This window comes from Streptococcus sanguinis, assembly GCF_019929225.1.
Taxonomy (GTDB): domain Bacteria; phylum Bacillota; class Bacilli; order Lactobacillales; family Streptococcaceae; genus Streptococcus; species Streptococcus sanguinis_J.
The window spans coordinates 115,344-346,029 of sequence record NZ_JAHZPA010000001.1 but is presented as its reverse complement, the minus strand read 5'-3'; the positions used below and the strand labels follow the sequence as shown (position 1 = coordinate 346,029).

Sequence of the window (230,686 nt, the reverse complement as noted above, 5' to 3'; positions counted from 1 at the left end):
GACCACACAATACGATTGAACTCCTCCCAAGGATCTCCAAAGTCAAAACGATCAAAGTCAATCACATAAATCTCACGATCTTCTCCAATCATGAAATTTCCAATATGATAATCACCATGTTGGAAAACTTGGGGTCTATTCTCTAGCAGTTCACGGTTTTCGTTCAAAAAATCAATGAAGACCTGCCCACTTTCATATTGGACGGGACATTCTTTGTATTTGGAGATTTTATTATCAATTTTTCTATTAAAAAATATTTCCCAGTCTTCACAAACTTCTGTAGCAGGAATTGTATGAATCTTTCTAAGCATTCTTCCTGCTTCTATCCCGTAAGTGCATTGTTGTTTTTCTGAATAAGTTAAAATGGTATCTATTGCATCTTTTCCGTCTATCCACTCGTGTATAGAATGCACTTCGTCACCGCAGAGTTCAAATTTAATCGGTTTACACATACGAACTCCAAGAGAAGCAATTTTCTCCATTATATCAAATTCAATTTTCTTAGAATCTAACTTTTCTTTATCAGAAACACGCAATAAATATTTTTGATGGTTCTGGTTTGTAACACAATATTTTTTATCATCTGACCAGCCTTTATTTATGGCTATCTTACTAATAAAATCCATCAATAACTCCTCGATTAACTTTACAACACTATTATATAGTTCAAACTCTAATTCAATACAATCGCTTTATTTTTTTAGCTTTTAAAATTATTCAGTCGTTCATCAAGTTCTTCAATATAATCTTCATTTGACATTTTTGTACCGATATTTTCAGATCTCTCCAATTTTATCACCTTATCATAGCACTTCAAGTCCTCTTCGCTATAGTGATGAATCACTTCTACGATTGCTTGTGGGAGTGAGAAGAGAAGCTGACTGATTTTCTCTTGATTTTTAAGATCCAGATTGGCCTTGACTTCATCAGCCAGGATAAATTGACGATTGTGATAGAGAGCTCGAGCAATTTCTAGCCGCTGCTTCTCACCGCCTGACAGGGTTTGATTGTTGGGTATTTTGCCTTGGAGAGCTTTCAAACCGGTTTGCTGCAGAATCTCCTCCATCCTTACGGAATCCAATTCTTGTCCCAAAGCAATATTTTCCTCTAGTGTCAATCCATCAAAGACATGACTAGACTGGAGAATGTAGGCTCCTGCCTGATAGAGTTCATCCGAGCTTAGCTCTTGTCCATGGTAGCGAATCTGACCTTGACTAGGCTTGATTTCACCATAGATGAGGTTCAGTAAGGTTGTTTTCCCAGACCCACTTTCTCCGATAATGGCAATCTTTTCCCCTTCTTCAATGGTAAGATCGCAAGGGGCTAGGATTTCTCGACCATCACGCTCTACGCTAACTTGCTCTAGCTGGATAGGAAAGACAGAACCTTCAAGAACAGAAGGCATCGTCAACTCCTCTCCCAGCAATTTTTGATACTTATCACAGAGAGACTTTGCTGACTTCCTGGTATTGATAAAGTAAGATAGCTCCTGAAATTGGTAGCCGATATTATGCGATACTAGGTAAATCCCAACAAAGCTGGCTGCAGATAGGTAGTTGTAATAGGTCATGAAACCACCAATCACAATCGGCGCAACCGAGCAAAAGGCATCAATCCCATTGATAAAGAGACTGTTTAAAGTCCGTTGCTTTTCATAGGCGACTTCTTGCTCTAAAGCCTTGTGTAAATCTTTGGAAAACAGTTTGTAAAATAAGCTTTGTCCCCGATAATGCCGTATGGAACGAGCACCCGCAATCATATTGGTCACTTGAGAGACGTAGCTCTGGTTAGCCATGGACTTATGCTCAGAAATCGTATCCAAACGTTTGGAACCAATCCCACTACAAAGAACCGGTATCGAATAAAAAATGATAAAGAGCAAGCCGAGATAAAAATTTGTCCAGAGAGCATAGCAGATGGAGACGGTTGTAAATCCCAAAGAAGAAATGATAATAACAGTCGGCTCAATATAGTTATCTTCTAGCTGTTTCACATCATTTTCCAGGTCGGACAAAACCTCTTCATCCGCTATCCGACGGCTATATAAGAAAGTCTGAAAGATAGCCTGCTTAATGCCCGACTTGAAGTCCGTCAGCACTCGTGCATAGAAATAGCGTTTCCCTGCCAAACCCAGCAAGAGAATCAAATTCCCCACAATCCCCCAAGTCAAGACCTGCCACAACAAATGCAACTGGTGATTGGTAAAACTAGAGACAATATACTGAATCAAAGCTGGTGTAATAACAGCCTCCAACCAAGTAATCATAATCGCCACAAAATAGAAGAATAAATACTTTTTAGTTACATAAGATCTAAGCATAGCGTATAAACCTCCTGAAGTTATTTACCAACTTAGATGGTCGTTTTTTTCTCTAGACGGGGACATAATAGGAAACTGAATATTTGAATGAAACCATTAAACGTAAGCCTACTTTATAATCTTTCAGAGAAAGACTTAAAAACTAGTTCGAAGCATATCAATTCACTTTTACTTTTTACTCAAAAATATATCCAACACATCTGCATAGCTAAAAAAGGGAGCAGGAAATACTAGTCCAGAATAAAGTAGCATTATGGTATTAAATAAATTCAATAAGACGGATACTCGTTTAAAACGTTCTGTTAACTTAATTGCCATGGTATATAAGACAAAAAATACAGCATAATTAAGTATTGACATCAAAACCAAATCCACTAAATGTAATGAGGGCATCAAAAATTTTCCATTAAAAAACATATGAGATAGAATGATTGAAATCAAAAAAATGAATGTCGACCAAATAAAATAAGTTGTTGATCTAGCAATATAAATCATCATTGGTGTCCGTCTAGTTGTTTTGATATTTGTATATTGATTAGTGCGAATTTCAAATTCCAACTCCTCATTAGCAAGCAATATCACATTAGTTATAGAATAATAAATAAAAAAATAGAGTAGGTTTATCGGTTTATCACTATTGAAAATAATAATGATTCCTGTAATAAAAATCATGGAATAAATTACTTCGCAAATACTATCAAACGTGTATCGAACTCTATAATTGAAATATCTTCTTAATTCACTAAACATGGAAAAGGCTCCCTCTTTTTTTAGCAATGTTCAATAAAGTGAAAAATAGGAAAGTTCCAGCTGACCAATATACTGCACAATAAACTATAATTAAAAAAACACTCTGGTAGGACGGAGAAATAATAAAATTTCTCAAGGCGTAGTAAGGGAAAAGCTTTCCTATATAGCCAAATAAACCACCTAGCGGTGTTAGTATGCCAGTAAAATAGAGCATGAAATAAGAAATTAAAGATGTAATGCTAGAAGTACGATTAAAAATGAAGCAGAGACTTGATAGGCAAAAGCCTAAACCATACATGCTAATAATAGTTAGCATACATGCAGCCAGATTTACAACTAACTTTAAGATACCATCCGGAAAATCAATATCATTTAACGTGGATAAAACGATAAATATAGGTATAGCTTTAACTAGATCCACCAATATCTGAACCATAATTTTAAACATTAAGACATAAAAAACACTTTTACTGCTCTGGATTATACTTATCAAAGTTCTATCATAAAGGTCATCCTCAATAAAAAAAGTTGGATGCGTAATACTATGACTCGTAAAATACCAAGTAAATAATAAACATAGCAATAAAAATTTACTTTGTGTATTTTTAAAATATTGAAGATAAGCTGAAACCATTATCAAAATTCCAAAATTTGAAAAAAATAAATTAAATTTAAACTGCATCATCTCCTGCAGCTGTCTCTTTAACTCCCTTCTTATTTCTTTAATCATCATTGATAACCTCATACAATATTTCTTCGATGCTTTCTTCAACTTCTTCAAAAAATATCATCTCAAAATTATTAAAGATATTATTTTTTACCTGACTATCTTTCACTTCAACAATCAATCTTTTATTTTCTACTTGATAAGATAAATCAGGAAACAGTCTCTCAAAAGCATCTTTATCAGAGTTTGAAATACCAATTCTATATTTAACCCACCTAGTATTTTTCCCAAAGATTTCTGAGAAACTACCTTGCTGTATTATTCTCCCGCTACGCATGATACAAATTCTTGTTGATATTTCTTTTGCAAAATAGATATCATGAGTCGTCATGAGAACAATGGTTCCTTTTTCTTGGCTGAGAGTTAGTAACAATTTCGCAAACTGCTTTTTGGCAATGACATCCAGACCATTGGTTGGCTCATCTAAACACAATACTTTTGGCTTACAAAGTAACGCAATAATCAAAGACAATTTTTGTCTCGTTCCTTGTGACAATTCGGACACCAATACATCAACATAGGGATGGAAAGCTAGTTTATTAAATAAATCCTCCAATTCATCCTTAACCTGACCACGCGAAATTTTATTCAAATGTAAAAAGTAATCAATATTTTGATTTGCCGTCAGATATTCATAGTAGCCTCTACCGCTTTCTAGTACAAGCTTGACATTGTTATGAATATCTTTCGAAGTATTCTTACTGCCAAAAACAAATACATCACCTGCATCTTGTAACATTAAGCCAGAGATAATTTTTATGAAAGTTGATTTACCTGCACCATTGGTGCCCACTATAGAAACAATCTCTCCTGAATGCGATTTAAAGCTAGGAATGTCCAATACAACTTTACCATGAAAATTTTTCTTTAGATTGCGTACAATAATTTCATTCATGCCTGTATTAACCTCTTTCGATTACTAATACTTTGAACTGCCAAAAATTTAAAAACAAGGACTTTTGAATTACTTTCGCTAAAAGATTTCTAAGATTTTACCAGCAGAGCTACACACTCAGCGGTTCGGACTTACCGTATCATTTCGTCGGTTTTCCTCCTCATTCTACGAGTCCTATCCCATGGGCGGAGCATCTGCTTCTACTTCGCTGATACCTCAGCTCGTACAAGCAGTGATACCGCCTCAACATGATGCGTCTGCGGAACTCAAAAGGTTTGGGGAACCTTTTGAGGATTAGCTACGTTTCACTAACAAGCTTACACACTCGACGTGATGCGTTTGAGGAAATAAATCCACCGGCTGGACTTTCTTCAGCTCATATCCTAATTCTTGGTATAGTTTGATATCACGCGCCATGGTGGCGACATTGCAGGAGATATAAGTGATTTTTTTTGGCTCCATGCTGACGCTTGCTTTGATGAAGCTCTCTGTCAAGCCTTTTCTTGGTGGATCGACTAGGATAACATCCGCTTGGATACCCTCTTTAAGCCAGTTTTGGATGGCTTCTTCAGCAGGAGCGCAAACATAGCTAGCGTTTTTAATGCCGTTGATTTTCGCATTCTTTCGGCTATTTTCGACAGCTTCTGGGATCACTTCGACACCATAGACTTGCTTGACCTGCTTGGCAACTGATAGACCGATAGTCCCGATACCTGAATAGGCATCAAGCACCACATCATCAGCGGTTAGTTCAGAAAAGTCAATAGCTGTCTGATAGAGCTTTTCTGCCATCTCGGTATTGACTTGGTAAAAGGCGGGCGCAGCAATCTGGAAGTCATTTCCCAGCATCTGGTCGGTGATGTAGTTTTGGCCATAAAGTGTTCGCCAGTCTTTTCCAAAAATCGCATTGCCGGGCTGGTCGTTGATATTCTGCATGATGGACTTGATAGCTGGGAAAGCCTCTGTCAAGCACTCCATCAGTTGCTCTACTCGGAAAATTTTAGGTCGGGTTGTGACCAGAATTACCATGATTTCCCCTGAATAATGGCCACGGCGAACAACTAGATTGCGAATGAGTCCTGTCTTTTCCTGCTCATCGTAAGGTTTGAGGTCAAAACGCCGCAGCAAATCACGTGTAAAAAGAATAACTTGGTCAATGACTGGGTCCTGAATATAGAAATCTTCAATCGGCAGGAGGTCATGGGAATTTTTCCGGAAAAATCCTGTTTCCAGCTGGCCATTGACACGGCGGACAGGCACTTGAGCTTTATTACGGTAGCCCAGCGGCTGCTCCATACCAAGTGTCGGCAGCACTTCAACATCGGACAAACCAGCAATCTTATAGAGACTGTCCTTGACCTGCTTGCGTTTGAAGTCCAGCTGGGCTGAATAGTTCAGATGCCCCAAGTCAGCAATCCCTGTACGCAGATAAGCCATATCAAGATTTTCATTGCGCTGGTCTGAGGTACGGAGAAATTCCTCCACCTTGCCAAAGCCGATTTTTTTGTTGACCTTGAGCACACGCATGCGGATGAGTTCACCCGGCAGGGCATTTTCCACAAAGAAAACCAGACCTTCTGCCTTGGCAACTCCTGCTCCCTCGTGGCTCAAATCCACTATTTCAACTTCAATCATATCATTCTTTTTTAACATATTTTTCTCTTTCTGCTTTATCGCTCTGCTATTTCCCAAAAGAAAAGGCAGGACATCGTCCTACCTTTCATTATATCATATATCTTATCTGAGACCCATTTGCTGCAGTCTTTCTTTATAGGCTTCAAAGTCAATCAAGAGCCCTTGGCCACCGTACATGTCATAGGTATCCACCCAGTCGCCATTTTCCGGAATCGTCAGGCGCTCAACCCCGTTGCGGGAATCTCCAGCCATAGAGAGACCATTAGTCAAAAGGAAGCTGTAAGGCACATTGGTCGAAGTCAAGGCAAAGACCTTACCCAGAGCCTCTGATCCGGTAAAGAGCTTAGTCGGATCCTTGACCTGCTGGAAAACAGCTGTCAATACTTCCTGCTGGCGGCGGGTCCGGCCAAAGTCGCCCTCGTCATCCTTACGGAAGCGAGCATAGTTGAGCAAGGTCCGACCGTCCATCTGCTGCTGACCGACCTTGATTGTTTGGTTGGGTACCACACCGTCTTTCATATTTAAGTCATCTGGCACTTCAACTTCTGTCACCTTCTCCCCATCAATCGTTGAGAACTGAGCATTCATGCTGACGCCATTTGGGAAAAGGGTGTCAATAGCTGTCGCAAAGGTCTGGAAATCCACCAGTGCATAATATTTGATGTCCAAATCAAAATTATCTTTGAGCATCTGGCGGACATAGTCTGCACCGCGGTTGTGGTTTTGCTCCCCAATCGTATAGGCAGAATTGAGCTTTTGGTCATAGTAATCTGCCTGCGACGGATCGGTGTACTCATTGCTGACGCCATCAATGTGAATAAGTGTATCACGCATAAAGCTGACCAATTTCACCTTGTGGTCCTTATTACCAACGTTCAAGACCATAATAGAGTCAGTCCGCGTCTCAGTCGAGTCGTCACCAACCCGGCCATCTGTTCCGAGAATGAGGATATTCACTCCATCCTTAGTATCCTTACCGTCAAAGAATTCCGTTTCTGCTGGCTTAGAATTACCAGTGTGAGCTGTCGTCAAGCCTTTGACAAACATGAAAATCATGCCCCCCAAGACCATCAGCAGGAAAATCCCTGCCCAAAGCAGAATCCGTTTCAAGCGGATTTTTTTGCGGGGTTTTTTAGGCTTGTCTTGTCCAAGACTAGCTTCTGTCAGAGCTTCTGACACCTTTTTTTGCCTTCTGCTGCGAGAAGAACGCTCAGGATACTTGGGCAAGAGGCCAGAAGGATCCATTTCAACTGGCTCTTGCTCATAGGCGTCACTAACTGTATGCGGCTGCTCTTCATGGTCAGGCACACTGGCTGAATTGCCAATCCCCTTGGACTTCTGACGCAGATAGTCAAATTCTTTCTTTTCTTTATCGTTTAGATAATAATAATTTTTGTAGAGATAATCTAAGCGGAGCTGTTCATGATGGCTAAGATTTTCTGGTTTCTTCATCTCTTCTCCAATCTATTGCTACTTGTCCTGAATCAGAAACACACTGTAGCTACCAAAAATTTTATAAGTAATTCCAAGACTTGTCAACTCTTGATAGGCAAAATCCGCCAATTTTTTCTGTTCGTTGTCAATGTCAATAATGAAGAAATACTCTCCCAAAGCCGTTTTTAGAGGCCGGCTCTCAATCTTGGTCAGGTCAATCCCACGCCAAGCGAAGGTCGACAAAGCCTTATAGAGGGCACCTGGCAGATTGTCCGGCAGGGTCAAAGCCAGTGTCTGCTTGTCTCCTGTCTTGGTCAGTTGAAGCTCAGGCACCTCATGGCCTAGAATCCAGAAGCGAGTATAATTTTCTTCCATTTCCTGAATATCGCTGGCCGCTACTTTGAGCCCGTATTCTGCTGCAGCCGTGCGCGGAGCAATAGCCGCAAAATTCTTTTCAGGATGCTCTGCCACAAAACGAGCTGCATAGGCCGTACTAGCCGTGACCTCAATGGCAGCCTGCGGATAGTGCTGGCGAATGTATTTTTTTCCTTGGGCAATAGCCTGCGGATGAGAAAATATCTTCTCGATTGACTTCTCCAAATCCGTCACCAAGAGCTGCTGCTTGATGGGCTGGACGATCTCAGCAACCGCCTGAATATCTGCTTGATGAAAGAGATAGTCCAAGGTTTCATGGACACTGCCCTCAATGGAATTTTCCACCGGAACGACCGAGTAATCCACTTCCCTAGCCTCATAAGCCTTCATGACCTCGGTGATATTCTGATAGGGCACCAAGTCCTCGCTGGGAAAGGCAGCTTGGGCTACATGGTGAGAAAAGGAGCCTCTAGGACCTAAAAATGCTATTTTCATTGAATTTCCTCAATAATTTCCTGCGGGCTTTTGAGCCTCGTATCGACAATCTGGGTCGCCACTTCCTCATACCAGGCCTGACGCTGCTCAAAAATCTGCTGCAAGTCTGACTTGCTCTGGTTTAAGAACAAAGGTCGCTCCTGCTCAGCATCCTGCTGAATTCGCTGATAAAGCGTTTCAAAATCTGCTTTCAGGTAGATATTATCAGCATTCTGAGTCAGTAATTTGCGATTTTCTGGGCTGACGACTACACCGCCGCCAGTTGAGACGACCAAGTCCGTATCGATCAGCTCAGCCAAGAGCTGGGCTTCAGCAACCCGGAAGGCCGCTTCACCATGCTGGTCAAAATAATCCTTGATTGACATGCCCAGCCGCTGGCAGAGCAGTTCATCCATATCGACAAAGTCTTGGGCTAAGCCTCGGGCCACTGTGGATTTTCCGGCTCCCATAAAGCCTAGCAATATCCTAGCCATGCATCAAGCCCTCCAAGTCGCTGAAGAAGCTTGGATAGCTGGTCTTAATGGCTTCAGACCGCTCAAGTTCTACCTGACCGCTTTGAGCCAACAAAGCAGCAATTGCCGTCATCATCCCGATGCGATGGTCGCCAAAGGTGTTGACCTGAGCACCATGAAGAGGTGTTTTCCCTTCAATAATCATGCCGTCTTCCGTCGGGGCAATAGCTGCGCCCATGCTATTGAGAGCGTCTGCCACTACCTGGATCCGATCGGTTTCCTTGACCTTGAGCTCCTCTGCATCACGAATAACAGTCCGTCCCTGAGCCTGAGTCGCCAGAAGCGCAATAATCGGCAACTCATCAATCAAGCGTGGGATAATCTCACCGCCAATCTCCGTGCCCTTAAGCTCAGAAGTCTCAACGGTGATGGTTGCAGACTTGGCTACTGGATCGACATCTGACAGCGTCATCCGTCCGCCCATAGCCTCTATCACTTCTAGAATACCTGTGCGAGTTTCATTGATGCCAACATTTTCTAAAACAATCTTAGAGTCTGGTACGATCAATCCAGCTACCAGCCAGAAAGCCGCACTGGAAATGTCGCCTGGGACTGTCACTTCCTGAGCAGTGAATTCCTGACCGCCCTGAATGCGAATTTCCTTGCCCTTGACCTCAATCTGTCCGCCAAACTGGGCAATCATATCTTCTGTATGATTACGGGTGATTTCCTTTTCTATAATAACTGACTCTCCCTGAGCCTGCAAGGCAGCAAAAATCAAGGCCGACTTAACCTGAGCAGAAGCCACTGGAAGCTGATAGTGAATAGGCTGCAGTTCCCTACTTCCCTTCATCTTGAGCGGTGGTAAATCACGCTCAGTCCGACCAGAAATCTCGACTCCCATCTGCCGCAGAGGGATGGTCACCCGATCCATAGGCCGCTTGGATAGACTGTCGTCACCAAACATCTCCGCCTCGAAATCCTGACCAGCCAAAACACCAGAAATCAAACGGATAGATGTTCCAGAATTGCCCATATCCAGCTTATTTTTCGGTGCTTGCAGACCTTCAAATCCTACACCATGAATCTTGACTAGATGTCCATCGTCCTCAATCTGCACGCCTAAGTCACGAAAAACCTGCATGGTAGACAGCACATCTTCTCCTCGCAGAATGTCACGAACAGTAGTAACCCCCTTGGCCAAACTGCCAAAAATAATGGAACGGTGACTGATAGACTTATCTCCAGGTACGCGGATACGGCCCTTCAGGCCTTTTACATTGGTTGATAATTTCATAGATGACCTCGTACTTTCCTTTGTTGCTTCTTATTTTATCATAAAAAGACCAGAAATTCTTAAAATTTCTGGAATCCTAGCCGAAGCAAAAAGAATCCAGGTAGTCAGCCCAGATTCCTCTTTTTTATTAGCTTACTTAAGCAAATCCTGCACCGGATCAAAGATGATACGCTCAATGTCCGCCAGATAGATGGACAGTTGCTGCTGTTTATTGAAGAATTCAGAAAGAACAGCATTGCCCTGAATCTTCTCACCAAAGGAAGTCATCTTGTCCTGCACCTCCTGAGTCGGTACCTGACCAGTCTGAGCCAGCTGTTGCAACTCCTGCTGGAAAGCCAGATAATCTGTAAAAATAGCCTTCGCTTCGCTATCAGCATCCACTGCTTTCTTGCTTTCTGCAACTGCCTTGTACTCAGGTAAATCACGCAGATTTCTGCTCAGTTCATTGGCTAAATCATAAATATTTGACATAGAGTTCTCCAATCTATATTAGTCTACGGACACTAGGTAATCCGTATTTTCTCTTACTATTTTAGCAGATTTTTCCAAATCTTGGTGATTTTTAAAGGTGATTTGCAGAATACCGTTAATATCTTCACGGTTTTCCTCGTTGATCCGGATATTAACGACCGAAATTCCGCGCAGAAGCTCCAAAATACCCAAAATCGCATCTTCTTCGTCGGGCACCTCAATAAAGAGGTCGTAAAAGCTGTCCACACCTGCCCGCTTATGAATTTCCATCTGCTTGCGACTCTGCCGTCCTCGGTCGAAAAATTCCCAGATAGCTGTCTCGTCCTTAGCCTCAATCGCTGCGGCAACCTTGTCTAACTGGTCTTTAAAATCTTCCAGCCGCTCCAAGATAGCTTGAGGATTGGTCAAGAGAATAGAGGTCCACATACCAGGCTCACTCTCCGCAATCCGCGTCATATCTCGAAAACCACCGGCTGCAAAAGACTGGGTCAGCTCATGCTCTTGGCTATAAGCTGCCGCTTGCTCCATCAGGCTGGAGGCTAGGATATGCGGAAAATGACTGATTTGACTGGTCACTCGGTCGTGCTCGGCTGCGTCCACCTGGATAAAGCGGGCATGAAGACCACTTAGCAAGTCTTTCATTTCCTCAAGCGTACCAGGCTTGGTCAGGCTAGAGGGCGTGAAGATATAATAGGCATTTTCAAAGAGGGTGACATGGGCAGCCTTGGCTCCGGTCTTGTGACTTCCTGCCATAGGATGAGCTCCGACAAAGCGGACGGGCTTATTCTTCAGGTACTTTTCTGCTGCTGCCACAATCTCTGCCTTGGTCGATCCAGCATCTGAGATGATAACATTTTCCTTCAGGTCCAGCTCCGCTAGATCTTTGATAAATGCTATGGTCTGCTTGATGGGCACAGCCAGAATAATCACATCAGCCAATGGAGCAAAGGCAGCAAAATCATCCGTTACCCGGTCTACCATTCCTTGCTCTAGGGAAACCTGTCTTGATTCTTCACTTCTGTTATAGCCGAGAATCTCTATCTCAGGATGAGCTCGCCTGATGCCCAGAGCCAAAGAAGCTCCAATCAGTCCCAGACCTACGATATAGACTGTTTTTCTCTCCATGCCCACTCCTTTCTTCTAAAAGTTCTTGACAAATTCCCGATGGCGGGCTACCGCATCCTTTAGTTCTTCCAGATTGTCTGAAGAGAACTTCTCCAGAACTTCGGTGGCTAAAACTGTCGCCACCACGCTTTCCATGACAACACCCGCCGCTGACAGAGCCGTAGGATCGCTCCGCTCCACTGTCGCCTTATAAGGCTCGTGGGTCTCAATATCCACACTCATCAGTGGCTTATAAAGGGTTGGAATGGGCTTCATAACACCTCGCACCACGATTGGCTGACCATTGGTCATACCGCCCTCAAAGCCGCCTAGATTATTAGTCCTGCGAGTGAAGCCATCTTCCTCAGACCAGAGGATTTCATCCATTACTTGACTGCCCTTGAGACGACCTGCTTCAAAGCCCACACCAAACTCAACGCCCTTGAAAGCATTGATGGACACGACTCCCTGAGCAATCTTAGCATCCAGCTTCTTGTCCCATTGGACATAGGAGCCCAGACCAACCGGCACACCACCAACGACAGTCTCAATGACACCACCGATGGTATCCCCGTCTTTCTTAATCTGGTCAATGTAGGCCTTGATTTCTTCTTCGCGATCGGGATTGACAATGGAAACCTCTGACTGGGCAGCTCTTTCCTTGATTTCTCCTACAGTCAGATTGTTCGGCACATCAATATCAATACCACCAAAGGTTACGATATGGCTGGCTACCTCTACACCGATTTCTTCCAGCAAACGCTTGGCTACTGCTCCAACTGCTACACGCATGGTCGTTTCGCGGGCAGAAGAACGCTCAAGGGAATTTCGTAAATCGTCAAAGCGGTATTTCATACCACCAACCAAGTCCGCATGGCCAGGGCGTGGTTTGGTAATCTTGCGCAGTCCTTTTTTCTTTTCATCCACATCCGCCGCACTCATAATCTCTAGCCACTTTTGATGATCCAGATTCGTGACATTGAGGGTAATCGGGCCGCCCATGGTCAAGCCATGCCGAACACCAGATGTAATCTCGACTTGGTCGCTTTCAATCTTCATACGGGCACCGCGTCCGTACCCACCCTGACGACGCTTGAGTTCAGCATTGATATAGTCAGCGGTCAGAGAAAGACCAGCCGGCACTCCCTCAATAATAGCTGTCAAACGTGGTCCGTGGGATTCTCCTGCTGTTAAGTATCTCATACATTTTCTCCTATTTCTGGGATGGAAAGATATGGACAACCTGTCTATTTTTATCCAAACTGTCCAATCGTCTTAAACTCCATCTGGCACTTATTTCTTCAGAAATTCTTTCATCTCTTCCAGCGGAATCTGGTGAATACTAGCCGAACACAGCTCAGGCACCAGTACTAGCTTGATAGAGTTGCCTCTAGCCTTCTTATCATGGGTCAGTGCCTGATAGAGAGCATTCTCATTCCATGGCTGGTAATCCACCGGCAAGCCAAACTTCTGGCACATATGGATGATGTCTTCTGTGATTCCGGCTGGCATGAGGCCTTTCTTTTCAGCGACACGGGAAACCTGTACCATGCCAATCGCCACAGCTTCACCGTGCATGACTTTTCCATAGCCCGCTGTCGCTTCGATAGCATGCCCAATAGTATGGCCGAAATTCAGATAGAGGCGGACGCCATTATCCAGCTCGTCCTCAACCACAATCTTACGTTTAACATCACAGGAATGGTAGATGATGCTTTCAGCATGCTCTAAAATCGACTCTGGACTGCCATCCATTTCTGACAGCTCATCCCAGAGTTCCTTATCCTCAATCAAGCCGTACTTGACCACCTCGCCCATGCCTTCAATCAGTTCACGTTGCCCTAAAGTCTGCAAGACTTCAGGGTCAATCAGAACTCCGTCGGGCTGGGTAAAAGTCCCAACCATATTCTTGGCCCAAGGCGTATTGACACCTGTCTTACCACCAATAGAAGAGTCCACTTGGGCCGTCAGACTGGTCGGAATCTGAACAAAATGTATGCCCCGCATGTAGGTCGAAGCGGCAAAGCCTGCCAAATCTCCGACAACTCCGCCACCCAAGGCCACGATACCATCGCTGCGGGTCAGGCCAACCTTGACCAAAAACTCATAGACTTTGTTGACAGTCTTTAAGTTCTTGCTGGCTTCACCCTCCAAAAAGTCAAAGACAAAAGTCTCAAACCCAGCCGCTTCCAAGCTCAGCTTGACCTTTTCCGCATAGAGTCGAGCCACTCGATTGTCCGTGACGATAACTACCTTCTGAGGCTGCCAAAGCTGACGCAGCCAACTTCCAGCCTGAGATAAAGACCCCTTTTTGATGAGAATATCATAGGGATGATGCGGGAGATTCACATTCAGTTTCATAAGCGCCTCCTTATTTATACAATTCTTCTAAACATTGCCAAATTTCCTGACTGGGCATGGTCTTGCCGGTCCAAAGCTCAAAGGCTTCTGCTCCCTGATAGAGCAGCATACCAAGTCCATTGACCGCTGTGACATTTTGATTTCTGGCCCATTTGAGAAAGGGCGTTTCAAAAGGTTGGTAGATAACATCCGCAACTAAAATCTGGCTGGGCAGCTCAATCTGTTCAGGCAGGGGCATGCTGATGCCATCCATGCCTAGACTAGTCCCATTGACCAGAAGGTCAGATTGGTTGATTGTATTCTGCAAGCTATCCACGTCTTCCAAGGTTAGTACCTGGATACGACTCTTGGTTTGGCAACTGATAGCTTCCATCTTTCTGACAGTCTTCTCATAGGAAGCTTGACGAGTAAAGACGAAAATTTCCTCTGCATTGTCCAAAGCTGCTTGAGCAATAATCGCTGTCGCTGCTCCACCTGCCCCCAAAATCGTCATTTTTTTGCCCCGAATAGCAAAAGAAGGCAAGCTCTTAAAAAATCCCTTGCCATCTGTGTTATAACCAACTAAAATTCCATTTTTATTCACAACCGTATTGACCGCTCCGATAAGGCGGGCACTGACATCCAGCTCGTCCAGATAAGGTATCACTTCCTGCTTATAGGGCATGGAAAGATTGACACCAAACATATGGTATCTGCGGATATTTTCTATACTGGCCTGCAGATCCTTCGCTTCTACTTCCCAAGCTAGATAGACACCATTGACACCGGTCTTTTCAAAAGCCATATTGTGAATAAGAGGAGAAATACTGTGCTTAATTGGCTTGGCAACCACAGCAGCCATGCGGGTGTGGCCATTAATTTTCATTCAAAATCTCCTGGATTTTCTTCATATTGCTCAAAGAAATCTGACCAGGTGCTGACGCTATCTCCTGACTGGCAAATGACCAGCTGGAGCCAGTCAAGTCAGCCGCAATGCGTGAAATTTTGCCGACTTTTCCCATGGAAATAGTGACAAAATCCTGCTCAGGATTCAAAGTCTTGAAACCGCGAGTATAGTTCATCAAGTCCAGCACATCCTGCTCATTGTGAGCCATGACAGAAACCTTGACCACCTTAGGAGTCAGAGAAGTCAGCTCAGACAGGATTTCCATCATATTTTCAGGCGTTTCCTCGAAGTTATGGTAGCTCAACACCAGATTAGGAAAATCAAGCATTTCTTCAAATTTTCCCTTGTGAGAGAAATATTCAAAGTCGATATAATCCGGCTGGTAAAAACTGGCTACTTCCTTGATGAGAGCTACGTATTCATCATCGGATAGTTCGATTTCTCCGCCTTCCTGACGGGTCCGCAAGGTGAAAATTAATTCACGTCCGGCAAATTTTTCAAAAATAGCTGGCGCAACATTTAAAATGTCATCCTTGGCCAGAAAATCTGCCCGCCACTCAATAATATCTGCATCTTCATAGCGTGATACGTCAATTTCTTGAGCTTCTTCTAAACTCTTGGGCATTACAGAAACGACTAATTTCATTGGTCCACCTTTATTGTAAATACCTTGAGGTAATTACTGCTCCCGTCTTTTTTATTATAGACAAAGTCTGCTGGCAAGCCATACTCCGCAAGATAGCGGTGCTTTCTGCCGGCAAGACCTTTTTCAATTTCTTGTTTAAACTTACTTTTGGAAAGATTGGCTGCATTGGTACTTAAAATCATGATTCCCTGAGGATTCAGGATTTCCAAAGCTTGTGCAACCAAACAATGATAATCTTTAGCAACTGAGAATGTTCGCTTTTTATTTCTAGCAAAGCTGGGCGGATCTATCACAATGACATCAAAGCTTAGATCGTGGCGCTTAGCATATTTGAAATAATCAAAGACATCCATCACCTGAAAGCGATGCTGATCCAGTGTCAGACCATTGGCCATAAAATGAGCTTCAGACAGCTCACGGCTTCGCTTGGCCAAATCAACTGATACTGTCTGACTGGCACCGCCCATGGCTGCAGCTACTGAAAAAGCAGCTGTATAGGAAAACATATTGAGTAAACTTTTACCAGCAGCCAGGCCATCTACCAGACTAGCACGCACATCGTGCTGATCCAGAAAGATACCGGTCATAAGACCGTCATTCAGAAAAACCTGATAGCGAACACCATTCTCTAAGACTGTGAAGGTTTCCGGTGCTTCCTCTCCATAGAGATGAGCCGATTCGTAGTTCAAACCCTTGAAACGAATCTTTTCATAAGCTCCCTGAATCTCTGGGAAAACCTTAACGAAGGCTGTCAGAATCTGCTCTTTGATAGCAAAGACAAAGCCATTGTACCAAGAAAAAAGCGCAAAGTCATTGTAGAAATCCACCGTGAAGCCACCGAAGCCATCCCCCTCTTGATTAAAGAGTCGAAAGGCTGTCGTGTCAGCCGAATGGAAATAAGTAGAACGTCTGCTCTTAGCCTGCTCAAAGAGGTCTTGAAAAAAATCCGAGTTCAGCTCTACCTTCTTCCGGGAAATCAGCCAGCCTACTCCCTTATTCTGCGGAGAGAGATAAGCTGTGCCTAAGAACTTGCCCTGACGGTTTTGCAGCTCCACACATTGATTCTGAAGCGAAAGAGCGCCAAAATCCTTTTTATCTAATAAAAGAATGCCCTTTCTCAGTTTTTCTTCTGCCTCTTGACTAACAGTAAGTTTATTCATAAATTATATTATACCAAAGATTGTGAAAATTCTCAAAACATATTTTACATTTGAGTTAATAAAAGATTTCACAAATAAGTGCAAAACGACTATAAACCTCTCCATAGAGAGGATAAGGCTTTTATAGGAATATTACAATTTCGCCGATTTAAAATATCTCAAATGCGGCTCAAATTTTCCTTAACTGGAGAAATTATGTTATACTTAGAGGAGAAAATTTTTAGGAAATAAGACAAGGAAGTAACTTTTTGTGAAAAAAATAACCAAGAATTTACTCAATTTCATGAGTACGAGACTAGGTTTTGTCTTGATTTTATTGGTCCTCTATTGGATAAAAACCATGTGGGCCTACACGATTGATTTCAACCTCGATATTCAAGGTGCCTATCAAGTATTTTTAGCTATTATCAACCCTTTCCCTATCAGCCTCTTGCTGCTAGGACTAGCACTTTATGTAAAACGAACCAAATTATTCTACAGCCTAGCCTTCGGAATCTATCTGCTCCTCTTTGCTTGGCTGGTATCTAACTCCATTTACTACCGCGAGTTCAGTGACTTTGTTACAGTCAATACTATGCTGGCTTCTAGCAGCGTTTCAGCTGGACTTGGGGAAGCAGCACTGGAGCTCTTCCGCCCTTGGGATATTCTTTATCTGATTGATTTTCCGATTTTGGCCTTCTTATTCTTTAAGAAATACATCCGAATGGATGACCGGCCTTTCAATAAACGCGCCAGCTTTGCTGTGACCTCCCTGTCTGCCATGCTGTTCTCTGCCAACTTATTCTTGGCTGAAATTGACCGGCCTGAGCTCTTGTCACGTGGATTTTCCAACTATTATGTCGTTCGGGCTCTGGGCTTGCCAGCCTTTCTAGGTTACAGTGCTAACCAGACATATACCGCCAATCGTGAGCGCTCCAAAGCTTCTGAAAAAGACTTGGAACCAGTAACAGAATATATCCAATCCCATTATGCGGAACCAAATCCAGAATATTACGGGATTGCCAAAGGCCGCAATGTTATCTATGTCCATCTGGAAAGCTTCCAGCAGTTCCTGATTGACTATAAGCTGCAGGCAGATGGAAAAGAGTACGAGGTGACACCTTTCCTCAATTCCCTCTACCACTCCAATTCGACTCTGGCTTTCTCTAATGTCTTCAACCAGGTCAAGGCTGGTAAGACTTCTGATGCTGAAACCATGATTGAAACTGGACTCTTCGGTCTCAACCAAGGATCCTTTATGGTTAACTACGGTGGTACTAATACCCAGCAAGCTGCACCTTTTATTCTTTCCAAAAACGGCGGCTACACTTCCGCTGTTTTCCACGGAAACACTGGAAGCTTCTGGAACCGTAATACAGCTTACAAGCAATGGGGTTATAACTATTTCTTCGATGCGTCATACTTTACCAAGCAGGACGATACCAACTCCTTCCAGTATGGTTTGAACGACAAGATTATGTTGAAAGATTCCATCAAATATCTGGAACACCTGCAGCAGCCTTTCTATGCTAAGTATATCACGGTTTCCAACCACTATCCTTACACGACTAGCTTGATTGGTGACGAAATTGGCTTCCCGCTGGCTAAGACCAAGGATGAAACCATCAACGGTTACTTTGCTACTGCTAACTATCTAGATTCTTCTGTCAAAGCCTTGTTTGACTATCTCAAAGAATCCGGCCTCTATGACAACTCTATTATCGTTCTCTACGGAGACCATTTTGGAATTTCCCAAACCCGCAATCCTAACTTGGCCCCTCTTGTAGGCAAGACTTCTGAGACTTGGTCCAACTACGACAATGCCATGATGCAGCGCGTGCCATACATGGTAGTGGTGCCTGGCATGGACAAAGGAAAGATCATTGATACATACGGTGGTCAAGTAGATATGCTGCCAACATTGGAGCATTTACTGGGCATTGACTCTAAGAACTACCTTCAAGTTGGACAAGACCTGCTGTCATCTCAGCATCAGCAAATCACAGCCTTCCGCTCCAGCAATAACTTTGTCACTCCAAAATACACTAGCTTCAATGGACGGACCTACTACACCCAGACCGGTGAGGAAATTACTAATCCTGACGAAACCATCAAGAAGGAGCTGGATGAGATTCGCAATGCTGCCAATACTCAGCTGAAGATGAGTGACGCTATTCAGACCGGCGACTTGATTCGTTTCTACAAGGGGAATGACTTAGGCAAGGTCAACCCTAAAGATTACTCTTATCTTAATTCAATGAAGGCCTTGTTGGCTATTGAAAAGGAAAAAGGCGACCAATCAACCAGTCTTTACTCTAAGCGAGGCAATGTCTCCACTGTGGACCTCTTTAATTCGCCAAGCTATCGTGCACTGCATCCAGAGCAGTTCCAAACTAGCAGTAGCGACGAAGACAGCAGTCAGGAAGACTCGAGCTCTTCCAGCTCTAGTTCCACAGCCAATCCATAGATAGCAAAAGCCTTAAGTCCAATGGACTTAAGGCTTTTCAGGCTCTATAATTTCTGTAGTGGGTAAAACCGCTGTAGGAATGATGGAGCCTATTTGTTGTAGAAAAAAAGTCCCATAAGTCCTATAACGAAAAGCGATGAAACTATCATTAAAAAGACTCTTATGGAACAGTTCAATTTTCTCACAAACTTATTGGGAATAAAAGACCAGAATATCACTATCTTGGATGTTCTAGATGCTGGTACACATAAAGAAATCATCGCTAAGCTAGATTATCCCGCTCCTAAATGCACTCACTGCCAAGGACAAATGGCTAAATATGACTTCCAGAAAGAAGTAAAAATTCCCTATTTAGAGTGTGCAGGTTACAAGACTCTCGTTCGATTGAGAAAGCGCCGTTTCCACTGTAAAATCTGTAGGAAAATGGCGGTCGCAGAGACTTCCTTAGTCAAGAAGAATCACCAAATTGCAACCATCGTCAAGTAGAAAATTGCCCAAAAATTAATCGAGAAAGTCCCTCTGATAGCTATCGCCGAAAGTTTATCTGTATCTACTTCCACCGTCATTCGTAAGTTGAAAGAATTCAAGTTCAAGACTGACCTTAACTGCCTTCCAGAATACATGAGCTGGGATGTGGAAACAGTCAGGGAAGGGACTGTTTCAATCGGCAGATAGAGATGAGCTTCATTGCACAGGACTTTGATTCCAGAAAAATCGTAGCTATCTTAGATGGGCGGACTCAAGCAACGATTCGCAATCACTTCCTTCGTTATTCCCAACAGGTGAGAAGTCGAGTAAAAGTCATTACAATGGACATGTTTAGTCCCTACTACGATATTGCCAGAAAACTATTCCCAAACGCTAAAATCGTTCTGGATCGTTTTCACATTGTACAACATCTCAGCCGTGCTATGAGTCGTGTTCGTGTTCAAATCATGAATCAATTTGATCGAAAATCACACGAATATAAGGCACTGAAACGCTACTGAAAACTGCTCCAACAAGATAGTCGAAAACTAAGTCATAAACGCTTTTATCGTCCAACTTTTCGGTTGCATTTGACCAACAAAGAGATTCTGGAAAAGCTTCTCTCTTACTCTCAAGCACTCCGAGAACACTATGAACTCTACCAACTCTTACTGTTTCATTTTCAAGAGCAACAGGCTGACCATTTCTTTGGACTCATTGAAGATACCATTTCTTGTGTAAATTCTATTTTTCAAACTGTTTTTAAGACCTTTTTGAAAGATAAGGACAAGATCCTGAACGCACTGGAACTGCCCTACTCAAATGCAAAACTAGAAGCTACTAACAACCTCATCAAAGTCATCAAGCGAAATGCTTTCGGATTTCGGAACTTTGAAAACTTTAAAACTAGAATCCTCATCGCTTTGAATATCAAAAAGGAGAGGACTAAATCAGTCCTCTCCAGATTATAACTTTTCATCAACCCACTACAGTTGACAAAGAGCCCGAAAAAAAGGGATAAGTTGCAGATAAGTGAAAACCTCTAAAGTTGGAAAACTTTAGAGGTTCATGCTAAGGTTGAAAATGCTGGTGCAAGATAGCAAAGTAGTCTTCTGGATTGTGGAGAAATGGGAAGTGGCCGCTGTTTTTAATGGTGAACACCTGAGCGCTGGGATAGCGGCTGATGACAAAGTGCATGCTAGCACCAAAAATATCATTGTCACCGAAAGTCACGGTAATAGGAAAAGCAGGATCTTCTAGTCGGGGCAAGAGAGGATAGGCCATAATTTCCTTTCTTGTCTGATTGCCTGCTTGGACTGAAACATTGCTCATGTCTAGTTTCACATCACGAAAGGCTGGATAGTCGGCATTGTAGTTGCGAGTAACCTGACGATAGAGAGCTTGCGAAGCCTTGGAACTACCAAGATTGCCGAGCAGAGAATAAATTCCCATTTTCGTCCACTCAAGAAAAGTGCAGTGATTTTTATTGTAATTCAGCATTTCCTTTTCCATTTGCTGCCACTGAGAGCCCGTGCCTGTCCCCGGCGAGGAAAGAAAGAGACTGAGAACCCGCTCAGGGATTTTGCTGGCGTAGATTTGCGCGTACAATCCACCCCAGGAATGCCCCAAAAGGTGAAATTTATCTACATTGAAGTGGTCGGCGATTGTGTTGATGTCTGCAATGTAGGCCTCCATGCTGTAGTCGCCACTCGGACAGGGCGATTTCCTCGTTCCCCGCTGGTGAAAGACAATCAGTTGATAATCTTTTTCGAGCTTAGGGATAAAGAGCTTGAAGTCATCAGGCGTTCCCGGTCCACCGTGCAGCAGGATAATCGTTTCCTTGTCAGGATTGGGATAGCAAACGGTGTAGAGTTGGTCGGAGCCGTTTTGAATCATTGTTTCGATTTTTTGAGAATGGGTCATAACTTTCCTTTCTTTTAGTAGAGCGTCCACCACTGATATAGGCTCCAGTAGAGGAGATTGAGAACGACGATAAGTGAAGCACTGCTGGTCAAGTAGGTCAAGATTTTTCGACCCTTGCTCACTTGGAATTTTGAGCGCAGGAAGAATGAGGCAATAAGGCTAACCAGGAGGCTAACTCCCACAGCTGCAAAGCCCATAGAAAGCCAAACACGGCTGTTTGGTGAGGAATGTAGACTCAGGACGCTTTGGATAAAGAAGTAAAGCAGGAGCATGGTAGATAGAATGAACCCGCAAGTCAGGTATTGCCAGAGCGACCAAGCAATCGGTGTAAGTTTGTGATTTTTCCGCTTGAAAAGAAGCCGATAGAGTTTGACCAGTAAAGCAGATACAGGGATGAGGAGGGCATAGAAAGCAGCGAGGCACCACAAGACGAGACTGCCGTAATCCTTGACTACATCCCATGTGGAAAGTTTAAGGTAGTCTGCGATAGGCAATTTCAGCCGTTCTTGCTTGCCGTTTTTCTCCAATTCCCAGTATTTTTGAGTGACAAATTTACTATTTTTCTCAAGATAGTTAGTTATTGGCGGAGCAATGCGCGTGATTGATAAGGCATTGGTGAAAACGCGACTTGAGCGATAAACGCCCGGTTTAAACTCTGCTTTTATCTTCTCTGAAGTAGTTGCCTTGTTTCCATAAATCAGCTCAGGAATTTTTTTAAGATAGTTACTTTCGTATTGTTGATTGGTTAAAATGACGGTAGCGATACCTGATTTGAAATCCAAAGTTAATATGGATGAAAAGCCAGCCGTATTACCACCGTGACCGAGGATAACGCGGTCTTGATAAAGGTCACTCCAAAATCCGTGAGCATTGATTGGGAGTTTGCTATCAGGAAAAGTCGAAGTCGCCGTATAAAGGGTGTCCCAAGTTTCCGCGCGCCTAAAAAGTGTCTTCTTTTGCAGGAGTGCTTGGGCAAAGGTCTTAAAGTCTTTCAAAGTTCCTGTTGCTCGCCCGCTCGGATAGTAAGGATTAGGCTTGTTTGCCTCGCCAATCAGCTGACCGTCTGAGGTGTAGCCCTTGATTTCCTTGCGTTTTTCGACCACATAGTCATTATCCGAAAAATCGGGCAAAATAGCGGTGTGCTTCATACCTAAGGGCTGAAAAATATGCTCGTGCACATAGTCAGCGTAAGATTGTCCGCTAATCCGCTCGACGATGTAGCCAGCAAGCACCGTTCCAAAATTGGAATAAGCAGTTATTGTCCCCGGCTCATAGGCTTGAATAATCGGCGCCTTTTGTAGCGTATGGGCTAGGTCTTTGTCTTCATTTTTGGCCAAGTCAACATCTGCGAAGCCTGCTTGGTGGTTCATGAGGTCAAGCATGGTAATGGGTTTGTCAAATTTGAGCTTGCTTTTGAGAAAATCCTTGGGCAGATACTCTTTGATGTCGGTTTTTAGGTCAATTTTCCCCTCTTCCCAGAGCTGCATGACGCTGACCCAGACGGTTAATTTCGTTACAGAGCCCCACTCGAAAACTGAGTTGTCATCCACCGCCCACTTTTTTTCCTTGTCTACATAGCCAAAATTATTTTGGTAAATGGTTTGACCGTCCTTGTCAAAAATAGATGTTGCCAGTCCTGCGCTGGTTTTCTCGTTTTTCTGATAATAATCCTCAATCTTCTGTCCGATTTGGTCGTAAGATGTCCCCGACGGCAATTTTTGCTCATCGGCTCGAACTTGCGCTACTCCAAAAGCGAGCAAGCCGCAAGTCAGCAGCGCCACAGTGCTCTTCAAAAATGATGTTTTCATGATACTTACCTTTCTATTAAAGTGCCCACCATTGGTACAGGCCCCAATAAAGGATATTGAGAACGACGATAAGTGAAGCGCTGCTGGTCAAGTAGGTCAAGATTTTTCTGCCTTTGCTGACTTGGAATTTTGAACGCAGAAGAATTGGCAAAACAGAACTAGCAAGAAGCAGCAGACCCGTTATTGCAAAGATGACATAGAGCCAAGCACTGTTATTTGGCGAGCCGCTGATGTTCATATTATATTGCACGATGAGAATGGTTATGAGTACAGTGGACAAAACAAGTCCGCAAGTCAGATAATGCCAGAGCGACCAAGCAAGTGTCACAGGTTTGCGGTTTGTCCGCTTGGCAAGGAGCCGGTAGAGCTTGACCAGTAAAGCAGATACCAAACTAAGAAGAGCATAGAAGATTGCTAACCCCCATAGGATGACACTGCCGAATTCTTTGGCAACTTCCCAGTTAGATAGTTTAAAGTAATCAGAAACTGGGCGCTTGATAAATTCTCGCTTACCGACTTTCTCCAAGCTCCAGTAAAATCGATTTTCACTATTTTTATCAATATAGAAGGTCGCCATATTTAGTCGCGCAATGGATAAAGGCCCAAAGAATTGACTAGCGTCACGATAAAAGCCGGGTTTGAGTTCTTCTTTCTTTTTGTTGGGAACATCTTTCTTTTGCCCATAGACCAGCTCGGGAATTTTCTCAACATAATTTTTCTCGCCCAGTTGGTTCGTTAAAATGACAGCAGCGATACCTGATTTTAAGTCTAAGGTCAAACTTGATGAAAAACCAGCTGTATTACCACCGTGCCCGAGGATAACTTGGTCTTGATAAAGGTCACTCCAAAAACCATGAGCATTGGTAGGAAGATCGCTATCAGGATAGTTAGAGGTTGCTGTATAAAGGGTGTCCCAAGTCTCTGAACGCTTAAAAAGTGTCTTCTTTTGCAGGAGTGCCTGAGCGAATGCCTTGAAATCTTCCAAGGTTCCTGTTGCTCGCCCAGCAGGGTACATTTCTATTAGATATGGAGCTTCGCCAATCAACCGACCGTCTCTAGTGTAACCTTTGACTTCCTTACGTTTTTCTACTACATAGGGATTATCTGATAAATCGGGTAAGAGAGCGGTGTGCTTCATACCTAAGGGCTGAAAAATATGCTCGTGCACATAGTCAGCGTAAGATTGTCTGCTAATCCGCTCGACGATATATCCTGCCAGAGCCGTCCCAAAGTTAGAGTAGGCTGTCACTGTTCCCGGCTCATAGGCTTGATAGATATGTACTTTTTTGAGCGTATCTCCCAAGTTCTTACTAGTTCCCTTGGCAAGCCCCGTGTCTCCAAAGCCTGCTTGGTGGTTCATCAGATCCAGCATGGTGATTGGCTTGTCGTATGTGAGCTTGCCTTTGAGAAAATCCTTGGGCAGATACTCTTTTATATCTGTTTTAAGGTCAATCTTGCCTTCTTCCCAAAGCTGCATGACGCTGACCCAGACGGTCAACTTGGTGGCAGAGCCCCACTCGAAAACTGAGTTGTCATCCACCGCCAACTTTTTTTCCTTGTCTACATAGCCAAAATTATTTTGGTAAATGGTTTGTCCGTCCTTGTCAAAAACAGATGTCGCCAGTCCCGCACTGGTTTTTTCGTGTTCCTTGTAGTAATCCTCAATTTTCTGACCAATTTGGTCGTAAGGCGTGCCTGACGGCAACTTCTGCTGGTCAGCGTAAGCGTGACCAGCTCCCAGAGCGAGCAAGCCGCAAGTCAGCACAGTTAAGCAATGTTTAAAAAATGATGTTTTCATGATACTTACCTTTCTATTAAAGTGCCCACCATTGGTAAAGGCTCCAGTAGAGGATATTGAGAACGACGATAAGTGAAGCGCTGCTGGTCAAGTAGGTCAAGATTTTTCGACCCTTGCTCACTTGGAAAGTTGAGCGCAGGAAGATGGGCAGCGCAGCATTGACCAGAAAAATCAGTGCTAAGAAGGCAAAGAGAATGGCTTGCCAGCGATAATCGGGCATGTACTTGCCCGAAACGGCAACGATGACGAGACCTGCTAGATTGACTAGGCTAACCAAAATCAGTCCGCAAGTGCCATAATGCCAAATTTTCCAACTTCTTGGAGTCGCTCTTTTACTTTCTTTCCCAAAAAGCAAGCGATACACCTTACCCAAAGCAGCTAACAAAAGAACAAGCACAGCATAAACAACTGCGAGACCCAGCAGAGCGACAGAACTATAATCCTTTATCACCTCCCAAAGCGAGAGCTTTTCTAAATTATTATAGGTTGTTTCAACTTCTGTTCGGCCTTGGCGCTGTTGCAAAAGCCAATAGTTGCTGACTAATAAATGACCGTCTTTTATCACATCTTTCACATAAAAGGTATAAGCGGGGGCAAGGCGCGAAATAGAGGTCGGGCCTTGCTGAATGGAGCGAGAAGTTCGATACATGCCCTCTTGAAAGTCTTTTTGAGACTGGCTAGGGGCTTGCTTTTTCTTACCAAAGACCAAATCGGGTAGACCAAAAGAATAGGTGGCTTCTTCTCTCTGATTTACCATAGTAACCATGCCAATACCCGATTTGAAATCTAGCGAAATCATGGTTGAAAAACCGGCAAAAGAATGACCGCCGTGCCCTAAAATAGAGCCTATCTCATACTCTGTCACCCAAAAGCCGTGGGCATTCTTAACGACTGCTTTATCTGAGAATGTAGAAGTTGTCTGATACAGTTCATTCCAGGTTTCTGGGCGCTTAAAGAGCTTTTCCTTTCTCAAAAGAGCTTGCGCGAACCGCTTGAAATCGGCAAAAGTCCCTGTCGCCTGCCCCGCTGGATAAATATCCGCGGGAAGCAATTTATCTAGATATAAATTTCCGTTTGTATCATAGGTTTTCTCACCCTGCCGCTTGTCTCGGACATAGGTATTGTCCGACAAATCAGGTAAGAGAGCGGTATGGTTCATGCCCAAAGGCTGGAAAATATGCTCGTGGACATAAGCCGCAAAGTCCTGTCCGCTGATGCGCTCCACGATATAGCCTGCTAGAGCTGTACTGTAATTGGAATAGGATGTCACCGTCCCTGGCTCATAAGTTTGAGCGGGCTGGCTTTTTAGTAATTCTTCCAAGCTCTTGCCTGTTCCTGTGTTCAGCGGCGTTTCATCAAAACCCGCTTGGTGGTTCATCAGATCCAGCATGGTAATGGGCTTGTCGTATTTGAGGTGTTTCAGGAAATCCTTGGGCAAATACTCTTTTATATCTGTTTTTAGGTCAATTTTTCCTTCTTCCCAGAGCTGCATGACGCTGAGCCAGACGGTCAATTTGGTGGCAGAGCCCCACTCAAAAACCGAGTTGTCGTCCACAGCCAGCTTCTTTTCCTTGTCCATATAGCCAAAGTTCTTTTGGTAAATGGTTTGGCCGTCCTTATCAAAGACTGCTGCCGCCAGTCCCGCGCTGGTTTTTTCGTGTTCCTTGTGGAAATTTTCAATTTTCTGACCGATTTGGTCATAAGGCGTGCCCGACGGCAATTTTTGCTGGTCAGCTCGAACTTGCGCTGCTCCAAAAGCCACCAAGCCACATGTTACCAGCGCCACAGCGTTTTTCAAAAATGATGGTTTCATGATATCCTCCTTAAGATGTATTTTCCCCTTTGCACCCTTATCCTAACAAATGGACAATAGCAAATCTACCCCTTTTCGGTAAGTGGTAAGATTTCCTAAGTAAGTGGTAGAAAAAGTAGCTCTATAATTTCTGTAGTGGGTAAAACCGCTGTAGGAATGAGCGAAATGCTTTCGGATTTCGGAACTTTGAAAACTTTAAAACTAGAATCCTCATCGCTTTGAATATCAAAAAGGAGAGGACTGATTTAGTCCTCTCCAGAATATGACTTTTTATTAACCCACTACAATTGACAAAGAGACGCTTTTCATGTAGCTAATATTTCATTAAATAACTTCAAAAACAGAAACCGTCAGATTTTCAACATAGAAAGGCTTCTTATGACGGCTATTGCCAACTAGGAGACGCAGCTTATCTGCATTAGGCAGATAATAGGGCAGGCCGCTGGCATTAAATATGACTTGATAATGCTTGTCATCCTTAATCTCAAAGATAATCAAACCACTGCCCTGCTCGGCTGATTGGACAAAGACATGCTTATAAATATCTTCATAGGTCTGATAAGAAAAGGCTTTGCAGCTTGTCTTGAGGCGAATGATGTTCTTGATAAAATCAATACTCTCTTGATGGTCCTGCAAAATATCCCAATTCACCTGATTGACTGCATCTGGCGCATTGTAGCTGTTCATTGCCCTTTCGCGATCACTGGGAAGAACTTGGCCGTCTTCTCCAGTCGCCACTAGCTTGGTACGGGAAAATTCCTGTCCCAGCTCCATGAAAGCCATGCCTTGCATGAGCAGATTCATAGCAGTTGCCAGCTCAATCCGCTTGGTGCGAGTCAGAACATCATCGTCGGGATGCAGCTCCGCAAGCAAATCATGCAGGTTGAAATTATCGTGAGCCTCCACGTAGTTAAGAACTTGATTAGGGCTGAGATAGCTGCCTAGCTCACTACTGCCAAGGATAGACTTAGCGACGATATCCTCCGTCGCCTGACCACTGACAAAACCAGCCTTGATGCCACCGTAAACCTCGGCTCCCTTAACCGCATCCCGCTCTGTATCATTGAAAAATCCAATCCGTGGTAACTGATAAGCATTGTCCTTCTTAGCCTTGTCTTCTGGTCTCAGACCCGTTCCCATATCCCAGCCTTCTCCATAGAGCAAGATTCGTGGATCCACCTCATCCATGGCCTGACGAATGGCATTCATCGTTTCCACGTCATGAATTCCCATTAGGTCGAAGCGGAAGCCATCTACATTGAACTCCTCCACCCAGTACAGCAAAGAGTCAATCATAAACTTGCGGAACATCTCATGTTCGCTAGCCGTCTCACTCCCCACTCCGGTTCCATTTTGGAAAGAGCCGTTAGGATTCATCCGATAGTAATAATCCGGTACTATAGCCTGAAAAGCCGAATCATAGGTCGAGTAGATGTGATTGTAAACAACATCCAGTGTCACAGAGATTCCCGCATCATGGTAGGCCTGAATCATCGTTTTCAAATCACGGATGGCCTGCGCTGGGTCGGCAGGATTGCTGGAAAAGCTAGTCTCTGGAGCATGATAGTTCTGTGGGTCATAGCCCCAGTTGTAGATTAGCTCCCCATTTTCATCATAGTCCTTGTGACGATCAGAGACAGGCTGAAGCTGGACAACATTAACGCCTAGATCACTGATATAGTCAAAGCCTGTCTTTCGCCCTAGATAATTGGTAGTTCCTTTTTGACAGGCTCCAAGAAAGGTTCCACGCAGCTGACTATCCACGCCTGAAGTCTCCGACTTGGTCAAATCCCGAATGTGCATCTCATAAATCACTGCCTGATTTGGATTGTCCAAACGCCAGACGGCTTCTTTACCCTGCCTGACCTGAAAACCGGCTACTTCTGTCTCATCCGCTCCAAGAATCGCTGAGCGCTTGCCATCTGGACTGGTCGCAACGGTATAGGGATCTCGAGTGTAAAAATTGCGGTATTCAAAGCTAACATGGTAGTGATAAGTTTTGCCGGTCAAGTCTTCTGCTATTTCAACTGACCAGACACCGATGGTATTTTCCTTATGGTCGTGGGAATATCGGTCACCTTTTTGCATTGGGAAGATTTTATAAACAGGAGCTTGATTGTCAGCCGATTCATAGACTACCAGCTCTACCTTCCTAGCTGTCGGTGCCCAAACTTTGAAGGTATGTGCGCCGTCCGTCTGACGGTGTCCCAACCAGCCTTGATAGCCCCAGCATTCATCAAAGTAGTCTGTTCTCAAGGCCATATCAAAGTTATGCGGACGCCGACGTGAATACTGGTGACTCGTCGTTGCAGCCTGCAAAGAATAATAAACCTGCATATCTCCCTCAATCAGCCAAATTTCCGTCACCAGATGAGGAGGTAACAAATCAATATGATAGTCACAGGACTGGCTAGACCAGTCTGAACGTTTGATAATTACATGAGCGTGATCTAAGGGCTCCCAGGTTTGAAATGATAATTCCCCCTGAATACCAAAATAATCAAGTTTGGAAAAGGCTACTTCCTGTCCCCATTGGTTTATTTGCCACTGCCACATATCATAGGAGAAATAATCCCCAGTAGGATTGTGGTAATGGACTAAGACTTTATAGTCTAGCATGTTCTTTCATCTCTTATCTAAAATTATTCTATTGAAAGGGCTGTCTGACTGATTTCATCAATATTGGCAAAAAATTCCAAATGGCCGTGCAGCACTTCCAGTTCAACAGGCGTATCACCGCCGTATTCTCCATCCAAATTCAGCATAAATGGACCTTTTTTGTCTAAAATTTCCAGCTGCAGCTTGCTTGTTTTTAGGTATTCTACATTGATATCGCCAACGTGCTGACCGCCATTGATGGCCTGCATCATCAGACTCAGCATGTCAAAGAGATTAGCTGTCTTGACCAAAATCAAGGTAAAATTCCCGTCATCTAATTTAGTGTCTGGCGCTAGCTTTTCAAAACCACCAATAGAGTTGGTTAGAGCCGCAAACATAAGCGAAATCTTCCCTTCAAAGACACCGTGGTCGTGCTTGATACGAACCTTGCGGAACTTAGAGCGAGGGAGTTTTTTTGCTCCTTCTGCGACATAAGCAAAGTAGCCTAGGCGGGATTTGACCTCGCTAGGTACGCTGTAAGTCAGCTCCGTTAGGGTTCCAGCTGCCGCAATATTTATAAAATACTTGTTACCATAGGCCCGGCCAATATCCATCTTAATGGTCTGGTTCTTTTCAATAATGCGGGCCGCCGCTACTGGGTCTCCCATGGGAATCTTCAGAGCACGCGCATAGTCGTTGGTTGTACCAGTTGGGATAAAGGCCAATTTAGGCCGTTCATCCAGATTCGCCACGCCATTAACTACCTCATTGATGGTACCGTCGCCGCCTGCCGCAATAATCAAATCAAATCCTGCTTTTGCTGCTCTTTCAGCTTCTTTTTGAGCAGAAAGAGGCGCTGGAGTGGTTTGGTAGGCGCTGGTTTCATAGCCCACATCCTCCAAAACATCCAGAACTTCCGCAATATTTTTCTTAATAATTTCCTGTCCCGAAGTCGGGTTATAAATCAATCGTGCTCGTTTAATCTTATCCTTCATACTTCAGCCTCATAAGCTATCAAGCCAATCTTCATCCCGAATTTCAATTCCTAACTCCTGAGCCTTGGCTAGCTTGCTGCCAGCATCTGCGCCAGCCACTACCAGATCCGTTTTTTTAGAAACAGATCCGGAAACATTAGCACCCAGACTCTGCAATTTTTCTTTAGCTTGATTGCGTGTCAATTTTTGTAATTTACCAGTCAAAACAACCGTCATACCTGATAGGGCTGCATCAGCCGCTGCCTTTTGTCCCAGATAGTCCAGATTCACACCTGCTTCCTGCAGTTCCGCCAAAAGAATCTGAGAGCCTTCCTGCTCAAAATAGGTATGCAGGCTTTGGGCAATCACCGTCCCAAGACTGTCGATAGCCGCAATCTCTTCTTGGCTGGCCTGAGACAACCTAGGAATATCATGGAATTTCTCCAGCAAAATCCGACTGGCCTTTCTTCCCACATGGCGAATCCCCAAGCCAAACAAGAGGCGTTCAGCTGAGTTTTTCTTGGAAGCTTGAATAGCAGTATACAACTTATTTGCTGATTTTTCCTTAAAGTTCTCTAGTTCTAGTAAATTTTCTATCGTTAGCCGATAGATTCCAGCCACATCCTTGACTAGATTTTGAGCAAAGAGCTTCTCTACCACTGCTGGACCAAGACCGGTAATGTTCATGGCATCCCGGCTAGCAAAGTGAATCAAGCCCTCCTTGATCTGGGCTGGACAGAGCGGGTTAATGCAGCGCAGAGCCACTTCGTCTTCAAAGTGCACTAGCTCACTCTCGCAGCTTGGACAATGGCTTGGCACTTCCAAAGCCTCTTCTGACACCCGCTTGGACTCGACCACTCGCAAGACAGCTGGAATAATATCTCCTGCTTTATAGACGATAACTGTGTCTTTCTGACGAATATCCTTCTCGGCAATGTAGTCCACATTGTGCAAGGTCGCTCGGCTAACTGTCGTTCCCGCTAGCTGGACAGGCGTCAGATTAGCTGTCGGAGTCACAACTCCCGTCCGACCCACTGTCCAGTCAACAGATAGAAGCTGGGCTTCCTTTTCCTCAGCTGGAAACTTATAGGCGATAGCCCACTTAGGTGCCTTGACAGTAAAGCCAAGCTCCTCTTGCACCGCCAAGTCATTAACCTTGATGACAATACCGTCAATTTCATAAGGCAGGCTATCCCGCTCCTCAGCGATCTTTTCGATAAACTCCCAAACTGATTCAATAGAGTCCGCCAGAATATGAGTAGGATTGACTGAGAAGTCCAAATCTGCCAGCTTGTTTAAGACCTCTTCTTGGCTGCCAACCTGAGTAGGACTGGCTTCTTGGTATAGGAAAGTCGCTAGATTGCGCTTAGCCACAACTGCTGTGTCCAGCTGGCGCAAGGTTCCCGCTGCTGCATTACGTGGATTGGCAAACTCAGGCTCACCATTTTCCTGTCGCAGCTGATTGACCGCATCAAAGGATGCCTTGGGCATATAGCACTCTCCGCGAACCGTAATGTCCAGCGGTTCTTTCAAAGTCAGTGGAATATCCTTGACTCGCTTGAGATTTTCAGTAATGTTTTCACCAACAGAACCATCCCCCCGAGTCGCTCCTGCTACCAAGATTCCATTTTCATAGGTCAGGGAAATAGAGAGCCCATCAATCTTGAGTTCACAAAGATAAGAAACTTGTGGAAATTCCTTGCGAACCCGCTGGTCAAAGGCTAGTAATTCTTCACGTGAAAAAGCATCCTGCAAACTAAAGAGAGGATACTGGTGTGGATATTTTTCAAATCCTTCTAAAATCTTCCCGCCCACCCGATGCGTCGGACTGTCAGGCAGGATATCGGTTGGGTACTTTTCTTCTAACTCCGCTAACTCACGATAGAGTCTGTCATACTCGCTATCCGATACACTTGGCCTGTCTGCCGTATAATACTCATGGGCATATCGGTTGAGCAATTCTACTAATTCTGACATTCTTTCTTTCATACTTCTATTTTATCACAAATACACAAAATCTTCCTCTATTTGTTCCCAATTTTTCCTAAAAAACAAAAGGACATCATAACCACCCGTCTAACGGGTGGTTTGTCCCAGGGCTATAAGCCCACATCACCAGCCAGCGCCTAAAGACGCTGGCTTTCACTTTGTTCAAGCCTCATTGCTCTTGACTCGTCACAAACCTCTCAAAGAGGTGTTTGCATTACTTACCACTATCCCTAAAGGGATCCTCATATTCTTTTACACTCAATTTATCCAACGCTATATCATGCTTTTCCTGTTCTTGGATATATTTCTTAATTGTGGCTTCATTAAGTCCTACTGTACTCACGTAATAGCCTTCCGCCCAAAAATGTCGGTTCCCAAACTTATATTTTAGATTGGCGTGCTTATCAAACATCATGAGAGCACTTTTACCTTTTAAATACCCCATAAAACTAGAAACACTTATCCTCGGTGGAATACTTACCAACATATGTACATGATCTGGCATTAAGTGACCCTCGATAATTTCAACACCTTTATAACTACATAATCGGTGGAATATTTCACCCAAACTGTTTCGATATTGATTATAGATGACTTTTCGTCTATACTTAGGTGTAAACACAATGTGATATTTACACATCCACTTTGGGTAGTGTAAAATAAGTTGTGTAAACACAAAAAGGAATAAATCCGTTATAGTAGAGTTGCGAAACATTACTAGAAAGAGATTTATTCCTATGACACAGTTTACTACAGAATTGCTTAACTTCCTAGCCCAAAAGCAAGATATTGATGAATTTTTTCTTTTCTTTCTTCCAAACTATCTGACAAAAGTGCTTCTTTCCAAAAATCTGGAATTGGGGCATTTAGAATATTTGCTTTATCTGTTACAATTTCTACTTCTGAAGAAGTTAAAGTATACTTGTTTAAAAATTCTATTTTATCTGTCATTTACTCTACCCCACTGCAAAAAAGAGGACGTCCGTCCTCTTAAAACCTTACTACAAGTTGTAGCCATAAAAATATTTTGTACTTTTTTTCCACTCTTTTTGAGCCAGAAAGTCTACGTATTCTTGAGCTTTCCGTAAATCTTGCTCGCTAACTTCCTGTCCATATTCAAGTGGAAAATGATAACCAGATAAGACTGAAAGAAGACTTGGCTGGATAAAAAGAGCGAAACGTTCCTTTTGGTTAGCCGCCATATACAAACGCTGGAAGATGATTTTTGTTAAATCACCAAGAAAAATCTGTCCCTTTTCATAGTAATAAAGTCTTTTATCAACTGATTGGACTTTATCCAAATAATACTGTCCCACTTCATCAAGGTCGGCTTCTTCACCAAGAACATCATAGTAATCTAGATAAGAGTCTAAACTATCACGAATAGCAACCGCTAAATCTGTATCTTCCCAATCCTCCCATAAAGCTAGCAAATAAGGGATGACTTCATAAGACAGACTGTTAATCGCGCTTGAAGCAAAAGTTAAAGCACCAAGCTCTGACACATTAGCTAAAAAATTCAAATTTTGAGGATTTTCTAAATCTTCGTGAGTACAGACTGAACAAAACAAGCGAATACACAGATTAAGCACGGCATCGTCTTTAGTGGTATTCATCAAGTCAATCAAAAGATTTTTTACAGAAAAATCTCCTTTTTTGAGCAATTCAGCAATTAACAAGATACAATCTTTTTCATCTTGTATTTGCACTAATTTTTCTCTCAATTCTTCTACTGAGAGAGCTTATCTCACCGTACCATGAACCTGTTAGTAATATATTTTTAACCATTAAAAACTTTACCCAAAATCATCGGTTTTCTGTGAATATCTTTTCTAAACCTTTAAAAATGACATCCCGCAAGACTTCGTTATAACTGTCATACTGACGCATGGCTTGAATTTTGTCAAAAGCGATTTTAATCGTGCCGTCCACCAAAATCGTAAGCCCAGCAATTTCCTCATCTGACCCCTCTTTCCCGAAAGTGTCATTTAAAATAATCAATCGTCTATTTTCTTCCATTTCGCAAATATAATACGATATATAGCCTACTTTTATAAAGTTACACGGACATGCTCTCCGTCAACTCCGTCTAGAAATATCGTTGGTAAATCTGGATGTTGTTTTTTCAACTTAAATTTCTGCACTTTACTAAGTTCAGGCAAATAACCAAGCTCTCCGTCAGGAAATTTGTTCTCACATAAATCTTTATATAAAGACGTCACAAAGTCTTGCCAAACTGGCGAGGAATATTCTCCGAACCCCTCTAAAAGGAAACGGTAGCCGTCCGCTCTATCAAATGCCATTAGCGCTACAGCGTTAGTACAAGCAGGATTGTCAAGTACCGCTTGCGGAAGGTCAAAGCCACTGTCCCAGTTATAATTGTCTAACAAGATGAACAGTTGTTCGGAGCTATTTATACTTTGAACTTGTTCTAGTGCTCTTGTTATGTCTTCAGAGAATAGAATATTTGTTAAAAATTTCATGTTATTAGTCATAAAATCATCCTTCAATAATTAGTCTAAATTTTTCATAAATCTTTCCCAAAGTTCGGCGGTTGCGCCAAATTTAGGATATAAAGGCAGACCCTTATCTTGCAGTATGCCTAATTTTCTTTGTAACTCTTTGACCTCTTTTTGCAACATTGCAGGAGATTGATTTACATCAATATTATCTAACCGTGCACGAACAAATTCATTATACGTGGAGTGATAACCTCTATGTTTTGATAATGGACTAACACTTGTAGTATCTACCGAATCTGGCACAGGCAAAAATTTCCCATTACTTGAATCATCCAAATCCATACCCATTTTTTGTATAACAGGGTGATCAGCCATATCTGCCGGAATGATGTGTTGGGCTTGATAACCAGTCCATTTTTGCCCCCTACTAAGCCCCATATCTTCCATCATATTTTTACCTAGTTTAGTTGAACTACCGCCTGTTACAACTCCATCTTGCCCAGGGATAACTCTAGGTGTCTGTTGTGATATTCCTTTATCGCTATTTGGATTATCCACCTCTTCTGGCTTCTGCACCTTCTTGCCAGCGTCAGGGGTGACTTCGGGTTGTCCTGCTTTGGGTAGGTCGGGTTCTTGTGCCTTGACCTTCGGAACGGCACTGGCACTAGCCGCAGCTTCAATGTCCGGTTTGACCTTGGTTTCCATTTCTGGCTTAACCTTGGTCGGATTGACTTCGGCTGGGCGACTAGCTTCAATGTCTGGCTTCTTGGTCACATCCACTTCTTTTGGACGACTGTTTGGTGACGCCACCTCGCTCGGACGAGCTTGGCTGACCTCCGGTTTAACCGTCTTGCCTGTATCAATCTCGCTCGGCTTGCTGTTGGTCTTATCCACCGCTGGACGGCTTGGATTGTCAATCTCGGGTTTCGCCGTTTTAGTGGTATCAATTTCTGGCTTCTTACTTGGACCAGTTATCTCTGGACTGCTTGCACGGTCAATCTCAGGCTTGCTTGTCTTCGTCACATCAAGCTCTGGCTTCTTGCTTGGGCTTGGTATTTCTTGATGTTGAGGCGTCTGAATCTCTGGTTTTGGCTTCTTGCCTGTACCAAGCGTAGACGGATCCACATCTGTGTCCGCATGGGTCTTCAAGCCTGCATTGCCCGCTGGCAGATCCACACCTTTCCCACTACTTGGCAAGTCTACATCAGCTCCACTGCCACCCCTGCCAAATCTTGCTCGGGCTTTATTGCCTAAGACATTCGAGCCATGACCAATCGCACGCCCTATTCCAAATTGGAGTGCTGCGCCCAAGGGGTCATCCTGCATCGCGGTCACCGTATGAGCGATGTCATTGGCATCATCGGCATAATTGACAACCTTGCCGACCGTCTGTACCGTCGTCGTTGCGGCTTTCCCTGTCTTGGCAAGCACGCTGGCATAGGTCGCAAAGCCACCAGTCGCTGCCGTCAAGACTGCGTCCACACCTGCCCAGATGCGCTCCCCGTCAGTCAGCCGTTTCCCCGAAATGGTCTCCCCGCTAACCGCCTGATAACCGCTATCTGGCACCAGGTAAGCTGTCCCTGCTCCGATAAGGATAGGAGCGAGTGTTCCTCCGCTCAGGACACTCCCCGCGATAATGGCACCCACTGCTATAATTTTACCACCAATTTCAACCCACTGCAACCAGCCTTTGTTGTCCTCCTTCCAAGTCGAGCGCGCCCGCTCGTACTCGCCGACTTGCGTCGGAAACATAGCTTCCATGAGCTGTTGGTCGCTCAAGCCCTTGAGCTTTTCGTAATTCTCATGATCTTCTTTCTCAATCTTCGCCAAGCCTTCTTTTGCCAGCTTGAGCTTAGCATCGTAGAGTTCCTTGGCGGCGGGTATCGGTGTTTTGTCGCTATTGACAATATCCGAAATACTGTAGTGCTCCGTGGTGGTGTAAGTATGTGAACTAATTGGGCAAAACTGGAATGAGAAGCCAAACGGCGTAAAGAGAAAAATCGCCCCACTTATGAGTAAGTGGAGCGTCTTTTTTATTCTGTTTCCGTTTCTACCTTTTTCGCTTCTTTCTTATCTTTGCCCTTGCGGCGTGCCAAGACATCGGCGTAGTACTTGCGGCTGTTGTTGAGGACAGATAAGGTCTTTTGGTAAATAGCGTCTTCTTTCAACTGAGCTAGAATAGCTACATAGTCGCTTAGTTGTTGGTAAGGAACTGCCAAGTCCTTGCGCAGTTGCTTGGTGTCAAAGCTGACTTTAGCGAGCTTTTCTTGTGAGCGGTCAGAGAAAACTTTTTCAAAAGCAGCTTGGCTTTCGGTCAAGTTATTCATAAAGCGCCCAATTCCTAAAGTCTCAATAGCAGATTGGTATTCTGCTTTTCTGAGTTTTTCTAATAAGCTGTTTAAAAGTGCTGTTTCTTCTTCATAGGAAACCTTGGTCGCTTTCTTGTACTGGTCGAAAAGCAAGTCTAAAGTCTTGTAAGCCGCCTTTTCGTTTTCGCGGCGGCTATTGCGGTAAGGTTTAATCGCTTCGCGCAGTGCTTGAAAATCTTCATCCCGCAACTGATCGGCTTCGATAATCGTGCTGGATTTTTCACTCGCCCGAACTTGTCCCAGCGACGCTTGATAAGCAGGCAAATTAGTCTTTAGCTGACCCAGCAGGTTAGACAAGATTTCTTCTTTCTTAACATCCAAGTTTTCTTTTTCCACATCATCCAAGAAACGCGCGATAAACTGAGAAAACTCGGCATAGCGTAAACTGCTCGTTTTCAGATTTAATAATGTTTGTTTTGCTGGCATATATCCACCTTTTCTTTTTCATTTTTATCCGATCCCCCTCGGATATGGTCATTACTTTTGAAAAGAGCTTGTCCGACCCTCTGACAGAGTAAACTGGAACAGATTTGCCTCATCTGAGCCTCGGATTGTGCTAATGAGAACACGGACAAACAATCTGAGCCTCTGACGAAGTAAACCAAAATTAGTCGACCCCGTCCGAGGGTCAGACAGAGTGAGCAAGTATGAGATAAAAGCAAATCATGCCTCTCCCAATCTCCCTCAACACTTACTCTTCCCAAAAGTAATAAAATTAGTATAGCATAAGATGAAAAGATGTCAAGGTAAATTGTATTGAATAACAAAAATACCCCAAATGTTATACTTTTCTTGATTAACATTTAGGGTACCAACAAATTATACTCTCTGTTTTAAAAATCTAATCCAATTATAATCCATTCGTCTACCAAAGCCCAAAAGTCAGACTGCCTTTTAGGAAGTTCTCTTGACGACCATAAATAGGTGTTTCCATTTTCGATGTCTAAAACAACGTATTCCCCCATACCGTTACTGAAAAAATTATAAAGTGGGATTAAATCTATGTCTAACTGTTGCAAATATTCCCAGTCATAATCTGCCATAGAGTTCACATTTTTAAGGTTATCAATCCCCATGCTTTTACTTGTATAATCATAAAAACCGTTGTGGATATGAGTATAGAAATCTGTTATTGATTGTTTTATAGTTGGTGCGTTTTCTCCAAACTTTTGTTTCAGCACCTCAACTGTAACGGGTTGCTTCCCTTCATAATAGATTTCTTCTCCTGTTTGGTAAGTCAAAATCGTATACAAAAGCGAATATTCGCCGTCTAAACAAATCAAGTCTATATTTTTTAAATAATCGCCTAAATAAGAAATTGTGTTTCGCAAATCAGAAGAAGAATATTCTTTCCACACTGAAAGAATTTTTTCTTTTCTTTCTTCCAAACTATCTGACAAAAGTGCTTCTTTCCAAAAATTTGGAATTGGAGCCTCTACAATTTGGCTTTCATCCGTCACAATTTCTACACTTGAACTAGATAAACTATATTCGTTTAAAAAATCTATTTTATTAGTCACTTTTGTTATCCTCCATTTCCTTTCACATATGAGTCTATCATATTTTGAATAATTCCTTCAAGTTCTTTTTCCCTAGCAATCATTTTTTCTCTAAATTCTGGATTGATTGGAATACCTTCTTTGACATACGTTGTCCATTCCTCATAAGTTTTTGAACCTTTAGAGGCATTTGCTGATTTGCTCAACCCAACGAAATTATCCTCATAATTTAATATTTCTAATTGTTGTTCTCTAGTTAGCTTATCAAAACCTTCCATTTTTGCAATTCTATCCATTGATACTATATGGTCAGCTTCTAATGTTTCTCCCTTTTCTATTGTATGTCCTGGAATAGCAGGGTCATCCATAGGCAAAACTACATCTTTATTGACTTTTCTCCTCATTTCTGGAGACGGCGTTTTCCTTCTCAGGATTGCATATTCTGTGTCTGATATTCTTCTTTCACCATATCGAGGCTCAGTTGTTCCAACTTCGGTATCCACTTCTTCTGGCTTCTGCACCTTCTTGCCAGCGTTAGGGGTGACTTCGGGTTGTCCTGCTTTGGGTAGGTCGGGTTCTTGTGCCTTGACCTTCGGAACGGCACTGGCACTAGCCGCAGCTGCGTCAATGTCTGGTTTGACCTTGGTTTCCATTTCTGGCTTAACCTTGGTCGGATTGACTTCGGCTGGGCGAGTCACTTCGATATCGGGCTTCTTGGTCACGTCCACTTCTTTCGGACGGCTGTTTGGTGACACCACCTCGCTCGGACGAGCTTGGCTGACCTCCGGCTTCACGGGCTTACCTGTATCCAACTCGCTGTTGGTCTTATCCACCGCTGGACGGCTTGGATTGTCAATCTCGGGTTTCGCCGTTTTAGTGGTATCAATTTCTGGCTTCTTATTTGGACCAGTTATCTCTGGACTGCTTGCACGGTCAATCTCAGGCTTGCTTGTCTTCATCACATCAAGCTCTGGTTTCTTGCTTGGACTTGGTATTTCTTGATGTTGGGGCGTTTGAATCTCTGGTTTTGGCTTCTTGCCTGTACCAAGCGTAGACGGATCCACATCTGTGTCCGCATGGGTCTTCAAGCCTGCATTGCCCGCTGGCAGATCCACACCTTTCCCACTACTTGGCAAGTCCACATCAGCTCCACTGCCACCCTTGCCAAATCTTGCTCGGGCTTTATTTCCAAGAGCAGTAGCTCCATGACCAATCGCACGCCCTATTCCAAACTGGAGTGCTGCGCCCAAGGGGTCATCCTGCATCGCGGTCACCGTATGAGCGATGTCATTGGCATCGTCGGCATAATTGACAGCTTTGCCTACCGTCTGTACCGTCGTAGAGGCGGCTTTCCCTGTCTTGGCAAGCACGCTGGCATAGGTCGCAAAGCCACCGGTCGCTGCCGTCAAGACTGCGTCCACACCTGCCCAGATACGCTCCCCGTCAGTCAACCGTTTCCCCGAAATGGTCTCCCCGCTAATCGCCTGATAACCGCTATCTGCCACCAGATAAGCAGTCCCTGCTCCGATAAGGATAGGAGCTAGGGTACCGCCACTCAGGACGCTCCCTGCGATAATGGCACCCACTGCTATAATTTTACCACCAATTTCAACCCACTGCAACCAGCCTTTGTTGTTCTCCTTCCAAGTCGAGCGCGCCCGCTCGTACTCGCCGACTTGCGTCGGAAACATAGCTTCCATGAGCTGTTGGTCGCTCAAGCCCTTGAGCTTTTCGTAATTCTCATGATCTTCTTTCTCAATTTTCGCCAAGCCTTCTTTTGCCAGCTTGAGCTTAACATCGTAGAGTTCCTTGGCAGCGGGTATCGGTGTTTTGTCGCTATTGACAATATCCGAAATACTGTAGTGCTCTGTGGTGGTGTACTCTATCGCAGTCCCGTACTCATCGTAAGCCGTGTTGGTTTTCGTATAAGTCAAATACTTACTCTTATACTGGTTTTTCCCTTCGTTGACCTTATTGAGACTCTCCAAAGCATTATCCAAACCCTCAAAGAATTTCCCGTCAATATTTTGGACGATTTCCTTGTGGACTTTCTTAGAGGCATCCAAGCGATGAAGAGCATGGTGCTCCGCATCTTCAAAAGGACCGACGGGCATGTCACGCCCCAAAGTCGCTTCTCCCGTTGCCACATAGAGATGAGCTAAGCCCTCAGAATTGACCTTATTTGACACTTCATCAATATCGCGTAGCAAGTCCTTTACGCAGTTGATGTTGCTGTGAAACCAACCCGTCTTAGAGCCTTCTTTAAAGTCAGGTTCATTCGTATAATATTTAGCCATTGTAACTCCTCTCTATCAGGCTCCACCAGTACCGATGATAATATCAGAAGACTTGGTCCCCTTCATATTCTTGTGAATTTCACCATTCTCGTCTTGAATAGATTTTTTCAGCTTGTCAACAGAGCCCTTAGGATCGTCTTTTATCCCCTGCTTGTCCTCAGCAGAAGTCTCGGAGCTATATAAAATACTGTTGGCGATGTCCATAGCCAGTATCTTATCAGTATCAATAAATTCGCTATAGGTGGTCTGTGTGTGCTTAAATATGACCTCGGTCAAAGTCTGAAAAGTCTGCGCTTTCGTGACAAATCGAATCAGCTGATTCTCATTTCCAACCATACGATTATGCACTTCTCCCTTTGAAGTGAGCGCAGGCAAGCCGTCAACTCCTTCTTTTAATTTCGTACTCAGCTGGGTTGCTGAAGTGACCATAGTTCGGATATGGAGCAAAAGCTGTTCCTGCTGCGTTAGGTCAATACTAATTTTGTCTGCCATATTACACCCTCACTTTCAAATCGTGGATAATCTCATCTCGTAATTCCTCACCGTCCACCGAGCGAATGCGTTCATGCGCCACATCAAACTCATACAAGCCCGATGGCGCCTCCAAAAAGAGACTGTCTTTCAGCAGCTCCTTGCGCCGAAATGTCTGCAAACGAATGGCTTCATTGTCGGCATAGTAAGCCTGTAAGCGAAAAGCCGAAAAAGGTTCCCAGCTGTAGTAAGCGTAGTTCTTGCGCTTCTCTTCCAAGTCCTTCAAAATCGGATGAATGTCTTTCAAATGCGCCAGAAAAACCAGGCTATGCAAAGTTTCAATCACATATTGATTATCGCCAATCTGCTTGATGACCGTCGTCGTCCACTTGTTGCTGTCGGTTTCCTGCGCGCAGAAATAATTGCTGTCCACCTGACAATGGTAAATCGCCTTGTGATAACGCTCCAGAAAAGCGCCGTAATAAGCGCACTCTTCCGTCGGCTCGTTATCAATCACCAAGCCCATTTTCCCCAAGTCCTCGTAGCCTTTTTCTAAAACCTGGCGCAGATTTTCCAAGCGAGTTTTTCCCTCTTCGCTAGGCAGGGGCAGAAAGAAGAGGTCATCCGAATAATCGTTAAACATGTGTAAGGCGTAAATCGCCTCCAAAGTAAAAGTCTTCATCCGTTGTCAATCTCCTTTTTTACATTGGCTTGGGAAGTTGAATTGAGCAGGGTTTCCAGCCCCTCAACAGCCGTTTTCAGCTCCTTCACGCTAGAAGAAAAATCACCTTGGTACTGTTTGAGAAAATCCTTCAGCCCCAGATATTGCTCCTTAGCCTTTCCGCTCCAGAGGCTCTCACTGCTTTCCATAGCGGAGATATTAGAAGGAATGGTTGTCTCTATCAAAGTCACGGCTGCTTTTAGATTTTCCAACACCGCAGCAATATTGCTACTTTCGTATTGTACCGTCTCAGCCGTATAACGGTCTTGAATATCATTGATATTTGTATTCATTTATACACACTCCTCCTTAATTACCACATTCTTTCGAAAGGATTCCATTTTCCTTCATTGTATTCAGATTTAGCACTATCAATCTGACTGTCAAGGCTACTGATTTTCGATTCTAAAAGATTGTGCAGATTGACGAATGACTGATTGGCGTCACGAACATAGTCGCGGTATTTTTTCATCGTTTTGACATCTTCTTTGAGATGTTCAGAAAGATTGCTGATGTAATGATAGCCCTCTTCACCGTCTACAATGCCGATGATTTTTTCACAATAATCGATAAAATTGTTCATATCATCCAGACTACGCATATGACTCAAACTATGCGACCGAATACTATTTCGCACCCGCTCATATTTTCTCTTTTCACCGCTCAGGTTTTCTACCCTGCTTTTCAATTCTTCATCACTTGCCATACTCTTCTCCTTCCTTAATTACGATACTGTTGGATAATCTCGTAGATTTCCTTTTTTTCTTTCTCTGCCATGCCCGACTGATAGCTTTGCACAAAGACAAAAGCCACAACTACGAGCGCTGGAAGAAGCATCAGATATCGCTTTTTCCGCATAGACATAGGCACCACGACCTCTTTGGTCTTAACAGCTTTAAATTCTGGGTGCTCTTTTTCTATTTGATTTTTTGCCATAAATAGAGGAAAAGCCCCGACAAACCAAATAGGGAGCATAATAATCGTGAGAATAGAAAAATACCTATTGTAGGACGGTAAATCATTATATAGTAATATAATGACACCCGCCACTCCAATAAGGTATGCAAGTCCCCACCAAAGAAGCCAATGATAGGCCTCTTTTTTGATTATCAAATACTCCCTAAGCTGCTCATTTTGTTCCATACAGAACCTCCTTGCGTTGTTTTTTTGGTCTCCCCTACCAAGAAGTTTAATGAGACTAATCTTAGTCTAAATGTACACTTCTAGCATACCATGAAGTAAAAAAATATGCAAATGTTTCCAATCTGTCTATTTACACACATCAGAGCCACAAAAAGCCTATTTTGTTAAATCAATTCGTCGGGCAATCTGGTTAATAATGATAGCTCCAGCAATCAAGGAAGCAAATTCTCCAATGGCTGTTGTAAACCAAGTCAGGAAGAATGGCAGGCCTTGCAAGAAATGTAATTCTGCAGCAATGGTCACCATCGAAATAGAGAATAAAACTGCAAAATAGAAATGATCCAAACGAATCAAGCCTTTAATCAGATATTGATTCTTATAGCGACTGAAAAGATAGACACCTAGTGACAGGAAGACCAAGGTGGATCCGCCGCCAACAAAGACATCAATGATTCCAAAACTATATAGATTGGCAATCATACAGCCAATAGTCACACCCATGATATATTTCCGATTATAAAAGGCCATAAAGTTCATCATTTCAGAAATTCTGAACTGGTAAGCACCATAGCTAATCGCATTTAAAGGGGGCGTAATCGTAAGGACTACATAAATAGCAGCGACAATGGCAATCTGAGCCAAATCACGAACTCTCAGTTTTTCTTGTTTCATGTTTTCTCCTTTAGCGGCTTTACCGCGTGTAATATGCTTGGCGAAAGAAGCTAAGCGCCAAGGGTTGCGTCACATGAGAGGAGCATCATTAGATGATTCCTCCACAGATTTGGCAACCCAACTAGTATAGCATAAATCCCAGAAATATGATAGACTATCTTTATGAAAACTTTAATCAAAAAATTCTTTGACAATGAGGTTCTGTCCTATCTTTTCTTTGGTGTGGCAACAACTGTCGTATCCGTTGTCAGTCGGATGCTCTGCTATGAATTGACGGGAAACGAACTACTGGCTACAATAATAGGTGATATTCTTGGTATTATCTTTGCATTTGTAACCAACGATACTATCGTTTTCAAGCAAGCAAGGAGTGGCTGGCCTTCTAGACTTATCAAATTTTTCACTGCACGTTTGGCTACTATGGGCTTAAATTTACTATTGACTTTTATCTTTGTCACTAGTTTCCCACAGATTATAGGCCAGTTTGTCAATAACAATATTAAAATGGTCAATACCATCGAAACCTTCATTGCCCAAGTACTTATTATCGTCCTCAACTACATCTTTAGTAAGATTTTTGTCTTTAAAAACAAGAAAAAATAACAACAAATCAGTCTATTTCACCCTATAAAAGCAAATCTGGACCAGATGATTCTAATCCAGATTTTTTTATTCCTAAATTTCCAAGCTTGGATTGTCAAGCGTCAGATGGGTGATTTCACCTTTGACAACAAAATAGTCCTCAATCAGAGTCTGGAGTTCTATCATAGCTGCTTGGGCACGCGCTGATTGCTCTCCATTGATGGCCTCGATGACCAATATGGCATTCTTGGTCTCCTCAGTCAGCATGGTCCGCTGGGCTTCTCGCCAGTTAAGACAACGGCAGACAGCCCCCTCTTCATCATAGTAGATGATTTCTTCTGGCAGTGCCGGTGCGTCACTATCAGCACCCAATGGGAAAAAGGCTTCCCCACCCTTGGCTTTACCTAAATAAAGACCTCCGACAATCTTATCCAAATCCTCACCGCCACATGGAACCGCATAAGACAGCGAGACACTGTTGTAGATATCAACCAAAGGATTGATTGGATGAAATTCACGCCCCTGACTGACCCGCTTGAGCAGAGCTTCGATAGAGGATCGTGCTCCTTTCTTGGTCTTGAATTTGCTGAAAGCCTGCCGCCACTCCTGAATGACTTCATTTTGAGTGAAGTTCTCATCTGGAATAAAGTCCTCAGCTCGTTTTGCTCCCTTATCCAGGAGGGATTTGAAATATGAGTCCTTACTCTCATCCACACTATTATCAATCCCCTTGACCACTAAAACACTAATCTGAGCTTCCGGAAATACTTGCCAAAATTCATGTTCAACTGTAACTTTCATGATGCACCTCTTCAATCTTAATAGTTTCTTTTTTGTCTTTTTTTGACGGCTTCCCAGTCACCTGTGATGTTTTCACGCACTCGTACCAGCATTTTCTCCAAAGCTTGAACTTCCGCCTGAGAAAAGCCCTGCAGGGATGCCTCTTCAGAATAGGCATTCTCAGCTAGGATAAAAGGATAAAGTTTTTCTCCTTTTTCCGTCACAAACCATTCCTTGTTCTTCTTGTTGTCTTTGGCTGCCTTCTGCTGGACCAAGCCCTTGGCCTCTAGCTTCTTAACAGATCGGGCAACCGTTGAGCGATCCACCTTGAGCAGCTCCGACAGTTCCTCTTGGATAATCCCCGGATTCTCCGCGATTCGTACCAGATAAAGATATTGACCTCGTGCTAGCTCTATGTCACGGAACTCAATATTAGCAATGGAATCCAAAGCTCGGGCAATAATCCCAATTTCCCGTAATACTGACATATCCCCTCCTTAAATTTTTATTTGACTCTATTATAACACATTTTGTTGCAAATGCAATAAAATTAACTGAAAAGAAAAAGAGGAAAATCCTCTTTAAATTTGGCAAAAATATCTTTTTCTAGTTTTCTTCCTTATAGTATTTTTGTAATTCTTCCGCTGAATTAATGACATGTTCCTGCCCATCTAATGAATATTTAGCTGGGATAGTCACATTCTCAAATACATTCGTTCCAGGCGGAAAGAAGAGTTCGGTTACGTTTTTTACTAACTCAACATCGGTTTCTCTATTTAAGAAAGCAATACAAGCATCTTTTTCATGCATAATCTTATATACTTGGGGATATTTACTTGATAGAAGTGAATTCTCAAATTGTTTTTCTGAATAGGATCTTTCCAGAGACATCCATGTTATATGAAGTCCAACACCTTTTTTTTCATACGTTCAGCAAAATTAGTGGCGGTCGTAAAACCATTAGGAAGATCTCTATATGGATTAATTCCCTTATCTGAAACAATTCTCCCTTCATCTAGATTAATACAATATGCCTTTTCTTTATCAGTTGACTTCTGTCTTAAATAGATTACTGCATAATACTTTTGAGTGTTTGAGTCCGCTATAATATTCGAATCTATTTTTAACGGAATCAAATCAGGGTCATAGTTACGAACCATCTCAAAAACATCAAATTCTCTCTTTTTTAATTTTTTATTCTGGAATTTGTAGACTGCCAACTTCCAATATTCCCCTTTTTGAGGAATATTTCGATTAAATTCATCTTTATTCAATAGATTGGGATTAGCTTTGAGCTTCATGTAACTATTGACGAAATATCCGGAGTCAAACTCTCTTATAACATCATAATCAGGATCTACTATATATGATTTTGCTTTTTTCATATTTTCCTGTTCTTCAGAATTTACAACGTTCCAGTTATAAGCAATAGCCTTATCGTTTTCAAGAAAGCTATAAACAGGTTCATACTCTGGAACATAATATGTAAACTGCCCATACTCTTCTTGGAACTTCTTTGCCTCTTCCTTGCTCCATATAAAATACATTGCAGCTCCTAAAAGCAAGAGCAAAGCGAACACAATACTCTTCCATTTAGTTATTTTTTTACTTTTCATACTTATTTATCCTTTTCCACTCTAAAACAACATCAGTCCTCTTCCCCATCCTACTCTTTCTTCTTGAAAGTAAAGCGACCTGTGCTTTCAATTTGAAACCCTGACTCACAGCAGCTCTGGATACTGGCATTAAGCACTGCGCCAACAATCAAAATTTTAGCAATCATGATAAACCAAAACATCATCACAACCATAATGATGGAGCTGAAAAAGCGAACATCAACCAGGTGATTTAAATAATTATCCATGTAGACAGAAAAGATATTCAGCAAAGCCAGAATGGTCAGGAGCACAAAGGCACTGCCCGGCAGAACATAGCGTTTTTTGTTGATTTTCACATTGGGCAGGAAAAAATAGAACATAACCAAAACCGCAAAGAGTAAGGCGTAAATCAGAGGCTCGGTAAAATTCTGCAAGTGCTGATAGAGCTGGCTATCCAGCTTCCAATAGGTACGGAGAAAATCAAGCGACATATGACCAAACATGGTCAGAAAGAGGGCCAAGGCAAAGAGAATCTGCAGACCTAGACTCACAAATAGGCTCATGACGCGATGAGAAATCAGACCCCGGCTCTTAGCCACCCCATAAGCTTTATTAAATGCAATCTGCAGGAAATTCATGGACTTGGAAAAAGTCCAAAGAGCTGACAAGACTGAGAAGCTCAGCAGACCAGTCGAAGGCTGGGTCAGCACTTCACGCATGACTTTTGCCACAACATCATATAAAGTCTCTGGCAGCATGTCCTTGATGGCTGTCAGAAAATCCGCCACCGGAATGTGAAAATAGGGCAAAATATTCACCACAATCAAGAGCAAGGGAAAAACAGAAATCAGCCAATAATAAGCAACTGCAACGCTGCTCAGCTCACTATCTGCCTCTTTATAAAAACGGAAAAATTCTCTTAAAAACTGATTTCTGCGAATCTTGGCAAAAAATTTCTTCACTCTCTTCTCCTTCAAAAAAAGCTGAGACAAGTGCCCAGCCTTTGATTTCTAATAAGTCCCTTCTTCTCCCTGGCTGGTCAGAATGACAGGTCCATCTTTTGTAATGACAAACTGATGCTCATACTGACAGGACAGGCCGCCATCCAGCGTTTTATGTGCCCAGCCGGTCTCAAAGTCCGTATCAATTTCCCAGGTACCTGTATTGATCATGGGCTCGATAGTCAGAACCATTCCCTCACGCAAGCGCAAGCCGCGTCCTGCTCGACCGTAATGCGGCACCATAGGCTCCTCATGCATGGTTGGGCCAACACCGTGCCCTACCAAATCCCGCACAACGCCATAGCCATGACTTTCAGCATATTCCTGAATAGCTGCACCGATGTCGCCGATACGATTGCCGACCTTAGCTGCCGCAATTCCACGGTAGAGGCATTCCTTGGTCACATCCATCAGCTGCTGAGCCTCTGGGCTAATCTTCCCTACTGCATAGGTCCAGCAAGAATCTGCCACACCGCCCCGGAAGCTCTCTGTGTGCTGCTTCATCTCTGCTACATTGTCAAAATCTAGCTTGGACACATCCAGCTCTGCCTTATCGATCAAGCCAACCACCATATCAACGCTGATGACATCACCTTCTACCAGCTTCTGATGACGGGGAAAGGCATGGGCTACCTCGTCATTAAGAGAGCAGCAGGTCGCATAAGGATAGTCCATGACAGAGCCTTCAACACCAATTTGCAGAGGCAGGGCATTGTCTTCTTTACAACGCTTGCGGACATACTCTTCGATGTCCCACATGTCAATGCCTGGCTTAATCAAGTCTCTCAAACCAATATGGACAGAAGCCAGAAAATCTCCACTCTTGTCCATCAAGTCAATTTCACGCTGTGATTTTAAAGTAATCATTCTCTCTCTAAATTCCTCCTCTTAATTAATTTTCACTGTAATCGTGGCTTTGGCAACCAGCATCGCTTCCAGATACATCTCAAAGTCAATAATAGCTGTCCGCCTAGTCTGACGGATAATGCGCGGCTGGATATGCAGCAGGTCATCAATCTGAACCGCCTGAAAGAAATAAATCATCAGTTGATCGATAATCAAGCTGCGGCCGCTGTTGACCATGAGCTGCTGGGCAATCCGAGTCAAAATTTCTGTCAGCACACCGTTGGCCAGCACACCATTTTGCTCCAGCATAAAAGGCTCAACGGTAAAGGAAAACAAATCATCCTGACGACTAATCTTCTGTCCTACCTGCTCACTGAAAGTCGGCAGGCTGGAAATCTGAGAACGGCTCATTTTTTCCATAATGTCCCGCCGTGTAATCACGCCCAGCAAGGTCTGGTTGCTGCGAACCACTGGTATCATTTCAAAATCTTCTGCAATCATGCGCTGGCTGATATTGGCAATATTAGCAGATAAGCCTGTCATAAAGACATTTTTCGTCATGACCTTATCCAAGGTTGTCAGAGGAGACTTATCCCCTGCATCCCGCATGGTTACTACTCCCACCAGCATCTGCTGCTGGTTGATAACCGGAAACCGGCTGGCACGATTGCGGCGGACCAAGTCCAGATAGTCACGAACAGTATCAGTATCATGCAAGAAGCCGTACTCGTGGCTGGAGCGATAGACCTGCTCCACTGTTAATATATCGGTCTTGATCTGCATATTGGACAGGGCACGATTAATCATAGTTGCGACGGTGTAGGTATCATGCTTGGTTCTGAGAACCGGTATATTAAGCAGATTAGCCATCTTCAGGACTTCCGAGTTGACTTCAAAACCTCCAGTAACCAACACCGCATTCTCATTTTCCAAGGCCAAAAGCTGGATTTTCGTCCGATCTCCGACAATCAGGAGACCGCCCTCTGTCAGATAACGCAGGATATTCTGCTCCGTCATGGCTCCGATGGAGAATTTATTGAATTCTTTTTCTAGACCATCTTCTCCGGCCAATACTTCTGAGCCTGTAATATCAACGATTTCCTTGTAGGTCAGATGCTCCAAAACAACTTTCTTGGACTTAACCCGAACCGTACCGCTCCGAGGCCTGGTCTCAACAATACCGCGGTTCTCCGCTTCCTTGATAGCTCGATAGGCCGTCCCATCACTAACTCCCAGATAGTTTGAAATACTACGGACACTGACCCTCTTTCCGATTGGAAGATTTTCAAGATAGGTTAAAATTTCCTGATGCTTACTCATTAAAATCTCCTCTCTCATAACGGTACTCCAGATAATCTCTCATCTTCCTCGTGTACCGATCGCTCCCTTTAAACTGCCGGTAGAGACTGAAGCCAGATTTTTGAGCCACCTTTTGACTAGCTAGGTTCTCTGCATGAGTGATAATACTGAGGCGTTTGAAGTCAAAGCGGGTAAAAGATAGAAAAGCAATCTCTCGAACAATTTCTGTCATCAGCCCTTGTCCCCAGTAGTCTTGCCGCAGAAAATAGCCTAACTCAGCTTCTTTCTTGATCTCGTCCATCTTTTCAAACTTGACAGAGCCAATCATTTCCTGCGTTTCCTTGTGACAAATGGCCCAAATCCCCAGAGGATTTTTCATAAAGAAATTGGCAATGACGTATTCACTTTCCTCTAGGCTTGCTTCTGTCGGAAAGATGAACTGAGTATTTTCCGGATTGGACGCAATCTTATATAGGGCCCCTGCATCTTCAAAGACAATGGGCCGCAAAAAAGCATGCTCTGTCTCAATAAATGAGCAGGCTGCTAAATGTGTCCATAAATTCATCTGCTACCTCTACAAAAAATAAGCGAAAAACGCTTATTCTTCTATCAACTGGATATCTGCACCCAGACTTGTTAATTTTTCAATAATATTAGAATAGCCACGCAGGATAAACTCGATATTAGTAATCTCTGTCTTTCCTTGAGCCATCAAACCTGCAATAACCAAGGCAGCTCCTGCTCGTAAATCGGTCGCCTTGACCTGAGCTCCCTGCAGTTGATTTGGCCCCTCATAGACAATCTGGTCGCTGCTGGTCGAAATCTTGCCTGCCATCTTAGCCAGCTCCGCCACATGATTAACCCGCTTCTCATAGATAGTATCCGTAATCTTACCATGGCCATTAGCCGTCAGCAAGAGCGGGGTGATAGGCTGTTGTAGGTCAGTTGCAAAGCCTGGATATGGAGAAGTCTTAATGTTGATAGCTCGCAAATTTTGCTGCTCTTCGACGAAAATGCTGTCTTCAGAAACCGTCATCCGAACACCCATTTCCTCAAGCTTGGCAATAAAACTCTCCAAATGCTCATAAAGGACATTATTAATCTGAATTCCCTGACCAATAGCTGCAGCAAGGGCGATATAAGTTCCTGCCTCGATACGGTCAGGAATTACTTGATGACGCGTTCCATGAAGGTGTGGAACCCCCTCAATCGTGATAATATCAGTTCCTGCTCCACGGATATGCGCTCCCATATTATTCAAGAGAGTTGCCACATCAATGATTTCTGGCTCCCGCGCTGCATTTTCAATAATAGTCCGACCTTTGGCCTTGACAGCAGCCAATATAGTATTGATGGTGGCACCCACGCTGACCGTATCCATATAAATGCTAGCGCCTTTCAGTTGCTGACCTCCTGTGGATAGGTTCATGTAGTTGCCGTCCATGGTCATCTTAGCCCCCATCGCTTCAAAAGCCTTGAGATGCAAGTCAATAGGACGCGGCCCCAAATCACAACCACCAGGCAGACCTACCGTTGCTTCACCATAGCGACCAAGCAAGCTGCCATAGAAATAATAGGAGGCTCTTAGACTGTTGATCTTTCCATAAGGCATAGGGACATTTTGGATACCACGCGGATCAATTGTCAGACTGTCCTCAGAGCGAGTAACACTAGCCCCCATGGCAATCATGATATCAATCAGGCTATCCACATCCGAAATATCCGGAACGCCATCCAACGTTACAATATCATCAGCCAGAATCACAGCCGGAATCAAGGCAACGACACTGTTTTTAGCACCATTAATAGTCACCTCTCCTTTTAAGGGGCGACCACCATGTATTACAATTTTTTTCATGTTTAAAATAAAGCTCTTTCAAGGTATTGCCATTTATTATACCACAGATTCGAGAAATTTCCTATACTTTTAGATAAATAAGACAATTGAAATTAAAATGAAACTGAAAAATTACTTTTTTAATAGTATTTTCAGAAAAATACAGTATTACCAGGAATGAGAGAAGCGCAAGGCTAGACTGCTTGCCTTGCAAATATTACCTATATAAAAAAGCTCTCAACCATTACGATTGAGAACTGTCTTCTTACTGCACTGATGCTTTCAATGCCTCTACTTTATCCAACTTTTCCCAAGGCAGGTCAATGTCTGTCCTACCCATGTGGCCATAAGCTGCTGTTTGACGATAGATTGGGCGTTTCAGATCCAGCATTTGAATAATACCGGCCGGACGCAAATCAAAAATCTGACGAACAGATTCCTGAAGCTTGCTTTCTGCAACAGCACCAGTTCCAAAAGTATCAATCCGTACAGAAACCGGCTGAGCCACACCAATGGCATAGGCTAACTGCACTTCTGCTTTCTTGGCCAGTCCCGCCTCCACTATGTTTTTAGCAATGTAACGAGCTGCGTATGAAGCTGAGCGGTCGACCTTGGTTGCATCCTTACCAGAAAAGGCACCGCCACCGTGACGAGCATAACCGCCATAAGTATCCACAATAATCTTACGGCCAGTCAAGCCAGAGTCTCCTTGCGGACCGCCAATTACAAAGCGGCCGGTTGGATTGATGAAAAATTTTGTCTTATCATCCAGATACTGGGCTGGGATTACTGCTTTAATCACCTTTTCAATCACATCACGATGAATCTCTTCATTAGTCGCTTCTGGATCATGCTGAGTCGAAATAACAACTGTATCCACCCGCACTGGTTGGTCAGTTTCATCATACTCAACAGTCACCTGTGACTTAGCATCTGGACGAAGATAGGCAATCTCTCCTGATTTGCGCAACTCTGCCAATCGACGGACTAGCTTGTGACTGAGCGAGATAGGAAGCGGCATGAGCTCCGGCGTTTCATCCACTGCAAAGCCAAACATAAGCCCCTGGTCTCCAGCACCAATCAAGTCCAATGGATCTTGATCTGCATTCCCGCGAACTTCCAAGGCTTCATTGACACCCTGAGCAATATCTGGCGACTGCTCCACCAAAGATGGATGAACACCGACCGTCTCTGCTGAAAAGCCATACTCTGTATTGGTGTAGCCAATTTCTGCAATGGTATCACGAACCACACGATTGATATCCACATAAGCTGTGGTCGAAATCTCACCAAAAACATGAACCGAGCCCGTATAAACAGCTGTTTCAGCAGCCACATGGGCATCTGGATCCTGACTCAAGACAGCATCCAAAATAGCATCGGAAATTTGGTCTGCAATCTTATCAGGATGCCCCTCCGATACAGACTCAGACGTGAAAAGTTTACGTTCTGACATAGAAATGTCCCCCCTTAAAAAATATTAAACAAATGAACAAACTCCAAAATGATGAAAATCTTGTCACCTACGAGTTACGACGCGAAAGAAATAAAAACGATATCTTTTTATTTCTGAGCTAGTGAGGCGCATAGGCTGTCCGCACCATAGCGGCAACCGTAGAATGACGAGTGACTTTGGAGCCGTCATTGTTTGCGAGTTACAAAGTACTGATAGAAGTTTCCTACCACCTTATCGGGACTATATAACTTTCTCATTATACCATAATTTACGATACCACTCCCTTTTTTTAAAAAAAGAACAAGATATAGATTAAAACTATACCTTGTTAAACTCCATTCATTCTTGGAAGTTAACCAACCTATCCAGACTAAATAACAAAATAAAAACATAAAAAGAAGATATAGTTTAGCACCAAATTTTCTTCTGTTACCTCTCCACTTCTTTAGCCATTAGAGTTCCGAACAAAACAAGAGCTGCTAAAACAAATGGAGCGATTTGAAAAAGAAACCAATCTGGGTCTCCTGCAAAAAAGGCAGAAATCAGGTAAAGTCCTGAACCTGCATACAGTAAACCCTTATTTCCTCTATTCTTTCCAATACCAGTTAAAACGGTCGCAATTAAAATACAAATTAAGCTGGGTGCTAGGAAAATTAACAAGACGATCCCCCATGGAGCTGCTAGAGTGAAAAGTAAAACAAACAAGACAAGATAAATTATCGATAGATAAAAAGCAAATGACAGCAGACCTGACCTATACTTGGTTTCTTTTGAATTCTTCATAGTAACGTCAGGAATATTTTGTTCCTCAATAGATTGATTATTATCTTTATTCATCTCATTATTCGTCATTTGATTCATCCTTTCTAATTATTTTTTAGACTGAAGAGGCAAGATATCTATCCCACTATTGTTCCTCAGATAATAGCATTTCGCTTATGTCCAACCTCTATAATACACGCTTGATTCAGAGAATATTTTGCTACATAACATACATATGCGCTTTTCACATAAACTCCTCATTCTATACCAAATCCGTCTGAGCGATAGCCTTCTTGACATCATCCAGCGGCAGATGAACTAATTCCACCTCTTTCTCCTTGTATAGATACTGAGCATAGTCATCTATCCGATATTGGTTGATGTAGACCACTCGCTTACAGCCGACCTGAAGCAGTTGCTTGGTACAGTTGAGACAGGGAAAATGAGTCACATAAGCCGTAAATCCCTTGGGGACTCCCCGCTCGGCTCCTTGCAAGATGGCATTGACCTCAGCATGCAAGGTCCGCACGCAGTGACCGTCAATAACCAGACACTCATGGTCAATACAGTGCTCAGTCCCTGAAACCGAGCCATTGTAACCAGTTGAAATAACCTTATTATCCTTGACCAATACAGCGCCAACCTTGGCTCGCTTACAGGTTGAACGATTAGCGATTAAGAGAGCCTGAGCCGCAAAATACTGATCCCAAGCTAAACGATTCTCCGACATAATTTCTCCATTCTACTGATTTTTTATTCACATAAGTATCTGTTTTTTCTATTATATCGCAATTCCCTATTTTTAACTAGCTTTACCATGAAATCTGTCTTATCAGTAACAAGCCTTTATCTATACTATAAGTGGCATGGCGGGCTATTTCTTTCTTTATACTTTTCATTAATAGTTATCGAAAAAGAACCAAGGAAATCCTCAGTTCTTATTTTAATTATTTACCAAGCTTAGCTTTAGCTGCATCTGCAAGAGCTGTGAAAGCTGCTGCATCGTTAACAGCCAAGTCAGCCAACATTTTACGGTTAACTTCAATCTCAGCCAATTTCAAACCATGCATCAATTGTGAGTATGAAAGTCCGTTCAAACGAGCTGCCGCATTGATACGAGTGATCCAAAGTTTGCGGAAGTCACGTTTTTTCTGACGGCGGTCACGGTATGCATAGTAGTAAGAGTTCATTACTTGCTCTTTTGCAGTACGGAACAAGATATGTTTTGCTCCATAGTAACCTTTAGCTAATTTTAAAATACGTTTACGGCGTTTGCGTGATACAACGCCACCTTTAACACGTGCCATTTATATTTCCTCCAATATTTCCTAGATAATCGTTACAGTAGCTCTTATTTCAGACCTGTAAGCATTGCTTTGATACGCTTGAAATCTCCTGCATGCACCATTCCTGCTTTGCGAAGATGACGGCGTTGTTTCTTAGTCTTTCCGTGGAAACGGTGAGAAGTGTAAGCACGGAAACGTTTCAAGCCACCAGAACCTGTACGTTTGAAACGTTTAGCTGATGCGCGGTGTGTTTTTTGTTTTGGCATAATGTTTTCTCCTTTTTCTATCTTTCTGACAATCTATTTTTTGTCAGGAATTGGCGCCATCTGCATGAACATCTGACGTCCATCCATCTTAGGCTTTTGCTCAATAATAGCAACATCTTGAGTCGCTTCAGCAAAATCTGCTAAAACTTTAGCCCCGATTTCTTTGTGGGTAATCATCCGGCCTTTGAAGCGGATAGATACCTTTATTTTATTTCCTTTTTCAAGGAACTTGCGTGCGTTGCGAAGTTTAGTGTCAAAGTCTCCCTTGTCAATAGTTGGACTCAGACGAACTTCCTTCACAGTAACAACACTTTGTTTCTTGCGTTGTTCTTTTTGTTTTTTCTGGTACTCAAATTTGAACTTACCGTAGTCCATAATTTTTGCAACAGGTGGTTTAGCTTGTGGCTGAATCAGGACCAAATCGACATTTGCTTCATCCGCAAGAGACTGCGCTTCGCTCAGCGGTTTAATACCTAATTGTTCGCCGTCAAGACCGATCAAGCGAACTTCACGCACACGAATTTCATCATTGATGAATAAGTCTTGTTTTGCTATGGTTTTCACCTCTTTTTTTATTTTTAGAGAAAAACAAGTGCGGACCTGCTAACGCAAACCCGCACTACATGATAATATTTCATTACTGAAACTAAATCCTGTAGAGCCAGACAACGTTAGTCGCAAGGCGAGAAGCTCTCACTTCTGCTTTTCTCAACTCTACTATCATACCAAGTTTCATTTTATTTGTCAATGATTTTTTTCGCTTTTTCTTCGATAAATGCAACAACTTCAGAAATGCCAACACCCGTGGTATCAAAATGAATGGCATCGTCTGCCGGTTTCAATGGCGAAACCTCGCGGTGACTGTCCTTATAATCCCGCTCTGCAATTTCTTCTTTCAGTTTGTCCAAATCAGCTGGAATACCTTTTGATAGATTTTCCTTATATCGGCGCTCAGCTCTTTCATCAACCGAAGCTACCAGATAAATCTTGAGCTCAGCCTGAGGCAAGACAACCGTTCCAATATCACGGCCATCCATGACAATCCCTCCCTGAGCAGCAATTTGCTGCTGCAAGGCCACCAGTTTCTCACGTACTTGAGGAATGGCTGATACCCAGGAAACATTATTGGTAACTTCATTTTCCCGAATCGGGTGAGTCACATCCACGTCGCCGACAAAGACTAGCTGCTCGCCATCTTCCGCTCGACCAAAACTGACCGAATGATTATTGAGCAAGTCTACAATTTCAGTGGCATCTGCTTCTGTTAGATGATGCCGCAAAGCCAGATAGGTTGCAGCTCGGTACATGGCTCCTGTATCTAAATAAGTATAGCCAAAGTCCTTGGCAATAATCTTGGCAACAGTCGATTTTCCACTGGAAGCAGGACCGTCAATCGCAATTTGAATCTGTTTCATAGCTGGCTCCTACTCAATCTTCACAACGTCACCTGGATTGGCATACCAAGAACCAGTAGACATATGAGAAGGGTTAAGCTGTTCCAGCTTGGCAATGGAAATACCTGCACGCGCCGCAATTGCAGCCTCGCCTTCACCAGGCTGGACAGTCAGAGTTCCTTCAGATGATTCTGTCGTATTTGCCGCTGTCTGCTCTACAGTAGAAGACGCTTCACTGCTGGAACTTGCTGCTGAAGTGCCGTAGAAACCTTCCATTTGGGTCTGTCTATTACTTCCCCCAGTAGACAGATAGGTCAAGAAGCACACCACCGCAACCACTAAAATACAGAAAATAATGGTTAATATGGTCAACAAACGATCAGCATTCAAGGCGCTAAATTTCTTGGTTCGTTTCAACTTATCTTCTCCGTTATCGTATACATCTTCTTCCCATGGTTCTTTTTCCATGACTTCCTCCTTGAGTTTTTCTTAAAATCTTATTACAATATGGGTATGAAAGTAACACTCATTCCCGAACGGTGCATTGCCTGTGGGCTCTGTCAAACCTACTCAGATCTTTTTGACTATCATGACAATGGCATCGTCAAATTTTACCAGGACGACCAGCTCCTAGAAAAGGAAATCGCTGAGGATCCCGATGTCGTGGAAGCCATCAAAAACTGCCCAACCCGAGCTCTTTTGAAAGACTAGGATTTTTTGGACTGACTGCCATAGTAAGCTTCAAAATAATCAATATGGGTAAAATTATCCACCAATTCTACCTCACCCTTAAAATGCTCATTAAGGGCTAGGGCATTGACAAAATATTTCTTAGGCCACTTGCGCATACAAAAAGTCCGGCTGCGGTTCTGCCCTTTAAAATATAAGGTAATTGACGTCTTGGTCACTTCGACTTTTTCAATATCTGAAATCTTGACCTTTATCGGAGTAAAGGGATTGGCTGTGATAATACGCAAGGTTCCATCGTCATAAATGGTAAAATAGCGATGAACTCCCATTCCCAACAAAACCATGAACAAGAAGAAAGAAAACAGAACAAGAGTCGGCACTCGTGAGCTTTCATACATCAAAGCCAGGCCAACAAAAATCGGAATGACCGATAAAGACCAATATATTATCAGGATAGCTACATCTGGCTGCCAGTGATAGCGAACCTTACCGAAAATCTTTATCATTCTCACACCCCCATACTACTAGTTTAGCATAAATTAAGAAAAAATAGAACAGGTAGACTTGCCTATTCTATTTTTTTATTTATGATTTTGCTGTCTCAAAGAAGCTATCGGACAAGTAGCCCTTGCCTCTGACCATATCATACTCAATCAGTTTCAAATCATCTGCTATTTCTTGAGCTTCTTCGTCCAATTCCTTTTTATCGACACTGGCTTTATGCAATACTTCTGTTAATAAAGCATAGTAAGGTGATACTTTGGAATTTGTCTGCTCCAGTAAGAGAGCGGAGAAATCACTAGAATTGACTCTTGGATAATCGAGTTTAGGAGTTTCATAATTACTCCAAACGAAATAATCTGTCAGATATTGGCTTTCTGGATTTTCTTTAAAGGCTGACTGAGGATAGAGACCAGGCAAATGGTCACCGTAAAAGACGACTGTTACTTTTTTATCTACCTTTGAAAGCTTCTCCAAAAACTCCTTGGTCGCCTGATCTGTATGGTAAAGCATTCTGACATAGCTGGAAAGAGATTCGTTCCCTTCCTTGCTAAAATCAGGATAGCTGGCAGACATGTAGACAGGATTGGGCTCACTCCAAGGCATGTGGTTCTGCATGGTCATGACAGAGAAAAACTGTCCCTGCTTGCCATTCAAATGTTCCAAGACCTGATTATAAGTCGTTTTATCGCTGTAATTACCACCTATATTATCACCCTTTAGGCCTTTAGTACCATAGTGAATAAAGGTATCAAATCCCAAATCCTGGTAAATGACATTTCTGGCATAATTGCTAGGGGAGGCCAGATGGATTACTGTCCGATTCTTAGATGAATAAGCATCACTAATGGAAGGGAATCTATTCATCCTCGGGACAATTTCAGTATAGAGAACCGAAATAGACGGAGACAGATTATAAAAAGGTAAACCAGTCAGGGTCTGAAATTCCATGTTGGCCGTTCCTCCACCATAGCCGTCTGACTTCATAAGTCCACTGGTGGTGCGAGTTTTAACTTCCTGAATATAAGGAATTGGATTTTCAGACATGGTAACGCCGTCAACCCGAGCAGGGTCAGAAAAACTTTCACTCAGGAGATAAATTACCGTTTGATCTTCGATTTTATTCTGGCGGTCTTTGTTAATAGCTTCCGCAAGATTCTTATACTTTCTTTCTATCTCTTGAATCTTTTCCTTAGAATAGCCACGCGGCTCAATCATGGTTGTATCCGACATCTGTGAAAACCAGACAAAAGAAAGGGAGCGCAGCTGTGAATTGACAGTATTTCCCATCCAAGTCAGGTCATGGAAATTATTTAAGATCGAAATAACTGGGATATTCTCTACTATTTTGCCATTCTTTTTAGTAGCAAATATATCCATGACTCCCAAGAAAAAGACCAGGGGCAGGACTAGCAAGAGGAGCTGGTATTTAAGAACGGTAATGAGCTTGCCTGGCAAGATTTTCTTACGCAAATACCAATAAAGAGCGCCTAGAGCAGCTAGTCCCAAGATAGCATAAAATCCATAATTGCCTCCGAGAAAGTCAAAGAGGGTCTTGGGATTTCTCAGCCAGACCATATCACTAGGCAATATTGGCTCTTGGCGATACTGAAATTTCAGACTGCTGGCTATGGTAGCAACCACTACTAGCGCTGTTATCAGCATGGTTGGCAGGAGAAAATGATTGAAAATCAGGTAAAGAGCCATAAAAATCATGAAAAAAACAATGATTTGAAAGAGACTGGCTCCGGTGAAAAGATACCTCTCCAAAACAACCACATCTCCACGGATAGTATTTTGAATGGTGTAATTAAAGACCAGAGCAAAGACTGCACTCAACACAAAAGCAACAGAAACACTGGCTTTATTCTGAGCGAGATCGCGCAATCCCTTAACAGCTAGAAAGCTGGGGAGAGAAAGCAGGATAAAGATAAGTGCGATAAGGCAGATGAAAGTTAGCACAAAGTTCTGCGTTATGTCCAACTTGCCTTCCTCAAGGAAATTCACTAAATAGCTTTGGTGATGCAGCAATTCCGGCATCTTATCGTCCATCAAAGCAAGAAATAGGAAGAGTTGGGACAGAAAAAGATTTTCCAGTACCTCTCTATTTTTCTTATTAACCTGCAAGAACTTACCTGGGAAGCGTTTTTTAAGCTTTGGAAAATGGATAAAAATATACGCAAATAAGAAAATCAAAAGCAAGCCAGGCAGGGAGTTAAACTGCCAAAAATGATTGCTGAAAACCCGTTCTGCTTTGAACTCAAAATCATTGACATGCTGCGTTACTGTCAGTAAGTAAGAAAATCCTGTATAGAGAGCGTAAATAATAGCTGACCATATAAAGAATCTTTTGCTGAAGAGCTGAGACAAAAGCTTACCCAAGCCAAACAAAAGAGGGAGCAACATCAGAAAGGCCAGCCACAAGGCAGGATAATTCCGCAAATTTTCGCCTTCCTCCAATAGTAAGACTGTTGTAACAGCGACTGTATCTAAAAGTAAAAAACTAATCAGCAGGTATGAGAACTGCTTATAGTGGTTGAGTAAAAATTTCATTTTTCTTTCTGGTAAATAGTTATATTCTCTAGCGAGATTTTTTGTGAATTAAGAATCTCACTTTTTCTTTAAAAGATTGGACAAACGATTTCTAATCTTTTGAGATAAATTTTTCTGACTTAATTTTTCTTTTTGCTCGGTCAATTCTGCTCTCTTCCTCTGCCAGTCCAGTAAAGAGGGGAGGGAAGATAAGGGTATAATCTTGAAATCATAATGACTGTCCCAAGCTAGATAAACCAATAAATGCTCTAAAACATCAGACAATTCTTGCTCAAAGAATGGCAAACTTTCTAAGCTCTTCATTCGGAACATACTAGTCAAAGTAGAGTATTTAAACCATACAAAGCCACCATAGACTCTCGTAAGAGAAGGGGTGGTCATAAAGTCAAAAGACTTATGCAAACCAGCTTCCTGCCAGACAGCAGCCAGCCTTGGACGCGGCGGTTCTGACTCAAACAAGCCGTCCCTGACTAGACGCGGTAAATCTGGAATAACCAGCCCTACAGCAGACTCCTTCTCCAACGCTTCTATGCTTGCATCCGCATAATCCACCATCATATTTATCAAATCAGAACGCATAGCTTGATCAAAAACTGCCTGATTCCCCACCAATCTATGAGTAGATAGATGACCGATATAAGCATAGTCTTGCAGAATTTCCTTCTGCTCTAGCATGGCAAGCCAGGCGCGAGATTTCTGACTTAGGACAATCTGAACTTTATTGCCCAGATGACCAAGAGCTGTCTGCAGCTGTTTCAGAACTTCTGGCTGGTTTGTTGTCAATAAATACTCGTACTGAGACGATAGAGAGAATAGCTTGTCCTGATACTGCTGAAAAATAGGAAAATCCGTTACATGAATATGCAGGAGGACAGGCTGATCTGTCCGATAGTTCGAAGTTGCCTGAGACAAATACTTGTCCTGCAGCAAACAAGGAAGGTCTGGACCAAAATGATAGAACAGGTGTTCCCTAATAAGCGAAGTTGGATAGGATGAGTTGGTTTCAAGATCTTCCAGAAAATACCTAGCTAAAAAAGGATTGCCTGTGAGAGCTTTTACCTTTAGAAAAGGAAGCTTTGCTTCCAGAATCTTAAGTGGCTTATAGTATGAAAAATCTGGATGAACCAATTCTCCTGCTTCTTCCTGACGGGTATCAAGTAGAGCTTGATATCTGAATCCTGCCTCTACAAAACGCTTGGTAAACTGGGTCTCGTAATGGTCAATCACATCTTGAACGTCAGTAAAATCTTCTACCTGAGACCAAAATTCACGGAAAGTCTTGTCTTTGAGAACTGACTGCTTAAAGGTAACAAAGTAGCTCTGCAGGTGTTCTTCAAAGTACCTGGTCTTGCGGAAATTAGTCATTCCCCAAAAATCGACTTGCGGATCCTCTTCAAAGCGCTGATAAATGGGCGCCAAATCCCATAGTGGACCAAAGCAAGTGTCGTTCATGAGAGTCAGAGAGTCTGAGTTCTGCAAAGTATCAAAACCCAGCCAGTTCATACCGTCACGCCAAGCTGCAAAATCAAAGCCTCGATTATCCCGCTCAAGCAAGTCAGTAATCCCCAAGTCTTCTCTCAGCCGACATTTGTCCTCATTGCTCAAAGGACTATTTGAAATAAAAAGAATCTTAGAAAAAAGCGGCTTTAGCTGCTCCAATTGATAGAAGACATGACCGCTTATATGATTGCATTTATTGAAATGAACATAGAGTAATATTCGTTCCATGAAAATACCTTATTCTTTATGATTGAGAAATCTTCCAACTGCCATTACGCTGGATTAAGCCAGTGGCAGAATCCTTAGCAGAGACATCGTCATCCTTAATATCCTGACGATTGACTAAGATAACTGGGTTGTTCTGAGAGTCTGCAAAGGCTAGAATTTGTTCTTCCTGATCCCGCACTGAAACCTGCAGTTTTAACTTAGCGTTATTTATCTGTGACACATGACACTTATAAGTCAAGCGCTTCTGCCCAGGTCCTTCTGTCGGCTGATCCATGGAATTATCATTGTAAAGCCAGATAGTTCGATCGATATCTGTCAGAGAAAAGGAAACATAGGTCGGGAGGTCTTGATTAACCCGATAAGAAATTTCAAATTCAATCTCTTGTTCAGGTGAAATCTGAGGCGAATGCAAGAGCTTAACCTTCAAATCAGAAACTGCCGCATTCTCAACCTGGAATCCCTCGTTCATGGCTTTTTTTTCAGTCGCATTGTCCAGACTGTACTGGTTTGCCACATCATCTGGATTGCCGATAGCCTTGACCAAGCCATTTTCAATCAAGACGGCCTTATTACAATACTTTTTAACAGCTCCCATGTCATGGGTCACCAGAATGGTCGTCTTGCCTGACTCCTTGCGATCTTTGAAGTAATCATTACACTTACGCTGAAAGGCTTCGTCTCCAACAGCCAAGACCTCGTCCAAAATCAGAATATCACCCTGAGCCTTGATGGCCACAGAAAAGGCCAAACGCACCTGCATACCGCTAGAATAGTTCTTGAGTTTTTGATTCATAAACTCTCCCAGCTCAGCAAACTCCACGATATCATCGTACATGGCATCTACTTCTTCTGTTGAGAATCCCAGCATGGCACCGTTCATATAGACATTCTCGCGGCCAGTTAGTTCTGGATTGAATCCGACACCCAGCTCAATAAAGGAAACCAACTTACCATCAATAGTTACCTTGCCCTTCTCCGGAATATAAATCTCAGAGATAATTTTCAGGAGGGTGGACTTACCAGAGCCATTGCGCCCGACAATCCCGTAGAAGTCACCCTTTTCGACCTCAAAGGAAATATCTTTCAAAACATGCTGTTCTTTGTAGCCTTTGATTCCCTTAAAACGATTAACCAGACTGGTTCTTAAACTCTGAGTAGCCTCAGTAGGCAATCGAAAGAATTTACTTACATGGTCGACTTTTACTGCAATATTATTTGACATTATAAAATCTCCGCAAATCTCTTAGCATTTTTATTAAAGAAGAACAAACCTAGAGCCAATATCACAAAAGGAATCAAGTAAGGGATGAGGGCGATTAGTTTGTTATTCACAATATCCCAGCCTCTGACATTAACAGGAGCAACAATGAAATGGCGCATGTCCTGCAGCATCTGGGCAATCGGATTGAGCATCATAATTTTAGCGACAAAGAATTGCTTCCGCTGCAAAAGAAAGGTCAGAGAGTAAATAATAGGACTAGCATACATTCCTGCTTGAAGAGCCACTTCCCAAATCGGTCCAATATCCCGATACTTCACAAACAAGGAAGACAGCATGAGGGCACAGCCCATTGCCAAGACCAATACCTCCAGAAAAAGAGGAATAATTACCAGCGTATGCAATCCGAATTCCACCTGATTAATCAAGGCGAAAAGGAAAACAACGATCAGATTAATCAGAAAATTGATTGCCGCTCCAAGAACGGATGAAATGACGATGGTATGTTTAGGAAAGTTTAATTTACGCAGCAAATCTCCCCGAGAAACGATGGAAAGCATGCCCATATTAGTGGCTTCGGTAAAGAAAGACCAAAAGACCATCCCCAGCAAAAGCCCTACTGTATAGTGGGGTGTCCCATCATCAAAGCGCAAAAAGCGGACAAAGACCAGATACATGATAGTAAACATCATCAATGGCTTCAAAATCGACCAAAGATAACCGACCAAGGACCCTTGATAACGCAACTTAAAATCCGTCTTGATTAATTCTTTCAAAAGAATCCGATTTTTTTTACTAAAAAAATCCATGAATATTACTCCTTATAAGCAAACTTTGTGAGAATGAGGCTCGTAAAAACAAGAGTATGAAAAGTGCGGTTTTTACGGTAGCCATACTGGCGAATCCTGCGCCAGCGCTCCTTAAAAGGCACCTCCATAATGGTCACAAAGTTCTCAATTAACTCTCTATTTTCAGCAGTCAGCGGTAGTGCCAGCAAATTTCTAGCTTGGGTCTGACTGTCTTTTATCAATTTCCAATATTTGGTAAAAAGAACATGGGGACGCACCCAGTTTTTTACGCGTTTTCTGAGCGTTCGCGCTCCCAGCACATTATTCGAATGCTGACGATAGAGCTCACCCGGCTTGTCAATATAGACTAGATTGCCAAAAGCCGCAGCAAGCAAGCCCAGATACCAATCGTGCATGAGCAGTTCATGCTCTTCCTTCCCAGTCCAAAGTTGGGCCAAGGCGCGATTTATCATAGAAACACCGCCCGTCACCGTATTCTCCGTCAACTCTTGGACTAGTTCTGTATTAGCGTGATCTGACTGAGTGCGAATCATACTTTCGTGAACAACCTGTAGCTCTTGATCTACGACCTTCAAGTCAGTATAAACCAGCAAGGGATGACTGCTATCATACTTGTCTGCCTCAGCCAACTGCATGGCAATCTTGTCTGGCAGCCAAACGTCATCTTGGTCGCTAAAGAGATAGAAATCCGAATCTTGGTATTGAAGCAGGCTATGAAAACTCTGAATGACACCTAGATTTTGTGGATTTTCCCGATTGATAAAGGAAATGCGGTCATCCTTGCGGCAAAAGTCTTCGATGACAGCCCGCGTCCCATCTGTAGAGCCATCATCACGAATCAGCAGCTGCCAGCCCCTATATGTCTGCTCTTGAATACTCTTAATCTGCTCGGCCAGAAACTGTTCCCCATTATAGGCGGACAGAAGAATGGTCACTTTCATGATAAAAATAAATCCTCGTATTCACCCACAATTTTTTCCCAGGTGTAGTTTTCTTTCATATTTTCTTTGGCGGCTTGACCTAGCTCCGTAAAATCTGTTTGAGCATCTACTCGGTCAATCAGCTGGGCCAGCTGGCCAGGTTCTTTTTGCCAATACAGAGCCGTTTCCTTGGCTACCTTCCGATTGAAATCCACATCCAATACCAGATTGGCATCTGTCTGAGCCAGAGCTTCCAAGAGTCCCGGATTGGTCCCACCAACCTCATGCCCATGTATGTATGCAAAAGCATGATTACGGATATATTTGAGCAGATTCTGATCGTAGACCGTACCGACAAACTTAATGCGAGAATCACGGTCAAAGCCTGTTTTCTGCTTGAGCTCTTCAAAATAGGGATTGCCCTCATGATTGCAGATAATCAGCAAATCACGTTTGGTTTTGGATTTCATGAATTCTTGAATGATGGTTTCATAGTTGTTTTCCGGAACGAAGCGTCCGACAATCAGGTAATAGTCTTTTTCCTTACTAGCCCACTTTTCAAAGAAGACCCTGACCTTGCCTTCGTTTTCCGTCAGATTGGACAGATAAAGGTCGGTTCCATAAGCGATACAGGTCGTTTTAGACCAAGGATAAGCTTTTTGAATATAGCTTTCGATGCCTAGATTGTCCGCAATAACCAAGTCTGCATGCTTGGTCATGACCTTCTCAGAATACTTGAGATAGGCTTGGACTGGCTTAGACCACTTGGCCCGCTTCCACTCCAACCCATCAGGATTGATAAAGAATTTACCGCCTGCCTGATGGATACGACGAGCAAAGGGAAAGATAAAAGCACCAATTGTATTTCCAAGAATGTAAAAAATTGGCTGCTCAATCTGCTCTTTCTTAGCAAACTTGAGGGCATAGGAAACGGCCATCATATCATAGGCAATTACGCGGGTCGGGCCAAGCTTAGGTGGCTTGACTGTAAAACAGTCTACTCCCTTGTAGTCAAAATGATGAAAAGCTTCATCATCTGATAAGCAAGCCACATGATATTGGATGTGAGAAGAGATTTGATGCTCCGTCAATTTCTCGACAAAGGTTTCAAATCCTCCATATTTGGCAGGAAGTCCCCGACTCCCGATGATGAAGACATGTTTCATGATTTCCCTCAATTCAAGATTTTACAATCCATTCTATTATACCACTTTCTAGTGTGTTTGTATAATACAAAAAGGACAGGTAGAGCCGCGGCTGAACTTGTCCTTTTCTTTCTTTAACCTCTTCTACCAGAAAGCAGCTTATTTTTCACTTTGCGTAAGAAAGAGCTGGCTGGTTGAGAGGGTAAATTTGTATCCAATAAGCACTTGACATGACGCAAGGAGTTAGCCTGATACATTTCAGTATTTTCAATCTTATCCAATAAGGTCTGGTAAACACTCTGAACTGTGTAGCGCTCTTGAATCTTGCCAAGATTGGCCACCGACTGGTCTTTTAATCCCTCAAAGTTTGCCAAGGCAATATTTATCTTATCAGCCAACTCCTCGATATTGCCAGATGAATACAGCTGGCCTTCTTCAAAGATTTCATAGGCGGATAGATGACCAGGATTATCCGACAAAATGGTCGGAAGGCCATTCATAATCGCTTCAATATAGACTAAACCAAAGGTTTCCATCGCAGAAGGAAATACCACTAAGTCTGCTGCCGTCACGTCTGACCAAGGATTGTCCTTGTGTCCCAAGAAGCTAATATTTTTTACCTGATGTTCAGAGATATAAGTATCGCATCTTTTTTTGTACTCCTCATCCCAGGCACCGATAAAAACTAAGGTCGGTTTTGGCTGAGATAGCTGGTTATAGGCTTTTATCAATTCTAATTGATTTTTCCGCTCTGTCAGACGTCCGACTGACACAATACGCCTTTCGGCTCTATCCTTTTCTCCTGTATTAGTAGGATGAATTTTCGTAAAAGGGGCAAAAGACAAGACTTTTCTGTTTGGCAGCAGCTCCTGTAACTGTCTCTGCAAGGCACCTCTAACTGCAAATATTTCCTGCGAATAATCACTGATAAAATCTAGCTTTTCCTTATAGTAGCCAAACTCTCCGTCAGGAAATTCATGAATCAGCCAGAAATGCGGAACATTCTCGCAGGCCGCTGCCACTGCACCTTGAAACATATTGACCGTATTGGTAATAACCAAATCAATCTTTCGCTCCGTTAGTATCTTTCTGAGCGCTGAGGTATTATCCTGATAAGACCGAGCTCTAGACTCAGGACTACCTGGCAGGCCACCAGGCGCGTCCTCCCACCACCATTTAACTGAAGGCAAGGCTATAGTCTCAATACCCAAGGCTGCCAAGCTGGATATATAGTCCTGCTGAACGGCTACATGATAATCCGGAATCGCATTGATAACCTGATGGCCCGTCTCTACCAAGTACTCCATCAAATTGACAATAGAGATCTCAGCTCCATTATCCAGCGTTCCCGTCGGAGAAATGAATAATATATTTTTTTTCATAGCTTATCCTAATATATTCCAATAAAAGGGCACCATCAAGTAGAGGGAAACCAAGAAGTTAGCTACCAGAGTCCCAACCATCATTCGATTCACCACTCTGTCTTTAATGTCCAAGGTTCCTAGATTAGCAACAGTTGGTAGCAGTAAAATCAGGAAGGGTGTAAAATAACGCCCCTGAGCACCAACTGATATCATAGCACCTTTACCTAGGACGATAGGTGTCCACTGCAGATACATAATTGACACAACAGCAATCACTTGAACCAGAAACAGATACCGCGACATGACTGTATAGCCCTTGGTCATAAAATCTTTCTGCGACTGCAAGAAGATAAGCGCCAAGACTGCCACATCGATAAAAATCAACCAAAGCGGCAGCTGGATAGTAAAATTCCCCAAAAAGCCAAACATACCGATTGTCAAAATCGTATTCAAATCGCCATTAACACTTTGCTTAAAGAGCGTATTCAGTAAGACTTGGCCATAGTGCAAGAGCCCACCCTGATTGCGAAATGCCAGATGCAGGGCAAGAAAGAAAGCGGCAAAGCCAAGTGCATAGAAGATAGGGCGATAACGAGTTACAAAAGCTTTGGCTGCAACAAAAGGCTTGTTCAGAAACGCAAGGAATCCTTCAAACTCAAAGTCAACAAAAGGCAGCAAGCCTAATAAAAGAACATTATTCGGTTTGGTGACAAAGAGTCCTATAGAAATCACCAAAAGCTCCAGTACATTTCTATTAGTGAATTTCTTATGGTAGGCAATATTGGTCAAAAAGCCAACCGCCAACATAATCTCCAGATAGCTCATCACATCGTAAGAGAGAGAAGCAGCCTGCTGGACCATAATAGGCAAAAGAGATAGGAAAAACAGAGCTTTTTTGCCATATTTGAAGTATTTAATCAGCAGATAAACCCCGATGATATATGCCAAAGCATTAAAGAGCCTCCCCATCATCACGATGAAGCCTACTGACGGATAAAGCATGCTTCCCAAGGTCATACCTAGTAGCTGAGGCAGAAAAGAGATAGCCTTGAGATTAAAGCCAAAGGTAAACTCTTCTTGCGCCAGATCTATCTTCTCTGAGAACAGCTGCTTGTACTCTGCCGGCGAAACATTCGGAGTGGATGGGATTTTGTCCATCCATTTATATGTTCGACTGGTAGGTTTATGGAAGATTTCCCATGTCATACGAGCGTGATTGGTCTCATCAGGCACCCGATTAATCGGCTGTGCAATCATAAAAGTCAAGACAAAGATACTTGCCAATAATAAGAAAATATTCTCGACTTTTACTTCTTTATTTCTTTTCAAAATAAGTCACCATTTCATCTTTTTTATCTAAACTGCAATTTTCTAATACAAAGGTGTAGGCATTCTCCGCCAGTTCTCTGCGTAAATCCGCAGAAAGAATCAGGCTTTCCAGCTTTTCTTTCCATTCACTATCTTTAGCCAAAAGTCCCGTCTGACCGTCTATCATCATGTCTGCAAAGGCACCGATATGACTGGCAATCGTTGGCACCTTGACTAGAGCTGCTTCTATCCACTTGATTTCTGACTTGGCCCGATTAAAGACTGAGTCAACCAACGGAGCTAGATTAATATCAACCTGACTAATCAACTGAGGCAAGGCCTTCCAGTCCACATACTCATGGATAACAATACGCTGCGAATATTGTTTCATATCCTGCGGGATATCCAAGTGCCCTACAATATGAAGCTCCACGGATGGGTAGTTGTCTAGCACTTCTTTGATAGCCGGCTTGATGAGCTCAAAATTTTCATTGTGGCTGATGGAGCCAGAGAAATAGCCAATTTTGATTCTGTCGTCTTCACCAAAGTCTTCCTTCAAGAATTGCGAGCTAACCGCAATCAATTCGCTGGACGCCAGATTACGATTCAGCAGAACTGAGTCCTTGTATTTGAGCAATTCCTCTTTTAACTGATTCGTGGAGGTAATCGCTCCATCACAAGCCGCCAGCATTTTTCCGTAATTCTTCACCCCAGCATCATAATTGCCCTTTTCCTTCTCAGATAAGCCTTGTGTATAGCTTAGCTGGTCCGTATAAAGGGTATCAAAGACCAAATCATCAATATCAAAATAAACTGGCTTATGCTCCTCCCGAGCCAAATCACATAAAAGCTGGAGTTGAGCGGACCAAGGAGCGCGGTAGATAATGATATGGCTGGCATACTGGGCCTGAGACAGAATAAACTTAGACGCATTGACCACTTTCACAGCAAAACCATTCTTTCTAAGCTGCTCTGCCTTATTGAGCACACGGTAGCGCGTACACTGCGGAATGATGTTCTCTACACCGTCAATGATGAGAATGTATTGATCACGAGGCACATCTTTGAATTTTTGAACAATGTTCTCAAGAATTTCTACTGGATAATCTGTCTTCTCCCGAACGTAGTCCAACAAATCAGGAACTTCCGATTCTCTTTCCAGACCTTGCCATAAAAACTGCTGATCATCATAATTCTTCAAAGAAGTATACTTAATCAGAGGACTGCCCGCCTTTAACATCCTTAATGGATGAATATACATAGCCGAATCCTGATTTTCGTGAACCAAGGCATCGTAACGATAGCCCAAGTCAGCAAAGTACTTGGTAAAAGTCGTTTCATGCTTTCCGATTGCTTCTTCTCGTGAATCCGTGTCAGTCAGCACTTGCCAATAGTCGTAGAATTCTTCGGACTGAAGCAGCAAAGTCTCAATCACCAAAAAATAAGACTGTAGGTGATTGGGAATGTAACCATAGCGGTTAAATCCAGTGATATCTTCCTGAGTCTCACCATAGGAAATTCCCCAAAAGTCAAGATTTCTACCAGCCATGGTTTGAAAGACTGCTGCTAAATCACTCATAGGACCGATATTAGTGTCATTGACGAGCATCAGCTGAGAGCAATGCTGCAGCGTTTCCTTTCCTAAGGAAAGAATGCCTTCACGAAAAGCTGCCGTATCATAGCCGGTATTATCCCGCACCAAGACTTGGCCATACTGTCCTAAAGTTTCTAAATCTTCTGCAACCAGTCCGCCGTTAACAACGATGAGAGTCTTATCAGCCAAAGCTGCTAACTTTTCTAAAAAGATAAGTTTGTACTTCTGCAAGCGTGGCTCGGATTCAAAAATGACATAAATTAAGACTTTTTCGCCACTTGAAACTGAAGCTAAAGCTTTTTCTCGTTGAGAGTTCCGCAGCCATTGATAATAATAAACCTTAGGAGACTTAACTTGGCGTTTCAAACGAACCAGCTGTTGCTTAATCCGACTTAAAGCAGCTTTGATACTGCGAGGATTTTTGACTAATCGAGCCAGACGTTTCAATGGCGTAATCACGCCATTCCCCAAGCGATAGGAAATAGATCGGCGAATACGAAACTGCTCCTGAATAGCCTCATCTCGCTGTTCTTTTATCGTTCTCAGTCTGGATTTCAAGGAGTCTAGATTTTTATGTAACTGCCGCTGATCCTCCTGCAGTTCAAGAACATAGTCGTTCACTTTATCCATATGCTGAATCAGTTCATCCAAACGACCTTCCAGTGTGAATATGTTTTTGCCCAGAGCTTGATATATTTCATCTGGTATCTGTTTTACATACTTACGCAGGATTTTCAGATACATTTCGTAATGATATCTCGTAGAATCCCGTTTAGAGATTGATTCCTTATCAAAGACCCGGTAATTCAGCTTTGTTTTTGCATCATAAACTGGTTTTGCACCTTGATTGATAATTAAGTTTAAAAGAAAATCATAGTCCTCCAGTTTCTCACGATTCAGCGCTTCGTCATAATAAATACCTTCAGCAACCGAACGACGAATGAGGGAGCAATTGGAAATATAATTCTCCGTTAAGAAAGCTAGCTTGTCATAAGGCCGTGATTTAAGGTAAACTTCCTTTTTATCAGGATCATACAAATCACCATAGACAATATCTGCCTCCTCTTGCACCATGCTTGTGTAGAAACTCTCAATATAGTCCGAATCCAGAAAATCGTCACTATCCACAAAAATAAAATAAGTGCCTTGAATTTGCTGCAAAGCCTTGTTTCTTGTCTTGACAACCCCCATATTTTCATGACTTTCAAACCGCGTCGGAAAAGGGGAATCCGCCAAGACAGCCTCTATGATTTCAGCAGAATGGTCAGAGGAGCCATCATCCAATACCAGTAACTCAATATTTCGATAGGTCTGAGCAAAAATACTGCGCAAACACTGTTCAATGTAATCTTGATGGTTGTAACAAGTTACAACAACAGATATTAAATCTTTCATATACTTTCCTTGTAAATAACTCTATTAGTTTGAGTTAGCATCTTGACTCTTCATATATGCTTTATTTATCAGATTAGCCATCCACTTAGGCCAGAAAAGCTGATACATAAACAAGTCCTCTTTGGTTCGAGTATTATCTGAAATAGTCTTGGTTGTTTCCGACTCTCCATGAATCCGGTGGCACATAAGCTTCTCAGAAATATAAGCAAAGCGACCCTTATAGGCGCTAATCTTGTACCAAGCATACCAATCCAGACTCACGCGCATTTCCTCATCAAATCGAAAATCCCTTAATGTCTCTAAGTTGTAAGTCACCGCCGGACAGGAAATGGGATTGCCAAAAGCTAGAACGCGATTTCTCCAAAAACGACTGGATGGCATCAGATTCAAGGTTTTAAGCATGAGAGTCTTGATTTTCAGATTGGTATTAGCCGGAATTTTGACTCCATTTTTCTCTTCAAAGTAGTCTGTATAGGCAATGAGAATGTCCTTAGACTGCTCTATCTTCTGCATCACTGCTTCTAGATAAGTTGGCTCATAGTAGTCATCCTGGTGGGCAATGGTAGCATAAGAAGTCTCAACAAAGGAAAGGGCATTGTTCCAGTCCTTACCGATACCGCCTCCTTCTTTCGTATAAAAAGGAATACCGTACTTCTGGCACAGCTGCTTGATTGAATCCAACGGTGTTGAGCTATAGCAGATAATCTTTGATGGCAAGGTTTGAGCTTGCAAAGACAGGATACAAGCTTCTAAAAATTCACTTTCGCCATAGGCGCAAATCACCCAGGTATGGTTATTTTTCATCTTTTTTACTCTCTAACTTTGACATTCTTTGCTTCATGATGGACAGTTCTTGCACCAACTGCTTGATTTGCTCCTTTTGTTTGGAAATGGAAATAGTATGTAAAAAAACAATAACCAGCAGGAAAAAGATGGCCAAGGACATGACAAAGTTTGAGGTCAACTCAAAACCTAACAATTTGGCAATCGAAACGGGAATCCAATCAAAAATAGAAATAACAATCAGAACGAAGCCAATAATAATCCACATAAAGGCTTGCTCAAATAAAATATTGTTTTGATTGATATTCCGAAAGACAAAATACAGGAATAGGACTGAAGCCACCAGCATAACAATAGACAAAATGGACATTATTCACTCTCTTTCATAAAAGCAGCAATCAAGATCGAAGAGCAAACTTCAATCATATAGCGAATGGACTTAATCGGAGTAATCGAAGAGACTCCTCCTGCACGTTCAAACATATTGGCCGGTGCTTCCACCACTTTATATTTCCGCTTCAAGATATGGACGATTGATTCTGGCTCAGGATACTTGATAGGATAGCGCGCAGCGAATTGTCGAATAATGTATCGATTGGCCAAACGATAGCCTGATGTGGTATCCAGAATCCTTTTGCCTGTTGTTAATTTAATAAAAGCTGAAATAATGGTAATGCCAAAACGCCGCATAAAAGTCGTCTGAAATTCCGAAGACTTGTCACCGATAAAACGAGAACCAACAACCAAATCAGCCTGCTGACGACGAATAGGCTCCAGCAAAGCATCCAGCGACTCAATATCATGCTGACCATCTCCATCAAACTGTACGGCCACATCATAATCCTTCTCAAGAGCATACTTATAACCCGTCTGAACAGCTCCGCCAATCCCTAAATTCATAACCAAATGAATAGCATTCAGATGATGGCTGTCCAAAATATCCTTGGTTCTATCAACTGACCCATCATTGATAACTACGTAGTCTAAGTCAAAATCAACTTTCTTCCGATATTCTACAATGCTCATAACCGTATTAAAAATACTTTCTTCCTCATTATAAGCAGGAATTATCATTAAAACTTTCATTAATTTAATCTATTCTTTCTATAACATGTCATCACATTATTTTTTGTTTTTCTGTAACTGTTTTTTTCTATATTTCATAAAGCTCGGGATTAGGGAATTGATAATCTTATATCTTAGCATTGGAAAAGGCTTCATAACAATATTAAAGATTCTAAAACAAACAAAATACAGCTGCCAACCTTCTTCCATTGGTGTATCCTTCCATGGAGTTTTGTGGAGATAATGGAGATACTCCTTTTTAAATCTATGTGTATTCCCCTTCCGCCAAGGTCTCTCTTCACCAAGATAGTGAATAATTGTAGGTGCTTTCCGAAAATGATTAAAATCTTCCTGTGATATAAACTTAGTTGGCTTACTTAATTCACTCAACGTTTTATAAGGATAAACATCATAAATATTAAAATAATTAAAGGAAATTGGCAAAGTAAAAATTTGCTCTTTCAAGGCTCCATTTAAGGCATCTTGGTCTGGTGCGAATAGCTTTCCTTCGTGAAATTGGTAAAATTCTATAACCTTTTTACCAATCTCTTCCTTACGCCATTTTTTTAGATCAATCAATAGGACACCCGAATTATGATAGGGGTGCTCTTTCAAAGCTAGAAATTCCTTTCTTGACTTATCCACAGTTGGTTCGGGACACATACCTATTACCTTATCTCCCAAGTCGCTATAAAAAAGTGAACCTATATCTTCTAGAACTAGTGTATCTCCATCGAGATATAAGATCCTATCAACTTCTTGTGGAAGAAGTTTATCTAAAAAAAGACGTGCCAAAATAATTGAAGACCAACCGTTTGTATCAAAATCAAAGTCAATATAGTCTGCGATATTATTTATAGAAATAATACAAACTTTTCTATCGTAACTTTTAGCGAATTCTTTTAATTTATTTTGATTCTCTTCGCTTATCCTCTCGCCAATTAAATATACTGTAATATTCTCAGCAGATTTATTATTCTCAAATATAGAACACATACAGGTTGCAACTTGAGGTACAAACGCATCATTTAATGTAAATAAGATATTCATAGAATTCTACTTCTTTCTTTTTTCCTGATTTTTAGCAACGCCATAAATAATCAGACTTGTTGCATAAAAGACGCACATGGAGATTAAAAAGGAATTAGCAGCTCCCAGCAATTTTTGATCGCGAATAAATGGTAAAGTAATAAATTTTGAAACAGCAAATGTCAATAAATAGGCTATCATCAGATAATGCTGTTTTCTAAAGATGGTCATAATGATATCAACCACTAGAGCAAAAACATTCAAAATACCGCCTATAAGTAATATTGTGAAAGGAAGTTTATACTCCTGTAATTGGATACCATAGACAGCACTAAGAACTTCTGTACCAATCAGATAACCCAAAATAACAATAACGAGTCCTAAAACAGTCATTACTAGATTTAGAGTATTGACCTGTTTGAAAAATAGTGTAAATTTCTTTTCATTCCAATAAATGGAAAGCTGTGTAGTCAACGGTCTCAGGACAAAGAATAAAAGGGATAGAACAAAGACAGGCATGAATAGAACATTAAAATCTCTTTGAACCCCAGATGAAAAATAGCCATTTGTCAAAAGGTAATCAATATCAATTTTTGGCTCGTTATAGATATACGTTATCAAAAATCCATTTAAAAACAAGGGAAAACTATTTTTCAAAATAGAATACACATTTTTTCTGTCATCATGGAGTTTAGGCGAAAACTTTTCCTGAGAAAAATATAATCTACAGTTTCTGAAATCTAAGGGGAAGGTCAGAATAAAATTCGCACAGCAAATAACAATACTAGCTACCATCAATGATTTTGTAAGCAACAGGACTATTGCAAATATTAACATGCAAATCCAGCTCCTATAGAATTGCACCTTTCCAGCTAAGTCTGATCTATTTTTTTGCTGAAATAATCCTTGAAAAACATCTGAATACGCATCTATAGCCCGATAAACAACAAGCAATAAAATAATACTAGATTTGTAAACATCATACCCTTGCCATAGAGTATAGATAAACGATGTTAAAATCATCAAAAAGACCGTAAAAAGTCTCGTATTATGATAAGAACCAAATTGGTATCTTTCTTTTACATCCGTAGATTGCAGATTTCTAACTTGAAAATAACCTAGAACAAAGAACTGCTGACCAAGAGCATAAGCAATACTAAAAATATCAGAATCTCTTGAATCTAGAAATCTAGAAGCTAGTAGAAGCAAGACGACTGATATCAATGAAGATGAGACTGTCCCCAACATGTTCCATATATAGTTATTTTTCAGTCCTTCTTTTGAGATTATTTTTTCTATTTCTTTATTACCGTCATTATTTTTAGCATAAGGTGATGATCCTGATTTTGAGGGCATTTTTCTTCTCCAAATGTATTCTATTTCTTATTATACTATACTTTCAGTGAAAAGTGAAAATCCTTCTTGAAAGAATCTCTCTTTTAAATGATACTTTCTTCCCCAACCTAATTAAAAAGGACAAAACTTCTATCAAGCTTATATCTATACTTCTTCTCTTTCCGTTTCCTAAATCATCTTAAAGGTGGTTCTGCAAAATCAAGCTATCTATTCTGGAGATTACCGACTACCTTTTATTCTTCTGTATACTAAAAAACCCCGTTTTCACGGGGTTTAGTGTCTGACTTTAATTGTTATCTGGGAACGGAATCGAATTAAGCTTCGATTTCTGTAACCATACCTGAACCAACGGTACGTCCACCTTCACGGATAGAGAAAGTAGTACCTTGTTCAACGGCGATTGGGTGGATCAACTCAACGTCGATTGTTACGTTATCACCAGGCATTACCATTTCAGTACCTGCTGGAAGTTCGATTGAACCTGTAACGTCAGTTGTACGGAAGTAGAACTGTGGACGGTAGTTGTTGAAGAATGGAGTGTGACGTCCGCCTTCTTCTTTAGTAAGGATATAAACTTCACCCTTGAATTTAGTGTGTGGGTTGATTGAACCTGGTTTAGCGATAACTTGTCCACGTTCGATTTCATCACGTTGGATACCACGGAGAAGCACACCTACGTTGTCCCCTGCAAGACCTTCGTCAAGCTGTTTACGGAACATTTCAACACCAGTAACAACTGCTTTTTGGATTTCTTCTTTGATACCAACGATTTCGATTTCGTCGTTGACTTTAACGATACCACGGTCGATACGTCCTGAAGCAACTGTACCACGACCAGTGATTGAGAATACATCTTCGACTGGAAGAAGCAATGGCTTGTCAGTATCGCGTTCTGGTTCTGGGATGTACTCATCAACAGTGTCCATCAATTCCATGATGATGTCTTCATATTTAGAGTCACCTTCAAGAGCTTTAAGAGCTGAACCTTGGATAACTGGAAGATCGTCACCTGGGAAGTCGTATTCTGACAAGAGGTCACGGATTTCCATTTCAACCAATTCAAGCAATTCTTCATCGTCAACCAAGTCAACTTTGTTCATGAAGACGATCAAGTGCTTAACACCAACCTGACGTGAAAGCAAGATGTGCTCACGAGTTTGTGGCATTGGTCCGTCAGTTGAAGCTACTACAAGGATTGCTCCGTCCATTTGAGCGGCACCAGTGATCATGTTTTTAACGTAGTCCGCGTGTCCTGGAGCGTCGATGTGAGCGTAGTGACGCTTAGCAGTTTCATACTCAACGTGCGCAGTGTTGATAGTGATTCCGCGTTCGCGTTCTTCTGGAGCAGCATCGATAGACGCATAGTCTTTAGGTTGGTTAACTGCTGAAGGCAAGCGACGTGCCAATACAGTTGTGATAGCTGCTGTCAAAGTAGTTTTACCGTGGTCAACGTGTCCGATAGTACCAATGTTAACGTGTGGTTTACTACGATCGTATTTTTCTTTTGCCATTTGAGTAAAAGCCTCCAATAAAATATATTTTATAGATAGACAGTAGGCAATACAGTCTAACTTTCCTTACTATTTTATCAAATTTAAATGAAAATGCAAGTCTTTTAGCATTTTTTTGTGAATTATTCCTTGTCTAATTTGTAGTAAGGTTTATACCAAGAAAAGCGGTTGAATTGTCACAAGTATAACGAATTAAGAAGCCCTTTGGTTACAAAAATAGAAAAAACCGGAACAATTCCGATTTTTTCTTTATATTAGCCAGAGTTTCGCAGACCAGTTGCAATACCGTTGATGGTGATGTGAATCAGCTTTTCTTGATCAGGTGTGAGCTGGCCATTTCGCTGACGCTTGATCAGTTCTAGCTGGATATAGTTCAAAACATTGAAGTAAGGCATACGATAGTGCAAGCTATCTCTCAGATAGGTGTTTTCTGCCAGAAGCTCATCGTGCCCTTCAATCTCTAGAATGACATCCTTAGTCAGCTGCCACTCATCCAAGATAATATTGAAAATATCACGCACATTCTGATCTTCACAAAGCTGAGCATACTCAAAAGCGATATTCATATTTGACTTAGACAGAACCATGTCTACATTTGATAAGAGTGACTTGAAGAAAGGCCATCTCTTATACATAAATTGCAGAAAGGCTAAGTTATTTTCTGGATCTTCATCAATGAATTCCTTGAAACTTGACCCAACACCATACCATCCTGGGAACATAACCCGACTTTGAGACCATGAGAAGACCCATGGAATAGCCCGGAGACCACCGATTTCAGTGATGGTTTTACGGGCAGCTGGACGAGAACCGATATTAAAGCTAGAGATAGCCTTGATAGGGCTGGATTCAAAGAAATAATCGTAAAAACGCTCGTCACCAAAGACCAAATCACGGTAAATCTGATAACTGCGATTGACTACTTGGTCCATGATTCGCTCATATTTATCAGACGTATGACTATCGCTCTTTTTATGAGTTACCATGCGGTTAATGGCTGCAGACACCAGCATTTCCAAGTTATAGTAGGCTGCGTCTTTGTTTCCATATTTATTTCCAATAACTTCGCCTTGCTCAGTCAGACGAATTCGGTCATTGATACTGCGGAGTGGCTGAGAAGTGATGGCTTCATAAGTTGGACCACCACCACGTCCTACTGTACCTCCCCGGCCATGGAAGAAGGTGATTTTCACGCCAAACTTATCACCGATGGCTGTCAGCTGCTGCTGAGCCTTGTAGAGAGTCCAACAAGAAGACAGGTAGCCACCGTCCTTATTACTGTCTGAATAGCCCAGCATGATTTCCTGATAATTATCCTTAGAGGCAATCCACTTCTGAGCAATTGGCAGAGACAGGTATTTCTCCATGGTATCACAGGAATTGTCCAAATCCTCAATGGTTTCAAAGAGCGGAACAATCTGAACACGAGCCCCATTTTCATCAATCAGCCCTACTTCCTTGAGCATAATAGCCAACTCAAGTAGATCTGATACACTGGTCGAGTGAGAAATAATATTTTGCTTAATCACTTCCTCACCGATTGCATCTTTTAGCTGACGGGCTGTTTTGAAAATCTCCAATTCTTTTTGCAGGAGTTCAGATTTAGGCTCGTGAGTAGCTGATAGGATACGAGGATCTTCAAGCAGCTGTTTGAGGAGGACCTGGCATTTTTCTTCTTCCGACAGATTGCTATAGTCCTGGACAATATTAGCCGAAGCCAAGAGCTCAGCCACACAGGCCTCATGAACGCTGGAATCCTGACGCATATCAATGCTGGCCAAGAAGAAGCCGAAAACATCAACCGCTTGGAGAAGTTCAGTCAAGTCCCCACTTACCAAGGCTTCCCCATGATGTTCGATAAGAGAATCATAAATGACCTGCAAGTCTTCCTTGAATTCCTGAGCTGTTTTGTAAGAAGGTGTCTCTTCTTTCTTCAGCTCGGTCAGGGTCTCGCTGATACGAGACTGGATATAGTTAGGAATGATTTCTCTTCCTTTATTGCTGACAGAAAGGTTGGCTTTCGCAGACAATTTTTCCTCAGCTCGGTCAGTCAATCGCTGACCATCATTTGAGAAATTGCCTTCTTTTAGATAAAGCAAGGTTTGAATCAGCTTGGACTGGATATAGTGGAAAGCTCGACGGTAAGGCTCATTTTCCCGATAAACAGACTTGTCAGTAGACAGTGCTGCCATTTCTGCTACTGCCTGACTGGTTTCTGATAGGTTGGTCGAGAGCGAGAAGGTGCGATAGAGTGTATAAACCTTGTCAATGTAATAGTTGAGGATGACTTCACTCTGGAGAGTGGCAGATAGTTTCAGGGTTTCTGCTGTTACAAAAGGATTGCCATCACGGTCACCGCCAATCCACATGCCCATGGTAATAGGCTTAGGATTATCCAGTTTGATGCCCCGCTCTTCTGCCAAGCGTCTGTATTCGACCATAAAGTTGGTAATTGCTTGTAGGAAAGAGCTGTTATAGTATTCCATGACATTGGTAATCTCATTGGTCACTTTCAGCTTCTTCTCACGGATCATATCTGTCTGCATCATAAGCTCAATATAGCGGCGGAGATTTCCTAGCCACTTCTTCTCATTGACTAGTCCTGCTTTAACATCTCGATGCTGACGCAGTAAACTATGAATATGATTGGTTAAGTCCAGAATAGTCTTGCGCTGGACCTGGGTCGGGTGAGCTGTCAGTACTGGCACAACATTCAAATTCTCCAGAATCTCCTGAGCATTTTCCCGCGTTGAAATCAGGTCAATAGTTGTTGATAGCTTTCCAAGATAATCCTGATTGATATTGTTTTGATGGTTGATTTCATAAGCTAGGTCAACATCTTCTGAGATATTAATCAAAAGCGGCAAAATAGAGAAATAACGAGAAATATAAACCATTTCATCTGTCGTTAGCTCTTCTACAATCGCTTTTAGCTCATGATACTTGGAGTTGACAGCCAACTCTTCCATGAGGGAGATTTTTTCAAAGGTCTCAGGGTTGAGAAGATTCCGAGTAATGTCGGCAAGCAAGTCTGTCAAAATGGCGACTTCTTCTCGAATCACTTCTTTATTGCTGTAGCTTTCTAATTTGTTAAATGACATAATCTGCACCTTTCATTTTTACAACAACTGTTCACACTAACTGCGATTAAGCTTCCTCAGACTGGTCTTGCGCCTCCGCTTCCATCTGTTCATACAGGGCATCACGGCGCTCGTTGGCATCAATATTAAGTACCAAGGCGATAGCTACTGACAAGACCAGAAGACTGTTCCCCCCTTGCGATAGGAAAGGGAAGGTTACCCCTGTAGAAGGAATGAGACCTGAGATTCCACCGATATTGATGAAGGTCTGCATGAGTATCATACCGCCAATTCCCAAAGCCATCATGGAGTTAAATGGATTCTTGGCCCGAATCCCTACCAAGATAATTCTCAGAATCAGGAAAAAGAGTAAGGCCAGAATCAGACTGGCACCAAAGAAACCAAACTCTTCTATCACGATAGAAAATACAAAGTCCGTATGAGCTTCCGGCAAATAGCCGCGCTTCTCAATAGAGTTCCCCAAGCCTAGACCAAACCAGCCGCCATTACTCATAGCATAGTAGGAATTAGCCAATTGGTGGCCTGAGCCAGACAGGTCCTTGAAGGGATTGAAGAAAGCACTGAAACGCTTGGCCACATACCCAAAGACTGGAATCTTGGCCACGCGCTCAACCCCAATTATCCAAATGCTAGTTAAAACCAATCCCGAAACACTGACAATGGCTCCCAGCATCGTAGAAAACCATCGATAGCCAATCCCGCTGACAGCAATCATTATCACGACGGTCAAAAATAGAATAGTCGCATTTCCAAGGTCTGGCATAATCGCTACAATCCCAATCAGAATAGCCACCATGGTCCGCCAGTCGTTAAAAGCTTTAGGAAACCAATGGTTGTGAGTCAGAGCTTGATAATCATAGACCTTTATCTCCTCCTGCCTCTTTGTGAAGCGAAAAGCTAGATACCAGACCAGAATAATCTTCAAATACTCCGCAGGCTGAATACTGAAAGCTCCAAGCTTGAGCCAACCATGGGCACCGTTAATAGTACCAGTTATAAAACGAGATAAGAGTAAGAGGATAATCTCAGCAAAGATAACTATAGTCAGGATGCCTCCTTTTTTCAGGAAACCCAAGCGGATTCTATATAGGAGCGCAATTATAAAGAGACTTATTACCCAAAAAATCCCCTGATTCAAGACCATCCCAAAACCATTTCCTCCGGCCTGAATCGAGGTAGGACTCGTCGTTGAATAGACCACAATCAATCCCAAAACAGATAAAATCAAATAGGGAATCAAGATGGAATAATTCAACAAGTGCTTCTTGTCAATTTTCATATTTCACCATTAAACTTCTAAAAATTCAATTCTCATTATACCACCTTTTGGCTTGAAAAAAAAGCATTAGTGGAGAGACTGGGACAATAAGGACTTGCCTTCGCCTTTTTACATAAAACTGTGATAAGATAGGAGGCAAACAAAGGAGTATAAGATGACAGACATTTATGATATTGAAATTAAGAAACAAGACGGAAGTCTGCAAAAAATGAGTGATTATAAAGGAAAGATTCTGCTGATTGTCAATACAGCGACCGGCTGCGGCTTCACTCCTCAGTATCAAGAACTTCAGGAACTCTATGAGCGCTATCAGAAAGACGGATTTGAAATCCTGGATTTCCCTTGCAATCAGTTTGGCCAGCAGGCTCCTGGAGACGCTGCAGAAATCAACAGCTTTTGCAGCCTTAACTATGGAACGACCTTTCCTCGATTTGCCAAGATTGATGTCAACGGTCCTCATACTGCTCCACTCTTTGACTGGCTCAAAAAAGAAAAGGGCGGTCTTCTGGGTGAAAAGATCAAATGGAATTTCACAAAGTTTCTGGTCAGCCGAGACGGAACAGTCATCAAACGTTTCTCTCCGCAAACTTCTCCCAAAAAGATAGAAGAGCTCATTCAAAAGCTATAAAAGATCAGAAAAGAAAGACGATTTAGCCAACGGAAACTCACCTTCCACAGCTTCGCTAATCTCTTAAAAAAACAAGACATTTTGAGCTTTCAAAACGTCTTGTTTTTGCTTTATAATATTTCAATTATATTACATTTCATTCATTTTCCAGCAATTCTGGGGATATTTTTTGCTTTTTTATTTGTTTTAAGTTAAAATAAACCAGTATGAGGAAGAGGATTAAACCGCTTGCAATCCTAATTTTCTTTGCTTCTTTTATCACTTTTATTTTGATAAGCAAGCAAATTACTGACTCTCAGGAAAAGCAAGCACAGGCAAAAATTTCACAAACTAAACAAACTCCAAGTTCCTCAAAAAAAGAGGAAACATCTGACGATTCGTCCTTGGATGAAGAGTTTATTTCCAGACCAATCATTGACATTTCTGGCTGGCAGCTGCCAAGTGAGATTAATTACGACTTACTCGCACAGAATGTTTCGGGGGTAATTGTCCGTGTTCATAGTGGAGCGCAGGCAAAAAAAGAAAATGCAGCAACCCATCTGAATGGTCTGGACAAGTCTTATGAAAGACACATCAAAGAATTTCAAAAGCGTAACATCCCTGTCGCTGTCTATGCCTATGTGGCCGCCAATAGCAAAAAGGAAATGGAAAAAGAAGCTGAAAGTTTCTACAAGGCTTCTGCCAAGTACCATCCAACCTATTATTGGCTAGACGTGGAAGAAAAAACCATGTCCGACATGAATGCGGGAGTTGAAGCTTTCCGAGCCAAGCTAGAGTCACTTGGTGTTAAAAATATTGGTATCTATATTGGAACTTATTTTATGGAGGAGCATAGCATCTCTACCGATAAGTTCACAGCAATTTGGATTCCGACTTATGGTAATGACGACGGCTACTACAATGCCGCACCAAATACTGAGCAAGATTATGACTTGCATCAGTACACATCACAAGGTCAGCTGACTGGTTTCTCCCATTATCTTGATTTGAACCAGCTGTCAACCTTGAAAGACCAGACAGCTACTTATCAAAAGCTATTTACAGTTCCTAAAGAAAGTCAATAGCTCAGAGCGACAGCTCAAGTCTCAAAGACTGCTGTCGTTTTTTTATTGTCACAAAATAGGAAATTTCCAGCCGTTTCCTCTTAATAAAGCCTATATTTTATGATATAATGATTTGATAAATGAAATTAGAAAAGGAAAATACAATGATTTCTTGGTTGAATAGAATTTTCAAAGGAATGGTCATTGCACTTGGCTTTATTTTGCCGGGAGTTTCAGGCGGTGTTTTAGCAGCTATCTTAGGTATTTACGAGCGCCTGATTCATTTTTTAGCACATTTAAAAGAAAACTTCGTCGAAAACATTCTCTATTTCATACCAGTTGGAATCGGAATGATTTTAGGAATTGCGGCCTTCTCCTATCCTGTCAATCTGCTGCTGGACAACTACAAAGTGATTGTCCTCTGGGGATTTGCCGGAGCCATTATCGGAACTGTTCCCAGCCTCATTAAAGAGTCTGTTGCTAAAAGTGAGCGTGATCGGACTGATATTCTCGTTTTCTGGGTCAGCCTCATCCTTTCAGGAATCTTTCTTTATTCCCTAAATGGGATGGTCGGCACCTTGCCAGCCAACTTTCTCTCTTTCATCCTAGCAGGAGCCTTGATCGCACTGGGCATTTTAATTCCCGGACTCAGTCCGTCCAACCTTCTCTTAATTTTAGGACTCTATGCACCTATGCTGAATGGTTTCCGCAAACTGGACCTCTTGGGCACCTTTCTTCCTATTGGAATCGGAGGAGCTTTGGCACTGATTCTCTTCTCTAAGCTCATGGATCATATTTTGAAAAACTACTACTCCCGTGTCTATCACTTTATCATTGGCATTGTCCTATCCAGTACAATTCTCATTGTAGTGCCTCAAGCAGGAAACAGTGAAAGCATCAGCTATCATGGAGTTTCTATATTGACACTTGTTCTTGCAGCCTTTTTCTTCGGTCTAGGAACCTGGCTGGGACTCTGGATGTCACAATTAGAAGAGAGATACACTAATGGCTAAAAAAACAAAAATCAAAAAAACACTGGTCGAGCAAATTTTAAGCAAGGCTAAGATTGAACATCGAGGCCTGCAGCTAAATGCCTTAGCTGAACAGCCAGTCGATGGTTCGGACCGTTCGCAGATTTATAAAACCTTGGCCTTGACAGGAGACAAGACTGGTACACTAATCGGTATCCTACCTATCACAGAACATCTGTCCGAAAAGAAAATGGCCAAGATTTCCGGCAATAAAAAAGTCAGTATGATTCCCCAGAAAGACTTGGAAAAGACAACGGGTTATATCCACGGAGCCAATAATCCTGTCGGTATCCGTCAAAAGCACAACTTTCCAATCTATATCGACCAGTCAGCTCTAGAGCGAGATAGCATTATCGTTTCTGCCGGTGAAGTCGGCCGCAGTATCGAAATCAAGGCTCAAGATTTGGCAGATTTTGTTCAAGCTAACTTTGCAGACCTCAAGGAAAGTTCTAGCTCATAATTCTTCAATATTGCACCTAATATTCTCAATAAACCCTAATAAGAAAGAAACAATCAACCACTATGAAATTATACTTTGTCCGACACGGAAGAACGGAATGGAATCAGGAAGGCCGCTTTCAGGGAGCCAGCGGTGATTCGCCACTGCTGCCAACCGCCGTTGAAGAACTGCAAACCTTAGGAAAACATCTGGCTCAGACACAATTTGACAAGATTTACAGCAGCGATCTCCCACGCGCCATTCGCTCTGCTGAGATTATCCAAGAAGAAAGCCAGTTTCCGACTGAAATCGTATCAGTACCTGAACTGCGAGAATGGCAGTTGGGAAAACTGGAAGGCGCAAAAATCTCTACCATAGAAGCCATCTATCCGCACCAGATGACTGCCTTCCGCCACAACCTTTCGCAATTTAATCATACGTTTTTTGACGCTGAGTCGGTTTACCATACGACTCACCGGACCATTTCCTTTATCAAGACCTTAAAGGACAAGGACTATGAGCAAGTGCTCATTGTCGGGCACGGTGCTAATTTAACCGCCAGTATTCGAACCATGCTGGGCTATGACACACCCCTCCTACGCAAGAATGGCGGTCTGACCAATGCCAGTATCACCATCCTTGAAACAGAAGACTTTGAGAATTTTGAGCTGATCACTTGGAATAATACGGATTATTTAGTTGAAAAAGCAGAAAATTAAGGCTGGATTTCTAGCTTTTTTTCTTACTTTATAGCCAAATATAGATGAATTTCCCTATCTTTTGTGATAAAATAGGTAGGAAAACTTTTGGAGGAAAAACATGACTACTGAACATATCGAGGAATTAAACGACCAGCAGATTATCCGCCGTGAAAAAATGGCTGCGCTGGCTGAGCAGGGAATTGACCCTTTTGGCAAACGCTTTGAGCGGACTGCTAACTCTGCTCAACTGAAAGAAAAATACAACGATAAAGATAAAGAAGAATTAAACGAGCTCAATGAAACAGCTATTATCGCTGGCCGTCTCATGACCAAGCGCGGCAAAGGAAAGGTTGGCTTTGCTCACATCCAAGACCGTGAAGGCCAAATCCAGATTTATGTGCGTAAAGATGCTGTTGGTGAAGAAAATTATGAAATCTTCAAAAAGGCTGACTTAGGAGATTTCCTCGGTATCGAAGGTGAGATTATGCGGACGGATATGGGGGAGCTTTCTATCAAGGCGACCCACCTTACTCATTTGTCTAAGGCTCTGCGTCCCCTGCCTGAAAAATTCCACGGCCTGACAGATGTCGAAACCATCTACCGTAAGCGTTATTTGGACTTGATTTCCAACCGCGAAAGCTTTGAACGCTTTGTCACTCGTTCAAAAATCATCTCAGAAATCCGCCGTTACTTAGATGGGCAAGGTTTCCTTGAAGTTGAAACTCCTGTTCTCCACAATGAAGCAGGCGGTGCTGCTGCTCGTCCATTTATCACCCACCACAATGCCCAAAATATTGACATGGTACTGCGGATTGCAACCGAGCTTCACCTTAAACGTCTTATCGTTGGTGGTATGGAGCGAGTTTATGAGATTGGCCGTATCTTCCGTAACGAAGGAATGGACGCAACTCACAATCCAGAGTTCACTTCCATCGAGGTTTACCAAGCCTATGCAGATTTCCAAGATATCATGGACTTGACGGAAGGTATTATCCAACATGCTGCTGTCTCTGTAAATGGAGATGGACCAATCAACTACCAAGGAACTGAAATCAAGATTAATGAACCATTTAAACGCGTTCACATGGTTGACGCCATCAAGGAAATTACTGGTGTTGATTTCTGGCAAGATATGAGCTTTGAAGAAGCTGCTGCCTTGGCTAAAGAAAAGAAAGTTCCGCTTGAAAAACACTTCACTGAAGTCGGCCATGTTATCAACGCTTTCTTTGAAGAATTTGTGGAAGAAACCTTGATTCAGCCAACCTTTGTCTACGGTCATCCTGTAGCAGTATCACCTTTGGCTAAGAAAAATCCAGAAGATCCACGCTTCACGGACCGTTTCGAGCTCTTCATCATGACCAAAGAATATGCCAATGCCTTCACAGAGTTGAACGATCCAATCGATCAATTATCTCGTTTTGAAGCTCAAGCTAAAGCCAAAGAACTGGGCGATGACGAAGCAACAGGCATCGACTATGACTTTGTCGAAGCTCTGGAATACGGTATGCCACCAACTGGAGGTCTGGGAATCGGTATCGACCGTCTGGTTATGTTGCTGACCGATGTGACCACTATTCGCGATGTCCTGCTCTTCCCAACGATGAAATAATCTGTATTTTATACAATCTTAAGAAAACAAATCCTGCTGGAATTCCAGCGGGATTTTTTACATCATAAAAAAGTCTGGGAAACCAGACTTTTTGTTGTACTATTCATACCTCAGCGCTTCAATTGGATCCAATTTGGATGCTTTATTGGCCGGTAAGATTCCGAAGAGAACACCAATGGTTGCTGAGAAGAGAAGGCTAACGATGCTGACCGTGAGTGATACCGTCACTGGAGTTCCTTCCAGCATTTGACTCATGGCCGAGCCTAGTACAGACGCAAGTCCCGCAGCTAGAACCAGTCCAATCAAACCACCAATCAGTGTCAAAATCATAGACTCAATCAAAAATTGCATCAGTATGTTGCCACGTGTTGCTCCCAGAGCTTTTCGCAGACCGATTTCACGAGTCCGCTCAGTGACCGATACCAACATGATATTCATAACGCCGATACCACCAACAAAAAGTGAGATTCCGGCGATGGCACCGATAACTCCTGTCATAGCACCATAAATATTTTGTACTTCCTGATAGAGGGCACTATCGTCTGTCACTTGATATTCTCCCTGTTGGAGTCCCGCAATTTCTGTTAATTTCTTGGCAACCTTAGGGCCAAGTTCTGGAACCAAGCTTGTATCATTCACTCGAAGAACAATCTCTGAAATTTCATCTACTCCAAAGTTTGCAGCTATGAGAGTATTCGTCGTAATGGCATTACCACCATAGACCTGCATGGAGCCAGATGCAGCAGCAGTTTCAGGATCTCTATAAACCCCAATCACCCGATAGTTACTGGCACCCACTGTCACAATCTTATTGATTGCTTCTTCAGCGGAAGAAAAGAGGGTCGCAGCCAGATCTTCGTCCAGCAGCACAACACTGGCAAAGCCTTGATAGTCTTGCTGTCTCAAAGCACGACCAGCAATGATTTTGTATTTTTTCACCTGAATATAGGTCATGTTTGCACCGACAAAGTTGACGCGCTCAGCCTGCTTATTTTCGTAGCTAAAGGTTTCCATAGCAGAGTTGGTCACATAATAACCATCCACTCCCTTGATATGGGTCAATTCCTTAACCCATGCTTCCTGGGCCTTGGGTGGTTCCACCACTTCTTCGCTTTCATCTTCTACATTTACTGAATAAAGATCAGCCGTTTGTGTGTAGGAGCCGTCCTTGCTCTTTTTAGGAGAAAAGACAAGACGCATATTTTTCTGACTTTTGGTAAAACTCTCATTGACCCGCCGGGTAATAGAATCTCCTAAGGCCATGATAACCACAACCGAAGCCACTCCGATAATAATCCCGATCATGGTCAGGAAAGACCGCATTTTGTGTCCAAGAATGGAGCTAATGGCAAATTTCCAGTTTTGCATTAGACTAGTCCTCCTTCCTTAGCGCTATCAGATGAGATGACACCGTCACGAATGACGATTTGCCGCTTAGCATAGGCAGCAATCTCAGGCTCGTGGGTCACCATGATAATGGTTTTCCCTTCTCGATTGAGCTCAGTTAAGAGCTCCATAATCTGCTCACCAGTCTTAGTATCCAAGGCTCCTGTTGGTTCGTCAGCCAGAATCAAAGAGGGATTATTGACCAAAGCACGCGCAATGGCTACCCGCTGCTTCTGTCCTCCGGAAAGCTCTGAAGGCAGGTGATGCATCCGCGTGTCCAGCTCCACCTTGGTCAGAAACTGCTCGGCCAAGGACTTGCGCTTAGATAGACCGACACCTGCATAGATCAAGGGCAGTTCCACATTTTGCAAGGCATTGAGCTTAGACAGGAGAAAGAACTGCTGAAAGACAAAGCCGATTTGCTTATTTCGAACCTTGGCCAGCTTCTTATCACCTAGCTTAGCGACTTCTTCGTTTCCTAGATGGTATTCACCAGTGGTCGGACGATCCAGCATCCCAATGATATTCATCAGAGTAGACTTACCAGATCCAGATGGTCCCATGATGGCAACAAACTCACCCTCTTCAACCTCCAGACTGATGTCTTTTAATACCTGTAATTCCTGATCTCCATTGCGATAGCTCTTATTAATATTTTTTAACTCAATTAGCTTCTTCATAAGATTTCACCTCTTGACCGTCTTTCAAGCTATCTGTCGGATTGATGATAACTTTACTATCCTTTGTCAAACCAGATGAGATTTCTTGATTTTCAGCATCAGCATTTCCGAGCGTCACTTCTGTCTTCTTAGCAACTCCTTTTTCCAGGACCCAAACATAGTTCTTGTCTCCGTCCATTACCACACTGCTGACTGGTACAATGAGTCCCTGAGTATTGTTTTTAACTTCAATATTGACAGAGAAACCTTGCTTGAGCTCACCAATCTCACTGGTAATGTCAATCGTAAATGGATATTTAGAACCTGAAGCTGTTCCGCTACCACCTGTTCCAGATGGTTGAGCTGCTGCCTGCTGGCCGTCTTTTGGATAGTTGGAAATGTAGCTGATTTTACCAGTCCATTTCTTATCTGGGTAAACCTTTGATGTAATGGTCACTTCTTGACCGACAGACAAGTTAGCCAGGTTGTATTCGGATAATTCACCCTTAATCTGCAGATTTCCATTGCTGACGATGTGAACCAAGGTTTGAGTGGCACCTGTTGTTGATTTTGAAACATCGCGGTTGACTTCTACGACCGTACCATCTGCAGTGCTGCTCACTGTCAAGGCATTGAGAGTAGCTTGTGCTTTATTCATATTATCAACTGCATCAGCCCGAGCATCGCGCAGATCAGCTGCCTGAGACTCCACAGAACGCTGAGCCTGAGCTTCAGACGCACCATCTGCTTCTTCGTCACCAGTCGTATTTACAGTCACACCATTGGTCTGCAAGTCATGCAATTGACGATCAGCTTTGCTAACCGCCCGAGCAGCCGCATCATAAGCAGTCTGAGCCTCTGCACTTTTATAAGTAACCAATGCTTGACCGGCTGTCACTTGGTCACCGACATTGACCAGTACATTTTCCAAGTCACCCTTGGTGTTGTCATAATAGATATACTGCTCATTGCTGGCTGTGACATTTCCTGTCAGCAAGACTGAAGAAGCCACTGAGCCTTCCTTGGCCTTCTGAACCAGCGGAGTCGTATCGACCGGTGCCTCAGAAGGATTCCCTCCGTTTAAAAACATGAAGAGAATTGCTCCTGCAACAACTGCAATCGTAGCTCCAATAATACTAAATAATTGCCATTTCTTTAACTTTTTCATCTTTTTTCCTCCTCTTGATGAAAACGATTTTCTTTTGTTATATTATATCACAAGGCTATCATAATTCTTCTAAAAAAATTTACAGTTTCTCACAAATGGTTGCTATTTTATCTCAGATAGTCACTCCACTTAAATCCGTAGCAGATTTTTGCATTCACCTGCTAAAAAAGGTACAATTACCTCATATAATAGAAGGAGATTCTAACAAGATGAAAGAATTTGATATGATTGCTATTGGCGGTGGCAGCGGGGGAATTGCTACCATGAATCGGGCAGGCGAATACGGTGCCAAGGTTGCCGTTATTGAAGAAAAGAAACTAGGTGGCACCTGTGTCAATGTCGGCTGTGTCCCAAAGAAGATTATGTGGTACGGAGCTCAAATCGCTGAAGCTATCCATCATTATGGGCCAGATTACGGCTTTACCTCTGATAATAACGCTTTTGATTTTGCTACCCTTCGGAAAAATCGCGAAGCTTATATTGACCGAGCACGTTCATCTTACGACGGTAGCTTCAACCGGAATGGTGTCGAACTGATCGAAGGACGTGCCCGTTTTGTGGATGCAAACACTGTCCAAGTCAACGGCGAGCTTATTCGCGCCAAGCATATCGTTATCGCGACGGGTGCTCATGCTGCTATTCCAAATATCCCTGGCGCAGGCTACGGCGAGAATTCCGACGATGTCTTTGCTTGGGAAGAGTTACCTGAATCTGTAGCCATTGTCGGAGCAGGATATATAGCAGTTGAGCTAGCTGGCGTGCTCCATGCTCTGGGAGTTAAAACAGATCTTTTTGTTCGTAAGGATCGACCACTGCGCAACTTTGACAGTTATCTGATTGACGGCCTGCTCCAAGAAATGGAGAACTCTGGACTCCAGCTTCATACCCATAAGATTCCGCAAAAGCTGGAAAAACTGCCTGATGGTCAGCTCAAGCTCTATTTTGAAGACGGCAGCAGCCACACAGCCCAGCATGTTATTTGGGCAATTGGTCGTAAACCAAACGTCCAAGACCTCAATCTGGAAGCAGCTGGCGTCACTCTCAATGAACGTGGCTTCATCTCTGTAGATGAGTACCAAAACACTGTTGTACCAGGCATCTATGCTCTAGGCGATGTAACAGGTGAAAAAGAATTAACTCCTGTTGCTATCAAGGCTGGACGAACTCTATCTGAGCGTCTTTTCAATGGCAAAACAGATGCTAAGATGGACTACTCAACTATTCCAACTGTCGTCTTCTCCCATCCTGCTATTGGGACAGTCGGCCTGACTGAGGTAGAGGCTATCAAGACTTACGGAGCAGATAATATTCACGTTTACACATCTAGCTTCACATCCATGTATTCAGCTGTCACCAAGCACCGCCAACAAGCCAAGTTCAAGCTCATCACTGCCGGTGAGGATGAAAAGGTCGTTGGCCTGCACGGTATTGGCTACGGAGTAGACGAGATGATTCAAGGTTTCGCTGTTGCTATCAAGATGGGTGCTACCAAGGCTGACTTTGATGCTACAGTTGCTATTCACCCGACTGGCTCAGAAGAATTCGTGACCATGCGATAAAAAATTCAAAATCAGAAGAGGTTTGGTATTCCAGCCTCTTTTTGACTTCTGCTACCATTTTATAATAAAGATGATGACCGTTCCATAACCTAATCTTTCATTTTACAGACGAATCTTACATTTTTGTAAGATTGTAAATTTTAGCTATTTCAGCTTCATTTGATATTCCTTTGAAATATCCATCAAGAAATTCCAAAGATTATAAAAAGCGATTTTTTTATTAGTTATTATATGAGACAAGGAGCCTGAAATGAAATCTCAGACTCCTTTTTCTTTATGGTAAAATAGCTACAGCTCTAACTGGTGAACCGCTGGCTTGATGCCAGTTGGGAAAACTAATCGAGATGAGAGCACCTTTAGCCGGCAGCTGATCCAGATTGGTCATAACTTCTAGCTGATAAATGTCCTGCTCCAAAAGATAGTATTCATTGAGCAGCCCATGCTCCGCTGTAGGAATACCCGCATCTGTATCAAAAGTTTCGTGACCTACCGCCTTGACACCACGCTCATGGATAAGGAACTCTAGAGCATCTCGTCCCCACCCAGGAGTATGCTGAATCTCCTGATCATCCAGATTGCGCATAGCTGATTGACTCGGCCAACGCTTGGACCAGTCTGAGCGAAAAGCAACAAACGTTCCTGTCTCAATCTGCCCGTGCTCCGCTTCAAAATCTAAAATATCCTGCTTGGCCAGAATAAAGTCTGGATTTTCTGCTACTTCCTTAGACTTATCAATAACCACCAAAGGCAGGAAAAGATCTTTTAGTTCAATCTCTTCCAACCAGCGACCACCCTCCACAAAGTGAATCGGAGCATCAATATGAGTCCCGTATTGGCCAACTACAGAAAACTGCTGAACATGAAAACCGTCTTTCAAAGTGAAAATGTCCTTCTTCTCCAAGGCAGGCAGAGCTGGAAAATGCGGACTGTCTTCCCTAATCTGATGGGACAAGTTAACCCATTTTTTCTCCTGTAGTTCCTGATAAATTTTTAATAAATCTGTCATAGCCTTCTCCAATCTAGTCAGTCTTGCTTTGGGAAGATGTTGATTACGCACCCACACCTCTAGCAAAAACTCTTATTTACTTTTGCATTATTATATCAATCAAAGTGTGCTGCTGCAATTCTTTATAGCTCTTTTAGATAATCCTTTTTTATTGAAAATAATATAGTTTAAAGCTATAGCTAATTTTTCTAATGAAGCCTATTCAAGCATTGAAAATTTTGATATGATAGAACAAAGCAATCCAGAAACGAGGGAAACAGATGAGTAAAACGAAAAAGCTTCTTGCAGCCTTGGGCATCCTTTTCTTTAATATTTTTGGTCTTATCGCCTTCATCATCTTGCTCATCAGAAGCAAGAAACGAAAATAAGAATCTGTCTGTATAATTGTCTCGTCCGATTAAGAAGGACTTGACTTTTTTTTATTTAGCTTTTAAAATAGTTACCATAAAATTAAAAAGAGGTTTACTATTTATGAACAAGAACAAAGCTTTTCTTCTTGCCCTCCCAGCTATCGGAGCTGCCTTCCTAGCTGTCCTGTCCCAATTAACTATTTCCATTGGTCCCGTTCCCATCACGCTGCAGACTTTTGCTGTCGGTTTGATTGCAACGATTTTCAAACCTCGCGAAGCTGTTTTGTCAGTCTTTATTTATCTGCTGCTGGGAGCTATCGGCCTACCGGTCTTTGCTGGAGGAAGTGGTGGTTTCCAGGCTCTCTTGGGCCCAAGCGCCGGCTATCTCTGGTTCTACTTATTCTTTGCACTTGTGACATCCAGTCTAACCCATAAGGACAGTCCTTTCTATATGATTTTTATAGCCAATGTATTGGGTGATGTTCTCGTCTTTGTCGGTGGTATCCTAGGCCTCCATTTCTTGGGAGGATTTGATTTCTCTAAGTCGGTCGCGGTTGGACTAACTCCTTTTATCCTGCCAGACTTGCTAAAAATGGTTGTCATCACCATTATCAGCATTCCTATTTTTAAGAGTCTGAAATTCCATCCCTACTTTTCAGAGAAATAGAAAAAACTGATAGAGCTTTCTCTATCAGTTTTTAAATGCATCCACGAGAATCTGGAATTCTTCATTGGAAAGTGTAATTCCCTTGCCCATTTTGCTGTGGTCTGGACTCCAAGTCCGAATATCATACTTAGCTGGTGCTCCGTTAAAACTAACGCGGTTGAGTTCCTTGGTCCAGCCCTTGTCATTTTCAGACAAGACCAGAAGTTTTTCTTCGATTTCGAATGTAAATTCTGCCATATTTCACCTCTTGTTTTATTTTCCAACTAATAATTCGTAAAAGAATTTACAATTTAGGGAATTTTGTTATATAATATATTGTAACAAGTTATGGAGATTTTAGCTATGAAAAAATATCTCGAAATGATTTTACAAAGAGCCAACGAATTTATCAGTGGCAAAAAGAATGAACAAGGACCAGAGGACAGCGGCCGCATTCTGCGTACCATCGAGCTAGCTCTGCGTAAACAATCTGGTGTCCACGTTATCTTTCTGGACAAAAGCTTCACTGGTGACATTGTTAAATACGATCGCGAGCGCCAGCAGCTGATTATCAAAAATTTCAAGAAAAGTATGACCACTATTATCCGCGTGCAGGACATAAAGCGAATCAGTCTCGTACCCAATAATATCCGTGAAGCCCAAAAGAAAGACATTCGCATCACCAACCGTCGTTTCAAAAGATAACTCTTCTATCCAGCTGGATGGAAGAGTTATTTGTTTGTCTGAAAATAAATTGATCGATGCTTCTTGCATCCTGGATTAAAAGGATGAGTACAGATAGGACAAGCATCCTCACAGCCAAGATACTGAGAAATAGACAACTCTGTCCTGCAATGGCCACAAAGAACTACTCGATCTTCTGAGCGACTCACAGGATAGGCCAGAAAAGCATGGTCTTCGTAGCGATTATGACAGAGAAAGCAAGGATAGTATTTCTGACAAGCAAAGCACTTAAGAGCTATGACATCTCTCTCACTATGATAATGCTGGCAGCGAGTCTCCTCATCAAGAGTATCTCCGTGAATCTGAATCATGCTATTTCCTCTCTGATAACCTCAATTCATAAAGATGGCTTTTAGATTAAAAAGCCACCTATGAATATAAGATTAAGCTCGGACGGTCACGCTAGTGCCATCTTCCTTGTAAAGATTAATCAAGCCTTCCTTTCGAGCCCGCACCATATCGCCAGCCTCTACGGGCTGCTCCAAGTGAATGGTCAGAAGCTCCATCGGATTAGGAGCTCGATCAATTTTGTTACCATCAGCATCACGAAGATCTGTTACAAAGGTTTCAAAATGACGGAAGCCCGGTCCATAAAACTCAACCTGATCTCCTTCATGGATAACATTTCGCTGACGAATAGTCGCTATCTGACTGTCTGCGTCATAGGCTACTACTTCTGCTACAAATTTGTATTCTGGAATCTTACGTCGCGCTCCGAACAGCTGCTCATTCTCTGTTGGAGTATGATAGTAGAATCCTGTGGCCAATTCGCGTTGAGCAACCTTCCACATCTCATCGACCAAGTCCTGCTTGATAGCTTCAAACTTTTCAGGACTTTCTAGATAAGCGTTCACTGCTGCTTTATAGCAGTTAGTCACCGTAGAAACATAATGAATAGACTTCATCCGTCCCTCAATCTTCAAGCTATCTACTCCATTTTCAATCATGTCTGGTATGCGGTCAATCATGGACATATCAACTGCGGACATGGAAAATTCTTCTGGAACTTCCCCCTTCAAACTCTTACGTTCTTGTCCAAAGGGCATATCGTAGAGGTCGTATTTCCAACGGCAGGATTGCGAGCAGCCTCCACGATTGGCATCGCGCATACTCATGTGGTTGGATAATGTACAGCGGCCGGAGTAGGAAATACACATCGCTCCATGAACAAAGGCTTCTATTTCAACATCAGTCCGTCGGCGAATTTCAGCTAGCTCAGCCATTGACACTTCGCGAGCTAGGACAACTCGAGTCAGTCCTAAATTTTTCCAAAACTCCAGCGTTTCATAGTTGGTCGCACTAGCCTGAGTTGACAGGTGGATTTCCAGACCAGGTGCTTCTGATGCCGCAATAGCAATCAAAGCTGGATCAGAAACAATGACAGCCGCAATCCCGATATCCCGCAAACGGCGGAACCACTCACCAGCTCCCTCTTCATTCCCCTCGTGCATGACCATATTGGCCGCGACATAGACCTTGGCACCATAACTAGCCGCAAACTGAACCCCTTCTTCCATCTGTTCAAAGGTAAAGTTCCCAGCCCGGCTGCGCAGACCATAGGCTTGTCCGCCAATAAAAACAGCATCTGCTCCATATCGAACAGCTACTTTTAGCTTCTCCAAAGTACCAGCAGGTGATAACACTTCTGGTCGTTTCAACTTTCTTGCCATCATTTTCTCCTATTTGCAATATAAAAGTGTTGATGTCTAATCCTTATTATTTTATAGTAATTTACCCCTAAAAGCAAGGTTCTTTGAATTATTTTCACAATTCTAATTTTTAGATTATTCGAATTAATTCAAAAAAATAGTTTAAAACATCTATTTTTTAGTTCTACTTTATCAATGTTTTTTGTTCTCAAAAAAGAACTCCTAAAAAGAGTTCTCGTTTCTAATTTTATTTTACCATATCAGGGTCATAGTCATAAAATCCGGTATCGAGAAAACGATTTTTCGGATGCAGTTTATGAATCGCCTCATCCAGCACAAAGGCTTGATCTGAGCTAAACTTGCCTGTTTCAATCAAATCTCTCGCCTCAACAAAAATCTTAGCAATCTCAACAAAGTTGTGACCAGGTGTGTAGAGCCCTTCCAACTTCCAGTGGCAGAATCCATGGTCAACCAACTCTATCAGCTTGGTCATCAAATCCAAGTCATTATTGGCAAAAATATGAGTACCATGATTGTCCTCAAAAATCGAATAATGGCTCTGCGGATCGCTTGGTTCTGCCAGAAAGAGATCCCGTTCTCTCGTCTTCTCATCATCGATATGAGTAAAATTATAGTAATTCTGCAAGAGAGGACGCTTGGAGTGATGGATGACACTAGCTCCGTAAACCAAGACTTCAGCAGGAATTTCCAGAATCTCTGGCATCTTAAAAAGCTCTGCAGAAGGAATCTCACGCGCCAAGACAGCTTCTGAAACTCCAGCGTTCTTTGCCCAAAAGTTAATCTGACGGCTGCTGGTAACCATGGTCGAGGCATCGTAAATAGTCTTTAATTTATAGCCATCTCGCTGCAGCACATAGAAAACACCAGCATCTCCAACCGTAATATAATCTGCCCCAATCTCCTGCAAAAAATCAAGGTAGGGCTTGATATTATCCATCATTTCCTGATGCATGAGCGCGTTCACCGCAACGGTCAACTCTTTTCCTGCTTGGTGAACTAAGTCTGAAATTCGATTTAATTCGTCCAAACTAAAATTATGAGGCAACCGAAGGCCATAATTTTTCTCACCGACATAAATTCGATCGACATTTGCCTCTAAAAGTTCCTCAACTTGTTCTATACTTTCAGCTGTTCCTGTAATAATTATCTTTTTCATACAACCATTATAGCAAAAAAATATAAAGGAGTGGTTTTTCATTCGAATTTATTCGTTTTGTAACTCTTTTGTAATATTTAAAACTGCAAAAAAATGGTAGAATTAGAGGGTACTGTAAGGAGAGAGAATTATGCACGTAAGAAAATACCAACAATATGATGACCCAACTGACTACTACTACCAAGAAATTGAATCTGAACAAACACCACTCTATCAAGAGTACTTACCTGAAGCAGAAACATCACCAAGATTAAGTGAACTCTTTTTCTTCTTAAATATTGCTGTTTTCTGTGTCTTGACAGTTTTGTTTAGCTTTGTATTTTTGAGTTTAAAAATGAATACATTTATGTCCTTCACTTTGGCAATTGCTTCTAGCCTGATTAGTATTCAATCTTATCGCCTATTCGCAAAGAAACGCCAAACTAGCAAATAAACCAACCTTGTGATTCTACGATTTAAAATATAAGAAAAAAACCGATGACACCTTATGTCCTCGTTTTTTCATTCTAGCAAACAAAGAAGACTAGCAAAATTGCTAGTCTTCTTTGTTTTATTTTTCTTCTTGATTATCAGTTTCAGCAGTCTTTTCTTCTTGACCTTCTGTCGCTTCTGCTCCGAAGTCAATGATGATTTCTTCTGAAGGTTCCTCTTCTTCCTCTTGGAAGATCACAGGCTCTTCCTCTGCAAAGTTACTTTCTTCTTTATCAAATTTTTCTTTGATTTCGTTAAACTTATCCTGCGAGTAGTCCACGACTGATTTTGTCGTTTCTTTGACAGATTCGATGACTGTTTCAGTTGTAATCTCGCCTTTCTCAACCTTTTCCTTGGTTTGTTGAATTGCGCTGACAGCTTGATTTGAAAAGTCTTTAGCAGACTGAACGACAGCTTCGTGGATATCATCAGGATTTTCTTGGTATTCCTTAACAAAGTCCCGAACCTTATCTGTCGTTTCCTTTCCTTTCTTACTGGTCAGAAAATAGGCAGCAGCTGCACCTGTAACGGCGCCCAATAACAGTGATGAAAATTTTCCCATAATAGACCTTCTTTCTTATCTTTTAAACAATTTTGAAGCAAAACGCAAAGCAGATAAACCAGCTGTTGTCTTAACAGATCCCTTGCCAACAGACACAGCTTTTTTACTCAGCGTGCGCGCCTGAACGTTTAAATCTGAAACAGACTCAGACAGGTCCGCTACAGCTGTAAACAAAGGATCAATAGTTGCGACTTTTTGATTGATGTCGTCAGTCAAGACATTGACCTTGGCCAGTAAATCATTGGTTTGGTGAAGGGTCACGTTGACATCAGAAGTCAAGACCTTGATGGTATTTTCTGTTTCATCTAGCATCTTACCAGCTTTCTCGCCCAGATTTTTGACTGTTATCGTCAAGTAAATCACGAAGATAATAAGGGCAACTGCCAGTAAAGCATAAGCAATTTCAATTATCATATTTCTCTCCTTTCATCGCTGACATCTCTTATAAAAGAGTCAACGGATCTATTATTTCTTATTCTTGATAGTAAGGGGCTTTCTTTTTTCTTTGGTAAATGATGATGCCGATTCCGACAAAAATAAGAATCAGAGATAACCATTGGGAAACACGCAGACCAGCAAACATGAGACTGTCTGTCCGCATCCCCTCAATGATCATCCGACCAAATCCATACCAAATTAGATAGAAGGCAGCGATTTCTCCCTGTCTCAGCAACTTAGGCCGACGGCGGAGAACAATAATCAAGATAAAACCAAGTAGGTTCCATAGAGATTCATAGAGGAAAGTTGGCTGTCTGTAGCTGCCTTCGATATACATATTTTCACGAATAAAGCTAGGCAGATAGTCCAAACTCTTAACTGCCGCACCATAGGCCTCATGGTTGGCAAAATTTCCCCAGCGACCAATACTCTGGGCAATCATCACACTTGGTGCTGCAATATCCAGAAAATCAACTGGGTGAATCAGCCTTCTCCTACAAAAAAAGTAGAGAACGATAGCACCAGCTATCAGCCCGCCGTAAATGGCAATACCTGCTATTCCGCCATTCCAGAAATCAATGATTTTTATCAGATTCTTACCGTAATAATCCCACTCGAAGGCCACGTAATAAAGCCGGGCACCCACGATGGCTACGGGAAAAGCCACTAGGATAAAATCCAAAATATCATCAGGAATAATCTTCCGACGCGGAGCCTCTTTCATGGCAAGATAAACGGCTAATACTAAGCCTGTGACAATACAGATGGCATACCAGCGAATACTGATAGGTCCTAGTTGGATAGCTACTGGATCAATCATGTTTCACCTCATTCCGGCTAATTAAATCGGTGAGGCGCTCTTCAAAGATCTTTGTAGCATCATAGCCCATTTGCTTAGCTCGATAGTTCATCGCCGCGGCCTCAATCACGACTGAGATATTGCGGCCAGTCTTTACAGGAATCCGAATACGTGGAATTCTGACACCGGCAACCTCCAGCTCCTCTGTATCATTACCTAGACGGTCAAAAGTCTTTTGAGTATCGTAATTCTCCAAATAGACAGCTATCTGAACTTGAGAAGAATCTTTGACTGCACTGGCTCCGTATAAGCTCATGACATCAATGATACCAACACCACGAATTTCCAATAGGTGGCGCAGTATTTCAGCCGGCTCTCCCCAAAGGGTCACTTCATCCTTGGCATAGATATCCACTCGGTCATCCGCAACCAAACGATGGCCACGCTTAACCAATTCAAGTCCTGTCTCACTTTTACCAATTCCACTGTCCCCTTGGATGAGAACACCCATGCCATAGATATCCATCAGGACCCCATGAACACTGGTTCTCTCAGCCAGCCGAGAATCAAGATAACTGGAAATTTCTCCAGACAAGCGGCTAGTAGAGGCTTTGCTTCTAAGAATAGCAACCTGCTTCTCATCAGCCGCATCAATCATTTCTTTAGGAATCTCTAAATTTCGAGCAATGATAACCACCGGCGTCTCAGGCTGGAACATTTTCAACAGTACTTGATGGCGATTATGAGAGCTCATCTTCATCAGATAAGACCACTCTTTCATCCCAATCAGCTGTATCCGCTCGGGTGTATAAAAATCAAAATATCCAGTCATTTCAAGTCCAGGCCGAGAAATATCTGAAGTTTTAATTTCTTTTTCCAGTAATACTTTATCACCGTACTCCTGAGACAGACGAGACATTTTTAAGAGGTCTTTGACCTTTACTGACATTGTCTTCTCCCTTCAAATTTGTCTGCTTCTATTATAGCAAATTTTTACCTCAAAAGAATCTTTAAGATTGATTTTAGAACGAAAAAATATTTTGATTTAAATCAACTTTTTAGTAAAAATAGAAAAACAGCCATGGTCTTAGTCAAGCAGGCTGTTAAGAATCTTCTTTTGGTTCTTAAAACAAGGATGGTTTTCTACAAAATCTGGGACCTCTTTCAGAGGCAACCAGACATGAGCATCTGTTTCGCCTTCCTGATAGCGGACTTGACTCTTATCGCCAGACACAACCACCTCATAGTAGTCGAAATGGCACTGATCATTGACAGAGCACACCTGCTCCAAAAGTCTGATGCTGTCAGGAACCAGACCAGTTTCCTCTTTTAATTCACGTAAGGCGGCTGTCTGGCTATCCTCTCCAGCCAGCACACTGCCTCCTGCTCCGAACTCATAATAGCCAGGATAAAGGCTTTTATTGGCTGATCGCCGCATAAAGAGAATATCACCATCCTGATGGCGAACCAAGACATTAACACAGAGATGAAACTGTCCTTCAGGAATTTTTTCTCCTCGAACCAGGAGATGAGGGAGTTGATTTCGATTTAAGTCATAGGCATTCCAAACTTCTGTCATATTTCCTCCTTAGATAAATTGCTAATATTTTGGTGAAGTTTTTAATTGTCAATTTACCTGGTTTTCTATCCTGCTTCTTTTTTAGATTTTATCTAAAAGAAGCAAGCAGAAAATAAATCACGGCATAGAAATGTCTTACTAAAACATTCCCTACTTCAAGTAAAAAATCGGGAGAGCATCCCGAAATTTTCTATTTTATTAAGAATTACCAAAACCAGCCATCTTTATCGTCTTCGATAGCTTCTGCTTCTTTTCGTTTGCGCGGGCCGGTTCCATACATTTCTTCTTCTATGTCTTCTTTATAGGGCATAACCATAGCTAGCAGGATATAGATGAGAATTCCCAAGCCGAAATTGACCACAGTAAAGATAATAAAGAGGAAGCGCACCAAGCTCAGATCAAAATCAAATTTATCACATAGACCGGACAAGACACCGGAAATCAGTCGATTCTTTTTCAACTTATAGAATTTCACGTTCATGATAGAGACCTCAATGATCATATTTACTTTATTCTACCATATTTCATGAGAAAACAATCAGGCCAAAGGCTGATTATGCTTTAGAGAATTCATTTTTTTAAAAAAGAGAGTTCTTCAAGGAACTCTCTTGCTAATCTATCAAGCTTTCTCTGACAAACGGAGCTTGCCCATACAGCGTCCGCAACGGTATTTTTGAAGATTGACTCTGCGTCTGCGACGGATAAGTGCTCCGCAGCTCAGGCATTCATAGATGAGTAAGGTTTGCGAGTTGGACAACGCGGGAGCGTAGCGCAGACCATCAACTCGCTTGAGCAGTTCTTTAAAATCTCTATCCCCATGTCGGTAACCTTTGCCCTGATAATAAAGGTGATAGTGAGCCAGCTCATGGCGGACAATTTTTCGAAAGATCTCCAGCCCAAAAGTTTCATAGATTTTTGGGTTGAAATCTAGATGACCATTTTTTGGAAAGAAGCGTCCTCCTGTAGTGCGGAGGCGCTTGTTCCAATAAGCTTGGTGTCGGAATTCCCAGCCAAAATCTTCAACTGAAACCTGCTTGACATAGTTAGTTAGATTCATTTGGTGCTATCAGAGAGAGGTTGACCTTCTCCCGCTCCACATCCAGTTTATCCACCCAGACGGTCACCAAGTCACCAACAGATAGGACCTGACTAGGATGCTTGATATAGTCAGTGCTCAGCTTGGAAATATGGATAAGACCGTCTTCGTGGATACCAATATCCACAAAGGCTCCGAAATCGACGACATTGCGGACGACCCCTTCGAGTTTTTGACCGATGCGCAGGTCCTTGATATCCAAGACATCCTGCCGCAAAACTGGCGCGTCAAAGGAATCACGCAAATCTCGGCCAGGCTTGAGCAAATCCGCAATAATATCTTTGAGGGTTTCTTCTCCCAAGCCTAGCTCTGCAGCCAAACTAGCAGTCTGCACAGCTTTTAATTTGGCTTGGGCTGCTTCATCCAAACTGCTGATTTCCAGTCGCTTAAAGAGCTCTTCCACTGCCTTATAAGACTCTGGGTGAACGCCTGTATTGTCTAGCAGGTTATCACTTTCAGGAATACGCAGAAAGCCGGCTGCCTGTTCAAAAGCCTTTGCGCCTAGACGCGGCACTTTCTTGATGGCCTCACGAGACCGAATCAAGCCTTCCGTTTCCCGATACTTGACAATATTTTCTGAGATAGTTTTATTAAGACCCGCTACATGGGCCAGCAGGGCAGGACTGGCGGTGTTGATATTGACCCCGACTTGGTTAACCACGGTATCAACGACAAAGTCCAGACTTTCAGACAGTTTTTTCTGGCTGACATCATGCTGGTACTGGCCAACCCCGATAGACTTAGGATCAATCTTAACCAGCTCTGCCAATGGATCTTGCAGACGGCGAGCAATGGAAATAGCTGAGCGCTTTTCAACAGTCAACTCTGGAAACTCATGACGAGCCAGTTCACTAGCAGAGTAGACAGATGCTCCGCTTTCATTAACGATAACATAGCTGACATTCGGATGAGATTTCAAAACTTCTGCTACAAAGGCTTCGCTTTCTCGGCTGGCAGTTCCATTTCCGATGGCAATAATTTCCACACCAAACTGCTCAATCAGCTCCGATAACTCTCTCTTAGAAGCTTCAATCTGAGCTGGCTTTGCTGGTGGCACGGGATAGATGACATGAGTCGTCAGCATCTTACCTGTCGCATCAACAACAGCCAGCTTGGCTCCTGTTCGAAAGGCTGGGTCAAAGCCCAGTACTACGCGACCTTTGAGAGGGGCAATCAGGAGAAGATGGCGGAGATTATCTGAGAAGAGCTGAATCGCACCATCCTCAGCAGCCTCAGTCAGCTCGGTCCGAATACGGCGCTCCATAGCTGGAATGATTTTCTTTTTAACTGCTTGCTGGACAGCTTCGATAATATAGGCATTTTTCACCTTGAAGCGTACTTCAAAGAAGCGCAGGATTTTCTCAAGATTGTGCTCAAAACCAACCTTGAGAATACCTAGCTTCTCACCACGATTAAGGGCCAGTGTCCGGTAGCCTTGCATAGTCGCTACTTTTTCGGAAAAATCATAATAAATCTGGAAGACCTGCTTTTCATCCAAATCACCGTCTTTGAGACTGGATACGATAGAAGAATTGGTCTGCATCTCGTGGTAGGTCCAAGCCCGCAGCTTGGTGTCTTCAGAAATCGCCTCGGTCAGAATATCCACTGCTCCAGCAAGAGCAGCTTCTGCTGTCGGAAAGGCTTCACTAGTCAGTTTCTCAGCTTCTTCCTGCAAGTTAGCCGCATCCTGTAGGATGAGGCGGGCCAAAGGAAAGAGACCTGCTTCACGCGCAATAGTAGCCTTGGTACGACGCTTCTCCTTATAAGGCAGATAAAGTTCTTCCACATCAGCCAGCTTTTCTGCAGCCTCAATCTCAGAGCGCAGCGCATCCGTTAGTTTGCCCTGCTCCTCAATCTTAGCTAAGACCGTCGATTTACGTTCTGCCAAAGCTGTCATGCTCTTATCTAGGTCAATGATTGCCTTAATCTCGACCTCATCCAGATTTCCTGTCATTTCCTTACGGTAACGAGCAATAAAAGGAATTGTATTTCCCTCAGCGGTCAGATCTAGGACCTGTGATACTTGGCTTTCTTTAAGGCCCAATTTCTGGGCAATTTTTTCAATATTTATATTTTCCATAACAATCCTATTATATCACAAGTGCTTTGAAAGATAGGCAGTTTTAGAACTATTTAGTACTATTTGTACAAAAAAATTTAGGGTAAATCAGCGACAAAGAGTCTCATATGTTTCAAAATTTCATTTTTTGATGATTGGTAGTATAATAGAATTATTATTTTAGAAATGAGGTGTCTTTATGGCTGTTAAATTTACTAGATCAGATGATTTGGACAAAATGTTTGAGGAGTTTGCGACCCTGCCCAAAATTGAAAAGGTAGAGTTCCCTGAGGAAGACAAGAAAAAATCTAAAAACGAGAAGGATAAGAAAGAATGAGCTTCTTCTCTCAGCTGCCGGCCAGTGTCCTGCAAGCCGGCGCCATCTTTCTCTCCATTATCATTGAGGCCCTGCCTTTTGTCTTGATTGGAAGTATCATTTCTGGCTTTATCGAAGTGTATGTCACGCCAGACAAGGTTTATCGTTTCCTACCCAAGAACAAATGGGCTCGGATTTTCTTTGGAAGCTTGGTTGGTTTTGTCTTCCCCTCTTGCGAGTGCGGAATTGTTCCCATTATAAATCGGTTTCTTGAAAAGAAAGTTCCCAGTTACACGGCTGTGCCTTTTCTGGTAACGGCTCCAGTCATCAACCCCATCGTGCTCTTTGCGACCTACTCAGCCTTTGGTAATTCCTTCCGAATGGCTCTGCTTCGTGCTTTAGGTTCTATGGTCGTGGCTGTTCTTTTAGGGATTTTTCTGGGCTTCTTTGCAGACAGCAATATTCAAAAAGAAAATCGCAAGGCTGTTCATGAGCATGACTTTTCACATCTCAGTAAGGGACAAAAGCTTTTTCAAGTCTTTGTGCAGGCTATTGACGAATTTTTCGATACAGGTCGTTATCTGATTTTTGGCTGTCTCTTTGCCAGCCTAGTCCAGGTCTATGTGCCAACCAGAATCCTGACCTCCATCAGCTCGACACCGGCTGTCGCTATTCTTCTGCTCATGCTGCTGTCCTTCCTGCTCTCACTTTGCAGTGAAGCTGATGCTTTCATCGGGAGCTCCTTGATTGCTAGTTTCGGCTTATCGCCAGTCTTAGCTTTCTTGGTTATTGGGCCTATGCTAGATGTCAAGAATCTACTGATGATGAAAAACTACTTTAAGACGCGCTTTATCTGGCAATTTATCAGCCTAGTTACTGTCGTTGTCTTTCTTTACTCTTGGCTTGTGGGGGTGGTGCTATGATTCGATTTCTAATCTTAGTCGGCTACTTTGAGATCACCATGTACCTACAGCTGACAGGCAAGCTCAACCAATATATCAATCTCCACTACTCCTATCTGGCCTACTTGTCTATGATTCTATCTTTTATCTTGGCAGTTGTGCAGCTCATCATCTGGATGAAGAAAATGGAGGTCCACAGTCATTTAAACACTCGCTGGGCCAAGTTAGGTAGCGTGCTTCTTCTTGTCATTCCACTTTTTGTGGGAATTTTCTTTCCAACTGTTACCTTGGATTCGACAACAGTTTCGGCTAAAGGATTTCATTTCCCGCTGGCTGAGGGAACTTCAACTGCTATTCAGCAGGACGAAGGAACAACCAGCCAATACCTGAAGCCAGACACCAGCACCTACTTTACAAAAGGGGCTTACGAAAAAGAAATGCGGGCAGCCGCCAAGAAATATGTCAAGCAAGATACCATTCAGGTCACAACTGAGAACTACATGGAAATCATGGAGGTCATCTATGATTATCCCGACGAGTTTGTAGGCAAAACGCTGGAGTTCACTGGATTTGTCTACAATGACCCCAGCGACCAGAAGAGCCAATTTCTCTTTCGCTTCGGTATTATCCATTGTATCGCCGACTCAGGTGTCTATGGCCTCTTGACGACTGGAAATACTCAGCATTTCGAGAATAATACCTGGATTCATGCCAAGGGAAAAATTACTATGCACTACCATAAAAGTCTGGGACAAAGCCTTCCAACTCTAGAAGTTGAAAGCTTTGATAAGGTAGAAAAACCGGACAATCCTTACGTTTATCGGGTATTTGAATAAAGAAAACGAGGCTGGCACAATTGTGTCTAAGCCTCATTTTTTGTATTTGAATATGTTTCAAGCAGCGGTCAAATTCTTTCTATTTATCTCCCTTTTCAGAAACCGAATTTCTGAATACAATCTTTAGAAAAATTGTGATAAAATAGAGACATCATTTAGAAAATAGGTATCAGGATGTCTTCAAAAGTTATTGTAACAATTTTCGGAGCCAGCGGTGACTTGGCCAAAAGAAAACTCTATCCATCCCTCTTCAGGCTCTATAAGTCTGGCAATCTTTCTAAGCATTTTGCAGTTATTGGAACAGCCCGCCGGCCTTGGAGCAAGGAGTATTTTGAGTCTGTCGTTGTCGAGGCAATCGCTGATTTAGCTGACAGCCCCGAGCAAGCCCAAGAGTTTGCCAGTCACTTCTACTATCAAAGCCATGATGTGCAGGATACCGAGCACTACATTGAGCTGCGCAAGCTTCAAAACCGACTCAATGAGCAGTACCAAGCCGAGCACAATAAACTCTTCTTCCTGTCCATGGCTCCGCAATTTTTCGGCACCATTGCCAAACACCTCAAGTCTGAAAACATCGTAGATGGCAAAGGATTTGAACGTCTGATTGTTGAAAAACCTTTCGGGACAGACTTGGCAACTGCCAGCCAACTTAACGAAGAACTCTTGGCAGCCTTTGATGAAGAGCAGATTTTCCGTATTGACCATTATCTAGGCAAGGAAATGATTCAGAGCATCTTTGCTATCCGCTTTGCCAATCTTCTCTTTGAAAATATCTGGAATCGTGACTACATTGACAATGTCCAGATTACCTTTGCAGAAAAGCTTGGTGTCGAAGAACGCGGCGGCTACTATGACCAGTCCGGTGCTCTACGAGATATGGTTCAGAATCATACCTTGCAGCTCCTGTCACTCTTAGCTATGGACAAGCCGAAAAGCTTCAGCAAAGAGGACATTCGGGCAGAGAAAGTCAAAGTTTTTGAACGCTTGGTACAGCCCGACAAAGATGACTTAAAACGCTTCTTTATCCGCGGTCAGTATAAGTCAGGCACGGTCAAAGGTAAGAAATACATCTCCTACCGGAGTGAGCCTAATGTCAATCCTGACTCCATGACTGAAACCTTTGCTTCAGGAGCTTTCTTCGTAAATAGCGAGCGTTTCCGTGATGTTCCATTTTTCTTCCGGACTGGTAAACGTCTCACTGAAAAAGGCACTCTTGTCAATATCGTCTTTAAGCAGATGGAGTCCATCTTTGGTGAGGAATTAGCGCCAAATGTTCTGACCATTCATATCCAGCCGACTGAGGGCTTTTCACTCAGCATGAATGGCAAAGAGGTCGGCGAGCGCTTCAGCTTAGCTCCTCTCTCTCTGGACTATCGAACAGATGCAACAGCTAGCGGTGCTTCCCCTGATCCTTACGAAAAATTAATCTTTGACGTCCTTAACAATGACTCAACCAACTTCAGCCACTGGGATGAAGTGCGATCAAGCTGGGAGCTGATCGATCAGATTGAAGAGCTCTGGCGTAGCAACGAAGTGCCTCTTCATGAGTATCCTGTCGGTTCTATGGGACCAGATGCTTCCTTTGAACTCCTTAGAGAATTTGGAGCTGACTGGCAGTGGTCTCCAAAAAAATAAGATTTAAAAATTGTTCATAAAAAACCAGTACTCGTACTGGTTTTTTGTTTTATACCAAGCCTTCAAGCAGGCCTTTCATAAAGTTCTCTGAGTTAAACTCACCGATATCATCAATCTTTTCTCCAAAGCCAATCAGCTTCACTGGAATATCCAATTCCTGACGAATGGCTAGCACAACCCCGCCTCGGGCTGTTCCATCAATCTTCGTCAATACAATTCCTGTGACTGGAGTAATTTTAGAAAATTCCTTGGCCTGAACCAGAGCATTCTGACCAGTTGAAGCATCGAGAGCTAGGAAAGTTTCATGTGGTGCTTCTGGATCCACTCGCTTAATAATGCGGCCAATTTTCTCCAGCTCCGCCATGAGGTTGTCCTTATTTTGCAGGCGACCAGCCGTGTCAATCATAAGAACATCAACCTGCTCTGCCTGAGCACGCTCCATACCATCATAAACCACGCTGGCAGGATCGCTCTTCTCAGGTCCAGTTACTACTGGAACGTCAACGCGCCGCCCCCATTCAGCCAGCTGAGCTACTGCTCCAGCTCGGAATGTATCTGCAGCTACCAACATGACTTTCTTGCCTTGTTGTTTGTACTTATAGGCTAGTTTACCGATAGAGGTCGTCTTACCGACTCCGTTGACTCCAACAAAGAGCATGACAGTCAGACCGTTTTGGAAATTGATTTTTTCATTAAAGCGGCCATCTTTCTCATAAATGTCCACCAATTTTTCAATAATCAGCTGGCGCAGAGCAGCTGGTTTTTTAGCATTTTCCAGACGGGCTTCATAGCGTAGTTCCTCAGTCAGACTGGAAGCCACTTGAACTCCTACATCACTAGTGATGAGCAACTCTTCCAAGTCTTCGAAGAACTCTTCATCTACTGAGCGGAAATTGGCAAAGAAGGCATTGAGTCGTGCTCCAAATCCTGTCCGAGTCTTCTTTAGGCTGCGGTCATATTTTTCCTGAGTGGATTCCTCTTGAGGAAGTTCAGCATGGTCTTCTGTAGCGGCTGCTTCTGATTCTTCAGCAACATCAGCTGCTTGAACGACCTGTTCTGATTCTGTTAGTGACTCCTCAGCTGTTTCTGGCTCGAACTCATTATTTGAATCGGTTGCCACCTCGTCATAATAAGATGCTTCATCCGACAGCTTTGCTTGTTCAACAACTTCTTCTACCGTTTCGTCACTGCTCTCAGCATGATGCTCTTCTAGAGTTTCTTCAGTCTGACTTGCTCCTTGAGCCATTTCTTGATTTTCTGCAATAATTTCTCTTTCATGCTCTGGCTCCTTGCTTTCTTCTTGGATAGCTTGAGATGCTAGCTCTTCAACATCAGTCAAACTATCTTTTGTATCCGAAATTTGCTCATCAAGTTGCTGCTTGCCCTGATAGGACTGAACAGCTTCCGCTTCAAGATTGTCTCCTGCTTCTGGAGCAGGTGCTGTTTCTTCTTCAAGGTCGTCAATATTTTCCAATGCTTCCTTGACAACTTCTTCAATCGGCGGTTCTTGTTTTTTTCGGCCGAAAAGGCGGTCAAATAATCCCATCGGCTAATCCTCCTTTAGTACATATTCTTCAATAGCCCAAGCCACTGCATCCTCATCATTGGTCATAGGTGTCACCACATTGGCCGCTTCTTTGACAATAGCTACTGCATTCTGCATGGCCACTCCCAAACCAGCCCACTCAATCATAGACAGATCGTTGGCTTCATCACCACAAGCCATGACCTGACTTCTCTCAATACCTAAATGGGCAATCAGTTTCTCTAGGCCATTAGCCTTATGGACATTTTTAGGGGACCACTCCAGCAGCATTTCTCTTGATTTGAAAATCTCATAGCGCTCAAATAATTCCGGTGAAATTTGCTCAATAGCCGCATCCAGTGGTTCTTGAGCATAAGCAGTAACACATTTGTTATAAGTCTGCTGGCTGGATAAGTCGCTGAAATCAACAGGCTCAAAGGTCAGAGCAGGATTGAACTGAGCATAAAGCGAATCTTGATCGGATTGAATCTGATAGACAAGTCCTTCGCAGATGGCATCAAGCGGTATGTGGAGCTTGTCTGTTTCCTCATAAATCCGAGCTACATCATCATAAGAAAAGACTGTTTTATCAAGAATTTCTCCAGTATTGCGCTGAACAAGACCACCATTAAAAGTAATGGTGTACTCATCCTCTCGACCGTCTGTCCCCAGCTCATGCAGGAAAAAGTCCATGGCCTTGAGGGGGCGGCCAGTAGTCAGGACTACCTTAACTCCCTTATCCTGAGCTGCTTTTAAAGCTGCTAAATTACGCTCAGAAATCTTCTTGTCTGAAGTCAGAAGAGTTCCATCCAAGTCCAGAGCAATCAGTTTTATATCTGCCATTATAATCCCTCCATGTAAGTGATAACCGACTGAGCATCATGGTGGCCGATGACTTCCTTGGCGACTTCTAAAATCTCAGGACGAGCATTTTCAGTCGCAATCGGATAGCCAGCCTCCTGCATCATGTGCAAATCGTTGAGATTATCACCAAAAACCATAACCTGAGAAAGATCGATGTCTAGCTTCTTGGCCAGCTCGACAATGGCAACCCCCTTATCCACATGGTCCAGAACGATGTCAATCGACTTGTAGCCAGTTGTCATGGCCTTGACTCCGTCGATATTCTCATTGACCCAAGCTTCACCAGCTGCGACTTGGTCCTCAGCAAAATTGGTCGTAAACTTGAAAATATCGTCGTCGATATCAGCCAAACTAGCTACTTTTTGAATATTTTCATTATAATGAGCACTGAAAGAAAGATAGGTCGGATCCACAGTCTCCAAGACATAGCAGGCACGTTTGCCCGTTAGAAGCAGCTCATTGACATTGACATAGGGAGATTCCTGCAGCTTGTCAAAAACCTTGAGATAAAAGTCCCGTGGCATGGTTGCTTCATAGAGATCCTCGCCGTGAAATTCCACCAAACTGCCGTTTTCAGCAATAAAAATAATCTCATTGCGCACTTCCTCAAACAGCTTTTCCAGCGACAAGAGGCCCCGTCCGCTGGCTACGGCAAAGTACATATCTTTTTCTTTAAAGCGAGCCAAAACTTGCTTGAGGCGGTCCATATCAAACTGACCTTTACTGTCCAAAAAGGTACCGTCCATATCCGTTGCTACTAATTTTATACTCATGTTACATACTTTCTAAATCTTTTAACTTGACCGAGACAATCTTGGAAACGCCAGACTCCTGCATGGTAACTCCGTAAATAGAATCTGCAGCTGACATGGTTCCCTTACGGTGAGTGACCACGATGAATTGGCTGTCCTTGTCAAAGCGATTGAGATAATCCCCAAAGCGTTTAACATTAGCCTCGTCCAACGCTGCTTCGACCTCATCCAAAATGACAAAAGGAATGGTCTTAACACGGATGATTGAGAAGAGTAGAGCCAAAGCTGACAAGGCCTTCTCGCCACCGCTCATCAGATTGAGTGACTGGATTTTCTTACCAGGTGGCTGCACGGAGATTTCTACACCAGCCGTCAGCAAGTCTCCCTCCGTCAATATCAAGTCTGCAGAACCACCGCCAAACATCTGACGGAAAGTCACCTTAAAGCTTTCACGAATGGCTTCAAAGGTTGATTTAAAGCGTTCCTTAACTTCGTCATTCATCTCTTCAATCGTCTCTAAGAGCAGATTTTTAGCTGATAGGACGTCGTCTCGCTGCTCGTTGAGGAAGTTCAAACGGTTGCTGACTTCTTCAAACTGCTCAACTGCTTCCAGATTGACCGGACCTAAAGCTCGAATGGCTTTTTCCAAATCCTTCACCTGACTTTCAGCAGCTGATAAACTTTCTAACGGACGAGCCTGGCTGCTTGCTTCTTCGAAACTCATCTGATAGTCATCTGTCAAATTGCTTGCCAGACGGCGCATGAGATCCATGAGCTTATCCTTTTCTGCCTCTGACTTGGCCTGCCGGCGGATCAATTCTTCATTTTGATGGCGGGCTTGCTCCAAACGACTGGCAATATCGTCAGACTGACCTTCTAGATCTTCAAGCTCAAATTTCAGACGAATCAGTCTTTGATCTAGCTCAGTCTTTTCTTGCTTGGCTGTCTCTAATTGCTCTTCCAGGATTGTAATATCGACCTTTTGCAGGCTGGACTGCTCCTTTTGCTCCATCAAGAGTTCCAAGGTCGCCTGCTCTTTTACAAGGCTAGCTTTTTCCTCGGACAGACGTTCCAAGTCATTCTTTTCAAAGCGTTGGTTGGAGGTCAACTCTGTTCGCTGGAGCTTGAGTTCAGCTAGACGAGAGGAAAGTTTGTCAAAACGAGCCTGAACTGCATCTTTGTTTGACTTAACCTGCTCTATTTCTACAGTGATATCCATTTTTTCTTGCTCAATCTCAGTCAAGCGGGCCTGCAGTCGGTCTTTCTCTTCTGAAATATCCAAAGCAGACTGACCAGCCAACTCCTGCTCCTGTAGATTTTTCAGACTTGTGAGTTCTTCTACACGCTTGGCCAACTGTTCATAGGCTAGATTAGCCTTTTGCTCAGCCAAGCGAGCCTGCTCACCGTCTGTCTTGATTTGTTCCAATACCTGCTTGGCCTGACTTAGCTGGTTTTGCAGAATTTGTACTGCTTCTTCCTGCTCTTTCAAGCTGACATTTTTCTGCTTAATCTCTTCAAGCAAAGCATCTAACTCCGGCTTGATAAAGATAGTATTGTTATTGCGGTTGGCACCACCAGCATAAGATCCGCCAGTCCGAAGCTCTGTTCCATCCAAAGTCACCATGCGAACCTGATAGCGCACTTGGCGAGCTGCTGCTCTGGCATGCTCCACTGTATCAAAAATAGCAGTCGTTCCCAGCAGATTTTGAAAAATGCTGTCTAATGAAGATTCATAGCTGACCAAGGAAGAAGCCAGTCCCAGAAAACCAGCACTTTTTTCAATCGTAGCACGGTTATGGTCAGGCAGCTGACGCGGCTTGATGGTTGTTAAAGGCAGGAAGGTTGCTCGGCCAGCCCGATTTTTCTTCAGAAATTCGATAGCCCGAGTCGCAGCCGCCTCATCTTTCACGATAATGTTCTGACTGCTGGCTCCCAACGCAATTTCCAGCGCTGTCTGATAGTGGGGATCGAAGCTGAGTTTTTCGCTGACTGCTCCAACAATGCCACCCAGTCGGCCAGCTTCCTGCAGCACACTCTTGACCCCAGCATAGAAATTGCTGTGATTTTTGAGAATGGCTTCCAAACTATTAGAACGTGCCTGCTTGTTTTTGAGGTCGTCCAAAAGATCAAACATCTTAGTCTGCTGCTGCTTATAGTCAGCCTCCAGCTTCTCTACTAACTGTATCTGACTTTGGTAGTCAGCCAGTAGATTCTTGAGAGCTTGGCGAGCAATTTCCAACTCCTCCAAACCAGCCTGTTCCTGAGTCTGACTAGCTTCCAAATCTCCTTGCAATTTAGCATAGTCTGCCTTCTTGCTCTCAGCTAGTTTAAGCTCGCTAGCCAGCTGACTCTCCAGAGAAGTCAAGTCATTAGAAAGATTTGCCTCTTCCTGCATGAGCTTGACATACTGCTCACGCAGATGCTCAATCAGCTGGTCTGGATCATCTGAAAAGTCTGCTAATTCTGCTTCCAAAGCAGCGATGGACTGCTCATTGTCACTCAGTTTGGCAGCTATTTGGCTCAATTCAGCCTGCTTGTCTTCTATGTTGCTTTCTATCTGAGCCAGTTTTTCTGACAAAGCAGCCAAACGCTCTTCATTTTCCCGGCGGCTCGTCGCTGCCTGACTGGACTCCAACTTAGAAAGATCAATCTGACGCTCCAAATCACTGATTAAGCGGGTCAATTCCAGCAAACTAGCTTGATCATCAGACAAAGTTTGATTGAGCTCATGGCGCTTGGCCTTCAAGGTTTGGTTTTCAACTTCCAGCTCATCGCGCTTGCTATAGTAAGCTGTTAGCTCCTGCTGGATATTCCTTAAATCTTCTTCAGCCTGAGTCAACTTTTCCTTGTTAACTGTCAGCTGAGCGACCAAAACATCTAAGTAAAGCTCTCGACGCTGGCCATCCAGACTCAAGAAGCGCTTAGCAGTTTCAGCCTGCTTCTCCAAGGGCTTGACCTGGCTCTCCAGCTCGTAGATAATGTCTTCCAGACGGTCCAGATTATCCTGTGTTTGACTAAGCTTGCTTTCCGTTTCCTTACGACGTGTCTTATACTTAAGCACTCCAGCAGCTTCTTCAAAGATTGCCCGACGTTCCTCTGGCTTGCTGTTGAAGATTTCCTCAACCTTCCCTTGGGAAATGATGGAGAAGGAATCTCGTCCCAGCCCTGTATCCATGAAAAGATCATGGACATCGCGCAGACGGACTTTTTTGCCATCAATCTTATACTCACTGTCACCGCTGCGGTAAATGTGACGCTCCACCCGAATCTCATTGGCAGCATCCTTGATAAATTGGTCACTGTTGTCCAGAACCACTACCACGGATGCGTAATTAAGGGGCTTGCGGGTTTCTGTTCCCGCAAAAATCACATCGGGCATCTTGCCGCCCCGCAGACTTTTCACACTGGACTCTCCCAAGGCCCAGCGCAGGCTCTCCGTAATATTGGACTTGCCGGAACCATTTGGCCCAACAACCGCTGTCACTCCCTGATCAAAGACAACTTTAGTCTTATCAGCAAATGACTTGAAGCCCTGAATTTCAATTTCCTTTAAAAACATGAAGAACTTTCCTTTTCAAATGCGTTTTTAGCAGCTTCCTGCTCGGCCAGCTTTTTAGAACGCCCCTGGCCTTGACCGGACTTGCGACCATTGATGAGAACAGCCACCTCGAAATTTTTGGCATGAGCCGGCCCTGTCTCGGAGACGACCTGATAGGTAATTTCCACATCACCATTAATCTGCAGCAACTCCTGCAGCTTGGTCTTATAGTCCGTCACCCGCTCAAAATCTCCCGCTTCCACCTTAGGAATCATGACTTGATAGAGAAAGCTTTTGACTGCTTCCACACCCTTATCTAAGAGCAAGGCACCTAAAAAGGCCTCAAACAAATCTCCTAAAATCGTATCACGATTCCGGCCGCCAGACTTCTCCTCTCCGCGTCCCAGCTTGATAAATTGATCAAACTGACAATCACGGGCAAAGCCTGCCAGGCTCTCCTCCCGAACAATCATGGAACGCAGCTTGGACAGGTCGCCCTCTGGTCTCTTAGGATACTTGGTATACAGATACTCCGAAATAATCAGTTGCAGAACAGCGTCTCCTAAAAATTCCAAGCGTTCATTGTGTGAAATTTTTAAGAGGCGGTGCTCATTGGCATAGCTCGTATGGGTAAAAGCCGTTTCCAACAAGGTCTCATCAGAGAAGACCAAGTCAAACTGCTCCAGCAATGCTTTTTTCAAATTTTCCATTACTATTTTACATCATGCTGACTTCAGTCAGATAAGCAGCATGATACCTTTTCCTTTCCAAAGATATACAGTCTCTATTATAACAAAAAACAGGCGCAAACGCACCTGCTGACAGTGATTTCTATTCCTTATCCGGAATTACTTTAAACAAATAATAGGTGATAAAAATGGTCAGACCCAACAGTCCAATCTTGACCCAAATAATAGGCGCTAGAAAAATGGAAATCCCCATCAAGATATAGATGGAAATAATAATCTTTTTCTTACGCTCCTTGGCGATCGTTCCTGTCTCTCGAAAATCTGCCACATAGGTCTGATACATCTTTGTATGATAGAGCCAATTTTCAAAGCGCTTGGAACTGCGCGAAAAGCAGGCAATGGACAAGAGAAGAAATGGTGTTGTTGGCAGGAGAGGCAGAAAAATCCCTAGAACTCCTAACCCTAAAGATAATAGACCTACCACAAAGTAAATTGGCCGCATACAAGCTCCTTTGCAAAATAAAACCGTTACTTTTTAAATATATAATGGATACCGCACTAGAGCAATAAAACCAAACCTTTTGCTTTGACTTTTAAATACTCGTCAAAGGCGTTGCGGTATCAGGCGAGGTATCATAGACTTGGAAGTCGTGACCGACTGCCATATCGGCTTGAGCCAGCTGATTGACCATGGTCATGTGAGCCAATTCCTTGATATTATTTTCCTTACTGAGATGTCCCAGATAGATCCGCTTGGTACGATTGCCCAGAGTCCGAATCATGGTCTCCGCTCCGTCTTCATTGGACAAGTGACCCATATCAGACAGAATCCGCTGCTTGAGACTCCATGGGTAGGCACCGCTGCGGAGAATTTCAATATCATGGTTGCTCTCAATCAGGTACCCGTCGGCATTTTCGATAATCCCAGCCATCCGATCACTGACATAGCCCGTATCCGTCAGCATGACAAAACTCTTGTCATCCTTCATAAAGCGGTAAAATTGCGGACAGGCTGCGTCATGACTGACACCAAAGCTCTCCACATCCAAGTCTCCAAAGGTCTTGGTCTTGCCCAATTCAAAGATATGCTTTTGACTAGCATCCAGCTTGCCCAGGTCCTTTTCCATAGCCTTCCAAGTGGCCTCATTAGCATAAATATCCAGATGATACTTGCGAGCCAATACACCAACACCATGAATGTGATCCTTGTGCTCATGAGTCACTAAAATAGCATCCAAATCCTCAGGCTTGCGGCCAATTTCGCCCAGCAAGCTCGTAATTTTCTTGCCTGATAAGCCAGCGTCAACCAGAATCCGCTTTTGATCTGTTTCCAGATAGAAACAGTTACCACTTGATCCTGACGCCAGAATACTGTATTGAAATCCTTTAGTCATGTTTACTTTCTATATATCGTCTTCATTATCCCAGTCGTCATCCCGAACACCATCATTCTCATAAGGCAAGACAATGGTAAAGGTCGAGCCCACACCATACTCACTCTTAGCCCAGATAAAGCCCTGATGCTGCTTGATAATTTCCTTGGCAATAGCCAGCCCCAGACCCGTTCCGCCTTGGGCACGGCTGCGTGCTTTGTCCACTCGATAAAAGCGATCAAAAATCTTAGGAAGGTCCTGTTTGGGAATCCCCAGACCTTCATCTGCAATCGAGAGAATCAACTGCTCATCAGTTGTCTTGATGGAAACAGTAATGGTTCCACCATCTGGCGAATACTTGATGGCATTGTTCATGATATTATCAATCACCTGGGTCAGCTTATCTGTATCAATCTCTACCCAGATCGGTGTTATCGGATAATCACGGATAATCTCATATTTCTTAGTCTCGTCTTGATTTTTTATCTTGTCAAAGCGATTGAGGATAAAGGTGATAAAGGCCGTGAAATTCGTCAGTTCCACTTCCAGATGACTGGTCTCATTGTCAATACGGGACAGACTAAGCAAGTCCGTCACCATCCGCATCATGCGGTTGGTTTCATTGAGCGATACCTTGACAAAGTCTGGCGCTACTGGCTCAGACAAGGCTCCCTCATCCAGGGCTTCCAGATAGGACTTAACACTGGTCAGCGGAGTCCGCAACTCATGGCTGACGTTGGAGACAAAGAGGCGACGCTCCCGCTCTTCCTTGTCCTGCTCTGTCGTGTCATGCAAGACAGCTACCAAACCAGAAATGAAGCCCGACTCACGCCTTACTAGGGCAAAGCGAACCCGCAAGCTCAAATACTCACCATTTTCATCCTGAGAATCTATCGTCAGCTCAGGTACATTGGTAATCAGGTCCCTCAAATCATACTCGTCTGAAATCGAAAGCAGATCCAAAATACTCATATTTTGGACCTCATCTCTCTTAACTCCCAACTGCTTGGTTGCCATATCGTTGATAGTGATAATCTGCCCCCGACGGTTGGTCGCAAGCACGCCATCTGTCATATAGGACAGGATACTGGAAAGGCGTTTTGTTTCTTGCTCAAGGTTTTCATGTGTCAGTCGAATGACCTCTGAAAGATCATTGATACTGTTGGTCATATCTGTGATTTCCGGGCTTCCCTGCATGTCCAGCACTTCAGAATAGTCACCTGCAATCAAATCTTTAACCTTTTGATTAAGCTGTACAAGCTTTTGGTTATCACGGCGATTTTCCAATAAAAGCAAGGCAACAACTACAATGAAACCGATAATAATGATTGCAAAGACAAAATCCGCAGAAATCACAAATTGTTTAATTGCTTCAATCATTATTTCTCATATAGTAGCCAACTCCGCGGCGAGTCAGGATATACTCAGGTCGGCTTGGCGTATCTTCAATCTTTTCACGCAGGCGGCGAATGGTCACATCCACTGTACGGACATCGCCAAAATAGTCATAGCCCCATACTGTTTCCAGCAAGTGCTCACGTGTCATCACCTGGCCAATATGTGTCGCCAAATGGTGAAGCAACTCAAACTCACGGTGGGTCAGCTCCAGCTCCTTGCCATGCTTCTTAGCAACAAAAGCATCTGGCAAAATCTGCAGTTCTCCAATGGTCAACTCGTTCGGGCCACTTTCTTCTACTTGGTTTTCCACAACAAGGTCTGCCCGACGAAGAAGTGCCTTGACACGCGCCTGCAGCTCACGATTTGAGAAAGGCTTGGTCACATAGTCATCAGCACCAATTTCAAGGCCGATAACCTTGTCAAACTCACTGTCTTTAGCAGACAATACAATAATCGGAACATTGCTGGTCTTGCGAATAGTCCTAGCCACTTCCAGTCCGTCCACTTCTGGCAACATCAAGTCCAGAATCAAGATGTCTGGCTGCTCTGCTTCAAACATTTCCAAGGCTTCCTTACCATCAAAGGCGGTCAAAACCTCATAGCCTTCCTTGGCCATATTAAACTTAATAATATCTGAGATTGGTTTCTCATCATCTACAACTAATATTTTCTTCATATGTTCACCTTAACATAAGATTGGGATTGAATCAACTCCATGATAGAAAAGTTGTGACATAGTCAGCTAAGTCGTCCTGCATCAACATGTGCAAAAGGCAATCTAGTTTGCCTAGCTAGACTCCCAATCCAATTTTATTTATTTATATAGTCTTATTATACCAAAGTTTTCTTAAAAAACACTAATTCAAGCCATTTTTATTCCACATTTGTAGAAAATGGACGATTCTCATCAAAAAAATTTCTCTCTGAATAAAAATAGTCATTTTTATTCAATTTGACAGTTTATTTATTCTATGGTAAAATCTATGTCATATTATCTAACACAAAGGAGAAAGATATGGCTTTAGTTGAATTTAAAAATGTCGAAAAGTATTACGGAGATTACCACGCTCTGCGCAATATCAATCTCAGTTTTGAAAAAGGGCAAGTAGTTGTACTGCTGGGACCATCTGGCTCAGGAAAATCTACTCTTATCCGTACAATCAACGCTTTAGAAGGCATTGATCAGGGGAGTCTGATTGTCAATGGCCACGAGGTCGTGAACGCTGCTGCTAAAGATCTGGTCAACTTACGCAAAGAAGTCGGAATGGTCTTTCAACACTTTAATCTTTACCCCCACAAAACGGTGTTAGAAAATGTCACTTTGGCGCCTATTAAAGTTCTAGGAATGGATAAACAAGAAGCTAAAAAAATCGCTCAAAAATATCTAGAATTTGTCAACATGTGGGACAAGAAAGACTCCTACCCAGGCATGCTGTCCGGTGGACAAAAGCAAAGGATTGCCATTGCCCGTGGTTTAGCCATGCACCCTGAGCTCCTGCTCTTTGATGAACCGACTTCTGCCCTGGACCCTGAAACAATCGGGGATGTTCTGGCCGTTATGCAAAAATTAGCCAAAGACGGCATGAACATGATTGTGGTCACACACGAAATGGGCTTTGCCCGTGAGGTAGCTGACCGCATTATCTTCATGGCAGACGGTGAGGTACTGGTGGATACTACTGATGTTGATGCTTTCTTTGACAATCCTACCGAACCTCGCGCTAAGCAGTTTCTCAGTAAAATTATCAATCATGAGAGTGATAACGTGCTTTCTTAGAAAGGAGAAGATCTATGAAACTAAAGAAAATAATCATCAGCCTAGTCTTACTCCTATTGACTCTTGGCTTGATTCACGCCGTTCCCGCACAAGCTGATTCTAGTACCAGCCAACAGGTCAAAGCCATCCAGAAACGCGGAATCCTTAATGTCGGTGTCAAGCAGGATGTACCTAACTTTGGTTACCTCAATCCTGATAGTAATACTTACAGCGGTCTAGAAATCGATATTGCAAAGAAAATTGCCAAGGAACTAGGCGTCAAAATCAACTACGTCCCAGTTACCGCACAAACTCGCGGACCACTTCTGGACAATGGGCAAGTTGACATGGTCATTGCGACTTTTACTATCACAGATGAGCGTAAGGAAATTTATAATTTTACAACCCCTTACTACACAGATGCTTCTGGTTTTCTAGTTAATAAATCCAGCAAAATTACTGACGTCAAGGACTTGAATAACAAGACTATCGGCGTCGTCCAAGGTTCTATTACTCAAACCTTGCTGGAAGAAATCGCTCAAGAGAAAAAACTCAACTTCAAATATGTGGAGTTAGGCTCCTACCCTGAACTCGCTGTTTCCTTGCGGGCTCACCGTATTGATGCCATTTCTGTTGATAAGTCAATCCTAACCGGCTATGTAAGCTCCAAGTCAAACATTCTGGATTACAGCTTTAAAAAAGCTGATTATGGTGTGGTAACAAAAAAATCCAATACTCAATTGAATGACTATGTAGATGGCCTAATCTCTAAATGGAAGGAAGACGGCAGTCTACAGAAAATTTATGACAAATATGATTTAAAACCATCTGCTTCAACAGATGATTAGAAAGGAGACCCCATGAGTTTTAGTATTTCTTCTTGGCAGGCATACTTTGCGGACTTTGGCAAATTTTTCCAAGGATTCCTCTTTACCTTAGCCATTTCTATCGGTGCCCTGACCTTGGCTCTTTTACTAGGGATTTTCTTCGGAGCTATCAGCACAGGTAAGCACAAAGTTCTACGTGGTCTAGCTCGTATTTTTGTTGAGTTTTACCAGAATACACCACTCTTAGTTCAATTTGTAATTGTCTTTTACGGTCTTCCGCTAGTCAGCAATTACACCATCATGCCCTCAATCTATTGGACTGCGGTGCTCTGTGTAGGACTGTACCACGGTGCTTATATCGCTGAAGTTATTCGCTCAGGTATTCAGTCCATTCCTCGTGGACAGACCGAAGCTGCACTCTCTCAGGGCTTTACCTATGTAGAAACCATGCGATACATCATCCTGCCCCAAGCTTTTCGGATTATCCTGCCACCGTTAATCAATCAGGTCGTCAATCTGATAAAAAACACTTCTACCGTCGCTATTATCTCTGGTATGGATCTGATGTTCGTGACCAAGTCCTGGTCTGCTCTGAATTCCAACTACATCCCAGCCTTTGCTGGAGCAGCTTTGCTCTACTTCCTCCTTTGCTTCCCTATCGCTAGCTGGGGACGTAAGGTAGAGGAAGCCAATAAACAAGCTTACAGCATCTAAGGAGGTCTCTATGGAAAATATTTTAAAAGTCTTAACCACAAACAACCTCCTCTTTATCCTTAAGGGGCTCTGGCTGACACTGCAAATTTCTTTCATTTCCATTGTCCTATCCACGATTTTTGGAACTATTCTAGCCGTCATGCGAAATGGAAAAAATAAACTGCTCAAGCTGATTGCCAGCATTTACATCGAATTTGTCCGTAATGTACCCAATCTGCTCTGGATTTTCACTATCTTTTTAGTCTTTCAGATTAAGTCAACGCCAGCCGGTATCATCAGCTTCACTGTCTTTACTTCTGCTGCTTTGGCAGAAATTATCCGGGGCGGTCTCAATGCCATTGACCCAGGTCAGACTGAAGCTGGCTTATCTCAAGGATTTACTCAGTTTCAGATTATGCGTTATATCATCCTACCTCAGGCTATTCGGAAAATGCTGCCAGCCATCATTTCTCAGTTTGTCACAGTGATTAAGGATACCAGCCTGCTCTATTCTGTTATTGCGCTCCAAGAACTCTTTGGTTCTGCTCAAATTCTAATGGGGCGCTATTTTGAAGCTGAACAGGTCTTCGCACTCTACTTATTAGTAGCAGCCATCTATTTCCTGATTAACTTCGCTATTTCCAGCTTCTCGCGCAAGCTATCCCAACGCTGGGCTCAAGCTGCAGAATAAGTAGCTCAGATACAGACCTACTGTGCAAAAGTTGAGTTTACCAACTCAACTTTTTTATTTTTAACATTTGTGGTAGAATAATATCAAAGGATAGACAAGGAGAACGATATGAAAAAACTAACATGGCTTTTCATCACTTTCTTAACAGCAATCTTTCTCAGCGCCTGCGGTCAGCACACTAGCTTCCAGGGAAAATGGAAGGCTCAGAAAGCAAATGGAGAGGACATTGACATTGTCTTCAATGACAAGACAGGCAAGCTAGGCGATAAAGAATTTCACTATAAGATAGATAAGTCAGGCTACCAAGATAATACCAAATATTACAGTATCACTGTCAGCGACACCTATCACTACACCATCCTTTTCCCAGATGATGATATGAAAATAGCTACTCTTCTAGAACCTGACGACCCGTCTAGCGACCCTCTCTATGGGGAAATGCTCTATGCCATGAACAGAAATGAGTATCCTGATTTTGATGATTATGTGGATAAATACTTGCATTAAGATAAAACTTGCTAACATAATTAGTTAAAGAAGTTTCTATCTGTAGGTAGATAACAATTAAACCCGAGCCAATTGCTCGGGTTTAATTGTTATCTAATAAATGCTACTTTTCAAGGCGTGATTTGTTGGCAATGTCTGCTAAGATTTGCTCTACAAATTCGTCTACTGGTATTGTATGTGTTTCTTTTTGACCGTAGCGGCGGACATTAACAGTACCGTCTTCTACTTCCTTGTCACCAACGATTAGCTGATAAGGAATCTTGCTAGTTTGTGAGGCACGAATCTTGTACTGCATTTTTTCATTACGCTCATCCACATCAGCACGAACACCCTTGTCGCGCAGCTTCTTAGCCACTTGCCAAGCATAGTCGATATGGGCTTCATTAGAAACTGGAATCAAAGTCACTTGATGCGGAGCCAGCCAGGTCGGGAAGGCACCCTTGTAATTTTCAATCAAGATGGCTGTAAAGCGCTCCATGGTTGAGATAACTCCACGGTGAATCATAACTGGGCGATGCTCTTCACCGTCAGCGCCGACATACTTGAGGTCAAAGCGCTCTGGCAAGAGGAAGTCCAGCTGGATAGTTGATAGAGTTTCCTCATTTCCAAGGGCTGTTTTAACTTGGATATCGAGTTTTGGACCGTAGAAGGCTGCCTCTCCTTCTGCCTCAAAGTAGTCCACACCCATTTCATCAAGGGCTGCTCGCAGCATGGTTTGGGCATTTTCCCACATCTCATCGTTATCAAAATACTTATGTGTATCCTGAGGGTCACGAAGAGACAGACGGAAACGATATTCAGTCAAGTTGAAGTCAGCGTAAACGTCGATAATCAACTGCAGCGCACGCTGGAATTCTTCCTGAATCTGCTCTGGCGTTACAAACAAGTGGCCATCGTTCAAGGACATTTCACGAACCCGCTGCAAACCAGTCAGGGCACCAGATTTTTCGTAGCGGTGCATCATGCCAATCTCAGCGATACGGATTGGCAACTCACGGTAAGAGTGAACATGATGTTTGTAGACCTGGATGTGGTGAGGGCAGTTCATCGGCCGCAGAACAAACTCTTCTCCATCACCCATATCCATGGTTGGGAACATATCCTCTTGGTAGTGCTCCCAGTGGCCAGAAGTCTTATAAAGCTCCACAGAAGCCAAAGGCGGAGTGTAGACGTGTTGGTAGCCTGAAGCCAACTCTTTATCAACGATGTAGCGCTCCAACTCGCGACGAACAGTCGCACCATTTGGCAGCCAGAATGGCAAACCTTGACCCACTTCTTGAGAAATCATGAAGAGATCCAGCTCTTTCCCTAACTTACGGTGGTCGCGTTCTTTGGCTTCTTCCCGCATTTGCAGATATTTCTTCAGGTCTTTCTTGTCAAACCAAGCAGTACCATAGACTCGCTGCATCATAGCATTGTCGCTGTTCCCGCGCCAGTATGCTCCAGCCACGTTCAAGAGATGGAAGATTTGAATCCGACCTGTAGATGGAACGTGAGGCCCACGGCAGAGATCCACATATTCACCCTGACGGTAGATGGTCAAACCACCCTCATCTTCAGAGTGCTCTTCAATCAATTCCAACTTGTAAGGATCGTTTTTGAAAATTTCACGCGCCTCATCCTTGGTCACTTCCTCACGGATGGATGGGAAGTTTTCTTTGACGATTTTCTTCATTTCCTCTTCGATACGAGGCAGATCTTCATTTGAAATTTGCCCAGCTTCATTATCTGTATCGTAGTAGAAACCATCCTGAATGGCAGGGCCAACGCCCAAGTGAATATCTGGGAAAAGACGACGAGCTGCTTGCGCAAACAAGTGGGCTGCAGAGTGACGCAAGATATCTAAAGCATCTTCGTGGTCAGGTGTCACGATTTCAATAGCACCATCTTCAGTGATGGCACGAGTTGTATCAATCAATTTGCCGTTGAATTTACCAGCCAAGGCTTTTTTAGCTAGGGAATTGCTGATAGATTGAGCAATTTCAAAAGTTGACACGCCAGATTCGAATTCACGAACAGCGCCATCTGGGAAAGTAATCTTAATCATGAGTTTTCTCCTTTAATATTATATTGTTTCTGTTAAGCAATTTAAAGATTCGAGCAATCTCTTCCGCAGTCTGCTTTTCTGACTGACTACCATCTGTTATGAGGCTAGGATAGCCTAATCTCACCGCTTCCTTCCGAACCATTTGGGCAAAAAGAATGTCTCGCTGCATCCAGTTTTCAAAAGCTTGCTCAGGATTGGTTGTTCCCTCTAAGACATAAGGAACCCATTCTCTCTGTCTATAATGCTTTTTCTGAAAATCAGCTGTTGGAGTCAAGCATAGATAGGAAGACGCTGGCCATTCAAGTTCCTTTACCAAATGAGGCAAAAGTCCTGCCCCCTCAACCAAGAGTGGTCTATCTTGATTTTTTATCAAGTAAGATTTTACATAAGGAAAAATCTCTTCATAAAAGCGCCATTCTTCATCTGCCATCTCTTCTGGATTTCTCATCCAGATTTGTTCCGGATTTCTGTCCTGTCTAAGAAGGCAAATCGGCTGTGAATCTGCACTTGCTTGACTCATCATCTCGTCTACCAAATCATCCAGTTTGATATGAAGCAGCTGATACTGTCTAGCAAGAAGTGAAGAAATTGTTGACTTCCCACTACAAGGCGAGCCGCCAATCATATAAAGCATCATTCCCCCTCCTTCTGACAAAAGAAAAACGACATCCTCAAAAGGACGTCGCAACGTGGTTCCACCTTCATTTATGCAAGTCAAAAGACTTACACCTCGAATCGGCTTTAACGTAGCCACCGTTTTATGTTTGCATAAAAGCTAATAGAGTAGTCCCAACTGCATCCTCTACGCGATTTCCAGCTCCACGCGCTCTCTAAAAGATTTCCTGCAGGTGATATGTCTCTAGAAAACATTATAGCACGATTGGAAAAATTTGCAAGAGCTATTGACCATCAAAACCAGAAAAATGATTTAGAGACTCTTGACTCAAAGTTGCAGCTTGACGTTTTTTACGGTATTGCTCTGCCAACAGCATTCCTCCCAAAGAAAGGAATAACAAGACATGGATATCTCTAGCATTATAAAGCGTGGAAGTGATTGGATTATAAATCTTGTCTCCTGAATAAAAAAGTCCGTCAAAAAAGTTTTTGAATAGATAATAATACTGAACCCCTGGAATCAAAAGAAGAAAGGGCAGAGAAAAACCTTGCATCCGAGTATTTATATAAACAATCACTGCACCAATCAAAGGAAGCAGCAAAGCATAATAAAATAAATTAAGATTAGAAAGCCAGTTCAAATCGCTTCCCATACTTTCTGTATTATTTATAAAATATTGCCAAATTTGTTCCCAAATCAAGCCCGAACCAACGACAATGCCATAGAACAAAAGCAACAAAGGCAGCTGTTTGAGATATTTTTTCATAAGATTTCTCCTCTATTTCTAAACAAAACCTTGCATAAATAGCTATTGCCACAATGATGCAAGGCATGTTTCTATTCTAATAATTTAGTAATATTCCTGATTTTTTTCACTTGCTTACTCGAAGCTTTGAGGATACGAACGGAGCCATTGATGGGAAGAGAGATGACCTTGCCAGGCAGATAGGCCACCGTCTTGGCCAGACGCTTGGCAGCACTTTCCTCTGGGCTAAGCTCGTTATGGAAGTCCTTGGAAATAGTCAAATCCAGATAAAACTCATAGACTCTGCGGCCAAAATTCTCCGCTGAAATCTCGTAGAGCTTGTCTTCTAACTTCTGCTCATCCATGTCAGGCGTCGCAATAATCGCCTCTAAAATAGCACCTGATAAATCCCGCTCTTGGTAATAAAGGGTCCCAAAAATCTTGTCACTGATAACATTATCCAGATAAGGATTGCCATGTGCAATAATTGGTGTACCGCTGGCTAAGCTTTCCAGATAAGTCAGACCTTGAGTCTCACTGGTTGAGGCAGAGATAAAGAAATCCGCAGCTTTATAGTAAAGGGCCGTATCACTAGGAGCAATCATCCCCGTAAAGATGACAGCTTCTTCAATCTGAAGCTTGGCAACCAGTTCTTTCAAGTCTTCCGCATAGGGACCGTCGCCGACAATGACCAACTTGACTTTGTCATTTTCTTCAAGGACGGCAGGCATCGCCTCAACGATAGCCTGGATATTCTTTTCATAAGAAATACGGGACAGACTGAGCAGCATAATCTCGTCTTCAGCCAGTCCTAGCTTGAAACGGAGCTTCTTGATATCCTCACGCGAAATTTCCGGTCGCTCAAACTTCGCCAGCTCAATTCCTGTCGGAATCACCCGTTTTTCTGCTTCGATTTTATAATCAACCAAAAGGTCATAAACAATCTCGCTAGGGCAGATAACCCCATCCAAGTCACTCATGAAGCCACGGACGATGTACTTGACCATGCTAGGACGGATGACCATCCCCTTGGCAATATAGTGCACATAATCCTCATACTGGGTATGGTAGGTATGTACTACCGGAATCCGCAGCTCTTTGGCAATCCAAATCCCCAGCAGCCCTAGTGAGAACTCAGTCTGGGTATGGATAATGTCCAGCTGGTACTGACGGGCAATTTCTAGCGCATGAGAAAATCCTCGATAAGCCACTCTTCGATCCTTAAAGGCAAAGAAAGGTACGCTGGGAATCCGAATAATTTGCCAATCCTCATAACGATTGACATCCTTGTCCGTCGTCGTAAAAATAAATACCGTGTGACCTAATTTTTCCAGCTCCGTCTTCAAAGTCCGAATACTGGTAGCAACCCCAGAGACCTGAGGAAAATAGGTATCTGTAAAAAGACCAATACGCATCTTACATCTCCAAAACTGTTTGATAAGCCTTGACTAACTGATCTGCAACATCGTCAATAGACCGGCTTTTAGCCACCTGATAGCCTGCTTCGCGCTTGTCCACCTTTTTATCTAAGACATTTCTCAGAGACTGGACAAACTCATCTACATTATGGCAGAGCTCGGCTGAACGCTCATCCACCCAGCCCTGATAGACTGGAATATCACGCAGCACAACATTCTGCTCACTAGCCAAGGCTTCCAGGACAACAATTCCTTCAGTTTCCTCATAGGACGGGAAAAAGAAGGCATCTGCTCCAGACATGGCTCCCTGAAATACCGCTCCCTTAAAATAACCAGGGAATTCGACATTATCAGGATGGTCAAAGAGAACCAGCCGGCGAATCTTGCGCGGAATCAACCAGAGATTGATAGAGCCCAGCCAGATAAAGCGCACATCAGGCATCCTGCGAGCAACCTCTACAAAATCCTCAATCCCCTTGCGGCGAAAATAAAGGCCAGCACAGACGACCACCTTCTGCCCTTCTTCAATCTTAAAATACTTTTTAAAAACTTCTTCCTTGCGAGCATCTTTCTTATACTTAGGCAGGTCAATACCGTTTGACACAGCCACCATGGGTGTAGTGACCCCATAGGACTGGATCAGCTGCTTGGAATACTCCGACGGTGTGATAATGAAATCCGCCTTTTTATACATGTGAGTCAGATATTTACCAAAAAGCGGAGCAAAGAGATTGGATCCAATAAAGGAATTTTCAAAGTCCTCCTTGGTCGAATGCCCATGCATAATCACTTTTTTATTGCCCCTCTTGGCAGCATGCAGAAGAAGCAAGCTACGGGGACCATAGGTATTGATGTGGACCACATCATAATCTCCTAAAACGTCCGTCGTATAAGGAATCCCAGCCAAATCCAAGGCATGCATCTGATGCTGGAGGGCTCGGCCGATTCCTGATTTCTCCAAAACGGACTTTCCTTCAAGATACAGTAATACTTTCATACTTCCTATTATACCTAAAATAAAATAAAAAGGAAAACCACAAGGGCAAATGAGGTAAAAAATCCATCTAAAGCCTGATAAGGCTTAAAAAAGTACCCCTAGCTAAACGGAAACACAAAAAAGCTGAGGTACTACACCTCAGCCTCGCTTCATAGTCATGAAACTCCATTAAAGCAGTCATTGACTTAGTCTCTTCACTCGATTTTAAAGTTCAGAGAAATTCCTAATCAGACTTACAGACACCGCTTATTTCCGAGTTGATTTACGCTCGCTAATGCTGTGAGCTAGGAGAACTTCGCGTTCTTCCAATTCTTCCTTATGCATAATCTTAGTCAGCATGCGCATACTGATAGCGCCGATGTCATAAAGAGGCTGACCGATTGTGGAAAGGTTAGGACGAGTGAAACGAGCTACTTGCGAATCATCACTGGTAATGATTTCAAAATCTTCTGGAACCTTGATGCCTTTATCAGACAGACCATTTAAGAGGCCTGCTGCCAGTTCATCTCCTGTGACAAAAGCTGCAGTTGCTTTGGAAGCAATAACACGCTCTGCCAAGTGGTAGCCATCATCATAAGAATATTTAGATTCAAAAACCAAGCCTTCGCTGTATGAAAGTTTCTTGTTCTTCAAGCCATCTTTATAGCCTGATAGACGGATTTTCCCATTGATATCATCTACGAGCGGTCCGCTGACAAAGGCAATTTTCTTATTGCGCTTAGCCAGTAATTCTACAGCATCAACCGTTGCTTGCTTGTAGTCAATATTGACGCTCGGAAGCTGATGCTCCACATCGACAGTACCCGCCAAAACGACCGGTGTACGCGAACGTGAAAACTCTGAGCGAATTTTCTCTGTCAGATGATAACCCATGAAAATAATGCCATCCACCTGCTTAGAAAAGAGTGTATTGACAACGGATACTTCCTTATCATCATCCTCATCACTGTTAGCCAAGACAATGTTATATTTATACATTTCAGCAATATCGTCAATCCCTTTTGCCAAGGTTGAGAAATAGCTATTGGTAATATTAGGAATGACAACGCCGACGGTTGTAGTCTTCTTGCTGGCTAGTCCACGTGCCACTGCATTTGGACGATAGTCAAGACGATCAATGACCTCTAAAACTTTTTTACGTGTGTTTTCTTTGACGTTCTTATTTCCATTCACTACCCGACTGACTGTCGCCATCGAAACTCCCGCTTCACGGGCGACATCATAAATAGTTACTGTGTCGTCTGTGTTCATATAGTTTCCTTTCTTCTATTGAAAATATCGTTTTCACTTTCCTACATTCACCATTTTATCACTTCTTGTAAACACTTTCAAGTATTTTGATAAGTTTTTGAAAAGTCTTGCTTTTTTTGACATTTTTTGCCAAAATAGAGGCATAGAAAGAAGGTTGTGACCATGACAAAAATCCAACAAATCACCCACTATCTCGAGAATGAGAAGCTAGATGCTGCTGTTCTGTCTGATCCAGTCACCATCAATTATCTAACTGGTTTTTACAGCGACCCGCACGAGCGGCAGATGTTTTTGTTTGTCTATCCTGACCATGAGCCCCTGCTCTTCGTGCCAGCTCTAGAGGTTGAGCGGGCTTCAGGAGCTGTTTCATTTTCAGTCCTTGGCTATATGGACTCGGAAAATCCTTGGCAGAAGATTAAAGCTGCCTTACCGGATCACTCCTTCAAGACTGTAGCTCTTGAGTTTGATAACTTGATTTTGACCAAATATCATGGATTGAAAACTGTCTTTGAAACTGCAGAATTTGCCAACCTGACACCTTACGTCAACCGCTTACGCCTGATTAAGTCTGCCGATGAAATCCAGAAAATGCTGGTAGCTGGGCAATATGCTGATAAGGCTGTCAATATCGGTTTTGACAATATCTCACTGGAAAATACCGAAACAGATATCATTGCTCAGATTGACTTTGCCATCAAGCGCGAAGGCTATGAGATGAGCTTTGAAACTATGGTCCTGACGGGAAATAATGCAGCTAATCCGCACGGCATTCCCGGTGCCAATAAAGTCGAAAATAACGCCCTCCTGCTCTTTGACCTTGGCTGTATGGTCAATGGCTATGCCAGCGATATGACGCGGACTGTTGCTGTTGGCCAGCCGGATCAGTTTAAAAAAGATATCTACCATCTGACATTGGAAGCCCAGCAAGCTGCTCTTGACTTTATCAAGCCAGGCGTCACAGCTCATGAAGTAGACCGCGCAGCACGGCAAGTCATCGAACAAGCAGGCTACGGTGAGTATTTCAATCACCGCCTCGGCCATGGTATCGGTATGGATGTTCACGAATTTCCATCTATCATGGAGGGCAACGACATGGTCATCGAAGAAGGCATGTGCTTCTCTGTTGAACCTGGTATTTACATCCCTGGCAAGGTCGGTGTCCGCATCGAAGACTGCGGCTATGTCACTAAGAACGGTTTTGAACTCTTCACCGAGACTAGCAAGGACTTGCTGTATTTTGAATAGAATTTTATCAACCTATATTATGTCTTGAATGATTATTTGGTTTGGCAGACGACTTCTGGTTATTTGAGCTATCATTGTTGTGCATCGTTATAGCTGTCTTAGTCCTTAAGCATTTATAATTTCAAAAAACGATAGAAAACTTTCTGTCGTTTTTTCTTGTTTCCTAATAATTATACCAAGTCATTTAGGTTCATCTGCTTTTCCTCCAATGAAGTCGTCTGTCAGAGACTTTCCGAAGAACTCTTTTGCTCCGCACTAAACAGTTTTTACACTAGCAAGATGATTTCATCATTGAGAAGAGAAAGAATCACAAATCCTTATCATATCAGAGGTTTTTATCCCTTCTTGCCCTTCTGATTTAAAAATGTTATAATTTTTTATGAAAAATTGTCTAAAAATTCTAATCTTTGCTGTTAAGGAGGTCTGGATGCTCTTTAAAAAGTCAGAAAATCACGGATTTTCTCGCTATATCTGCCTGCTCTTGCTTCTCGTCATTTTTCTGGCTTGTTCTCTCTTTTTAGCTGTCTCCTTGGGATCGGTCACTATTGATATACAAGACACTTACCAGATTATTTTCAGCAAACTCGGATTTCCCCTTGGCACAGGCAAACTATCTCCGTCCACAATCGCTATTGTTTGGAACATGCGGGTTCCAAGAGTGCTCTTGGGAATCCTGGCTGGTGCTGGCCTTTCTGTCTGTGGCAGCGTCATGCAATCTACTGTCAATAATCCTATCGCAGAGCCTTATATCTTAGGAATTTCAGCGGGTGCAACCTTCGGAGCCACACTAAGTATCATCTTAGGGCTCAAATCCATTACTGGCGCAGGCGCCTTTATAGGAGCTATTCTGGCATCGGCTGTGGTTCTTTTTATCGCATCCATGCAGGGAAAAATGACGACAAGCAGTCTGATATTATCAGGAACAGTTGTAAATGCCCTTTTTATCGCCTTTTCCAACTTTATCATTTCCGTCGGTGCCAATGCTGACAGTGTTATGACGATTAAGTTCTGGACTATGGGCTCACTGGCTGGAACTTCTTGGTCAGATTTAGCCTTACCGGCTCTTGTTGTTGGTCTTTCCTTTTTGTTTTTCTGTTCCCAGTATCGTATTTTCAATACTATGATGATGGGGGACGAAGCTGCTTTGACACTGGGAGTACCTCTGCGTTTTTACTGGTTCCTCTATATCACAGTTGTCGCAGTCATGACTGCGGTGCTGGTTGCCTGCTGCGGCATTATTGGCTTCGTCGGACTAATCACTCCGCACATTGCTCGAAGATTAGTCGGTACCAACTACAAAAGGCTCTTTCCTATCGCTACTCTGCTCGGCTCACTCTTTCTTGTCTGGGCAGATGTTTTGGCTCGAATTTTGGTCAAAAATGCCGAGCTGCCGATTGGGATCTTTACCGCTTTGGTCGGCGCACCCTTCTTTATCTACATTGTAGCCAAAAGCCGAAAGGAGGTAAGCAGCTGATATGGATCTAACTTGCCAAAATATCCACTATTCTGTCGGCCAAAAAGAGATTTTAAAAGGAATTTCGCTCACGGTCGAGGGAAATCAATTTCACACCATTTTAGGGCCCAACGGAAGCGGCAAAACTAGTCTGCTCAAAACCATCTACCGCCAAATCAAACCCGACAGCGGGGACATTTATCTAAACGGAAGGCCACTTGAACAGGTCAGCATAAAAAAAGCAGCCCAGAAAATAGCCGTTGTAACTCAGTTTAACCATCTTCAGTTTGACTGCACCGTCCAAGAAATCGTCATGCTGGGCAGGACGCCGCATCTGTCTCTTTTTCAAAAAGAGAGCGATAAAGACTACGCCCTTGTTCGTCATGCCTTGAGTCAGGTAGACATGCTGTCCAAGAGAGATCGAACCTATTTATCCCTGTCTGGTGGTGAGAAGCAAAGAGTCCTGCTGGCACGCGCTTTGGCTCAACAGCCAAGCCTACTGCTCCTAGACGAGCCGACCAATCATCTGGATATCAAATACCAGCTGGATATGCTTCGTATCGTCAAAGACCTGAACATCAATGTTTTGGCTGTTTTACATGATATCCAACTGGCTTGTCGGTATTCAGACTATTTGTACCTCATGAAGGGAGGTGAGATTGCATACCAAGGCGCTCCAAAGGAGGCCATCACCCATGATTCACTGCAAACCGTTTACGGTATTCAGAGCAAAGTGATCTGGACCAAGGATCGACAGGCCATGATTCAGTATCTATAAGAATCTGTTTTCAGCTTTATCTATACAAGCTCCAAGCCCAAGAAAGGAAGGCAATATGAAAAAAACACTCAGTATCTTACTCGTCGCAACTGCTGCACTGACAATGGCAGCCTGCAATTCTTCATCTAAGGAAAGTACGAAAGAAAGCTCAACTTCGCAATCTTCCTCCAAAACAGAAAGCGCGAAAAAGAGCACAGCAGAGACAAAATATCCAGTGACAATCAAAACTTACGATGCCGAAGGCAAGGAGATTGATCAGGTCTTTGAAAAGGCACCGGAAAAGGTCATCACCAACAACCTTTCGACGACCGAAGTCCTGATTGAACTAGGATTGAAAGACAAGATCGCCGGTATGCTCAATCCAGACAACGATGTCACAGATAAATACAAGGCTGATATTGCCACCATTCCGCAAGTCGGCGACAAGAAAACCGTATCACAGGAAACTGTGCTATCTTATGAGCCAGACGCTCTTCTTGGCCGAAACATGATGTTTTCCGAGAAGTCTCTGGGGACAGTCAGTGCCTGGAATGAAAACAAAATCCCTGTCTATACACAGAAGGCTTCCCTGTCCAATACTAAACAAGACCTAGGCAATATCGTTGAAGATGTTAAAAATATAGGAACCATCTTTAACGTCCAAGACAAGGCCAATCAATATGCTGATCAACTGCAGGCAAGAATTGACACTGTCAAGAAAGCTAATAAGGCTAGCCAAGGCGAAAAGAAAAAAGCGCTCATCATGTGTGCCTACAACGATGAGACTTTCGGTGCTTATAAATCTGCCCTGCAGGAGAGCTTGCTTAACCAGCTCGGCTATACCAATGTAGCGACCGGAACCTCTGACCTAACCTTGGAAAACCTGGTCTCTATGGATCCAGAAGTCATCATCTATGTAACCAGCGACCGCAACAAGGCCATGGATGAACAAGCAGTTGATTTAATGAAAGCTAATCCAGTTCTGGAAGATGTCCCAGCGGTCAAAAATCAGAAAATCATGACCATCTCCTATGATGAGTTCATGGATTATGGTCCTGCTGTAATTGACTCACTCGAGAAAATCAATGACTTTGTCAATAAATAAGACCTTTGTTTGGGAGAGTATCACTGTCAATATTACTCTGCCCCAAGATTATGACGGATCACGACCTTATCCAGCAATCTTGCTAAATGATGGCCAGATAAACTATCTGAGCAGGCTTTCTTCATCAGTAATCTTGATCGGACTGATACCGAACAATAGGCTGGACGATTATACACCCTGGAAAGCCAATGCTCTAAAGCCTGGCAATCCTGATTTTGGTGGCAGAGCAGATAGCTACCACCAAAAGCTCTTCAGCGGTATATTAACAGAAATCAGACAGCACTACCTACTGGATGACAAAAGAATTGCCTATGGTGGCTACTCTCTCGGTGGACTAGCGGCTGTTTACAGTCTCTATAGCGATTGCAAGATCCCCTGTGTCTTTTCTATCTGCGGCTCCTTTTGGTACCCGGGTTTTACCGACTATTGCCGGACCCAGGACTTGAAAAATAAGGACTGTCTAGTCTATTTGCAGAATGGAAAGACAGAAGGCGCGAATCACTCGAACCGACTTTCCAAAGCTCCTTTTTATGCTGAAGAAATTCATCGCTTGATTCAGAAAGAAATCCTTACTACTTACTCCATATTTGACCCTTACGGGCATCATGAAGCCCTCAAAGAGCGCTATGCCGACTTTGCCGACTGGCTGGCCACACAATGGCATATCAACTAATGAAAAACCCCTTTGTCACTCACAGCGACTGACAAAGGGGTTTTTAGTTTATTAATGCAAGCAAAAGACTCTCACCAGTAAAATGGTAAAAGTCTTGAGTGGAAAGATTTATTCAGTCTTCTCCCCCGCCTCTAGTTTCAATAGGAAAGCTTTTTTATCAAGACCGCCGGCATAGCCTGTCAATTTGCCGTCGCTTCCGACAATCCGGTGACAGGGAATCAGAAGGGAAATCGGATTATGACCGATAGCGCCACCGACTGCTCTAGCCGAGCCAATCTTTCCATACTCAGCCTGCAACTCCCGCAAAATGTCTGAATAGGTAGCCGTTTGCCCATAGGGAACCTTCTGTAGTACTGTCAGAACCTTGCTTCTAAACTCAGTCACTTGAGGTGCCAATAGAATTTCATCTGTCGCGGGATTTTCTCCCTTGAAATAAGCATCCAGCCAAGCAGAGACGCGTCGGCTGATTTCTGTCTCCTCCTGCTTCGCTTGCTCCAAATCGTAGCCTGCTCCAAAATATTTCTGGCCCTCAAACCAAAGTCCCAACAAGGCATTTGCGTCTGTCAAGATGAGAATACGGCCAATCGGAGATGTATAATAAGTCTTGTACATATTTTTTCTTTCTTCTAGCTTCTTGATATGCCTTATTATACCACTCTTGTCTTAATTTTTGCCACAATCCCATCTGGGTCTGTGACTTCTAGCTCTTGAGAGCTAATCCATCGGACTAGTGCCTTCAAGTCCAGAGCATTTTCATAAATAGCTACTAGGTCTTCTTTCCCTTTTACTTGCGCTTCAAAATAGGCTAGTCCCATTTGCTTAGGTTGGCGATGATTCAAGTGAGAACCTCCCCACTCATTGACGGCTAAATGATGATGGTAGTTCCCTGATGCCAACCAGCTAGCAGAAGGTACAGAAAATTTATCCTCCAAGCCTAGAAGCTTTTGGTAAAAATGACTGGCAGCTCTGCTATTTTTCACAGACAGATGGACATGGCCCATACGAGTGCCTTCCGCAATACTAAATGGTTGGACTTCCTGACCTAGTTCATAGATTTCTTGAGCCGCGAGCGCTTCCGTCACTCCGATAATGCGGCCATCTTCTCGAATATCCCAATCAGTCTGAGGTTTATCCCGATAAAGCTCAATGCCATTGCCTTCTGGATCCTCCAGATAAATGGCTTCACTATAACCGTGGTCTGCCCCTCCAACCATAGGAACTTTATTCTCTGATAAATGCTTAAGGATATCCGCCAAAGCTTGACGACTTGGAAGCAAAAGCGCCAAATGATAAAGACCGTAAGCCGACTTGACGGGCTGTCGGTCACTGGTTGCTAAGAGCCTCACCAGCGCTTGTCCGTCCCTGCCCAAAGCAACCTGTCTGTCCTGCTCTTCCAAAAGCTCCAGCCCTAAAACACGCTGATAAAAGTCCTTTTGTCTTGCTAAATCAGCCACATAAAGTGCCACCTCTCCTAGATAAATCTTGCTTTGATATTCAAAAGTCATGTTTTTCTCCTCTCTTAAATTTTAAATTTCAGCAGTGCTCCTGCTCCATCTTTTTTTATTTCTCCAAAACAGAGATAGGTTCCTTGATATGGTTTTCCGCATCTCTATTTGCTCCGAAGATTTAATTAAATTGTAATCATTTATATTACATCTATTAGTATAGCACATCCTAATGTAATGTCAATAATTACATCTCGGAATATTATTCACCAAAAAACAACCTGCTTCCTAGGAAACAGATTGTTCTTTAATTTCTTTTTCGGTTGCTGCGACAACTTCGTCAAGACTGGTCTGAGCCAATTCAGCTTCCATAGCTGCCTGAATAGCTGCCAAGCGGTCATCTAAAACATTGTGAATGTTCTTGCCGATAGGACAGTCTGGATTGGGCTTGTCATGAAAGCTAAAGAGCTGGCCGCTCTTGCCCAGACACTCAACCGCGCTATAGACGTCCAACAGGCTAATGTCTTTCAAATCTTTGGCAATCTCTGCTCCTCCAGTCCCACGAGCAACGGTAATCATCCCGGCATTCTTGAGCTGAGACAGGGTTTTGCGAATAATAACTGGATTGACGCCAACACTGCCAGCAAGGATATCACTTGTCAGTTTTTGTTTTTTTCCCTCCAAAGCCAGTACAATCAGCATATGAGTGGCAATGGTAAAACGGCTGGAAATCTGCATTTTCTCTCCTCCCTCATCATTTTCTCTCACTATTATATCCCAAAAAGGGTGTAACTTCAAGAGTTACGACTGGACTTTAAGAAAGCTGCAATCTCATCTGCATAGCCTTCCCGCTCACTGATTTCCCGCAGCAGGTCGTGGTTATGGGTATGGTGGATACCATTGACCAAGCTCTCCCGATAAATCTCATAGTAAGGCAAGTGGAGCTCCCGCGCCAATCTCAGCTCCTGCTCCACATCGTAGGCCACGCGCCGAAGGTCGACATCAGCCAGACCCGTCTCATCTATCTCTAAAATGGTATACTGGGCTCGCAAGTCCTGACGCAAAGCTGAATCTAGAAAGAACGGCTGACCAATAGAACCGGGATTGATAATCAGCTGTCCCTTGGTCCCGTAGCGGAGAAACTGTTGGTGAATATGACCATAAACAGCAACAGCACAGTCATTCCCATCAAAAAGGCGGTCGAAATCGCTCTGCTCGCCAATATGAATCAGCTCCCGTCCCCAATTCTTATCTGGCAGATGGTGGCTGACCGCAATCTTCAATCCTTCCACTTCTGTCAAGACTTGCAGAGGAAGTTCCTGCATGCGGTCAATCTCTTCAGGACGGATTTCCTCTAGGACAAAATGGCAGAGCCGGGTCAGGTAGAGATGGCTGGGACGTGTCAAGTCTAACTTTTGATGCAGGGCATGCCAGAGACTGTCTTCCCAATTCCCCCTGACCTGGAGACTGATGGGCAGCTGCTCCATCCTATCTAAGATATTTCTGCGACCGGTTCCTGGCAGGAGCAAGTCCCCCAAAAACCAATAGTCTGTCACTTGCTGGCTTTCCGCATCCGTCAGCACTGCTTCCAAGGCTGTGCTATTCCCATGCACATCGGATAATAAGGCAATTTTTCGTGTCATTGTGTGTCTTTCTCTTTCTTTACAAGGAATATTATATCAAAGTTCAAAAAAACTTCCACCCATCAAGTGAGTGAAAGTTTTGAAGTCTTTTTATCAATCAACAGACTTGAGTGCTTCCAGCATATCTACTCGTCTGAGACGGTAGTTGACAAAGAAGCCAAGCAAGGTCAGAATAAGAGTCACCGCTGTTAGAGGAAACAGATAGACTGAGAGACTTACTTGAGGGGTTAAGCTGATAATGCTAGGCGCAACCTTCTCAATCAAAAAACGATGCAGGAAGAAACCGCCTAGAAGCCCAACTGCCATCCCAATCACTGACAGAATAATGGTCTCTCGATAGATATAGAGGGTCACTTCCTTATTATGGAAGCCCAAAACCTTGATAGTGGACAGCTCGCGAATCCGCTCAGCTACATTGATATTAGTCAGATTGTAGAGAATGACAACTGCTAAAAGAATGGAAATCAGCACCAAAACCAGCATTGTATTATTAAGAGAATCAGCTAGAACGTTGAACTGCTTCACCATGCTAGCATTTTGAGAAACACTCTTGACAGACTTGAGGCTCATAAATTCATTGGCCTTGTCCACAATATTCTTACTAGAAGGGTTTTTGAGTCGCACTAGATAAGTGTTTTTCTCGGGCTTTTTGCCGTAAATCTTCTGGTAGTCAGTTGCCTTCATAAAAGCAAAATGGCCAAAATGATTCTCATTGACTGCTGCGATCTTGACAGACTTGCCACCCAGCTCTATACTACCACCGGGGCTAACTCCAGCTATGCGGGCCAATTTATCCGAAACAACTACACCGTCCTTGAGAGTCAGCTTTTGCTGGTTGTCAGGACTTTCCATAGAAATAAAAGGTTCAAAATTTTCTTTGTCCGTAACCATCAAAGTGACTGATTCGGTCTCTTTTCTTCCTTTGTATTTCTCTGACAAGGTTTCACTATAGATCTCCTGATAATCAGCAATCGAGCCATCAGCCAACATCTTTTTCAGCTTGTCTTGCTCAGCTTGATTCTCCCCAGGATTGACAGCGACAATCAAGTCGTATCGCAGAATCTCCTCAAACTGACGTTTTGGAATACCACCAATAGAAGATTGGAGTCCTAGACCGGCAAAGAGCAGGGCAACAGAACCCGCCACACCAAAGATGGTCATAAACATCCGCTGCTTATAGCGAAAGATATTGCGAGCTGTGACTTTCTGAGTAAAGCTAAGGCGCCGCCAGATAAAGGACAGTCTTTCCAAAAAGATCTTGGAGCCTTTGACCGGTGGCTTGGGCAAAAGCAAGTGAGCTGCTTCTTCTGTCAACTCCCGCCTCGCCACCAAATAGGCAGGGAGAACACTGGATAGAAGGGAGAGTCCAAGGGCAAGTAAACTATAGGAAACATAAAAATATGCATGAGGGGCAGAAAGCACCATTCCTCTAGTAATAATAGAAGAAATCACTCCCGACAAGAAATAATGCCCCAACAGAATTCCTATGAGGGTACCTAGACTCCCCGCCACCAAACCGTAAAGAGCAAACTTGCGAATGATATCTCGGCTATGATAGCCTAAGGCCTTAAAGACACCTGCATTTGTTCGCTCTTCATCAACAAAGCGAGTCATGGTGGTAAAGGTCACCATAGCTGCCACCAGATAGAGCACCACCGGGAAGATATTACCAATCGACGCAATACTATTCATGGAGTTTTTATACATATGATAGCCATTACCACCTGGCAGAGACTTGCGGTCATAACTATGATAGGCCGGCTCTTTCAAACGACCTAGATTTGCCTTAGCGTCAGCTAGCTTGTCCTTGCTAGCTGATAAGTCTTTCTCTGCCTGAGCTAGCTCTACTTTTTTCTGATTGAGCTGGGACTCAGTTTCCTGAATCTGTTGCTGGCTCTGGCTGAGCTGTGCAGGAGGGAAGATAGAAGCGGATTGAGCTGCCGCTAGCTGGCTTTTTTGCTGGTCTAGCTGATTCTGAGCTTGCTCTAATTGCTTTCTCCCTTGACTCAGTTCACTCTCAGCCTGACCAATCTTATCTTCACCATCCTGAACGGTGCTTTTGGCATCCGCCTCTAATCGCTTAAACCGGGCCTCTCCATTATCTTCAAGGCTCTTGTCCAAAGCAGTCTGGTGCTGCTCCAAACGCTCCTGATAACTTGCAGAGAAGGGAGCCAGCTTTTCTAAATCATGATAGCGCAGGCGGGCAATACTGTAAACATCTGTATCAAAGACCTTGGGGCTGACTACAGCATAGGCCGATAAAGCTCCGCTGCCACTAGTTGCACTGCCCAAATTTCTATCAGACCAGAGCTCTGCTGAGTTGACAAAACCCACAATCTTATAAGTCTTATTTTTCAGAACTGACCGACTGCCTGCTTTCTCGGTCAGATCAATCACCTGACCAAGTTTATATTTTCTAGACCAAAAGCTAGCCAGGGCAATTTCTTGCGCATTCTTGGGAAGACGACCGGAGGTCACTTGAAAGTTTGAAATATCCGTAGTATCCGAGAATACTCGTAGGGCCTCCTCGTCTACGGTGACATCTGTCAGATAGCCAAACTCGACATCAGCTCCCTTAATAGCTTCCAGCTCTTTCTGATCTTCCGCATCCAAACCATAGTCCGCCATAACAGCCAAGTCCATGGTTCGTTGCTCTTTCAAATAATCTGTTGCTGTTCTGCGCATATTGGGTGGAGCGACCTTAAGCCCCACGAGAGCTAAAGAACCCAGCATCATGAGGATTAAAATAGATAGGAAACGTCCTTTAGAGCTAGTGAAGGAGCGCAGAATATCTTTCCAATAAATCTTTCTCTTCATATCAATACTCCAATGTACTTATATCCTGAGGCGATTCATTCACCGTAACACTTTTGACTCTCGCATCGTGCATGCGGATAACCCGGTCAGCAATGGGAGCCAAGGCAGCATTGTGGGTCACGATAATCACCGTAGCCCCTTGATTGCGGGACATGTCCTGTAAGATTTGCAGTACTTGTTTGCCGGTATTGTAGTCTAGAGCTCCTGTCGGCTCATCGCAGAGCAAAATCTTGGGCTTCTTAGCCACAGCCCGAGCGATAGACACCCGCTGCTGCTCCCCGCCTGATAGCTGGGCTGGAAAATTATTGAGGCGCTTTTCCAGACCAACCGCGCTCAAAGCTGCCACTGGATCTTGAGCATCCTTGACAATTTCAGAAGCCAATTCGACATTTTCCTTGGCCGTCAGGTTAGGCACCAAATTATAAAACTGAAAGACGAAGCCCACATCATTGCGGCGATAGTCCGTCAGCTGGTGGGAATTGTAGTCAGCAATATTCTGGCCGTCTATCAGGATGTCTCCTTCATCATTGGTATCCATACCGCCAAGGATATTAAGTACCGTAGACTTACCAGCGCCAGAAGCACCTAGGATAATGACCAGTTCCCCTTTTTCAATCTCAAAAGAAATATCGTGATTGGCGACTATTTCAGTATCCCCCATCTGATAACGTTTAAAGCTATTTTTCATTTCAATATAAGCCATATCGTTTCTCTCCTTTTCAAAGCTCGTTTCCTTAAATCAACAAGCTGTTGATTCTAAATCACAGATATTATATAATGAGCTTAGATAAAAAGCAATAATCAAAAATCAACAAAGTGTTGATTTAAGCAAAAAGGGAAGAAAAAATGATCCAGAAAAGAAAAACCAGCACTAAGGAAGACATCAAGGAAGCCTTGATTCAGCTGCTATCAGAGGAAAGGTTTGATACTATCTCCATCAGCAAACTCTGCAAGCGGGCTGGGATTAACCGCGGCACCTTCTACCTCCACTACCAAGATAAGTATCAGATGGTTGATAGTCTCAAAAAAGAAATTATTTCCCAACTTTCTAGTTATAGCTTGTTTGAAGCAGAGAACGAATATCCTAAAAAGTTAATGATAGCAAAATTTCATATACTGCGAGCTAATGAACGTCTTATCAATGCCCTGACCAGAAGCCATTATATTGACTTTCGGGAAGCTATTCGGGAGTACATAACCAGTATCATTCTGAGTGATAAGCAAAAGGCTGCTACCCAGCGTTTTTTAGAAGAGAACTTCCATATCCCTCAGAAATACGCCCTAGAAATCTTCCTATCCAGTGTTGAGGGGATTATTTCTCTTTGGATAGCCGGCGGAGCTCAAGAAGAACCTGAAGAACTCACTGACATAATTTTGACTACTTATAACTATGATTATTTGAGATAAGGGCTCTAGTTTGAAGGCTAGCCTAGACAAAAGTCGTTTCTTCCACTAAGAAAAGCCGAACATTTTGCTCGGCCTTCTTTTTATTTTAGATTAGTTTTTCTTTGTTTTCTTCAAAAGGAAGAAGACTCCTGCTAGGATAATCAAGCCTGCAAGGCCCATGATGGTGACTTGCTCACCTGTTGATGGCAGGTCTTTTTTCTTGGCCTTGACGGACTGCTCATTTCGATACTGCACTTGGTAAACAGAGAAATGATTGGTCGTGAAGCTGATAGTCTGATTTTGATTAACTGTTACATCAAATTTCTCAACCTGCTTGCCATTTTCATCCAGAGCATAGACTGCATCTACTGGCAGATCTTTGCGGACTGGGATCGTCACAAGAGTTGGACTGACCTGATGCACCGGCTGACCATTCGGATTGGTCAAGCTAATGTCATAGGTATCTGTCGGCTGAATCTTGCTTTCCAGTTTTTTCACTGACAGCTGATGACCGGCCTTGACCAAGTCAGCATTTTTCAAGCGAATGCCAGTTGCGGCATCTACCAAGCTGTCCTCTTCTACATTGACTTCCGTCCGTGTATCAGAACTGCTAGAAGTTGCCGAAGAGGAAGAACTTGACGAGCTTTGAGTTGATGAAGCGCTGCTAGAGTCTTTGCTGGAGCTGGAAGGAGTGGGGTTTGCTGCTTCCTTGATTTTAGCTTCCATTTCAGCTTCTAGCTCTTTCATTTCCTTAAAGACTTGCGCTGCTCGAGCCTGTGTTTCCTCTGTGACTTTGGCCGAAGAGTCTGGCAGAGCTGCATTGGCTGCATCTAGAGCATTTTGCTCCTCAATAAAGCGGGCTTCCAAGGCCTTCCACTTGTCTTGGACAGAACCGCCAAAGAGGTCCTGATGCTTGGCCGCCATATCGTAGATATGAGATGCTACCCAGTACCAAGAGCCTGGACTGTAGCTAGTTGTGTTTACCTTATAAGCATCGTAAGTATCTGTGATATTGCCATTATAAGGCAGGTAAGGTGAAAAGCGAGGGCTGCCTACCGCCAGCCACATAGTACCACCGCCCATATTGGCTGGAACGCCGTCTTTGAGCTGGAAGATATGAGCTTCCATAACATTTGGATTGCCCAGCGGATATTTGTAAACAGGGTCTGTCGTACCGCGTTGTGGCAGCCCCTTACCATCTAGCTCCATTTGGTCCAGCGGTTTGAACTGAGTACCCTCAAAGCGATTGCGCTGCATAGCCATGACATCTGCTACACTAATCTTTCTGTCTGTGGAGTGCATGAGATCAAAGTAAGAGTCATTATAAGACACGGTCGCATTTGGATCTAGACTGGTGATACCTGCCCAGGCACGTGAACGATCTGCCTCTGCCATCGGTGGATTGTAGGACTGAGAAATATGGAATTTGCCGTCAATTTCTTTATAAGAATTAGCTTGCTTGGCTACATCCTGAACACCCTTTGAGGCAATGACATTTTCTGTATCATCAAAGTCAACACTACCCAAGAAGAAAGTATTAGGAAAGACAGCATACTTATCATCTGGGAATTTAATAGCAACATATTGGTGACCAGATAGGATTTCCATATACCAGACACCGGTCTTGTCAGCAATGGTGATAATATTCCCCTCTGCTGCTCCCTGCTCTCTGACGATCTGTGCCATCAGCTCCACACCCTGACGGGCAGTCTGAACATGAGGCAGAACGACGGTTGTCAAGATAGACTCTGCCAAGCCATTTTCTACATAAGGGTCCACCTTTTGAATGGCATCATTAGCCTTGGCAGAAACAGTCGCAGAAATGGAAACTCCGTACTCATTGAAGCCAACCTCGTCAAAAATACCTTGGGATGGGGTCACATCTGATACCGAGGTATACTTGTAGCTTTCTGCCGGCAGGGTCCATTCAAAGCCGTTGGTTTCATCGACCAGCTTAGCACCACTCGCATTGGTCTTTCTCGGATGAACCAGAAAGACCTTATTATGATTGGGCTCCAAGTCCTCCGTCCGACCGTAAAGCGTCGTGCCGTCTGCAGTCAGGTCTTTCCCGACGATAAATCCTGTGCAGGCTTCGACCACTTGGAAAGGAAAGAGAAAAATGGCCGAAAGAGCTAACAAGGAACGAAACAATATTTTTTTCATAAAAATATCTCCTTTGTTTTTTTGTAAAAAATTACAAAATTAAATACTATATTCAGTATAGCCTTTTATACCAGGTTTTGCAAGCGATTTCATTTTTTTTGACGTGTAAGATTTACTAGATAAATAATTCATTTCAAAATAGAAAAAAGCCAGATAAAATCTGACTTTAAAGATACGTGGCTGCGGAGGCACAACCCGCAGCCGCGCAAGTGTCGCAGGAAAGAATGGATAGGAGAAAAAGAACAAACTTCTCTCCTATTTCCAAACTGGTTGTGCTTCATATTTACCGTCTTCTCTAGACAAGCAATCTTACCATACGCTGACCCGCTTATCTGGAGCCAGATACATGGCATCACCTTCTTTAATTTCTGGATAGGTTTCATAGAAGGCCTCTACATTTTTGAGTTGCTGGTTGACCCGCAGTTCGGACGGAGCATGGACATCTACCTTCAAGAGAAGTTGATTAAATTGCAGACTGGCCTTGCTTCTCCAGATATTGGCATAGTTTTCAAAGTAATTCTTCAAGTCTGCATCTGGATATTTCTTTTTAACGACTTCTAGAGTAGCTGAAAGTCCACCTGCATCGGCTACATTTTCTGTTACCGTAAGCTTGCCGTTGACCTTGCCGCCGTAGATTTCAATACCATCCCACTGCTTGGTAACAGCTTCAATTTTCTTGTCAAAAGCTTTCTTATCTGCTTCTGTCCACCAATTGTTCAAATTCCCCTCTTCATCAAAGTTTGCACCGTTTGAGTCGAAGGCGTGAGTAATCTCGTGACCAATAACCATACCGATACCGCCGTAGTTCTTTTCCATCTCTTGCTTAACATCAAAGAATGGATTCTGCAGGATTGCGGCTGGGAAGTTGATACTGTTATTTTCCTGTGAGTAGTAAGCGTTGATATCGTAGGAAGGCATCAGCCACTCGTCCTTGTCTACTGGCTCAGAGAAGTGTTCAACATCATATTGATGTTTTGCCTGACTCAAAGCAATTGCATTCTCAAAGAAGGATTTCTTATCGTCTACTTTCAAAGTCTTAGTCACTTCGCGAACTTTTTCAGGATAGCCGATATAGAGTTTCATAGTATCCAGCTTCTTGACTGCCTTCTGCTTGGTTTCTTCTGACAGCCATTCGTTTTTCAGCATGCGTTCCCGATAAACTTCCTTGATATCCTTGACCATTTGGGTCACTTCTTGCTTGGCTTCCTCACCGAAATATTTGCGACCGTAGTAAAGACTAAAGACATCTGAAAAAGTTCCTGTTGTAAGATTGTATGCTGCATCTTCTTTTGAAGTTGCTTCCTTAGTACCTTGCAAGGATTTTTGGTACTCTGCAAAAATCAGCCGATAGTCATCGGTTAGAAAACTAGATGCTGATGCCGCCTGCTTCACAAGCATCCAAGATTTGAGCTTGCCAAAGTTCTTGTCATTAACTACCTTGGCAAAATTTTCATAATACTTAGGGTTAGGTACATTGACATCACCAGATTCCTGGCCTAGATAGTCATTGATAATATCGTGAAACTTAAAGGTATCAGAGTAGGCATTGATGTCTTCTGCCGTCTTAGGATGGTGAAGATTTTTAATTTCCGAAGTTTCTTCATTACTTTGGGCATACTTGGCCAGTTCTCCATCAAATTCTAAAGCTTCTTTGACAATCTTTTCGCTCTCTTTTTCACTATAGCCTAGCTTTTGAAAGGCTTCTTTGAATGCTTTTTCCAGCGGATCCATCATCCTTTTCTTAGCACCTTCATCTTCATAATAGCTCTTATCCGGCAGCATAAGACTTGGACTGGACAGATTCACTTGTTTCTGATTGGTATTTTCTAGGTTAGAACTAATTTCAAAAGTAAACGGTAGAGCTAGACCACGCTTTTCCCAGTCAACAGCCTTGCTAGCTAGGTCCTTTAGATCGGACAAGTCTTCAATTTCCTTGAGATAGGACTTGAGAGGGGCTAGGCCATCCTTTTCCCGCTGCTTGAAGTCCGTCGCTTGCTGGTAGTATTTGATAAACTCAGGCATGCCTTCAATCGTTGACTCTTCTTTACCAGAGACTAGATTTTTGACATCCGCCTTCATCTTGTCCTTGACCTGCTCGTTCAGCTCATAAAACACACCGTTAGACGGCTGATCGCTAGGAATCTCTGCCTTTTCCAGCCATTTTTTATTGATGGCTTGATAGTAATTGGTCCTCACTGTGGCATTCTTATCGATCGGTGTCTCCTGAGGGACAAAGGTCTTATAAGCCCAGTAGCCACCGGCAGCTAAGATTAGGCCGGTCACAGTCAACGTAGAAGTTAGAATGATTTTTGTTCTTTTCTTCATGAGTTCCTCCTTGTATATTAAGTAAAATATAATTGACTTTTTTATTTTACTCATTTACTTTAACATATTCTTTTTTCCTCGTCAACAGAAAACTGAAGGTCTGGAAAAAATTGCCGCAAGAGGAGAAAATAAGGTCATTCAGTCTGCTTTTAAAAGTGATCTGGTCTAGAGTCACACTTAAAGAAAAACTAAAGTTTTCTACCAGCTGTCCTGTTGCTTCCAGCTCTTTTCTCTCCCCCTTGCACTTTCTAGTATAGCCTTCAAACTTCAGATATTTCTCAAGAAATTCTAAAATATTTCTAAAGTTTTTTACCAAAATAAAAAAGACTGAGACAAAAATGCCTCAGTCTAGCTTTATTATGTTCAAAAAATATTGAGGCTGAGACAATTTAAATTGTCTCCCAGACCTTTTAAACCTGAACCTCAAAATAAGTGAGCTAAGTTAAATTTTTAAAAATTTAGTTCTGTCCTAGCATCTTTTACTGAACCTTTTTAGCCAGCATAGTCGCAAAGCGCAGCTGAATTCGATTGCCGTTTTCATCCCGGCGATGGAGGTGGCCAGGATTTTCATTGTACTTAACTAACTCCCAGTCCTTGTAATAATCGGCAAGCTCGCCTTCCTTAAAAGTAAAAGGAAAGGGCACAGAGCATGGAAAGTCCTCTGTATCCATAGCGCAGACGATGAGATTGTAGCCGCCAAGCGCTGTATGTTCTTGCATATTGCGGATAATATCCGGAATCCGCTCCGCCTGCAGGAACATAAGTACAACAGTGGAAACGATCAAATCATAAGTCTGAGTCAGACTAGCTGAGTTGATGTCGTAGCTACCCACTAGCAGATCTAAATCCTCCTGCTCCACAATGCTCCGTAAGATCTCCAGTGCCAGCTCATTCTTATCTACAGCCGTCACTTCAAAACCCTGCTTGGCCAGAAAGAGAGTATTGCGACCTTGACCGCAGCCTAAATCAAGCGCCCGTCCTGGTTGGACTGTCTGCATAGCTTCCAAAACCTCTGAGTGAACGGGATTGCTGCCGTATTTCTTAGGAAAATAATCCTCAGGCCGACAGTAAAACTCCAAATACCACTCCAAATCATCTGTCAGGGCTTCGACCCGATGCCAAGCTTGGGGCTGGGCAAAAGGATTGTCCTGACCAGCCTCAAAGATGTGCTCAGCCAGCTCCTCACCTTCCTCTGACATCTCTATAAATTTAAGTCGTCCCTTGAGAACAGTGATTTTGCCCCAAGTTCCCTCTTTGGTATTGTGCTTTCTCTTTACCGCTTCTGGCATTGTCTCGGCCGTCCACGGCGGCATACGTTTATAAGCTAGCAATTCTTCTGTCATAAAAAATCCTTTCTCTAAAAGCAAAGCTACGAATAATTTAACTGTCTTTATCATACTCGAAAAGCACAGACTTGACAAGTGGCAAATTAGTCAGAACTTTTCTGTTTGGTAAATTCGACAACGAACAATTTAAGATGGCTACTGTAGATGAGAATCACTAAGATAAAACTAAAAAAAGACCGGTCACCCAGTCTTTTATCTTGTATGAAAGTTGCTATGTCCTTTTTTAACCCTAGCATTTTGACTATTTATGCTGCCAAAAACCTCAACAATTCCTTTGAGAATTCATCCGCATATTGGAAAATGGAACCATGTCCAGCATTTGGATAGATAAGAAGTTTGCTGCCTTCTACCTTTTCATGCATAGCATAAGAATTTTCTGTTGGGACTTGCATATCCTTATCACCATTCACAATTAAGGTTGGTTGAGTGATATATTTCAGATCGTCTTGTGGAGCTTGTCCCCAAGCCTTGATTGCCTTGAGCTGCGTTAAGAAACCAGCAATTTTCATGTCTTTGTCCTTAAATTCCTCAGTCCGCGCGCCCATACGATCTAAAACCTTCAAAGCCTCTACTTTACCTTGCTCATCATGATTGTAAAAAATATAGCGTTTTGGGTCAATACGCTCAAGGGCAGCTTTAAACATATATTTGAATGTTTTTCCGGTAACCTTATCCATTTCAAATCCACCTCGAGGACCAGTTCCTGCCAAAATAAGACAATTAACCAAATCAGAATCCATACGAACTATTTCTTGAGCAATCATACCGCCCATAGACAGTCCTAAAAGGTTGATACGATTGTAACCTAAATCACTTATAATGGCGATGGTTTGCTCTGCCATGCCTGGGATAGTCGTTGCAACTTTTCCCTGACTTGCCCCAACACCTGGTAGGTCTAAGACAAGGACATGATGCTCTTTCGCAATCAAATCTAAAAGTTTTGGATCCCAATTGTCCAAGGTCGCAGCCAAGTGAACTAACATAACAAGCGGAAAGTCAGACTTACCCTTGCTAAGTTCACGATAGGCAATTTGATTGCCGGCAACAGAGATGCATTGATTTTTTGTTGTAATGTAAGACATAAACTTCTTTCTAATTATTCAAAGCTGAGAACTGTTTTCCCACGTGAACGTCCATTCGCAACCTTGTCGAGAGCAGCATTCACCTCATCAAACGAGTAAACTGTATCAATAGATGGTTTGATTTCAAGCTTACTGAAAATATCTGCCACTTCTTGTAATTGAGCACCATTACTTTCAACAAAGATAAAATGATAATGAACACCATACTTCTCAGCCATCTTATCAAACTTACGACCAGCAAGTCCTAGCAAGATTTGTTTCCATTTTGGCAAGTTCATACGTTTAGCAAAAGCACCATTTGGCATCGCTCGAAGAGAAACCAAGTGTCCACCTTTTTTCATGATAGACATTTGCTTCTCTGTTTCAGAACCACCAAGTGTATCCAAAACATAGTCCACATCGCTGACAGTTTTTGTATAATCCTCCGTCTTGTAATCAATAAAGCGATCTGCCCCCAGTTTCAAGACACGCTCAGCGTTAGCAGCAGCACCATTCGTGATGACCTTCAAGCCTTTTGCTTTAGCAATAGGAATCGCCATGCCACCAACACCACCTGTACCTCCAGAGATGAAGATTGTTTTACCAGCTTGAGCTCCCATAAGCTCAAGAGCTTGCATAATAGTCAAAGCTGTCAAAGGTACCGCAGCGGCTTCTATGTCTGTCAAATATTCTGGAACTTTTGCCAAGGCTTCACTATCTACACCAACATATTCCGCAAAAGCTCCGATATGATCAAGTGGGAGGCGAGCAAAAACACGGTCGCCAAGTTTGAAGTTGCTGACACGGCTTCCAAGTTCTTCAATAACTCCAACAACTTCATTTCCAGCTGTTTGCGGCAATTTGTAAGGAACAATCATCTTAACTTCTCCTCGGGAAATCATATTGTCCAAAGGATTGACTCCCGCTGCAGTGACCTTAACCAAAACTTGATTATCTGTAATGATAGGCTTTGCTATTTCTGTTATCGTAAGGTTGATGTTCTTTTTATCGTATTTTGTATGTAGTGCTGCTTTCATTATAATCTCTTTTCTATCCTTTATCTTCTTTGCATCAAGTGCAAGACTGTATTTTTGTTTTTAAAACTAAGATTTTACAAGTCAGTTTCGAACTTGATTAGCTGTTTTATATAAATTATTGATGACATCATCTAATGTTTGATGACTTAGTGCTTTTTCTAGCTGAGCTTCTGTGCTAGCGAAAATTGGCGAGACCGCTTCTTGAATATTTTGTCCGACAGGACATTCTTGATTAGCGTTCTGATGCATTTGAAACAAACTAATGTGCTTAACTTCTTGGGTCGCATAATAAATCTCAAGTAAACTCATCTTCTTAGGAGATTTGCCGAGTTGGTAGCCCGATTTACCTTGATGAGAAATAATTAAACCTGCATTTTTCAACAAGGTAATGACTTTTCGGATATAGCTAGAATTAGTTCCTACACTCGTCGCTAAGTTTTGCGAACTCAAAGTCTCCCTACTCTCACTAATCATTGTCAAGATATGCAAAGCCACTGAGAATTTTGTATCCATAGAAACTCCTTTTCCATAAACTTGTATCTGATACAAGAACAAGTATATCACCTGGATGGTTACTTATCAACTATTATGCTCACTTCTTTTTTTAAAATTAGAAAAGTCATCGAAGACAATCGAATAACTGGAAAACTTGCTCCCTAAAATAAAAAAGACCGGTCACCCAGTCTTTCATCTTGTATTAAAGTTTTTCATTTGTCTTGCGATGTCGCGGTTTTGCTCGCGGCGTTTGATGGACTCGCGCTTGTCGTAATCGTGCTTCCCTTTGGCTAAGCCCAGGAGCAGCTTCGCATAGCCATCCTTGAGATAGACCTTGAGCGGCACCAGCGTCATACCAGTTCCCTTTGTCTCCTGCTCCAGCTTTTGGATCTGCTTCTTATGCAGCAGCAGCTTTCTGCGACGTTCAGGCTCTTGGTTCCAGATATTGCCCTCTTCATAAGGCGCGATATGGACATTGCTGAGCCAGGCCTCACCGTTCTTGATTTGGGCAAAGCCATCTTTTAGATTGATACGGGCAGCACGGACGCTCTTGATTTCCGTACCGGTCAGCACCATGCCAGCCTCGATGGTATCTACGATGGTGTAGTCGTGTCTGGCCTTTTTATTTTGCGCGACGACCTTTCCTTCTCCCTTTGCCATACTTGGCTCCTTTCTTGACTAGTTCCTTGTAAAATGCCTTCTGGCTCTTACCTTTCTTGGACTTCTTATCTTTCTTATCTCTATAGCCTTTTTCTTTGGAAGGATGGCTGCGCTTGTCATCCTCACGACGTCTCTTTCTGCCCGACTTACCTCTGCCAGTCTTACTGGTCTTTTCTATCAGGTCATATTCACTAGGCAGGTATTCAAAGTCAATCTCGCCCGTGGCCTTATCCGCTCGGAACAGCTTGATGCGAATCTGCTGACCGACCTTGAAGACCACGCCAGACTTTTCTCCTTGCAGGGTCATAGTCCGCTCATTGTAGTTGTAAAACTCTGGCAAGTTGGTAACATGAATCAAGCCCTCGACCGTATTAGGCAGCTCTACGAAGAGTCCAAACTTAACCACGCTTGAAACTACGCCGTCAAACTCTTCCCCAACAAATTCTTCCATGTACTCAGCCTTTTTCATGGCTTCGACTTCACGCTCGGCCTCGATAGCCCGACGCTCTCGGCTGGAAGACTGACTGGCAATCTCTGGAATTACTTGCTCAAAATGCTCTGCTATTTCTTTAGACTCTCCATAATCCCGTACCATCCGGTGAACCAGAAGATCCGGATAGCGGCGAATCGGACTGGTGAAATGCGTATAAAACTCCGCTGCCAGACCATAGTGGCCGTGATTGTGCTCAGAGTAGCGAGCCTGCTGCATGGAGCGCAGAAGCATCATGGACAGGACATCTTCATAAGGCTGGTCTTTGACCAATTCCATAATATCCTGCAGGGCCTGCTGACTCATAGAGCTAGCCGTCCCGTATATCCGAATCCCAAAGCTAGAGGCGTAGTCGATAAACTTCTGCACCTTCTCCGCCTTAGGCTCCTCGTGGATCCGATAGATGAAGGGCAGATTTAGCTTAGCAAAATGCTCAGCCACCGTCTCATTCGCCACCAGCATAAAGGACTCAATCATGCGCTCAGCAATTCCCCGCTGACGCAGGACAATGTCCACCGGCCGGCCTTCCTTATTGACCATGATTTTGGCTTCATTGGTGTCAAAGTTAAGCGCACCGCGTTTAAAGCGCATACTTTCCAGAATCTCATGCAGCCGTACCATGCTGTCAATACTAGGCACAATGGCCTTAAACTGCTCAGCTTTTTCCTGATTTCCAGCAATGATGTCGTTGACATCACTGTAGGTCATGCGAAAGGTCGTCTTGATGACAGTCTGAGTAATGGTATGCTTGACCACGCGCCCCTTAGCATCTATCTCCATGATAGCCGACTGGGTCAGCCGATCCACATTTGGATTGAGCGAGCAGATTCCGTTGGACAGGCGCTCTGGTAGCATAGGCACCACTCGGTCGGTCACATAGACTGAGGTCGCTCGATTGAGGGCTTCCTTGTCCAGCTCAGAGCCTTCTTTGACATAGTAGGACACATCTGCGATATGGACACCAAGCTCAAAGTTGCCATTTTTCAGGCGCTTGATATGGACAGCATCGTCCAAGTCTTTGGCATCCGCTCCATCGATGGTGAAGGTTATCTCTTCGCGCAGGTCCAAACGCCCTGCCAAATCACTCTCTGTCGGTGCATCTGGAACTCGCTCGGCTTCTTCCAAGACCTTTTCTGGAAATTCGGAGACAATGTCCATCGACTCCAGCACTTCTAATACATCAATACCTGGATCATTGACATGACCAACTACATCGACCAGACTAGCCACAAAGAAATCGTGTTTCTTGGTCGGATATTTGTCAATAGCGACCTTGAGCACCTCTGTACCATCCAGAACCATAGCTGGTTTTTTGACATAAATAGGCTGGCTTATTTTCTGATTTTTCGAGCGGATATAACCCGCATACTTGGGCTTTTCCTCATCCAGAACCAGCTGGCCAACGGCTGAAGTCAGGCTGTGCTCCAAAATATCTATAATCTTAGCCTCAGCTGATGTTCCCTTGATCCGGTCTGCCACCTTGGTAATGACTACTTCCACCGTATCGCCATCAATGGCATGATTGACATCATTACGGCCGACAAAGAGATCATCCTCTTCCTCATTCAAGGTGACAAAGCCAAAGCCATTCTTGTGGGCATGAAAAACACCCTTGAGCGTCAGATGCTCCTGCTTTTTCTTCTCATAAAGCTCAATCCGCCCCTTGTCATCAAAGCGAATCTGATGCTTTCTTTCCATCTGGGAGATGGTCTTGACCAAGCTACTAAAGTCCTTGGAAGACTCTTTCCCCAAAGCAGCCGCCAGCTCATCTACGCTAGCCTGCTGCCTTTCTTTTAAATATTCAATGATTTCTGATTTCATATTCCTCTTCTCTTGATGAGTTCTTTCTTCATCCTTGCTAAATCTCTTTAAAACTTAAAAAATAGGCCAAGACGAAGTCAGAGCCCATTTTATTTACTAGATAATACTGCTAATACCAATGCAATCAGTAGCCAGAAGAAAATCATGATTCCCGTCATACGCTGCATCACAGCTTCAAAACCGCGTGCCTTAGGACGTTCAAACAAGTCGTTGGCACTGGCATCAAAGACGTTACTGGACTGATTTTTGGTTGGCTGCATGAAAATTGCAATGACAATAATAGCTGATAAAATGACTAAAATGGTTAATAATAGGTTGTACATAAATAAAAACTCCTTAAAATCCTATCTATTTTATCATAAAATCTACTTGGATTCAAGATGTAAAGTAACTTTTCTTTCCTTAGGACAATACTTTAAAACCTCAATTTTTTCCGGATGCGTTTTAGTATTTTTGCTGGTCAGATAGTTCTGACTGCCGCAGCTGGAACATTTTAAATTTATTTTAACGCGCACTAGATATCCTTCTTTTTAAATAAATTTCGAAAACTAAAGAGATTGGCCAGCATACTGACAGCAACTAGCCCTGCTGTTGCATAAAAGACTGAATGATAGCCATAGGCTGCCGCAATAACCGATCCAGACATAGGGCCGACCACCCCACCCAGATAAAAGAAAATCTGATTATAACTGAAAATTCTAGAGATTCCAAACTTGGGTGTTATCTTACTTAGCAGAGCATTGACACCCGGTATCAGCGCCCCTGTTCCTAGGCCAAATAAAAAGCGATAAAAGCCTAGCTGCATAGGGGAGCCAGCATTGGCACAGAGCAGATAAATCAGGATTGAATAGAACTGAGCCAGCACCAGAAGCCGGTGATTGCCGATACGGTCTCCTAACCGCCCCAGAATACTGGAGCTCATCATGCTGGAAAGTCCCATGGTAGAAACGATGAGACCCGAAACAAAGATCAGATTGTCCTTTTGCCCCAGCTCTCTGACATAGAGGGAAAGGATGGGGCTGATGGATTGAGCAGCAAATTGGATAACAAAGCTGGTCAGAAAGAGATTAATCAGCATCTTAGGATACCTGAGTTGACGCAACAATTCCTTAAAGCCTACCTCTTCTTGTCGGGTTACTGGCGCAAAATCCTCCCGAATCAAATAAAAGGTCATCAAGGCTGCCACTAGAAAAAAGCCGCCAATCAGAAGAAAGACATTGCGGATACCGAACATCTCCGCAATCAGACCCCCAATAAATGGCCCCATAAGATTACCCGCAACGACACCGGTCGAGAGAGTTCCCAGAGCATAACCCGTTTTTTCCTTGGGAGCCTGACTGGCAATCAGAGCTGTGCTGTTGGGAACATAACCAGCGAAAACACCGTTTAGAAAGCGTAGGAGTAAGAGCCAGAAAATATTGGGTACAAAGGCAATGCCGCCCATCGTGAAAACCATGGCAGTAGCTGCACGTATCATCATAGGCTTACGGCCATACCGATCGGCCAGACTTCCCCAGACAGGAGAGAGCAGCGCAGCTGAGATTGCAGAGAGTGAAATCCCTAGCCCAGCGTAATACTCCACCTCATGACCACTAGCCCCAAGCTGCTCCACGAAAAGTGGCATAAAAGGCGTCACCAGAGAAATGCTGGCACCAGTTAGGAAGTTCCCAAACCAAGCGACTTTCAGGTTATGTTTCCAGTTAACTTGTGACGTGATAAATCATCTTCTTTCTAATTTCTGCAAAGCATCGCGAATCTGCTGTCGAGTTTCCTCAAGCGAGCCATTGTTATCAATCAACACGTCCGCCCTCTTTCGTTTTTCTCGGAGAGATAGCTGAGCTGATATGCGTTTTTCTGCCTCTTCCTGGCTGAGAGCATTTCGAGTCATAAGGCGACTGAGCTGAGTTTCCTTCGTCACGTCCACCAGCCAGATCTGGTCAAACCAATCTTCATATTGTAACTCAAACAGCAAGGGAAGATCCATAAAAAAGATGTCTTCCATCTCTGCCAGCAAATCTCGCCGGCCAGCCAGTTCCTCGCGGATAATCTGATTTTGTATTTGACTGGATTGCTCCAAGAGTTCGGGATTCCCAAAAATCATAGCTCCCAGCTTAGGCCGATCCAAGCGCCCATCTTCCTGTAAGATAGATGAGCCAAAAGTAGATAAAAGAGCTTGATAAAGCCGTTCCCCCGGCTCCTGCAGCTCATGCACTACCTGATCCGCATCAATAACTTGGTAGCCCTGCTGCCTCAAAAACTCTGTCACTGTTGACTTACCCGAAGCAATGCCGCCAGTGATACCGATAATTCTTACCATGACAGCTACCTCGCTTTCTGGCAATGAGGACAGAGATGTGTACCGCGTCCGCCCAGCTTAATTTTCTCAATCGGGCTGCCGCATCTAGCACAAGGTTGACCAGTCTTTCCATAGACCTGCAGAAAATCCTGCATAGTGCCATCCTCACCCAAAGCATTGCGGTAGGTCCGAATGGTCGATCCTCTCTTTTCAATCCCCAGCTGCAAAACTTCTATAATCTGCTCACGCAGTCGCTTCACTTCAGCAGGCTTTAGACTAGCTGCTGGCCTTGCCGGATGAATCCGCGCCCGCCAAAGGGCCTCATCTACATAGATATTGCCCAGACCAACGACCAAGGTCTGCTCCAGCAAATAGGGTTTTATGGGCTTCTTGGAACGACTCAAAGCTGCGGCAAAAGGCGCTAAAAGAAAGTCCGAATCTGTCGGCTCAGGACCAAGCTTTCTGGCAGCAAAATAAGCCTCCAGCTGATTCTTTCTCAACAGCTCCATGGTCCCAAACTTGCGAACATCCTCATAAACAAGCGTTCCACCATCCGTCGTCTCGAAAAAGACATGAGCATGCTTGCGCTCAGGCACCTCATCAGGATAAAAAAGATACTTGCCTTCCATTCGCAGATGGGAAACCAGCACTCCACCCGTCAGGTAAAAGAGCAAATACTTGCCCCGACGGCCAATCCTTTCAATGGTCTGACCTGGCAAGTCATGGACAAAGCTATCCACTCCCGTACCAATCATCTTGGCATAGCGGACCCGCACCTGCCCAATCGTCTTGCCAACAACCAGACGCTCCAAACCGCGCCGAACCGTTTCCACTTCAGGTAATTCAGGCATAAAGCTCCTTTCTTAGTATTCTCAATATCAAAGCCCCATAGCAAAGCTGTCCGAAAAATACTCATACAGCATCAGGCGGTGTTTATCCGATAGATTTTCCAGCTCTGCTATTTCTTCTTTAGAAAAAAAGCCTAACCGTAGTGTTTCCTCATTATGAAAATTGGAAATATCAAAATCCTCCAGCGCTTGCAATTCATACAGAAAGACAACCGTCTGCACTTTGTCACCATTAGGATAAGATTCATCAAAATTAGTATAAACATTCAGCAAGCGCTTGGCTTCAACAGAAACGCCTGTCTCTTCGTAAAACTCACGCACGGCTGCTTGCAGAGAAGTCTCCCCGAGCTCCATAGCTCCTCCAGGAATCGCCCATGTTTTCTTATCGCCTCGCAACTGCAGAAGCACACGACCTTCCTCGTCTGCCAGAATCCCACCAGCAAAATTCAGGATAACCTTATCATGTCCCACCTTGGAGCGAATATAGGAAATGTAGTCCATATCAAAATCCTTTCAATTTCTCTGGGAAGGCAGCGTTTTGAAAGAAATAGCGCAGCAACTGAATATGCGTATCCACATCACTAAAAAGCCAAGCATGCCCTTTATCAGGATAGTAGGCGCATTCAGACCTAGCATTTTTCTGTGCCAACCTGCGGTGCCAGTCATGAATGGTTTCGGCTTCTTTCCCACCTGAGATAAAGAAAGCAGGATTATCAAACTGCAAGTCAAGTCTCAGCAGATTTGCCTGTGACATCGCACGTCGAAATGAGCGTCGTTCAGCTCTTTGGAAATCTGTAACAAAGCGCTGAACGTCTTGGACAGGTGCTCCGTCCTCTTGCATCATCTTTGTCAGGAAATTGGCTACAAATTTAGTATTTTTCAAGAAAGAGATTAGATAGACAATGGCAATAATCTTGCGATAGCCCTTAATTGGCTGAGAGCTTGCCCCATCCACAATGACTCTATCTATAAGGCTAGAATGTTTTTCCAACAACTTAAGAATGAGTGAACCGCCTAATGAAAGCCCAACCAAGTGCGGCTTGCCATGTGCTTTGCTTTTAATGACAGCCACAATCATTTCCACGACATCATTAAAGTTTGTCCACTCAATATTATGACTGGCTTCGTGACCAGGTAAATCCACAAGAATGCAATGAAAATCTTGCTCAAGCGCAGCAACATGGTGTCGCCACATCTGACTGCTAGAGCCCGAAGCATGCAAAAAGATAATACTTTTTGGATTTTGCTGCCCTCTTTCTTCAATGAATAATGATGGCATTTCCATCACCTCACTTACTAGCTTAGAAAACCTCAATACTCCTTCTTATTATAGCCAAAGTCCGCCAAGTCCAGCTTCTTGTCCCGCCAGTTTTTCTTGACCTTGACCCAAGTTTCTAGGAAGACCTTGTCCCCCAGCATGAGCTCAATATCGCGCCGAGCCATGGATCCGATTTTCTTCAGCATGGATCCGCCTTTACCAATGATAATGCCTTTTTGACTGTCACGTTCCACCATGATAGTCGCTCGGATATGGACCTTGTCCGTCTCCTCGTCTCGCTTCATGCTATCAACGACCACTGCGACTGAATGAGGGATTTCCTCCCGTGTCAGCATCAAAACCTTTTCCCGAATCATCTCTGACACCAGAAAGCGCTCCGGATGGTCGGTAATCTGGTCTTCTGGGAAATACTGGAAGCCTTCCTCCAGATTCTCACTGAGAATATCAATAAGATGGGACACATTATTGCCCTGCAGGGCTGAAATCGGCACGATTTCTTTGAAGTCCATCTGCTGACGGAAATCATCAATTTGGGCTAAAAGCTGATCTGGATGGACTTTATCAATCTTATTAACCACTAAAATAACTGGCACCTTAGCCGCTTTCAGGCGTTCGATAATCATGTCATCGCCCTTGCCACGCGGCTCATCAGCTGGCACCATGAAGAGGACAGTATCCACCTCACGCAAGGTACTGTAGGCTGCTTCTACCATGAAGTCCCCTAGAGCCGTCTTAGGTTTGTGAATTCCCGGCGTATCGATAAAGACAATCTGCTCCTTATCCGTCGTGTAAATCCCCATAATTTTATTGCGAGTGGTCTGAGCCTTATCGCTCATGATGGCAATTTTTTGCCCCATAACATGATTCAAAAAGGTTGATTTCCCAACATTAGGACGTCCCAAAATAGCTACAAAACCTGATTTAAAAGTCATTATTTTACCTCTATTATTTCCATAAAAACAGCAGAAAATCGGCAGTCTCCCCCGATTTTCAAATCTTTAAAAAATCCAATCCCAAATCTTGGGAACAAAAATAATCAGCCCTGTCACAACAGCAAAGCCAGACACGACCAGAACAGCTCCCGCTGCCATATCCTTGGCATTCTTGGCCCGCATAGAAAAGTGGTAATCGCTGGCCAGATCCACGACATTTTCAATGGCAGAATTGACAATCTCAAAGGCAATGACCAGAAAAATGCTCAAAAAGAGAAAGAGCCACTCTATCGCGGACAAGTCAAAAATCAGTCCCGCAACTATCACTGCCAAAGCCGAAAGGACATGCTTGCGCAGGTTGCGCTCCTCTTTAAAAGCTGTAAAAATACCGGTTAAAGCAAATTCCAGACTCGAGACCACATCTCGATTTTTCCATTTGCGTTTGTTATTTCCTTGTGAGTCCATAAGCAGTTAAAATTTCTTCCTGTAATCCAAACATTTCTGCTTCTTCTTCCGGCGTATAGTGATCATAGCCGTTGATATGCAGAAAACCATGCACTGCCAAAAAGCCCATCTCCCGCTCAAAGCTGTGGCCGTATTCCTCTGCCTGCTCACGCGCCTTGTCCACTGAAATGAACAGCTCGCCGATATAGGCGTCAAAATCCTCCAACATCTCAGCTAGCTCAGGATGGTCCAGCAAATCCTCCTCGTCAACAGCGATGTCCAGCTCAGGCTTATACTCCAAGCTAATCACATCCGTCGGCCGATCCGTATCTCTATATTCCAAGTTTAGTTCATGACTGCGCGCATTGCTGACAAAAGTCACAGCCATTTCCTTATTTCCCTTGCCCGTTTTCTGGGCCGCAAACTCCAAAATTTCCTGAGTCTGTTTAAGAATCTCTTCCGAAACCTGACCCGTCTCATCTACCATTTCGATATACATATCTTACCCGCTTTGCTAGTATTACCTTATTATATCATATTTTGACTCACTTTAGGGAGCCGAGGGCAGGGTTTTGGAAAATAGCAGAGCAGATTTATCAACCACTCACCGCAAAGACAAAAGCAGCTATTTTTATTATATTCCTTCCCGAAACTTTGCCTTTCACTATTTGCTATAACTGACAAAAAGAAAAGGCTGGGAAAACCCAACCTTGTATTACAAGATGCTAATTGCCGGGATCGAACCGGCGACCTCATCCTTACCATGGATGCGCTCTGCCAACTGAGCTAAATCAGCGTACCTATCTAATATATCATGTAGATAGGTGCTTGTCAATATCCTTTCTCATTTTTTTGCAAAATAATCTTCCCTAGTCAGATAGTAATGAACCCGTGTCACAATGCGACCTTTCTCATGCTTGTCTAGTGATGCGTAAGGCTCTTCGTGGGAATATTTCATACCCGACTTGACCATAACTCGGCCAGATGCTGGATTATCCACATCATGCAGCGCTACAAGTTTGTTCATTCTGATTTCCTCAAAAGCTAGCTTGATTACTGCGCGATTGGCCTCTGTCGTATATCCCAGATTCCAGTATTTTTTATTGATTACGTATCCGATAGCCGCCGTTTTCAAGTCCAGCCTGATCTTATGCAGGTCAATAGTCCCGATGAATTTGCCGCTTTCCTTCATTTCTATTCCCCAGCGCCCCAGAGGATTGGCCAGATAAAAGAGAGCGATATTATTGCGTGTTTCTTCCAGGCTTTTGTTAGTCTCAAAGGTATAGCGAGTATTTTCCTCATCCGAAGCGTACTCAAACATCGCTGGGGCATCTTCCAAGGTCACTGGACGCAGAATCAACCGCTCAGTTTCCAGTCTGGTATGACGAGCCAGTTTGACATAGATATTTTCCATCGGGGCCTCCTATTTTTTCTTAACAGAATAGCACAATTCACTAACGAAAGCAAACCGCTCCGATTTTTTCTTGATTTTTGAAGCGTTTTCATATACAATAAAAACATCTTAAAAAAGGAGCATATTTTTTATGTTAATCGGTATTCCAAAAGAAATCAAAAACAATGAAAATCGTGTCGCTCTGACACCAGCTGGTGTTCAAAGCCTCGTTGGTAAAGGACATGAAGTGCTGATTGAGACAAATGCAGGGCTGGGATCTGGTTTTACAGATGCAGACTACCAAAAGCAAGGTGCAAAAATCGTCCCTACTGCTGCAGAAGCTTGGGCAGCTGAGCTGGTGGTCAAGGTCAAAGAACCTCTGGCAGCCGAATATAGCTTCCTCCGCGATGACCTCTTACTCTTTACCTACCTGCACATGGCTGCCGCTCCTGAGCTAGCAGATGCTATGACAAATGCCAAGACGACTGGTCTGGCCTATGAAACCGTCCGCGATCAAGATGGACAACTGCCACTCTTGGTACCTATGAGTGAGGTAGCTGGTCGGATGGCGGTCCAAATCGGAGCCCACTTCCTGACTAAGCGTGAAGGCGGATCTGGCGTACTTCTCGGTGGTGTACCGGGCGTTCCAAAAGGAAAAGTTACCATCATCGGTGGCGGAGTCGTAGGGACCCATGCCGCTCGTATCGCTCTAGGACTAGGTGCTCAAGTGACTATTCTGGATATCAGCGCTAAGCGTCTGTCTGTCCTAGAAGATGTCTTTGGCCATCAAATCCAGACCCTCATGTCTAATCCGTTCAATATCGAAGCTAGCGTTCGAGAGGCAGATGTCGTGATTGGCGCTGTCCTCATTCCAGGTGCGAAAGCTCCGAAACTAGTGACAGACGATATGGTTAAGCAAATGCGTCCAGGCTCTGTCATTGTTGACGTAGCCGTTGACCAAGGTGGTGTTATTGAAACTGCTGACCGCGTAACGACTCACACCGAGCCTGTTTACGAAAAACACGGTGTCCTCCACTATGCAGTTGCTAATATTCCTGGTGCCGTAGCCCGCACTTCTACTATCGCCTTGACCAATGTCACCCTTCCTTATATTGAAGCCTTGGCAGAGAAAGGCTTCAAACAAGCCATTGAAGATGACCCAGGCCTGCGTCAAGGTGTCACAACCTACCAAGGCCACATCACCAGTCAGCCAGTTGCAGAAGGCCTCAACAAGGACTACACATCTATTGACGAACTCGTTTAGTTGATTATTTCAACTTTAAAATCAATCCCACAAAAAAGAGCAGAAATAAATCTGCTCTTTTCGTATGTTATTAGATAAAAATCAAAGCTTTCTTTAGTAATACCTCTTTAGCTTTTCTTGATTTTCTTTGAAAAATTCCTCTAGCCATTCCATACCATAGGCATGACTAAAACCTTCTAAAAGAACAGAAAAATCAATCGTATCAAAACCCAACTTTCTCAGGTCCTCAAAGGTTTTGAATGGGGAATGAAAATCTTTGTATTTGATAATAGCTCCGATGTCTTTCAAATCCTGTTCTCTAATGCTGATCATTTTCATTCCTAAAACATATTCAATCGGAACCATTAAAACCCTTAAATGACTAAAAGTATATAAGGTCTCACATAAGTCAACCGCAGGTTGCTTGTTCATACTCGCTACATTATTATTGAGCCAAAGTTCTTCATGAGTATTGAGGTTAAATCGTTGTCCTACTCTCGCAATAATCTCATTAATTTTTTGGTTTTCTTGGTAAAAAGCATCTACATCTTGGGTTGCTCGCAAGCCATGATGTTCCAATACATAGCCCCCAACACAGATAATAGTCAAAGTAAGGTTGGCTTGGGCCAATTCTTGATTTAAGGCTTCAAAAACTGGTTTCATTTTATCCATGCTTGTATTTCTCCATCAGCTCTTGAACATTTGTTAACTTAGCAGGTTTGTTTAAAGAAACCACATACTCATGCGTGGGAGTGTGTTCTTGTAGAGCATATTTCAGACTAACCTTTTGAAAATCTGTCAACTCTTTTGAAGACAACAAACGTTCCACATCTTTGTCAGTCAAATAAGAACTATCTTCAAAAATAACCTTTCTAAGGTAACGAAACCAATGACTGGCGTTAAATCTTGATTGCCTAGAAGCGTTAATCATGTAATCATACCAATCCATCTTCTACCCCTTTTTAAAATTCTATCTTTCCAGATAATCACTTTTATTCATTTTATAAATCTTAAAAATTCTATATCATAGCTGATATAAACTGATATCTAGTTATCTGATTCCATTTCTTCTGGCTCAGTTGCTGCCTCTTTAACAGGAGTTGGTTCATAAGCTCGGATAATCTCCGCCACCACTGGATGACGAACGACATCCTTAGCTGAGAAATGCACAAAGTCAATCTGGGAAATGTTCTTCAATTTCTCCTGAGCATCAATGAGTCCTGATTTAACATTGCGAGGCAGGTCAATCTGGCTGATGTCTCCATTGACAATCATCTTGGACTGGAAGCCCAGACGTGTCAGAAACATCTTCATCTGCATGATGGTGGTATTCTGAGCTTCGTCTAGTATAACAAAAGCATCATCCAGCGTCCGCCCCCGCATATAGGCTAGGGGAGCAATCTCAATGATTTCTCGCTCCATGAGACGCGTCGTCTGATCCTTACCCAAAATCTGATACAAGGCATCATAGACCGGACGCAGATATGGATCCACCTTTTCCTTAAGGTCACCAGGCAGAAAGCCCAGACTCTCACCAGCTTCCACAGCCGGCCTTGTGAGGATAATTCGCTTGACCTGACCACGTTTGAGAGCTGTCACCGCCAAGGTCACCGCAAGAAAAGTCTTCCCTGTTCCAGCTGGCCCGATACCAAAGACAATATCATGATTTTTAACACTGTCCACATAGATTTTTTGACCAAGTGTCTTGACGCGAATCGGCTTGCCATAGCTGTCCTTGATAATCTCTTCTTCGTAGAGTGCTATAAACTTATCAATTTCATCATTTTTAACCATGGTAATGGCTGTAACAACATCGGGAGTACCGATGGTCATGCCACGATTGACCAAGACCAACAGAGCCTGAATGACCTGTCGAGTCTCCTCGCAGGCAGCCTCCGTACCCAAAATCTGCACAATCTCGGTTCGGGCATGGATAGTTACCTTCAATTCCTGCTCCATTAGGCGCAGATGGCGTTCATTAGAGCCAAAGAGATGAAAAGCATCATCTGGATGGCCCAGTTTCAATTCTACTGAATGTTCCTGCAAATAAAGAACCTCTCTATTTTAATTTATTGAATGAATTATCTTTATTATATCAAAGCAAACAGAAAATGACTATCCCTAGCCACTATCCACTTAATGCGCCTGATATTCCTCCCAAATAGCATCGAACTCGCCAAGGTTAAAGGAAAAATTTGCATGCTCCTCCAGAAAACGACTGACCTCATCAAAATCATCCGTATGCTTGGGAAAGGCAGTATCCTGAAAAGCCAAATCCGCCAAAATAGCCTTGGGCTCCTTGCTCTTAGGATTGCGCTCTGTCATCAGCCAGCTGTAAAAAGATTTTCTCATAGGTTCCTTTCATTTTTTTAAAATCGTATTTCTATAAGCATAAGTTCTAGATACACAACTCTTTATCCTTACACCAACTCTGTTCCAGTCGGATCTTGCTTGATTTTACCAGCTTTCATCAGCCCACCCAGAGCTTTTTTAAACTGGCCTTTGGAAATGCCAAAGGTAGCCTTGATGTCGTCTGGTGAAGATTTATCGTTCAAAGTCATAAAACCGCCATTGCTCTCCAGATAGGTCAGAATCATCTGGGCATCGTTTTCCAACATTTCAAAGGAGCGAGGCTTGAGGGAGAGGTTAAGAGTGCGGTCTACTTCACGGAAGCCAATTACCCGCGCGTCCAAGACCTGACCAAGACGTGGCTCTGCATAGCGCTCACTCGGATGAATGAAGCCCAGCATATTATTCTCCGGCAGGTAGACAAAGGTACCAGAAAGCTTGAGCCGATAAACGATGGCTGGCCAGTTTTGGTTCTGCATGTTATTATAGGCAGGACGAGCCAGACGCTGGAAATCCTCCTGATAAGCCAGTTGGCCCCAGATGCGGTCTTTCTTATCTACTTCCAGACGGATATAAAGGCGGTCACCCTTTTTTGGCCAGAGTTCCTTGATTTCTGGCAAGATGTCAAGTGACACAACGATTTGTTTATCCGGCAGACCGGTATCGACAAAGACACCTAGATCCTTTCGGACCTCCGTTACTGTTCCCCAGCCAAACTGGTCTTGAGTAGCTGTAACTTCAAGAGTTGTCAGGCGAAGCTTCTGCTTCATATCGCTGTAGGCAAAGCCTTTGACAGACTGCCCCAGCTCATGCGCCCCCTCTTCCTTAGAAAGAGCGTAAACCTGACCATCCTTTTGAACAAAGTAAAAGCGATCATTTTCATCCGTGATGATACCCACGATGAAGCTGGCAAGATTTGTATTCATATAGACCTATTTTCTACCTTGCTTCTTCAAACCGGGCAAGGATTTTTGATTTTAAAACAACTCAGTCAGCCAAAGCCAACTGAGTTTTGATTCTGATAAAAATGTTAAACTTCTAAAAGTTCTTTTTCTTTATTTGCCGTCATCTCATCGATATGTTTGACAGCATCATCCGTTACTTTTTGAATATCCTTTTCCAAGGTCTTCAATTCGTCTTCAGTGATTTCTTTGGCTTTTTCCTGCTTCTTAGCTTCGTCCATAGCATCGCGGCGGATGTTACGGATGGCAACTTTAGCATTTTCACCAACCTTTTTCACTTCTTTAGCCAAGTCCCGTCGAGTTTCCTCTGTCAGGGCTGGAATGACCAGACGAATCACAGAGCCATCACTGGCTGGCGTAATTCCAAGGTCAGAAGCATTAAGCGCACGCTCAATGTCCTTGATAGAAGACTTGTCAAAAGGTGTCACCAAAAGAACACGCGCTTCCGGAATCGTAATCGAAGCGATTTGGTTGAGCGGAGTTTCTACTCCATAGTACTCCACATGGATGCGGTCCAAAAGGCTGGCATTGGCGCGGCCTGCACGGATGCTGCCAAATTCACGAGCCAAACTTTGGTGCGAGTGGGTCATTCTTTCTTTTGCTTTTTCTACAATTGCATTTGCCATGAGTTTCTAATCTCCGTTCTTATAAATTATTTGATACTGTTGTTCCGATTTGCTCACCGATAACAACGCGTTTGATATTGCCCGGCTCATTCATGTTAAAGACAACCAAGTCAATGTCATTGTCCATAGACAAGGTCGAAGCCGTTGAGTCCATAATTCGCAGTCCCTTACTGATGACATCCCGGTGGGTCAGTTCATCAAACTTAACGGCGGTCTTGTCTTTCTTAGGATCGGCATTATAGACACCGTCCACGCCATTTTTGGCCATAAGAATCGCATCTGCTTCAATCTCTGCTGAGCGCAAGGCAGCGGTTGTATCAGTTGAAAAATAAGGAGAACCAATACCTGCACCGAAAATGACGATACGGCCTTTTTCCAGATGACGAAGAGCCCGACCTCGGATGTAAGGTTCAGCAACCTGCTGCATAGCAATCGCTGTCTGCACGCGCGTATCTACACCTACCTGCTGCAGCGAATCCGCCATTACCAGCGCATTCATGACAGTGCCCAACATACCAGTATAGTCGGCCTGCACACGGTCCATGCCTGCTTCTGCTGCCGGCTCACCCCGCCAAAGGTTTCCACCTCCGATAACCAGAGCAATTTGAACTCCCAAATCATGAACTTCTTTGATTTCTTCCGCCATCTTCTGAACAGTTTGAATATCAATACCAACGCCTTTTTCACCGGCAAGAGCTTCACCTGACAACTTAATCAAAATACGCTTATACTTAGGTTCTACCATTTTTTTACTCCTTATTTTATCTGTACTATTTTACCACATTTTATGATTTTTATATAGTTAAATCACTGAAATTTTTCTTTTTTCCTTTTAGTAAAATAGCAGAGCAGACAAGCTCATTTCACAGAAAAACCAGCCCCATTATAAGATAGGACTGGTAATGAATATTTCAATCATCTTTTACAAGGTCTACTCACTGCTTGACCGACTGTTTCTTTTCCCGCTTAGCTAAGAGCGGCAGGATGACACCCAGACTGATCAAGACGATTGGCGTCAGGATATTTGTCAAGAGAGAGAATTGCCAGCCAGCTGGATCTTTGGCAAAGTCTACTTTCGGAACCATCCCTAAAATGCAGGCAAAGGCTGTAAAGAGGAAGCACCAAGCTCCGATAGCAAAGCCAACTTTGGGATTTTTGGTAAACTTGTATTCGGCATCCTTGTACTTCTTCCAGGCCTTGTTCAACATCATGTAGGCAAGGAAAACCCAAAGATACCGCATGGGCATAACGATGGAGTTTAGATTGGTCATCCATTTGACCAGGCCATCAATTTCTTTGATTCCAAAGATAGGCAGAATAATCAAGAAGCTAACCAAAATCCCCGTCAGGATGTAACCGTTAATGAGGACACCTTTTGATGTCCGCTTGCGCAGCCAGCTTGGGACAAACTCTTCATCGGCATTATTGAGCATGATTTGCAGAGGTGCGTCAATAGAGAAAGCCAGTGCAGCAATCTGTCCAACCATATTGGTCAGGGCATAGATGACTACTAGCACATTGCCTACACCCCAGTAGCTGCCCAGCTTTTGGAAAGCTTGATAAGCACCATTTCGCATCAGGTCTTCAGGAATATTGCTGCCGTCAAAAAGCATACCCATAGCTATAGAGCCTAGGATAGCAGATGCACCAACCATGATAGCCATGACAATCATCCCCTTTGGAAATTCCTTGGCTGGATTGCGTGTTTGATTAACGTAAGGCGATATTTTCTCAGCCCCGCCGACCGCAAAGACCAAGAGAGAGATGGTTGTAAAATAAGAAAAATCAAAGTTGGGAATGTAAGTGCTAAGCTTATCCATATTAGCCGTCGCAAACTGCATGTCAGGTTTGATAAAAGGCGCCCCGACTGCTAAGAGGACGAAGAGGAAAGACATGATGAGCATTGCACTTCCTGCCAAGCCCCCAATCACCTTGAGAGTTGACAGCCCCTTGGTAGATAAGTAGAGAAAGGCACCGAAAATCAGCAAGCTAAGAATAACAATCCAATGAATATCAAGACTGCTCAAAAAGTCGCCATTTCCCTGAATAGCCCAGCCCAGCGGAATCAAAACACCCTGTGGCTTTTGAGCCAGATAAGGAATATGCACCACCCAATAAGTCCAGGCTGCAAAATAAGCCAGCCGCTTGGTAGAGGTTTTCTCCACCCAGTCACTGACACCGCCTCCGCTCTCCTTAAAAGTCGAGCCTAGCTGCCCCACGATGAGGGCATAGGGAATAAAGTAAATAGCCAGGATAAGAATCCAAGACACAATTACCGAAATGCCCTGCTGGGAATAGTTATTAACCACATTTCCCAGACCCCAGACCATATTAAAAGCAATCAGAGATACCATCAGCCAGGTTAGCTGGTTCTGATCTTTTTTCATGACACCGTCTCCTTTAGTTATAAAATAAATTGATTCGATATTATTATAACATGTTTCCATGGGTTTGTAATCGCTGTCGGTATTTTTATTTCAAAAAAAGAACTACCCGAAGGCAGTTCAATTTAATTCTTAAAGTGAGTTTACGTCAACCTTGATACCAACACCTTGTGTAGTAGTGATAGTCAGGTTAGTTACGTAAGTACCTTTAGCAGTAGCTGGTTTTGCTTTTTGAATTGTGTCGTTGAAAGCTTTGAAGTTTTCAACCAACTTGTCAGCTTCAAATGAAACTTTACCAATGATAGCTTGTACGTTACCTGCACGGTCAGCACGGTAAGTAATCTTACCACCTTTAGACTCTTCAACTGCTTTTGCAACGTCCATTGTTACAGTACCAGTCTTAGGGTTTGGCATCAAGTTACGAGGTCCAAGGACACGTCCAAGGCGACCTACAAGTGCCATCATGTCTGGTGTAGCGATTACTACGTCAAAGTCCAACCAACCGTCGTTGATTTTTGCAACGAGGTCATCTTCACCAACGAAGTCTGCACCAGCAGCTTTCGCTTCTTCTGCTTTAGCACCACGTGCGAAAACAAGAACGCGTGAAGTTTTACCAGTTCCGTTTGGCAATACCATTGCGCCACGGATTTGTTGGTCAGCTTTTTTAACGTCGATGTTCAAGTTGTAAGCAACTTCTACAGTTGCATCGAATTTTGCAAAGTTAGTTTCTTTTGCAAGTGCTACAGCTTCTTCTACGCTGTATGCTTTTGTGCTGTCGATTTTTTCAAGAGCAGCACGAAGTTGTTTGCTTTTTTTAGCCATTTTATCTTTCTCCTTGTAAGTGGTTCAATCGATTTTCATCTCCCACGTCACTCGTCAATCTGATCAAGTGTAGTGCGGGCAAATGGGATGAGCGTTATTGATTAGTCAACAACAGTGAATCCCATAGAACGAGCAGTACCTTCAATCATACGCATTGCAGACTCGATGTTTGCAGCGTTCAAATCTGGCATCTTAGTTTCAGCAATTTCTTGTACTTGCGCACGAGTAACTGTTGCAACTTTCGTTTTGTTTGGCTCACCAGAACCTTTTTCAACACCTGCAGCTTTCTTCAAAAGAACAGCAGCTGGCGGAGTCTTAGTCACGAAAGTGAATGATTTGTCTTCGTATACTGAGATAACAACTGGAATAATCATACCAGCTTGATCAGCTGTACGAGCGTTGAACTCCTTAGTGAATCCCATGATGTTGATACCGGCTTGACCAAGCGCAGGACCAACTGGTGGAGCTGGAGTAGCTTTACCAGCAGGGATTTGCAATTTTACAAGTTTTTCGACTTTTTTAGCCATTTTTAAATCCTCCTTTGTGGTTTTGGCGGTAAATAAAGATTTTTACCTCCCACAAGTATGCTTTTCGCATACCTTTCTATTATACACTAAACTTTGTTAAATGCAAGGAATTTTATCTTCTTTTTTGAATTTTTTGTGGTAAAATAATCTTATGACACTATTAAAGATTGCTTCGATTTTATTTATCTTTTTAACATTGATTTTAACCACTATTACAGTGCGAGTTTTTCAATTAAGAAAATACGGTTTAAACTTTGCGGACTTGGCTTTTCCGCTTTTTGTTGTGGAATTTTATATTATTTCAGACAAGGCCTACTATCATAGCTTGCTGCCCCAGCTGACTCTAGCTCTCTCAGTTCTCGCTATCGCCATCACCATTTATTTTCTAAAGAAAAAACGGAGCTTCTACTATCCCAAGTTTTTCAAGTTCTTCTGGCGGGCCGGATTTCTTCTGACCTTCTTCATGTACCTAGCCATGGTCATCGGTCTCTTTTTGTAATAATGTAAAACAAAACCCATCGGTTATCAGATAGCCGATGGGTTTTTCATATGTGAGATTTATAAGTCCTTCTTTTGCCGAGAAAAAAGGTCCTTCCGATGCTCCTAGTCTTATTCATGAATCTCCAAAGGCAGGCCATCCGGATCAAAGAAGAAAGCCATCTTACGGCCGTCGAAGTCATCATAGCGCAGCTCGGTATGAGGAATCTTTAAACGGTCAAATTCCGCTAGCGTTTCTTCGACATTTGTCACTCGAAAGGCCAGATGACGCAGACCTGTATGCTCAGGATGCGGCAGGGCCGGTCTCTTAGGTGCTTCTTCCTTGATAAAAATTTCCAGAGTCAGATTTCCCTTGCGGACATTAAAAAGAATATCCTGCTTATCCGGCCGATGGTGCTCATCCACCTGCTCAAAGCCCAGCTTGTTCACATAAAACTCCCTGGTCTTGGCATAATCATGGCCAATGATGGCGATATGGTGAATAGTGTCCAGTTTCATAACTTCTTTCCTTTCCGTTGAGTAAGTAGAGAAAATCTGCCGGCTGGCTGCTGGCAGATTTGTTTTTATCAAATGGTTATCTTGCTAGCAGACTAGTGAAATTAGGATCAATTCGTCTGCAAAACCTTTCGAGGCTTGGTGCCTTCGGCTGGTCCGATAACGCCTGCCGCTTCAAGTTCTTCCATAAGACGAGTGGCTCGATTAAAGCCGACCGAGAGTCGCCGCTGAATCATAGAAGCGCTGGCTTTCTGAGTCTCGATAACCAAGGCCTTGGCTTCTTCAAAGAGAGGATCGCCTTCATCGTCGCCCCCGCTAGTATCCAAATCACTTTCAGATACTTCACCAGGATCAAAGTTATCGTCATAATCAGCTTCAGCTTGATTCTTGACAAAGGCTACGATTCGCTCCACATCTTCATCCGAGATAAAGGAGCCCTGCAAACGAACCGGATGGTTTTCATCAATAGGCTTAAAGAGCATATCCCCACGACCCAAGAGCTTTTCTGCTCCATTTTCATCCAGAATGGTCCGACTGTCTGTCCCACTGGATACAGCAAAGGCAATCCGAGAGGGTACATTGGCCTTAATCAGACCGGAGATAACATCTACAGATGGACGCTGGGTAGCCAGAATCATGTGAATTCCAGCCGCACGCGCTTTTTGCCCTAAACGGATAATAGCGTCTTCCACTTCCTTGCTGGCCACCATCATAAGGTCAGCCAGCTCGTCCACGATGACGACGATTAAAGGCAGGGGAACCTGCTTGTACTCTGATTGGGCATTGTACTCGGCTACTTTAGCATTATAGCCAGCAATGTTACGGGCACCGACCTTGGAGAAGAGTTCATAGCGGTTTTCCATCTCGTCTACAACCTTCTGCAGGGCGCGACTGGCCTTGCGAGGATTGGTCACAACAGGGATAAGCAAGTGGGGAATGTCATTATAAACGGACAGCTCCACCATCTTAGGATCCACCATCATAAACTTGACTTCATCAGGTCTGGCTTTCATGAGAATGCTGGCAATAATACCGTTGACGGCCACAGATTTACCAGAGCCAGTAGAGCCAGCCACCAAGAGATGGGGCATCTTAGCCAAGTCAAAGGAGCGGACAGATCCGTTAACAGCCTTCCCAAGTGGGATTTCTAGGAGCTTGCTGGCATCCGTCTTTGACTGCTCCCAGAGTTCTCGGAAAGTCACGGTCGCAACTTCAGAGTTGGGCACTTCAATCCCAACTAGGGATTTCCCAGGAATTGGTGCCTCAATCCGTACATCCTTGGCAGCTAGGGCAAGAGCCAAGTCATCAGCCAGATTGGAAATCCGATTGACCCGAACTCCGACAGCTGGCTTGACCTCATATTTGGTGACAGAAGGTCCGATTTCAGCCCGCTCAACAGCAGCCTTGATCCCAAAACTAGCAAAGGTCTCTTCCAAAATTTTGATATTATCTCGAACAATGCGCTTTTCTTTGGACTGATTCTTAGGCTTGTCGGGCGCAAAGAGGTTGATGGTCGGCAGCTTATAGTCCAGACTTTCCTTGGCGGTAAAGTCCACTTCTACGTCTACCTCTTCCGTCTCTTCTTCGCGACCAAAGTCCAGAGGCTCATGGGGGTCATACTCACCTAGTTCCTCATAGTCTGCCTCGTCAAAGTCCACAGCTATATCTGACAAGTCCTCGTCATCTAAAATCTCTCCCGTTTCAGGATCCACTTCAGCTTCCTCTTGCTCTACTTCAATAGCTTGCATAGCTGCCTGTGCAGCTTTTTCTTCCTGCTCCATGAAACGGAGCTGACGCTTTTCTTCCTGCTTTTCTCTCCAATTTTGAAAGGCTGCCATAGCCTTTTCTGAAATATCATAGATAGACCAAGGACTCATAAGCAGACCGCCCAAAAGAATGAGGAGCAGGCCGAAGAAATAGGAGCCAATATTTGAAAAAAGGAAAGAGATAGGCGCATACAGGAGAGAGCCCAGCAGACCGCCACCTGCGAAGGAGGTAACCTTAAAAGCTGTCAGATCAGTCAAGACCCTGCCTAGAGTTGTGGATAAGACAGCTGCCCCTTCTAGCTTCAACACACTGACGAAATAAGCTTGGAAAATTAACTCCAGTCCCAAAAAAAGGCTGATAAATCCTGAAACCGACCCTTCGTGCTTGTGCAGCCACTTGAAAAAAAAGAGATAGCCAAAGCTGGCCAGAATAGCCAAATAGGCCAAGCTTCCCACCAAGAGGCGAATCATATTATAAATGGTGACCCCAAAAGCGCCCAGCTTTATCGCTGCAAACAAAAGAATAAGAGCCAGCACAAAGGTGGCAATCATTCTCTTTATTGCTTTTTGTCTTTCTAATTCTGCTTTTGTCGGCCGGCGAGTTGTCCGGCCTTTTTTCGTGTTTTTCTTAGTTGCCATAACCCTTATTATACCATATTTGAGCCTTAGATGAGAAATCTTTTATCTAGATTAGCAACAAAAAAACTTATTTATCCACGCAAAAAGAACTGGGCTAGCCAGTTCTCATTTCACTATCACATAATTCTTATTAAGCCTCTGGCATAACCGCCCAAGCAATCAAGTAAGCCAAGACACCTGTACCTGCCACACAGACCAAAAGAATCCAAATGACACGAACCAAGGTTGGATCTAAATCAAAGTAGTTTGCGATACCAGCACATACACCAGCGATTTTCTTGTTTTTGACATCTCTTGTCAGTCTTTTCTCCATGGAAAACACTCCTTATTATTTTTACACTGTTTATTTTACCATAACATCTCTCAATGCACAAGTTCGCCTGCTATTGAACCCTCTCTTCAGATAAAATTTAATTACATCAAGATGAATTTGTTCACTCTACCTTACTTTTAACAAGTCCCAGCAAAACTCTTGTTCTTGTGTTAGAATATAAGGAAATTCTAATTAATTAACAGTAAAAACATATCAGGAGGAAGATAATGCGAGCCGGAGTCATTCTTTTCAATCCCCAAACCAAGCAAATACTGCTCATCCACCGCTGGAAAAATGGAGAAGAGTATTTTGTGATACCGGGCGGCGGAGCCGAGTCAGGTGAGACTGCAGTCCAAGCAGCTCAGCGAGAAATTCAGGAAGAGCTAGGTTGGAGCTTGTCTGAAAAGCAACTGCAGCCAACCTTTACTTTCAGAAATGGCCAACGCTTAGAAATCTATTTTCGTGCCACTATCAGCCATACATCGGCCCCAATGATTCAGGGCGAGGAAGCCCTTCGCAGTCATGCCCAGAATATCTATCAACCTGAATGGCTAGACATAGAAGCAATTTGCGGACTAAACTTACGGCCATCAGGGCTTAAAAATCTGCTTCTGGATTGGCTGACACAGGAGGGTTTGAAAAACTAGCCTAATTGTAGTAAAATATCAGTAGTTTACAATCTAATGTGAGAAAGGTTTTATATGAAAAAAATTCTTCTTATCGGCCTCTTGTCAGGACTTGTCTTGGCTGGCTGCTCTGGTAAAGGTAAGAAAGAGGAGACTACTAGCTCCTCTGACTCATCCAGCAGTTCCTCTCTAGTGAGCTCTAGCTCTGACCCAGAGGAAACCAGCAAACTCCGTGAGCAACTCAAGGATGCCATGACCAACGAAAATGCCAATTTTCCGCAGCTATCTACAGAAGTTGCAGAGGATGAAGCGGAAGTCAAGTTGGTAACGACTGAAGGCGATATCCGCATCAAGCTCTTTCCAAAACAAGCCCCACTAGCCGTTGAAAACTTCCTGACCCATGCTAAGGAAGGCTACTATGACGGCGTTTTATTCCACCGTGTTATCAATGAATTTATGATTCAGACCGGAGACCCTAAAGGTGACGGCACTGGAGGCGAGTCTATCTGGAAGGGAAAAGATAAGTCTAAAGACTCTGGAAACGGCTTTAAAAATGAGTATTCTCCATATCTCTATAATATTCGTGGTGCCCTATCCATGGCTAATGCAGGCCCTGGTACCAATGGCAGTCAGTTCTTCATCAACCAAAGCAAGAAAGACTTGTCTAGCCAAATGTCTACGGATTCCTTCCCTGCTAAAATCATCGAAGCTTATAAAAACGGTGGAAATCCTACTTTAGATGGCGGAGCTTACACCGTATTTGGCCAAGTGTTGGAAGGTATGGATGTGGTGGACAAAATCGCTGCCGCAGAAACAGACGATAATGACAAGCCTAAAAAAGATATCAAGATTGAAAAAATCGAGATTATCAAGGACTATGACTTCAGCAAATAAGCTTGCCGCCCAACCAATAAAGGAGGGAAATCAATATGATTATCTGGGGATATAAAGGTTATCAGAAAAACGTAGGACAGACCCAAAGCAATATCGAGTGTGCCAACTGCCACAACGTCGCACCTTGGGACATTATTGAAACCGGCCGAAAGTTTACACTCTATTGGATTCCTACCTTTCCTTACGGTAGAAAACATTACCTCACCTGCCCAGTCTGCCAGCACGGCAAGCAGATTGAAAAGCAGGAAATCGAACAGTTTTTGAATTATTAGCAACAGAAAGAGACGATTCTCAATGAACCGTCTCTTTTCTTTTTTAAATTTTATCAAGTCAACTGGTTAAAATCCCAGATCTGGTCCATCCAGCCTTCATAGAAATCAGGTTCATGGCAGACCATAAGGATGCTGCCCTTGTATTCTTTCAGAGCTCGTTTAAGCTCTTCCTTGGCATCGACATCCAGGTGGTTGGTCGGCTCGTCCAGCACCAGAACATTATTTTCTCGGTTCATGAGGAGGCAAAGGCGAACCTTGGCCTGCTCCCCACCTGAAAGAACCTGGATCTGGCTCTCGATATGCTTGGAAGTTAATCCACATCTGGCCAGAGCAGCTCGAACTTCTGCTTGGTTAAGAGCCGGAAAGGCATTCCAGACTGCTTCAAGCGGTGTCTGACGATTGCCGCCTTCGACTTCCTGCTCGAAATAACCCAACTCCAGATAGTCCCCACGCTCGACTTCCCCAGCGATTGGTGGGATAATGCCTAGCAGACTCTTAAGAAGAGTTGTTTTCCCAATCCCATTTGCCCCGATGATGGCCACTTTCTGATTGCGCTCAAAGTTCAGGTTAAGGGGCTGGGTTAGCGGTCGGTCGTAGCCAATCTGCAAATCCTTGGCTTGGAAAATAAAGCGTCCAGGTGTCCGGGCAGGTTTGAAGTCAAAGGTAGGCTTTGGCTTCTCACTTTGTAGCTCAATAATATCCATCTTATCCAGCTTTTTCTGGCGGGACATGGCCATATTACGAGTTGCCACACGGGCTTTATTACGAGCTACAAAGTCTTTGAGGTCCGCAATTTCTTTCTGCTGCCGCTCGTAGGCTGCTTCTAGCTGAGATTTTTTCATCTCATAGACTTCCTGGAACTGATAGTAGTCGCCAGAATAACGAGTCAAGTGCTGATTTTCCACATGGTAGACGATATTAATCACATCATTCAAGAAAGGAATATCATGCGAGATCAGAACAAAGGCATTTTCATAGTTCTGTAAGTAACGCTTGAGCCAATCAATGTGCTCCGCATCCAGATAGTTGGTTGGCTCGTCCAAGAGCAGGATATCCGGCTTTTCCAGAAGCAGCTTGGCCAAGAGAACCTTGGTCCGCTGTCCTCCAGATAGCTCCGTCACATCACTCTCCATACCGTAGTCCATGACACCTAGTGCCCGTGCAACTTCGTCAATCTTGGCATCCAGAGTATAGAAATCTCGACTCTCCAAGCGGTCCTGGAGCTCGCCCACTTCTTCCATCAGGGCATCAACATCGGCTCCTTCCTCAGCCATGCTCATATAGATTTCATTGATACGAGCCTCTGTCTTGAAAAGCTCGTCAAAGGCCGTGCGCAAGACATCACGGACAGACTGACCTTGCTCCAGCACAGCATGCTGGTCCAGATAGCCAGCCGTCACATACTTGGACCACTCGACCTTACCTTCGTCAGGCAGCATTTTCCCCGTCACGATACTCATAAAGGTTGACTTTCCCTCACCATTGGCGCCGACCAGACCGATATGTTCACCCTTGAGCAGGCGGAAGGATACATCCTCAAAAATAGCCCGGTCTCCGAAACCGTGGCTGAGATTTTTTACTTCTAAGATACTCATTTTTTCTCCTCTATCATTGATTGCAGTTCCTTGATTATACCATCAAAAGGGATTTTTTGGCAAGACTGAAGAAAGGGAAAAGCGAGCCACTTAGGTCTCGCTTGCTTGTTCTCAATTCACATGATGCGTATGCTTGGTAATCCACTGGGTCAGTTTGATTTTCAGCCAAAAGCCATAAATACCAAAGGTAACAATGGTCAGGAGCCACCACTTGATCCAATTCCCAAAAAGCTGCATGGCAGTACCATCAAAGTAAAGACGGTGCCCGTCAATAACTGTATGTTTTATCTTCCAATTATACAGAATACACATGCCCCAAGGTGCACAAATTCCCAGCGTAAATACTGTAATCAAGGTAGCTAAAATCACATGACCGATGTAAGAAAAGAGACCACCATCAAAATAAGACTCTTTGTACATACTATCTCCCCCTTTAAACCAACTCTTTCAGAAATTGAATCAGGGTCTCTGCAGAGCGTTTACCAGCTTCAAGAATGAATTCGTCAAAAGTGACATTGGCATCATGGCTAGCTGTGTCGCTCATGGCCCGAATGACCATAAAGGGCAGGCCAATCGAATGTGTGGCTTGAGCAATAGCTGCGCCTTCCATCTCGACAGCCAAGACATCTGGAAAATGCTCCTTGATGCGATCAATCTTATCTTGACCAGCAACAAAGCTGTCACCTGTCGCAATCAAACCTACTCTGGCCTTTTGATGGGTCTTATCCAAAATTTTCTTCATTTCGGCAACCAGATAGCGGCTCGCTTCAAAATAGAGTGGCTGCCGTGCCATCTGACCGTAGTCATAGCCAAAGGCCGTCACGTCCACATCATGGTAGACCAGACGATCTGCAACCACCACATCGCCGATAGCTAGACCTTCTGCCACTGCTCCAGCTGAGCCTGTGTTAATCACGGCTGTGACCTTGAAGTCATTGACCAAAACAGCCACGCTCATAGCAGACATAACCTTGCCAATCCCGCTTTCGACCAACACCACTTCATGATAGCCGATGGAGCCCGTATGATAGACATGGCCCAAACGCAGGTGCTTCTGCGGGTTTTCTAAATGCTCCAACAGAATCTTCAACTCCTCGGGCATGGCTGCGATAATTCCAATTTTCATATAATACCTCAAATCATCTGATGAAAAAGAAGCTTAGACAGACTAGGCTTCCTTTTAAGTGCAATAGAGCAGTTTTTTAAGGCCACCAAATAATAGCAGCAATCAAACCAATCAGCAGGATAACCACCCAAAGGAGAATCTTATTGAGTTTGGCTTGAAAGAGGCTCCGCTTTTGGTTTTCAATCCGACGGCTCTTAGTCACGGTCGGATCTACCTCAATGTGGAGAGTCTCATCCGTAAACTCCTCTTGGTTTTGAGCAGTCTGATAGCCAAAACGACTCTGATTCTGCTGAGACCGAGCTTCTTCATAACCAAAGCGGTTTTGAGGGCTCTGATAACCAAACTGAGTATCCTGTCGGCTAGACTGCTGTGAGCTAAAAGAGCTTCTGCCAGTTGAAAGAATCTTGGTTTCCTCGTCATCCATGAGAGGCGGCCCCGAAATATCCTCACCGCGGTTGGCCCGCTCAATGATTTCATCTGTTAATAAAGCTTTTCCCATTGATCTACGTTCCTATTTATTCAGATTTTTTTGTTCCCAGTACTGAAGGGCCATGATGGTCTTGGCATCACAAATGTCACCGTTTTGCAGCAACTGGTGTGCCTCCTCCAGACTGACTTCAAAAAGTTCCAATGTTTCATCCTCGTCTTGGGGGCGAGGGTTTTCGACCTTTGTCAAATGGCTGGCGCTGTAGAGCTTGATTTTTTCATTGCAAAAACCGATAGCAGAGTAGAAATCATAGACCAACTCCAGCTGCCCAGTGTAGCCGGTCTCTTCTTCTAATTCTCGGAGGGCAGCCGCTTGGGGATCTGCATTCTCTCCTACCTCAAGTTTCCCAGCTGGAATCTCGTAAGAAGTCGCTTCAATTGCCTTGCGGTACTGCTTGACTAAAATCATCTTATTTTCCGGGGTGATAGCAATCACAGCCACCGCACCATTATGAAAAATCAAATCCCGTTGGGCTTGACCTTTACCCTCTGGCAACTCTACCTGATCCTGAACCACTTTAAAAATCGGTCCCTGATAAATCTCTGTCCGTTGGACAGTTTTTTCTTCAAATTCCATGACTGAACCTACTTATTTTGAGGATGATGAGGAAGACGCTTAGCATAATCTTCCTTGTTAATCTGACGGCCACGTCCCAAAGCAATAGCATCTGCTGGTACGTCCTTGGTAATGGTAGAACCTGCACCGACCAGTGAGTTATCACCTAGCTCAACTGGGGCAATAATGGTCGAGTTGGAACCAACAAAGACATTGTCACCAATGATAGTCTTGTACTTCTTCTGGCCATCATAATTAACCGTAATCGTACCCGCACCAAAGTTGACATTAGCGCCAACTTCAGAGTTTCCAATGTAGGTCAAATGACCAGCCTTGGTATTTTCTCCAATTGACGATCCTTTAACTTCTACAAAGTTTCCGACATGGACATCCTTGGCCAGACTAGAACCTGGACGAATGTGAGCGTAAGGTCCGACCGTCACTCCATCCGCAACACTTGACTCCTCAATCATGGAGTTGGTGATAACGGTCCTCTCCCCAATGACAGAGTCCACGATGTAGGTTCCATTGGTCAGGATAGTCTCTGCCCCAATCTTGGTCTGACCTTTCAGGGTCACATTTGCTTCAACCTGAACCTCAGGCGCAATTTCTACATCCACATCGATATAGGTCGCATGAGGATTGACAAAGCTGACACCATTCACCATATGCTGCTGGTTAATCCGGCGGCGCATAACACTCTCAGCTGTAGCCAAAGCTACGCGGTCATTAACCCCCAGACTCTCATCAAAGTCTTTCAGCGTATAAGCACCGACTTTTTCACCATTCTCGCGGAAAATACCAATCACATCTGTGATATAGTATTCGCCTTGAGCATTATTGGTATTAATATTTTTGAGGGCTTCAAAGAGACGGGCATTGTCAAAGACGTAAGTTCCTGTATTGATTTCCTTGATTTGCTGCTCAAAGTCAGAAGCATCCTTCTGCTCGACAATTTTCAAAACTTCCTCGTGCTGGTTGCGAACGATACGGCCATAGCCGAAAGGATTCTCAGCTTCCGCTGTCAGGATAGTCGCAACATTCTTGTGGTTGATATGAAAATCAATCAGGTTTTTCAGGCTTTCTCCTGTAATCAGGGGAGTGTCGCCAGCAATGACCAGCGTCTGACCTGTCAGATTTTCCAAAACAGGCTCCGCCATCATAACGGCATGACCCGTTCCCAGCTGCTCGGTCTGACGGACAAAGTCTGTCTGACCTGCCAAGACTTGCTCGACTAGCTCTGCCTTGTGGCCAACAACTGTCACGGTCTTTTCTGGATCAATGGCATTGACACTGCGGAAAACATGTTCTAGCATGGAAATCCCAGCAACCTTATGCAGTACCTTTGGTAAATCTGACTTCATGCGAGTACCCTTACCCGCAGCCAAAATAATCGCGTAATTTGTCATCAATTATCTCTTTTCTGTAGGATATCACCTTTATTATATCACTAAAAGGTAATTTTTAAAAATTTAAAATCAAGCCATCCCCATAAAAATCTGCAACAAAAAAACTTTTGCACAAAAAAATCAGCCTTTAAACAGCTGATTTTGCTTCTTTTTCTTTGATTTTCTTTGGAAGATGAACTTTAGCCTTGCCATAGTCCTTGAAGACAGCCCGCTGCTTGAAGTAAATCAATTCTCCATCTAAAGCTGTATCTTCGTCCAAATCCATGGTCATATCAATAGAGCGGATGGTCCGAGTCTTAGGGTCAACCACAAAGGCAACCTTACACTTCTCAATATCGATGGTTGTATCATAATGTTCATCATTATAAGCATAGTAGAAGGCATCGATAAGGTCATAGGCCAAATCACCTTCTGCTGTCACCGAAAACTCATAGCCGCCCTCCACTTTTTTCTTAGTTAGTTCTGACTCATTATCTACCATGACCTGCAGCAAAGCCTTAAAGGAAGACATGCCCGAATAACCATTGATATGTTTCCGGGAGTCGGTGTCATCAATGGTCTCAAAGCCGTCTTTTTCTTCCAAGTACATCCGATCTTCGCTGAAATAATGGGTCAGTTCTTGATCATCATAGGTTTCGTAAAGCTTAGCTAAATAAGGTGAATCTGAAACAGTCAGCTGTTTAACCGTCTTGGCTTTTCTTTTTTTGTAGCCTTCTAGATAGGTTGACTCAGACAGCCGATCCATGTAAAAACTATCATGATCGAATTTCTTCAAGGATGCATCCACTACAGCAGACAGCTTAAAGCGGGATTCGATTGCTTCTGCTATGCCTCCAGGCTTAAAGTAAGTATAGAGAAAGGTTCCGCCAATCAGTACAAAGCAGACACAGCCGTAAATGATAAAAAAATGAACCTTCTTCAAAATTAATCCTCCTAGAAGCCTTCTGTCATTTTATAGCTTATATTATAAGCTTTTTTAGAGCTATTTTCAATCTTTTTCAGAAACGGTCTTTGAAGACTGTAGTGGAAGAAAGGCTAATTGGTTTTTCAAACTCTCAAAGTCATTGCCAAATGTATCAACTAGGCAAGTAGCCGCTGCTTTTTGAATACTTAGTATCTCAGCCCTCTTTCTCATTTTCAGCCAACTGCTGGCGAAGCTTGGTAAACAAGTCTAACTGAAAGCGAGCAGAATCAAGCCCAAATTCGAGCGTCTTCATTTCAAAATAGCCAATCTGGGAAATACTTTCAGCTAAATCAGCCGCCTGACTGGTCTCTATCAGCTCTGTAGCCAGATGGCTGTTCTGCTCTAGATAGGCTTTTACCTTTTCTTGTTCCTCCGTAAAACGAATCGCGTCTTTGACAGCTTCAAACTCTTGGACTTCAACTTCCAGTCCCTCAATGGTCAAATCCAGCATCTGAAGCTGCTCTCTCTTAGGAAGATATACCATAAAGAGGAATTTCCCCAAGTCCATATTCTTGTTCTTGCTCATGTTGATAGGCGTTTTAAGCCACTCCAAAAACAAGATTCGTCCCGAAGCTGTAATCGCATATTCCTTCTTCATTTTTCCTTTTTCTACGTACTCCGAATAAGTCACTGCTCCTTGCTGGGACAGTTTTTTTAAGGCTGCTTGGATACTTGCCTAGACTATCGCTACACATAGAGCTGAAATTTTGCCGCATCACCTGACGAATTTCATAAACTGTAAAACGCTTTATCATGAGTAAGCCTAAAATTAATTTATCCATTTCTCCTCCAAATCACGATTTTTATATACCTAATAGCAACACTTTTATTTCGATTTATCAAGGGCAAACAAAAAGCCTATTCAAAAATAGACTTAAGCTTGATCCAGCGGATAGGCCTTGCGAAATTCTTCTAGGACGACACCCGTTTCTTGCGAAAATTCCAAACCGGCTTCCGCCAGACACTCCGTAAAAAATTCCTGATGGACTTGTTGCCAGTAGGCCAAGGATTTGTCTCCTTCTCCTTCCTTAAAGGCGTGTTCGGCTGAAACCTCATTAAAAGGTACCACAGAGACTTTGGTGATTTCAATGATACAGACTGCCTTGTCCTGACTGTCTAAAATGACATCAAAGCTTCCTGCCTGCGGCAAGGGCTCATTTTCAAGCTTATAGAGCTCATAGGCAGAAGCCGTCGCTGTCTTTTCACCACGCAGCACTAAGTCAGCAAGCTCATCTGCCAAGTCACCGAAGGCCCAGGCGTCAATATCGTCGCCAATCTTTGGATTGATTTTCTTGTATGCCTGCCACATTTCTTTTGGGGTCATCACTTCTCCTGTCTTTCTAAAATGATAATTATTGTTTATAAAAAATCTTCCTACAAAACTGTATCTTTATCAAAATCCATAAAGTCATCATGCTCATAATAGTAAATCAGAGCCTGTAAACACTCTTGATCAGTCACTTCTGCTTTCTGCTCCATGACTGACAAGAGAACATCCGCAAAATCTTCACCGTAATAAATCAGCTCCAGATCTTGCTCCTTTACCTGTCTAGGATAAACATCCCTATTATCCACCACTTGAGGATAATCAGCAAGCAAGTAGCTATCCTGAAAATTCAGTTCTCCATTTTCCTTAGCATACAAACAGAAATCATCATCTAGCTCTTCCGATTTTACAGCCTCCATGATGTCTTTTAAGTCATAGGTTTGGTTTTTCTTCATTGGTCAAAAGTCCCTTTCCATTCATAGGCCGGATAAGCGCCTAGACACTGATAGCCCAAGCTTTCTGCAACCTTCTTGGAAGCTTCATTGTGCACATCCCATAGAGGAAAGAGTGAGCGTTTTTGAGCTTCTAAAATCATTTGGGCACCTAAGATTTTGGCCAAGCATTGTCTTTGGTAGGCCGGCTTAGTAGCAATTTCAATCTCAAGGGCTCCATGATAGACCAATCCTGTCGAAACGCCAGCGATGATGTCCTCTCCTGAATAGAGTAAAAAACCAAAGCCACCCGACGCTTGAAAATAGTCAAAATCGGAAAAGTCACCCTGCAAATCCTGAGACCAGACTTCCTCAGCCAAACGCTCATAACTCTCCTCAACAATCGGACAAAGTTGGTAGTTTGCAGGTAACCTGCGCTGCCATTTCTCCAAAACCTCTGCGTCAAAGTCAGCCCTGTCCACAAAAGCATAGCGAGTGAACTGCTGCAGCTCACTCTGACTATCCAGAAACTCTTGCCAACTGCGCTCCTCGGAGATAATGACCTTGTCAGCTAAACTATATTTTTTGCTAAAATCCTGCCAAAAATAACAATCCACCTGACCAGCAGGAAAGATGAAATTTCCTAGTTGGTAAAGGCAGGATGTCTCAGGCGCATTCATGAAGAACTGCCCTAGGCCAGCATCCAAACCGTAAAGTACCATATTTTTGGTCCAGGATTGGAAAAAAGTATCCTTTGCCTTCATTCTTTACCTTCTTTCAGATGCAGTTCATTGATTTTATTCGTCCAGATATAGCCGTCAAAGCCCTCTGGGATATCTTTTAGACTATGGATATGATCGAAACCTTCTGATAAATCGCTGCCGCCAGCTGTTAGCTCAACCCGTGTATTGACAGCTTCCATTCTTTCCATAAATTTGTTTGGCCAACCCCATAAGAATTTGGCATATTTCAAAGGAATGCGCAGCTCTGCATTTTTCATTTCCTCAGGGATATAGCCCGTAAAGCCCAATAATTCATATTGGATAAGAGCATTAAGCATGCGATTTTTGGACAAGAGCTTGAGACTGCTGCTCTGACTGCGCAACCAATGAACGCCTTCCTCGCTTGCCCCACAAACACTGAGTTTGTTTAACCTTTTGGGCGAGAGCGTTTTTAGCTTTTCCCACAAGACTTTATAGGTTTCTAATTTCCCGTCTTTGACCTCAATCACAAACTCCTTGTCTGGAAAGGCCTCAAAAACCTCATCTATTGTGGGCATCTGGCCGACTCCTTTTCCTCTAAAAGGATAGGTTTTTCCGCCATCAGCCGTATAACCGTAACCGATATCCATCTTTTTGAGCTCAGCCATCGTATAGTCCTGAATTTCTCCCTCAATGCCAGTTTTGAATTCCAGAGTTTCATCATGAAAGACTGCTAGTTGCTGGTCTTTGGACAATTTCACATCAAACTCCACTGCATCCGCTCCTAGGTCAAAGGTCGCCTGCATCGAAGAAAGGGTGTTCTCAAGATAGGGATGCGTAGGCGGGTCAATCATGGCTGCCGTATTGCTATCCCAGTCCGCTTTAGATTCATCAAAGGTCTGCGCAAGTCCTCGATGAGCTAGGATTTTATATTCCTGTCCATCTTTATTAGAAAAGAGGTTTGTATTGTTTAACCAGATAAGAGATAGCAGGGCTAGACAAAACAGATAAATCTTCTTGCGTTTTTGCCATTTAAACATTTTATTTACTTACTTCAAACTCCAGCCACCGTCGATTTTGATAATCTCACCCTGCATAGCAGCTGCCTTGCCACTGGCTAGAAAGAGGCTAACATTAGCTATTTCCTGAGGGTCTAACCAGCGCTTGATCGGCGTTTCCTCAGCAACCCAGTCTGCCAGTCCGTCTGGCTCAAAATCTGCGGCAGTCATAGCTGTCTTGACAGCGCCCGGCGCCAGGCCAAACACTTGGATATTTTTATCCGCATAATCCAAGGCTATCTGCTTGGTCAGGCCAGCCAGAGCATGCTTAGAGGCTGTATAGGCAGCACCGCCGCCGCCAGCCAGAAAGCTAGCAATCGAGCACATGTTAATGATGATACCGGACTTTTTCTCCAGCATTTTCTGCAGGTAAAAGCGAGTAATTTTCATAGTCGCGGTCAGATTAAGCGCAAAAATCTGCTCCCAGTCCTCGTCACTTGTCTCGTGCAGGGGACGATAATTGTCCAAGATACCTGCTGTATTGCAGAGAATATCCACCTCAGGCAAGCTGGTGAAGAGCGGTGTCAAATCCCCTGTCAAATCCATCTTGACAAAACGAAGCTCATTGAGAAAACCAGGATTTTCATCCTTGTCCACCCCGTAGACGCGGTAGCCATTTTCCAAAAAGGTCAGAGCCTGAGCTCGGCCGATGCCAGAGCTAGCTCCCGTCACCAGTACCGTCTTAGTCATCTACTTCCACCCAATCTGTCGCGAGGACATCACAAGGAGTCGGACTCCACATGGAGAAGCCCTCCCCCTCACCTGAAACATTGATGAGGAAATAAGGTGTCACCTCGAGAGCCACCCCATTTTGCTCAATCGTGTCAAAGAGCTGGACGTAGTTTTCCGCTCCGCCCCAGCCTGTACGCACATATTTTTTCTTGGCCTTAAGGCCTGGTAAAATTTCTTCAAATGTCATGGTTTTCTCCTTTTGTTTATTGGTAATCATTTACAAATTCTCTGCTAGTCTTCAGCAGTCATAAGTATATTGGACGACTTTTGCTTGACTGTCAACAAGTTTTTCTGTTGCTTTGCAATAAAGTCTAAAATTAGACATTTTTCTCCATCTCGACAAAGAGATGAATATCGCCATTGCTTTCCTGCGGAATGCGCCTCACCACTTCAAAGCCCATGTTGTGATAAAGCTGCTGGGCTCGGTGATTGAAGTCAGCCACGGATAGCCTTAGGGTTTGTGGTGCAAAATTTTCTATGATAAAATCCAAAATTTCCTGCAAGAATGTAGCACCCTGACCTTTTCCGCAGTGCTCCGGCTTCATCCCCAAACCAAGCTCCAAAATTCGCTCTCCTTTCTGCTCTAAGCAGAAAAATCCATAGAGTTCTCCTTCTCTCAGGACTTGAAAATAACGATCCCCACGCGCTTCTGGGGAGACCATTTCTTCATAATCCTCCAGGTCATTTTTCATGTCATAAAAATCATAAGGTGCCTCGTAATGCCAGTCCTTAGCAATTTCCAAAGCATGCTGCTGGGTTAGTTGTTCAATTTTATTACTCATATTTTTTCACCTCCTCTGGGTGGGCTTCTCGCCATGCTAAATAGTCATCAAATGACTTGATTTGTGTTTTCTCACCTGTTGCAGAATCTGTCGCATAAACCTCCATTACATCCTGCCCCTTAGGCGCAAACCAGTGTAAAAGATTATCAAACCATTCTTTTTGGTTATACTGTTGAGGCCGGAAATAAAGTTGATCTATATCTTTCATATTCTTAGCGACTTCTGGATAAAGCTGAGCAAAGTTGGTATCGGAAATATCAATTTTATTTCTATAGTCAATCTCATACCTAACCTCTGGTGTAATAGAACCATTAAATTCCCAAAGATGATATTTTGCTAATTGATTATCAAAACTATCAGAAAGCCCTCCAGGACTAAGACTAATTCCCTTCCAGCGAGGGGCATTCATTCCCATCTCATTTCTTCTTTTAACAACATCTTTAAAATAGAGTTGCCCACTATCAACATCCAATAAAAAATTTTTCCCAAAATACTTCCCGTCTACATAGTGGTAAAGTTCATTTGTCAGATAGTCTTTTCCATCGCCATAGCTACTGCTTAAGACTTGATTCAGTCTTAAATTTTCTGCCTGAATAATAGGCAATTCATACAAATTTAGTTCTTTCTTTGACAAATCCGAACTATTCAAATCGTAGCTGATTATCTTATAATATTCATCTTTCCCAATGGGAGGAGAAGTTTTAGTCTCCTTAGTTTCTAAAGAATGGACCTCTAAGGTTGAAATGTAATTCTGTCCATAGTATATACTGCCACGGTTCTTTTTAGCATCTGCAGCAACCAAAACGAATTTATTATCTTCAAAAAGTTGAATGCTTTTTAATTCTGCTTCCTTTTCTTCAAAATAAGTCTTACTACTTTCTTGAGGACTGAAATAGGAAACAAGTCCTGCTATACCTAGGACAAGAGCCGCAATTGATAGGTAAATAATTTTCTTTTTCTTCATGCTAATTCTCCTTATTTTCTCTAAAACTCCCAATAAAAGCGTTTCTGGTCTGCTTTTTCGCTGCAGCCGAGGCTGCGATAAAATTCATGGGCTGATGAGCGGGAAATGCCTGAATTAATCCGAATCCCTGTGTAGCCTGCTGCTTTTCCCTCTTCACGCAAAGCTTGCATCAGCGCTCTGCCATGTCCCTGCCCTTGAAAATCCTGAGCGACAGCCAAAGCCAAGAGATTGAGCAAGGACGGGAAATAGAGACAATCGTAGCTAGCCGCATGAGCGTAGCCTATGACCTGACCGTCTTCTTCAACTACCAAAATCAAATGCTGGTCATTCTCTAGTAACCGTGCCAGCTGCGCTTCCGTTGCTTCCCTATCGAAGTCATAGCCCAGGCACTCAGCATTAAGCCACTGAATGGCTGCGGCATCTCTTAGTTTTACTTTACGAATCATCTGTCACCTCGTTCTATTCTTTATTATAGCAGAAAAGCAGTCTTTTTGACTGCTTTCAATGAACTATTCTCCCATCTGTCCCTTCAACCAAGACTCTGCCTCTTCTAAAGGCTGTTCTGTTTGGACATCGGGCTGAATTGCCTCATTCTCATAAAGCTTGCCCGTGCGATCTAGGATACTCGAGGTAGTCAAGAGCAAAACCGCTCCATCATATAGTTGATAATAATTATTCCCAGTAGTATAGCTTGCCGTTGGCTGACCAAATATTTTAACATTTTCCAGTCCCTTAAAAACTAAAACAGTCATCTCTCCTGAGCTACCTGTCTTCCCATTGGTAAGGACAGCTATTGGCACTTTCTTTGCTTTCTCATCAGTCTGCTCCAGACCAAGCTGCTTCAGAACATCTGACCGAGAAACCGCGCTCTTGCTTCCATTTTTATAAACGAATTGGAAGAGGTCTTCATCAGGCAAAAGAGAGGACAGTCCAGCAATCATCGGATACATATTCCCGCCGGTATTGTCTCTCAAATCCACAAGAACCGCCTGATAGTCATCCTTTTTAAGAGCTGCTGAAAGTTTATTGGTATAAGCCTTCGCTGCCTGTGCATCACCAGTGAAAGCAGGAACTTTTAAATAGAGAATACTCTCTTGATTCTGCACTTCAGGCTGATTTTTGCTTTCTGGATTATTTTCGGGATTATCCTGTGGACTTAAAAAATAAGAATGCTTTCCGCCAGCTTCTTTGGTTAATTTTTCCAAGACGGGATAGGTGTCTTGATAAGTCTTGGCTGATTCAAGCTTCTCTAAAGCTTTCTTTTTCTCATTTTCCCAATCTTTGTCCGTATAAAGACCGAAATCAAGCTTTTTCACAACCGAGTGGGCGTAGGGCGTAGTCTTGCGGACTAGGTGGAAAAAGAAAAATTCCATAGTCTGGACCAAAGTAGGCCAGAAAACCTATTAAAAGAGCAAGCAAAACTAGTACTGTCCCCAAGCAACCTAAAAGGACTTTTTTCATAATTGCACAACCTTTCTTGTGAGGATTCCTGAGCTGATTATAGCAAAATAGAGACACGTTTTCCATGTCTCTACCTTACATTTATCATCGCCAATCTTACATTTTTGTAAGATTATTTTATTTTAATCTACAAATTCTTATTTCCATCTCTCACTCTTAGAGAATGCAATCATCAAACCAGACCCAGCCAGAACTGCCAGAATAACAAGACAGATATTTTTCAGTGGATAGAGCCAGTCTTTATTTTTCTCATGCCAAGTTGTCTTCCAAAGCCGAACATACTCAGCATGCATATCTTCAGGCTGGTTCAGTTGGATATTGATCACAATCGCCAGTAAGATCAGGGCAAGCAAAGCAAGGACAAAGAGCCAGATTTTCTTCTTTCGGCTTAGATTAAGTTTCTTCATACTTTTCTACTTCTACTTTCTGCTTAATAGCAATACTCTATCCCTACTTCTCTTTTACAGCGATTTCTGAGTTTCTATAGCCATAGAAGGCATAGATGAGGCTTCCCAGCGCTAGGGCAATTCCAAAGGCTTGCCAGGTTTCCTTAGTATACTGGGTCATAAAGGACAGGCAGATAATAATGGATAAAATCGGTGTCAGAGGTACTAGAGGTGTTTTGAATTCTCCAGCTTTGGGCATTCCTTGATCTTTCCGCAATTTCAAGACAGCCAGTGCCAATAAAATCAGATAGGCCAAGGTACAGATATTGAGGAAAGAGGCGATGCTAGCCAAGGGGAAGATACCGGCACAAACAGCCGAGGCAATCCCTACTAAAATCGTGGCATTCTTTGGCACCCGACTGGTCTCCGTCAATTTCTTGAAAGAGCGAGGCAAGAGCCCATCACGCGCAATACTGTAAATCATCCGCGACAAAGCATAGGTCATGGAGATGCAGACGGTAATCAGAGTCAAAATAGCGACGACAGAGATATAGTTAGCCGCCCAGCCAAGGCCGACGCTTCGCAAGGCAAAGGCTACCGCATCTGAAACATCCAGCTTGCTATAGTGGACAATCCCAGTCAAGACCAAGGTCACCAAAATGTAGAGAATGGTCACAATGCTCAAAGATAAAACAATCCCGCGCGGAACATTCTTTTGGGGCTCCTTGATTTCATCGACCGCCATGGAAATGGACTCAAAGCCTAGAAAGGCAAAGAACATAAGTGAAGCCCCAGCCATGATGCCCACCTTGCCGCCATAAATTTCTCCGAAGCCAAAAGGTGCAAAGTTAGACCAATTTTCTGGCTTGATGAAGAAAAACCCTGCAATGATAAAGAGTGCCAAGGCTGAGAATTTCAAGACTACCAAGGCTGAGTTGAAGCGCAGGGCTGCCTTGGAGTTCAAAAGGACAACTCCCGTAACAAAGGCCAAGACCAGAATGGGCAGCAAGTCCACATAAGTACCTGCTTTGGGATTGAAGGTGCCATTCAGAGCTGCCGGCAGCTGGATACCAAAGCCACTCAGCAAGCCCTTCAGATAAGAGCCCCAGCCAGAGGCAACACCTGAGATAGCGGTCATGAACTCCATGATTGTCAGCCAGCCAGCCAGCCAAGCAGGAAATTCTCCCAGAACCGCATAAATATAACTGTAGGCTCCGCCATTAGCCGGAATCCGTGAGGCAAACTCAGCGTAAAAAAGAGCCGAAATACTCACACAAAGCGCTGAAATGACAATTGAGACTGTCAGAGCTGGCCCAGCATATTTGGCTGCTCCAGTCCCTGTGATAGTGAAAATCCCAGTTCCTACCATGGCTCCAATACCAAGCAAAATCAGATCTGGAATTTTCAAGTGACGGCGCATGCCCGTTCTGTCCTTGCTAGCATCTTTTTTTCTAAATATATTCATCTATTTTTATTCTCCTAATTGCATTAACGTCCTATTTTATCATATTTCCACGCTTTTAGGAATCTTTCTCAGAAATTTTCCGAGAAAAGAAAGGCTGAGAGAAATCTCAGCCTAAGTCTTTAAAATAGATGAAAGGTATATGATGCCTGTCTCTGCTATCACATAGCCACAATTTTACGATAGCTGCGAGAAGTAATGAGAAAAACACCAACATATACTGCAATAAACAGAGCACAAACACCCAGAGTCACCACTAACATAAGACTTGCGTTGAGAACGCCCAACATCTGTAAAATGAGACTGAGCATGTGATAGGCAAAAGCCAAATGAAGGAAGGCAAAGATTAGGGGCAGGAAGAAGACAGTCTGTACCTGTTTACGAATGGTCTTTCTAGTCTGCTGCTCGTCTAAGCCGACTTTCTGCAGGATGATGAAGCGATCACGGTCTTCGTAACCTTCGGAAATTTGCTTGTAGTAGATAACCAGCACTGTTCCCATCATGAAGACAATAGAGAGGAAAATTCCTATAAAGAAGACACCACCTAGCATACCCTTAATTTCAAGTATGCCAATCACACCAGTTTGACCGTGGACACCTCCGGCACCTTCTGGCAGGGACTGGTTATAGTCCGTCATTTTCTTTTGATAGATTGTATCCAGCTTAGCCTTTTCATCTTCTGATGCTTCAATATCCAGACTACCATAGAGTACAGGATTAATAGCTTGCTGCTCCATCTGATGAGCTAAGAGTTGACTAGGATCCTTGGCTACTAGATACAGGCCTTTAGGAATGATGATATTATACTCATCTGGAATCTTGTGAAAAATAAAATCTTCAGACAGGACTGTCTTGATCGTCAAGTTTTGCCCAGCCAGCTGCAGAGGCTGCTTGTAATCCAGCTCCACTCCCTTGTTAAAGACAGCAATCTCATTTTCCTGCAAAGACAGATCCTTTCCTGTCAGCTTTTCGTAATCCTCGCTGGAAAACATCAAGATATAGGTATTGGGTGACACAGTCCATTGTCCCTTAGGATAAATATCTAGGCTGTTACCCTCTTTCTTCTTGACACCCATTGAATAAAACTGATAGGTCTCCTGTTGCTTGACCTTCAGCTGATTCTCTGCTACAAACTCTGTCAAGACCTGATCCAGCTGCTCTTTTTTTGCATTCACACCGCCATTGATAGAGAAATCATGCGGAAACATAAGTTTCTGCATAAATTCCGCGCCAGAATAGATGTTCATACCGGCAGAGAAGGTCACTAGAACCATTGTCGATAGGATGGAAATAGTAGCCAGCCCCACTGCATTTTTCTTCATACGGTAAATAAGATTTGAGACGGAAATCATATTATTGGGCTGGTAGTAATACTTTTTGTTCTTTTGCAGAAGCTGCAGAAAGACTGTAATACCAGCATTAAAGAGCAGGTAGGTTCCTAAAATGACCAAGAGGACTGCTCCAAAAAAGATGAAGATTGCCTCCATAGGATTACGCACAGTCTGAGCCAGATAGTAGCCGTAGAGCAGAGCTGCCAGGCCAATAAAGGTCTGTGGCAGTAAAAACCGGCTTTTCTTCTCTCCGCTAGCCTTTTCCTTAGCCATCTTCAGAGAATCAAAACGCAGAATTCGCCAACCATTAACAAAGACCAAGCCTGCAAAAATAAAGCCATAGAAAATAAAAACAAGAATCAAGACCGGTAGCTGGAAAGTTGAAACCAAAACCACCTTGGTACCCATGAGCTTGAGCAAAAAGGCATAAATCAGCTGGTCAAAGAGAACACCAATAGTCAGCCCCAAACTTACAGCCACTAGCCCGAAAATCAGAAGCTCAATAAAAGTCATAACAAAGAGATGACGCTTATTAAGACCTAGCATACCATAAAGCCCCAGCTCCTTGGAGCGATTCTTCATAACAAATTGATTGGCATAAAAGACAATAATTCCAGCTGTGATGTTCACAATAACGACTCCTAGGACCAAAACGAGGATAACAGAGCTAGCCCCTGTCATTTTGGATAGATTGGGATTAAAAGCCAAGGAGTTGAAAATATAAGAAATGGCTACAGCCACACAGGTAGCCAGTGCAAACGGATAATAGAGACGGCGGTTCTTAATCAGATTGGATACCGCCAATTTTGCTGCTAATCGAAACACTAGTTCTTCACCTCACTTGCCATAACTGTCAGAGTATCGGAAATCTCTTGAAACATCTGCCGTTCGGTCTTGTCACCGCGGAAGATTTGATTGTAGAGAATCCCGTCCTTGATAAAGAGCACCCGCTTGGCGCGACTAGCCGCCGCCGTTGAGTGAGTCACCATGAGAATGGTTTGACCTCGGGCATTGATGTCGTCAAAGACATCCAGCAGGGCTGCCGAAGACTTGGAATCCAAGGCTCCTGTCGGCTCATCCGCCAGCAGAATCTCAGGATCCGTGATGATGGCCCGAGCCACTGCTACCCGCTGCTTTTGACCACCAGAAATCTCATAAGGAAACTTCTCTTGCAGCTTGTTAATCCCCAGCTCGTTGCAGGTCGTAACCAGCTTTTGCATCATCTCGGTAATGGGACGACGAGAGAGGACCAGCGGCAGAAGAATATTATCCTTGACCGACAGGGTGTCCAGCAGGTTGAAATCCTGAAAGACAAAGCCTAATTTCTCCCGTCGGAAGCTGGAAGCTTGGCTGTTTTTGATGGTTGCTGTGTCAGTTCCGTTAAGGAAGACGCGGCCCTCAGTCGGCTTGTCCAGCATGGCTAGGATGTTGAGCAGGGTGGATTTCCCAGAGCCTGACTCCCCCATGATGGCGACATATTCCCCTTTTTCTACCGTAAAGTGAATGTCTTTCAGTGCCTCTACTTGGCTGCCCTGAAAGCGAGTTTTATAAATCTTTTTCACGTGTTGTACGTCTAATAATGTCATACTCGAACCTCTTCTTTATTTAACTTGATACTACTATCATACCGGAAAGACAGACAAGTTTCCATAACCTAATCTTTCATTTTGTTCGCCAATCTTACATTTTTGTCATCTTGTGCTCCAAGTCGGATCAGAGAAAAGTCAACTGACCTTTCTCTTATCCTTAAATACTGGAAACTCTCAGTGACTGTACTGCAGCCAGAAATAATATTGACTGGAAGCACAGCCTAGACGAGTCTTCTCGATTTCTTCCTTGGAAATCTTTTGAGCTTTAGGTTTACTTTGGCGATGGTTAAAAAGATTGATTTTCATAGCGAGCCTCCTTCTTGAAATCTGATTATTAGTTTGGAAGATAGTTATCTTCTTTTTCTTTACACTTATAGGATACCGAATTCCCAGGCTAGCTGCCATAAGATAACCTTTCATTTTAGCCTTTAAACTTACATTTTTGTCACCTAGAAAAAATAGTTTTCGATTGCCCTTAAACTGCGTCAATAGGCCTAAATTCAACGATGTATATCAGCTTCATTCATCAAGAGCATAAAAAAACAAGCGTCAATTTTCATTGACACTTGCTTTCTGTTTTATTTTTTGAAACGGATCCCGAAATAAACCCCACAACCAACTATCAGAATCAGACCGAAAGCAAGTAGCGTAAAGCTGATTTCTGTACCTGTGAAAGGCAGAATTTTCTTCGAGTTCCCCTTATCTTCAGGTTTATTTTGGTCTTTTTCTATTGGTTTATCTTGATTTGATTTTTTCGGATCTGGTTCATCTGTTTTTTTAGACGGATCCTTGTCTGGGCCAGTCGGTTTCGTTTGGTCAGTTACGACTAACGTCCCATCCTTGTATTCTACTGTATTTCCATTGGCATTTACAACTGTTACTGTGCCATCGAGATTCACTTGGAACACAATGTCGGTAACAGCTAGGTAACCGGTTGGGGCTGCAGCTTCATGGAAGGTATATACTCCAGGAGCTAATCCAAGCTCATGCGATGTATTTGCTTCTGAAGTCCATTTCGCTACAGGATTGCCAGTTGCCTCTTTGCCTTGGAAAATTTGAATCTCTGCACCAGCAATTTCAGTACCGCCAAGGTTGACCTTACTAAAGGTCACCTTACGTGGAAGATCATCGTCCTTGTCGGTAATAGTCACTGTTGAGCCGTTGGTTACGACCTTGTTCTCTTCACCCTTGGAGTCTTTCTCTCCGACATTGGTCACTTCCACCGTTCCATCATGTTTGACTTGGAATGTGATGTCGGTCACTTTGAGATAGCCGGTTGGAGCGGCTTCCTCATGGAAGGTGTAAGTACCTGGAGTCAAGTTCAATTCTTTAGACTTACCAGCTTCAGATATCCAGCTTTCTACTGCTTGGCCTTCTGCCTTGTTGCCCTTGTAGATCTTGATTTGAGCTCCTGCGATTTCTGTACCACCAAGGTTAACTTTACTGAAAGTAATGGCTTTGGGACTATCATCGTCTTTATCCGTTACTGTAACAGTTGAGCCGTTGGTTACGACCTTGTTCTCTTCACCCTTGGAGTCTTTCTCTCCGACATTGGTCACTTCCACCGTTCCATCATGTTTGACTTGGAATGTGATGTCCGTTACTTTGAGGTAACCCGTTGGAGCCGCTTCCTCATGGAAGGTGTAAGTGCCAGGCGCCAAGTTGATATCCTTAGACTTACCAGCTTCAGAAGTCCAGCTTTCGACTGCTGTGCCTTCTGCCTTGTTGCCCTTGTAAATCTTGATCTCTGCACCAGCGATTTCTGTTCCGCCGAGGTTGACCTTACTAAAAGTTACCTTACGTGGAAGATCGTCGTCCTTATCGGTTACTGTAACAGTTGAGCCGTTTGTTACGACCTTGTTCTCTTCACCCTTGAAGTCTTTCTCACCAACGTTTGTCACTTCCACTGTGCCGTCTTGTTTGACTTGGAAAGTGATGTCGGTTACTTTGAGGTAACCGGTTGGGGCTGCTTCCTCATGGAAAGTATAAGTACCTGGAGTCAAGTTCAATTCTTTAGACTTATCAGCTTCGGATGTCCAGCTTTCGACTGCGTTTCCTTCAGCTTTCTCGCCCTTATAAATCTTGATCTCTGCACCAGCGATTTCTGTTCCACCAAGGTTGACCTTGCTGAAAGTCACCTTACGTGGGAGATCATCATCCTTATCGGTCACTGTAACAGTTGAACCGTTTGTTACGACCTTGTTCTCTTCGCCCTTAGCGTCTTTCTCGCCAACGTTTGTCACTTCTACTGTTCCGTCAGTTTTTACTTGGAAAGTAATGTCTGTTACTTTGAGGTAGCCGGTTGGGGCTGCTTCCTCATGGAAAGTATAAGTACCTGGAGTCAAGTTTAATTCTTTAGACTTACCAGCTTCAGAAGTCCAGCTTTCGACTGCTTGGCCTTCAGCTTTTTCGCCCTTATAAATCTTGATTTCAGCACCGGCAATCTCAGTACCGCCTAGGTTGACCTTACTGAAGGTTACCTTACGTGGAAGGTCATCGTCTTTATCCGTTACTGTAACAGTTGAGCCGTTGGTTACGACTTTGTTCTCTTCACCCTTGGAGTCTTTCTCTCCGACATTGGTCACTTCTACTGTTCCATCAGTTTTGACTTGGAAAGTAATGTCAGTAACTTTAAGGTAGCCGGTCGGTGCCGCTTCCTCATGGAAGGTATAAGTGCCAGGTGCCAAGTTGATGTTCTTAGACTGATTAGCCTCGGATGTCCAGCTTTCTACAGCTTGGCCTTCAGCTTTATCGCCTTTGTAGATCTTAATCTCTGCACCTGCGATTTCAGTACCGCCAAGACTGACCTTACTGAAGGTTACCTTACGCGGTAGGTCATCATCTTTATCCGTTACTGTCAGTGTTGCTCCATGGGTCGCAACGGTGTTAGATTCACCCTTAGCGTCTTTCTCACCAACGTTTGTCACTTCCACTGTTCCGTCTGTTTTGACTTGGAAAGTGATGTCGGTTACTTTGAGGTAACCTGTTGGTGCGGCTTCCTCATGGAAAGTGTAAGTGCCAGGTGCTAAGTTGATGTCCTTAGACTGATTAGCCTCGGAAGTCCAGCTTTCAACGGCTGCACCTTCAGCTTTGTCTCCCTTGTAGATCTTAATCTCTGCGCCAGCAATCTCAGTACCGCCGAGGTTGACCTTACTGAAAGTAATGGCTTTCAGACTATTGTCCTCTTTATCGGTTACAGTAAGAACCAAGCCATTTGCTTCAACAGAATCTGTTGCACCTTTAGCATCAACTGTAATGGTACCATCAAAATGAACTGTGAACTTAATATCTTCTACAGCTACAAATCCAGCAGGAGCAAGGCTTTCTTTCAGAGAATAGGTCCCTGGAGCTAACTTAACCACCTTAGATGCGTTGGCTTCGGAAGTCCACTCTGCAAGAGGTTTAGCTTCAGGACGAATCCGACTGCCTTTGTAGAGTTTCAATTTCGCCCCTGGGATTTCCTTCCCGTTTGGATCTACTTTCTTGATCGTCACATCACGTTCTGAGTCGTCATCCTTGTCTGTTACCTTCAAAGTTGCTCCGTCAGTCACAACCTTGTTGTTTTCACCTTTAGAGTCTTTCTCGCCGACATTGGTCACTTCCACTGTGCCGTCATGTTTGACTTGGAAAGTGATGTCGGTTACTTTCAGGTAACCAGTTGGAGCTGCTTCCTCATGGAAGGTGTAAATACCAGGCTCCAAATTGATTTCTTTAGACTGATTAGCTTCGGAAGTCCAGCTTTCTACTGCTTGACCCTGCGCTTTGTTGCCCTTGAAAATCTTAATTTGAGCGCCAGCAATTTCTGTACCGCCTAGGTTGACCTTACTAAAGGTAATGGCTTTAGGACTATTATCCTCCTTGTCGGTAATCGTCAGAATTGAGCCCGCTGCTTGAACAGTATCTTCTGCTCCTTTTTTCACAAGAGCAACAGTACCATTATCGCCTACTGTAAATGTGATATCTTCTACATATTGATAACCAGCAGGAGCGTTAGCTTCAGTCAGTGTATAGGTTCCTGGAGACAATTTTATGACTTTAGAAGTGTCAGCCTCAGAAGTCCAGTCTGCAACAGGAGCTTCTTCCTGATCAACATGATCACCTTTATAGATTTTCAGTTGCGCACCAGGAATTTCTTTCCCGTTTGGATCTACTTTTTTGAAAGTTACATCCTGCTCGGTTACCGTCTTCTTATTGACGATCTCGCGCGATACAGATTTGTCTGTTCCAAAATCCTGGGAACCAATCTTAATTTCCTCAGTTAATTTATCATATCCTGTAGGAGGAGTCACTTCACGGATGGTATAATCATCGCGCAACAAGTCACCCAAGTTGGCATTCCCGTTAGAATCTGTAGTTAATTTTCCGACAACTGCTCCGCTCCGATCACGAACAACTTCAAATTCTGCACCTTGCAGGTCCTCACCATTTTCATTAACCTTATGGAGCTTAATGGTGAAAACATAGCCTTCTCCAACACCGCCTGCAATCTGATAAGAACGATTTTCAGATGATGTCGTTGTTTGACCACCATTATAGGTCATGGTAGCACTGTTGGAAACGCGCTCACCATCAACTAGATCGTAATCTGCTTTTGTCTTATAGTCCAGCAAATACCCAAAACCATCCATGTCGCCAAGGTCAATCGTGAATCCATCACCCGCGGCATTTTCCGTGATTTTTGATTGGAAATTAGCTGTCACATCTTCTGTTGAATCCCGCACCCAATCTCCATTATTCCAGCGCCAAGCAATTTTATAGACCCGAATCGAGTCCCTCATGATTTTAAAATTAGGCGAGGTAATCTTGTCAGTTATCGTTACTCCGGTATAATGCTCCATATTGCGGTTAATCGCAATATTGTAATGAACTTCATTCTTACCGTCTTCCGCTGCCTGATAAGAGCTCTTCTCAATTTTTGAGTCATATCTTTTGGGTGGTCCATTATAATGGACGATTCCCGGATACAACATCCGACCTCCTACGGTAAATCCACCATTCAAGTCACCTTCTTGTCTCACAACATCATGGTCAACTCGTGCATAGAAGAAGAATTCTCCTTGGACACCAGACTTTTGCTCAACATAATTTGTATAGGTCAAAGTAATGGTCTTGTTGGTTGAATCCAAAAATCCATTTGCCACTACGTTATCCGAGCTGTCCTTAAGTTCAATAGCTGAAGAGTTCCCAAAAGCATACTCAGAAGGCAAGGTGATTGTTGTCGTGTCCCCTTGATGTACTTGATTATCCGGCAAGACAAACTTTGCGTAAACTCGAAAAGTTTCCCAAATATCAACCCCCTGCGTTAATTCTCCACCAGAAGAATTCTTTATACTCATCTCCGTGATAGCATTACCAATCTCAGCTGCTTGCACCTGAGTCAGTGGAGCCAAAGATGGCAGAATTACTCCTAAAAAAAGAATAATAAGGTGGAGCAATGCTCTAATCCTTTTGTTCATGCAATTTTCCTTTCTCACAATATTCAGTTTTAAATGTACAATGTAATTGTATACTAACTGAGCTTCCCCATCTTGTCAGTGCCCACTTTCTAAAAAGCGAACATTTATAGATACATTACATCTACATTTTATCATACTATAAGAAAAATGGCTATACACAAAAGGAGATTTTTTTTTACATTTGTTTACCTTTTTGTCATTTAGAAAAGGTAGACGATTTGCATAGTTCATTTGCAAATCAGATCAATATTGTTAAGGTCAATCGTGTCTGATAAGCAATGTCCCTAATAAAGCAGAAAAACCGGAAACAAAGTCCGGTTCTTCTGATTTATTTCCTAAACGTCAGGGCATAAAATTTTCCGTCCCAGAGGAGTTTCAACTCCTTCTCTTTGACACCGGCCGGTATAGCGGCCTCAATTTCTCCTAAATCAACAGTAGCGTCCTTAAAATAGTCCTTGCTGAAGTGGTTCTTCTTATATTGCCGGTCCACATAGTCTGCCGTCTCGTCTGAGATCATAATCTTAGTTCCTGGCTTAGCCACTCGCAGCATTTCCTGCATGGCCTTGGCCTTATCGCTAAAGAAATTAATTCCGCCGATATGATAGACGATGTCAAAGCTATTATCCGCAAAGGGCAGGTCCTCTGCACAAGCATGAAAGAGCTTCAGATTGGTCTTCTTGGCGCAGGATTTCTGGCATTTTTTTAGCATGCCTATAGAAATATCTGCCCCAACAAAGTCTAGGCTTTTCAGGTCAATATTTTCAGGAATGTAGCGCAGGTCTTGACCCGTCCCGATAGAGACATAAAGGACGGATAGATGATCCTTCCATTCTATTTCTGCCATCTGGTCCTTTCTCAGCTTGTCAATAGCCTTGCCATGGAGAAGTGGCCCCATCCATTTCTCACCAAAATCATACCAGCGAGCCAAGCGATTGTACATGGTCATATACTTGGCATTGTCCCCTGAGACATAGTCCGGATTCAGCGCCAGATAGATGTCTCCATCTTTTTGAAAATCCGCCAACTTCAAACCTGGCTTCAGCTTCTCTTGTATTTTTGTATCTGTCATATCTTCTGTCTCCTTTTTCTATTTGCCATTTATTATAGAGGATTCTGAGACAAAAACAAGAGTTTTTCCGTAAGTGGCTGCCCTGCATGAGTAACTGGAAGAAATTGCTAAGTAAGCTGCAAAAAAACTAGACAAAAAATGTGCAAACAAAAGAAGATAAAGCATTCTGCTCTATCCTCTCTTTATTTATTTGCTCAGTCGAGTCTTATGGTAAAGTCCTAAAAGAGTCAGGACTACCAGACCAGCAAGAACTAGTCCAAGGCTTTCAGCAGAGCCAGTCGCAGGAAGAACTTTTTTAGATTTTCCTTGACCGTCTGCTGCTTTATCAGAATCAGATGATTGATTTGGTTTAATACCGCCTTGAACTGCTTTATCAGGCGTACCAGGTTCAGCTGGTGCCACTTGGTCAGTAATGAACAACTTACCATCTGTATATTCTACAGCATTGCTATTGGCGTCTAGAACTGTTACAGTGCCATCTTCATTGACTTGGAAGACAATATCAGTCACAGCCAGATAACCTGTCGGAGCCGCTTCCTCATGGAAGGTGTAAACACCTGGCTCTAGGTTAATTTCTTTAGATTTGTCAGCTTCTGAAGTCCAAGATGCGACAGGACTACCCTTGCTTTCCCGCCCCTTGAAAATTTGAATCTGAGCACCGGCAATTTCCTCACCAGCTAGATTGACCTTACTGAACGTTACCTGTTTATCCGTTGGAGTTTGAATTTGCTTATTGACCACATTGACTGCAACCAATCTGCTATCTCCAGAATCTCCAGATGCCGGACTGCCTACGTTCAAAGTCTTACCAAAATCTGTTGGACTGATGGTAATATCCTCTGTCAGGCGATCGTAACCAGCTGGAGCAGTCGTTTCACGCAGGATATAAGTGTCACGCAGAAGATTACCAACTTCCGCATTCCCATCTGCATCTGTCGTGATTGTGTCAACCACCTTATTGGTCGCTTTCCGCACCACTTCAAAGACTGCACCGCTCAGAGAAGCATTAGACTCATCTGTCTTGTGGACCTTAACCTTGAAGTTATAGCCTTCGGACTTTCCGCCAGCAATCTGATAAGAGTACTCGTTGGTGACAGACACTGTCTCGGTATTGTTGTAGTTCATGGTAGCCTTATTTCCTACAACCTCTCCATCAGCCAAATCATAGTCGGCTAGCGTCTTGTACTCAACTAGGTAGCCGAAGCCTTCTACATCTCCGAAGTTGATTGTCAAGCTATCGCCTTCAGCGCCAAAGGTCATCTTAGACTGGAAGTCTGCTGTTACATCTTCAGTCGAATCACGCGCCCAATCACCATTATTCCAGCGCCAAGAAACCTTATATACCCGTACAGAGTCTTTAACAATCTTAGCGTTTGTATCACCTAGCTTGTCCGTCACAGAGACATTTTTGTAGTTCCCCATGTTACGGTTAATGGCCACATTGTAGCGGATTTCATTCTTAGCATCGGCATCCCATTGAAAAGCACTTTTTTCTAGCAGAGACTCATACTTTTTCGGAGGTCCATTATAATGAATGCTGCCGGCAGGAATCCTATTATTGCCTACAGTAAAAGTAGCTGGAATATCCCTTTCCTCTGTGACGACCTCGTGGTCAATCCGCGAATAAAAGAAAAACTCGCCTCTGACACTGGACTTCTGCTCCACATAGTCTGTGTATGTCAGTGTGATGGTCTTGGCATCACTATCCAGGACTCCATTAGCCACCAGGGCTCCGTTTTCATCCTTAAGCTCAATAGCTGAGGAATTCCCAAAAGTAAATTCATTTGGCAAGCGGATCACTGTCGTATCACCCGCATGGGCCTGGTTGTCTGGCAGGGCAAACTTAGCATAGACTCGGAAGGTCTGCCAGATATCTACACCATTGGTCAGCTGCTCACCAGAGTTAGTGGTGAGGTGCATCTCAGTGATGACATCATTGAGCTCCGCCGCATGAGCCTTAAGGGTTCCGGCTAGGAAAGGCAGGAACACGCCTAGACAGAGAATGATGAGCTGAAACCATACTCTCAGTTTTTTATTCATGCAATCTTCCTTTCTCACAAGTAAAATTTGTTTAAAAGTACAGCGTATTGGCCAGCCAGTCGAACACGTTCTTTTCATGTTTTTCTGCCTTTTTGACAAACACTGGAAAGACAATACTAATTCATTGTACCATATTGACTATTAAAAAACTATAGGAATGCTCAGAGGGTTTTAACATAAAAAGGAGAAAGAAGATGTTAGTCTTCTCTCTCCTTTTGGTAAGCAAAACAGGCCAAAAGATGACCTAAAAATCATTGAACAACTTCAGCTCTTCTATTTTGACAAAAAGTCAATCTTTCTGTGACGCACTGGAAGTTGCATCTACTTGATTCTGATGTATTTCTTCTTGTTTGGAAGAATTTCTTTCCGTCTCATCTGAAGTGTCGGGCTCTTTCTGTGTATGCCCGCAGGCCGTTAAGATAAAGACAGAAATCAGAGCCAGAAACAAGCTCCCAATTTTCTTGAACCTAGACATACGAGTCCTCCATTTATGCGAAACTTGATGAGACTAGCACTCCGCCAAAAATGCCTGCACAGTCTTGACATCTTCTGGACTACCGCCTTGGTCAATATCGCAGATATGGTGGAGCCCATATTTTTCGATAATCAAGGCAGTCGCCCCGCAGAAAGTCCGACCATGTTTAACAGAGTCACCATTGTTAACAAAACCTTTAATCAGCCCAGGATGTTTCTTGATAAAGCGTTTGGTAGACCATGGAATTTTCCCAGCACCAGCATTTCGAGTAATGAGGATACAGGGTTCTTCCAGTTTTTCCCTGATAGTCTGGGTCGGATAGCCCAATGATTCTGCAAATCGTTTTCCAATACCAGTATTTGAATCATAAACTACAATCATCTTCATCACCTACTTTCTTAAAAAAAGGATAGCAAACCAAGCCGCAAAGCCTAAAACCACGACATCTGAGATGAGCATAAGCATAAACTCCAAATCTGGCATCATGTGAATGTACATCAGCAATGCCAAAGTTGTCAAAGCCAGTACTGCCAGCTTAGCAACTGCCGGCAAGCCCGGAATCAAAGCTGTTCCGATTAAAACCACGATGAGACCTCCAACTAAAAATGACTGAAAATCCACACTCAAACTAAAACCAACTGTCACACCGCCGTAGCCAATGGTCAAAAGACCAATCGCGACCAGACAGATACCCAAAATAGCCATTCCACTCATGGCAAATCCTCCTTGCTTATTCATTCTTTTCCTCACTTTCTATTTTTGAATGAACAGTTCCTAATATTCATTCAAAACCTTCTAAAAAATAATTCACTTTATCTAATTAAGTTCCTTTCCATTTCCGAATCACAGGACATAACCCATCACCTCCTTTGTTTGTGAATGAATGGTTTTGTAAATTCATTCATACCTGCTTTTAAGAAAAGGAATTTCCTCTATTTGGAAAAAATCCCCTTAACAAAATATTTCACTAAAGTCTCAAGACTATCGAAGTAGCCTGAAAATTCCTGCTCTGTGACATGCATGTCTATGTAATAAATCAAGTCATAAACCTTCATGATCTCAGCTATTTTCTCCCTCGAAAACCCCTCTTCCTGCAAGCGCTGGCTGAAGGTCTGAATCAGAAACTGATGAAAGGCATTGGACGCTCGGCCGGAATCCTGATTATAGTAATCGTGCAGAATCTGAGAAATGCCTGGCTTGTTCCACTCAGCCAGAATTTTATTGGGTGAAATCAATTCAAAAGTGACTGCAAAAAGCTGTTCAACGATTGCCTCGGGCTCGCCCTGCCAGTCTACGCGTTGCATGATTTCCTCACGTATACGGCTATTTTCAGCTACATAAACCTCCAAGAAGATAGCTTCCTTGGACTCATAATACTTATAAAAGGATCCGACAGCCATATGGCTCTTCTTAGCAATATCAGAAATTCCAGCTGCCTTATAGCCTTTTTCCGCAAAGACTTCCCTAGCCGCAGCCAGCAGCTCATTTTTTTTATCCATTTCCATGCCTCTTTTATGAATGAATTTATCTTTATGTTCATTCACATTTTAACACATTCTTGCCATTTGTCAAGCATTTATGCTATACTATACAAAAAAGATAGTTTGCTAATCAAATTATTTTTTTATATTATATTTTGGAGGTTGAGCTATGCTCAAGGAAAGACGTAACCAGGGTACCATCGCCCTACTGGTAATTACTTTTATTTTTCTAGCGGTTGCTGCAGTAATGGGCTTTATCCAATACCAAAAAGTCAACACCAAGACTGCCTATGACCGAAATAGCGATTCTGGAGCAGATTCAGCAGTCTATGCTGAAGTGTCATATATTTTTCCAGAGGCCCTGATTGAAGTAGAAGATAATACTCAAGTTTGGCTGGTTGCCTACCAAGACGGATATGTTGGTCTGCAGGCTAAAAAAGGGGACAAGCAGATTGCCCAGCTCTTGGAAAAAGAGAAGAGTGGAGAGCTAGAAAAAAATCCTGTCCGAATTGTTGGCTCCTACGTTAATGCTAACTCCCCTAAAAAAAATCAGGGATATATCTCTAATTATGGCAGCCTCGTTCGCAGTCTCCTAGCAGACAATCCCGAAGTCATCACAGTAATGTCAAGCAGCTCCTATATCTCTATCACTGAATTTGAATCTGACAATCTTGCATTCATGTTCTACATTCTGTTCTTGATTGGACTATGTGTTGTCTTTGTCGTCATTGCAATCATCGGCCGCAAGAAAAATATCGCTGCCTACGAAGAAATCTATGCAGCCTATCCAGAGGCCAAAGACAATCTCAATATCCTGCTGGAGCAAGCTTCTTTCCACGACGATGTGCTGAAAATTGCTGTTTATAAAGACCATCTCATTACCTACTATAGAGGTTTCAAGGCGATTGATCTCAAACAGGTTGTCCATCTCTACCACCACATTCTCACCATGCATCGCGGCTTCGTTGCTTCAAACAGAAACTCAACCTTAGTTGCTGTTCGAAACAATCAAAAGAAATACCAAATGCCTATTAAGAACATTGGTAAAACAACAGATACCAAACTCCAGTCAACCTTTGACTATCTCTACAACCACTTCCCTCATATCAGATTGGGAGTGTAATATCACATAAAACTCAAGCTAGAAAATTTAGCTTGAGTTTTTTAGATACAAAAAAACAGGAGCAGGATACAGTCCCAACTCCAGTTATTTTTATGATATGCTTGTCAGAATGATTTTCAGCAAGTTACTTGCCTTCTTTTTCCTTTCTGCGCTTGGCCAAGGCGCTGTTAATCTTCTTGGTCTTAAGATTTGTATCCAAGTAACGAAAGAGCCATACAAAGAGATAAATCAGAATAAAATTAAACCAGAAATGCCAGCTGGCAATTAAAAATCCCCAGTTATTATAGACCATGAAACAGCATACTAAGACTGCGACAGCGGCGAAATGCAGTAAAATCGAGACTGAAAAAGAGAATCGGTCTTCAAGAGTTTTTAACATTGAACTGATAATTCCAATCAAGCCGCTCATCACCATGACACTGACGATATTACTTGTTGTGGGCGGATTTTTTTGAATAGAGAGAGCAAGGACAATCAGATAGACTGCACTCCCTGTCTGGATGCCCATCAATATAGCGTGTAGACATTTTTTTATACTCATCACTTACCTCCTAGATTCCCAGATATTCCATCAAGAGTTTGACATAGCGACGGCTGACTTCGGTTTTGATTTGATTGGTCAGCTTGGCCGTCATATTGCCAGAAAAGCTGTCAGACAAAGACTCCAGATGGTCAATATTGATAACAGCATGCCGGGAAACCTGGATAAAGTTCGAGCTGCTAATCCGCTGCTGAAAGCGAGTCAAGGTCTCTGTCGTCTGGTAAATGCCATCTCTACTGTAAATCATCAGAGTTGTCTGGTTGATGTCTGCTAGGATAATATCTTCTGTCCTCAACATGACCAGTTTATCGTCCGACTTGATAGGCAGGACGCCACTTGGCCCTGCCTTGTACTGTTCTAAATAATCTAAGATGGCCTTGGCTTCTGCCCCTAGCTGGTCTGCCTTGACCACAACCAGCGGATCCTTGGATGAAATGGTTGGATCTGTTTCAAATTTTGCTTGCAAGAGGAAGCTCCCTATTCACATTCTATTGTAGTTTCAGCCGGCGGATGGCAATCATATTTTGCACCATCCAAATAAGCGCTATTGCAACTAAAACTATTCCAACTATATAGAAAGTTTCTGTCCTTGTCAAGAGCTCCTGCCATTCAATGCGAATTCCCATTGTTTTTTCAAAAGCTGCTTGTGACTGGCTGCTATTAGCAAAAGTATCTGCTAGACTTTCTTTCATGAGAACCTGTCTGAAAAGAGATGCCATGTAGTTAGAAGGCGTAAGCTTCATCAGGTTTTGCGCCATATTCGGCAAGGTTCCAATGGGGATATAGGTACCCACTAGAAAACCAGAAGTTGCTCCGACTACTGTTGCCAATTTCCCTAAACTATCCACTGATTTGAAGCATTGAACAATCAGAGCATTTATCAGTGTGGCCAAGAGGCTGTTTAAGATCATCAGAAGAACCAGGTAAGGAAGGATTCCCCACTCAAAGGAAATGTTATCCGATAGCGTAAAATAGCTGAGCATAAAGGCAAACATAATGACCTGCATCAAAAAGCCGATAATAACAGAACTGATAAGATAACTAAGCTGCAAGCCCCATGGTCCCAAGTCTGTGGTAAAGAGGTCGTCTGTCACCTTCCGCTCCCGGTCTTCGACCTGCCGAGAGAAAGCTGCCAATGTGGTCGTTAATCCTGTAACTGCCAACACGCCGCCAATCAGCCACAAGTCCATCAGCTGGCTGGAATGGTCTTTGTAATTATTTTTCAAAAAAACGATATAAAGCACAAAGGGAATAATGGCTCCGAAGAGGGACAAAATTACCCCACTGCGGTTGCGAAAATAAAGTAAAAAATTACGTTTTATCAAAGCTAGCATATTAGCGTACCTCTCTTCCTGTCAGTGCCATAAAGGCATCGTCCATGGTTCCGGGTTGGAATTCAAATTGTTCGATATAGGGACCAGCCTGAGCCAATAAGGTCAGAGCTTCTTGAGTCGTTTTAGGGTGGAGGATAAATTCCCCTTCCTTGACTTGCTCCCAAGCGCAGCCTCTTGGCAAGCTTTTCTCTAAACCTGCTGCATCTTGACTTAAAATCCGTAAGACATTGCGGGCATAGTTTCCCTTAATCTGGTCTGCAGAGCCTTGGGCAATGACCTGACCATGATCTACGATATAGATCTTATCTGCATCATCAGCTTCATTGAGATAGTGGGTTGTCAAGACAATGGTCATCTGCTCTTCTTTCTGAATCTGCTTGAGCAGGCTCCAAATACTCTCCCGAGTCTGAATGTCCAAGCCTGTCGTCGGCTCATCCAGAAAAAGCAGGTCTGGACTATTGAGCAAGGCTCGCGCAATGTCCACACGACGCTTTTGGCCGCCAGAAAGTGTCCCATAAGGCTGCTTGGCAAAGTCTGACAAGCCCAGCTGAGAGACCAAGCGCTCAATTCTACCTGCCGGCATCTCCTTGTACTGCTTGGCTCTGATGGTCAGATTTTCCAAAACTGTCAGCCGGGCGTCCAACACACTGTTTTGGAAAACCACACCCAACTTAAGCTTTTCAGCATAGCAAATCTGCCCGGATGTCGGCCGCAAGAGACCTATCAGCATCTGAATGGTCGTGGATTTTCCTGCGCCATTTGGTCCTAAAATAGCTGTGAAACTGCCTCTTTCAATCTGAATATCGAGACCATTAACAGCTACTTTATCGCCATAAACCTTGCTAAGATTTTTCGTTTCTACTAACATGATTTTTCTCCTTTTCTTTACTTCTGAGACTATGATAGCAAGTCTTTTTTGAAAAATCTCGGCTTTTTGGACAAGCGGTAAAATGAGGGAGATGAGAGGTAAAAATCTAAACATCAAAAAATCCCCGACCATTCGGTCAGGGAAGTCTATTAGCGGGCAACGATCTTGCGGTAGCTGCGTGAAGTCAGAAGAAAGACCAGGATATAGGTCAGTAGGAAGACTCCGCAAGTTGCAAGTGTTGTCTGAATCAAAAGAGGAAGATTGGTCACACCTAGTAGGGCAACTATCAAGCGCAGCATATGAAAGACCGCTGCTACATGTAGAAAAGCAAAGATGAGAGGTAGGAAGAAAACAGTCAAAATCTGCTTGCGAATGGTACTTCTAGTCTGCTTTTCATCTAAACCAACTTTTTGCAAGATGATAAAGCCATCTCGGTCTTCATATCCTTCGGAGATTTGCTTGTAGTAAATCACGAGAACAGCTCCTAGAAGGAAGATAACGGAGAGGAAGACACCAATGAAGAGCAAGGTTCCAGTAAGTTCTTGATAACTCTTTTCTGCGCTGTAACGGTCACTAGCCATTGCGAAGCTACCATCTTGAGCTTGTTCCTGATCCAAAGTGTCCCTCAACACCAGTTGGACTTGCTCGACAAACTTTTTACTGCCCTTAGTCTCTGAAGCAACTCCAATGTAGTAGTAATGATCCACATCGAGATTAACCTCTTTGCTATCATTGACCACCATATAGAGACCCTGTTCCATGGTCACATCGTTTGGATTAGGAATTTCCCCATGCGTGAAATTCGACGATAAAAGCTGCTTAATCTTCCAGTCCTTGCCATTCACTCGGAGAGGCTTATCCTTATTCAAGGAAATATTTTTCCCGTAAACCAGGGTTTCATCGTCTGCTAAGTCTATCTTTTCCCCTGTCATTTTTTCATAATCCTGGCGATTGATGACCGTAATCGTGCCAGCAGACTTAGTCAAGATACTTGTATCCGACTCCAGCTCTCTTTGCATTGGAACTGTCACATCATTACCAGCCAGTTTCGTAATGAAGGCTGATTGGTAGAGATAGGTAGTATAGCTTGGCTTCTTCAGACCTGTGTCCTGAGCGACTTGCTGGACCTTGTCTAACAGAGCCTCCTTCTGATCGGTCGATTTCGGCAAGACGACGCTGACATTGTAATCCTTTGGATGCAAGGTAGTAATATAATCCTGACCCCCAACATAGATATTGATTGTACCAACCAGAGTCACTAGGAGCATGGTAGATAGAATGGAGATAGTTGCCAATCCTGCTGCATTTTTACGCATCCGCGAGATGAGATTGGAAACAGAAATGAAATTCTGCGTTTTATAGTAGTAGCCTTTGCGTTTTTTGAGAAATTTCAATAGTGTAATTGAACCTGCATTAAAAAGCAGATAGGTTGCGATAATAACCATGACCACAGCTATAAAGAAATTGCCGATAGCAGCGACAGGCTTGGTAACGGTCAAAGCCATATAATAAGCCACACCCATGAGCAGGAGACCCAGCAAGGTTTGCAGAAAAAGGAATCGTCCCTTCTTCTCGCCTGCTTTCTTTTCTTTCATTAGGTTAAGAGAGCTATAGCGTAGAAGACGCGTAGAGCTGAGCAACAAAATCACCGCAAAAGCGACACCTAGACTGATTAGAGTCATCCAGACATTCTGCCATTGGAAGGTTGAGGCAAGAACTGCCGGCATTCCCATCAATTTCAAAAGAACTGCGTAGAGCATCTTATCTAAAGCTAGGCCAGACAAGATACCCAGACCAACTGTAGCTAGATAAAAAACACAGAGTTCAAAGAAGGTCATGACTAGCAGATGCTTTTTCTCCATGCCCAACAGACTATAGACTCCCAACTCTCGGGAGCGGTTTTTCATGACGAAGCTATTGGCATAGGTGATGAGGATAAAGACGGCAATCTGAATGACATGGATACCAAACTGCAAGGTCATGCGAGCTGCTGTACCACCATAAGAGGTCTCCATATTGGGGCTATAAGCCAGTGAGACAAAACTATACAAAATCGCTGTTGCAAGTACCGTCGCCAAAGCAAATGGATAATACAAACTGCGATTTTTAACCAGATTGGACAAAGCTAGTTTACTCGTTAGTTTGAACATAATTGCCCACCTCACTTGCCATAACTGTCAGAGTATCGGAAATCTCTTGGAACATCTGTCGTTCGGTCTTGTCACCGCGGAAGATTTGGTTGTAGAGAATCCCATCCTTGATAAAAAGTACCCGCTTGGCGCGGCTAGCCGCCGCCGTTGAGTGGGTCACCATGAGAATGGTTTGACCGCGGGCATTGATATCGTCAAAGACATCCAACAGGGCTGCCGAAGACTTGGAATCCAAGGCTCCCGTCGGCTCATCCGCCAGCAGAATCTCAGGATCTGTGATAATGGCCCGAGCCACTGCTACCCGCTGCTTTTGACCACCGGAAATCTCATAAGGAAACTTCTCTTGCAGCTTGTTAATCCCCAGCTCATTGCAGGTCATAACCAGCTTTTGCATCATCTCGGTAATGGGACGACGAGAGAGAACCAGAGGCAGGAGAATATTATCCTTGACCGACAAGGTGTCCAGCAGATTGAAATCCTGAAATACAAAGCCTAATTTCTCTCGGCGGAAGCTGGAAGCCTGGCTGTTTTTGATGGTTGCTGTGTCAGTTCCGTTGAGAAAGACGCGGCCCTCAGTCGGCTTGTCCAGCATGGCTAGGATGTTGAGCAAGGTGGATTTCCCGGAGCCTGACTCCCCCATAATGGCGACATATTCACCTTTTTCTACTGTAAAGTGAATGTCTTTCAATGCCTCTACTTGGCTGCCCTGAAAGCGGGTTTTATAAATCTTTTTCACATGCTGTACGTCTAATAATGTCATCTTGCTTCCTTTCTGTTTAGCAGGCACCTATCAACGCCCTGCTTTTAGCAGTATTTATAAACTGCTTCCTAATTGATATATCTATTTTATCTCAATAACAGCCGCCCAGCCATAACCTAAGCTTACATTTTAAAGTGCAATCTTACAGTTTTGTAAGATAAGATGGGCTTTATTTTACCCAAAAGGCAATCAAAGCAATTAGCCAAAGGTGGGCTGGATAGAAAATATAGAAGAAATATTTGCTCCACTTGCTGCTGGATCCTCGCTCACCATTATAGAAGTGCAAGAGAGGAAGAGCACTGATAAAGAGCCAGTCTGAATTATAGAGCAGCATTGATAGCGTGTCCTGCAAGGTTGGATAAATTTGAATACTCATGGCAAAGAGAACTCCCGCCCAAACTACATAAAACAAGTTTCTGAAAAAGACTTGATTTCTAAAAAGGTAGGTCAAGAGCATGAAAGGAAGCAGAGCCATGCCGCCTTCGCTAAAGACAAGCCCAACCAGCAAGACCAATACTCCTGCCGCTATCCACAAACCACGCTTCCTATCCTTAGCAGCTCCGACATTTTCAGAAAAGCCAAAGAAAAGACTCAGCATGAGGACCCCGCAGGCCAAGGTCAGGAAGATGTTGTGAGTGAGGTAAATGCCCTTCTCCTGAAAGAGAAGCGTCAGGATACAGTTTCCTGTCTGCATCAGGGCTGCCCAAAAGAAGAGCCGCATATTGTAAGCCAGACGGTTGCGAGTGTGGAGAAAGCCTTCCACTGCCATGAAGGCAAATGCTGCTCCGACACAGCGGGTTAGGGCATGCAAAACGCCATCCCAGCCATCCGGCACCAGCCCCGGTATCTGGCTGATATGGTCAAAAACCATAAGAAACGCCATGAAGAGCTTCAACTGAAAAGCATTCAAACCTTTTGATTTCATTTTTCTGTCTCCTTCTTATTTCTTGCCTCTATGATAATAAAAAAGAAAGGTCAGTACCATAACCTAACCTTTCATTTGCTAGTTTTATTCTTACAATTTTGTCACTTTTAAAAATCTTGCAGGAGCATTCGTAAAACTAGGACAAAACCTAGTGGTTTTTATGAAAGCTTTCATCTATCTGCAACTGTTCTAGAAAGCCTTTGACCGCTTGTCGGTCTGCTTCCGTTCCAGAGCCCTCTATGTTACGAATATGGCGGAGACCATACTGCTCCACTATCTTATCCGTTGCCCCGCAAAAGGTCCGCGGATAACGCTTCTGATTGCCATTGATGACAAAGCCTTTGATTAGATGCTCATACTTTCTGATGAAACGCTTGGTCGTCCACGGAATCTGCCCTGCTCCGCTATTTCTGCTGACCAAAATACAGGGCCCCTCCAGCTTTTTCCAGACTGACTGGCTAGGCAACCCCAGACTATTAGCAAACTTCTTGCCCAAACCAGTCAGACTATCATAAACCACTACTAGCAACTTTCTTCCTCCTATTCAAAGATCAATTTCTTCTCAGGAAAGGCGATGGAAACCGTCGTTCCCTGACCAACTTGAGAGTCTATAGCAATCTTATGTCCCAGCTGATCAGCAATTTTCTTGGACAGATAAAGACCTAAGCCTGATGACTGCTGGGTCAGACGACCATTGTAGCCTGAGAAACCACGCTCAAAAACCCGCAGCAAATCAGCATTTTGAATGCCCAGACCCGTGTCTTTGATATAGAGTCTATCCTCATGAAAATAAATCTCTATGCTGCCTTCTTTTGTGTATTTAAGACTATTGGACAGGACCTGCTCCAAAATCACTAGAAACCACTTTTTATCAGTGACAATCGTGTGATCTAGGTCATGAAGATTGAGGCTGAGCCCTTGCTGAATAAAGAAAAGAGCGTATTTCTTGACCACTTCCCTGACCAAATCAGTCAGATTTTCCTGCTTCAGCACTAGATCATCATGGAAGCTTCCCAGACGGAGGTACTGGAGCACCAGATGAACGTAGGATTCGATCTTAAAAAGCTCCTGCTCCAACTGAGACTTGGCTTCCTTATCCTTCAAATCTCCAATCAAAAGTGAACTGGCAGCAATAGGTGTCTTGACTTGATGAACCCAAAGAGTATAGTAGTCCAGCAAATCATTGTATTTCTCCTGTTCAACCAAGAGCTGATTCTTCTGTTCGTACTCCAGCTCCTCCACTCGTTCCTGCAAAAGCTTTTCTAGAGGAGTCTGAGCCTGAGCAGATGCCTGCAGCTTCTGGCTGCGATAGCCCTTAAAGGACGTCCAAGCATCTGCTCCGATAAACAAGAAAGACAGAAAAGCCAGCAAGAGCGCGACATATTCCAGCAGACTGCGGTAAGTATCAAAGACAAAGGCAAAGAGCAGAATAAAGCCTAGCAGTAGAATCAAAAGAGCTAGAAAAAATCGCCGTGAATAAAGGTAAGACTTAAGAAAGAAAAATTTATCCTGTGTGTCCATTGATGAGACCGTATCCTATTCCTTTTTTGGTTTCGATGAAGTTTTTCAGTCCGTGCTCTTCAAGCTTCTTACGCAGGCGAGCGACATTGACCGATAGGGTATTGTCGTCGATGAAAAAGTCACTGTTCCAGAGTTCCTTCATCAGATCATCACGCGCTACGATACCATCTGCGTGCTCAAAGAGGACCCGCAAAATCTGAAATTCGTTCTTGGTCAAGGTCACCACTTTGCCATCAAAGACCAGATCTGTCGACTTGAGATTGAGAATGACACCCTGGTGCTCCAAGAGACTCTGGTCGTTTCCAAACTCATAGGAACGGCGCAACAAGCCCTGAACCTTAGCCAGAAAGACATTATTGTCAAAAGGCTTGGTCACATAGTCATCTGCCCCCATATTGATAGCCATGACAATGTCCATGGACTGATCGCGAGAAGACAGAAACATGATGGGCACCGTTGAAATCTTGCGGATTTCCTGACACCAGTGATAGCCGTTAAATAAGGGCAGGCCGATATCCATCAGCACCAGATGCGGCTCCTCTCGAACAAAGACAGTCAGCACATCCATAAAGTCCTCGACTGCCACTACCTGAAAGCCCCATTGTTCCAGCATTTTCTTAATCATCTGACGAATGACTGGATCATCTTCTACTAGTAAAATCTTGTGCATCTTTCCCTCCCGATTGCTTGCTAGTAACATTATACCAAAAAATGCGACTGCTTGTTTATCATCCTCAGTCTAAGGTAGGATTTTTCTGGAAAAAAGAAATTCTATCAGAAAAATATGCTATACTAACTAGTAGAAATTGGAGATAAAACATGAGCAATATTTTTACTTACCTTGAAGAAGTCCAGCATGACAGTATTTATGATAAACCTTTCAATGAACTGGATCTGCTAATTCTGACAGAGCTAACCTACTTGCCTTTTGACCAACTAGTGCATGAAGACATGTCCCCCTACTGCGACTGCCGGCTGCTGGATTTGGCCGATCAAGTACCGCGCGACCTCTCCATGATGGTCAGCAAAAACCGACTGAAACTGCTGGATTTGGCCGCAGCCTCTACCCGCTTTAAAAATCTAAAACTGATGGGCTATGTCAACGATGTTGACCAAGATATCCAGAAGCAATTCGCTGCCTTGATTTTCAAAATCAAGCCCGATACCTATGTCCTGGTCTTTCGCGGAACGGACGACTCTATCGTCGGCTGGAAGGAAGACTTCCACATGACCTATATGGCTCAAATCCCCGCTCAGAAAATGGCTGCCCGCTACCTGCAGAAAGCCTTAGAAAATCTGCCCGGTAACTTTATCCTAACCGGCCATTCCAAAGGAGGAAACCTGGCTTCCTATGCAGCCAGTCAGATGGAAGCATCGCTCCAAGACCGTATTGAAGCCATCTACAGCTATGACTCTCCCGGTCTCAATCACTCTGTCATCGAAAGCGATGGCTATCAGGCTTTGGTTGAAAGGATGAAACGCTACCTGCCTCAGAACTCCATCGTCGGCATGATGCTGGAAACACCTAAGGAAGCTAGGATTGTCAAAAGCAGTGCCATCGGCGGCTTTGCCCAGCACGATACCTTTTCGTGGAAAACCAAGGGAGACTCTTTCCTATTGCTGGATACACTAGATGCAGAGAGCCTGCAGATAGACAAAACGTTTAAAAATTGGGTGAGCACCGTTTCAGATGAAGAACTTAAAGACTTTTTCGACCTCTTTTTCGGACTGATTTTGGATGCTGGTATCCAGTCTGTCGACGAACTATCCAATGTTGAAAACTTTAACAAAGTCCTCGATATCCTGAAAAATGCTAAGTCTCTAACAGACCAAGAACGTGACATGCTGCTGCGCTTGTCCAAACTTCTACTGGATATGCGTGTCCAAACCTGGAAAGACTCCATTAGCTTGCCTAAGCCTTCTGCTATTGGCAAGGATATCCGAGAAAACCTATCACGCTGGAGCAAGCAGCTGCCTTTTGGCCAATCTGAGACTGACAAAGAGGAAGAGACTGCCGCAGAGGTTCAAGAGTAAAATCACAAATCTCTTCTATAGCTTAGCTAACGGAAGACTTGACCTATCCATACCAAAAACGAAACAAGCTCTTATCTTGACAGCTTGTTTTTTCTTTGTTAAAATGTAACAAATTTAATTACAACTAGATAGTGATTATAAAGAAAGGAAACAACCATGAAATCTATCAAAGGAATCGCCCTTATGGCTGTAAGTATAATACTTACCATCTATGCTTGGGCTTCAGCTGGGATGACCAACTTTATCGTACCCGGTCTGGCCTTAACTACCCTTTCGCTGACCTTTTTACTTACGACTCGGAACGCCCTTTTGGAAAAATGGTTCCATGGCATCGAAAAGATGTATGCTTATCATAAGTTTACAGCTATCTTTTCCGTCGTTCTTCTTGCTCTCCACAATGTTGCCATGGGTGGCAGTCTCTGGGGCTCTCATCTGGCAGCCCAGCTTGGAAATGTCGGCATCTATCTCTTTGTCAGCATTGTTCTGGTGGCCTATCTTGGCAAGCACATCAAGTATGAGGCTTGGCGCTGGATTCACCGCTTTGTCTATCTGGCCTATATCTTTGGTCTCTTTCACGCTTATATGCTGATGGGCGGTCGACTCCTGACACCGACCTTGCTAGGCTTGGTAGTCGGATTCTACGCTATCATGGGTTTAGCTTCTGGTTTTTACATCATCTTCCTCTATCAAAGTTTGGCCTTTCGTCATCTAGGGAAAATCCTGCAAGTTAAGCGACTGAACCACGATACCGTGGAGTTGAAGATCCAGCTTAGTCAAAAGCTAGACTACCAGTATGGTCAGTTTGCCTTCGTCAAGATTTTCCAAGAAGGATTTGAAAAAGAGCCACATCCCTTCTCTATCTCTGGCGGCCATGACAATATCGTCTACTTTACCATCAAGAATTCAGGAGACCACACTAAGAAACTTTATGACAAGATCCCAGAGGGAACCAAGGTCACCATTGACCGAGCTTATGGACACATGATTCTTGACCAGGGGCAGGAAAAGCAGATTTGGATTGCTGGTGGGATTGGCATTACGCCCTTTATCTCCTATATCCGTGAAAATCCTAATCTGAATCGTCCAGTCAGCTTCTACTACGCTTATACTGGAACAGAAAATGCTGTTTTCCTAGACCTACTCAAAGACTACGCTGCCAAGAATCCGCAGTTTGACCTTCACTTGGTCGATAGCAAGGTCTCTGGCTATTTGGACTTCAAGAATTATCCTTTGGATGACCAAACCACAGTCTTCATGTGCGGGCCTGTCAAAATGATGGATAAACTAGCCGGCGAATTTAAAAAGACCAATCCTAAAGCAGATCTGGTCTATGAAGGCTTTAAGTTTAAATAAAGAGTATAAAACATCAGGAGCAACGATAAGGCTGCCCCTGATGTTTTATTGTCTAGTAATAAATTGAAATGAACCATGATACAGCTTCGGAAGTCTACCTAATTCGGAAAAATCTTCTCCAAGGAATCAGGAACAATTTCAATAGCTGATGTTACTGTTTTTTAGGCATGTTTGAAACAAAAATATAAGACATTTTCAAAACATTTACCAGTTTATCACGTTTCTCTTTTAAGTTCTGCAGGAACGGATCTCGTACTTCTGCTGGAACTTCTAAATCATCTGAACCATACTGAGATAATTGATCACTAAGAGTCTGTTTTGATTCCTCAAAAGCTTTCAAACCTTCTTCCGCTTCTTTGTCAAAATCTGCTCTTTCAGACTCAGGGAGTTTTTCTCTAATTTCTCCACTATATTTGATGTAATTATCCGCAAGCTTATTGTACACGGTTTTCAAGTCACCAATTGTTGTTGCGTTAGCGATTTCTTCGTCTGTAACCAAGACAAAGTCAGGCGTTTCTAAATTGGCACTTGACGAAGTACTTGAACTGCTTGAGTTACTTGCTTTACTGCTTGATTTTGAAGACTTTTTAACTGAGCTAGAAGCAGCCTTGCTTTCTGAAGATTTAGAAGTAACGGATGAATGATTATTTGAACATGCTGCTAAGGTAACTGCTGCTAAAAAAACCACGCTGGCTGAAAAAATCTTTTTCATTTTTATCTCCTTAAATAATAAGTAATTTCATTATAGAATAAAACTAATGAGCTGTCAAAAATCCGACTATTTTTTAAAGAAATCAAAAATTCCCATTTTTTCCTCCTTGAATTAATTTGAAAACAGTATAGCATAAAAAATAAGGAATTACTTTTATGATAGAAGGAAATTTGTTTTTGTTTTTTATCGTTTTTCGATATATTTTTCTTGAAATACAATAAAAAATAGATTATAATAAGAATAAAAGGAAAAGAAAATCTACTGCCGGCTGATTTTCGATAGAGGTAAGCATCATGAAAAAGATTGAATTAAAAAATAACTCTTTACTCAAAGATATTGTTACTCTATTAAACCTTATCATAGTGGGTTATGCTGCTATTCTGGTGTTTCTTACTATCCTAAGTGTGATTTCTTACACCGGTCTTTCCGACAGGTTGGGAATAACGCTCAATGTTCAATTTCTGCCCTCAGTTGAATTTTCAAATTGGTGGAGTATTCTAGCCTTTGTTATAAATCTTCTCACAGCTTCTTTGACTATTTATCTCATCTATCTTGCTCGTAATTTCATCAAAAATTTGATTGGTGGAAAGATTTTTGATTCATCAAACACGCAACTAGCTGATAAGGCATGGAAAGTCTTTCTGGCTCTGACCTTTCTTTCCGTCAAGGTTGCTGCATCAGGCAATCCCATCACCCTCCCCTTCTCTTTTAACGCCAGTATGAGCTTTACACCTCTCTTGGGTGCTCTGATTATTTGGCTGATGATGAAAATTCTGGAAAAGGGGATTGATATAGCTGAAGAGAATGAATTTACCATCTAGGAGGCTGCTATCATGATTATCGTTAATCTTGATGTCCAGCTGGCCAAGAAAAAGATGAAACTGGGTGAACTGGCCGATATCATCGGTATCACAAACGCCAACCTTTCCATTCTCAAAACGGGCAAGGCCAAGGCTATCCGATTTAGCACCCTCAATGCTATCTGTCAGGCCCTTGATTGCCAGCCTGGAGACATCCTAGAATTTACAGATGATGAAGAATAAAAAAACTCCCGTCCTAGCCGATTTCATTTAGCTAAGGATGGGAGTTTTGCTTTTCTATTCAATCATTTGTGTTTCAGCTAGTTTCTTATACCAGTGAGCGGATTTCTTCGGATAGCGTTCCTGAGTTTCAAAGTCTACGTAGAATAAGCCGTAGCGTTTTTCATAACCGTTAGACCAAGAAAAGACATCCATCAGAGACCAAATAAAGTAGCCCTTGACATTAGCCCCGTCCGCAATCGCATCGGATAAAACTTCCAGATGCTGCTTGACGTAGTCAATGCGAGCATCGTCGTAAACTGTATTGTCCACAAATTCATCTTTATAACCCAGACCATTTTCCGTGATATAGATTTTCTTGTAGTTTGGATAATCTTTCTTAATCCGCATGATCTGATCATAAAGACCTTGCGGATATATAATCCAATCCCAATCAGTTTTCGGAATATGGGTTGGAGATTCTCTGCGCCCTACACCCTTAATCTGGTACTTGGAGCTTCCCTTTTCGCCTTTTCCGTTATGGATAATTTCTGTTTCACCGTCAAAGTCGCGCATCCAATCACTCATATAGTAGTTGATGCCAAGGAAGTCATTGAGGTCTTTAGCTGCTTCTAGAGCTGCAAAGTCTTCATCTCGCAGATCCAGCTGACCACCATTGACCTTAAGGATATGATTCACTCCTGCCAAAGTTACATCTGAATAGTGTCCCAGATAAGTCGCATCTAAGATGAACTTGTTATGAATAATATCTTCCAATTCTGCCGCTCTGACATCTGCTGGATTTTCTGGGTCGTAAGGGTATTTTGTCGGCAGGGCATGAACGACACCGATTTCACCCTTGTAGCCCTTGTCCTTATAAAGCTTAACGGCGCGGGCATGGGAGACCATCATGTTGTGGTGGGATTGGAAAACCTTGGCCAAGTCATACTGAATCCCCGGCGGGAATTTGCCGACCAAGTACTGCCCGTCACCAATAGGACCAATTTCGTTGAAAGTTGTCCAATAGCGAACTTCTGGAAATTCTTCAAAACAGAAAGCCGCATAGTCCACAAAGTGCTCAATATTTTCCCGATTGAGGAAATCGCCATTTGAATGGAGAGCCTCTGGTGTATCAAAGTGGTGAAGGGTCACAAAAGGTTCTACATGACGCTTGTGGCATTCTGCGAAAAGATTATGGTAAAATTCCACACCTTTTGGATTGACCTCGCCATAGCCTGTCGGGAAAATCCGTGACCAAGCGATGGAGATTCGAATGCCATTAACACCATACTCTTCAGCCAATTTCAGATCCACAGGGTACTTGTGGTAAAAGTCGCTGGCAGGTTCTGCCGTGTACCAGTAGTTATCCTCTAGGTATTTATCCCAGGCAACAGGTCCTTTTCCATCTGTGTGGGTTGCTCCCTCAGCTTGATAGGCTGCTGTGGCACCACCGAAAATAAAATCTTTAGGTAAGCTTTTTGTCATCTTATTTTCCTTTCAATAGCATTTGAGGTGAAACAAGTAAGTAAATACGTAAATAACAGGGGAATTGAACTTTGCTTCACCTCAAATGAACTAACAAATTAGTTGTTAAATTGCTCCTGAACGAAGGCCAGTGCTCCTTTGCCATCACGGGTGAGTTTGATGTATTGGCCACCTTCAGTCTTAGCTAGCTTGATGCCTAATTTATCTGTTTCCGCCTTCATGTCTTCAAAGTTGGAGGCAACTTGAGGAGCCAGGATAACCAGGTCAAACTCAGGCAGCATTTCACGGTGAGCACCGTAGCCGCCAGCTGCTGCTTTGACAGGAACATTGTATTCAGCTGCTGCTTTATTCAAAGCGTTGGCCAGCAATCCACTAGTACCACCGCCTGCACAGAGCACCAGAACATTGGTTTCTTCGCTAATATTGTTTTGCGCTGGAGCTTCTTCATCCACTCCTGCTTTTTCAAGGATAGCCTCCGCTTTAGCAGTATTAAAGTTAGCTGCTACCTTTTCTTTAAGAGCATCGTTAGCTTTGCCGGAACGTTCTTCTTCTAGGATTTGTTCGTCGTAAACCTTGACAAATGGATAGTAAATAATTACATCTACTACGACAAGGAGGGCTGCAAGAACAAAGGACAGAAGCTGGAAGTTCGTACCCAGCACAATTCCCAGAGGTCCAGGTGTCACCCAAGGAAGGTTGGCTGAGAAAGAGTTCATGTTTAAGGCATCAACAAAGAATTTGAAAATCCATACGTTTGCGATAGGTGCAAAGATAAAAGGAATAAAGAAAATCGGATTCAGAACGATTGGTGCTCCAAAGAGAATAGGCTCATTGACACCAAAGAAAGTTGGGACAACAGATGCCCGTCCAATTGCACGGTTACGCTCGGACTTACAGATCCACATGAAGAGGAATGGAACAATCAAGGTCGCACCAGTACCACCCATGGTAACGATGAACATTTGAGTACCAGAAGTGATGACCTTATCCGCATGCTGACCAGCTTGTACCAGAGCCAAGTTGGCATCGATATTGGCATAAGTAATGGCAGCAATGGCAGGCTCAACGATAGACGGACCGTGAATTCCCACAAACCAGAAGAAAGCATAAGCACCAAAGATAAGTGTGATTCCCAGATAGCCATCTGCCGCTGAGAAAAGCGGAGCGAGAAGTGTTCCGATGGATTCAGCAACCGTCACTCCCAGACTTGCTTTAACAAGCAGTTCCAAACCGTAGAGCAGAACGACTGAGACAGTAAATGGAATCAAGTCTTTAAATACTTGAGAAATATTTGGTGGAACTTCTTCTGGCATACGAATGGTGACATTATTTTTCACACAAACCTTGTAGACATTAACGGTCACAAAGGCAGCGATAAAGGCTGTCAAAAGACCTTTGGTTCCCATGAAGGCAGTTAGGAAGCCACCTTCCTTGGCAGGTTCAGCCGCCATGAGGAGGAAGCCGACCATAGAAGCCAGCATAGTAGACAAGAAGTTAATCTGGTTTGTCGCAGGCAGGTCGCGGTTGACAGAGTCTGTCAAAGCCTTTGCAGTGGTCCCACCCACAAAGAAAGCCAGAATCCCCATCGAGTAGCTATAAGGGGTCATTAGGAAAGTTTCAATATCCTTAGACCAGTGGAAGCCCCAAGCATTTGGCACATAGGCAATCAAGATAAAGATAGATGAGAAGAGGATGACTGGCATACCAGCGATAAAGCCATCCCGAATAGCACGGAGATAGATATTCCGAGAAATCTTCTCAAAGAAAGGCTTCCCTTTCTCAATAAGTCCGATGAGTTTGTTCATTATTTTACTCCTCTTTTGTATAGTTCAATCAAATGGTGCATCATGTCTTTTAGCAAAATAGTAGTCATTAAGTGATCTTGACCGTGCATCATGGTCACGCTGTAAGCCAAGTCCTCACCAGCAGCTTCTTTTGTCAAGAGACTGGTCTGAGCGTGGTGAGCTTCAGCGATGCAGCTATTGGCTTCTTCTACCAAGGCATCTGCCTTAGCAAAATCCCCAGCCTCTGCGGCTTTCAAAGCTTCCAGAAGCTTGGAGCGAGCGTCACCAGCGTAGGCTACAATTTCAAAACCGAGCAATGTTACTTCTTCTCTATTCATGAGAGATCCTCCTTGTATTCTTATGTAAAATTTTATTATTATTTTCTATTATAAAAGGCGTTGAATATGCAGCACTAGGTAGACCCGTTCGCTGCGGTAGAGATCAATTCCCGTCTTCTGGGCAATGATGTGGTAAATATCACTTCCGACCTGATAGGCTTGAGGGTAGGTCATCTGAATCTGACTTTCCATTTCCAGCAGGGAAACATTGTCATCACGGCTTCTGTCCAGATAGTCCAAAAAGTAGTTCAGGTGAATCATAAAACGGTCATAAAAGTTGCTGTTTTCTGCACTTCTTTTAATGCCATTTTTCTTCAGCTCTGCCTCAACTGCAGCCAGAATATCTTTTCGCCTGCCCAAGTGACTTTGCCCCTCGGGATTGGTCTCCCCTTCAGCATTGATAAAGTGATAGGCAATACGATTGACCTCGTCGCTCGGGAAATGATCTAACAACCGCTCGCGGTATATCGCTACTGCTTCCTGGGCAATCTGATAAGGGACAGGGTATTTGTCCGAAGCATCCGGCAGATCACTCTCCTTGTACCGCCCCTGCTGCACAGCCTGATAAGAACAGTAGATGTGATCCGTCAGCGTGACATAGATATACTCCTGGACAGGGTAATCATACTTCTTAGAAAGGGTATCAATCACATCATAAGTCACTGTGATAAAGTCCAGCGGAACATCTTTGAGCAAGGCCACAAAGTTTTCTTTAGACTCTTCCGTTCTTAGGCGAAAGATTTTCTCAATCTTACTTTCCAGAACGATATCACCCTTCTTTTTATTAAAAGCTATGCCACTGCCAATCAGAACAACCTCTTCACCATTTTCATGTTTGGCTAGAGCAACATTGTTGTTCATAGGATGTATGATTCGATACATATCTCCTCCTCTTCATTTTCTAGGGTTCTGGCAAAACAAAAAGACCACAAACAAACCGAGGCTATATCTTCCCTCAATTTATTTGCGGTCACGCCTAATCCAACTTAGTAACGCTCACCCTATTCAATTCCTGACTTCATTATAGCATATCAGTCTCAGAATGTAAACCCTTACTTTATTTATTTTTTAACAAATTTTAGGCTCTTTCTTTCCAAGAGGTAGCTGTTTTTTGAAGAACCTTGTTGAGCTCATCAATATTTTCAAATCCTGTTGTACGGAGCCACTTGCGAGCTGCTTCTTCACCTTGCTCAATGTAGTCTTTGACGCTGCCAGCCCAAGTCGCCCGTCCGCAAAGAACGCCGTTGAAGTTAGCACCTGACTCATGAGCAAACACAAGTGTTTCTTGGAAAAGTTTCGCAGATACACCCGCACTCAAGTAGATGTATGGCAGGTTAGTCGCCTCATCCTGTTCCTTGAAGAAAGCTGCAGCTTGTTCTTTAGTATGCACCACTTCACCGTCACCAAAACCTTCAACATATTTAACATTGACTGGAACTTCCACTTTCAAGACATCAATATTGAAACGTGGATCTGAGAAGACCTTCATGGCACCGATAACCTTATGAGGTTTCACTTTTGCGTATTCAGCGCTGGAAGCATCCGCAATCTTTTCATCGTAAGCCAAGATTTCAAGGAAGAAAGGAATATCTTCTGCCACACACTCAGAACCCACACGCTCGATATAAGCCTGCTTTTGCTGGTTGAGTTCTTCAGAGCTGTCTACATCATAGTAAAGGAGGAATTTCACTGCATCCGCGCCTTGTTCTTTGATGCGTTTTGCAGACCAAACATCCAGACAGTCTGGCAGGCGCTTGGTGCTAGAAGTATCGTAGCCTGTCTTTTCATAGGCCAATAGCAAGCCAGCATTCTTGTCCAAAGCCTTAGTAGCAGGCAGTCCATACTCAGGATCCAGCAACATAGATGAAGCATAAGGAGTTAACTCTTCTGCGACCAAAACTTTCAGTTCTTCCATTTGAGCTACTGTTGGTTCTGCTTCCTGGTGTTGAGCCATGAGGCGTTTCAAAGCACCGCGTTGGTCAAATGCCAAGGCAGAAATGATGCCATTCTCATCAGAGAGTTTTTCCATGTACTTGCGTTTTTGTTCTGTTAATACCATTCTTTATACCTCTTTTACTGTGATTTGATTGTATAGGCCGTCGTAGTTTTCAACATTGACATGACCGGTCATTTTTTCTTGGGCATTGAGCATGCCGAGAACGTTCGCTTTTTTGAGCAGAGAAACATCATCCGCTTGATGACTCAAGGCTGAAGAAATTCCTGCAACAGTTGAGTCGCCAGAGCCAACTGGATTGACTACTTGGATTTTAGGAATATCTACTTTATAGAAAGTGTCCCAGTGTTTGGCAAAAGCTCCGTCTGCACCAAGAGATACGATGATCCACTCGATTCCTTCAAATAGCGGTTCTGAAAGAACAGCTTTTAACTCACCCAAATCTTTTGAAACATCGCGGCCCAATAACTGAGAAAGTTCCTCATTATTAGGTTTGATGGCAGTTGGCTTCACATCTGATTTGAGTACAGCTTCCAGAGCTGCTCCAGAGCAATCCAACACCACCTTATTGCCAGCTTGATTAGCAATTTCAACCAATTGAATATAATATTCAACAGGTAAACCAGTTGGTAGACTTCCCGAGATACTAACTACCTCAGCTGATTCCATTAATGATTTAAAATGATGTAAAAAACCATTTGCCTCATCCGCTGTAATAGTCGGACCGGCTTCTAGGATTTCTGTTTGCTTACCTTCGTGTAAGATAGCAATACAGTTTCTCGTATCTCCCGAAATGTTATAAAAGCATTGTCTAACATTAGGATGAAGGTTTTGTAATAAGAACTCTCCATTAGTCCCACCAATCAGGCCCGTCGCAGCAACATTATCTCCAATTTCTGCCAAGACCCTGGTTACGTTGAGACCCTTTCCGCCTGCTGTTTTACTGACTTCTGCAACACGATTAACAGTATCAATTTTCAATTCTTCTAAGAGATAGGAAATATCGATAGAAGGATTCATGGTCACTGTAAGAATCATCTAGCTACCTCACTAATCGTGGTACTCTCCACGATCCCATTTTTCAAGAAATTCTGTAAAGAAGTTGGCATCTGTTTGATGAGCATTGTGAGTCTCAACGTGCTCAATTTTTGCGATCAATTTTTTATTTTCTTCAGTTGGCTTGTACTCCGCATGAATGAAAGCTTCGATGATGTCACACATAAGGAGCTCACCAGTGATTTTTCCGCCAAAACCGATAACATTGGCGTTGAGTTCTTCCTTAGCATAGAGAGCTGAAGTCATGTCACGTACCAAAGCTGAACGAACACCAGGAACTTTATTTACAGCGTTGTTGATACCGACACCTGTACCACAGATACAAACACCAAGATCAGCTTGTCCACTAACGACTGCCTCCCCTACTTTTTTACCAAAGATTGGGTAGTGAGTACGAGTATGGTCATAAGTACCAAAATCAAGAACTTCATAACCTTTTGATTTTAGAAAATCTGAGACTGCCATTTTTTCATTGGTAACGATATGGTCACATCCAATTGCAATTTTCATTTGATTTCTCCTTTTCTTAGCACATCTTGTTGAGCATGTCGACCCGGATTTGGTGACGGCCGCCATCGTATTTACCATTGACAAAGCCTTTGGCAATGTTCTTAGCCAGCCCTTCAGCAACGATTTCAGCTCCCATCGTAATCATGCGAGAGTTGTTATGGCCGCGAGTCATGTAGGCAGAGCGTTCATCTGAGACTTCCGCCGCTACCATGCCTTTGATTTTGGTCGCTACCATAAATGGACCAGCACCATAAGCGTCAATGACAATACCAAGATTTTCCTCTTGTTTATTCACTTCAGCCGCAACTGCAAGGGTCACATCAACAAAATCTTGACCTTCTTTCGTCACATCCACCACTTCAAAGTTTTCTCCGACGAGAAAATCCTTGACCACATCTTTCAGCTTGCTTCCAGCAGCATCTGCTCCAATAATAATTGCCATGAGCATTCTCCTTTGTTTTATTTTTTGCACAGAATATTGTTTATAAAAAACACTTTCTGTTTCCTATAAGTATACTATACTCCTTTAAAAGTTTTTTGTCAACATATTTTTGTTTATTTTAATCAAAATATTTTTAAATATGATTAAAATAAACAAAAAAGCCCTAAAAAGAGCTTTTTGATAATTTTTTCATCCATTTAAAATAAACTAGGAAATAATCTTGGTATAGACTTCCAGTTCTTCCTGAGCATTTTCCAACATCTGATCTGTGATAACCGCCGTAATCTCAGCCAAAGGACAGATAGATGTGAAATCTTCCTTGCCAATCTTAGAAGAATCAATCAAGAGGTAAGACTCTGACGAGCGCTCCAAAGCCAGCTTCTGAGTGTAGGCTTCTTCAAAAGAAGAGGTCATAATCTGACCATTTTTGATACCATTGCCGCTGAAAAACATCTTAGTAAAGTACATCTTATCCATGATGGCATTGGTCATCTCGCCGACAAAGGCTTGAGTCGCTTCCCGCATCTCCCCACCCAGGAGAAAAACTTTGAAGGTATCCGACTTCTTCTTCAAAAGATCGCGAAAAATCGGCAGACAATTGGTAATCACGCGCAGATGTTTATTGGTGATTTCCTCAGCCAGCACTTCCACAGAAGTCCCCGGCCCAAGAAAAATAGTATCGCCATCTTCAATCAGCTCCACAGCCTTCTTGGCCACAGTCCGCTTGGCCTCGATATTCTGATAAAGCTTCTCTTCATGAGGGATTTCTCTGTACTTGAGGTGCTGATTACTTTTAGCCCCACCGTGAACACGAGTCAGCAGCCCTTTACTTTCCAACTCAATCAAGTCCCGTCGAACCGTCATGTCGGAGACCTTCATACTCTCTACAATCTCAGCAACCGTCACTGTCCCAGCTCGATCAACCAGCCTAATTATTTCATCCTGTCTCTGATTTTTACCCATACTATTCCCTCTCTACACTCTAGTTTTGTTTATTATAACTCATTTTTCTGTTTTTTTCCATATTATTTGTTTGTTTTAAACAAAAATGAGGGTTTGCGATATGGTATAGGATGTTAGAAAAACCTCAAGATGAACATCATGAGGCTTATTTCTATTCTGAATAATCACTATGCAGTTTACTAAGGCTGATTTTGGAAAGAAAGTTTATATTGCCTAAGCAGCCAATTAAAATTGAAAGCAAGAGAGAAAACTTGATTAAATCTTACTTATCCTTATCATTCGTCTTTAGTATCCAATTAAACAATCCAATCATTTTTGGGAAGGTAAATGAATAGAACAGAGCCTTTCCAACAGACATTTCCTTAGGTTTATTCAAATCTTTAGATATTTTGTTCATACCTTTAGCCCATACTTGTAGAGCAAAGACTTTCATAATAAATTTTGACAATTGAATTATTCCTCATCTTCAATTACTTCAGCTTCTTTACGGATTGATTTAACATCTTTTTCATATTGTTCTTCATTGTAATCAATCATTTTAGAAAGTTCTTTTTGCAAGTTTTCCCCCATTGGTTTCATAGTAGCAAAAGTGATACCTCCTGAAATAACCCCTGAAACAACTGGAAGAACTTTGGAAACTCCTTTAGCAAATGTTCCCTTTGTAAGACTGATACCGAAAACCTTTAATACTTTTTTCAAAATTGGATAATACAAGGTTTTTGTTAAAGCTTTTTGTGGAATTGACTTGAGTGCCTGTTTTCCAATCGCCACGCCTCCAGCTCTCAGTAACGCACCTGTTCCAGAGACACCTAACATAACACCCAGATACAATAGCAACGTATTTTGGGCTTCTTCTGTTAATTTATCCTTTTCAGACCACAAATATTGGAAGCCGTAGATATAACCTAGTTCTTGAGCTAATTTTAAAGCCATGGCATAATATTGAGCAACATCTGCTGGTATGGTCACAGCCATAGCAATTCCTCCTGGTAAACCAGCAAGAACAGAAGCTCCACTTGATAATAGGACATTATCCATAATACAAGCCTTTGCAGCTTTGTCCAATTTATCCTTGGAAACAATATTTACAGGACCATCAGCTAATAATTTCCCTACTTCTTCTTGACTTAAACCTTTGCCAAATTTATCCATTAAAAATTGATTTCTATCAACTTTAACTACTGGAAGCTTGGAGACTTGCTCTAAGACTTGCATGGCCACTTCTTCTGGCTTCGCATCAAATTTACCCTTAGCCCCATTAACCACCTTATCAATCTCTTTACCAGCGCTCCCTGTAACATCTCCGACAGCTTTAGTAGTAGCATTAAAACCATTTCTTACTGCTTTAACAGTCCCATTGGCTAAGTCACCAGATCCTTTAACAACATCATCCCAAAAAGCCATAAATAATTCTCCTAAAATAATTTAATAGATAAAAGTAAATCTACAAGCCAATTATCCTACAACTTGTCAACTTTGTCAATGTACTGACGGTTATTTAAATGTTTTTTGGCTAACAATTCTTTTCTCAATCACAAACCATACCTTTTTAATTTCCAAATTCAAAAATCCCCCAGCAGCCTCCTGCTAGGGGATTGTCATTAGATCAAAGATTTTATCCAATCAAACTTCCATTTGGGACTTTTTCATCCACGGTAAGGAGAGTCAGTTGGTCGCCGTGCTCAGCTGATAGAATCACACCTTGGCTGATGCGGCTCATCATTTTACGCGGTTTGAGGTTGGCTACGATTTGGACTTTCTTACCGACCAGTTCTTGCTCGTTTGGATAGTATTTAGCAATACCAGAGAGGATTTGTCGGTCCTCACAGTCTCCTGCATCTAAGCGGAATTGAAGAAGCTTATCTGAGCCTTCAACTTTAGAAACCTCTTTGACTTCTGCAACACGGATTTCCACCTTATCGAAATCGTCAAATTTGATTTCCTTGCGGTTGAGTTTGAGCTCGACTTCTTCTGGATTCCATTCTTTTTGAGCTGCTGGTTTGCCAGCTTCCATTTGTCCCTTGATATAGGCAATTTCTTCTTCCATATCGAGACGCGGGAAGATTGGTGTTCCTTTCTCTACAACTGTCAGACCTGCTGGGAGCTGGTCAATTGCTAGATTTTCCAGTGAAACTGCTTGAGGCAAGCCAAGTTGGCTAAGGACAGCCTTGCTCGTTTCCATCATGAATGGCTCAATCATATGGGCCACAACACGAAGGCTGGCTGCCAAGTGGCTCATGACTGCTGCCAGTTCTTTGACCTTGGAATCATCCTTAGCCAGAACCCAAGGAGCTGTTTCATCGATATATTTATTAGTGCGGGAGATGAGCGTCCAGACTGCTTCCAGGGCACGTGGGTAGTCAACCCCGTCC

Annotated in this window: 229 protein-coding genes, 1 tRNA gene, 4 pseudogenes, 1 riboswitch and 1 other annotated feature (2 of these 236 only partly in view); of the genes and pseudogenes, 39 read left to right on the top strand and 195 right to left on the bottom strand. The window is 43.2% G+C overall.

Going from position 1 to position 230,686, the window contains the following annotated elements; genetic code table 11:
* The 17 genes from K1I80_RS01755 to K1I80_RS01675 all read right to left on the bottom strand — a co-directional run.
* Window positions 1-626: the 5' portion of an aminoglycoside phosphotransferase family protein gene (locus K1I80_RS01755; protein WP_223313094.1), read on the bottom strand. 253 nt of this gene lie to the left of the window's left edge; 626 of the gene's 879 nt are visible here — the first part of the coding sequence; it begins with the start codon at window positions 624-626; its stop codon lies off the left edge, out of view.
* Window positions 627-700: 74 nt separating this feature from the next.
* Window positions 701-2,320, bottom strand: a complete 1,620-nt coding sequence (gene gggC / locus K1I80_RS01750; RefSeq protein WP_223313095.1) for a streptosactin export ABC transporter GggC — start codon at window positions 2,318-2,320, stop codon at window positions 701-703.
* A 168-nt stretch (window positions 2,321-2,488) separates the two neighbouring features.
* Window positions 2,489-3,070 carry a hypothetical protein gene (locus K1I80_RS01745; protein ID WP_223313096.1) on the bottom strand — a complete coding sequence of 194 codons (582 nt, stop codon included), beginning with the start codon at window positions 3,068-3,070 and terminating at the stop codon, window positions 2,489-2,491.
* Entirely contained in the window at window positions 3,063-3,803 is a 741-nt protein-coding gene (locus K1I80_RS01740; protein WP_223313097.1) for an ABC transporter permease, read from the bottom strand. The genes K1I80_RS01745 and K1I80_RS01740 overlap by 8 nt, the downstream gene beginning before the upstream one ends.
* Window positions 3,793-4,692 carry an ABC transporter ATP-binding protein gene (locus tag K1I80_RS01735; RefSeq protein ID WP_223313098.1) on the bottom strand — a complete coding sequence of 300 codons (900 nt, stop codon included), beginning with the start codon at window positions 4,690-4,692 and terminating at the stop codon, window positions 3,793-3,795. Before K1I80_RS01735 ends, K1I80_RS01740 begins: the two co-directional genes overlap by 11 nt.
* Before the next feature lie 294 nt (window positions 4,693-4,986).
* Window positions 4,987-6,345: a 23S rRNA (uracil(1939)-C(5))-methyltransferase RlmD gene (gene rlmD, locus K1I80_RS01730; protein ID WP_317627765.1), complete on the bottom strand. Its 1,359-nt coding sequence runs from the start codon at window positions 6,343-6,345 to the stop codon at window positions 4,987-4,989.
* Between the two features lie 84 nt (window positions 6,346-6,429).
* A complete protein-coding gene (locus tag K1I80_RS01725; protein WP_002917028.1) occupies window positions 6,430-7,779 on the bottom strand; it encodes an LCP family protein in 1,350 nt (449 codons plus the stop codon).
* 18 nt (window positions 7,780-7,797) lie between these two features.
* On the bottom strand, window positions 7,798-8,631 hold the full coding sequence (gene pheA / locus K1I80_RS01720) for a prephenate dehydratase (protein WP_223313100.1): 834 nt from the start codon (window positions 8,629-8,631) through the stop codon (window positions 7,798-7,800).
* Window positions 8,628-9,104 carry a shikimate kinase gene (locus K1I80_RS01715; RefSeq protein ID WP_223313101.1) on the bottom strand — a complete coding sequence of 159 codons (477 nt, stop codon included), beginning with the start codon at window positions 9,102-9,104 and terminating at the stop codon, window positions 8,628-8,630. The genes pheA and K1I80_RS01715 overlap by 4 nt, the downstream gene beginning before the upstream one ends.
* Window positions 9,097-10,380, bottom strand: coding sequence for a 3-phosphoshikimate 1-carboxyvinyltransferase (gene aroA, locus K1I80_RS01710; RefSeq protein ID WP_223313102.1), 1,284 nt, complete (start codon window positions 10,378-10,380; stop codon window positions 9,097-9,099). Before aroA ends, K1I80_RS01715 begins: the two co-directional genes overlap by 8 nt.
* Window positions 10,381-10,512: 132 nt before the next feature.
* Window positions 10,513-10,851, bottom strand: a complete 339-nt coding sequence (locus tag K1I80_RS01705) for a YlbF/YmcA family competence regulator (protein ID WP_002895097.1) — start codon at window positions 10,849-10,851, stop codon at window positions 10,513-10,515.
* Window positions 10,852-10,869: 18 nt separating this feature from the next.
* Window positions 10,870-11,976, bottom strand: a complete 1,107-nt coding sequence (locus K1I80_RS01700) for a prephenate dehydrogenase (RefSeq protein ID WP_223313103.1) — start codon at window positions 11,974-11,976, stop codon at window positions 10,870-10,872.
* Window positions 11,977-11,991: 15 nt separating this feature from the next.
* A complete protein-coding gene (aroC, locus tag K1I80_RS01695; RefSeq protein WP_223313104.1) occupies window positions 11,992-13,158 on the bottom strand; it encodes a chorismate synthase in 1,167 nt (388 codons plus the stop codon).
* A gap of 90 nt (window positions 13,159-13,248) precedes the next feature.
* Window positions 13,249-14,316 (bottom strand): 3-dehydroquinate synthase, encoded by a 1,068-nt coding sequence (aroB, locus tag K1I80_RS01690; RefSeq protein ID WP_223313105.1) that lies wholly within the window; start codon window positions 14,314-14,316, stop codon window positions 13,249-13,251.
* A gap of 10 nt (window positions 14,317-14,326) precedes the next feature.
* The gene (locus K1I80_RS01685) at window positions 14,327-15,181 is read right to left on the bottom strand and encodes a shikimate dehydrogenase (RefSeq protein WP_223313106.1); all 855 of its coding nucleotides are present in this window, start codon (window positions 15,179-15,181) and stop codon (window positions 14,327-14,329) included.
* Window positions 15,171-15,848 (bottom strand): type I 3-dehydroquinate dehydratase, encoded by a 678-nt coding sequence (aroD, locus tag K1I80_RS01680; protein WP_223313107.1) that lies wholly within the window; start codon window positions 15,846-15,848, stop codon window positions 15,171-15,173. The genes K1I80_RS01685 and aroD overlap by 11 nt, the downstream gene beginning before the upstream one ends.
* Window positions 15,845-17,008: a class I SAM-dependent rRNA methyltransferase gene (locus K1I80_RS01675; RefSeq protein ID WP_223313108.1), complete on the bottom strand. Its 1,164-nt coding sequence runs from the start codon at window positions 17,006-17,008 to the stop codon at window positions 15,845-15,847. The genes aroD and K1I80_RS01675 overlap by 4 nt, the downstream gene beginning before the upstream one ends.
* 250 nt (window positions 17,009-17,258) lie before the next feature.
* Between K1I80_RS01675 and K1I80_RS01670 the strand changes: the two genes are divergently transcribed.
* Both K1I80_RS01670 and K1I80_RS01665 read left to right on the top strand, forming a co-directional pair.
* Entirely contained in the window at window positions 17,259-19,454 is a 2,196-nt protein-coding gene (locus tag K1I80_RS01670) for an LTA synthase family protein (RefSeq protein WP_002897278.1), read from the top strand.
* Between the two features lie 162 nt (window positions 19,455-19,616).
* Window positions 19,617-20,893 (top strand): annotated as a pseudogene (locus K1I80_RS01665) (ISL3 family transposase).
* A 100-nt stretch (window positions 20,894-20,993) separates the two neighbouring features.
* On the opposite strand, the gene K1I80_RS01660 reads toward K1I80_RS01665, so the two are convergent.
* From K1I80_RS01660 to K1I80_RS01555, 22 genes are all read right to left on the bottom strand, one after another.
* Window positions 20,994-21,845: an alpha/beta fold hydrolase gene (locus K1I80_RS01660; protein ID WP_223313109.1), complete on the bottom strand. Its 852-nt coding sequence runs from the start codon at window positions 21,843-21,845 to the stop codon at window positions 20,994-20,996.
* A gap of 14 nt (window positions 21,846-21,859) precedes the next feature.
* Complete coding sequence (locus K1I80_RS01655) at window positions 21,860-23,653, bottom strand: serine hydrolase domain-containing protein (protein WP_223313110.1); 1,794 nt, start codon at window positions 23,651-23,653, stop codon at window positions 21,860-21,862.
* Between the two features lie 16 nt (window positions 23,654-23,669).
* On the bottom strand, window positions 23,670-25,451 hold the full coding sequence (locus K1I80_RS01650) for a serine hydrolase domain-containing protein (protein ID WP_223313111.1): 1,782 nt from the start codon (window positions 25,449-25,451) through the stop codon (window positions 23,670-23,672).
* 16 nt (window positions 25,452-25,467) lie between these two features.
* Window positions 25,468-27,264: a serine hydrolase domain-containing protein gene (locus K1I80_RS01645; protein WP_223313112.1), complete on the bottom strand. Its 1,797-nt coding sequence runs from the start codon at window positions 27,262-27,264 to the stop codon at window positions 25,468-25,470.
* 324 nt (window positions 27,265-27,588) lie between these two features.
* On the bottom strand, window positions 27,589-29,883 hold the full coding sequence (pulA, locus tag K1I80_RS01640) for a type I pullulanase (protein ID WP_223313113.1): 2,295 nt from the start codon (window positions 29,881-29,883) through the stop codon (window positions 27,589-27,591).
* 23 nt (window positions 29,884-29,906) lie between these two features.
* Window positions 29,907-30,857 carry a diacylglycerol kinase family lipid kinase gene (locus K1I80_RS01635; protein ID WP_002906169.1) on the bottom strand — a complete coding sequence of 317 codons (951 nt, stop codon included), beginning with the start codon at window positions 30,855-30,857 and terminating at the stop codon, window positions 29,907-29,909.
* 9 nt (window positions 30,858-30,866) lie between these two features.
* Window positions 30,867-32,825 carry an NAD-dependent DNA ligase LigA gene (ligA, locus tag K1I80_RS01630; RefSeq protein WP_223313114.1) on the bottom strand — a complete coding sequence of 653 codons (1,959 nt, stop codon included), beginning with the start codon at window positions 32,823-32,825 and terminating at the stop codon, window positions 30,867-30,869.
* A gap of 214 nt (window positions 32,826-33,039) precedes the next feature.
* The gene (gene tnpA / locus K1I80_RS01625; RefSeq protein WP_223313115.1) at window positions 33,040-33,465 is read right to left on the bottom strand and encodes an IS200/IS605 family transposase; all 426 of its coding nucleotides are present in this window, start codon (window positions 33,463-33,465) and stop codon (window positions 33,040-33,042) included.
* A 122-nt stretch (window positions 33,466-33,587) separates the two neighbouring features.
* Window positions 33,588-33,776 carry a hypothetical protein gene (locus K1I80_RS01620; protein WP_002933180.1) on the bottom strand — a complete coding sequence of 63 codons (189 nt, stop codon included), beginning with the start codon at window positions 33,774-33,776 and terminating at the stop codon, window positions 33,588-33,590.
* A 50-nt stretch (window positions 33,777-33,826) separates the two neighbouring features.
* Window positions 33,827-34,549 (bottom strand): Imm47 family immunity protein, encoded by a 723-nt coding sequence (gene imm47 / locus K1I80_RS01615; RefSeq protein ID WP_223313116.1) that lies wholly within the window; start codon window positions 34,547-34,549, stop codon window positions 33,827-33,829.
* 82 nt (window positions 34,550-34,631) lie between these two features.
* Entirely contained in the window at window positions 34,632-34,826 is a 195-nt protein-coding gene (locus K1I80_RS01610) for a hypothetical protein (RefSeq protein ID WP_223324396.1), read from the bottom strand.
* Between the two features lie 50 nt (window positions 34,827-34,876).
* On the bottom strand, window positions 34,877-35,320 hold the full coding sequence (locus K1I80_RS01605) for a DUF4274 domain-containing protein (RefSeq protein WP_223313118.1): 444 nt from the start codon (window positions 35,318-35,320) through the stop codon (window positions 34,877-34,879).
* A gap of 18 nt (window positions 35,321-35,338) precedes the next feature.
* Window positions 35,339-37,117 carry an AHH domain-containing protein gene (locus tag K1I80_RS01600; protein ID WP_223324397.1) on the bottom strand — a complete coding sequence of 593 codons (1,779 nt, stop codon included), beginning with the start codon at window positions 37,115-37,117 and terminating at the stop codon, window positions 35,339-35,341.
* Between the two features lie 203 nt (window positions 37,118-37,320).
* Window positions 37,321-38,082: a DUF6261 family protein gene (locus K1I80_RS01595; protein WP_009660025.1), complete on the bottom strand. Its 762-nt coding sequence runs from the start codon at window positions 38,080-38,082 to the stop codon at window positions 37,321-37,323.
* A 407-nt stretch (window positions 38,083-38,489) separates the two neighbouring features.
* Window positions 38,490-39,176: a hypothetical protein gene (locus tag K1I80_RS01590; RefSeq protein WP_009660023.1), complete on the bottom strand. Its 687-nt coding sequence runs from the start codon at window positions 39,174-39,176 to the stop codon at window positions 38,490-38,492.
* Between the two features lie 5 nt (window positions 39,177-39,181).
* Window positions 39,182-41,452, bottom strand: a complete 2,271-nt coding sequence (locus K1I80_RS01585) for a hypothetical protein (protein ID WP_223313299.1) — start codon at window positions 41,450-41,452, stop codon at window positions 39,182-39,184.
* 15 nt (window positions 41,453-41,467) lie between these two features.
* Window positions 41,468-41,944: a hypothetical protein gene (locus tag K1I80_RS01580; RefSeq protein WP_002924162.1), complete on the bottom strand. Its 477-nt coding sequence runs from the start codon at window positions 41,942-41,944 to the stop codon at window positions 41,468-41,470.
* A 1-nt stretch (window position 41,945) separates the two neighbouring features.
* A complete protein-coding gene (locus tag K1I80_RS01575; protein ID WP_002924161.1) occupies window positions 41,946-42,605 on the bottom strand; it encodes a hypothetical protein in 660 nt (219 codons plus the stop codon).
* Window positions 42,602-42,937, bottom strand: coding sequence for a hypothetical protein (locus K1I80_RS01570; RefSeq protein ID WP_002924160.1), 336 nt, complete (start codon window positions 42,935-42,937; stop codon window positions 42,602-42,604). Before K1I80_RS01570 ends, K1I80_RS01575 begins: the two co-directional genes overlap by 4 nt.
* A 20-nt stretch (window positions 42,938-42,957) precedes the next feature.
* Complete coding sequence (locus tag K1I80_RS01565) at window positions 42,958-43,350, bottom strand: hypothetical protein (RefSeq protein ID WP_002924159.1); 393 nt, start codon at window positions 43,348-43,350, stop codon at window positions 42,958-42,960.
* A 14-nt stretch (window positions 43,351-43,364) separates the two neighbouring features.
* Entirely contained in the window at window positions 43,365-43,787 is a 423-nt protein-coding gene (locus K1I80_RS01560) for a hypothetical protein (RefSeq protein WP_060975873.1), read from the bottom strand.
* A 156-nt stretch (window positions 43,788-43,943) separates the two neighbouring features.
* Entirely contained in the window at window positions 43,944-44,459 is a 516-nt protein-coding gene (locus tag K1I80_RS01555; RefSeq protein WP_223313300.1) for a QueT transporter family protein, read from the bottom strand.
* A riboswitch (PreQ1 riboswitch) is annotated at window positions 44,457-44,593 on the bottom strand. Its footprint overlaps the gene before it by 3 nt.
* Window positions 44,594-44,621: 28 nt before the next feature.
* Here K1I80_RS01555 and K1I80_RS01550 point away from each other — a divergent pair.
* Complete coding sequence (locus K1I80_RS01550) at window positions 44,622-45,062, top strand: GtrA family protein (RefSeq protein WP_223313301.1); 441 nt, start codon at window positions 44,622-44,624, stop codon at window positions 45,060-45,062.
* 72 nt (window positions 45,063-45,134) lie between these two features.
* On the opposite strand, the gene K1I80_RS01545 is transcribed toward K1I80_RS01550, so the two are convergent.
* From K1I80_RS01545 to K1I80_RS01470, 16 genes and pseudogenes are all read right to left on the bottom strand, one after another.
* Window positions 45,135-45,842, bottom strand: coding sequence for a B3/B4 domain-containing protein (locus K1I80_RS01545; RefSeq protein WP_223313302.1), 708 nt, complete (start codon window positions 45,840-45,842; stop codon window positions 45,135-45,137).
* Between the two features lie 17 nt (window positions 45,843-45,859).
* Window positions 45,860-46,309: a MarR family winged helix-turn-helix transcriptional regulator gene (locus K1I80_RS01540; RefSeq protein ID WP_223313303.1), complete on the bottom strand. Its 450-nt coding sequence runs from the start codon at window positions 46,307-46,309 to the stop codon at window positions 45,860-45,862.
* A 118-nt stretch (window positions 46,310-46,427) separates the two neighbouring features.
* Window positions 46,428-47,437, bottom strand: a pseudogene (locus K1I80_RS01535) (hypothetical protein).
* A 50-nt stretch (window positions 47,438-47,487) separates the two neighbouring features.
* Window positions 47,488-48,396: a YihY/virulence factor BrkB family protein gene (locus K1I80_RS01530; protein ID WP_223313304.1), complete on the bottom strand. Its 909-nt coding sequence runs from the start codon at window positions 48,394-48,396 to the stop codon at window positions 47,488-47,490.
* A gap of 33 nt (window positions 48,397-48,429) precedes the next feature.
* Window positions 48,430-49,287 (bottom strand): methionyl aminopeptidase, encoded by an 858-nt coding sequence (locus K1I80_RS01525; protein ID WP_223313305.1) that lies wholly within the window; start codon window positions 49,285-49,287, stop codon window positions 48,430-48,432.
* Window positions 49,288-49,308: 21 nt separating this feature from the next.
* Window positions 49,309-50,586, bottom strand: a complete 1,278-nt coding sequence (gene spxR, locus K1I80_RS01520; RefSeq protein ID WP_223311638.1) for a CBS-HotDog domain-containing transcription factor SpxR — start codon at window positions 50,584-50,586, stop codon at window positions 49,309-49,311.
* Window positions 50,579-51,130 carry a GNAT family N-acetyltransferase gene (locus K1I80_RS01515; protein ID WP_002897261.1) on the bottom strand — a complete coding sequence of 184 codons (552 nt, stop codon included), beginning with the start codon at window positions 51,128-51,130 and terminating at the stop codon, window positions 50,579-50,581. Before K1I80_RS01515 ends, spxR begins: the two co-directional genes overlap by 8 nt.
* 33 nt (window positions 51,131-51,163) lie before the next feature.
* Window positions 51,164-52,423, bottom strand: coding sequence for a UDP-N-acetylglucosamine 1-carboxyvinyltransferase (locus tag K1I80_RS01510; protein WP_223311639.1), 1,260 nt, complete (start codon window positions 52,421-52,423; stop codon window positions 51,164-51,166).
* Between the two features lie 244 nt (window positions 52,424-52,667).
* Window positions 52,668-53,858, bottom strand: a complete 1,191-nt coding sequence (gene metK / locus K1I80_RS01505) for a methionine adenosyltransferase (RefSeq protein ID WP_223313306.1) — start codon at window positions 53,856-53,858, stop codon at window positions 52,668-52,670.
* Window positions 53,859-54,287: 429 nt separating this feature from the next.
* Complete coding sequence (locus K1I80_RS01500) at window positions 54,288-54,710, bottom strand: hypothetical protein (protein ID WP_223313307.1); 423 nt, start codon at window positions 54,708-54,710, stop codon at window positions 54,288-54,290.
* Between the two features lie 172 nt (window positions 54,711-54,882).
* The gene (locus tag K1I80_RS01495) at window positions 54,883-55,350 is read right to left on the bottom strand and encodes a deoxycytidylate deaminase (RefSeq protein WP_002895042.1); all 468 of its coding nucleotides are present in this window, start codon (window positions 55,348-55,350) and stop codon (window positions 54,883-54,885) included.
* A 217-nt stretch (window positions 55,351-55,567) separates the two neighbouring features.
* The gene (gene rplT, locus K1I80_RS01490) at window positions 55,568-55,927 is read right to left on the bottom strand and encodes a 50S ribosomal protein L20 (protein ID WP_000124830.1); all 360 of its coding nucleotides are present in this window, start codon (window positions 55,925-55,927) and stop codon (window positions 55,568-55,570) included.
* Window positions 55,928-55,971: 44 nt separating this feature from the next.
* Entirely contained in the window at window positions 55,972-56,172 is a 201-nt protein-coding gene (gene rpmI / locus K1I80_RS01485) for a 50S ribosomal protein L35 (protein WP_002895038.1), read from the bottom strand.
* Between the two features lie 33 nt (window positions 56,173-56,205).
* On the bottom strand, window positions 56,206-56,736 hold the full coding sequence (gene infC / locus K1I80_RS01480; protein ID WP_002895037.1) for a translation initiation factor IF-3: 531 nt from the start codon (window positions 56,734-56,736) through the stop codon (window positions 56,206-56,208).
* A gap of 16 nt (window positions 56,737-56,752) precedes the next feature.
* Window positions 56,753-56,883 (bottom strand) — a sequence feature (ribosomal protein L20 leader region).
* 26 nt (window positions 56,884-56,909) lie between these two features.
* Complete coding sequence (gene cmk, locus K1I80_RS01475) at window positions 56,910-57,587, bottom strand: (d)CMP kinase (RefSeq protein ID WP_002895036.1); 678 nt, start codon at window positions 57,585-57,587, stop codon at window positions 56,910-56,912.
* Between the two features lie 9 nt (window positions 57,588-57,596).
* A complete protein-coding gene (locus K1I80_RS01470) occupies window positions 57,597-58,034 on the bottom strand; it encodes an SAG1386/EF1546 family surface-associated protein (protein WP_223338986.1) in 438 nt (145 codons plus the stop codon).
* A gap of 45 nt (window positions 58,035-58,079) precedes the next feature.
* Here K1I80_RS01470 and K1I80_RS01465 point away from each other — a divergent pair, with 45 nt between their 5' ends.
* The gene (locus tag K1I80_RS01465) at window positions 58,080-58,277 is read left to right on the top strand and encodes a ferredoxin (RefSeq protein ID WP_295345912.1); all 198 of its coding nucleotides are present in this window, start codon (window positions 58,080-58,082) and stop codon (window positions 58,275-58,277) included.
* Here K1I80_RS01465 and K1I80_RS01460 read toward each other — a convergent pair.
* The 18 genes from K1I80_RS01460 to ftsW form a co-directional block, all read right to left on the bottom strand.
* Window positions 58,274-58,762 carry an EbsA family protein gene (locus K1I80_RS01460; RefSeq protein ID WP_223313308.1) on the bottom strand — a complete coding sequence of 163 codons (489 nt, stop codon included), beginning with the start codon at window positions 58,760-58,762 and terminating at the stop codon, window positions 58,274-58,276. The genes K1I80_RS01465 and K1I80_RS01460 overlap by 4 nt on opposite strands.
* A 79-nt stretch (window positions 58,763-58,841) precedes the next feature.
* Entirely contained in the window at window positions 58,842-61,310 is a 2,469-nt protein-coding gene (locus K1I80_RS01455) for an LTA synthase family protein (RefSeq protein WP_223313309.1), read from the bottom strand.
* A gap of 57 nt (window positions 61,311-61,367) precedes the next feature.
* Window positions 61,368-63,038 carry a rhamnan synthesis F family protein gene (locus K1I80_RS01450; RefSeq protein WP_223313310.1) on the bottom strand — a complete coding sequence of 557 codons (1,671 nt, stop codon included), beginning with the start codon at window positions 63,036-63,038 and terminating at the stop codon, window positions 61,368-61,370.
* Window positions 63,039-63,054: 16 nt separating this feature from the next.
* The gene (locus K1I80_RS01445) at window positions 63,055-64,260 is read right to left on the bottom strand and encodes an ABC transporter ATP-binding protein (RefSeq protein ID WP_223313311.1); all 1,206 of its coding nucleotides are present in this window, start codon (window positions 64,258-64,260) and stop codon (window positions 63,055-63,057) included.
* A complete protein-coding gene (locus K1I80_RS01440) occupies window positions 64,260-65,066 on the bottom strand; it encodes an ABC transporter permease (protein WP_223313312.1) in 807 nt (268 codons plus the stop codon). The genes K1I80_RS01445 and K1I80_RS01440 overlap by 1 nt, the downstream gene beginning before the upstream one ends.
* A gap of 5 nt (window positions 65,067-65,071) precedes the next feature.
* Window positions 65,072-66,007 carry a glycosyltransferase family 2 protein gene (locus K1I80_RS01435; RefSeq protein WP_223313313.1) on the bottom strand — a complete coding sequence of 312 codons (936 nt, stop codon included), beginning with the start codon at window positions 66,005-66,007 and terminating at the stop codon, window positions 65,072-65,074.
* The gene (gene cps2T / locus K1I80_RS01430; RefSeq protein WP_223313314.1) at window positions 66,004-67,152 is read right to left on the bottom strand and encodes a beta 1-4 rhamnosyltransferase Cps2T; all 1,149 of its coding nucleotides are present in this window, start codon (window positions 67,150-67,152) and stop codon (window positions 66,004-66,006) included. Before cps2T ends, K1I80_RS01435 begins: the two co-directional genes overlap by 4 nt.
* A gap of 113 nt (window positions 67,153-67,265) precedes the next feature.
* Window positions 67,266-68,513 carry a glycosyltransferase family 4 protein gene (locus K1I80_RS01425; RefSeq protein ID WP_223313315.1) on the bottom strand — a complete coding sequence of 416 codons (1,248 nt, stop codon included), beginning with the start codon at window positions 68,511-68,513 and terminating at the stop codon, window positions 67,266-67,268.
* A gap of 3 nt (window positions 68,514-68,516) precedes the next feature.
* Window positions 68,517-69,824 carry a DUF2142 domain-containing protein gene (locus K1I80_RS01420; protein ID WP_168955700.1) on the bottom strand — a complete coding sequence of 436 codons (1,308 nt, stop codon included), beginning with the start codon at window positions 69,822-69,824 and terminating at the stop codon, window positions 68,517-68,519.
* A complete protein-coding gene (locus tag K1I80_RS01415) occupies window positions 69,811-72,792 on the bottom strand; it encodes a rhamnan synthesis F family protein (RefSeq protein ID WP_223313316.1) in 2,982 nt (993 codons plus the stop codon). Before K1I80_RS01415 ends, K1I80_RS01420 begins: the two co-directional genes overlap by 14 nt.
* Before the next feature lie 24 nt (window positions 72,793-72,816).
* Window positions 72,817-73,596: a glycosyltransferase family 2 protein gene (locus K1I80_RS01410; RefSeq protein WP_002895012.1), complete on the bottom strand. Its 780-nt coding sequence runs from the start codon at window positions 73,594-73,596 to the stop codon at window positions 72,817-72,819.
* Window positions 73,586-73,945, bottom strand: a complete 360-nt coding sequence (locus K1I80_RS01405; RefSeq protein WP_002895011.1) for a DUF2304 domain-containing protein — start codon at window positions 73,943-73,945, stop codon at window positions 73,586-73,588. The genes K1I80_RS01410 and K1I80_RS01405 overlap by 11 nt, the downstream gene beginning before the upstream one ends.
* Window positions 73,945-74,661, bottom strand: coding sequence for a glycosyltransferase family 2 protein (locus tag K1I80_RS01400; protein ID WP_223311654.1), 717 nt, complete (start codon window positions 74,659-74,661; stop codon window positions 73,945-73,947). Before K1I80_RS01400 ends, K1I80_RS01405 begins: the two co-directional genes overlap by 1 nt.
* Before the next feature lie 36 nt (window positions 74,662-74,697).
* Entirely contained in the window at window positions 74,698-75,690 is a 993-nt protein-coding gene (locus tag K1I80_RS01395) for a glycosyltransferase family 8 protein (RefSeq protein ID WP_223311655.1), read from the bottom strand.
* 6 nt (window positions 75,691-75,696) lie between these two features.
* Window positions 75,697-77,025, bottom strand: a complete 1,329-nt coding sequence (locus tag K1I80_RS01390; RefSeq protein WP_223311656.1) for a lipopolysaccharide biosynthesis protein — start codon at window positions 77,023-77,025, stop codon at window positions 75,697-75,699.
* A gap of 314 nt (window positions 77,026-77,339) precedes the next feature.
* Window positions 77,340-78,536 carry an elongation factor Tu gene (gene tuf / locus K1I80_RS01385; protein ID WP_002895003.1) on the bottom strand — a complete coding sequence of 399 codons (1,197 nt, stop codon included), beginning with the start codon at window positions 78,534-78,536 and terminating at the stop codon, window positions 77,340-77,342.
* Between the two features lie 254 nt (window positions 78,537-78,790).
* Window positions 78,791-81,637 carry a phosphoenolpyruvate carboxylase gene (gene ppc / locus K1I80_RS01380; RefSeq protein WP_002903125.1) on the bottom strand — a complete coding sequence of 949 codons (2,847 nt, stop codon included), beginning with the start codon at window positions 81,635-81,637 and terminating at the stop codon, window positions 78,791-78,793.
* Between the two features lie 46 nt (window positions 81,638-81,683).
* Entirely contained in the window at window positions 81,684-82,916 is a 1,233-nt protein-coding gene (gene ftsW / locus K1I80_RS01375) for a cell division peptidoglycan polymerase FtsW (protein ID WP_002903126.1), read from the bottom strand.
* A 154-nt stretch (window positions 82,917-83,070) separates the two neighbouring features.
* On the opposite strand from ftsW, the gene K1I80_RS01370 reads away from it, so the two are divergent.
* From K1I80_RS01370 to lysS, 6 genes are all read left to right on the top strand, one after another.
* Window positions 83,071-83,544 carry a glutathione peroxidase gene (locus K1I80_RS01370; RefSeq protein ID WP_223313317.1) on the top strand — a complete coding sequence of 158 codons (474 nt, stop codon included), beginning with the start codon at window positions 83,071-83,073 and terminating at the stop codon, window positions 83,542-83,544.
* A gap of 206 nt (window positions 83,545-83,750) precedes the next feature.
* Window positions 83,751-84,608 carry a glycoside hydrolase family 25 protein gene (locus K1I80_RS01365; RefSeq protein WP_223313318.1) on the top strand — a complete coding sequence of 286 codons (858 nt, stop codon included), beginning with the start codon at window positions 83,751-83,753 and terminating at the stop codon, window positions 84,606-84,608.
* A 143-nt stretch (window positions 84,609-84,751) separates the two neighbouring features.
* Window positions 84,752-85,600 carry a DUF368 domain-containing protein gene (locus K1I80_RS01360; protein ID WP_223311658.1) on the top strand — a complete coding sequence of 283 codons (849 nt, stop codon included), beginning with the start codon at window positions 84,752-84,754 and terminating at the stop codon, window positions 85,598-85,600.
* On the top strand, window positions 85,593-86,078 hold the full coding sequence (locus K1I80_RS01355) for an aminoacyl-tRNA deacylase (protein WP_223313319.1): 486 nt from the start codon (window positions 85,593-85,595) through the stop codon (window positions 86,076-86,078). The genes K1I80_RS01360 and K1I80_RS01355 overlap by 8 nt, the downstream gene beginning before the upstream one ends.
* 62 nt (window positions 86,079-86,140) lie before the next feature.
* Window positions 86,141-86,776, top strand: coding sequence for a histidine phosphatase family protein (locus K1I80_RS01350; RefSeq protein ID WP_002899972.1), 636 nt, complete (start codon window positions 86,141-86,143; stop codon window positions 86,774-86,776).
* A gap of 100 nt (window positions 86,777-86,876) precedes the next feature.
* Window positions 86,877-88,367, top strand: a complete 1,491-nt coding sequence (lysS, locus tag K1I80_RS01345) for a lysine--tRNA ligase (protein ID WP_149565307.1) — start codon at window positions 86,877-86,879, stop codon at window positions 88,365-88,367.
* Window positions 88,368-88,466: 99 nt separating this feature from the next.
* On the opposite strand, the gene K1I80_RS01340 is transcribed toward lysS, so the two are convergent.
* From K1I80_RS01340 to K1I80_RS01330, 3 genes are read right to left on the bottom strand one after another with little or no spacing between them, the layout of a single operon-like run.
* Window positions 88,467-89,735 carry an ABC transporter permease gene (locus K1I80_RS01340; protein ID WP_002906127.1) on the bottom strand — a complete coding sequence of 423 codons (1,269 nt, stop codon included), beginning with the start codon at window positions 89,733-89,735 and terminating at the stop codon, window positions 88,467-88,469.
* A complete protein-coding gene (locus tag K1I80_RS01335; RefSeq protein ID WP_223313320.1) occupies window positions 89,735-90,433 on the bottom strand; it encodes an ABC transporter ATP-binding protein in 699 nt (232 codons plus the stop codon). The genes K1I80_RS01340 and K1I80_RS01335 overlap by 1 nt, the downstream gene beginning before the upstream one ends.
* Window positions 90,417-91,580 (bottom strand): efflux RND transporter periplasmic adaptor subunit, encoded by a 1,164-nt coding sequence (locus K1I80_RS01330; RefSeq protein ID WP_223313321.1) that lies wholly within the window; start codon window positions 91,578-91,580, stop codon window positions 90,417-90,419. The genes K1I80_RS01335 and K1I80_RS01330 overlap by 17 nt, the downstream gene beginning before the upstream one ends.
* 209 nt (window positions 91,581-91,789) lie before the next feature.
* Between K1I80_RS01330 and gorA the strand changes: the two genes are divergently transcribed.
* The gene (gene gorA / locus K1I80_RS01325) at window positions 91,790-93,139 is read left to right on the top strand and encodes a glutathione-disulfide reductase (protein ID WP_223313322.1); all 1,350 of its coding nucleotides are present in this window, start codon (window positions 91,790-91,792) and stop codon (window positions 93,137-93,139) included.
* A 274-nt stretch (window positions 93,140-93,413) separates the two neighbouring features.
* Here the strand turns inward: gorA and K1I80_RS01320 are convergent, their stop codons facing one another.
* Window positions 93,414-94,145, bottom strand: a complete 732-nt coding sequence (locus K1I80_RS01320; RefSeq protein WP_032912416.1) for a cyclase family protein — start codon at window positions 94,143-94,145, stop codon at window positions 93,414-93,416.
* A gap of 471 nt (window positions 94,146-94,616) precedes the next feature.
* Here K1I80_RS01320 and K1I80_RS01315 point away from each other — a divergent pair, with 471 nt between their 5' ends.
* Entirely contained in the window at window positions 94,617-95,162 is a 546-nt protein-coding gene (locus K1I80_RS01315) for a biotin transporter BioY (protein WP_223313323.1), read from the top strand.
* A 24-nt stretch (window positions 95,163-95,186) separates the two neighbouring features.
* Here K1I80_RS01315 and K1I80_RS01310 read toward each other — a convergent pair whose 3' ends face one another.
* Window positions 95,187-95,399: a YdbC family protein gene (locus K1I80_RS01310; protein ID WP_004186157.1), complete on the bottom strand. Its 213-nt coding sequence runs from the start codon at window positions 95,397-95,399 to the stop codon at window positions 95,187-95,189.
* Between the two features lie 90 nt (window positions 95,400-95,489).
* Here K1I80_RS01310 and K1I80_RS01305 point away from each other — a divergent pair, with 90 nt between their 5' ends.
* The gene (locus K1I80_RS01305) at window positions 95,490-95,846 is read left to right on the top strand and encodes a hypothetical protein (protein WP_002897226.1); all 357 of its coding nucleotides are present in this window, start codon (window positions 95,490-95,492) and stop codon (window positions 95,844-95,846) included.
* A gap of 26 nt (window positions 95,847-95,872) precedes the next feature.
* Here K1I80_RS01305 and K1I80_RS01300 read toward each other — a convergent pair whose 3' ends face one another.
* The 3 genes from K1I80_RS01300 to K1I80_RS01290 all read right to left on the bottom strand — a co-directional run bounded on the left by K1I80_RS01300 (window position 95,873) and on the right by K1I80_RS01290 (window position 98,711).
* Entirely contained in the window at window positions 95,873-96,196 is a 324-nt protein-coding gene (locus K1I80_RS01300; protein WP_223313324.1) for a CHY zinc finger protein, read from the bottom strand.
* A gap of 72 nt (window positions 96,197-96,268) precedes the next feature.
* Complete coding sequence (locus K1I80_RS01295; RefSeq protein WP_223310648.1) at window positions 96,269-97,555, bottom strand: peptidase U32 family protein; 1,287 nt, start codon at window positions 97,553-97,555, stop codon at window positions 96,269-96,271.
* A gap of 226 nt (window positions 97,556-97,781) precedes the next feature.
* Window positions 97,782-98,711, bottom strand: coding sequence for a peptidase U32 family protein (locus tag K1I80_RS01290; RefSeq protein WP_223313325.1), 930 nt, complete (start codon window positions 98,709-98,711; stop codon window positions 97,782-97,784).
* Window positions 98,712-98,841: 130 nt separating this feature from the next.
* On the opposite strand from K1I80_RS01290, the gene K1I80_RS01285 reads away from it, so the two are divergent.
* Window positions 98,842-99,144: a DUF3270 family protein gene (locus K1I80_RS01285; RefSeq protein WP_002894977.1), complete on the top strand. Its 303-nt coding sequence runs from the start codon at window positions 98,842-98,844 to the stop codon at window positions 99,142-99,144.
* Between the two features lie 117 nt (window positions 99,145-99,261).
* Here the strand turns inward: K1I80_RS01285 and K1I80_RS01280 are convergent, their stop codons facing one another.
* From K1I80_RS01280 to K1I80_RS01245, 8 genes are all read right to left on the bottom strand, one after another.
* Window positions 99,262-99,744, bottom strand: a complete 483-nt coding sequence (locus tag K1I80_RS01280; protein WP_002906111.1) for a YtxH domain-containing protein — start codon at window positions 99,742-99,744, stop codon at window positions 99,262-99,264.
* 15 nt (window positions 99,745-99,759) lie between these two features.
* Entirely contained in the window at window positions 99,760-100,158 is a 399-nt protein-coding gene (locus K1I80_RS01275; RefSeq protein WP_002906108.1) for a DUF948 domain-containing protein, read from the bottom strand.
* Between the two features lie 58 nt (window positions 100,159-100,216).
* Window positions 100,217-101,002, bottom strand: a complete 786-nt coding sequence (lgt, locus tag K1I80_RS01270) for a prolipoprotein diacylglyceryl transferase (protein ID WP_002897218.1) — start codon at window positions 101,000-101,002, stop codon at window positions 100,217-100,219.
* Window positions 100,995-101,930: an HPr(Ser) kinase/phosphatase gene (gene hprK, locus K1I80_RS01265; RefSeq protein ID WP_002894971.1), complete on the bottom strand. Its 936-nt coding sequence runs from the start codon at window positions 101,928-101,930 to the stop codon at window positions 100,995-100,997. Before hprK ends, lgt begins: the two co-directional genes overlap by 8 nt.
* A 138-nt stretch (window positions 101,931-102,068) precedes the next feature.
* Entirely contained in the window at window positions 102,069-102,560 is a 492-nt protein-coding gene (locus K1I80_RS01260; RefSeq protein ID WP_223313326.1) for an NUDIX hydrolase, read from the bottom strand.
* Window positions 102,561-102,765: 205 nt separating this feature from the next.
* The gene (locus tag K1I80_RS01255) at window positions 102,766-103,041 is read right to left on the bottom strand and encodes a PspC domain-containing protein (RefSeq protein WP_032907817.1); all 276 of its coding nucleotides are present in this window, start codon (window positions 103,039-103,041) and stop codon (window positions 102,766-102,768) included.
* A 138-nt stretch (window positions 103,042-103,179) separates the two neighbouring features.
* The gene (locus tag K1I80_RS01250; RefSeq protein WP_223313327.1) at window positions 103,180-103,617 is read right to left on the bottom strand and encodes a SprT family protein; all 438 of its coding nucleotides are present in this window, start codon (window positions 103,615-103,617) and stop codon (window positions 103,180-103,182) included.
* Window positions 103,604-105,736, bottom strand: coding sequence for a Tex family protein (locus K1I80_RS01245; RefSeq protein WP_223313328.1), 2,133 nt, complete (start codon window positions 105,734-105,736; stop codon window positions 103,604-103,606). The genes K1I80_RS01250 and K1I80_RS01245 overlap by 14 nt, the downstream gene beginning before the upstream one ends.
* Before the next feature lie 178 nt (window positions 105,737-105,914).
* Here K1I80_RS01245 and K1I80_RS01240 point away from each other — a divergent pair, with 178 nt between their 5' ends.
* The 4 genes from K1I80_RS01240 (at window position 105,915) to zwf (ending at window position 109,404) form a co-directional block, all read left to right on the top strand.
* Window positions 105,915-106,052, top strand: a complete 138-nt coding sequence (locus K1I80_RS01240) for an SPJ_0845 family protein (protein WP_002894961.1) — start codon at window positions 105,915-105,917, stop codon at window positions 106,050-106,052.
* Entirely contained in the window at window positions 106,049-106,954 is a 906-nt protein-coding gene (locus K1I80_RS01235; RefSeq protein ID WP_223311672.1) for a permease, read from the top strand. Before K1I80_RS01240 ends, K1I80_RS01235 begins: the two co-directional genes overlap by 4 nt.
* On the top strand, window positions 106,951-107,769 hold the full coding sequence (locus K1I80_RS01230; RefSeq protein ID WP_223311673.1) for a TIGR03943 family putative permease subunit: 819 nt from the start codon (window positions 106,951-106,953) through the stop codon (window positions 107,767-107,769). Before K1I80_RS01235 ends, K1I80_RS01230 begins: the two co-directional genes overlap by 4 nt.
* 174 nt (window positions 107,770-107,943) lie before the next feature.
* Entirely contained in the window at window positions 107,944-109,404 is a 1,461-nt protein-coding gene (gene zwf / locus K1I80_RS01225) for a glucose-6-phosphate dehydrogenase (protein WP_223311674.1), read from the top strand.
* A 49-nt stretch (window positions 109,405-109,453) separates the two neighbouring features.
* Here zwf and ftsY read toward each other — a convergent pair whose 3' ends face one another.
* From ftsY to yycF, 9 genes are all read right to left on the bottom strand, one after another.
* Window positions 109,454-110,950 (bottom strand): signal recognition particle-docking protein FtsY, encoded by a 1,497-nt coding sequence (gene ftsY / locus K1I80_RS01220; protein ID WP_223311675.1) that lies wholly within the window; start codon window positions 110,948-110,950, stop codon window positions 109,454-109,456.
* 3 nt (window positions 110,951-110,953) lie between these two features.
* The gene (locus K1I80_RS01215; RefSeq protein ID WP_223313329.1) at window positions 110,954-111,772 is read right to left on the bottom strand and encodes a Cof-type HAD-IIB family hydrolase; all 819 of its coding nucleotides are present in this window, start codon (window positions 111,770-111,772) and stop codon (window positions 110,954-110,956) included.
* Window positions 111,772-112,566 carry a Cof-type HAD-IIB family hydrolase gene (locus K1I80_RS01210; protein WP_223313330.1) on the bottom strand — a complete coding sequence of 265 codons (795 nt, stop codon included), beginning with the start codon at window positions 112,564-112,566 and terminating at the stop codon, window positions 111,772-111,774. Before K1I80_RS01210 ends, K1I80_RS01215 begins: the two co-directional genes overlap by 1 nt.
* A 1-nt stretch (window position 112,567) precedes the next feature.
* A complete protein-coding gene (smc, locus tag K1I80_RS01205) occupies window positions 112,568-116,104 on the bottom strand; it encodes a chromosome segregation protein SMC (RefSeq protein ID WP_223311678.1) in 3,537 nt (1,178 codons plus the stop codon).
* Window positions 116,095-116,793, bottom strand: a complete 699-nt coding sequence (rnc, locus tag K1I80_RS01200; protein ID WP_002899941.1) for a ribonuclease III — start codon at window positions 116,791-116,793, stop codon at window positions 116,095-116,097. The genes smc and rnc overlap by 10 nt, the downstream gene beginning before the upstream one ends.
* A gap of 121 nt (window positions 116,794-116,914) precedes the next feature.
* On the bottom strand, window positions 116,915-117,274 hold the full coding sequence (locus tag K1I80_RS01195; RefSeq protein WP_223311679.1) for a DUF454 family protein: 360 nt from the start codon (window positions 117,272-117,274) through the stop codon (window positions 116,915-116,917).
* Between the two features lie 91 nt (window positions 117,275-117,365).
* Complete coding sequence (locus K1I80_RS01190; protein ID WP_002914756.1) at window positions 117,366-118,166, bottom strand: MBL fold metallo-hydrolase; 801 nt, start codon at window positions 118,164-118,166, stop codon at window positions 117,366-117,368.
* A 9-nt stretch (window positions 118,167-118,175) separates the two neighbouring features.
* The gene (gene vicK / locus K1I80_RS01185; RefSeq protein ID WP_002899938.1) at window positions 118,176-119,525 is read right to left on the bottom strand and encodes a cell wall metabolism sensor histidine kinase VicK; all 1,350 of its coding nucleotides are present in this window, start codon (window positions 119,523-119,525) and stop codon (window positions 118,176-118,178) included.
* The gene (yycF, locus tag K1I80_RS01180; protein ID WP_002894937.1) at window positions 119,518-120,219 is read right to left on the bottom strand and encodes a response regulator YycF; all 702 of its coding nucleotides are present in this window, start codon (window positions 120,217-120,219) and stop codon (window positions 119,518-119,520) included. Before yycF ends, vicK begins: the two co-directional genes overlap by 8 nt.
* A 339-nt stretch (window positions 120,220-120,558) precedes the next feature.
* On the opposite strand from yycF, the gene K1I80_RS01175 reads away from it, so the two are divergent.
* From K1I80_RS01175 to K1I80_RS01155, 5 genes are all read left to right on the top strand, one after another.
* Window positions 120,559-121,320: an amino acid ABC transporter ATP-binding protein gene (locus K1I80_RS01175; RefSeq protein WP_009659238.1), complete on the top strand. Its 762-nt coding sequence runs from the start codon at window positions 120,559-120,561 to the stop codon at window positions 121,318-121,320.
* 14 nt (window positions 121,321-121,334) lie between these two features.
* On the top strand, window positions 121,335-122,147 hold the full coding sequence (locus tag K1I80_RS01170; RefSeq protein WP_223313331.1) for a transporter substrate-binding domain-containing protein: 813 nt from the start codon (window positions 121,335-121,337) through the stop codon (window positions 122,145-122,147).
* 12 nt (window positions 122,148-122,159) lie between these two features.
* A complete protein-coding gene (locus K1I80_RS01165) occupies window positions 122,160-122,840 on the top strand; it encodes an amino acid ABC transporter permease (RefSeq protein WP_002894931.1) in 681 nt (226 codons plus the stop codon).
* A gap of 10 nt (window positions 122,841-122,850) precedes the next feature.
* Window positions 122,851-123,510, top strand: a complete 660-nt coding sequence (locus K1I80_RS01160) for an amino acid ABC transporter permease (RefSeq protein WP_223313332.1) — start codon at window positions 122,851-122,853, stop codon at window positions 123,508-123,510.
* A gap of 108 nt (window positions 123,511-123,618) precedes the next feature.
* Window positions 123,619-124,017: a hypothetical protein gene (locus K1I80_RS01155; RefSeq protein ID WP_049540636.1), complete on the top strand. Its 399-nt coding sequence runs from the start codon at window positions 123,619-123,621 to the stop codon at window positions 124,015-124,017.
* Between the two features lie 103 nt (window positions 124,018-124,120).
* Here K1I80_RS01155 and thrS read toward each other — a convergent pair whose 3' ends face one another.
* The 6 genes from thrS to ccpA form a co-directional block, all read right to left on the bottom strand.
* A complete protein-coding gene (gene thrS / locus K1I80_RS01150; protein ID WP_223313333.1) occupies window positions 124,121-126,064 on the bottom strand; it encodes a threonine--tRNA ligase in 1,944 nt (647 codons plus the stop codon).
* Window positions 126,057-126,701, bottom strand: coding sequence for an adenylate kinase family protein (locus K1I80_RS01145; RefSeq protein WP_223313334.1), 645 nt, complete (start codon window positions 126,699-126,701; stop codon window positions 126,057-126,059). Before K1I80_RS01145 ends, thrS begins: the two co-directional genes overlap by 8 nt.
* A gap of 262 nt (window positions 126,702-126,963) precedes the next feature.
* Entirely contained in the window at window positions 126,964-127,446 is a 483-nt protein-coding gene (locus K1I80_RS01140; protein WP_223313335.1) for a hypothetical protein, read from the bottom strand.
* Between the two features lie 71 nt (window positions 127,447-127,517).
* Window positions 127,518-128,840 (bottom strand): glycosyltransferase family 4 protein, encoded by a 1,323-nt coding sequence (locus K1I80_RS01135; RefSeq protein WP_002913364.1) that lies wholly within the window; start codon window positions 128,838-128,840, stop codon window positions 127,518-127,520.
* Between the two features lies 1 nt (window position 128,841).
* Window positions 128,842-129,840 (bottom strand): glycosyltransferase family 4 protein, encoded by a 999-nt coding sequence (locus K1I80_RS01130; RefSeq protein WP_032912409.1) that lies wholly within the window; start codon window positions 129,838-129,840, stop codon window positions 128,842-128,844.
* 246 nt (window positions 129,841-130,086) lie between these two features.
* Complete coding sequence (gene ccpA, locus K1I80_RS01125) at window positions 130,087-131,091, bottom strand: catabolite control protein A (RefSeq protein ID WP_125434394.1); 1,005 nt, start codon at window positions 131,089-131,091, stop codon at window positions 130,087-130,089.
* 162 nt (window positions 131,092-131,253) lie between these two features.
* Here ccpA and K1I80_RS01120 point away from each other — a divergent pair, with 162 nt between their 5' ends.
* The 5 genes from K1I80_RS01120 (at window position 131,254) to K1I80_RS01100 (ending at window position 136,324) form a co-directional block, all read left to right on the top strand.
* A complete protein-coding gene (locus K1I80_RS01120) occupies window positions 131,254-132,336 on the top strand; it encodes a M24 family metallopeptidase (protein WP_223313336.1) in 1,083 nt (360 codons plus the stop codon).
* Window positions 132,337-132,763: 427 nt separating this feature from the next.
* Window positions 132,764-133,810: a FecCD family ABC transporter permease gene (locus K1I80_RS01115; RefSeq protein ID WP_223313337.1), complete on the top strand. Its 1,047-nt coding sequence runs from the start codon at window positions 132,764-132,766 to the stop codon at window positions 133,808-133,810.
* 1 nt (window position 133,811) lies between these two features.
* The gene (locus K1I80_RS01110; RefSeq protein WP_168955729.1) at window positions 133,812-134,567 is read left to right on the top strand and encodes an ABC transporter ATP-binding protein; all 756 of its coding nucleotides are present in this window, start codon (window positions 133,812-133,814) and stop codon (window positions 134,565-134,567) included.
* 55 nt (window positions 134,568-134,622) lie between these two features.
* Window positions 134,623-135,651 carry an ABC transporter substrate-binding protein gene (locus tag K1I80_RS01105; RefSeq protein ID WP_125390367.1) on the top strand — a complete coding sequence of 343 codons (1,029 nt, stop codon included), beginning with the start codon at window positions 134,623-134,625 and terminating at the stop codon, window positions 135,649-135,651.
* Window positions 135,632-136,324 carry an alpha/beta hydrolase-fold protein gene (locus tag K1I80_RS01100; RefSeq protein ID WP_223313338.1) on the top strand — a complete coding sequence of 231 codons (693 nt, stop codon included), beginning with the start codon at window positions 135,632-135,634 and terminating at the stop codon, window positions 136,322-136,324. Before K1I80_RS01105 ends, K1I80_RS01100 begins: the two co-directional genes overlap by 20 nt.
* Before the next feature lie 108 nt (window positions 136,325-136,432).
* Here the strand turns inward: K1I80_RS01100 and K1I80_RS01095 are convergent, their stop codons facing one another.
* The 6 genes from K1I80_RS01095 to K1I80_RS01070 form a co-directional block, all read right to left on the bottom strand.
* Window positions 136,433-136,936: a methylated-DNA--[protein]-cysteine S-methyltransferase gene (locus K1I80_RS01095; protein ID WP_223313339.1), complete on the bottom strand. Its 504-nt coding sequence runs from the start codon at window positions 136,934-136,936 to the stop codon at window positions 136,433-136,435.
* Window positions 136,937-136,971: 35 nt separating this feature from the next.
* A complete protein-coding gene (locus tag K1I80_RS01090) occupies window positions 136,972-137,829 on the bottom strand; it encodes a VOC family protein (RefSeq protein WP_223313340.1) in 858 nt (285 codons plus the stop codon).
* A gap of 228 nt (window positions 137,830-138,057) precedes the next feature.
* Window positions 138,058-138,507, bottom strand: coding sequence for an Rrf2 family transcriptional regulator (locus K1I80_RS01085; RefSeq protein WP_002912933.1), 450 nt, complete (start codon window positions 138,505-138,507; stop codon window positions 138,058-138,060).
* Between the two features lie 56 nt (window positions 138,508-138,563).
* Window positions 138,564-139,412: a metallophosphoesterase family protein gene (locus tag K1I80_RS01080; protein ID WP_223313341.1), complete on the bottom strand. Its 849-nt coding sequence runs from the start codon at window positions 139,410-139,412 to the stop codon at window positions 138,564-138,566.
* A 93-nt stretch (window positions 139,413-139,505) separates the two neighbouring features.
* A complete protein-coding gene (locus K1I80_RS01075; protein ID WP_223313342.1) occupies window positions 139,506-142,229 on the bottom strand; it encodes an ABC transporter permease in 2,724 nt (907 codons plus the stop codon).
* A 1-nt stretch (window position 142,230) separates the two neighbouring features.
* Window positions 142,231-142,932, bottom strand: a complete 702-nt coding sequence (locus K1I80_RS01070) for an ABC transporter ATP-binding protein (protein WP_223313343.1) — start codon at window positions 142,930-142,932, stop codon at window positions 142,231-142,233.
* Between the two features lie 143 nt (window positions 142,933-143,075).
* Between K1I80_RS01070 and K1I80_RS01065 the strand changes: the two genes are divergently transcribed.
* Complete coding sequence (locus tag K1I80_RS01065; RefSeq protein ID WP_223313344.1) at window positions 143,076-143,636, top strand: TetR/AcrR family transcriptional regulator; 561 nt, start codon at window positions 143,076-143,078, stop codon at window positions 143,634-143,636.
* A 90-nt stretch (window positions 143,637-143,726) separates the two neighbouring features.
* Here K1I80_RS01065 and K1I80_RS01060 read toward each other — a convergent pair whose 3' ends face one another.
* The 20 genes from K1I80_RS01060 to K1I80_RS00965 all read right to left on the bottom strand — a co-directional run bounded on the left by K1I80_RS01060 (window position 143,727) and on the right by K1I80_RS00965 (window position 162,226).
* A complete protein-coding gene (locus tag K1I80_RS01060; RefSeq protein WP_223313345.1) occupies window positions 143,727-145,778 on the bottom strand; it encodes a C69 family dipeptidase in 2,052 nt (683 codons plus the stop codon).
* 309 nt (window positions 145,779-146,087) lie between these two features.
* Window positions 146,088-148,157, bottom strand: coding sequence for a M13-type metalloendopeptidase (locus K1I80_RS01055; protein WP_223311698.1), 2,070 nt, complete (start codon window positions 148,155-148,157; stop codon window positions 146,088-146,090).
* Between the two features lie 425 nt (window positions 148,158-148,582).
* On the bottom strand, window positions 148,583-149,446 hold the full coding sequence (gene tehB, locus K1I80_RS01050; protein ID WP_223313346.1) for an SAM-dependent methyltransferase TehB: 864 nt from the start codon (window positions 149,444-149,446) through the stop codon (window positions 148,583-148,585).
* Window positions 149,447-149,694: 248 nt separating this feature from the next.
* The gene (locus tag K1I80_RS01045; protein WP_223313347.1) at window positions 149,695-150,531 is read right to left on the bottom strand and encodes an alpha/beta fold hydrolase; all 837 of its coding nucleotides are present in this window, start codon (window positions 150,529-150,531) and stop codon (window positions 149,695-149,697) included.
* 14 nt (window positions 150,532-150,545) lie between these two features.
* Entirely contained in the window at window positions 150,546-151,547 is a 1,002-nt protein-coding gene (locus tag K1I80_RS01040) for an NADP-dependent oxidoreductase (protein ID WP_223313348.1), read from the bottom strand.
* Between the two features lie 81 nt (window positions 151,548-151,628).
* Window positions 151,629-152,060, bottom strand: a complete 432-nt coding sequence (locus K1I80_RS01035) for an Rrf2 family transcriptional regulator (protein ID WP_009659354.1) — start codon at window positions 152,058-152,060, stop codon at window positions 151,629-151,631.
* Window positions 152,061-152,234: 174 nt separating this feature from the next.
* The gene (gene smpB, locus K1I80_RS01030; RefSeq protein WP_002894882.1) at window positions 152,235-152,702 is read right to left on the bottom strand and encodes an SsrA-binding protein SmpB; all 468 of its coding nucleotides are present in this window, start codon (window positions 152,700-152,702) and stop codon (window positions 152,235-152,237) included.
* Window positions 152,665-155,013 (bottom strand): ribonuclease R, encoded by a 2,349-nt coding sequence (rnr, locus tag K1I80_RS01025; protein WP_223313349.1) that lies wholly within the window; start codon window positions 155,011-155,013, stop codon window positions 152,665-152,667. Before rnr ends, smpB begins: the two co-directional genes overlap by 38 nt.
* An 89-nt stretch (window positions 155,014-155,102) precedes the next feature.
* The gene (secG, locus tag K1I80_RS01020) at window positions 155,103-155,336 is read right to left on the bottom strand and encodes a preprotein translocase subunit SecG (RefSeq protein WP_002894878.1); all 234 of its coding nucleotides are present in this window, start codon (window positions 155,334-155,336) and stop codon (window positions 155,103-155,105) included.
* A 42-nt stretch (window positions 155,337-155,378) separates the two neighbouring features.
* Complete coding sequence (gene rpmG, locus K1I80_RS01015; RefSeq protein WP_072074309.1) at window positions 155,379-155,528, bottom strand: 50S ribosomal protein L33; 150 nt, start codon at window positions 155,526-155,528, stop codon at window positions 155,379-155,381.
* Window positions 155,528-156,730: a multidrug efflux MFS transporter gene (locus K1I80_RS01010; protein ID WP_317627743.1), complete on the bottom strand. Its 1,203-nt coding sequence runs from the start codon at window positions 156,728-156,730 to the stop codon at window positions 155,528-155,530. Before K1I80_RS01010 ends, rpmG begins: the two co-directional genes overlap by 1 nt.
* Before the next feature lie 3 nt (window positions 156,731-156,733).
* Window positions 156,734-157,330 carry a dephospho-CoA kinase gene (gene coaE, locus K1I80_RS01005; RefSeq protein WP_223313350.1) on the bottom strand — a complete coding sequence of 199 codons (597 nt, stop codon included), beginning with the start codon at window positions 157,328-157,330 and terminating at the stop codon, window positions 156,734-156,736.
* Between the two features lie 5 nt (window positions 157,331-157,335).
* Entirely contained in the window at window positions 157,336-158,160 is an 825-nt protein-coding gene (gene mutM, locus K1I80_RS01000) for a DNA-formamidopyrimidine glycosylase (protein WP_223313351.1), read from the bottom strand.
* 27 nt (window positions 158,161-158,187) lie between these two features.
* On the bottom strand, window positions 158,188-158,658 hold the full coding sequence (locus K1I80_RS00995) for an NUDIX hydrolase (RefSeq protein WP_002909253.1): 471 nt from the start codon (window positions 158,656-158,658) through the stop codon (window positions 158,188-158,190).
* Window position 158,659: 1 nt separating this feature from the next.
* Entirely contained in the window at window positions 158,660-159,442 is a 783-nt protein-coding gene (locus tag K1I80_RS00990; protein ID WP_223313352.1) for an alpha/beta fold hydrolase, read from the bottom strand.
* A gap of 26 nt (window positions 159,443-159,468) precedes the next feature.
* A complete protein-coding gene (gene era, locus K1I80_RS00985; RefSeq protein WP_002894867.1) occupies window positions 159,469-160,368 on the bottom strand; it encodes a GTPase Era in 900 nt (299 codons plus the stop codon).
* 66 nt (window positions 160,369-160,434) lie between these two features.
* Window positions 160,435-160,833 (bottom strand): diacylglycerol kinase family protein, encoded by a 399-nt coding sequence (locus K1I80_RS00980; protein ID WP_002894866.1) that lies wholly within the window; start codon window positions 160,831-160,833, stop codon window positions 160,435-160,437.
* A complete protein-coding gene (gene ybeY, locus K1I80_RS00975) occupies window positions 160,814-161,311 on the bottom strand; it encodes an rRNA maturation RNase YbeY (protein WP_002909250.1) in 498 nt (165 codons plus the stop codon). Before ybeY ends, K1I80_RS00980 begins: the two co-directional genes overlap by 20 nt.
* Before the next feature lie 224 nt (window positions 161,312-161,535).
* A tRNA-Thr gene (locus tag K1I80_RS00970) sits at window positions 161,536-161,608 on the bottom strand.
* Window positions 161,609-161,656: 48 nt separating this feature from the next.
* Window positions 161,657-162,226, bottom strand: a complete 570-nt coding sequence (locus K1I80_RS00965; RefSeq protein WP_223313353.1) for a GNAT family N-acetyltransferase — start codon at window positions 162,224-162,226, stop codon at window positions 161,657-161,659.
* Between the two features lie 130 nt (window positions 162,227-162,356).
* On the opposite strand from K1I80_RS00965, the gene ald reads away from it, so the two are divergent.
* Window positions 162,357-163,469, top strand: coding sequence for an alanine dehydrogenase (ald, locus tag K1I80_RS00960; protein ID WP_223313354.1), 1,113 nt, complete (start codon window positions 162,357-162,359; stop codon window positions 163,467-163,469).
* Between the two features lie 93 nt (window positions 163,470-163,562).
* Here ald and K1I80_RS00955 read toward each other — a convergent pair whose 3' ends face one another.
* The 10 genes from K1I80_RS00955 to rplK form a co-directional block, all read right to left on the bottom strand.
* Window positions 163,563-164,120, bottom strand: a complete 558-nt coding sequence (locus K1I80_RS00955; protein ID WP_223313355.1) for a DUF6036 family nucleotidyltransferase — start codon at window positions 164,118-164,120, stop codon at window positions 163,563-163,565.
* A complete protein-coding gene (locus tag K1I80_RS00950) occupies window positions 164,113-164,397 on the bottom strand; it encodes a hypothetical protein (RefSeq protein WP_223311713.1) in 285 nt (94 codons plus the stop codon). Before K1I80_RS00950 ends, K1I80_RS00955 begins: the two co-directional genes overlap by 8 nt.
* Before the next feature lie 98 nt (window positions 164,398-164,495).
* Complete coding sequence (locus tag K1I80_RS00945) at window positions 164,496-165,494, bottom strand: PhoH family protein (protein WP_223311714.1); 999 nt, start codon at window positions 165,492-165,494, stop codon at window positions 164,496-164,498.
* 90 nt (window positions 165,495-165,584) lie between these two features.
* Window positions 165,585-165,800, bottom strand: coding sequence for a YozE family protein (locus tag K1I80_RS00940; protein ID WP_002894860.1), 216 nt, complete (start codon window positions 165,798-165,800; stop codon window positions 165,585-165,587).
* A 68-nt stretch (window positions 165,801-165,868) separates the two neighbouring features.
* Window positions 165,869-166,723, bottom strand: a complete 855-nt coding sequence (cvfB, locus tag K1I80_RS00935) for an RNA-binding virulence regulatory protein CvfB (protein ID WP_002897151.1) — start codon at window positions 166,721-166,723, stop codon at window positions 165,869-165,871.
* A 104-nt stretch (window positions 166,724-166,827) separates the two neighbouring features.
* On the bottom strand, window positions 166,828-167,385 hold the full coding sequence (gene frr, locus K1I80_RS00930; RefSeq protein ID WP_002894858.1) for a ribosome recycling factor: 558 nt from the start codon (window positions 167,383-167,385) through the stop codon (window positions 166,828-166,830).
* A 19-nt stretch (window positions 167,386-167,404) separates the two neighbouring features.
* The gene (gene pyrH, locus K1I80_RS00925) at window positions 167,405-168,130 is read right to left on the bottom strand and encodes a UMP kinase (protein WP_002894857.1); all 726 of its coding nucleotides are present in this window, start codon (window positions 168,128-168,130) and stop codon (window positions 167,405-167,407) included.
* A gap of 190 nt (window positions 168,131-168,320) precedes the next feature.
* Complete coding sequence (locus tag K1I80_RS00920) at window positions 168,321-169,772, bottom strand: APC family permease (protein ID WP_223313356.1); 1,452 nt, start codon at window positions 169,770-169,772, stop codon at window positions 168,321-168,323.
* 129 nt (window positions 169,773-169,901) lie between these two features.
* Window positions 169,902-170,591 (bottom strand): 50S ribosomal protein L1, encoded by a 690-nt coding sequence (gene rplA / locus K1I80_RS00915; RefSeq protein WP_002894855.1) that lies wholly within the window; start codon window positions 170,589-170,591, stop codon window positions 169,902-169,904.
* A gap of 101 nt (window positions 170,592-170,692) precedes the next feature.
* Window positions 170,693-171,118 (bottom strand): 50S ribosomal protein L11, encoded by a 426-nt coding sequence (rplK, locus tag K1I80_RS00910; protein WP_002894851.1) that lies wholly within the window; start codon window positions 171,116-171,118, stop codon window positions 170,693-170,695.
* A gap of 151 nt (window positions 171,119-171,269) precedes the next feature.
* Here rplK and K1I80_RS00905 point away from each other — a divergent pair, with 151 nt between their 5' ends.
* Complete coding sequence (locus tag K1I80_RS00905) at window positions 171,270-171,617, top strand: DUF3397 domain-containing protein (protein WP_002897148.1); 348 nt, start codon at window positions 171,270-171,272, stop codon at window positions 171,615-171,617.
* A gap of 110 nt (window positions 171,618-171,727) precedes the next feature.
* Here K1I80_RS00905 and gloA2 read toward each other — a convergent pair whose 3' ends face one another.
* From gloA2 to K1I80_RS00890, 3 genes are all read right to left on the bottom strand, one after another.
* A complete protein-coding gene (gene gloA2, locus K1I80_RS00900) occupies window positions 171,728-172,114 on the bottom strand; it encodes an SMU1112c/YaeR family gloxylase I-like metalloprotein (protein ID WP_223313445.1) in 387 nt (128 codons plus the stop codon).
* 107 nt (window positions 172,115-172,221) lie between these two features.
* Window positions 172,222-174,516, bottom strand: coding sequence for a DNA translocase FtsK (locus K1I80_RS00895; RefSeq protein ID WP_223313357.1), 2,295 nt, complete (start codon window positions 174,514-174,516; stop codon window positions 172,222-172,224).
* A 130-nt stretch (window positions 174,517-174,646) separates the two neighbouring features.
* Window positions 174,647-174,829, bottom strand: coding sequence for a PspC domain-containing protein (locus tag K1I80_RS00890; protein WP_002894843.1), 183 nt, complete (start codon window positions 174,827-174,829; stop codon window positions 174,647-174,649).
* 227 nt (window positions 174,830-175,056) lie between these two features.
* On the opposite strand from K1I80_RS00890, the gene K1I80_RS00885 reads away from it, so the two are divergent.
* The 3 genes from K1I80_RS00885 to K1I80_RS00875 are packed head-to-tail and all read left to right on the top strand — an operon-like array spanning window position 175,057 to window position 176,621.
* On the top strand, window positions 175,057-175,476 hold the full coding sequence (locus K1I80_RS00885) for an NUDIX hydrolase (protein WP_223313358.1): 420 nt from the start codon (window positions 175,057-175,059) through the stop codon (window positions 175,474-175,476).
* 54 nt (window positions 175,477-175,530) lie between these two features.
* Window positions 175,531-176,349: a peptidylprolyl isomerase gene (locus K1I80_RS00880; RefSeq protein ID WP_223313359.1), complete on the top strand. Its 819-nt coding sequence runs from the start codon at window positions 175,531-175,533 to the stop codon at window positions 176,347-176,349.
* Between the two features lie 35 nt (window positions 176,350-176,384).
* On the top strand, window positions 176,385-176,621 hold the full coding sequence (locus K1I80_RS00875) for a zinc-ribbon domain-containing protein (RefSeq protein ID WP_002897142.1): 237 nt from the start codon (window positions 176,385-176,387) through the stop codon (window positions 176,619-176,621).
* Window positions 176,622-176,674: 53 nt separating this feature from the next.
* Here K1I80_RS00875 and K1I80_RS00870 read toward each other — a convergent pair whose 3' ends face one another.
* The 30 genes and pseudogenes from K1I80_RS00870 to K1I80_RS00725 form a co-directional block, all read right to left on the bottom strand.
* Window positions 176,675-178,216, bottom strand: a complete 1,542-nt coding sequence (locus tag K1I80_RS00870) for an ABC-F family ATP-binding cassette domain-containing protein (RefSeq protein ID WP_009659289.1) — start codon at window positions 178,214-178,216, stop codon at window positions 176,675-176,677.
* Between the two features lie 111 nt (window positions 178,217-178,327).
* Window positions 178,328-178,636, bottom strand: a complete 309-nt coding sequence (locus K1I80_RS00865; RefSeq protein WP_002894826.1) for a DUF898 family protein — start codon at window positions 178,634-178,636, stop codon at window positions 178,328-178,330.
* Between the two features lie 13 nt (window positions 178,637-178,649).
* Complete coding sequence (locus K1I80_RS00860; RefSeq protein ID WP_002920681.1) at window positions 178,650-179,342, bottom strand: 5'-methylthioadenosine/adenosylhomocysteine nucleosidase; 693 nt, start codon at window positions 179,340-179,342, stop codon at window positions 178,650-178,652.
* A gap of 76 nt (window positions 179,343-179,418) precedes the next feature.
* A complete protein-coding gene (gene macP, locus K1I80_RS00855) occupies window positions 179,419-179,841 on the bottom strand; it encodes a cell wall synthase accessory phosphoprotein MacP (protein ID WP_002905026.1) in 423 nt (140 codons plus the stop codon).
* A gap of 12 nt (window positions 179,842-179,853) precedes the next feature.
* Window positions 179,854-180,405 carry an NUDIX hydrolase gene (locus tag K1I80_RS00850; protein WP_002894822.1) on the bottom strand — a complete coding sequence of 184 codons (552 nt, stop codon included), beginning with the start codon at window positions 180,403-180,405 and terminating at the stop codon, window positions 179,854-179,856.
* Between the two features lie 8 nt (window positions 180,406-180,413).
* Window positions 180,414-181,793 (bottom strand): bifunctional UDP-N-acetylglucosamine diphosphorylase/glucosamine-1-phosphate N-acetyltransferase GlmU, encoded by a 1,380-nt coding sequence (gene glmU / locus K1I80_RS00845; RefSeq protein WP_223311723.1) that lies wholly within the window; start codon window positions 181,791-181,793, stop codon window positions 180,414-180,416.
* A gap of 127 nt (window positions 181,794-181,920) precedes the next feature.
* On the bottom strand, window positions 181,921-182,715 hold the full coding sequence (locus tag K1I80_RS00840; RefSeq protein WP_223313360.1) for a hypothetical protein: 795 nt from the start codon (window positions 182,713-182,715) through the stop codon (window positions 181,921-181,923).
* Between the two features lie 196 nt (window positions 182,716-182,911).
* A pseudogene (locus tag K1I80_RS00835) lies at window positions 182,912-183,539 on the bottom strand (PadR family transcriptional regulator).
* A gap of 92 nt (window positions 183,540-183,631) precedes the next feature.
* The gene (locus K1I80_RS00825) at window positions 183,632-184,081 is read right to left on the bottom strand and encodes an ASCH domain-containing protein (RefSeq protein ID WP_125382804.1); all 450 of its coding nucleotides are present in this window, start codon (window positions 184,079-184,081) and stop codon (window positions 183,632-183,634) included.
* Between the two features lie 50 nt (window positions 184,082-184,131).
* Window positions 184,132-184,479, bottom strand: coding sequence for a DUF7716 domain-containing protein (locus K1I80_RS00820; protein ID WP_223313363.1), 348 nt, complete (start codon window positions 184,477-184,479; stop codon window positions 184,132-184,134).
* Complete coding sequence (locus K1I80_RS00815) at window positions 184,476-185,219, bottom strand: GNAT family N-acetyltransferase (protein ID WP_223313364.1); 744 nt, start codon at window positions 185,217-185,219, stop codon at window positions 184,476-184,478. Before K1I80_RS00815 ends, K1I80_RS00820 begins: the two co-directional genes overlap by 4 nt.
* A complete protein-coding gene (locus tag K1I80_RS00810; protein ID WP_223313365.1) occupies window positions 185,216-186,196 on the bottom strand; it encodes a glycerophosphodiester phosphodiesterase family protein in 981 nt (326 codons plus the stop codon). Before K1I80_RS00810 ends, K1I80_RS00815 begins: the two co-directional genes overlap by 4 nt.
* A gap of 9 nt (window positions 186,197-186,205) precedes the next feature.
* Window positions 186,206-186,904 carry a 3-oxoacyl-ACP reductase gene (locus K1I80_RS00805; protein ID WP_223313366.1) on the bottom strand — a complete coding sequence of 233 codons (699 nt, stop codon included), beginning with the start codon at window positions 186,902-186,904 and terminating at the stop codon, window positions 186,206-186,208.
* Complete coding sequence (locus K1I80_RS00800) at window positions 186,897-187,133, bottom strand: DUF2829 domain-containing protein (RefSeq protein WP_002899859.1); 237 nt, start codon at window positions 187,131-187,133, stop codon at window positions 186,897-186,899. The genes K1I80_RS00805 and K1I80_RS00800 overlap by 8 nt, the downstream gene beginning before the upstream one ends.
* A gap of 130 nt (window positions 187,134-187,263) precedes the next feature.
* On the bottom strand, window positions 187,264-187,728 hold the full coding sequence (locus K1I80_RS00795) for a GNAT family N-acetyltransferase (RefSeq protein ID WP_223313367.1): 465 nt from the start codon (window positions 187,726-187,728) through the stop codon (window positions 187,264-187,266).
* Window positions 187,721-188,692, bottom strand: coding sequence for a hypothetical protein (locus K1I80_RS00790; RefSeq protein ID WP_223313368.1), 972 nt, complete (start codon window positions 188,690-188,692; stop codon window positions 187,721-187,723). The genes K1I80_RS00795 and K1I80_RS00790 overlap by 8 nt, the downstream gene beginning before the upstream one ends.
* A 20-nt stretch (window positions 188,693-188,712) precedes the next feature.
* Window positions 188,713-189,138, bottom strand: a complete 426-nt coding sequence (locus K1I80_RS00785) for a GNAT family N-acetyltransferase (protein WP_223313369.1) — start codon at window positions 189,136-189,138, stop codon at window positions 188,713-188,715.
* 63 nt (window positions 189,139-189,201) lie between these two features.
* A pseudogene (locus tag K1I80_RS00780) lies at window positions 189,202-190,219 on the bottom strand (S41 family peptidase).
* Window positions 190,220-190,290: 71 nt separating this feature from the next.
* Complete coding sequence (locus K1I80_RS00775; RefSeq protein WP_223313370.1) at window positions 190,291-190,560, bottom strand: hypothetical protein; 270 nt, start codon at window positions 190,558-190,560, stop codon at window positions 190,291-190,293.
* Window positions 190,561-190,603: 43 nt separating this feature from the next.
* Window positions 190,604-192,004, bottom strand: coding sequence for an amino acid permease (locus K1I80_RS00770; protein WP_125438195.1), 1,401 nt, complete (start codon window positions 192,002-192,004; stop codon window positions 190,604-190,606).
* A gap of 158 nt (window positions 192,005-192,162) precedes the next feature.
* The gene (locus K1I80_RS00765; RefSeq protein WP_223313371.1) at window positions 192,163-194,157 is read right to left on the bottom strand and encodes an ABC transporter permease; all 1,995 of its coding nucleotides are present in this window, start codon (window positions 194,155-194,157) and stop codon (window positions 192,163-192,165) included.
* Window positions 194,157-194,918: an ABC transporter ATP-binding protein gene (locus K1I80_RS00760; protein ID WP_223313372.1), complete on the bottom strand. Its 762-nt coding sequence runs from the start codon at window positions 194,916-194,918 to the stop codon at window positions 194,157-194,159. The genes K1I80_RS00765 and K1I80_RS00760 overlap by 1 nt, the downstream gene beginning before the upstream one ends.
* Window positions 194,919-195,095: 177 nt before the next feature.
* A complete protein-coding gene (locus tag K1I80_RS12025; protein ID WP_009659231.1) occupies window positions 195,096-195,227 on the bottom strand; it encodes a hypothetical protein in 132 nt (43 codons plus the stop codon).
* 272 nt (window positions 195,228-195,499) lie between these two features.
* A complete protein-coding gene (locus K1I80_RS00755; RefSeq protein ID WP_223313373.1) occupies window positions 195,500-200,377 on the bottom strand; it encodes a SpaA isopeptide-forming pilin-related protein in 4,878 nt (1,625 codons plus the stop codon).
* 328 nt (window positions 200,378-200,705) lie between these two features.
* Window positions 200,706-201,446 carry a class I SAM-dependent methyltransferase gene (locus tag K1I80_RS00750; RefSeq protein WP_223312325.1) on the bottom strand — a complete coding sequence of 247 codons (741 nt, stop codon included), beginning with the start codon at window positions 201,444-201,446 and terminating at the stop codon, window positions 200,706-200,708.
* 186 nt (window positions 201,447-201,632) lie between these two features.
* Window positions 201,633-203,486, bottom strand: a complete 1,854-nt coding sequence (locus tag K1I80_RS00745) for a SpaA isopeptide-forming pilin-related protein (protein WP_223313374.1) — start codon at window positions 203,484-203,486, stop codon at window positions 201,633-201,635.
* Between the two features lie 289 nt (window positions 203,487-203,775).
* Window positions 203,776-203,961 carry a hypothetical protein gene (locus K1I80_RS00740; RefSeq protein WP_072074358.1) on the bottom strand — a complete coding sequence of 62 codons (186 nt, stop codon included), beginning with the start codon at window positions 203,959-203,961 and terminating at the stop codon, window positions 203,776-203,778.
* A gap of 33 nt (window positions 203,962-203,994) precedes the next feature.
* Entirely contained in the window at window positions 203,995-204,351 is a 357-nt protein-coding gene (locus K1I80_RS00735) for a class Ib ribonucleoside-diphosphate reductase assembly flavoprotein NrdI (RefSeq protein WP_185776868.1), read from the bottom strand.
* Entirely contained in the window at window positions 204,352-204,699 is a 348-nt protein-coding gene (locus tag K1I80_RS00730) for a hypothetical protein (protein WP_125444685.1), read from the bottom strand.
* Window positions 204,700-204,893: 194 nt separating this feature from the next.
* Window positions 204,894-205,505 (bottom strand): TetR/AcrR family transcriptional regulator, encoded by a 612-nt coding sequence (locus tag K1I80_RS00725; protein ID WP_125434405.1) that lies wholly within the window; start codon window positions 205,503-205,505, stop codon window positions 204,894-204,896.
* Window positions 205,506-205,611: 106 nt separating this feature from the next.
* Between K1I80_RS00725 and K1I80_RS00720 the strand changes: the two genes are divergently transcribed.
* Window positions 205,612-206,565 (top strand): hypothetical protein, encoded by a 954-nt coding sequence (locus tag K1I80_RS00720; protein ID WP_223313375.1) that lies wholly within the window; start codon window positions 205,612-205,614, stop codon window positions 206,563-206,565.
* 124 nt (window positions 206,566-206,689) lie between these two features.
* Here K1I80_RS00720 and K1I80_RS00715 read toward each other — a convergent pair whose 3' ends face one another.
* From K1I80_RS00715 to K1I80_RS00670, 10 genes are all read right to left on the bottom strand, one after another.
* Entirely contained in the window at window positions 206,690-207,106 is a 417-nt protein-coding gene (locus tag K1I80_RS00715) for a DUF3021 domain-containing protein (RefSeq protein WP_002905055.1), read from the bottom strand.
* 10 nt (window positions 207,107-207,116) lie between these two features.
* On the bottom strand, window positions 207,117-207,572 hold the full coding sequence (locus tag K1I80_RS00710) for a LytTR family DNA-binding domain-containing protein (RefSeq protein ID WP_002905974.1): 456 nt from the start codon (window positions 207,570-207,572) through the stop codon (window positions 207,117-207,119).
* A 22-nt stretch (window positions 207,573-207,594) separates the two neighbouring features.
* Window positions 207,595-208,440, bottom strand: coding sequence for an ABC transporter permease (locus K1I80_RS00705; RefSeq protein WP_223313376.1), 846 nt, complete (start codon window positions 208,438-208,440; stop codon window positions 207,595-207,597).
* Window position 208,441: 1 nt separating this feature from the next.
* Complete coding sequence (locus K1I80_RS00700; RefSeq protein WP_223313377.1) at window positions 208,442-209,308, bottom strand: ABC transporter ATP-binding protein; 867 nt, start codon at window positions 209,306-209,308, stop codon at window positions 208,442-208,444.
* Window positions 209,309-209,457: 149 nt separating this feature from the next.
* On the bottom strand, window positions 209,458-211,458 hold the full coding sequence (locus tag K1I80_RS00695; protein ID WP_223313378.1) for an ABC transporter permease: 2,001 nt from the start codon (window positions 211,456-211,458) through the stop codon (window positions 209,458-209,460).
* Complete coding sequence (locus tag K1I80_RS00690; protein ID WP_223313379.1) at window positions 211,439-212,218, bottom strand: ABC transporter ATP-binding protein; 780 nt, start codon at window positions 212,216-212,218, stop codon at window positions 211,439-211,441. Before K1I80_RS00690 ends, K1I80_RS00695 begins: the two co-directional genes overlap by 20 nt.
* Before the next feature lie 169 nt (window positions 212,219-212,387).
* A complete protein-coding gene (locus tag K1I80_RS00685; RefSeq protein WP_223313380.1) occupies window positions 212,388-213,143 on the bottom strand; it encodes a TraX family protein in 756 nt (251 codons plus the stop codon).
* Between the two features lie 148 nt (window positions 213,144-213,291).
* Complete coding sequence (locus K1I80_RS00680) at window positions 213,292-213,672, bottom strand: class Ib ribonucleoside-diphosphate reductase assembly flavoprotein NrdI (RefSeq protein ID WP_223313381.1); 381 nt, start codon at window positions 213,670-213,672, stop codon at window positions 213,292-213,294.
* Between the two features lie 11 nt (window positions 213,673-213,683).
* Window positions 213,684-214,664 carry a sensor histidine kinase gene (locus K1I80_RS00675; protein WP_223313382.1) on the bottom strand — a complete coding sequence of 327 codons (981 nt, stop codon included), beginning with the start codon at window positions 214,662-214,664 and terminating at the stop codon, window positions 213,684-213,686.
* A complete protein-coding gene (locus tag K1I80_RS00670; protein ID WP_023916543.1) occupies window positions 214,648-215,334 on the bottom strand; it encodes a response regulator transcription factor in 687 nt (228 codons plus the stop codon). The genes K1I80_RS00675 and K1I80_RS00670 overlap by 17 nt, the downstream gene beginning before the upstream one ends.
* A 149-nt stretch (window positions 215,335-215,483) precedes the next feature.
* Here K1I80_RS00670 and K1I80_RS00665 point away from each other — a divergent pair, with 149 nt between their 5' ends.
* Both K1I80_RS00665 and K1I80_RS00660 read left to right on the top strand, forming a co-directional pair.
* On the top strand, window positions 215,484-216,698 hold the full coding sequence (locus K1I80_RS00665; protein WP_223313383.1) for a DUF2974 domain-containing protein: 1,215 nt from the start codon (window positions 215,484-215,486) through the stop codon (window positions 216,696-216,698).
* Window positions 216,699-216,854: 156 nt separating this feature from the next.
* Window positions 216,855-218,051: a ferredoxin reductase family protein gene (locus K1I80_RS00660; RefSeq protein WP_223313384.1), complete on the top strand. Its 1,197-nt coding sequence runs from the start codon at window positions 216,855-216,857 to the stop codon at window positions 218,049-218,051.
* Between the two features lie 151 nt (window positions 218,052-218,202).
* Here the strand turns inward: K1I80_RS00660 and K1I80_RS00655 are convergent, their stop codons facing one another.
* The gene (locus K1I80_RS00655; protein WP_223313385.1) at window positions 218,203-218,763 is read right to left on the bottom strand and encodes a hypothetical protein; all 561 of its coding nucleotides are present in this window, start codon (window positions 218,761-218,763) and stop codon (window positions 218,203-218,205) included.
* Between the two features lie 293 nt (window positions 218,764-219,056).
* Between K1I80_RS00655 and K1I80_RS00650 the strand changes: the two genes are divergently transcribed.
* Together K1I80_RS00650 and K1I80_RS00645 are read left to right on the top strand one after the other, a co-directional pair.
* Window positions 219,057-219,584, top strand: coding sequence for a DUF2975 domain-containing protein (locus tag K1I80_RS00650; protein ID WP_223313386.1), 528 nt, complete (start codon window positions 219,057-219,059; stop codon window positions 219,582-219,584).
* Between the two features lie 12 nt (window positions 219,585-219,596).
* A complete protein-coding gene (locus K1I80_RS00645; RefSeq protein ID WP_002894739.1) occupies window positions 219,597-219,806 on the top strand; it encodes a helix-turn-helix domain-containing protein in 210 nt (69 codons plus the stop codon).
* Between the two features lie 54 nt (window positions 219,807-219,860).
* Here K1I80_RS00645 and lacG read toward each other — a convergent pair whose 3' ends face one another.
* From lacG to metG, 11 genes are all read right to left on the bottom strand, one after another.
* Complete coding sequence (gene lacG, locus K1I80_RS00640) at window positions 219,861-221,267, bottom strand: 6-phospho-beta-galactosidase (protein WP_002899825.1); 1,407 nt, start codon at window positions 221,265-221,267, stop codon at window positions 219,861-219,863.
* Window positions 221,268-221,365: 98 nt separating this feature from the next.
* Window positions 221,366-223,072, bottom strand: coding sequence for a lactose-specific PTS transporter subunit EIIC (locus K1I80_RS00635; RefSeq protein ID WP_223313387.1), 1,707 nt, complete (start codon window positions 223,070-223,072; stop codon window positions 221,366-221,368).
* Window positions 223,072-223,389, bottom strand: a complete 318-nt coding sequence (locus K1I80_RS00630) for a PTS lactose/cellobiose transporter subunit IIA (protein WP_009754858.1) — start codon at window positions 223,387-223,389, stop codon at window positions 223,072-223,074. Before K1I80_RS00630 ends, K1I80_RS00635 begins: the two co-directional genes overlap by 1 nt.
* A 48-nt stretch (window positions 223,390-223,437) precedes the next feature.
* On the bottom strand, window positions 223,438-224,271 hold the full coding sequence (locus K1I80_RS00625) for a PRD domain-containing protein (RefSeq protein WP_223313388.1): 834 nt from the start codon (window positions 224,269-224,271) through the stop codon (window positions 223,438-223,440).
* A gap of 196 nt (window positions 224,272-224,467) precedes the next feature.
* Window positions 224,468-225,448: a tagatose-bisphosphate aldolase gene (lacD, locus tag K1I80_RS00620; protein ID WP_002894728.1), complete on the bottom strand. Its 981-nt coding sequence runs from the start codon at window positions 225,446-225,448 to the stop codon at window positions 224,468-224,470.
* A gap of 3 nt (window positions 225,449-225,451) precedes the next feature.
* Complete coding sequence (locus tag K1I80_RS00615; protein WP_223313389.1) at window positions 225,452-226,381, bottom strand: tagatose-6-phosphate kinase; 930 nt, start codon at window positions 226,379-226,381, stop codon at window positions 225,452-225,454.
* A 12-nt stretch (window positions 226,382-226,393) separates the two neighbouring features.
* Window positions 226,394-226,909, bottom strand: a complete 516-nt coding sequence (gene lacB, locus K1I80_RS00610) for a galactose-6-phosphate isomerase subunit LacB (RefSeq protein WP_002894723.1) — start codon at window positions 226,907-226,909, stop codon at window positions 226,394-226,396.
* A 16-nt stretch (window positions 226,910-226,925) separates the two neighbouring features.
* Window positions 226,926-227,351, bottom strand: coding sequence for a galactose-6-phosphate isomerase subunit LacA (lacA, locus tag K1I80_RS00605; RefSeq protein ID WP_223313390.1), 426 nt, complete (start codon window positions 227,349-227,351; stop codon window positions 226,926-226,928).
* A gap of 207 nt (window positions 227,352-227,558) precedes the next feature.
* Window positions 227,559-228,314, bottom strand: coding sequence for a DeoR/GlpR family DNA-binding transcription regulator (locus K1I80_RS00600; protein WP_223313391.1), 756 nt, complete (start codon window positions 228,312-228,314; stop codon window positions 227,559-227,561).
* Window positions 228,315-228,767: 453 nt separating this feature from the next.
* Complete coding sequence (locus K1I80_RS00595) at window positions 228,768-229,529, bottom strand: EcsC family protein (RefSeq protein ID WP_223313446.1); 762 nt, start codon at window positions 229,527-229,529, stop codon at window positions 228,768-228,770.
* Between the two features lie 400 nt (window positions 229,530-229,929).
* Window positions 229,930-230,686: the 3' end of a methionine--tRNA ligase gene (gene metG, locus K1I80_RS00590; RefSeq protein WP_223313392.1), read on the bottom strand. The gene runs 1,238 nt beyond the window's last position; 757 of the gene's 1,995 nt are visible here — the last part of the coding sequence; its start codon lies beyond the right edge, outside the window; it ends in the stop codon at window positions 229,930-229,932.

Excerpts from the sequence above, each read along its gene's own strand:
- gggC (WP_223313095.1), bottom strand. The coding sequence starts at position 2,320 with ATGCTTAGATCTTATGTAACTAAAAAGTATTTATTCTTCTATTTTGTG.
- K1I80_RS01745 (WP_223313096.1), bottom strand. The coding sequence starts at position 3,070 with ATGTTTAGTGAATTAAGAAGATATTTCAATTATAGAGTTCGATACACG.
- K1I80_RS01740 (WP_223313097.1), bottom strand. The coding sequence starts at position 3,803 with ATGATGATTAAAGAAATAAGAAGGGAGTTAAAGAGACAGCTGCAGGAG.
- K1I80_RS01735 (WP_223313098.1), bottom strand. The coding sequence starts at position 4,692 with ATGAATGAAATTATTGTACGCAATCTAAAGAAAAATTTTCATGGTAAA.
- rlmD (WP_317627765.1), bottom strand. The coding sequence starts at position 6,345 with ATGTTAAAAAAGAATGATATGATTGAAGTTGAAATAGTGGATTTGAGC.
- K1I80_RS01725 (WP_002917028.1), bottom strand. The coding sequence starts at position 7,779 with ATGAAGAAACCAGAAAATCTTAGCCATCATGAACAGCTCCGCTTAGAT.
- pheA (WP_223313100.1), bottom strand. The coding sequence starts at position 8,631 with ATGAAAATAGCATTTTTAGGTCCTAGAGGCTCCTTTTCTCACCATGTA.
- K1I80_RS01715 (WP_223313101.1), bottom strand. The coding sequence starts at position 9,104 with ATGGCTAGGATATTGCTAGGCTTTATGGGAGCCGGAAAATCCACAGTG.
- aroA (WP_223313102.1), bottom strand. The coding sequence starts at position 10,380 with ATGAAATTATCAACCAATGTAAAAGGCCTGAAGGGCCGTATCCGCGTA.
- K1I80_RS01705 (WP_002895097.1), bottom strand. The coding sequence starts at position 10,851 with ATGTCAAATATTTATGATTTAGCCAATGAACTGAGCAGAAATCTGCGT.
- K1I80_RS01700 (WP_223313103.1), bottom strand. The coding sequence starts at position 11,976 with ATGGAGAGAAAAACAGTCTATATCGTAGGTCTGGGACTGATTGGAGCT.
- aroC (WP_223313104.1), bottom strand. The coding sequence starts at position 13,158 with ATGAGATACTTAACAGCAGGAGAATCCCACGGACCACGTTTGACAGCT.
- aroB (WP_223313105.1), bottom strand. The coding sequence starts at position 14,316 with ATGAAACTGAATGTGAATCTCCCGCATCATCCCTATGATATTCTCATC.
- K1I80_RS01685 (WP_223313106.1), bottom strand. The coding sequence starts at position 15,181 with ATGAAAATTAATGGCCACACCCGCATGGCTGCTGTGGTTGCCAAGCCA.
- aroD (WP_223313107.1), bottom strand. The coding sequence starts at position 15,848 with ATGAAATTAGTCGTTTCTGTAATGCCCAAGAGTTTAGAAGAAGCTCAA.
- K1I80_RS01675 (WP_223313108.1), bottom strand. The coding sequence starts at position 17,008 with ATGAATAAACTTACTGTTAGTCAAGAGGCAGAAGAAAAACTGAGAAAG.
- K1I80_RS01660 (WP_223313109.1), bottom strand. The coding sequence starts at position 21,845 with ATGACCCATTCTCAAAAAATCGAAACAATGATTCAAAACGGCTCCGAC.
- K1I80_RS01655 (WP_223313110.1), bottom strand. The coding sequence starts at position 23,653 with ATGAAAACATCATTTTTGAAGAGCACTGTGGCGCTGCTGACTTGCGGC.
- K1I80_RS01650 (WP_223313111.1), bottom strand. The coding sequence starts at position 25,451 with ATGAAAACATCATTTTTTAAACATTGCTTAACTGTGCTGACTTGCGGC.
- K1I80_RS01645 (WP_223313112.1), bottom strand. The coding sequence starts at position 27,264 with ATGAAACCATCATTTTTGAAAAACGCTGTGGCGCTGGTAACATGTGGC.
- pulA (WP_223313113.1), bottom strand. The coding sequence starts at position 29,883 with ATGCTAGACTATAAAGTCTTAGTCCATTACCACAATCCTACTGGGGAT.
- K1I80_RS01635 (WP_002906169.1), bottom strand. The coding sequence starts at position 30,857 with ATGAAGGATAAGATTAAACGAGCACGATTGATTTATAACCCGACTTCG.
- ligA (WP_223313114.1), bottom strand. The coding sequence starts at position 32,825 with ATGAAAGAAAGAATGTCAGAATTAGTAGAATTGCTCAACCGATATGCC.
- tnpA (WP_223313115.1), bottom strand. The coding sequence starts at position 33,465 with ATGTGTAAATATCACATTGTGTTTACACCTAAGTATAGACGAAAAGTC.
- K1I80_RS01620 (WP_002933180.1), bottom strand. The coding sequence starts at position 33,776 with ATGACAGATAAAATAGAATTTTTAAACAAGTATACTTTAACTTCTTCA.
- K1I80_RS01605 (WP_223313118.1), bottom strand. The coding sequence starts at position 35,320 with ATGACTAATAACATGAAATTTTTAACAAATATTCTATTCTCTGAAGAC.
- K1I80_RS01595 (WP_009660025.1), bottom strand. The coding sequence starts at position 38,082 with ATGCCAGCAAAACAAACATTATTAAATCTGAAAACGAGCAGTTTACGC.
- K1I80_RS01585 (WP_223313299.1), bottom strand. The coding sequence starts at position 41,452 with ATGGCTAAATATTATACGAATGAACCTGACTTTAAAGAAGGCTCTAAG.
- K1I80_RS01580 (WP_002924162.1), bottom strand. The coding sequence starts at position 41,944 with ATGGCAGACAAAATTAGTATTGACCTAACGCAGCAGGAACAGCTTTTG.
- K1I80_RS01575 (WP_002924161.1), bottom strand. The coding sequence starts at position 42,605 with ATGAAGACTTTTACTTTGGAGGCGATTTACGCCTTACACATGTTTAAC.
- K1I80_RS01570 (WP_002924160.1), bottom strand. The coding sequence starts at position 42,937 with ATGAATACAAATATCAATGATATTCAAGACCGTTATACGGCTGAGACG.
- K1I80_RS01565 (WP_002924159.1), bottom strand. The coding sequence starts at position 43,350 with ATGGCAAGTGATGAAGAATTGAAAAGCAGGGTAGAAAACCTGAGCGGT.
- K1I80_RS01560 (WP_060975873.1), bottom strand. The coding sequence starts at position 43,787 with ATGGAACAAAATGAGCAGCTTAGGGAGTATTTGATAATCAAAAAAGAG.
- K1I80_RS01555 (WP_223313300.1), bottom strand. The coding sequence starts at position 44,459 with ATGAAACAAGAAAAACTGAGAGTTCGTGATTTGGCTCAGATTGCCATT.
- K1I80_RS01550 (WP_223313301.1), top strand. The coding sequence starts at position 44,622 with ATGAAAACTTTAATCAAAAAATTCTTTGACAATGAGGTTCTGTCCTAT.
- K1I80_RS01545 (WP_223313302.1), bottom strand. The coding sequence starts at position 45,842 with ATGAAAGTTACAGTTGAACATGAATTTTGGCAAGTATTTCCGGAAGCT.
- K1I80_RS01540 (WP_223313303.1), bottom strand. The coding sequence starts at position 46,309 with ATGTCAGTATTACGGGAAATTGGGATTATTGCCCGAGCTTTGGATTCC.
- K1I80_RS01525 (WP_223313305.1), bottom strand. The coding sequence starts at position 49,287 with ATGATTACTTTAAAATCACAGCGTGAAATTGACTTGATGGACAAGAGT.
- spxR (WP_223311638.1), bottom strand. The coding sequence starts at position 50,586 with ATGAGTAAGCATCAGGAAATTTTAACCTATCTTGAAAATCTTCCAATC.
- K1I80_RS01515 (WP_002897261.1), bottom strand. The coding sequence starts at position 51,130 with ATGAATTTATGGACACATTTAGCAGCCTGCTCATTTATTGAGACAGAG.
- K1I80_RS01510 (WP_223311639.1), bottom strand. The coding sequence starts at position 52,423 with ATGAAAAAAATTGTAATACATGGTGGTCGCCCCTTAAAAGGAGAGGTG.
- metK (WP_223313306.1), bottom strand. The coding sequence starts at position 53,858 with ATGTCAGAACGTAAACTTTTCACGTCTGAGTCTGTATCGGAGGGGCAT.
- K1I80_RS01500 (WP_223313307.1), bottom strand. The coding sequence starts at position 54,710 with ATGACGAATAATGAGATGAATAAAGATAATAATCAATCTATTGAGGAA.
- K1I80_RS01495 (WP_002895042.1), bottom strand. The coding sequence starts at position 55,350 with ATGTCGGAGAATCGTTTAGCTTGGGATCAGTATTTTGCGGCTCAGGCT.
- rplT (WP_000124830.1), bottom strand. The coding sequence starts at position 55,927 with ATGGCACGTGTTAAAGGTGGCGTTGTATCACGCAAACGCCGTAAACGT.
- rpmI (WP_002895038.1), bottom strand. The coding sequence starts at position 56,172 with ATGCCAAAACAAAAAACACACCGCGCATCAGCTAAACGTTTCAAACGT.
- cmk (WP_002895036.1), bottom strand. The coding sequence starts at position 57,587 with ATGAAACAGATTCAAATTGCGATTGACGGTCCTGCTTCCAGTGGAAAA.
- K1I80_RS01470 (WP_223338986.1), bottom strand. The coding sequence starts at position 58,034 with ATGGAAAAAGAACCATGGGAAGAAGATGTATACGATAACGGAGAAGAT.
- K1I80_RS01465 (WP_295345912.1), top strand. The coding sequence starts at position 58,080 with ATGAAAGTAACACTCATTCCCGAACGGTGCATTGCCTGTGGGCTCTGT.
- K1I80_RS01460 (WP_223313308.1), bottom strand. The coding sequence starts at position 58,762 with ATGATAAAGATTTTCGGTAAGGTTCGCTATCACTGGCAGCCAGATGTA.
- K1I80_RS01455 (WP_223313309.1), bottom strand. The coding sequence starts at position 61,310 with ATGAAATTTTTACTCAACCACTATAAGCAGTTCTCATACCTGCTGATT.
- K1I80_RS01450 (WP_223313310.1), bottom strand. The coding sequence starts at position 63,038 with ATGGAACGAATATTACTCTATGTTCATTTCAATAAATGCAATCATATA.
- K1I80_RS01445 (WP_223313311.1), bottom strand. The coding sequence starts at position 64,260 with ATGTCAAATAATATTGCAGTAAAAGTCGACCATGTAAGTAAATTCTTT.
- K1I80_RS01440 (WP_223313312.1), bottom strand. The coding sequence starts at position 65,066 with ATGGATTTTTTTAGTAAAAAAAATCGGATTCTTTTGAAAGAATTAATC.
- K1I80_RS01435 (WP_223313313.1), bottom strand. The coding sequence starts at position 66,007 with ATGAAAGTGACCATTCTTCTGTCCGCCTATAATGGGGAACAGTTTCTG.
- cps2T (WP_223313314.1), bottom strand. The coding sequence starts at position 67,152 with ATGAAACATGTCTTCATCATCGGGAGTCGGGGACTTCCTGCCAAATAT.
- K1I80_RS01425 (WP_223313315.1), bottom strand. The coding sequence starts at position 68,513 with ATGAAAAAAAATATATTATTCATTTCTCCGACGGGAACGCTGGATAAT.
- K1I80_RS01415 (WP_223313316.1), bottom strand. The coding sequence starts at position 72,792 with ATGAAAGATTTAATATCTGTTGTTGTAACTTGTTACAACCATCAAGAT.
- K1I80_RS01410 (WP_002895012.1), bottom strand. The coding sequence starts at position 73,596 with ATGAAAAATAACCATACCTGGGTGATTTGCGCCTATGGCGAAAGTGAA.
- K1I80_RS01405 (WP_002895011.1), bottom strand. The coding sequence starts at position 73,945 with ATGTCCATTTTGTCTATTGTTATGCTGGTGGCTTCAGTCCTATTCCTG.
- K1I80_RS01400 (WP_223311654.1), bottom strand. The coding sequence starts at position 74,661 with ATGAAAGTTTTAATGATAATTCCTGCTTATAATGAGGAAGAAAGTATT.
- K1I80_RS01395 (WP_223311655.1), bottom strand. The coding sequence starts at position 75,690 with ATGAATATCTTATTTACATTAAATGATGCGTTTGTACCTCAAGTTGCA.
- K1I80_RS01390 (WP_223311656.1), bottom strand. The coding sequence starts at position 77,025 with ATGCCCTCAAAATCAGGATCATCACCTTATGCTAAAAATAATGACGGT.
- tuf (WP_002895003.1), bottom strand. The coding sequence starts at position 78,536 with ATGGCAAAAGAAAAATACGATCGTAGTAAACCACACGTTAACATTGGT.
- ppc (WP_002903125.1), bottom strand. The coding sequence starts at position 81,637 with ATGTCATTTAACAAATTAGAAAGCTACAGCAATAAAGAAGTGATTCGA.
- ftsW (WP_002903126.1), bottom strand. The coding sequence starts at position 82,916 with ATGAAAATTGACAAGAAGCACTTGTTGAATTATTCCATCTTGATTCCC.
- K1I80_RS01370 (WP_223313317.1), top strand. The coding sequence starts at position 83,071 with ATGACAGACATTTATGATATTGAAATTAAGAAACAAGACGGAAGTCTG.
- K1I80_RS01365 (WP_223313318.1), top strand. The coding sequence starts at position 83,751 with ATGAGGAAGAGGATTAAACCGCTTGCAATCCTAATTTTCTTTGCTTCT.
- K1I80_RS01360 (WP_223311658.1), top strand. The coding sequence starts at position 84,752 with ATGATTTCTTGGTTGAATAGAATTTTCAAAGGAATGGTCATTGCACTT.
- K1I80_RS01355 (WP_223313319.1), top strand. The coding sequence starts at position 85,593 with ATGGCTAAAAAAACAAAAATCAAAAAAACACTGGTCGAGCAAATTTTA.
- K1I80_RS01350 (WP_002899972.1), top strand. The coding sequence starts at position 86,141 with ATGAAATTATACTTTGTCCGACACGGAAGAACGGAATGGAATCAGGAA.
- lysS (WP_149565307.1), top strand. The coding sequence starts at position 86,877 with ATGACTACTGAACATATCGAGGAATTAAACGACCAGCAGATTATCCGC.
- K1I80_RS01340 (WP_002906127.1), bottom strand. The coding sequence starts at position 89,735 with ATGCAAAACTGGAAATTTGCCATTAGCTCCATTCTTGGACACAAAATG.
- K1I80_RS01335 (WP_223313320.1), bottom strand. The coding sequence starts at position 90,433 with ATGAAGAAGCTAATTGAGTTAAAAAATATTAATAAGAGCTATCGCAAT.
- K1I80_RS01330 (WP_223313321.1), bottom strand. The coding sequence starts at position 91,580 with ATGAAAAAGTTAAAGAAATGGCAATTATTTAGTATTATTGGAGCTACG.
- gorA (WP_223313322.1), top strand. The coding sequence starts at position 91,790 with ATGAAAGAATTTGATATGATTGCTATTGGCGGTGGCAGCGGGGGAATT.
- K1I80_RS01320 (WP_032912416.1), bottom strand. The coding sequence starts at position 94,145 with ATGACAGATTTATTAAAAATTTATCAGGAACTACAGGAGAAAAAATGG.
- K1I80_RS01315 (WP_223313323.1), top strand. The coding sequence starts at position 94,617 with ATGAACAAGAACAAAGCTTTTCTTCTTGCCCTCCCAGCTATCGGAGCT.
- K1I80_RS01310 (WP_004186157.1), bottom strand. The coding sequence starts at position 95,399 with ATGGCAGAATTTACATTCGAAATCGAAGAAAAACTTCTGGTCTTGTCT.
- K1I80_RS01305 (WP_002897226.1), top strand. The coding sequence starts at position 95,490 with ATGGAGATTTTAGCTATGAAAAAATATCTCGAAATGATTTTACAAAGA.
- K1I80_RS01300 (WP_223313324.1), bottom strand. The coding sequence starts at position 96,196 with ATGATTCAGATTCACGGAGATACTCTTGATGAGGAGACTCGCTGCCAG.
- K1I80_RS01295 (WP_223310648.1), bottom strand. The coding sequence starts at position 97,555 with ATGGCAAGAAAGTTGAAACGACCAGAAGTGTTATCACCTGCTGGTACT.
- K1I80_RS01290 (WP_223313325.1), bottom strand. The coding sequence starts at position 98,711 with ATGAAAAAGATAATTATTACAGGAACAGCTGAAAGTATAGAACAAGTT.
- K1I80_RS01285 (WP_002894977.1), top strand. The coding sequence starts at position 98,842 with ATGCACGTAAGAAAATACCAACAATATGATGACCCAACTGACTACTAC.
- K1I80_RS01280 (WP_002906111.1), bottom strand. The coding sequence starts at position 99,744 with ATGGGAAAATTTTCATCACTGTTATTGGGCGCCGTTACAGGTGCAGCT.
- K1I80_RS01275 (WP_002906108.1), bottom strand. The coding sequence starts at position 100,158 with ATGATAATTGAAATTGCTTATGCTTTACTGGCAGTTGCCCTTATTATC.
- lgt (WP_002897218.1), bottom strand. The coding sequence starts at position 101,002 with ATGATTGATCCAGTAGCTATCCAACTAGGACCTATCAGTATTCGCTGG.
- hprK (WP_002894971.1), bottom strand. The coding sequence starts at position 101,930 with ATGTCAGTAAAGGTCAAAGACCTCTTAAAAATGTCTCGTCTGTCTCAG.
- K1I80_RS01260 (WP_223313326.1), bottom strand. The coding sequence starts at position 102,560 with ATGACAGAAGTTTGGAATGCCTATGACTTAAATCGAAATCAACTCCCT.
- K1I80_RS01255 (WP_032907817.1), bottom strand. The coding sequence starts at position 103,041 with ATGAACGTGAAATTCTATAAGTTGAAAAAGAATCGACTGATTTCCGGT.
- K1I80_RS01250 (WP_223313327.1), bottom strand. The coding sequence starts at position 103,617 with ATGAATCTAACTAACTATGTCAAGCAGGTTTCAGTTGAAGATTTTGGC.
- K1I80_RS01245 (WP_223313328.1), bottom strand. The coding sequence starts at position 105,736 with ATGGAAAATATAAATATTGAAAAAATTGCCCAGAAATTGGGCCTTAAA.
- K1I80_RS01240 (WP_002894961.1), top strand. The coding sequence starts at position 105,915 with ATGGCTGTTAAATTTACTAGATCAGATGATTTGGACAAAATGTTTGAG.
- K1I80_RS01235 (WP_223311672.1), top strand. The coding sequence starts at position 106,049 with ATGAGCTTCTTCTCTCAGCTGCCGGCCAGTGTCCTGCAAGCCGGCGCC.
- K1I80_RS01230 (WP_223311673.1), top strand. The coding sequence starts at position 106,951 with ATGATTCGATTTCTAATCTTAGTCGGCTACTTTGAGATCACCATGTAC.
- zwf (WP_223311674.1), top strand. The coding sequence starts at position 107,944 with ATGTCTTCAAAAGTTATTGTAACAATTTTCGGAGCCAGCGGTGACTTG.
- ftsY (WP_223311675.1), bottom strand. The coding sequence starts at position 110,950 with ATGGGATTATTTGACCGCCTTTTCGGCCGAAAAAAACAAGAACCGCCG.
- K1I80_RS01215 (WP_223313329.1), bottom strand. The coding sequence starts at position 111,772 with ATGGCAGATATAAAACTGATTGCTCTGGACTTGGATGGAACTCTTCTG.
- K1I80_RS01210 (WP_223313330.1), bottom strand. The coding sequence starts at position 112,566 with ATGAGTATAAAATTAGTAGCAACGGATATGGACGGTACCTTTTTGGAC.
- smc (WP_223311678.1), bottom strand. The coding sequence starts at position 116,104 with ATGTTTTTAAAGGAAATTGAAATTCAGGGCTTCAAGTCATTTGCTGAT.
- rnc (WP_002899941.1), bottom strand. The coding sequence starts at position 116,793 with ATGGAAAATTTGAAAAAAGCATTGCTGGAGCAGTTTGACTTGGTCTTC.
- K1I80_RS01195 (WP_223311679.1), bottom strand. The coding sequence starts at position 117,274 with ATGCGGCCAATTTACTTTGTGGTAGGTCTATTATCTTTAGGGTTAGGA.
- K1I80_RS01190 (WP_002914756.1), bottom strand. The coding sequence starts at position 118,166 with ATGACTAAAGGATTTCAATACAGTATTCTGGCGTCAGGATCAAGTGGT.
- vicK (WP_002899938.1), bottom strand. The coding sequence starts at position 119,525 with ATGATTGAAGCAATTAAACAATTTGTGATTTCTGCGGATTTTGTCTTT.
- yycF (WP_002894937.1), bottom strand. The coding sequence starts at position 120,219 with ATGAAGAAAATATTAGTTGTAGATGATGAGAAACCAATCTCAGATATT.
- K1I80_RS01175 (WP_009659238.1), top strand. The coding sequence starts at position 120,559 with ATGGCTTTAGTTGAATTTAAAAATGTCGAAAAGTATTACGGAGATTAC.
- K1I80_RS01170 (WP_223313331.1), top strand. The coding sequence starts at position 121,335 with ATGAAACTAAAGAAAATAATCATCAGCCTAGTCTTACTCCTATTGACT.
- K1I80_RS01165 (WP_002894931.1), top strand. The coding sequence starts at position 122,160 with ATGAGTTTTAGTATTTCTTCTTGGCAGGCATACTTTGCGGACTTTGGC.
- K1I80_RS01160 (WP_223313332.1), top strand. The coding sequence starts at position 122,851 with ATGGAAAATATTTTAAAAGTCTTAACCACAAACAACCTCCTCTTTATC.
- K1I80_RS01155 (WP_049540636.1), top strand. The coding sequence starts at position 123,619 with ATGAAAAAACTAACATGGCTTTTCATCACTTTCTTAACAGCAATCTTT.
- thrS (WP_223313333.1), bottom strand. The coding sequence starts at position 126,064 with ATGATTAAGATTACTTTCCCAGATGGCGCTGTTCGTGAATTCGAATCT.
- K1I80_RS01145 (WP_223313334.1), bottom strand. The coding sequence starts at position 126,701 with ATGATGCTTTATATGATTGGCGGCTCGCCTTGTAGTGGGAAGTCAACA.
- K1I80_RS01140 (WP_223313335.1), bottom strand. The coding sequence starts at position 127,446 with ATGAAAAAATATCTCAAACAGCTGCCTTTGTTGCTTTTGTTCTATGGC.
- K1I80_RS01135 (WP_002913364.1), bottom strand. The coding sequence starts at position 128,840 with ATGCGTATTGGTCTTTTTACAGATACCTATTTTCCTCAGGTCTCTGGG.
- K1I80_RS01130 (WP_032912409.1), bottom strand. The coding sequence starts at position 129,840 with ATGAAAGTATTACTGTATCTTGAAGGAAAGTCCGTTTTGGAGAAATCA.
- ccpA (WP_125434394.1), bottom strand. The coding sequence starts at position 131,091 with ATGAACACAGACGACACAGTAACTATTTATGATGTCGCCCGTGAAGCG.
- K1I80_RS01120 (WP_223313336.1), top strand. The coding sequence starts at position 131,254 with ATGACAAAAATCCAACAAATCACCCACTATCTCGAGAATGAGAAGCTA.
- K1I80_RS01115 (WP_223313337.1), top strand. The coding sequence starts at position 132,764 with ATGCTCTTTAAAAAGTCAGAAAATCACGGATTTTCTCGCTATATCTGC.
- K1I80_RS01110 (WP_168955729.1), top strand. The coding sequence starts at position 133,812 with ATGGATCTAACTTGCCAAAATATCCACTATTCTGTCGGCCAAAAAGAG.
- K1I80_RS01105 (WP_125390367.1), top strand. The coding sequence starts at position 134,623 with ATGAAAAAAACACTCAGTATCTTACTCGTCGCAACTGCTGCACTGACA.
- K1I80_RS01100 (WP_223313338.1), top strand. The coding sequence starts at position 135,632 with ATGACTTTGTCAATAAATAAGACCTTTGTTTGGGAGAGTATCACTGTC.
- K1I80_RS01095 (WP_223313339.1), bottom strand. The coding sequence starts at position 136,936 with ATGTACAAGACTTATTATACATCTCCGATTGGCCGTATTCTCATCTTG.
- K1I80_RS01090 (WP_223313340.1), bottom strand. The coding sequence starts at position 137,829 with ATGACTTTTGAATATCAAAGCAAGATTTATCTAGGAGAGGTGGCACTT.
- K1I80_RS01085 (WP_002912933.1), bottom strand. The coding sequence starts at position 138,507 with ATGCAGATTTCCAGCCGTTTTACCATTGCCACTCATATGCTGATTGTA.
- K1I80_RS01080 (WP_223313341.1), bottom strand. The coding sequence starts at position 139,412 with ATGACACGAAAAATTGCCTTATTATCCGATGTGCATGGGAATAGCACA.
- K1I80_RS01075 (WP_223313342.1), bottom strand. The coding sequence starts at position 142,229 with ATGAAGAGAAAGATTTATTGGAAAGATATTCTGCGCTCCTTCACTAGC.
- K1I80_RS01070 (WP_223313343.1), bottom strand. The coding sequence starts at position 142,932 with ATGGCTTATATTGAAATGAAAAATAGCTTTAAACGTTATCAGATGGGG.
- K1I80_RS01065 (WP_223313344.1), top strand. The coding sequence starts at position 143,076 with ATGATCCAGAAAAGAAAAACCAGCACTAAGGAAGACATCAAGGAAGCC.
- K1I80_RS01060 (WP_223313345.1), bottom strand. The coding sequence starts at position 145,778 with ATGAAAAAAATATTGTTTCGTTCCTTGTTAGCTCTTTCGGCCATTTTT.
- K1I80_RS01055 (WP_223311698.1), bottom strand. The coding sequence starts at position 148,157 with ATGAGTAAAATAAAAAAGTCAATTATATTTTACTTAATATACAAGGAG.
- tehB (WP_223313346.1), bottom strand. The coding sequence starts at position 149,446 with ATGACAGAAGAATTGCTAGCTTATAAACGTATGCCGCCGTGGACGGCC.
- K1I80_RS01045 (WP_223313347.1), bottom strand. The coding sequence starts at position 150,531 with ATGTCTTACATTACAACAAAAAATCAATGCATCTCTGTTGCCGGCAAT.
- K1I80_RS01040 (WP_223313348.1), bottom strand. The coding sequence starts at position 151,547 with ATGAAAGCAGCACTACATACAAAATACGATAAAAAGAACATCAACCTT.
- K1I80_RS01035 (WP_009659354.1), bottom strand. The coding sequence starts at position 152,060 with ATGGATACAAAATTCTCAGTGGCTTTGCATATCTTGACAATGATTAGT.
- smpB (WP_002894882.1), bottom strand. The coding sequence starts at position 152,702 with ATGGCAAAGGGAGAAGGAAAGGTCGTCGCGCAAAATAAAAAGGCCAGA.
- rnr (WP_223313349.1), bottom strand. The coding sequence starts at position 155,013 with ATGAAATCAGAAATCATTGAATATTTAAAAGAAAGGCAGCAGGCTAGC.
- secG (WP_002894878.1), bottom strand. The coding sequence starts at position 155,336 with ATGTACAACCTATTATTAACCATTTTAGTCATTTTATCAGCTATTATT.
- coaE (WP_223313350.1), bottom strand. The coding sequence starts at position 157,330 with ATGGTAAGAATTATCGGTATCACTGGCGGCATTGCTTCGGGTAAGTCA.
- mutM (WP_223313351.1), bottom strand. The coding sequence starts at position 158,160 with ATGCCTGAATTACCTGAAGTGGAAACGGTTCGGCGCGGTTTGGAGCGT.
- K1I80_RS00995 (WP_002909253.1), bottom strand. The coding sequence starts at position 158,658 with ATGGACTACATTTCCTATATTCGCTCCAAGGTGGGACATGATAAGGTT.
- K1I80_RS00990 (WP_223313352.1), bottom strand. The coding sequence starts at position 159,442 with ATGGAAATGCCATCATTATTCATTGAAGAAAGAGGGCAGCAAAATCCA.
- era (WP_002894867.1), bottom strand. The coding sequence starts at position 160,368 with ATGACTTTTAAATCAGGTTTTGTAGCTATTTTGGGACGTCCTAATGTT.
- K1I80_RS00980 (WP_002894866.1), bottom strand. The coding sequence starts at position 160,833 with ATGGACTCACAAGGAAATAACAAACGCAAATGGAAAAATCGAGATGTG.
- ybeY (WP_002909250.1), bottom strand. The coding sequence starts at position 161,311 with ATGTATATCGAAATGGTAGATGAGACGGGTCAGGTTTCGGAAGAGATT.
- K1I80_RS00965 (WP_223313353.1), bottom strand. The coding sequence starts at position 162,226 with ATGGAAAATATCTATGTCAAACTGGCTCGTCATACCAGACTGGAAACT.
- ald (WP_223313354.1), top strand. The coding sequence starts at position 162,357 with ATGTTAATCGGTATTCCAAAAGAAATCAAAAACAATGAAAATCGTGTC.
- K1I80_RS00955 (WP_223313355.1), bottom strand. The coding sequence starts at position 164,120 with ATGGATAAAATGAAACCAGTTTTTGAAGCCTTAAATCAAGAATTGGCC.
- K1I80_RS00950 (WP_223311713.1), bottom strand. The coding sequence starts at position 164,397 with ATGGATTGGTATGATTACATGATTAACGCTTCTAGGCAATCAAGATTT.
- K1I80_RS00940 (WP_002894860.1), bottom strand. The coding sequence starts at position 165,800 with ATGAGAAAATCTTTTTACAGCTGGCTGATGACAGAGCGCAATCCTAAG.
- cvfB (WP_002897151.1), bottom strand. The coding sequence starts at position 166,723 with ATGAATACAAATCTTGCCAGCTTCATCGTGGGTATCATCACGGATGAA.
- frr (WP_002894858.1), bottom strand. The coding sequence starts at position 167,385 with ATGGCAAATGCAATTGTAGAAAAAGCAAAAGAAAGAATGACCCACTCG.
- pyrH (WP_002894857.1), bottom strand. The coding sequence starts at position 168,130 with ATGGTAGAACCTAAGTATAAGCGTATTTTGATTAAGTTGTCAGGTGAA.
- K1I80_RS00920 (WP_223313356.1), bottom strand. The coding sequence starts at position 169,772 with ATGAAAAAAGATCAGAACCAGCTAACCTGGCTGATGGTATCTCTGATT.
- rplA (WP_002894855.1), bottom strand. The coding sequence starts at position 170,591 with ATGGCTAAAAAAAGCAAACAACTTCGTGCTGCTCTTGAAAAAATCGAC.
- rplK (WP_002894851.1), bottom strand. The coding sequence starts at position 171,118 with ATGGCTAAAAAAGTCGAAAAACTTGTAAAATTGCAAATCCCTGCTGGT.
- K1I80_RS00905 (WP_002897148.1), top strand. The coding sequence starts at position 171,270 with ATGACACTATTAAAGATTGCTTCGATTTTATTTATCTTTTTAACATTG.
- gloA2 (WP_223313445.1), bottom strand. The coding sequence starts at position 172,114 with ATGAAACTGGACACTATTCACCATATCGCCATCATTGGCCATGATTAT.
- K1I80_RS00895 (WP_223313357.1), bottom strand. The coding sequence starts at position 174,516 with ATGGCAACTAAGAAAAACACGAAAAAAGGCCGGACAACTCGCCGGCCG.
- K1I80_RS00890 (WP_002894843.1), bottom strand. The coding sequence starts at position 174,829 with ATGGAGAAAAGACTGACAAGAGATGTCAAAAACAAGAAAATCGCTGGT.
- K1I80_RS00885 (WP_223313358.1), top strand. The coding sequence starts at position 175,057 with ATGCGAGCCGGAGTCATTCTTTTCAATCCCCAAACCAAGCAAATACTG.
- K1I80_RS00880 (WP_223313359.1), top strand. The coding sequence starts at position 175,531 with ATGAAAAAAATTCTTCTTATCGGCCTCTTGTCAGGACTTGTCTTGGCT.
- K1I80_RS00875 (WP_002897142.1), top strand. The coding sequence starts at position 176,385 with ATGATTATCTGGGGATATAAAGGTTATCAGAAAAACGTAGGACAGACC.
- K1I80_RS00870 (WP_009659289.1), bottom strand. The coding sequence starts at position 178,216 with ATGAGTATCTTAGAAGTAAAAAATCTCAGCCACGGTTTCGGAGACCGG.
- K1I80_RS00865 (WP_002894826.1), bottom strand. The coding sequence starts at position 178,636 with ATGTACAAAGAGTCTTATTTTGATGGTGGTCTCTTTTCTTACATCGGT.
- K1I80_RS00860 (WP_002920681.1), bottom strand. The coding sequence starts at position 179,342 with ATGAAAATTGGAATTATCGCAGCCATGCCCGAGGAGTTGAAGATTCTG.
- macP (WP_002905026.1), bottom strand. The coding sequence starts at position 179,841 with ATGGGAAAAGCTTTATTAACAGATGAAATCATTGAGCGGGCCAACCGC.
- K1I80_RS00850 (WP_002894822.1), bottom strand. The coding sequence starts at position 180,405 with ATGGAATTTGAAGAAAAAACTGTCCAACGGACAGAGATTTATCAGGGA.
- glmU (WP_223311723.1), bottom strand. The coding sequence starts at position 181,793 with ATGACAAATTACGCGATTATTTTGGCTGCGGGTAAGGGTACTCGCATG.
- K1I80_RS00825 (WP_125382804.1), bottom strand. The coding sequence starts at position 184,081 with ATGACCCCAAAAGAAATGTGGCAGGCATACAAGAAAATCAATCCAAAG.
- K1I80_RS00820 (WP_223313363.1), bottom strand. The coding sequence starts at position 184,479 with ATGAAGAAAAACCAAACCTATGACTTAAAAGACATCATGGAGGCTGTA.
- K1I80_RS00815 (WP_223313364.1), bottom strand. The coding sequence starts at position 185,219 with ATGAAGGCAAAGGATACTTTTTTCCAATCCTGGACCAAAAATATGGTA.
- K1I80_RS00810 (WP_223313365.1), bottom strand. The coding sequence starts at position 186,196 with ATGTTTAAATGGCAAAAACGCAAGAAGATTTATCTGTTTTGTCTAGCC.
- K1I80_RS00805 (WP_223313366.1), bottom strand. The coding sequence starts at position 186,904 with ATGACTAAGACGGTACTGGTGACGGGAGCTAGCTCTGGCATCGGCCGA.
- K1I80_RS00800 (WP_002899859.1), bottom strand. The coding sequence starts at position 187,133 with ATGACATTTGAAGAAATTTTACCAGGCCTTAAGGCCAAGAAAAAATAT.
- K1I80_RS00795 (WP_223313367.1), bottom strand. The coding sequence starts at position 187,728 with ATGAGTAATAAAATTGAACAACTAACCCAGCAGCATGCTTTGGAAATT.
- K1I80_RS00790 (WP_223313368.1), bottom strand. The coding sequence starts at position 188,692 with ATGAAGAAAAAGAAAATTATTTACCTATCAATTGCGGCTCTTGTCCTA.
- K1I80_RS00785 (WP_223313369.1), bottom strand. The coding sequence starts at position 189,138 with ATGATTCGTAAAGTAAAACTAAGAGATGCCGCAGCCATTCAGTGGCTT.
- K1I80_RS00775 (WP_223313370.1), bottom strand. The coding sequence starts at position 190,560 with ATGAAGAAACTTAATCTAAGCCGAAAGAAGAAAATCTGGCTCTTTGTC.
- K1I80_RS00770 (WP_125438195.1), bottom strand. The coding sequence starts at position 192,004 with ATGAATATATTTAGAAAAAAAGATGCTAGCAAGGACAGAACGGGCATG.
- K1I80_RS00760 (WP_223313372.1), bottom strand. The coding sequence starts at position 194,918 with ATGACATTATTAGACGTACAACACGTGAAAAAGATTTATAAAACTCGC.
- K1I80_RS12025 (WP_009659231.1), bottom strand. The coding sequence starts at position 195,227 with ATGAAAATCAATCTTTTTAACCATCGCCAAAGTAAACCTAAAGCTCAA.
- K1I80_RS00755 (WP_223313373.1), bottom strand. The coding sequence starts at position 200,377 with ATGAACAAAAGGATTAGAGCATTGCTCCACCTTATTATTCTTTTTTTA.
- K1I80_RS00750 (WP_223312325.1), bottom strand. The coding sequence starts at position 201,446 with ATGACAGATACAAAAATACAAGAGAAGCTGAAGCCAGGTTTGAAGTTG.
- K1I80_RS00745 (WP_223313374.1), bottom strand. The coding sequence starts at position 203,486 with ATGAATAAAAAACTGAGAGTATGGTTTCAGCTCATCATTCTCTGTCTA.
- K1I80_RS00740 (WP_072074358.1), bottom strand. The coding sequence starts at position 203,961 with ATGTCTAGGTTCAAGAAAATTGGGAGCTTGTTTCTGGCTCTGATTTCT.
- K1I80_RS00730 (WP_125444685.1), bottom strand. The coding sequence starts at position 204,699 with ATGAATAAGCAAGGAGGATTTGCCATGAGTGGAATGGCTATTTTGGGT.
- K1I80_RS00720 (WP_223313375.1), top strand. The coding sequence starts at position 205,612 with ATGCTCAAGGAAAGACGTAACCAGGGTACCATCGCCCTACTGGTAATT.
- K1I80_RS00715 (WP_002905055.1), bottom strand. The coding sequence starts at position 207,106 with ATGAGTATAAAAAAATGTCTACACGCTATATTGATGGGCATCCAGACA.
- K1I80_RS00705 (WP_223313376.1), bottom strand. The coding sequence starts at position 208,440 with ATGCTAGCTTTGATAAAACGTAATTTTTTACTTTATTTTCGCAACCGC.
- K1I80_RS00700 (WP_223313377.1), bottom strand. The coding sequence starts at position 209,308 with ATGTTAGTAGAAACGAAAAATCTTAGCAAGGTTTATGGCGATAAAGTA.
- K1I80_RS00695 (WP_223313378.1), bottom strand. The coding sequence starts at position 211,458 with ATGTTCAAACTAACGAGTAAACTAGCTTTGTCCAATCTGGTTAAAAAT.
- K1I80_RS00690 (WP_223313379.1), bottom strand. The coding sequence starts at position 212,218 with ATGACATTATTAGACGTACAGCATGTGAAAAAGATTTATAAAACCCGC.
- K1I80_RS00685 (WP_223313380.1), bottom strand. The coding sequence starts at position 213,143 with ATGAAATCAAAAGGTTTGAATGCTTTTCAGTTGAAGCTCTTCATGGCG.
- K1I80_RS00675 (WP_223313382.1), bottom strand. The coding sequence starts at position 214,664 with ATGGACACACAGGATAAATTTTTCTTTCTTAAGTCTTACCTTTATTCA.
- K1I80_RS00670 (WP_023916543.1), bottom strand. The coding sequence starts at position 215,334 with ATGCACAAGATTTTACTAGTAGAAGATGATCCAGTCATTCGTCAGATG.
- K1I80_RS00665 (WP_223313383.1), top strand. The coding sequence starts at position 215,484 with ATGAGCAATATTTTTACTTACCTTGAAGAAGTCCAGCATGACAGTATT.
- K1I80_RS00660 (WP_223313384.1), top strand. The coding sequence starts at position 216,855 with ATGAAATCTATCAAAGGAATCGCCCTTATGGCTGTAAGTATAATACTT.
- K1I80_RS00655 (WP_223313385.1), bottom strand. The coding sequence starts at position 218,763 with ATGAAAAAGATTTTTTCAGCCAGCGTGGTTTTTTTAGCAGCAGTTACC.
- K1I80_RS00650 (WP_223313386.1), top strand. The coding sequence starts at position 219,057 with ATGAAAAAGATTGAATTAAAAAATAACTCTTTACTCAAAGATATTGTT.
- K1I80_RS00645 (WP_002894739.1), top strand. The coding sequence starts at position 219,597 with ATGATTATCGTTAATCTTGATGTCCAGCTGGCCAAGAAAAAGATGAAA.
- lacG (WP_002899825.1), bottom strand. The coding sequence starts at position 221,267 with ATGACAAAAAGCTTACCTAAAGATTTTATTTTCGGTGGTGCCACAGCA.
- K1I80_RS00635 (WP_223313387.1), bottom strand. The coding sequence starts at position 223,072 with ATGAACAAACTCATCGGACTTATTGAGAAAGGGAAGCCTTTCTTTGAG.
- K1I80_RS00630 (WP_009754858.1), bottom strand. The coding sequence starts at position 223,389 with ATGAATAGAGAAGAAGTAACATTGCTCGGTTTTGAAATTGTAGCCTAC.
- K1I80_RS00625 (WP_223313388.1), bottom strand. The coding sequence starts at position 224,271 with ATGTATCGAATCATACATCCTATGAACAACAATGTTGCTCTAGCCAAA.
- lacD (WP_002894728.1), bottom strand. The coding sequence starts at position 225,448 with ATGGTATTAACAGAACAAAAACGCAAGTACATGGAAAAACTCTCTGAT.
- K1I80_RS00615 (WP_223313389.1), bottom strand. The coding sequence starts at position 226,381 with ATGATTCTTACAGTGACCATGAATCCTTCTATCGATATTTCCTATCTC.
- lacB (WP_002894723.1), bottom strand. The coding sequence starts at position 226,909 with ATGAAAATTGCAATTGGATGTGACCATATCGTTACCAATGAAAAAATG.
- lacA (WP_223313390.1), bottom strand. The coding sequence starts at position 227,351 with ATGGCAATTATTATTGGAGCAGATGCTGCTGGAAGCAAGCTGAAAGAT.
- K1I80_RS00600 (WP_223313391.1), bottom strand. The coding sequence starts at position 228,314 with ATGGGTAAAAATCAGAGACAGGATGAAATAATTAGGCTGGTTGATCGA.
- K1I80_RS00595 (WP_223313446.1), bottom strand. The coding sequence starts at position 229,529 with ATGCAAGTCTTAGAGCAAGTCTCCAAGCTTCCAGTAGTTAAAGTTGAT.